This window comes from Sulfitobacter sp. OXR-159 (assembly GCF_034377145.1).
In the GTDB taxonomy this organism is placed as follows: domain Bacteria; phylum Pseudomonadota; class Alphaproteobacteria; order Rhodobacterales; family Rhodobacteraceae; genus Sulfitobacter.
Genome location: NZ_CP139710.1, coordinates 1 through 175244, shown reverse-complemented (window position 1 = coordinate 175244; position 175244 = coordinate 1). Strand labels below are relative to the sequence as shown.

Here is a 175244-nt window from a genome sequence, read left to right as displayed (position 1 = left end):
TCTGCGCCTGCTGCCGTCTGGTGTAGCGCAGGACCGAGCTGAACAACCCGGCATCAAGCCCCCTCACGTGGTTCATGCGCGCGACCGGTTTTGCCGGGCGGCTCCAGAGCCGCAGGATACCGCGCAGGACGAGATAGAGGGCGACGCCGATCAGCAATCCCGGCGCCAGGACCAGAATGAGGTGAATGAACGGATGAACCCAGTCCGGCGTCGTATCATTGTAATCGTATCCGAAGAGGGCGGAGACGTCATGTACGAGGACGTGATACCTGTCCATCAGCGACATTGGAGCGCGCTCAATATCCGGCGGGTGAGGCGAGGTGATCATGCACGATGATGACCCCCCACATCCCGGCATCTCTGTGGCCGGGGACCAGACAGGCAAATTCCAGATTGGTCACGTCTGAAAACTTCCAGATCAGTTCCCCGGTTTCACCGCTGGGTATCGATATGAAGTTGGCGGCGTCATGGGTCATGTCCGGATGCTCCTGCATCCATTGCCGGTTTTCGGTGACTTCATCGAAGGAGCCGAGAAAGAAAGTGTGATCGAGTTTGCCGGAGTTCGTGACCCGAAAGCGGACAACCGCTCCGTTCTCGATGTGAAGCGCATCCGGATCAAAGAGCATGTAACCGCTTCCGGTCTCCCTGACCGTGATGTCGACCGTCCTGTCGGGCGTGGCATCGCCGGGGGGTTCTCCGATCGGGTCATGGTCCGGAAGGTCGTAGGCCCTCAGATGGGGTTGCTGGCTTTTGCCATCGGACGCATGCGCGGAGAGGGCGGACAAGATGAGCGCTGCCGCGAGGGTGCAAGTTTTGAACGATGTCTTCATGTGCTCAACGCCTCCGCAGTAGGGGAAATTCTAGAACCGGGTTTATTCGATCGATTGAAGCCGTGAGCCCAAGGGTTCAGCAAACGTCGGATCTGGGTACTACCGCCGCTGGCGCGGTACACCATCGTCGCAGACGGGCGCCCAACGGGGGAAAGAACGGGCGCGGTGTACGCCCGTTCTGGTATTAACGTTATCGCAAGGCGGTGCTCGCGATCCGCACTGACCGTTTAGTGAGTAACGGAGACTTCGCGGAACATGCCGGATTCGTAATGACCGGGGATCAGGCAAGCAGCTTCGAACGTGCCGTTATTTGCAAATGTCCAGATGATTTCGGCATCTTCGCCGGGCGCGAGCCGGATGCGGTTGGGCTCATTATGACCCATATTCATACCGCTCATATCCGCCATTTCGTTCTTGTGCGCGGCGTTCTTCTTTTGCGAGTCGAGAATGAACTCATGGTCCAACTCGCCCTCGTTGCGGACGACGAAACGGACGGTCTCGCCTTCTTTGAAATCCAGATCGCCGCCCTTGAACAGCATTTCGCCGTCGTCTGTTTCGACCATGTCGATCTCGACCGTGCGGTCCACCGCAGCGGCATCGCCGGGCATGCCGATCTTCATTTCTCCATGGGTGTCGCCGGACTTGTTTCCGTGAGCCGCTTCGCCGGCAAACCCCGGTGCCGCAAAGGAGGAAGCCAGTGCGATTGTCAGCAGTAGATGTTTCATCTGTTTAGTCCTTGGTTGCTTTTGGGTTCAGGTATTGGCCGGAGGACTCATCAGCCCTCCGGATTGCTCCCGCAGGAACAAATCTCAGAATTGAAGGCGTGTACCCATCACGACCGAGAACTCATCTGTATCCCCACCGGCCGCGCGGGTGATGTCCCGCGTGTCGCCGAACGAGGTCTCGTAGTTGACGCCGATATAGGGTGAGACCGCACGGTCGATGAGGTCGTAACTCAGCCGCGCACCGATCTCCATGACTGCGCCACCCGCACCCCGCCCCCGGGCGATGTCATCCTTCAGCGGCATATCGATCTCGATGTTCGGGGTCAGGATCAGACGGTTGGTAAGGAGCAGTTCGTATTCCGCCTCGAAACTGAAGAACGAATAGTCGGAGAGGTAGAGATCGGCGTCGATCTCGAACCACTGCGGCGCGAGCCCTTTTACCCCCACGACAGCCGCGTAGCGTTCCGGAACGCCCTCGGGTGTGCTGGCATAGGCTCCGACCACGCCGCTAAAGAAGGTCGAGATTGGAAACCGGAGACGTAGCTGGTTTTCGAGGCTTTCGAACTCATCGGACGAAAGACCGTATTCAGCTTCGCTGCGCCACACCAGCTTGAGCTCATCCGTGCCGATGAGGGCGTCGAAATCCCAGACAAGGACCTCTTCGTCATCCAGTGCGCGAATTTCCAACTGTTCCGCCTGCACGCCCCAGATCAGCTGTTCGGTCTGTTTGACGGGCTGAGCCTGCACGAGCGAGGCCCAAGGAAGGATGAGGCCGGCCAGTCCGGCGAGTTGACTGTATTTCATTACGTTCGTCCTTTGTATTTCCCGGCTCAAGCCGCGCGTCCCTTGACCACGACCTTGCGGAACATTCCCGCCCGCGCGTGGTAGCTGAGGTGACAGTGGAACGCCCATTGACCGGGGGCGTCGGCCTCGACTTCGATGTCCGTCGTGGCGGCGGGATTGATGTTCACGGTGTGCTTGATGGGATTGCGCGGACCGTGACCGGCATCGATGATCGACCACATCCCGTGCAGGTGCATCGGATGCGACATCATCGTTTCGTTGATGAACCGCATGCGCACCCGCTCGCCGTATCGGAGCGTGATCGGGGCGGCATCGTCGTATTTCACGTCGTTGATCGACCAGATGTAGCGCTCCATGTTACCGGTCAGCCGCAACACGATGGTGCGTGAGGGTGCGCGGTGACGGTAACGAGGGCTGGCGGCGCGCAGGTCTGCGTAGGACAGGAACTTGCCGCCGTTGTACGCGACAGGCGTCAGTCCGCTGCCCGGGACATAGAACGGATCGCCGCCATCAGACATTGCCATTCCGCTCATACTGTCCATGCCGCTCATACCGTCCATTGCGGGCTTCTGCATCTGGGCATGGTTCATGCCTGACATCGGTGCCTTTTTCTTCTGCTGCATCTGCGTGTGGTCCATGCCGTCCATCGCAGGCTTTTGCATCTGCGTATGGTCCATCCCAGCCATCGAAGTCTTTTTCTTCGGCTTTTCCTCTGACGGGGTCATCGCAGGCATCGGGGGCTGCTGGCTGGATTGCATGTTTGAATGGTCCATGCCTGTCATGTCGGTGTGGTTCATTCCGGTCATGTTCTGCATGACGTGGTCGCCCATATCCATACCCATACCGCCCATCATGCCGCTCATGTCGGCCATGGTGAGCAAGGGCTTGGGTCTGAGACGGGGCACGGCACCGGCATAGCCCTCTCTGGGTGACAGGGTGCCCCGAACAAGCCCGTTGCGGCCCATGGATTCCGCAATAATGCTATAGACCTTGTTCTGCGTAGGCTGGACGATGACATCATAGGTCTCGGCAACCGCGACCCGCAGTTCATCCACGGCGACAGGCTCCACATCGTTGCCGTCAGCCTGCACGACGACCATTTTCAGTCCCGGTATCCGCATGTCGAAGTAGGTCATCGCGGAGGAGTTGATGATCCGAAGGCGGACCTTCTCACCGGGCCGGAACAAACCGGTCCAGTTTTGCGACGTGCTGCGACCGTTGATCAGCGAGGTAAATCCCTGCACGTCTTCGACGTCGCTCGGCAGCATGCGCATGCGCCCCCACATGCGGCGCTCTTTCAGCGTCGCCTTGAGACCGTCCATGCGGGCGTCCCGGATCAGGTCCTGAAAAGTGCGCTGCGAACGGTTGTAGTAGTCGGACTGCATCTTGAGGTTCCGCAAGATGCGGTTGCCCGGATGGGGATGTTTGTCGGCCAGCTGAACGACATAGTCGCGGTGCGCTGGTATGCGTTCCCTGCCGCGCGGCTCGATCACGATCGCACCGTAGGCGCCATCCGGCTCCTGAAGGCCTGAATGGCTGTGGAACCAATAGGTCCCGGCCTGCTGGATCGGGAAGCGATAGGTAAAGGTCTGACCGGGGGCGATGCCGTTGAAGCTGATCCCCGGAACGCCGTCCTGACGGAAGGGCACGATAAGTCCATGCCAGTGGATCGAGGTGCTTTCGCTGAGGTTGTTGGTCACGTTTATCGTAACCTCCTCACCTTCCTTGAAGCGCAGGATCGTCGGAATCTGGCTGCGGTTGTAGCCCACGCCCATCTTCTGAAAATCGCCCGTGTTGATGCGCACCGGGTCGACTGTGATATTGTAGGTTCCCTGAGAGGTCACCTGCGTGGAGCCATGCGCGCTCAACGCTTTGGGCATCGCAAAAGCCGCAGCCGCAGCCAAGCCGAACTGACGCCGCGACAACCCCTTCGCCAGCTCTTCAGAGGTACTGAGCGCCGTATCCCAGAGGGCCAGCTGCTTTCTATTGAAGAATTGCATTCGTTTTCCTTGTATTAGTCTGTCTGAAAGGTGCCGCAGCGCGCGTGCTCAAGGGTTCGACGGCGTTTTGGAGGTCAGTCGCACCCGGCTCGGCACAGTTCGCTTCGAACACGGCACGTGCCGGGGGGCGTTTACGCGCGGTTCTGCCTTGCAACTTGCGAGGGTCAGCGCGGGGCCTGTTTCGAGTTCTGAATTTGTCGGATCCATGATTCACGTGCCCTCCGTGGAACTGGAGGTTTTATAGCCGGAACGCCTGCAAAGGATCAAGAATACATATGGTTACATATGGGGTTAGGGTGTGCTGACCGTCGGTAGGGTGGGTGGTTGCTGATGTGATTTGCTTTGGTTCGGGAAGGGCGAAGGGGCGCCTACGCAGTTGCCCGAAGGTTCGCGAACGCGCTTGATGTAGATCATCTTTCGCTTGCTATGCCCGGTTTCCAGAGATGATCGGCGAAAGACAGGCTCATCCAAGAATTGATCAACAACTCATCTGGAGATAGCGATCAGACGTTGATAGAGGCTATCGCGGACCTGGTTCGGAGGACTTTACTCGCTGCAGCAATACATCCCTGAAATAACCTGCGTGCAGCGTCAGAAAGCGAGATCGTGTGCCAATCAGACATGCTTGTGTTTTTCTGAGATTTATTAATGCAGCGGATTGCAAAAACTCTCGCTGTGCGCTCTGAGGCTACAGCCTTTCCAAGCTTCGCCCTTGTAAGCCAGTTCATTCGGAATATCCGCTAAATGCAAGTGTTTGGGACGGAACTCATACCAAGCCGTAGAACTCCACAGCGCTGCGAACGCTGCAACTTTTCCTAGTTTAAAGACAGCAAGGTGCTCAATATGACCCGAATAGTGATAATCAACCATTACGGTTCAACCACAGGCACCGGTATGGGCGGACGGCATCACTATTTCGCCCGGGAGTTAGCGCGCAAGGGCCATACAGTAACATTAGTCGCCGCTCGATCACATCACCGGCATTGCCAAGTTGTTGTGTCGTGGAGCCCCTGCTACAGGATCTCGGATGAAAATGCCGTCATCCATGCCGCGCCTGAAGGGCTTTCGCTTTCCCCGGGAGATCATTGCCTATGCCGTCTGGGCCTGGCACCGTTTTGCTTTGAGCACGGCGGACGTCGAGGACCTTTTGGCCGAGCGCGGCGTGATCGTGAGCCGCGAGAGCATCAGGCTTTGGGTCAACCGCTTTGGCGGGCATTTCTCGACCCGCATCCTACGAGACCGGCCAGCGCCTTCAGACAACTGGCATCTGGACGAGGTGGTTATCCCGATCCGTGGCAAGAAGCACTGGCTGTGGCGGGCCGTGGATGCCAATGGCGACACGCTCGACATCCTCGTGCAAACCCGCAGAAATGCCAGGGCGGCAAAGCGCTTTCTGGCAAGGCTCATCGCGCAGTTCGGCCAGCCCCGTGTGGTGATCACCGACAAACTGCGCAGCTATTTTGCGCCGATCCGGAAGCTCGCTCCCGACGCCGATCATCGGGCACACAAGGGCTTGAACAACCGGATCGAGGGCTCACATAGACCAACGCGACGGCGAGAGAAAATCATGGGGCGCTTCAAGTCCCAACAACAGGTGCAGAGATTCCTCGCGGCCCATGATCAGATAAACACCCTCTTCCGTCCCCGTCGCTATCGTCTCACCGCATCTTCATACCGCCACGCACGGGCTGACGCCTTCAGCCTGTGGAACGACTATGCGCTCCAGATGACCGCATAAGCGCTCACGCCACGCCCCCTTGCGCCCACGATCACCCAACTTGGCAATGCCCTCTGGATGGGCGTCTTCATCAAAGGCGGCGAGGTAGGCCTCGAAGGCCATGTCGGCTTGCATTTCGGCGAGGTCGATGGATTGTTCGAGTGTCATGATATGATCCTTTCCGTTGATCGTCGTTGGACGGATCGTGGAAAAGACCGGGGGCATGAGAGCGGGCTGCACCCGGCACGGGGCGGAATGAAATGGAGCACGACAGGGGCAGGTTTGTTGTGGGCGATGCCCCGCAGCGCTCAAGGCGTCAGCCGCCCAGAAACCTGCCCCCCGGCGTTGCCGACCGCTCGACCCCGGGCTAGCGATCTGAAAGGCCAACAGGTCGACGGAAAGGCGCGCGGCGGTGGCCCTGACGTGATACTTCGTCCCCCGGACACATGACGTTGATCTGCGGCTACACCCACGCGGCACAGGGTGAGTTCGCCGCCCCTGGCAGCTTCGCCAAGACGACCCAGGCGCGGATTGCTCGACCGGCGGAAGGGGAGCGCTTGTCTCGCCCAGCGGGCCGCCAGTTCTTCCTGCGGACATTCGGTTCCGACTCGGGTTCGCGCGATGCACGTTGTCACTGAACAGAAAGATCAAAGCCGCATCTGCGACCTATCCAGCTTCCTACCCGCCACGGCGACGTCGTCCGGAATATGCCGCAACCTTCAGACACGGGTTTCGGACCCGAACCATTGTCGTTTCTTGAAACGAGAAAAAGCCAGACCGCCGGAGCGGTCTGGCTGTTGGCTTAGGCGGCGTCCTTTGGCCCCCAGGGGATGACGGCCTGCAGGGACAGATCGTCCTGGTTCGCGGCCTTGCCGAGGTTGGCGTTGAAGCCGTGGTCGCGAATGGTCAGCGTGTAGTAGTCGGCGCCGGTCTCCTTGTTCTGTTTCTTCCAGATGCCGCCGCACTCGACCAGCTTGCCGCGCGGGGAGCGGCCGAGGACGCGGTGCGTGGGGGCCATCGGGTTCGCGCTTGCGACGGGTTCGACCGTGATGTCGAGGTCGAAGGTCAGGGTCGAGATGGAGCCGACCCCCTTGGCGGTTTCGATGTCGGCGCTGGTGAATTTGATGCAGTTCGTGGTCATTGCTCTTCTCCTTGTTTGCGTTGCAATGATGGTCACCTTGCAGCTGGCCAAGGCCCGGCCACACCGCAGGCGGAGCGCAGCGGAGAGGGGCAGGCGCCGGTCTTTTTGCTCCGCGAGGAATGGCCCGCAGGGGCAAGGGAAAAAGATCGGCGACAACCTTTGTGGACGGGGCGACAGCTGCGACCAGCATGTCATGCAACTCAGACAAAAGGAGAAGAGCGGTGGCGGCGAAGGAAGGTAGGGGAACGGCCGAGGGAGGCGCTGCAGGGCGGGCGATGTCTTCTCTGTCCTCTTGCCCCGATCCGAATCCCGACCAGTCAGAGCTTTGCTGTCCCTGCCTCACGTGCCACGACGGCTGGTTTCCGTGGCAACCCGATGTGTGTTGTCTTGAAGCGCAGCATGGAGAACGTCGAAGCTTCGACAACCTGTTCGGATCACCGGGATTTCGAACTGACCCTCTACGGCAACCCGATAGCTTGGGTTTGCACAGCACGACCATCACCGGCCTTCTGCCAGCTTCGGTCAATGCAATCCGGCGGTCGTCGGACATCGTTTGCGACCCATGATCGCGGCGCGGAGCTGCGTGTCCGGCAAAGCGAGGACCAACAGCGGCCGAGACGCGAGGTACGTGATCACTGATGTCACACGCCCGCCCCAGCGACCGTTACCGAATGGCCGAGATGAAGCGTTACCACGACCGTGCGACGGCTGGTCGGGCTGGCTCCGGAGGAGACGGCGCGGCCAGCGGCACGTCGCAGGGAGAGGCGGCGTTTCAGCTCGGGGAGGGCGGCTGCGCGCAGCCGACCGAGTAGGGCGCGGTCCTGACCAAAGGGCAGGAGGGGCCAATAACACTAAAACCTAAGATTTGCGCATCACAAAACCCTAAAGATCGTTCGACACATACACCTAAATCATGTACGACGCTAAAACCTAAATCTCGAACGGAGCCGAATAATTATGCCGAGTGCCGCAGAGAAGCTTGCAAGCTCCTTGGAAGAGCTCGAGACACTACAGTCTGGTGGTTCGATTGCCATTCGCTCCAAAGACATGTCACGCACTCACCGCGAACGGCTGCTGAAGGCAGGCTTCCTGAAGGAAGTCATGAAGGGCTGGTACATCCCATCACGCCCCGATGAAAACGCCGGTGAGAGCACAGCATGGTACACATCGTTTTGGGGATTCTGCGCACAATACCTGTCAGATCGGTTTGGCACTGACTGGTCTCTGTCTCCTGAACAGTCCCTCATCATACATGCTGGAAACACGACAGTTCCTGCTCAGCTATTGGTAAGAGCGGTCAAGGGCGGAAACTCTAAGACCGATCTGCCCCACAACACGTCGCTTTTTGAGACGCGCGCAACGATCGCGTCAGATGAGGCGCTCGAAATCGTCGACAATTTACGCCTATTCTCCGTCGAGGATGCCCTAATCCTCGTTCCCGAGGTCTTCTTCCAAAACCATCCGACAGAAGCGCGCACTGTGCTTGCTATGATGCCAGATGCCTCACGGCTGCTTGGCAAGCTGTTGGACGGGGGGCACACGCGAGCGGCCGGCAGGCTTGCTGGTGCTTTTAGAAGCATCGGGTCCGAAAAGGTCGCAGACGAAATCCTTGCGGCGATGAAAGCCGCTTCGCATGACGTTCGCGAGATCAACCCCTTTGAGCAGTCGATTCTTGTGCCAAACGCCGGGCGGATCACCTCGCCCCACGTGCATCGCATCCGCTTGAAGTGGGAGAGCATGCGCGACGATGTTATTGATCTCTTTCCAAAGGCCCAACCCATCACCAATGACATCGACGCCTATCTCAAGCAGATCGACGAAATCTATGTCACGGATGCGTATCATTCGCTCTCCATTGAGGGCTATCGTGTCTCGCCGGAACTGATTGACAAAGTGCGTTCGGGGACCTGGAACCCAGAAACAGATGAGCAAGACCGAGCGCTGAAAGACGCCCTTGCAGCGCGTGGATATTGGGAAGCATTTCAGAGAGTGAAGGAAAGCATTCGGGCAGTTCTGGAAGGTGCTGACGCGGGTGAGGTTGTTGAGCGCGATCTGAGTGATTGGTATCGCAACCTATTCGCACCGTCTGTCACAGCGGGCATCCTGAAGGCCTCTCAACTTGCAGGCTACCGATCGTCCCCTGTGTACATTCGGCAATCCCAGCATGTCCCAATGAGTCCTGAGGCAGTTCGAGACTGCATGCCGGTCTTCTTCGACCTACTCAAGGCGGAAGATGACCCGACTGTTCGGATCGTCCTTGGACATTTCATCTTCGTATTTATCCATCCGTTCCTGGACGGGAACGGTCGAATAGCGCGCTTTCTGATGAACGTCATGATGGCCGCTGCCGGGCAACCATGGACAGTCATCAAGCTCGAACAGCGCGCGGCTTACATGGCCGCTTTAGAGACAGCGAGCGTGAGGGAAGATATTCGACCGTTTGCAGCTTTTCTGGCCGAGACAAGGGCAGCGCAATGACAAATAAATATGTTCTGGTCATGGGAAGCGCCAATGACGCCGAACGCCAGCCATTCAAGTTCTACATTTGAGCGAGTCCGACGATGAGAAACACTCATTCTGCAGCTACCGTTAAGACGCCAAGCCTGATCGACATCGCTGAGTTGCGCGTCTAGCTCATGCCAGTAACCCTAACCCCAATACGGCAGAAAGATTGTTGGTCGGGCTCCACTTGGACGATTGAGGACGAGGACCAGCTTGCTGAGCTCCTGGCCCGCGTCGCAATAGGTCAGTCGCGAACAGTGGAGCGCATATTGCGCGCCACAGGCGATTTGCCCGCGCGCTATCCCAAAGGCGGTTTCGAAGGTGCGCGAAAGCTTTTGACCGTCGGCACTGGCGACAAGACCTACCATCGGGATGGTTGGGTTTTTCAGGTCATTGCGTGGATCGCCGCTCACCGTTTCGACGATGAGGCTCTCATACGGGCTCCACAGATGATTAAAGCGGACAAAGGGTTGGATGGCCTCATTATTGAGTTCGACAGCGACGGCATTGCCCATGTTGTCATCTGCGAAGAGAAGGCGACCAAGAACCCTCGGAACCAAGTTAAATCAAAGGTCTGGCCGGAGTTTGAGCAGTTTGAAACAGGCGGACGAGACAACGAACTCATTGCGTCGGTAACTTCGCTACTTGAGGTATCCAGAGACCCAGACCCCGACGGGACTGTTGCCGATATTCTATGGAATGAAAAACGGGCATACCGCGTGGCGGTGACCGTTGGTGGCAAATATGCATCGGCAAAGGGACGCAAGGGCTTGTTCAAAGGGTATGAGAAGTCTGTACTGGGTGACGTAGCACGCCGGCGCGCCGAAACCTTAGTTTTGGAAGACGTTCGCGACTGGATAGATTGTGTAGCGGAGAAAGCGCTCGTCAAGATCGACAGTGCCGAGGCGGCAGCCAATGTATGATCCCGCAACGTCCGAACTCATCAGGTCCACCCCAGACTTGCCCGACCTGGACCGCGAAGGTTTGCCTGACCGACTTGCACGTGCTTTCGCCGAGATCGTATCGGCAAGGGTACTGCTTCGCGAGAGTGAAAATGGGGAAGAGCTTCTCGAGGGCACAATTCGATTTGCACGCCGGTTGGCGCAGACCAATGAAGCATTGGTAGCCATTAATCCCGATAGAGAAAACCGGGCAGCGGCAGGCTTTGTTGCCGCAACGGCTTATCAGTTGGTTCATCAAGCGATCGCTCTACGGGACTCGGACCAGCCAGTTTCATTTGTATCGCCGAATACGATCAGTCCGGATGTTTCGGCAATGCTCCTGTTCTTGGTAGCCGGGGCATCGGCTGATGCTGCTGAGGTGGCAGACTCTATCCGCATCCCGAGCGGCGATTGGCTGCAGTCGGAACTGATTCTTCACTTGATCATGCTCGCAAAAGGACAAGTTGGTCGTATTCGGAATCGAAAGCGACCGCCCCAAGACCGACTCGTCTCGGGTACCGGTGGCGAGCGAGCCAATGCAGCGCTCTACTATCGACTCTTGCGAGGTGTGCGAGCCTTGGCCTTCGTGCTGCAAGGGCGTCGAGTGAGGGGGATGGTCGATCCAATTGCAGTCTTCTCTGAAGTAAAGTCGCTCGCCGCCGGCGCATCAGATCTGGAGGATACATTCCCCGAAGGTGCAATCGCTGTCTTTCCCGGACCGTTCCATTTGGCCAGTCTCTTGATCGCTGCAGGCTCCGCCCTGATGGAAAGCGCCGTCGTTAACCTACCGCCTCCGGATGGCGTACCTGAGGATCGTTGGACCGAGGCCATGAAAACGGTTGCCGAGACGCGCCCGTATCTGTGGCGTAATCACAAGGACGCCGTCGCCCAAGGGTACCTCAAGATTGGCACATCTGCTGCGATAGGGTTCCCCACTGGAGCCGGGAAGTCGACGACCGCACAACTCAAAATTCATGCAACTTTGTTATCCGGGCGCAAGGCGGTATTCCTAGCTCCTACGCACGCTCTCGTTGATCAGACAGCACGGGACCTGCGCGGTGCATTTCCGCGGGCAACCGTTCGCGGTGAACGTATGGACGAATTCGGGTTTTCTGGGGATAGCGACGAGTTGCCGGACGTCATGGTGATGACTCCAGAAGCCTGTCTCCTTACCAGTCATATGGAACCAGAGCGGTTTGATGACGTCGGTCTTTTGATCTTCGATGAATGTCATCTGATGCATCCGAGCACTGACGGAGACCGGAGAGCAATCGACGCGATGCTATGCATCTTGGGGTTTACCCGCGTTGTACCGGACGCCGATATCGTCCTGATGTCGGCTATGATGAAGAACACATATGAACTGAGCGGTTGGCTGGCGGAGCTGACAGGTAGAAACTCTCTTGCTCTCGACAATGCATGGAAACCAACCCGGCAACTAAGGGGATGCGTCGTTTACGATGAAAAGAGACTTGCTGACCTGCGAAAACTCTTGCGGAATGCTCGCGCAAAAAGCTCCACTGCGGGGGTTCCTGCTGCGGTAAAGCGCAAGCTGACGGCAAAACCAAACGCGTTCTTCAGCGTGAAGCAGACATGGGCGTCACAGGTTCGCCGCGACTATGCTCTTGTACCACTCTTGAACGAAACACTTCAGCTTTCGACAAACAAGTTCTGGAAAGTGACGCCCAACTCCGGTGTCGTTGCATCTTCAGTCGCTGCTGCAGCCGCTGGAGCAGGGCTACGAACTCTCGTCTTTTCTCAATCCATACCGAATGCCTTTTCTATATCAGAAAAGGCCGGGGCAGCGCTTGATGAATGTAGTGTCGAACTGACTGAAACTGAGCAGCGTCTGTATGAGATTTCCGTCGATGAAATGGGTGGTGCTGATCAGCTGTACTTGACTCTTGTGGGCGGAAAATTGGCATCCCAGGCTGCGACGCACCATGGACAATTGCTTCCTGAGGAACGCCAGCTAGTGGAGGCGCTGTATAAGCGAAAGGGGGCGTTGGCCGTGCTCGCAGCGACCCCGACGCTCGGTCAAGGTATGAACTTGCCTGCCGATTTGGTCATCATAGCAGAAGACAGCCAATTCGACGCCTCTTCCGGTCGAAAAGACCTCCTGGGCCCAGAGGACCTGCTAAACGCAGCCGGTCGTGCCGGCCGGGCAGGCGAAAGCGCAACCGGTATCGTTCTAGTCATCCCCGGACAGGTCGTCGGCCTGGACGATGCTGAGAACAAGATCGGGTCAAGATGGAGTAGGCTGCGAGACATATTTGGCCAAACCGATCAGTGTTTGGTGCTGGACGATCCATTTACGGCCCTAATGGACCGTATCCACAATAGCGCAACTGAAATCGGTGACTTGGAGCGTTACGTCGTCGCGCGCTTGGCAGAAACTGATCATGGCGACGATGGAAAAGTTGACATACGACTTGGCCTCGCGAGGAGCTTCGCGGCTTATCGTAAACGTCAAGATGCGGACGAAGACTGGGTTGAAAGCAGAACTGCCGCAGCACTTTCACTTCTGAAGAGCGATGATGGAGACCTAGCCGTTGAGCAATTGTCTTTGCGCAACACCGCATCCATGTTGGGGCTGCCGGAGGATATTCTGGACGACATGTCAAAGGCTCTCAGCAAGCACGGTTTTAGAAACTTCAAAACCGTCGAAAGCTTGTGCGATTGGGTGTTCGAGTGGCTGATGGTTAAACCGGAGTACCTGGTTCGCTTGGTCAAGTTGGAGACCCTGGAGTATCTCTTCGGAACGGAAATCAAGAAGCTAAAGGATGATCAATCGCGTGCATCCTACTCACTTCCGAAGCTTCGCGCGGCCTTGAAGGACTGGATGAACGGTGCGCCGCTCAAGAAAATTCAAAAGCGGCTTTCTGACAAAACACGCGACAAGAAGCGCTCTACGAGTGCTCGAAAGTTCGTGATTAGACTTGTTCCTGATCTCGCCCATCTCATGGGGGCGCCGCTTCAAATCCTTCAGGGTCATGTCAACGTGCATTCGGCGGAAAAGACAGAACCGTGTACAGCGATGGTGTTTGCCAATCGTTGCGTAAGGCGGGGATTTTCAAATGCTGAGATGGCCGCGTTTGGGTCACTTATGTGGTCAGCCAAATGGTCGCGGCGTGAAGTCCATCGACATTTCGCAGAAATCGTACCCTATCTCAAACCGGCTGCGGTTAGTGAATCTCAAGAGGCATTGGAAGCACGCGTGGAGTCCGCTTCTGATAGCGAACTAAACAATAGAGATCTGGACGACCTCATCTAATCAGCAAGATTGGACGGCTCGACAATTTCCAATTCCGGCAGATCCCGCAGGCTCTGCAGATCGAACGTCACCAGAAACGTCTCCGTCGTCACGAAGGTATGCGGCGCCCCGGGCCGCGGCGACCGGGGCCCGCTGGCGATCAAGTCCTTGTACCGCAGCCGGGCCAGAAGATCGCGACTGACCTCCTTGCCGAAGATGTCGGCCAGCCCGGCGCGGTCGATCGGCTGGTGATAGGCAATGGCGCAGAGCACCCCCATCTCCATCTCGGTAAAGGCGAGGGACTGGTCACCAAGGTCGGCGGTGGTCTTGATCGCATCGGCAAACTGCGGTCGCGTGCGGAACATCCAACCGCCAGCCACTTGGGCCAGTTCGTAAGGACGACCCGTCAGCTCGGCCTGGATGTCCTCGATCAGCATCTCCACGGAGGCCCCCTGCCCCACCACGCGGGCCAGATCTTCGCGACTTACCGGTGAGGCACTGGCGAAGAGCACCGCTTCGACCCGGCCCATCCATTCGCGCCAGCGCAACTCCTGCGGCAGGTCCTCGAGCTCGCGGTCAAAAACGGCGCCGCTTTCATCCGCCGGTTGCCGTTTCCTCGTTGCCGTCGTCATGGCGCGATCCCATAGAGCCGGAAAGTAGGCCGCCCGGTCAGTTCTCGCGCCACGCCCAGCTCGACCAGCCGGTCGCAGAACCGCCGCGCGGCACGATCTGTCATGGAGATCGACGTGCCGCGAACAAGTGGTGACAACTGTCACTGTACCCTAATTAATCAGAATCTGCGGATTCAGGGTCATTTTGGGCATTTTTGTACCCTTAATTGCAGTATATCCACAGGCCCGGTGCTTCAGGATTTGACCGCATCTGAGCACCTCCAAATTGCATCGGCCCGCGCCAGAAGCGCTTGACGATCTGCCCCAGATCCAAGCTCGGAGATGGCCTGCCGGGCTGCTCGTAGAGCGCTTTCTGACGCTCTCGACTTGCTCGTTCTATGTTCTTCCTGTTCCGGCAGATGTTCTGTTTCCCGCCGTCCCGGAAGCCGCTGGTCGAGGTCATTCGACAGAGCACGCATCCGTTCAATCACCCGACCATGCTGCGGAAAGGCGCGGCGTAACCCCCGAACCGCCCAATAGTTTCCTCTCAGAATGAGGGTAGCGCCCACAATGGGACGGGTCACGCCGACACCAACCGCGGCAAGTGCCATCAACCTTTCGCGCCCGTTCCCAGATGTGAGCGACCCCAGATTCCCGATCTCCAGCGCTGCCAAGAGATGCAAGGTCAAATCCACCCGGCGCAACCGCGCGGGATTGTTCGTGGTGACGGCGGACTTCAGAGCTTTGGCACCGCGATCAGCGCGCGCAAGAAGCCGACCTGATACGGCTACTTTTGGATACTGGCAAGTTCATCCAATCAGGAGCGTCTCTTTGCTTTTTTCACTAATTCTTGCAGTTATCGCCATCGTTTCGAGTAGTTGGATACATCTTGCGGTCATGCGGTGGGTATCGGTTGGCATGGCAAAGATACCTTTGGAGCCGTTCAATCGTGTCATGATGGCCGTACTGATCCTGTTTTTCGCGCATTTCGCCGGAATAGTTGTCTTTGCAGGCATGTTTGGCGTCGGTCACCAGCTTTTGAGCATCGGCGGCTTTTCCGGTGAGAGCGTTGATACCGTTCTGGATTATTTTTATTTTTCCGTCGTCAGCTATACGTCCCTTGGTCTTGGCGATATTTTCCCGACAGATCACCTGCGTCTTCTGACGGGCGTCGAGGCCTTGACCGGACTGTTGCTGATCGCGTGGTCAGGTGCATATCTTTTCGCGATGATGAACGGCTTTGGGATTGGCCCCCCTGCGCCGAGCCTGACAAACCGAAAAAATGAAAAAGGGCATACCCGACACCTGCTAGCCGGACGCGCCTTTTTCAGGAGGGCTATAGCACTTTCGAGAAGTGTTTCAGTGGTCTTCGCTGGGTCGTGGTGCAGTCCAGCGCGACAGATAAATCCGTTGGAACACAAAGACTGATGTGATCGCAATCACAGCGTACACAACAATGAGCGGATCGGATTGCAGCTTCATAGCTGTAAAGGCCACCAGCACCACAGCGTCAAACAACAAGGCCAAGACGATGACAAATGCTTTCGCTTCAACCTCTTTTCGCATGAAGCGCAAGACGCCCCAATGGACGATCATGTCCATGATCAGATAAAAGAAAGCCCCCAATGACGCGATCCGGGTCAGATCAAAAAACACCGCAAGGATAGAGGCGATCACCACCGTATAGACCAGCGTGTGACTGCGGATAGGTCCCGACATCCCGAAATGCCGGTGCGGGATCATGTTCATATCGGTGAGCATGGCCAGCATCCGCGACACCGCAAAGACACTGGCAAGAACACCAGACGCCGTCGCAACAGCCGCCAGCACGACGGTAAAATAGAACCCCGCGTTGCCAAGTGCGGGTGCGGCGGCCTCAGCCAATGAATAGTCTTTGGCCGCGATAATCTGGTCTATCGTCAGGCTTGATCCGACCGCAAAGGCCACAATCAGATAGACAACAACACAGATCGTGATCGAGATAATGATCGTGCGGCCAACATTGCGGTGCGGATTGATGATCTCGCCGCCGCTGTTGGTGATCGTGGTGAACCCCTTGAACGCCAGAATGGCAAGGGCCACGGATGCTATAAAGCCGGTGATATCAAATCCGCCAGACGCCGTGCTCGCCGCGGCGAATTGAAACCCGCTTGCCCAAAGTGCTGCTATGCCGAACAACGCGATACCGCCAATCTTGAGCACCGCCATAATCAGCGAGAGCAGTCCAACCGATCGGCTACCGGCGATATTGACGAGAAAGGCAAAAAGGATCACCCCAACGGCAAGGATCGGCACCAGCGGACCACCAGTTATGTCGAAGGGTCGCAAGACATAAGTCGCAAAGGTTCGCGCAACGAGGCTTTCGGAGATCACCATTGACAGCGCCATCAACAGCGCCGCCGCTGCGGCAATTGCACCCGGTCCGTATGCCTTTTGCAGGATCATCGCGATGCCACCCGAAGACGGAAACGCATTCGACATCTTTACGTAGCTGTATGCACTGAAACTTGTGATGATCCCGCCCACGACAAACGCCAATGGAAAGAGCGGTCCGGCCAGCTGCGCGATCTGACCTGTCAGCGCGAAAATACCGGCTCCGATCATCACGCCGGTGCCCATCGCCACCCCGCCGCTTAGGCTGATGGAGCCTTTATTTTCAGTGTCGCCGCCGTGTTGATGATCCATTTAGAACGCCTTCATTTTCGATTTGTTGCGGGTTTTGCAATGGGCGGACGATCCGGCGGCGCGATCCGGTAATCGCGCTTGTCGCTCAACAAAGGATTGGGCGTCCGCACCAAGCATATCTCGTTGTTTACAGTATAGATAAGTGAGCTGGGAAGTGAAGGTCTGAGCTGGACTGTGTCTCAGGGATTTGGGGCGATCCAGAGCAAGAGCTACCAAAAAAATCATGCCGGTCCGTGCACGACATATGCATCACGATGCACATCTGCCGCGCACGGACCGGCTTTGGTTTTTTCGGACATCGTTACCTGATGCTGGCGCCGAGATGGTCTAGCTACAACAGCAGCCACCGGATTTTGCAGCAGGTGTTTTGACGGATGCCTGTGATGCCGCTGGGGCATCTGCAACCTGGCTGGCCTTGTTTCCACCGCAGCATCCTCCGCCTTTGGCGGTTTCAACTTCAGATGGTTCGGTTTTGGTTGTTGTCTGGTCTATTTGGGCCTCCTGACACTAAGGGTACATATATCAGACGCCATAAGCGCCACTTCGTTACAGTGGAATAATCGTTGCCCGTTTTTTTTCGCGTCAATTTTGGGCAACGACCCGTAACGGTGTTCAAAATTGAATCAGGTGTTACAAAAATGCGGGCGCCCTGCTTCCGGCGGGCGGATTTTCGTCGTTACAGTGCAGCAGGAAAATCTTCCAGTAAGGAAAAATGATGCGATCTATTTTTGCGACTTCCGCCGTCGTCATCGGTCTGGGCTTACCCGGCGTGACAATGGCTCAGGAATTAAGTCTGTCCGCAGGCGCAACCCTCACCAGCCGATATGTTTTCAACGGCATTGAACAGACTACCGGCGCGGCGTTCCAGCCTTGGGCGGAGGCCGAGTACGAAGGTTTTTATGCAGGCGTCTGGGCGTCAAACACTGCCAGATCAATTGTTGGCAGTTCTGTTGAGGTGGACCTCTATCTGGGCTATCGCAATGAAGTCGGCAAGTTCAACTACGATCTGGGATATACCCGATACTATTATCGCAACCCGAGCAATGACTGCTGCGGAGAGGTCATCCTGTCATTGGGGTACTCCGTACTGGATCCGCTGGATGTCGGCCTTCGGTTTGCGCATGACCCCGTTGCGGATTACGTTAATTCAAGCGTCTCGATCGACTACGCATTCGATGACAAATTTGGTGCTTCAGCCAACTACGGCACGATCAGCAATGGGGGACACGACTACTGGAGTGTCGGTGGCAGCTATGCGATCTCCGATAACTTTGGCATTGACGCGTCATGGCATGACACCAGTATCAGTGACGGATTGTTGATTGTATCGCTGACCACCGAATTCAGCCTGCGCTAAGTTTTCCAAGACGGACAAAGCGCCGTATCCGGCTTTTGCTGGACGCGGCGCTTTGCGTTGCGCTGTCAAAATTTGATGATCCATGTCGGTTATGCATGAACCACATTGAAGGTTTGCGATCAACTGGGCAACAGCCCCGCAAATGCCCCCATAGACAGGGTAATCAGGACAGTGACCGTCGCCACGACAACAAGCAGGGCGTGTGGTGACGGGGTGTCCATGCCGGTTTTTGAGCTTGCGGTCTGATACATCGGCACCACGATGCGCAGATAAACACCAAGCGCCAGCACGGAATTCAGGATGCCGATCACCGCAAGCCAAAGGAACCCTGCCTCAACTGCAGAGGTGAACAGATAGACTTTGCCGACAAATCCAAACAGCGGCGGGATGCCGGTGAGCGACAGAAGGAATATCACCATCGACAGCCCCATAATTGGTCGATTGCGGCCAAAACCGCGCATGTCGACAAGGGTGCGTCCAGCTATCATCACAATGGCAAAAGCACCCAGGTTCATTGCGACATATGCGGCACCCATGATGATAATCCCCGGGACCGCAAGTGGGCTGGCGCCGAGTGCCACAATGCCGAGCAAGAAATACCCAGATTGGGCGATCGAAGAATAAGCGATCAGCCGCACCAGATTGGTCTGTACCAACGCTGTCAGATAGCCATAGGTCATTGTGATCGCTGCGATCATTGCGATCACCAGTGGCCAAGCGCTGCCGACGGGCATGTCGCGCAGCACCTGCGCAAAGGCAAAGATTGCCGCGAGCTTGGTGATAACCGACAGGTAGGCGGCAATGGAAACCGGCGCCCCGTCATAGGCGTCAGGTGCCCAGAAGTGAAACGGCACAAGCCCAGCTTTGTAGCCGAGGCCGATGATCACTGCGACCAGGCCCGCAATGGCGATCAGCGGCTTGTCCTCCAGCGCCGCGAGGTCCGAGAACAGCGTCGATCCCACGCCCCCGAACCAAAAGCTCAGCCCGTAGATCATCACGGATCCGGTGACAGCCCCGAAAACAAGATATTTCATCGCGGCCTCTGTCGCCGCATCATCGCGCGGGAAAGCCACCAGCGCAAAAGAGCCTAAGCCCGTCAGTACCACACCCAATACAAGCAGCATTGTGTCGCCGCCACCGGACAGCGTCAGCGCCCCAAGAGTAACAAGGCAGATCAGCGCATAGACGCTGCCCTCGCGCTCCTGTCCGGCGATTTCGGCGCGCGCCATCAACAGCGCCAACGCTGTGCCAGGCAGCAGGATCAGCTTGGCCCAGCCCGAAATCAGGTCGATCCGGTAAGTGCCGCTGAACACGGTTGTGTCGGCGTGCAGGACCGGCAATGTCAGCAGCGTTGCCGCCGTCAGCCCCGCCAGCCCGAGGACCAGAACCAGCCGCGCCGCGCGCGCCATCTCGGCCACGATCATCAACATGGCCACAGATGCCAGCAAAAGCTCAGGGATCAGAAAAGAAAGTTCGCGCCCCATCAGAAGCTCAGGCTTGCCATAGTTGTGTGGATCATATCGATCAACCAGCCGGGGGCCACACCGACCAGCACCGTCAGAATCAAAAGAGGCACAATCACCAGCTTCTCCCTGCGGTCTAGATCGCGCATTTCCAGCCATTTCTCGTTCTCGGAGCCAAGGAACACGGCGGCGATGGCGCGCAGATACAGGCCTGCGGTTACCACGATGGCAAGGATAGCTATGATCGCCCATGGAGCGGTATTCAGGGTCGCCAGAAACACCTGAAACTCTGCAGGGAAATGCGCCAACCCCGGCAAACCAAGTGAAGCGAACGCCATCAGGATGAACGACCAGCCCAACCACGGCACACGGCCCAGCAGACCACCAAATTCACTCATATCGCGGCTGTGGGCGCGGTCCTGCAACATGCCCAGCAAAAAGAACAACGCGCCTGTCACCAGACCGTGGCTGACCATCTGCAAAGTCGCACCGTCCAATGCAATTGTGCGGATACGCAAATCAACGGTAAGCGCGGCCACCGCCACACCCATCACGACATAGCCCATGTGGTTAATCGACGTGTAGGCAATCATTTTTTTCAGATCAGACTGTGCCAGTGCGGCGAAGGCCCCGTACAGCGCGCTGACCACCCCCACCGCTAGGATTACCTGACCGGCTTGCGCAAATGCCTCAGGCGTCATTTGCAAAGCAAAGCGTACCAGTCCGTAAGTGCCGAATTTCAGCATCACACCGGCCAGGATCACGCTGCCCGCCGTGGGTGCCTGAACATGTGCGGCAGGTAGCCAAGTGTGCACCGGAAAGGCCGGTATCTTGACTGCGAAGGTAAACAGCATCGCAATCAGCGCAAGCATCGCCGCAATGCCTGTCAGAGGTGGCATGTCGATCCAGACGCGCATGTCGAAGGTGCCACTGCTCAGATACAACCCGATAATCGCGAGCAACAGCGGCAACGACCCCAGCAACGTATAGATAAAGAACATCAGCGCGGCGCGCTGTCGGTCTTCATATCCCCATCCGGCGATCATGAAATACATTGCCTACCAGCGAGACCTCGAAAAAAACATAAAACAGCAGTCCGTCAAGCGCCATAAACGTGCCAAGTGCGGCCGTTTCGAGCATAAGCATCAACACAACATAGCTTGGCGCACGATCGCTGATCCGCGCCGAGTAGATCGCTGACAAAAAGAACAGCAACGACGTGAGCAACACCAACGGCAGGCTCAACCCGTCCAGTCCCAACCGATAAGCGGCACCAATGGCCGGTATCCACGCGAGTTCCTCAATCTGGGCGAAACCGCCCGCAATAGTGCCGCGCGACCAGATCACAAGCGTGAGCATGAATACGATACCCGTGCAGATGTGACAATGCGGCACCTGACAAAAACGCCACATCTTCAGAGGTTTCACCATGCTTAGAGGTGACCCAGTCGGGAATTCGCATTAGCATGTCGAGGTCTGCGAGAGGTCGGGCATTGGCAAATGTCATGCGTAATTCCTACCGCGTTGCGGCGCTTTTGGCCACAAAATAGCGCCCTAAGCGCCCCATCTTGTCGTTCTCCATTATGTCCAATAAGTTTACATTATCGGACATATGTAGATATGTTGCCAAACAGTTCAATGTCGTTGTCGGATGACCGGAATTGATGAGATTCAAGCACTTCCCTGAAAAACGAGTCGGGGTTCATGAGATTCTGTACCGGTATTTATGAGACTGGATGAGTCGATATTTGCGAGACTGGCGCTGTCTCGCGGCTTTTTCGTCAGACTGGCGTACTCTCTCGTCGCGCTGAGCGCGCCAGAACCGGGCCGAGATGCTTCGCCTCAACGAGAGAGGCCATGGGCTAATCGCCTGCCGGACCCGTCCCTGCCCCTCCGCATCGCTCACGAGCATGACTGAGATCGCCCAATTGACCGGATCCTCAATGATCCGCCCGATGCCGACCGTCAGCGCGAAACACTGCAAGAGCGAGCCCTGCGCCAGGGCGTGGAGACCGGGTCGCACCGGCTTGGCAAGCACTGGCGCCACCTGATCGTATTCGGGAACAACGACCGTCAGCGCCTGTCGGAGGATCGGCGTGGTCAAAAAATCATGATAGTCCCGCCGGTCTTCCAGAGACATTCGTGGCTGCTCGCCGACGTTCGGCGGCGAGGCGCGGCGATGCCGTGCCGTCAGAACCTGGAGCACGTCGGGCGCTTCGAGATCACCCTGCTCCGCGCCGCGCGCCCAGGCATCGAGATGCGCGGCACCGGCCTCGGCATGCCCTTCAAGTTTCTTGAAGCAATCCGTACCGAAGCGGTCGGACAGGGTCTCGCCGGTGGCGTCCCGAAATTCCACGCCATGCACCGGGCAGCGGAATCGCCACGGCAGCGCTGTGGGTTTGCGTTGCGGTTCTTCGGGACAGTGCGGGCAGTAATACCGGTTCTTCCGCGCGATCATCATGCGCGCCGCAGCCCCCAACTCCAGGAAAGTCATGGCCTGCACCGCCTCGAGCGCGAGACCGGTGCGGGCCGCAATCAGGGCCCCCTGCCCTTCCGAAAGACGCCATTCCAGGTCGAACACGTCGTGCCCCTTTAGACCAAGTGCGGCGACAAACTCGGCAACCGTCATGGCGTAGAACGGGGCCATGCGCGCGATCCAGGAGGACAGCCGCTCGTCGGTCTCTGGGGAGTATACGACCGGCAGGCGCCCGCCCCCCGTCACACCGGCTCTCCCAGGACAGCCTGTAACCGGTCGCCGCCCAGGATATCGCGCGAGAGGATACGTTCTTCGCCGCTTTCGATGGCGGCGATCGCCAATTGTGACAAGATCCAAAAGATGCCCGAGGTGATGCCGCCGGTCACCTTGATCATCCGCGTCAGCGCCTTCTCGTCGATCTGGCTTTGGCGCCGAAGCGGCAGCGTGCGCGCGAGCGTGCTCATCAGCCCATTCAGATCCTCGCCCTCCCGCCAGGGCGGCAGGGCAAAGGCCTCGAAGCGACGCACCAGCTGATCATCGGTGCGCAGCGCGTTGCGAGCCTGCGCTGTACCGACACAGACCAGCGGGATGCGCAGCTCGTTGCCCAGAAAGCGCAGCATGTTCAGGAAACGCGCCTGTTCGCGGATCGTCCCCGCCTGCAGACTGTGAATCTCGTCGATCACCAGCATATGAGGGCGCAACTCGGTGAGCAGGCGCAGTGCCAGGCTTTCAAGGACAGCAAGCGTTGCGCGGGGAGGTTCCGGGGCACCAATTGCAGCCAGAATTCGGCGGTAGAAGCGCGATTCATCAGGCCCAGACACCATCTGCACGGCGACGACCGGCATATGCAGCCGTCCGCTGGTCTCGTCGAAGCACGATGCGTGATCGCGGGTGAACTTCTCGATGATCATCGTCTTGCCCATGCCGCTGTCGCCGACAATGAGCAGGTTCGGCATGCGGGCGCGCTCGGGAAAGGACATCAGCGTTTCCAGCTTCTCCAAGGCAGCCTCGGCCCTGGGATAGGAAATCCAGCGGTCGGCGCGAATCCGGTGAATGCGCTCCTCGAAGCTGAGCGCGGCGATCTCGCCAGCCCCCGGATAGAGATGCGGGAACTCAATCATCCTCGTACCACTCCTCGACCTTGAAGCCAGGATGACTGAGGAACGGGCTCCCCTCCCCTTCCGGCGCAGGCAGAGCTTCTGGCGCGGCGATATCCGGTGTCACATCGATCATCGGCAGAGGGGCGAGATGCGACCGTCGAGCCTGATGGCGCCGTATCGCCTTTGTCTGCCGCTCGGCGCTGTCGACGAGGTCGCGCTGCGCCTCGATCGTCCTGAAAATAAGCTCCTCATCTACCGACCGGCGCCCGGCCTCGCGCAAGGCGCGCCGCGCCGCGCAGTGCTCCCAGAGCGTGACCGCAGGCCGTGTCAGATCCGCCGGTCGGGCTTCGATGATCCCGCCCTCTGTCAGCACGAAGATGCGCGAAAGATCACGCGGGTCGTATTTAAGCGTGAACTTGCGGCTTTCCCGGCCCATCAGCCAGCGCAACTCGTCCGCCCAGTAGCGGATGTGGAAGAGATGCAGGCCGTCACGCTGCAGGACACGTTGCTCCGAGGGCAGGAAATCGACGAGGAACTGCCTCAGATCGGCGGGCATGCGGAGTTGGGCCTCTTCCACCCGCGTGGCCCAGACCACTGCAGGTGTGGTTTCCAGCGCGCTATGGACCCGCGCATGGTAGGAGCCGGTAATTTCCAAGGCGAGCCAGGTTTCCAGTTCATCGAGCGTCATCACCGCCTCGGCTTCAGCGTCGAGGTCGCCGCGATCGAAAATGTTCGAAAAATGCGACCCCGGCAGCAGGTGAACCGCGCCCATCACGGTGCCGATCAGCCGCTCGATATGCCCGCCATAGCGCGGCGTACCGGGCGGGCGGTACTGCAGGTCGATCTGGTATTCGGAACAGGCAAGCTGAAAAGCCCGGGCATGGAACTCCGCGCCATTGTCCACGTAAATCGCGTTCGGGATGCCCCGCGTTGGCCAATCCGTGCTGATTCCACGCGCTGTGAGCCAATGCGATTTGTCCATAACCACATGGGTCAAACACAGTGCGACGGCCAGTAGCGATGGCGGCTCCAGCGACAGGTAAAACCCGAGAACCATGCGGGTATTCACGTCGATCGCGACCGTCAGCGTCGGCCGGCCGAGTGGGCGTCGCGTCACCGGATCTACCACTGTCACGTCAGCCTTGGTGTGGTCGATCTGGACGATATCCAGCAGATCGCTGGCGACCAGCATCCCAGGCGTGGCCAGATAGCGGCGCTCAGCCTTGTCCTTCCCCTCCCGCCTGGCCATGAGTTTTGCCTGATCCTTCCGATCCAGCCAGCGGCCAAGGCGTCTGATTGAAGGAGGTGCCAGCCCTTTCGCCTTGCAGTCGGCTGCAACCTCGCGCCAGAATCGGGTCTTGGTCGGTTTGCGGCGGGTGGCATAGAACGCCTTGAAATGATGGGTCACGATCTCTTCCACCGCCGGGTTCAGCGGCCGCATGCCAGGTTTGGGCCCCCGAGTGTCCGGCAGAAGTGCGCTGGTCCGCCCGTCCTCGCGGAACTGCTTCACCAGACGAAAGAGCGTCGATCGGCTCACATTCAACTGGCGCATGGCCCAGTCGACATTGCCTTGAGTGAGCTGGGCCGGCAGCTCAGCGAGCACCCGGGCGCGGTACCCAGCCTCTTCCCAATCCTTGTCAGTCGAAAAATTATCGGACATAAGTTACTCAATGCATGGATGCTGGATAGTCTCACCAATAGTGACTCAAACCGGCGTCCAGTCTCACATACCCTGAATCGGTTTCAGAAATGCGACACAGGCAAGCTATTGAAGACAAATGGAACGCAGTCTCAGAAATTCCGGCAGACCGACAGATTCGGCCAAAATCCTCCCTCTCGTCGAGGAAATTTCCATTTAACCGGTGGACAGGCCTCTTGCTCAATCTGTGGACTCGTTCCGCTCCAGCTTCAACTGCGCGCTTTCCTTTGCCGTTCCGTGGATCTCGCCCATCCGTGAGCCACGGCAATGGGGCGGCACGCCGGAACAGGACGAGGGCGGCCTCCGGCACGACTGCGCCGGGCACCAGATCTGCTCCAAAGAGATCATGCAAGATCACCAGCGTCAGAGCCCGCCAGCGCACTGATAGGTGCTGAAGAGGCGCAAGCCGACCGACGGCCGCGCGGGCTTCGTAAGGGCAGTTCCAGCCCGGTTCATCGTACCAGAGCACAAGGACAGGCCGGGCTGCCCCGTCACGATCAAGCGGTGCCCAGAGGGTGCGAATTGCATGCTCGAGTCGATCAAGGCAGCCGGGGCCACCTATGACGATTCCGCTGATCTGGCGTTGGATCTCGAGAACGTTTGCAGCAAAATCTGCCTTCAAAGGGTCCTCTGTCTCCCCTCCCCCACTGGTCAGAACGGCATCGCACTTATGACAGAAGGGCCGCAGCAGACCATTCAGCATGCGAAAAGAAAGCCTCAGGCCGCTGCGACACGCAGGGCAGCGATCCAGAAGCATGGTCCGGTGTTCCGGGCAAACCACCTGCTCCGCCAATCGCCAATTCACCCGAAGATAGGCATCGCGACCGGCAGCGACATCCGCATCGAAACAGGCAAGGCAGACCGGGACTGTCTCGGTCAGAAGCCAGCCCTGCGGCCGACCAGAATATCGGGAAGCCAGTGACCTGCGACGAAGCCGTTCCGGATCGATCCTGCAGGCCTTCGCCCATAACCTGAGCAGCCCCATGTCCGGCACCACATCGTCAATCTGCCGTGCGCCTGGGTACCTACCCGCCTGCCCCGCCAGGAACACCATCAGCTCAAAGGGCTCCGCCCCGTAGCGCGCGGCAACCCGCGCCGTCCAAGACGTGAGCAATTCGTCACGGAATGGACGCGGTGCGACGGGCAATCTGGCCGGCACCATCATGCCCCGACCCGTTGTTGCACGGGCTTTCCCCGCCGCCGAGCGGTCTGGGTCATCGAGACCAGCGGCAGCACCAGATTGTCGCCAAAACTATCCGCGTCGAGGCGCTCCTTGCCCGACCGGACCGCATCTTCTGCCGCCGTCTCGATCAGGCGGAAGATGCGCGCCGTCACACCGGAGGTCAGCTTGTGAATCCGTTCTCTGGCCTCCCCACTGATCAGAGCGGAGGCCTCGCGCAAAGGCAGGATGCGTTCGAAACTTTTCAAGAGCCCGGCGAAGGCGGTATCGTTCTGCCAGGGCTTGAGATGGAACGCCTCGAAGCGCTCGGCCAGTTGTGCATCGGTCAGCAACGCCTGGCGCGCGAGGTCAGTCCCTGCACAAACCAGCGGGATCCGTAAATCATTGGCCAGAAACCTTATGGCGTTGAGAAATATGCGCTGCTGGCGGAACGTACCAGCGAGCATACCGTTCACCTCGTCGAGGATGATCATCTTCGCCCCCACGGTCCGTAGCAGCGATCGGCAGATATCCTTCTCGCGGGCGAGCGTACCGCCTGCCATCGCCGGTGCCCCCATGGCCGCCAGAAGTTCGCGGTACAGATCGCGCTCAATGGGTTCAGAAGGTACCTGCGCGACGACCACCGGACGCTGGTCAACTCCGGTGATCTGGCTGAACTTCGGCGGGTGGTCGCGTTCAAACTTGCGGACGATCTTGGTCTTGCCCATGCCGGTATCGCCATAGATCAGCAAGCAGGGCATCCGGTCACGCGGCGGATAGGTCAGCAGGTTCTCCAGACGTGCCAGAGCAACCCCGGACTGATCGAAACCGATCCAGCGGTCGGCCCGGATCCAGGCGATGCGCTCATCATCAGGCAGCGCCGCGAACCGGCGGTAGGCCGGATCAAGATGTGCAACTGCGCAGCCTTCGGTCACGACCATTCCTCAACTTCGAACCCCGGGTGGTCCCTGAGCACATTCTCACTTTCCTCTGGTTCCGGGACGGCATCCTCAGCCTCGTAGGCCCCTGCCCCATCAAGCGCTCGGTCTCGTCGCTCGAGAAACCGCCTGGCTTCCCGGGTTCTACTGCTGGCCGCATCAACCAGGGCGCGCTGTTCCTCGATCACTGCGAATATGAGATCTTCGTCCTCGAGCGCGCGCCCGCGCTCGCGCAAAATCGCCTGCGCACGGCGATGCTCCGCAAGGGTGATCGACGGATGGCGCAGATCTGCAAACCGCACGGGATATCGTTGGCCCTCAGGGCTCCGGACAAAGACCGTGGAGAGGTCACGAGGATCGTAGAACACGCGCAATTGCCGGCCCTGCCGACCCGCCCAGAGGCTCAGGACATCGTCCCAATACCGCAGGCCGAAAAGATGGATGCCATCGCGGCGCACCATGCGTTCCGTGCTCGGCAGAAAGTCGATTCGGAACCCCTCCGGGTCATATGGACGACGCACTGGTGCCTCGCGTCGCCCACAGGCCTCGTTCCAGGCCGCAACTGGCGGAATCCCGAGCGCACGGTGCCGTTCAGCATGATAACGGGTGATTTCCAGCGCCAACCAGCGCTCCAGCTCGTCGAGCGTCATCGCCGACTTGCCCACGGAATCGTAGTCACCACGGTCCTTGATGCTGCTGAAGGTCGATCCCGGCAGCAGGTGGACCGCCCCCATCATTGTGCCGATCAGCCGCTCGATGTGACCGCCGTAATGTGGTGCCCCAATCGGACGGTACTGTAGTGAAATCCCGTGCTCTTCCGCACCCCGCTTCATCGCCTTCGAGCGGAATTCCTTGGCATTGTCGACGTGAATGGTCTCCGGCAATCCTTCTGCTGGCCAGTCCGCGTCGATCCCCAAGCTTTCCAGCCAGTTGAATTTGGGCTGCACCAGGTGCTGAATGGCCAGTGCCACCGACAAGGCCGATGGCGGCTCCAGTGTCAGATAGAATCCCGCCACCATGCGGCTTGCGACGTCGATGGCGAGCGTCAGCCAGGGCCGTTGCAAGGGTTTCCGATGAACCCGGTCCACAACGATGACATCCACCAGCGTGTGGTCGATCTGAACCACCTCATAAGCCCGTTCGACCTGATAGCTGCCCGGCACTGGGTGATGGCGCTGGCGAGAAGCCTTAGCGCCCTCACGCACCGCCGTGAGTTCCGCCGGATCGATCGCCGCCACACGGTCCCGGAGCGTGGTCCAGCACGGGGGACGTAGCCCTCTCTTACTGCACCGCCTGCGCACCTCCTTTTGGAGGGCGTTGATGCTTGGCTTCTGGAGAGACTTGTAGAAATCCTCGATCGCGCCCGAAATCACCCTTTCGATCTCGTCATGCAGCCGGCGGCTACCCGTCGGTGTCCCGACCTGAGCTGCCAGCAAGGAACTGGCAACCGGGCGCGTCTTGTACGCTGAGATCAACTCGTACAGGCGGGAGCGCTTTAGACCAAGATCGCGGCAGGCCTTGAGAAACTCGGCACGGTTTGGTGACGCCTTGCTTGCAAGGCGACGGATCACAGCTTCCCGCGCGACCGCCTGTTCCCACGCAGCATCGTCGACGGCGTTGATGTCTGATCGATCCACCATGGCCAAACCCAGAAAATAGGTGTCTTATGTCCGATAATGAAACTATAATCCGGGAATGAAACAGAAACATGAACACAATGATATCAATAAGTTAGTGTCCACCAATGAAACAAGAACGACATCTCAATACTAATGAGTTTTCGGGGGAAACATGGCCAAAAAGGACGAGAAGTTGAGCTCAGCACGTCCTCGTACATCCAAAGATGCTCAGGGTGGCGCACGAGATCAAGAGAACAGTAAAGGCATCACCCTGCCCTCGCATGTGGCTGGCTCAGGCACTCTCGATCAACTGGTAGAAACCGCACGCGGCTATGCAAAGCAAGCGGCCTCTGAGAACACCCTGAAGGCCTACGCGAAAGACTGGGCGAACTTTGCCCGCTGGTGCAGACTGAAGGGAACGGATCCTTTGCCGCCTTCACCCGAGATGATCGGGATCTACTTCGCCAACTTGGCGGCACCCACGGGAAAGGCCCCTGCCCTCTCGGTCTCGACCATCGAGCGCCGTCTTTCTGGCCTTAGTTGGAACTACAAGCAACGCGGCTTCAATCTCGACCGCAAGAACCGGCATATAGCCACAGTGCTGGCCGGCATCAAACGCAAGCATGCACGCCCCCCGGTGCAGAAGGAAGCAATCCTCGCCGAGGATATCCTCGCGATGGTGGACACCCTTCCTTTCGACCTCCGCGGTCTGCGAGACCGGGCCATCCTGCTCCTCGGCTATGCAGGCGGTCTGCGCCGGTCGGAAATTGTCAGCTTGGACGTCCACAAGGACGACACGCCGGACTCGGGCGGTTGGATCGAGATCTTCGACGAGGGTGCCCTACTCACTCTCAATGCCAAGACCGGCTGGCGCGAGGTCGAGATCGGCCGTGGCTCTAAGGATCAATCCTGCCCTGTCCATGCGCTCGAGCAATGGCTGCGCTTCGCCAAGATCGACTTCGGCCCGATCTTTGTAAGCACCTCGCGCGATGGCAAACGCGCATCTGAGACCCGGCTTAACGACAAACATGTCGCACGCCTGATCAAGCGCACAGTCCTGGACGCCGGAATTCGGTCGGACTTGCCTGAGAAGGAACGGCTCGCACTGTTTTCTGGTCATTCGCTGCGTGCCGGCCTCGCCAGTTCGGCAGAAGTTGATGAACGTTATGTCCAGAAGCAGCTCGGGCACGCTTCGGCCGAAATGACCCGCCGTTATCAACGCCGGCGCGACCGGTTCCGAGTGAACCTGACGAAGGCAGCCGGGCTGTGACGAGGATCAGCAGTCTTCGGATTTCAACGCCGAAAGTGAAGCAACAAGGCGAGGGAGATCGCTGCGGGCGGCTGGGTCATCCTGAATGAAAACGGCATGGTTCTGTTCTTGCGCGCCTAGTCCGGCCTGCGCGAGATCAAAACCCTCCCGCGCGCGCTGATCAAAATTGCTCGGTACATGCCGTCGAACGCTAAGTGTACTATGCCAAGATAAACGCAAGTCCGCTGTTCCGCCGCACCATCCGCGACAACAACCGCGTGCTGGATGCGCAACAGTCAGACAAACACGTGGCGCAACTGATCAAACAGACGGTGCTGGCCGCCGGACTGCGCAGCGACCTGCCGAAAAAGCAACGCCTCGCCTTATTCTCGGGCCAGTCCCTGCGCGCCGCACAGGCATAGCCTCCGATGGAAATGATGTGGGCCTAACGGCGCCCCGGCATCGTCACAGAATACGCTGATGTGGGGCATCGCCGTGGATAACATCGGTCAATTGCAGGTGAGAACATGGGTGAAACCGGGCAGGGGCGTCAAATTTGGGTCATTCCTTTCAAATTCTCCCGCCCCTGCGGGATACAAGCGCCCTCGCCGCACCCCACTAAATAATCAACTATTTGATTTTAATAGACAAAAAACGAGGTAACCCATGGGTTACCCCTATCTTTATAGCGGTCTTACACTTGAACCGCTGCGCAGCTCATCCTCAAAGGCTTTGATCGCGCGTTCCAGCAAAGGCTTGGGAATGGCGGCGAAATCATCCTTGCTGACGATTCGGCATTCACCCCGCCGCGCCGTCACCTTGAGGGAGCCGACGTGAAACTCAAACTTCTCACGCGGCTCCAGCTTTTTCTTTTGGGTCTGCGGCGTTCCCTTGGTGGCCTCCACAAATCCGGCCAGCACCTTGTTCTGTTCCTCAGGGGTTTGGCATCCCTGCAGCTTGGCGCGCAGCGCCTCGGCCGCGTCCTGGGTCTTGAACGCCCGCGCCACATCAACACCTAAGTTGCGTGAAATTGCCTTGGGGAAAGGCAGCACATCGCCCAGTTGCAACAGCAGAAAAACAAAGCTGCGGATGTAGGATTTTTTCATCTTGTGCAGCGAACCGTACAGCCGCGCCACCAGAGCATCGGGGTCCGGCTCCCCCACCCCGCCATCTTGCGCGGCGGTGATGACAACCTGTGCCATCTCGGCAAAGGTCAGATCTTCGCGAACGACGTTTTCTTCGACCATGTCAATATAGCGCGCCAACCGCCCATCATCGCCGCGTTCGATCCGCGCGGTGATCGTGCCAAAACGCGCATCGCCGGTTTCCGCCATCAGTTGCGACAGCGCGGTAAAACGACGCCACCCTTTCTTTAGCTGGTAACTCCCGTCCGGCCCCGGATAGACTTCGATGGGTTCCTTCTGGCCCCGCTCGCGGATCGAAGCCTTGAGTTCCTCCATCTCGTCCGAGGATGCCACGGCTTCCAGATCCATCCGGTCACGAGGTAAATCGTCGGCCGAGATCTGCGACAATTCCAGCGCGACCAATACGCGGCCTTCGTCCTGTGCGGCGCGGAACGCTTCGGCGTCTTTGGCATTCTGGCGGCGCTTTTCGATTTTGGCGTCGGTGGCATCTGTCAGGCTTTCCGCGGCTTCGCGCACCGCGGCACCCATCGGCCCGACCGACCGTTCGCGGCGTCTCGGGGCGTCGGGCTCCACCGGGGCAAAGCCGAATTTGTTGCTCTTGGCCATGTCACATCTCTCCTGTTTCTATGGCGCGGTCCCAGGCGTTCAGCATGGTTTCCCTGAATTCCTCATAAGATCGGTCAAAACTTTGCCGCGCGCGCTTCCAGGTTTCGCGGGTCATCTGGCGGTAGTCCTGTTCGTAAACCGACATCTGAAACCGCCCCGATTGTTCGACCGCCCGGGTCATTTCAATCGGGTTCTGGCAAACGTCAGCGCCAAAGACATTGCGAAAAGCATCCATCATCGCGGTATGCAAAGGGTTGTTGGTTTCAAAGCGGGTCATAAGGATACGGATGTCCATAAACCGTTTAGGAAGCGTTATACCTGCGTCCGCTGCCAGCTTACCAAACCCGTCCGAGATATCCTCCATCGCGTCGCCCAACTGGCCCAGATAGCTGGTGGTGGAATCGTATTCCCAGTAACCGGGACCAGAGGGGATATAGAGAATATCAGCTGCAAACGCTGCGTTTAGAGACTGGTAGCCGATGGCGGGCGGGCAGTCGAAAATGATGACGTCATATTGATCGTCGGGCAGTTCATCGAGATACCGCGCCACACATCCAAAGAACGACCATGCCTTGTGCAAGGCCCGGTATTGCGCGCTGGCAAATTCGACAAAGGCCGCGTTAGCGCAGCTGGGGATGATGTCGATGGTGGGCCAGCAGGTGGGCTGGATGAAATCCTGCGTCCGCTGCGCGCCGATGCTTTGCACATCTTCGGGCAGTTCATCGGAGGCGGGGTAAGGGCATTCTTCGGGCAGGTCATAGCTGTTCATGATCCGGTCCGCCTCGTGGCACAGATCGCGGCACATGACGCCCCAGACGGTGTTGCCTTCCTTCACCTCGACCAGGCCCATGGAGTGGGTGAGCGTGGCCTGCGGATCAAAGTCAATGCACAGCACGCGATAGCCATCAAGCGCGGCAGCATTTGCCAGGTGCTGCGCCACGACGGTCTTGCCCACGCCGCCCTTGAAGTTGGACACGGCAACGCGGATGGCGCGGCCATCGGGGCGGCGGGGCAGCAGTGTTTTACCCCGGAACCGCAGGCGGCGGCGCAGTTCGTTGATTTCCTTAAGCGAGAACCAGCGCTGGCGGCCATCATCCTGGGTTTCGCCCTGGGGCAAGGTGGGGTCATCGGCCAGTTTCTTGCGCAGGGTATCGGGGGGGATGTCGAACATGAACTGGCTGATTTCCCAGATCGAGAAGGGGCGCAGTGCCTTGACGACGCCAGGATCGAATGTTGCGCGCCGCACAGATGCCTGTTGTGCGAGACTGCGCGCGTTCATGTCCTGAAGGTCTGAATGGTCTCTCATGATGCTGCTCTTGCTATTTTCGTATTTTTCTTCAATAACGGGATATGACCAAATTGGCAAAAGCAAACTTTGGGCTTTTGAGATCCTGTAAATCGGTCACGCCATCTGGATCGCAGGACAATTCAACTATATTTGGTGACAGATAGAGAAGTTTCCAACCAGTTTTGGTGACACGAAAGCGTCGATAAGGTGACATAGTGGCGTCACCCTATACCTTATATACCTGATTCATATATTATGTTTGAAATTCTTGTATTTCGGGGAACATTGACAGAAATCGGGATTTCATGCAGTTATAAACCTCAATGAGAATCGACCCAATGGTGGTCGGCGTTGTGAGGTGAGACAGTGAGATTATCATGGAACCAAAGCGGCTGACCGGACCCGGTGCAGGGTCTATGAAATATGATGTGCTGACAGCACTAAGCGTTTCGGGGCTGCATGGCGCCCCAGCCCAACAAATTTCGATGACACGACTTTGTACCCTGATCACGGCACGGTACAATTGGAAACTGGACCATTTCTGCGTTGGCCAGCCAGAAATGGCGCGGATGTGGCATGTGACGGAACGTACCGTAAAACGCGAGATCAAACGCTGGGTGGATGACCGGCTGTTGATCTGTGTGCGCAAGGGGGTACGGGGCAGGGTCGGGGCCTATCGGCTGAACATTCTGCGGGTGTTTGAAATATCGCGCGCGACCTGGGCCGCCGTCGGCACGGATTATGCCGAACGGATGGAGAGCATGGACCCGGCCCAAAGTTCTTCGGTGGTGAAGGTCGATTTTGCCAAGACGGTGCAAGATGTCCCGCCCGTGAACGATGGTACGTCGTGGTCGGCGGTGTCAGAGCGGCTGCGCGCGCTTTATCCTGACAAGCATCGCAATTGGTTCGCGCCCCTGCGTTTTGTGTCGGACGAGGGCGGGCGGTACACGCTGGCCGCCCGCAGCGGGTTTGTTGTGCGCTATCTTGAGACCCATTTCAGCACCGTCATCGCAGAGGCGGTTCAGGCCGAAGTCGGGCTTGGCAGGCGCATTGTTCTGATCGCAGATGTCTAGGGCGCGGCGTGATGTGGCGCGGTGGGGACATCTCAAATGCCGGTACGCGTGCGCATGACCAAACCCAAGCAATCTGGTGCCTTTTCAGGCCACCGTTTTCAACCTGAAATTATCGCATACGCCGCCTGGACCTATCATCGATTTCCCATGAGTTTGCGTGATGTTGAGGATCTGTTAGCCGCACGCGGTGTTGTGGTCAGCTACGAGACTTTCCGCACTAGGGTTGCGAAGTGCGGGTTATAATACGCCAACGCTATCCGCGGAGGTCGACCTAAGGTGGCGGACAAATGGCACCTGGCCGAAGTCGTCCTTCCGATAAATGGTAAGAAGTATCGGCTGGGGCTGCGCCGTCGACAGCAAAGGCAATGTGCTGGACATCCTCGTGCAATCCTGGCGCAATAAACGGGCCGTCATTCGGTTCTTCCGTAAATTATTCAAGGCATTTGGTGAGGCGCGGGTGATCGTCACCGATAAACTCAAAAGCTACGGGCCGCCCTGAAGGAGCCTGCCCCGGGAATAGAGCATCGCAGCCATAAGGGCATCAACAACAGATCCGAAGGGTCGCACCGTCCCACCCGACGACGAGAAAAGGTCATGGGTAGGTTCAAATCAACCCGCCAAGCACAACGGTTCTTATCCATCCATAATCAGGATCAAACCATCTTCCGTCCGCGCCGCCATACACATTCAGCCGCTGCCTATCGTCAAACCAGAGCAGAGGCCCACTGAATTTGGGGCGACATCACGCGTGAGTTGATGACGACCTAAGATCTAGCGCCCTCGCTTTCGATGCCAGAAACGCCGATAACTTGACGATGCCCATGAAACTTATCAGAGCGTGCTGAGGTCAATTTATCGCGTTCTACGCCCATGATTTTCCAAAGATCCACTCAATTTAAGATGTCGTTCTTGTTTCATTGGTGGACACTAACTTATTGATATCATTGTGTTCATGTTTCTGTTTCATTCCCGGATTATAGTTTCATTATCGGACATAAGACACCTATTTTCTGGGTTTGGCCATGGTGGATCGATCAGACATCAACGCCGTCGACGATGCTGCGTGGGAACAGGCGGTCGCGCGGGAAGCTGTGATCCGTCGCCTTGCAAGCAAGGCGTCACCAAACCGTGCCGAGTTTCTCAAGGCCTGCCGCGATCTTGGTCTAAAGCGCTCCCGCCTGTACGAGTTGATCTCAGCGTACAAGACGCGCCCGGTTGCCAGTTCCTTGCTGGCAGCTCAGGTCGGGACACCGACGGGTAGCCGCCGGCTGCATGACGAGATCGAAAGGGTGATTTCGGGCGCGATCGAGGATTTCTACAAGTCTCTCCAGAAGCCAAGCATCAACGCCCTCCAAAAGGAGGTGCGCAGGCGGTGCAGTAAGAGAGGGCTACGTCCCCCGTGCTGGACCACGCTCCGGGACCGTGTGGCGGCGATCGATCCGGCGGAACTCACGGCGGTGCGTGAGGGCGCTAAGGCTTCTCGCCAGCGCCATCACCCAGTGCCGGGCAGCTATCAGGTCGAACGGGCTTATGAGGTGGTTCAGATCGACCACACGCTGGTGGATGTCATCGTTGTGGACCGGGTTCATCGGAAACCCTTGCAACGGCCCTGGCTGACGCTCGCCATCGACGTCGCAAGCCGCATGGTGGCGGGATTCTATCTGACACTGGAGCCGCCATCGGCCTTGTCGGTGGCACTGGCCATTCAGCACCTGGTGCAGCCCAAATTCAACTGGCTGGAAAGCTTGGGGATCGACGCGGACTGGCCAGCAGAAGGATTGCCGGAGACCATTCACGTCGACAATGCCAAGGAATTCCGCTCGAAGGCGATGAAGCGGGGTGCGGAAGAGCACGGGATTTCACTACAGTACCGTCCGATTGGGGCACCACATTACGGCGGTCACATCGAGCGGCTGATCGGCACAATGATGGGGGCGGTCCACCTGCTGCCGGGATCGACCTTCAGCAGCATCAAGGACCGTGGTGACTACGATTCCGTGGGCAAGTCGGCGATGACGCTCGACGAGCTGGAGCGCTGGTTGGCGCTGGAAATCACCCGTTATCATGCTGAACGGCACCGTGCGCTCGGGATTCCGCCAGTTGCGGCCTGGAACGAGGCCTGTGGGCGACGCGAGGCACCAGTGCGTCGTCCATATGACCCGGAGGGGTTCCGAATCGACTTTCTGCCGAGCACGGAACGCATGGTGCGCCGCGATGGCATCCATCTTTTCGGCCTGCGGTATTGGGACGATGTCCTGAGCCTCTGGGCGGGTCGGCAGGGCCGGCAATTGCGCGTGTTCTACGATCCTCGTGACCTCTCCACGGTCTTTGTCCGGAGCCCTGAGGGCCAACGATATCCCGTGCGGTTTGCAGATCTGCGCCATCCGTCGATCACCCTTGCGGAGCATCGCCGTGCGCAGGCGATTTTGCGCGAGCGCGGGCGCGCGCTCGAGGACGAAGATCTCATATTCGCAGTGATCGAGGAACAGCGCGCCCTGGTTGATGCGGCCAGCAGTAGAACCCGGGAAGCCAGGCGGTTTCTCGAGCGACGAGACCGAGCGCTTGATGGGGCAGGGGCCTACGAGGCTGAGGATGCCGTCCCGGAACCAGAGGAAAGTGAGAATGTGCTCAGGGACCACCCGGGGTTCGAAGTTGAGGAATGGTCGTGACCGAAGGCTGCGCAGTTGCACATCTTGATCCGGCCTACCGCCGGTTCGCGGCGCTGCCTGATGATGAGCGCATCGCCTGGATCCGGGCCGACCGCTGGATCGGTTTCGATCAGTCCGGGGTTGCTCTGGCACGTCTGGAGAACCTGCTGACCTATCCGCCGCGTGACCGGATGCCCTGCTTGCTGATCTATGGCGATACCGGCATGGGCAAGACCAAGATCGTCCGCAAGTTTGAACGCGACCACCCGCCGAAGTTCAGCCAGATCACCGGAGTTGACCAGCGTCCGGTGGTCGTCGCGCAGGTACCTTCTGAACCCATTGAGCGCGATCTGTACCGCGAACTTCTGGCGGCCATGGGGGCACCGGCGATGGCAGGCGGTACGCTCGCCCGCGAGAAGGATATCTGCCGATCGCTGCTACGGACCGTGGGGGCGAAGATGATCATCCTCGACGAGGTGAACGGTATGCTCGCTGGTACGTTCCGCCAGCAGCGCATATTTCTCAACGCCATAAGGTTTCTGGCCAATGATTTACGGATCCCGCTGGTTTGTGCAGGGACTGACCTCGCGCGCCAGGCGTTGCTGACCGATGCACAACTGGCCGAGCGCTTCGAGGCGTTCCATCTCAAGCCCTGGCAGAACGATACCGCCTTCGCCGGGCTCTTGAAAAGTTTCGAACGCATCCTGCCTTTGCGCGAGGCCTCCGCTCTGATCAGTGGGGAGGCCAGAGAACGGATTCACAAGCTGACCTCCGGTGTGACGGCGCGCATCTTCCGCCTGATCGAGACGGCGGCAGAAGATGCGGTCCGGTCGGGCAAGGAGCGCCTCGACGCGGATAGTTTTGGCGACAATCTGGTGCTGCCGCTGGTCTCGATGACCCAGACCGCTCGGCGGCGGGGAAAGCCCGTGCAACAACGGGTCGGGGCATGATGGTGCCGGCCAGATTGCCCGTCGCACCGCGTCCATTCCGTGACGAATTGCTCACGTCTTGGACGGCGCGGGTTGCCGCGCGCTACGGGGCGGAGCCCTTTGAGCTGATGGTGTTCCTGGCGGGGCAGGCGGGTAGGTACCCAGGCGCACGGCAGATTGACGATGTGGTGCCGGACATGGGGCTGCTCAGGTTATGGGCGAAGGCCTGCAGGATCGATCCGGAACGGCTTCGTCGCAGGTCACTGGCTTCCCGATATTCTGGTCGGCCGCAGGGCTGGCTTCTGACCGAGACAGTCCCGGTCTGCCTTGCCTGTTTCGATGCGGATGTCGCTGCCGGTCGCGATGCCTATCTTCGGGTGAATTGGCGATTGGCGGAGCAGGTGGTTTGCCCGGAACACCGGACCATGCTTCTGGATCGCTGCCCTGCGTGTCGCAGCGGCCTGAGGCTTTCTTTTCGCATGCTGAATGGTCTGCTGCGGCCCTTCTGTCATAAGTGCGATGCCGTTCTGACCAGTGGGGGAGGGGAGACAGAGGACCCTTTGAAGGCAGATTTTGCTGCAAACGTTCTCGAGATCCAACGCCAGATCAGCGGAATCGTCATAGGTGGCCCCGGCTGCCTTGATCGACTCGAGCATGCAATTCGCACCCTCTGGGCACCGCTTGATCGTGACGGGGCAGCCCGGCCTGTCCTTGTGCTCTGGTACGATGAACCGGGCTGGAACTGCCCTTACGAAGCCCGCGCGGCCGTCGGTCGGCTTGCGCCTCTTCAGCACCTATCAGTGCGCTGGCGGGCTCTGACGCTGGTGATCTTGCATGATCTCTTTGGAGCAGATCTGGTGCCCGGCGCAGTCGTGCCGGAGGCCGCCCTCGTCCTGTTCCGGCGTGCCGCCCCATTGCCGTGGCTCACGGATGGGCGAGATCCACGGAACGGCAAAGGAAAGCGCGCAGTTGAAGCTGGAGCGGAACGAGTCCACAGATTGAGCAAGAGGCCTGTCCACCGGTTAAATGGAAATTTCCTCGACGAGAGGGAGGATTTTGGCCGAATCTGTCGGTCTGCCGGAATTTCTGAGACTGCGTTCCATTTGTCTTCAATAGCTTGCCTGTGTCGCATTTCTGAAACCGATTCAGGGTATGTGAGACTGGACGCCGGTTTGAGTCACTATTGGTGAGACTATCCAGCATCCATGCATTGAGTAACTTATGTCCGATAATTTTTCGACTGACAAGGATTGGGAAGAGGCTGGGTACCGCGCCCGGGTGCTCGCTGAGCTGCCGGCCCAGCTCACTCAAGGCAATGTCGACTGGGCCATGCGCCAGTTGAATGTGAGCCGATCGACGCTCTTTCGTCTGGTGAAGCAGTTCCGCGAGGACGGGCGGACCAGCGCACTTCTGCCGGACACTCGGGGGCCCAAACCTGGCATGCGGCCGCTGAACCCGGCGGTGGAAGAGATCGTGACCCATCATTTCAAGGCGTTCTATGCCACCCGCCGCAAACCGACCAAGACCCGATTCTGGCGCGAGGTTGCAGCCGACTGCAAGGCGAAAGGGCTGGCACCTCCTTCAATCAGACGCCTTGGCCGCTGGCTGGATCGGAAGGATCAGGCAAAACTCATGGCCAGGCGGGAGGGGAAGGACAAGGCTGAGCGCCGCTATCTGGCCACGCCTGGGATGCTGGTCGCCAGCGATCTGCTGGATATCGTCCAGATCGACCACACCAAGGCTGACGTGACAGTGGTAGATCCGGTGACGCGACGCCCACTCGGCCGGCCGACGCTGACGGTCGCGATCGACGTGAATACCCGCATGGTTCTCGGGTTTTACCTGTCGCTGGAGCCGCCATCGCTACTGGCCGTCGCACTGTGTTTGACCCATGTGGTTATGGACAAATCGCATTGGCTCACAGCGCGTGGAATCAGCACGGATTGGCCAACGCGGGGCATCCCGAACGCGATTTACGTGGACAATGGCGCGGAGTTCCATGCCCGGGCTTTTCAGCTTGCCTGTTCCGAATACCAGATCGACCTGCAGTACCGCCCGCCCGGTACGCCGCGCTATGGCGGGCATATCGAGCGGCTGATCGGCACCGTGATGGGCGCGGTTCACCTGCTGCCGGGGTCGCATTTTTCGAACATTTTCGATCGCGGCGACCTCGACGCTGAAGCCGAGGCGGTGATGACGCTCGATGAACTGGAAACCTGGCTCGCCTTGGAAATTACCGGCTCCTACCATGCGCGGGTCCATAGCGCGCTGGAAACCACACCTGCAGTGGTCTGGGCCACGCGGGTGGAAGAGGCCCAACTCCGCATGCCCGCCGATCTGAGGCAGTTCCTCGTCGATTTCCTGCCCTCGGAGCAACGTGTCCTGCAGCGTGACGGCCTGCATCTCTTCCACATCCGCTACTGGGCGGACGAGTTGCGCTGGCTGATGGGCCGGGAAAGCCGCAAGTTCACGCTTAAATACGACCCGCGTGATCTTTCGCGCATCTTCGTGCTGACAGAGGGCGGGATCATCGAAGCCCGACCGGCGGATCTGACACGGCCTGCGGTCACGCTCTGGGAGCACTGCGCGGCGCGGCGCGCCTTGCGCGAGGCCGGGCGCCGGTCGGTAGATGAGGAGCTTATTTTCAGGACGATCGAGGCGCAGCGCGACCTCGTCGACAGCGCCGAGCGGCAGACAAAGGCGATACGGCGCCATCAGGCTCGACGGTCGCATCTCGCCCCTCTGCCGATGATCGATGTGACACCGGATATCGCCGCGCCAGAAGCTCTGCCTGCGCCGGAAGGGGAGGGGAGCCCGTTCCTCAGTCATCCTGGCTTCAAGGTCGAGGAGTGGTACGAGGATGATTGAGTTCCCGCATCTCTATCCGGGGGCTGGCGAGATCGCCGCGCTCAGCTTCGAGGAGCGCATTCACCGGATTCGCGCCGACCGCTGGATTTCCTATCCCAGGGCCGAGGCTGCCTTGGAGAAGCTGGAAACGCTGATGTCCTTTCCCGAGCGCGCCCGCATGCCGAACCTGCTCATTGTCGGCGACAGCGGCATGGGCAAGACGATGATCATCGAGAAGTTCACCCGCGATCACGCATCGTGCTTCGACGAGACCAGCGGACGGCTGCATATGCCGGTCGTCGCCGTGCAGATGGTGTCTGGGCCTGATGAATCGCGCTTCTACCGCCGAATTCTGGCTGCAATTGGTGCCCCGGAACCTCCCCGCGCAACGCTTGCTGTCCTTGAAAGCCTGGCACTGCGCCTGCTCACCGAGTTGCGCCCTCATATGCTGGTGATCGACGAGATTCACAGTCTGCAGGCGGGGACGATCCGCGAACAGGCGCGTTTCCTGAACATGCTGCGCTTTCTGGGCAACGAGCTGCGCATCCCGCTGGTCTGTGTCGGTACAGCGCAGGCTCGCAACGCGCTGCGCACCGATGATCAGCTGGTGCGTCGCTTCGAGGCCTTTGCCCTGCCGCCCTGGCGGGAGGGCGAGGATCTGAATGGGCTGATGAGCACGCTCGCGCGCACGCTGCCGCTTCGGCGCCAAAGCCAGATCGACGAGAAGGCGCTGACGCGGATGATCAAGGTGACCGGCGGCATCACCTCGGGCATCTTTTGGATCTTGTCACAATTGGCGATCGCCGCCATCGAAAGCGGCGAAGAACGTATCCTCTCGCGCGATATCCTGGGCGGCGACCGGTTACAGGCTGTCCTGGGAGAGCCGGTGTGACGGGGGGCGGGCGCCTGCCGGTCGTATACTCCCCAGAGACCGACGAGCGGCTGTCCTCCTGGATCGCGCGCATGGCCCCGTTCTACGCCATGACGGTTGCCGAGTTTGTCGCCGCACTTGGTCTAAAGGGGCACGACGTGTTCGACCTGGAATGGCGTCTTTCGGAAGGGCAGGGGGCCCTGATTGCGGCCCGCACCGGTCTCGCGCTCGAGGCGGTGCAGGCCATGACTTTCCTGGAGTTGGGGGCTGCGGCGCGCATGATGATCGCGCGGAAGAACCGGTATTACTGCCCGCACTGTCCCGAAGAACCGCAACGCAAACCCACAGCGCTGCCGTGGCGATTCCGCTGCCCGGTGCATGGCGTGGAATTTCGGGACGCCACCGGCGAGACCCTGTCCGACCGCTTCGGTACGGATTGCTTCAAGAAACTTGAAGGGCATGCCGAGGCCGGTGCCGCGCATCTCGATGCCTGGGCGCGCGGCGCGGAGCAGGGTGATCTCGAAGCGCCCGACGTGCTCCAGGTTCTGACGGCACGGCATCGCCGCGCCTCGCCGCCGAACGTCGGCGAGCAGCCACGAATGTCTCTGGAAGACCGGCGGGACTATCATGATTTTTTGACCACGCCGATCCTCCGACAGGCGCTGACGGTCGTTGTTCCCGAATACGATCAGGTGGCGCCAGTGCTTGCCAAGCCGGTGCGACCCGGTCTCCACGCCCTGGCGCAGGGCTCGCTCTTGCAGTGTTTCGCGCTGACGGTCGGCATCGGGCGGATCATTGAGGATCCGGTCAATTGGGCGATCTCAGTCATGCTCGTGAGCGATGCGGAGGGGCAGGGACGGGTCCGGCAGGCGATTAGCCCATGGCCTCTCTCGTTGAGGCGAAGCATCTCGGCCCGGTTCTGGCGCGCTCAGCGCGACGAGAGAGTACGCCAGTCTGACGAAAAAGCCGCGAGACAGCGCCAGTCTCGCAAATATCGACTCATCCAGTCTCATAAATACCGGTACAGAATCTCATGAACCCCGACTCGTTTTTCAGGGAAGTGCTTGAATCTCATCAATTCCGGTCATCCGACAAACATTGTCGGTCTGCCGGAATTTCTGAGACTGCGTTCCATTTGTTTTCAATAGCTTGCCTGTGTCGCATTTCTGAAACCGATTCAGGGTATGTGAGACTGGACGCCGATTTGAGTCACCATTGGTGGGACTATCCGGCATCCATGCACTGAGTAAGTTATGTCCGATAATTTTCCAGTTGACAAGGATTGGGAAGAGGCCGAGTACCGCGCCCGAGTGATCGGGGAACTGCCGGCCCAGCTCACTCAGGGCAATGTCGACTGGGCCATGCGTCAGTTGAATGTCGGCCGATCCACGCTCTTTCGTATGGTGAAGCAGTTCCGCGAAGACGGGCGGACCAGTGCACTGCTACGGGATACCCGAGGGCCCAAACCGGGCATGCAGCCCCTGGACCCGGCGGTGGAAGCGATCGTGACCCACCATTTCAAAGGCTTCTATGCCACCCGCCGCAAACCGACCAAGACCCGGTTCTGGCGCGAGGTTGCAGCCGACTGCCGAGCGCAGGGGTTGGCCCCTCCTTCGATCCGGCGTTTGGGTCGCTGGCTGGAGGGGCACGATCAGGCAAAGCTGATGGCCCGGCGTGAAGGCAAGGACAAGGCCGAGCGACGCCATCTGGCCACGCCGGGAGGCCTTACTGCAGACAGCCCTCTCGATATCGTCCAGATCGACCACACCAAGGCCGACGTGACAGTGGTCGACCCGGTGACGCGTCGCCCGCTCGGTCGTCCGACGCTGACTGTGGCAATCGATGTGAACACCCGCATGGTTTTGGGGTTTCATCTGTCGCTGGAGCCGCCATCGCTGCTGGCCGCCGCAATGTGTCTGACCCATGCGGTGATGGAGAAATCGCACTGGCTGGCAGCGCGTGGGATCAACACAGACTGGCCAACGCGGGGCATCCCGAACGCGATTTACGTGGACAATGGCGCGGAGTTCCATGCCCGGGCTTTTCAGCTTGCCTGTTCCGAATACCAGATCGACCTGCAGTACCGTCCGCCCGGCACGCCGCGCTATGGCGGCCATATAGAGCGCCTGATCGGCACGATGATGGGCGCGATTCACCTGCTGCCGGGCTCGCATTTCTCGAATATTTTCGAGCGCGGTGATCTCGACGCGGAAGCCGAGGCGGTGATGACGCTCAGAGAGCTGGAAACCTGGCTCGCTCTCGAGATCACTGGCTCCTACCATGCGCGGGTCCACAGCGCGCTGGAAACGACACCTGCAGCGGCTTGGGCGGCGCGGACGAACGAGGTCCGGATCCAAATCCCGGCCGATCTCAGGCAGTTCCTGGTCGATTTCCTGCCCTCCGAGCAGCGAGTTTTGCAGCGCGACGGCCTGCACCTCTTCCACATCCGCTACTGGGCGGACGAGTTGCGCTGGCTGATGGGCCGGGAAAGCCGCAAGTTCACGCTCAAATACGATCCGCGCGATCTTTCGCGCATCTTCGTGCTGACAGAGAACGGGATCATCGAAGCCCGACCGGCGGATCTGACACGGCCTGCGATCACGCTCTGGGAGCACCGCGCGGCGCGACGCGCTTTGCGCGAGGCCGGGCGCCGGTCGGTAGATGAGGAGCTGATTTTCAGGACGATCGAGGTGCAGCGCGACCTCGTCGACAGCGCCGAGCGGCAGACTAAGGCCATACGGCGCCACCAGGCGCGGCGGGCGCATCTGGCCCCTTTGCCGATGATCGATGTGACACCGGATGCCGCCGCGCGAGATGCCCTGCCTGCGCCGGAAGGGAAGGGGAGCCCGTTCCTCAGCCACCCCGGCTTCAAGGTCGAGGAGTGGTACGACGATGACTGAGTTCCCGCATCTCTATCCGGGAGCGTGCAAGATCGCCGCGCTCAGCGCCGAGGAGCGCATTCACCGGATTCGCGCCGACCGCTGGATTTCCTATCCCAGGGCCGAGGCTGCCTTGGAGAAGCTGGAAACGCTGATGTCGTTTCCCGAGCGCGCCCGCATGCCGAACCTGCTCATTGTCGGCGACAGCGGCATGGGCAAGACGATGATCATCGAGAAGTTCACCCGCGATCACGCATCGAGCTTCGACGAGACCAGCGGACGGCTGCATATGCCGGTCGTCGCCGTGCAGATGGTGTCTGGGCCAGATGAATCGCGCTTCTACCGCCGGATCCTGGCGGCGATTGGTGCCCCGGAGCCGCCGCGGGCGACACTGTCTGTACTTGAAAGTCTGGCCTTGCGACTGCTCGCCGAATTGCGCCCAGGAATGCTGGTCATCGACGAGATCCACAGCCTGCAGGCGGGGACGATCCGCGAACAGGCGCGATTCCTGAACATGCTGCGCTTTCTGGGCAACGAGCTGCGCATCCCGCTGGTCTGTGTCGGTACAGCGCAGGCTCGCAACGCGCTGCGCACCGATGATCAGCTGGTGCGTCGCTTCGAGGCCTTTGCCCTGCCGCCCTGGCGGGAGGGCGAGGATCTGAATGGGCTGATGAGCACGCTCGCGCGCACGCTGCCGCTTCGGCGCCAAAGCCAGATCGACGAGAAGGCGCTGACGCGGATGATCAAGGTGACCGGCGGCATCACCTCGGGCATCTTTTCGATCTTGTCGCAGCTGGCGATCGCCGCCATCGAAAGCGGCGAGGAACGCATCCTCTCGCGTGACATTCTGGGCGGCGACCGGTTGCAGGCGGTCCTGGGAGAGCCGGTGTGACGGCGCGCGGGCGCCTGCCGGTTGTCTACCTCCCCGAGGCGGACGAACGGCTGTCTTCCTGGGCCGCGCGCATGGCCCCGTTCTACGCCATGACGGTTTCGGAATTCGTCGCCGCACTTGGTCTAAAGGGGCACGACGTGTTCGACCTGGAATGGCGTCTTTCGGAAGGGCAGGGGGCCCTGATTGCGGCCCGCACCGGTCTCGCGCTCGAGGCGGTGCAGGCCATGACTTTCCTGGAGTTGGGGGCTGCGGCGCGCATGATGATCGCGCGGAAGAACCGGTATTACTGCCCGCACTGTCCCGAAGAACCGCAACGCAAACCCACAGCGCTGCCGTGGCGATTCCGCTGCCCGGTGCATGGCGTGGAATTTCGGGACGCCACCGGCGAGACCCTGTCCGACCGCTTCGGTACGGATTGCTTCAAGAAACTTGAAGGGCATGCCGAGGCCGGGGCCACTTACCTCGATGCCTGGGCGCGCGGTGCGGGGCAGCAAGACCTGGAAGCGCTCGAAGTGCTTCAGATTCTGACGGCGCGGCATCGCCGCGCCTCGCCTCCGAACGTCGACGAGCAGCCACGAATGACTCTGAGAGACCGGCGGGACTATCATGATTTTCTGACCACGCCGATCCTCCGGCAGGCGCTGACGGTCATTGTCCCCGAATACGATCAGGTGGCGCCAGTGCTTGCCAAGGCAGTGCGCCCCGGTTTCCACGCCCTGGCGCAGGGCTCGCTGTTGCAGTGTTTCGCGCTGACGGTCGGCGTCGGGCGGATCATTGAGGATCCGGTCCAATGGGTGATCTCAGTCATGCTTGTGAGCGATGCGGAGGGGCAGGGACGGGTCCGGCAGGCAGTTAGGTCATGGCCTCTCTCGTTAAGACGAAGCATCGCGGCCCGGTTCTGGCGCGCTGAGCGCGAGGAGACCGCACGCCAGTCTGCAGAAAAAGCCGCGAGACAGCGCCAGTCTCACAAATACCGCCCCATCCAGTCTCATAAATACCGGTACAGAATCTCATGAACCCCGACTCAGTTTTCAGGGAAGTGCTTGAATCTCATGAATTCCAGCTATTCGACAAGATCCACTCAATTTAAGACTGTGCTGCAGCATATCTTTATGGGTCCGATAATGTAAACTTATTGGACATATCACAGAACCGCAAGGCGGGGCGCTTGGTTTGCTATTATCTGGAATAAAGCGCCGCGCAAGTGTAGGCTTTGGGCATGACATTTGCCCGACCGGATCACAGCAGCGACCTCGATACACTACCCCGGATGCCCGCCTGGGTCACCTCCGTGCGTTCTGAAACCCTTGAAGATGTTGCGTTTTCGTCAGGCGCGGCGCTAAACCACCTGCATCTTGTGTTGAGCCGAGTTGACCTCCCCCATGCCTTGTTGCGGGACCGGCTCGCGCTGCGTGCGGCAGAGGCTTGTGTCGCGTTTTCTGACAGACCGGAGCGGGCGGCCGAGTTGCGCGACGCGGTACATCTTTTGCGTCCGGGCGACCTGCCCGGGCCGGCGGGTGAGGCTTACCTTGCCTGGCGGCGCGGGGGGGAGCGGCCAATGTCGATCAAGGTTCTGGGTCGAGCCTTGCCGACCTTCGAGCCGGGCCAGATCGCCACGTGGCTCGACGCGGGGCAGGGCGCGCCGGTAGCCCGTGCCGCGATGGTGCTGGAGGCAGTGTTGACGGACGCGACGCGCGCTGACGTGGCGGCGTTGATCCTCGCTGACGCAGCCCTCGCTCATGCGCTTGGCTGGGATCATCTCGTGCCGCTGCTGGCCGCAGGCCTGAAGCGCGCCGACCTGCGGAAGCGGGGAGAGGATCTGTGCCTCGCCTGTCATCGCGCGCTTATCTCATCGGCAGTCGAGGCCGTGCGGCAAGCTTCCGACCTCGCGCGCCGGGCGGCGCATTTGAAGGCGGTCGCACCCAAGCTGCGGGCAAAGGGCGCGGGGAACGCGGTCGAGATGTTCCTGACCCGCGATGCGGTGGCGCCTTCGGCCTTGCCTTTGCCGGACCGCGCCGCGCGGCGGCTTTGCGATCGGCTGGTCGCGCTTGGCGCGGTGCGCGAGCTGACCGGGCGCGATGGTTTTAGGCTTTATGGGGTGTAGGGATGGCGAAGGATCGCCCGGAACCTGACCTGGACCGCGAGTTGTCCGACCTACCGCCTGAGCTGCGTTGGAGGGAATGGATGCGCCGGATCGAGGCGGTACTCTTTGCCTCGGCCGCGCCTGTGCCGCGCGAAGGCCTCGCCCGCGTGGTGGGGCAGGGAGCCTCGGTTGACCTGCTGATCAAGGACCTTGCCGCCGATCTGGAAGGGCGGGCGTTTGAGATCGCCCAAGTCGCCGGCGGCTGGATGTTTCGGACGCGGGCGGCCTATGCGCCCGCGATCCGGTCGGCGGCGGATGTGGGAGATCAGCTGATAGACCTGAGCGAGTTCGACGTCGCGGTCTTGGCCGCCATCGCCTATCACCAGCCGATCACGCGCGACGGACTCAAGGACATCTTCGGCAAGGAGATCAGTCGCGACCTGATCGGTCGGTTGCATGCGCGCAGCCTGATCGGGACGGGGCCACGATCGCCGCGTCGCGGAGCGCCCTACACATTTGTGACGACCGAGCAGTTCCTTGTCGCATTTGATCTGGAGACTCTCGCGGATCTGCCAGAACGGGAGCAGTTGGAGGACGCAGGTCTGGATGGCGGGTCATAGGAATGGTGGCGGGCTGGCGATCCCCGTATTGGCCAAACGATGAGGCATGTCGTGGACATTTTGTGACGCTCTCAGTCGTGACTTGTCGAGAGAACTCAGACTTCGATCCTGAGCCCTCTGAACAGAGCTTCCCAAGGGTCCCCATCCTCGGTCATCGCGCCCGGTTCCAGGTTTGCTATGTTCTCGCCGATGACTGCGTTGTGGTAGTTCTTGAGCCAGCTGTTTTTGCGCCGCACCGTCGCGTTGAGACTGTCGGCGAGACCGCTCTCCACCAACGTTTTGTGCCTACCCAGAAACTCGATCCAGTCGGCGTATTCGCCGCCGCGCAAGAACCTACGCTGACCTACAATATGAGCAATCAAACGCGGTCAGAGCCATAATAAAGAACCAGGGGTTACAGGATAGAACGCATTTATCGATGGGCTGTTTGACGTCATCGTCAGGTAGACCCGCCTAGGAACTGTTACCCATATGGCCAGTATTAATTAGTGTAACAGCCCTCAAGAAAGTTATTTTCGGAGCGCGCGAAGAGTATTTTCCCTGCAGCGCGCTCCTGAGGAAGCCAATGCTCTTCCTATTTCCGGTTCGCCCAAGAGGACAGAAAGTCTGCCGGGTCAGGCATTCGAATGTTCCAATCTGCAAGCTCCCGCACATTTTCGGGTAGCAGCTGCTTGAACAGTTTCAAATAAGTTCTCGTTTTTTCTACGCAGGCGAGGCTTGCAGCGTTGTCTTTGACTTCCTGCATCGCGATCAGAACGGGGTTTACTTGTTCCAGTTCCCCCTCGTCGTAGAAATCGAGGATATCTCCATGCAGCCAAGTCGCTTCAGTCATCAGAATGGCATCGGCAAAATACACCACATAGTATTGGTAGCTTTCTGGGCAGGGGAACATCGACCTCCGATGTGCAGTGTCGTCATGACCCTGCGATAAATAGAAATCAGAAATAATCCGTGCGGCGGAAGGCAATTTTTCTTTGGGTAGGTCTTCGGAGAACACAGCTTTTATCTCGTTGTCGCCCTGCACATAGAAGACTGGGTCGCCATAGTCGTGGCTTGGGAACTGGTCTTCGCTAGCAGTTACAGAGAAATACACTCCAATAATATCGCCTACCTGCGCATTCTCATGAGGAACGATATGAGGCTCAAAGGAGAGCCCGCCGATATAGTTGACGGTCTCTACTTGGAACGGGTTCGCCGAACAATCTACTTGGTCAGGGTTGCAGGTAGAGGTGACCTTTTCAGCGTCGGTTTCGAACGTGAGCGGCTGGGTTGCGTTTTGGGGTGAAGTGGATTTTGAAGAAGTCATGGTCTGCTTTCCTTTATGTTTTTGTTTAACAGCGTTGGTGCTGTATTCATGATGTGAGATCGATTTCAGGGGCGCGGTAACGCCAAGTGAGATTTTTTACGGTTTTTTCGAATGGTGATCGCGAACTCCTTTCATTCGGCGGGGTGTGGGCTTTCGGGCCTCAAAATGGAGATCGGAACGATTTTCGGCGCGCGGTTGCATTACGTGGCGTAAAGGGCGGCTTGATTGTGCGCAGACGGTGAACCGGGCCCGCGCGCCGCCATAACCTCAAATGGATAAAAGGGTGATGCTCAAAGGCCTGTCGTCCTGCGCGTTCTGTTTGGACGCGCAGAACGACAGGCCTCTTTTGCAAAAGAGGGGAGGGTCGGGCTGGGTGCCATTCAATCCTTCAAGAAAGCCCCTCAGATGACATATACGAACAATTTTCCCTTTCAGATTTCCGGCCTGCAGCTGTTTGAAAGCGTGGCCCCAAAAGCTGCGGAACAACTTGCCCGGCAGTTCCACCGTGCGGGTCTCTACAACTCCAACGACTTGCTCGATGCTCTCGCCACGGGGTTGAGCGCATTTGCCCGGGCGCGAGGCATTGCTCTGTCAGCAGAGTTCCAGCGCGCTTGGCCGGGCGCGTTGAATGTGCTTAAGCGGAACCGCTGCGAGGACGATTGGGAGAAGCTGTTGCCGCAGGAAGCGACAGCGCCCAAAGCACCTTCTTGCCAAGTTGTGCGAATGAGCGCTCAGATGCTGCATGTGCTCGAAGCTGCCGAGGCCGCTGGCATGCGGTCACGGACCGCGACCTGGCTGGGCATTTGGATTGTGACGGCCGCCGTGATCGGGCATTCGGGGCCCTTGGATGCCGATCTCAGTCTCGAAGAACTGGCCGAGTGCTTCTGAGCCCCTGGCTTATTGGGGTCTGGCGCCCCGATGAACGGGCTGCAGAATGCTGGTCAGCAGGACTTTGAGCTGCCCCTCGGCGTGCCGTGAGTTCAGGGGCAACCTCTGGGCCCTCTCGAAGGCTTTTACGAGCCGCCGTACGTGCAGAACGGGAACGTCGTAGAGCTGTGCGACATGTGTGAGCGACCGTCCATGATGCATCTCTACGTAGGGACGTTTGGCACTGCTGCGCTGGAGACTGGCGCAGCAGTCACAATGCTCTTCGAGATGAAACGCTCCTGCTGTGTCAAGCCGTCCTGCAGGGTGCGAGAGCCTCTCTCTGCGCCGATACGCTTCAATCGCAGCCTCGAACTCAGCATTGGCGTAGCCGCGCTCCGCAGCGATTGTCGCTATCATATCCTCTGGCATCTGTGCCTCCTGTTCACAGCTCAAGCAGGGCGGGGGCCCTTCTTCCGAAGCTCTTGAGAAGAATTAGGCACCGCTGATGCCGTACCAAAACGCTGAAGAATATCCTGCGCCAAAAGGGCGAAGCCCCCTTAAAAACACCCCAAAACTGCCCGGCACGGGCTCTTTCATATGTTTCCTAATTCTCTTGATTCAAAGCAGCGTCTATTTTTGTTTATAACCAATGTGTTGCGGTGTTTGTGACGCAAAAACCCCGGGTTATGACGCAATTTCCCGGTGGTTTGACGCAAAAACCCCGGGTTTCGACGCAATTTCCCCGGAACATGACGCAATTTCCCGGGCGATCTTTTGGGCGGAAAACAAGATGAGGCAGGGGTCTCCCTCAGCGAGTTTTTCTGACTTCCAGCGTGCAGGTCTATGAAGCCTGCTCAGAACCCCGGGACGATTATGCCAGGATTTTGACCGTGCAATGCCGCGCCTGTTTCAAAACCGCTGCTGATTGTTGCGGGTGGATGCGCATATTCTCAGTGCATGCAGGTCTTTTTGACAAGGCGGGTGTGACAGCCTTCGCTGTCAGACGTGTGTTGGGGCCGGCGGAAAATTTTTGCAGAAATTTCATTTTTCTGTCTCTCCAGATTACCGCCGTCAAAGCTTCAATCCGATGTCCCTGTCATGGGCACTTTCAACCCCGCCCATTTAAGGAGAACAAAATGTCTAAAGAAGTACCTCTCACCCAAGCGCGTGACGTCATCCCCCTCACCCTAAAGCCGTCTTCGTTTCCGCAACATGTCGTGGAAAAGTGGCGCCTGCTTGTAGACGCGTATCTTGGGAGTCCGTTAGAGGCGGACGAAGGTGACCTTTTGGGGCTCGACATCGGGCACGTGCTTGCTGGCGCATCCGGATATCCTGCCTCGGAAGTTCAGGCCTTCTTTTTTCTTGAAGGGGGCGTCTGTGATGCGCGTGTCATGAACTTTCCGACCCGTAGTGCCGGAAACTGCGTTCAGGTCGAACGTGCTGTCGAGCGTAGCGTGGATATCGGTTTTATTTCCATGTTGTTTTGCCACTGGGATTTCTCCAGCAGGCAGCTGAATACTCTTGTCTTCCGCGACTTCACGCTGATTTACGATGGTCTTACGGTACAGGGCGCGCGCGACGTTTCTTCGAAGATGAAGCTGATCCTACATCAGGAAACAAACGGAAGAACTCCTGCGCAACTCAAGCAGGATATCGAACTGGGCCTCAACGGCTTTGCGAGGGCCCGCGACGGACTTAGTGGTGTCAGGTTCGTTGTAGATCTTGAGGCCTGTCCTCTCGGTGCCTAAGCCCCTGCTATGATGCCGAAGTCCCGCCCCTTTTTCCGCAGGTTTTGCCGGGGAAGAAGGGGGAGAGGCGATCTCGAAGGGAGATGGGCGGAGCGATCTAAAGCTTCGGCCGCCCCTCGAGAATGGGAAGCAGCGACACCTGCTGCGCAAAAACAGAAGCAAGGGCAGAGGTCCTTCTTTTGGATTTTTGCAGAGCTGTCGGGCCCAAAAGTTGCCCCCTAGGAGGCGAATGAGATTTTCATCTGGGATACTTCGAGCGGCTCGTAGTACTCCGTTTCGCGCGCTTTCGGGTGTTTCTGATGATCTCGCATAGAGCTTTGAGAATATTCTCGGCCTAAAGGCGGTCTTGTTTTTGGAACGGGTTTGCTGGGGTCTATGTCCTTGGCATGAAGCAAGATAAGCCTCTTTCGAAAGATGACCTGGTCAAGTTTTTTGGCCTGAAGCCAGTGGAGAATGGCGACTACAGGGCGTTATCACGCGTTTTGAAGGCGCTCGGGATCCGTTTGGTTGGCGGCACAACGCGGTGGTCTGTTGTGTGGAAAGCCTTTGGGTTTGCAGAAGTACAAACGCCAGAGCGTGCGGCAGAGCTTCGGAAAGCGTTGCTGGATGCCCGCGCGACAGCTGAACTATTGGGCGTTGATCCTTCGACCCTTTATCGCTGGTCGAAGGGGCAGGTGCCCATCGGTATGCCGCCCTTTCCAAAGGCAATTGATCTATCGAACGGGGGGGCAAACACCCGAAGCCAACGCTGGCGTAGAGCCGAGGTTCTAGCTTGGCACTGCCACCGAGATTTTCCGATCTACGCACGGCAATCGCCGGTCTTTGGCGGGCTTACCCCGGCTGAGTGACGTGTATCGGCTGCTTTGGGGGTATTCGCAGAAGGAAGTTGCGCAGCCCTTCTACACAAGACACCCGGACCGTATGGCCCGGGCGCCTTTTGCAGAGGAGCGATTTAAGGTCTGAGATCTGATCTTGTCGCTGACGTCAGGATTGACGGTGGTCTATGCCAGCACGGCGTTCTCCGGGCCTACCGTTGCAAAGAAGATTATGTTTCCGACGGCGGTGAAGGGTAATTCGCCCGACCCGGTGGCAAGCTCACAGATGACTTGAGCCCCGAGCAGAAAAGCGGTCATTGGGTCATCAAGGCGCAGTTCGGGCGGCAGGGCCATCGTATTTGGCATCAGCGGTTCTGTGGTTTTGAATGTCAGGAAGAATGACCACCCGTTGCCTTCGTTCTCAAGGGTGAACCGTTCGAGCGTATGAATAGACATATGCTCGGGGAATTCGGGGGAGCGGTAGCTTGAGGGCCACATCCCTTTTGCTTGGAGTGCTTCGAGGACAAGATCCTTATAACACTTCCAAGGGGAAGGTGCGGTCTCAATCATAGTCGTGCTGAACTTCAACATTTTAACTCTTTCTTTTTAATCCCAATCTTTGGTGTTGGGAGGTGTGTAAGCAGATGAAGACGCGGTTTTGTCTTGCGCTCCGGTCGTGCTCTTTGGCGATGACCGTGAGGTGATGTCCTGCGCGGCCCGTATAAGTAATTTGGGAACGTCGAATTCGGCGCGGAAACGCGATTAAGACAAATAGGGATCTTTTTTGAGTGACCTTGCGTCAAGGTTCGCAGGGGCCATGCAAATGAACCTGCATTCCCCAGGTGGCGTGTCGTTTGAGGTGAAGATCGCCTGTATCCGATCGCTAGACAAGGATTTTCTGCCGCAAGCGGCACCTGCGGTCGCGCAGACTGCTGGATCTGGACGGATCAGACCGCGAAGCCGCTGTTTCCTTGCCCAGGGGCGGCGTTTTTCAGCGCAGCGGACAGATCTGTCCAGCCGCTTTCGTTCAGTTTGAGCGTGGATCGCGATCATGCGCATAGCGGTGGCGCTCGCAATCGGCGGATAGCGGCGAGGATGGCGCGTACCATCGTGCCGGTGACAGCGACCTCGGCCAGCTGGAAGGTGATGGTGCGGGCGTGACGGACCACACGTGCCCCGATCTTGATCAGCTTCAGTTGCAGGCTGGTCAACGACCAGTCGGCCATGGCTTCGGGCAGCTCGATGCAGCGCAAGAAGGTGGCCAGGTTGTACGCCAGGGCGTGCAGTTGCAGCCGCACCTCATTGTCGCGGAACTTCCGGCACGACAGCCGCGTCCAGCGAAAGGCGTATTTGCCCTCTTTGATGTGCTGCTCGGCGGTGCCGCGCTGGTTGTAGAACCGCACCACCCAGTCCGGCTCCATCGGCAGGTTGGTGACGATGAAGCCGACACGCGGGAACAGTTCGCCCGGATGCCATTCGATCTTGGCGATCACCCGGCGTTCCTTGTCCCAGGACGCCGCCTGATACTCGAATTCCTCGAAGAACCGCTTGACCTTGGTCAGTGACGGCCGCCCGACAGGGCGCGTTAGCCGATGCGCGATCTTGTCCTTGAGGACCGCGTTTGCGGGCAGCCGGATGGCGTAGAAGAACCGCGCTTCTTCCAATCGCTCATAGATCGCCGGGATCGCGTAGGCAGCATCGGCCCGGAAGAACCTGCCACCAAGGTCGCGCTCCGCGTAGCGCGCAATGACGGGGTCGAGAACATCACGCCAGCCATCGGCGCTGTGGACGTTGCCATGGCGCAGGGCGCAGCGTTCCAGCATCCCGAACTGGTTGAACAGAAAGTTGGGGTGATAGCAGCTACAGTCGAAATGGCCATTCCAGGCGGACCCTTCCTGGTCGCCATGGGTCGGGCTGACCGAGCTGTCCATGTCCAGAACGATGTACTTCAGCCCGTTACGGTCATGGAACCGGTCGATCCATTGCCCGTTCAGGTCGGCCAGCGCGGCACGGTTCCCGGCCAGAGCCAGCGTCTCGGTCTCGAACCGTCCCATCTGCGATGCCGAGGCCGCTTGTGCATCGACCGCTCTGCCGCCGACAACTTGGCGCATGACCGGATCGCAGGCGAGACGGTTGGCGTCGTTGACATCCTCGTATCCGGCCAGCCGCCCAAAGACTGATTGCCGGAACAGGCCGTCGAGCCGATGGACCGTGTTCTTGCCAGAGCGAGTATCGCGCAGCGCCGCTGACGCCAAATCGGACAACCCGAGCGCGTCATCAAGCTCGCGCATCACCAGAAGGCCGCCGTCGGAACTGAGCTGCGTGCCGCGAAATTCCAGCCGCACGCGAGGGTCGAAATCCACCCGATCTGCCCGTTGCAAGCCCGCACCCTCTGGGTGATCCATGAAACGCGCCCCTCGCAGCCTTCAACACCATGTTTTATATAGGAAATATAATGGTCAGGACAGCGAAATCAGCGCCTTACTTGGGAAATGTGGGATGAAGTCCTTCGGTGTGCGGGCCCGCTGTCTGCCGTCGCCCCACTGTGGGCGGGGGGCGTTGCCTAACCTCGGAGTTTGGGACCAACCCCTCCGGGGCGTAATTCCCGAAGATGACGCTCAACGCCCTCTTTGCCCGCAAGGTCTTCGCCGCATTTCTTGTCTTGGAAAAGAACAGGATCGGAGAGGGCTGCTCTGCGCGATCCCCGGTAATCTGGGCACCCCGTTGGACGGCCCGCGGAGCGTTTGACCTTGCGCTAAGGCGGTATCGTTACCGTCGCATGTTTTGTGGGTGGCCCTTCTTGGCCCGCAAAATTGAAACCCCGCCCAGTACATGGCCATTTGTCTCGCCTTGCTCAACGGGTGAGGGCGCTTTCAAAAATGGCCTGCTGAGGACGCCGAATGGGTGGGTCGACGGCACCGCCGGTCCCCGTCCCGCGGGGCGCTACGGCTTGCTCGTTGGCCCCCGGGACATCGCAATCTCCATTAAGCGGCAAAGACCTCATGCAAGTGGTGCGGACATAAACACCCCCCCGGTTTCACCGGCGGCAACCGCGAAGGTGTTTATGTCCGCTGCGCATTTAACCGGAAAAACCAGCATCTTAGCGGTTTCCTCATTTTCCATGATCAACCTCTTCCCTGAAAGGATATCTCATGCTTGATCTCTCTCGCAGACCCCCTGCCGTCTTGTCCCCTGTGGCAAGCATTGCGGCCTCCACCATCCCCTCGGAGGTGTCCAGCTTTGCACAGTTTCGCGCTTATACGGCCGCAAGAACCGATCTTACTGCCAGCACCCAAACAAGCTACTTGGGCGCGATTGATAAGGCCGCATCGATACTGAACCGGCCGTTGACTGCGATTGACGCAGACCTTGCTGCTATTGCGCAGAGGTTCCCTTTGAAGGGTTTTGACCTCGATCATTGGCCAACAGAGCGCGCTTACAAGACGTTCCGGGGCCGGCTCTTGGCTGCGCTCAAGTCGTTTTGCGGTGTTCACGCCGAGAAAGCCCGCTTGCGGGCAATGGAGGATGACTGGACAGTATTGCTTGCGGCCATTGAGCCGCGCGTACAGGGGCGGGTAGGTATATCGGATTGGCATCCGATGAAGCTCCAGATGCTGAAAAGCTTTGCGCTCGTTGCGCGGTCTTACGGCTGGCAACCACGGGATATGACTTTAGAGCGGGCCCAGCAGATTGACCGGGATTTCAGCGGCAATGTGAGAGACTCTCATGCTCGGTCTCTCAAGCGCCTTGACGAGCTCCGCGCCTTTTCTGAACTTCTGCCCCTTTTGCCCGCGGGCCCCATCAACTTTCTGCCTGAGCGCCGGGCGCCAGCGCACCAAGAGATCCCGCAAGAATGGGAAGTCCAGTTCATCTCCTGGATCGAGAGTGTCACGAATAATTCCTGGGATCCGGTCGCAAAGGAGTTCACCGATCGGCATGAGCCGCATGCGCATGTGATGAAGTCTGCTCTTCGCACAGCTTTACGGGCGGGATTGGATATCGGCATGATCAGCCGTGAAGAAGGCGATCTCAAAGCCATCCTGGCTTGTGATGAAACGCTCTATGGCATCGCGGGTGAGCTGTTTCGCCGCCAGCATGAACCGAAGTCAAAGGGGCACCTCGAGCCGCGCAGCGCCCGCAAATATCTCAAAGCCCTCAACCAGCTGCGCGCGCATCTCGGGCTAGATTGCAGCGGTATGCGTCAGGTTCTCGCGAACAACAAAACCGCGCGTGCAGGCCGCACGGCCGAAAAATCCATGACCAAGGTCAACCGCAAATTCTGTGAACGGCTTGTGGAAAAGAAGCACCTGCGGCGCCGGTTTCTCACGTCCTTTCTGACGCTGCGCGAGGCGGCTGAAAAGATCTTGGCGCAGGCTAAGGCCGAGGGTCGCAAACTCACAGCGCTTGAGATCTCCCAAGTTCGCATGCTCGGGGTTTGCGCATGTTTTGCAGCTATTGAAATCGGAGGGGCCCCGTTGCGGCGCCGCAATGTCATGGCGCTGACATGCGTCGGTGAAGACGCGCAGTTCCGCATCCCCAAGAAGGGTAAAAAGCCCTTCAAGGTCTTCTTGCCTGCGGCGGTGACGAAGAACAATGCCGTGATCGAGTTCCCGATCGCGCGCAACAAATACGGCGCATATGACACGATTTGCTGGTATCTTGAGGTAATCCGCCCGCTTTTTGCGCATGCAGACACAAGCCCCTTTCTTTTTCCTGCGGTACGCACGCCCGGGCGCTCTCTCAACGCGGACTTCTTTGCCGCGCACTTCTCGCAAGTCATGCGTGCGGTTGTTGGCTTGCCCATGACCCCGCACCAAATGCGCCATGGTCAAACGTCGCTTTTGCTCGATCGCTATCCCAACGAGATCGAAGTGATTGCCAAGCGTATCGACGATACCGCGGCCACTTTGCGCCAGTTCTACGGCTGGCTGAATGCGCTCAAGCTCGTTGAGCGGGGCCAAGACATGATGATCGGATTGATGGATGACTAAGACTTACGATACCCGCAGCCGTGCAGAGATTCTATCTGCGGCACATTTTGGTCCCTACCGCGCAGCCCCCAGGCTTGATGAGATTGGCTTACGTGAGCTGCGCACCTTGGATAAGTTCTTTAGGTTTGCGCAAGCACGCGCGATCGCTGTGCCGACGGTTTCGGATTTCCTTGCGTTTGCAGAAGAAGATGCCTCACCGCGGCAATTGGAGAACCTGCGTACCGCGTTTGATCGTTTGGTCCCGCCAGAGACCCCAGTTCTTTGCACAATACGTGACGCGATCCGTGCAAAGAAAGGCACCGGCCGTAGCTGTGACCGTCGAGACAGGCAGGCGCTTGGGGCGGACCCTTTGATGGCTCCTTACTGCAACCTAAAAGGGTTCAAGGCAGTAGCGCTTGAGGACCTGCGCGTTTTCGCCAGGTTTCTTTCGTTCACAGCCGCGCGTGGGATCACGGCACCCACGGTCGATGACTACCTCGCTTTTGGGGCAGATGTGACATCGAGCCGCCGCTTGCGCTCTCTCAAAGCCGCCATCGATGTTTTGATGCCGGGCAGCCCTGCCGCACATGTAATCCTGCCTGAGGCGATCGTTCGCAAAGAGCCTGCGCAGGTTGCCAAGGCGGGGTCGGTGCCGCGCCCTGCAGCGCAACGGCGCGTCGCTTATGACGCCCTGCCGCCAGCTTGGCGGGCCAAATTGAAGGCGTGGCGCACGGGGTTTGTGGCGCTGCATGAAGCAGTACCGGCCGCATCCGTGATCGACAGCACCGAAGATATCTTGCGTGAATATGCAAAAGTGCAGATCGATGCAGGTGCTACAGTCGCTATTACCATCGAAGGGGTCCGGCGCATGGAGGCAGCGCGCACGGCGCATGCCAAAGCGCGCCAGGCCCCCGCCTATACGTCTCAAGGGGATCGGCCCGCTACACGGCATACCGCTGTCATGCGGCTGCGTCAGTTTGGAGATGCTCTTGGAATTGACAGGCTGACGCTGGAGGCGATCCGTGCGCATGAGAACGCTCTGCGCTCTGACTTACAGTCCGTCGTGCCCCTAAAGTTTGGCCGTTATGAACAACTGCCTGATTTGAAGGAAACCTGGCAGCTGGCCCATGAACTTTTGGAGCAGAGCACTGAGGCCAAGCGGCGTCATACCAAGATACGCCTTCTCAACGAGGCGTTCTGTATTGCCTTTTGGACGCTGATCCCTCTGCGACTGGGAGACGGTCAGCTCATCTGGGGGGAGGATATATGGTATGATGGGGACTGTTACCGCATCGATATCACGACAACGAAAGAAGATGAGCCCCTACGCGGCAGATTACATAAACGGCTGGAGCCCTTTCTGAATGCTATGCTTTTGCGCGGAATGAAGGTGGATCATCTGGCGCATCTCCGCGCGCTTTCGCAGACGGATCAGGTCACGGTGCTGCGTGACGTATCTGGCAAAGGACTTGCAGGCGGTTATCCTTCCAGCGCTTGGCGCAGGCATATGGGGACCGGGGCGCATATTGCGCGTACTCGGATACATACAGAGCTTGGACAATTGGGGCCAGAAGGGGTGGAAATGGCGCTGGCTCTTACGGCTCAGCGCGATGCGCGATCCCAACTCGCCTACCAGGCGGCGCAATTTGAAAAGGCGCAGCGGGCCAAGGGCCAAAGTATGATTGACGGGCTATTGGCGGAGGTGTTCGACGCGTAAAGTCCGGCAACGCTTCGTAGGCGGAGGTCGTCGCCGTTATTCTCCGCGTTTGCTGCGGTGTTTGTGATTGTCCTGCGGAGTTTGCGTCGTATAATCTCCGCAAAGAATGCGTAAAATATGACTTACATCCACGAACTTCATGACTGGCCGCAGTTTATCTGGGATAAGGCCAAGCTGTCGTCACAACTTGTTGCGGTCCGTCACCGCCAAGGTAAGCTTTTGGGGCGCATGGAGGGTCTTGGCTTCGATCTTCGTAACGAGGCGATGCTCAGAACACTGACCAGTGATGTCGTTAAAAGCAGCGAGATCGAGGGGGAAACGCTCGACAAGGATCAGGTCCGCTCGTCCATCGCGAAGCGGCTCGGGCTCGAAATCGGCGGACTGATCCCAACCGATCGCCATCTTGATGGTGTCGTTGAGATGATGCTGGACGCGACCCAAGCGTATGACCAGCCACTGGACGCGGAGCGTCTGTTCGGCTGGCATGCGGCTCTCTTTCCGACCGGGCGAAGCGGAATGACCCGTATCAGGGTGGGAAATTGGCGCAACGGTCCGATGGAGGTTGTGTCAGGACCCTATGGCCGCGAACGCGTGCATTTTGAGGCGCCAGACGCCCAAAGACTAGACCCTGAGATGCAGCGCTTCCTGACTTGGTTCAATCAAACACCCGACACCGACCCAGTCATCCATGCCGCAATTGCCCATCTTTGGTTCGTCACTATCCATCCTTTCGATGATGGCAACGGCCGCATCGCTCGCGCGATCGCGGATATGGCGTTGGCGCGATCCGAAGGCAGTTCACAGCGGTTCTACAGTATGTCGACGCAAATTCGACAAGAGCGCAGCGCCTATTACGATATGCTCGAGACAACACAGAAAGGAGAGCTTGATGTGACGGCGTGGCTCGTTTGGTTCCTGGCTTGCCTCGATCGCGCGTTTGATGGTGCCCAGATCATCCTGGAAACCGTGTTCCGGAAGGCGCGGTTCTGGGAGGAATATGGAGCGTCGAACATGAACGACCGGCAGCGGGACATGGTCAATCGCCTTTTGGATGGGTTCGAAGGAAAACTCACCACGTCGAAATATGCGAAGATCGAAAAGTGCTCACAAGACACAGCCTATCGCGACATTCTTGATCTGATCGACTTGGGAGCCTTGGAGAAAGATGAGGCAGGTGGGCGTAGCACCAGCTATTCACTGGTGGCGACGTAAAGAGGCTTCTCACAGGAGGAGTTCCAGACGGCCACTTCAAGCAAGTATCAGACGAGCACCGCGGGGCTCCAGTTCATCGCCTTGCCGACAGAAGCTGACGCTGGCGGGTGAGAGGCAGGGCGACCCGGGACAATAATTTCTCAAAGACGACGAGATTTCTTCTGTCTCCTTCGGGATCATCCCAATTCCTCATTGGAAAGGCCAAGACCGGCCTTTTTCGAACTTCAAAGAGGTCCAAGAGAAAGGCTACCGAAGTCATGAGGAAAATCGTCATCAAACCCGAAAATGCGCTGCGCATCGAGGAGGCGTTGAAACAGGTCAACGGGCGGGCGAGAGCCCATACGATTACCACGGCACGCGCCGTTGAGGCGCTCGCGCAAGACGTTGAGCAGACCTTCATCGAGCGGGGGGCCACGAAAAAATCCCTGCTGGGGACGCAGGTTCAACATAGGCCGGGCGGGCCAGGAAACTCTTATGGGAAAGTTGGTCTGCAGGTTATCACCACGTCGCTCTTCCTTGAGCGGGGTTTAACACATTGGGCGCTCTTGGGGATCGAGCGGGAGACGATCTGGGCGAGCGACACGAAGCAAAACCATGTCGCACTCTCTGAGGCGGCCATCAGGAAAATTGCAAAGGCCGCGCTTGGGGACCTTAATATTGTGGGCGCCCCCTCCAGCCGTTTCGAGCCTCTTTTTCAACGAGCGTTGACCGTAGCCTGCATGCCTTGCCACAGTTCGCATGAAAAGCTTGCCATTCTTAAAACGTTGGAGACTGAGCTGCAGATCTGACATGAGCCCGAACCGCGTATGCTCAGACGGCCACAGCTCATATTATCCGGGCCTTAACGATCCCCAGCTTGAGGTCGAACAATCATTGTAGGACTTGTGCCCATAGCCAAAGGGGGCTGCGCGCTCCGTGTCTTCTCATGACGAGAATGGGCTTGCGTGATGGCTGGGTGAATGTGGAGTCGATACGCACAGATCCGATTTCACCGCCGAATAGGCGGCGAAGGGTTTGGGGTCTGACCGCGACGGCTATCCTACTGCTTTCTTTGGACGATATGATCAGTATCCACGAGCGGCTGGAGGGGTTTGGACTCACTATGGGCGGCGGCAGCGGTTTTTTGCACTTTGCTTGGGTTATCCCCGGTATGATTGTGGCGGCAGGGCTGCTTGCAATTTTCGCGCTGATAATTCGAAGTGCCTCTGCGCCTGCTCGCCGTAGTTTCGCTTTGGGGATCGCGATGTTTTTTGGCGGCGCATTTGGTCTTGAGATGGTAAGTGGTGCAATCCTGTCGTCGTATGGGCCCTATGGCTTCTATGCGACGTTCTATCACGTCGAGGAGCTGCTGGAAGCCGTCGGAATGGTGTTTGTTCTTTGCGCGGCTTTAAAGGAGCTTAGTCGGCATGGCCGGGGTTCAGGCTTTCATCCTGCAGTAGCGTAATGCTCCGGCTTTAAAGGCGCGGCGCAGTTGTGACTTAACAGCTGCGCCGCGTCATACCCGACGTACGCCCTGCCGATCCAACTCCTTGTGAATGGCAGCCAGATCGACATTCTCTAGTTCCGATCGCGATTTGACTGCTTGAGCTGCGGCAATCCCGGCACCTTGCCCTGCGACAGCGCAGCACGCCATGTTGCGCGTTGCGGCGTGGGCGATACGGTCCCCCCCGGTCGCACGCCCCGCGACCAACAATCCTTTGATTTTTTTGGGCAGCAATGATCGATAGGGAATGTGCATGTAACGCCCTGTCGTCGGCAGGATGAGGACCCCATAGCCGTCGATAAATTCCGGATAAATACCGATGCTGTCCTCAAAGCGTGCTTCGTGGCGCACATCCGTTTCTGTCATGTTATAGATCGCATCGATTTTGCGCGTGTCCCGCACTCCTAGCGTCATACCGAAGTTGCGCAGGCGGACGCCCTCGCATCCAGGCGCAAACCTGCGCAAGGCTTCAATGGCCATCATCGCTTGGCGGCGGCCCTCGATTTCGAAGTGAGTAAGGTCTTTGGGGTCGGTCCCATCGCAATTGTCTAGATGGACCAGGTTCATATAGGTCATCTCACCGCTGTCATGCACCGCGCCCCAAGTGCCTGCGATGGTGGTCAGATCCGCGGGAATGACCCCGGCTTTGCGCGCCGCTTCAAACGGTTTTTTGAGGAAAGGCGAAAACATCTCGTCTTCTTTGCCGTCGGTTTCGACTGTCCATTCGCCAGTGGACCAATCGGAATAGGTCTGCGGGTTGGCATGCACCTCTTCCATGAACTTTTTCTTGTCCACGCCCGCGACGTGGAACATGACGCTTGCAGCCTGCAACTCTTCCCGAGGGGGGTGGGTGACGGGCGCTCCGGCGCGGTGGGCGATGTCGGCATCCCCTGTGGCGTCAATGACCACTTTACCAAGGATAGCTTCCCGACCGGCTTTGGATTCGGTGATAATGCCGATGATACGGTCGCCTTCCATAACGGGCGCGACGAACAGACGATGTAGCATCGGCACGATGCCAGCTTCTTCGACCAATTGATCCGCAACGACTTTGAACCCTTCGCTGTCGAGCTCATAGCTAAGGGACTGGGCTTCGGGGACAGCGGCCCCCATCGCCTTGGCACGTTCTTCAAACTCGCGCCCAATACCGTTTGCTTCAACGGTCTTTTCATGGCGATACCAAGCAAAGCCTTCCACGCCCACGGTCGTGATATTGCCCCCAAAGCAACCGAAACGTTCGACTAGTGTAACATCAACACCTGCACGTGCAGCAGCCAGAGCTGCGGCCAAGCCCCCCGGGCCTGCGCCAACAACGAGCACATCCGTGGTATGTAGGACATCAATTTGGCGGGACGGCTCAGTGATTTGCATTTTTTCTCTCGTAGAAGGTCGTTCAGGCTATGCGCGGTAGTTGCACGGCCTTTACCCGGATCGCAACGGCTCGGGGCAAAGCAGCGCAGGAAAGCAGGCTTATGCGCAGCCCCGCAAAGACACATTATGCCTGCACTTTTTGGCGCGTCGCGGTGCGCCAGCTATAGGCTCATCAAAGTTCTGAAACCGGCCGCTCGATCTTGATGCTGCGCCCCAATTGGGTGGCGTCGAGGGATGGCCTTCTACCGCTATGGCTTTGCGTTGGCCTCACCCTTTTGGGCGCGGTGAAACTTTTTTTGAGAAAATGCACGATTTGATTATCGCCCCCCCAAAATCGTCACCAGCTCATGATTAGGCGCTGCAAGTGCGCTTAACCTGAACCATCAAACTGGAAAGGATACACAGATGGGACTGGATACTGGTTTTTACCGCGATGGGGAGGAGGTGTTTTACCTGCGCAACCACGACGGTCTCTTTGACGCGTTTGCGAAAGGCTCTGGCGGGAATGTCTATGAGGGGTATAGTGACTTCTATGTCACGCTCGGCACGTTGGCAGTGGTTGCGAACATGCTTGAAGAGGAGTTCGCCGCCTCGGGCCTCACTCTGGCCGATGCTTTGTTCGACATCCCCGAGGAATTGCACGAATTGGATGCACGGGCCGCGGAATGGAAGGACCTGCTGCTCTACTACCCTGCGGTTGTCACGTTCCTTGCCAATGACATCATTGAAAACGGCCCTCTCATCTGCAGCTGGTCTGCCTGAAGGCGAGGCGCCGGGTAGAGCACAGAAGAGCTTCCGGCCCTGCAAGACAGAAACCCTACTCCCCCCCTCAAACCTCTGCGCGGCGACGTGGCTCCGCTTTACGTCCCGCAAACTCAAAAATCCAAAAAAGGGTAAACCATGACCAAATCTACTCTGAACCACACCGAAGATCTGATCGAGAAAGCCCAGAAGGGGCACCATTGGATGGGGTATGGTTCTGACCCTATGCCCATGAGGGATACAGAATTGGCACCTGATGAGCATTGGCAAAGCCAGTTGGCTGGTCTTTGTGCCCAATGGGAGGGCTCCCGCGCCGAAGTTCGCGCGCTTTCCTTCGTGTTTACTGATGAGCCCTATCATCTAAGCAGGTTTGTCTTTGACGCCGTTGTTCTATGGGATGGAGACGCGTTTCGACGGATCGAACTTGATGACCTGCCGGAACGTCTCCAAGACGCGCTTTTGAGCTTTCAGAGGTGCCAGGGGCCTGAACTTCTTTGTTCTGTAGGTGATATCCTGATGCAGATGGCCGACGAATATTCCCACACGCTTCTCACCGGGCAGGCTTATCTGACGATGGAGACGCTCAGCGTCTTGAACGTCTGGGGAACAAACGGGTCGGGTATTAAGAAGCTTAAGCCTGCTTTGCCCTATGCTGTTACTGCCTTGGTCTCAGGCAGTATGCACGATGCTGCCGCGCGCATAAACCAGGACACGCGCAAAGGTGGCCTCTTGGACTTCTTGGACTGGACAACTGCGGATCAGAAAAAGTCCCGGGTGTCAAAGTCGCATGTCCGAAAATTTATCCCGCCCCCTCCGCCGCTGACCGTGCCTAAATTGGACGATGACCGCCTGCGGGAGCTTGGAGTAATGTAACGTATCACGGCACGACGTTTGTCGTGCCTTCCAGGCTGCAGTTTACTCAAAACTATCGACAACGGATTGTCGGGGTTATACTACTTAGTAGTATAAGGCTGAGGTGATCCATATGAGCGTGAAAGCATCCGTATCCATTAGCGAGGCCCAAGAGGCTTACGCGCGCGATCTCGTGGCCCAGGGGCGCTATGCTACTCTGAGCGCCGTCGTGCAGCAGGGGCTGGAACTCCTGAGGGAGCAATCACAAGCGACTGATGCACTGCGGGAGCTTCTGGCCAAGCGTCAGGCTGGCACTTTTGTATCACTTGATGAGGGTGAGCGCCGGACTCAAGATATGATTGCGCGGAAGAAAGCCGAACATGGTCTTTGACGTCGTTCGTGGTGACGGTGTCGATCACGATCTTGACCTAATCTTCGAATTTCTCATCAAGTCAGTGCGAGAGTTCGGGGAAGACGGACAACGTGCTTTTATCCTCGCGGAGCAAAGACTGGCCGAGATAGAAAGCGCCATGCGCAGCTTGGGCGAGGCACCCTATCAGGGGACTCTTCGTCCACATCTCGGCAAGCGCATTCGTAACGTCACCAAGGGGCGTGCCGTCCTCTATTTCGATGTAGACGATCACCAACACCGAGTACGCATTCTTGCGATTTTTTTCGGAGGCCAAGACCACGAGGCACGTATATTAGCCCGCCTGTTGATTGTCACTGAGAACTGACGCTTGGGGGGTGCGTGACGGGCGCTCCGGCGCGGTGGGCGATGTCGGCATCCCCTGTGGCGTCAATGGTCACTTTTACCAAGGATAGCTTCCCGACCGGCTTTGGATTCGGTGATAATGCCGATGATACGGTCGCCTTCCAAAACGGGCGCGACGCACGTTCTGCAAACTCGCGCCCGATACCGTTTGCTTCAACGGTCTTTTCATGGCGATACCAAGCAAAGCCTTCCACGCCCACGGTCGTGATATTGCCCCCAAAGCAACCGAAACGTTCGACTAGTGTAACATCAACACCTGCACGTGCAGCAGCCAGAGCTGCGGCCAAGCCCCCCGGGCCTGCGCCAACAACGAGCACATCCGTGGTATGTAGGACATCAATTTGGCGGGACGGCTCAGTGATTTGCATTTTTTGCTCCCGTAGAAGGTCGTTCAGGCTATGCGCGGTAGTTGCACGGCCTCTATCCGGATCGCAACGGCTCGGGACAAAGCAGCGCAGGAAAGCAGGCTTTTGCGCAGCCCCGCGAAGACACATTATGTCTGCACTTTTTGGCGCGTCGCGGTGCACCAGCTATAGGCTCATCAAAGTTCTGAAACCGGCCGCTCGATCTTGATGCTGCGCCCCAATTGGATGGCGTCGAGGGATGGCCCCCTACCGCTGTAGCTTTGCGTTGGCCTCACCCTTTTGGGCACGGTGTAACTTTTTTGGCTAAAGTGCAGGATTTCATTATCGGCCCCCAAAAATCGTTCCCAGTTTATTTTTAGGCGCTGCAAGTGCCGCTCAACCTGAACCATCAAACTGGAAAGGATACACAGATGGGACTGGATATTGGTTTTTACCGCGATGGGGAGGAGGTGTTTTACCTGCGCAACCACGATGATTTTTTCGAGGCACTTGCCAATGGTTCTGGCGGGAATGTCTACGAAGACTACAGCGATTTCTACGTTACCCTTGACACTCTGGCTGTAGTCGAAGGTATGATCGAAGACGGGTTTATCGACTGTGGTCTTTCCCCAGACGAGGCTTTGGCTGACATTCCTGATGCGTTCCACGACCTTGATGCGCGAGGTACGGAATGGAAAGAGCTGCTGCGCTACTACCCTGCAATCGTTGCGTTTCTCGCTGAAGATATCTCTGCGAACGGGCCCCTCATCTGTGGTTGGTCTGCATGAAAAGCATTTTGGCGTGTGTCGCAACAAAGGTGCTTACCCGATGCGATTGGTAAAGGCGCAAATCAGTTAAATAATATTGAAGCACGCTTTAGATGGTCACTGCGGGAACCGATGGATCTCATTGGTCCTACTATTCTCCGCCGCATAGGCGGCTGCAGATGGGGTTGCTACGATCAGATGATCGTGCCCCATCTTTTAGCCAAGGCCCCCCGTCGCGGAGGCCTTGTTTCACCGCCGAATAGGCGGCTGAGGATTTGGGTTTTGTCGGTTCGCCGGCCGGACCCATCTCCTTACTGGGCCCGGTTTTACCGCCGAATAGGCGGCTTAGAAACGACGATGGCAAAGCTTTCTTCTGCTGTCTTTACGCCGGGCCCAGCTTTCTCCGCCGCATAGGCGGCTGTAGATGGGGCTGCTACGATCAGATGATCGTGCCCCATCTTTTTACCAAGGCCCCCCGTCGCGGAGGCCTTGTTTCACCGCCGAATAGGCGGCTGAGGATTTGGGTTTTGTCGGTTCGCCGGCCGGACCCATCTCCTTACTGGGCCCGGTTTTACCGCCGAATAGGCGGCTTAGAAACGACGATGGCAAAGCTTTCTTCTGCTGTCTTTACGCCGGCCCCAGCTTTCTCCGCCGCATAGGCGGCTGTAGATGGGGTTGCTACGATCAGATGATCGTGCCCCATCTTCTTACCAAGGCCCCCGTCGCGGAGGCCTTGTTTCACCGCCGCATAGGCGGCTGAGGATTTGGGTTTTGTCGGTTCGCCGGCCGCACCCATCTCCTTACTGGGCCCGGTTTTACCGCCGAATAGGCGGCTTAGAAACGACGATGGCAAAGCTTTCTTATGCTGTCTTTACGCCGGGCCCAGCTTTCTCCGCCGCATAGGCGGCTGTAGATGGGGTTGCTACGATCAGATGATCGTGCCCCATCTTCTTACCAAGGCCCCCGTCGCGGAGGCCTTGTTTCACCGCCGAATAGGCGGCTTAGAAACGACGATGGCAGAGCTTTCTTATGCTGTCTTTACGCCGGGCCCAGCTTTCTCCGCCGCATAGGCGGCTGTAGATGGGGCTGCTACGATCAGATGATCGTGCCCCATCTTCTTACCAAGGCTCCGCGTCGCGGAGGCCTTGTTTCACCGCCGAATAGGCGGCTGAGGATTTGGGTTTTGTCGGTTCGCCGGCCGCATCCATCCCCTTACTGGGCCCGGTTTTACCGCCGAACAGGCGGCTGAGAAAACACGGATGGCAGAGCGTGCTCATGCTGTCTATGCACTGGTCCCAGCTTTCTCCGCCGAATAGGCGGCTGTAGATGGGGTCGCTACGATCAGATGATCGTGCCCCATCTTCTTACCAAGGCCCCCGTCGCGGAGGCCTTGTCTTACCGCCGAATAGGCGGCTGAAGATTTGGGTCTTGTCGGTTCGCCGGTTGCACCCATCTTCTTACTGGGCCCGGTTTTGCCGCCGAACAGGCGGCTGAGAAAACACGGATGGCAGAGCGTGCTCATGCTGTCTATGCACTGGTCCCAGCTTTCTCCGCCGAATAGGCGGCTGTAGATGGGGTCGCTACGATCAGATGATCGTGCCCCATCTTCTTACCAAGGCCCCCGATTAGATGGGCATTGGCGATGTTTATCGGGACCATGCGATGCTGGTTCGCCGGTAGGCCCATTTATCGGCTGGGGCGAAGTTGTGTTTGCGGCTCTGGGTTTCTGTACACTGCGCGTTTTTTATTCGATGTTTGGATAAGCGGCCCATGTACCGGCTCCAAGGTTAAGCCAGGAAGAGATGACAAATTTCATAATCGACAAGCCGCGTATTGTTTTCATCCACCTGCCCAAAACCGGCGGCACATCGGTGCGCGACGCGCTTGGGAAGCTTGAAGGACGGTACTTTGGTCATGTGCCGGAGCGCTTCCGAGACCGACCCAGCCTGACGGTTGTTCGCGAGCCTAAAGCTCGATTTCTTTCTGCTTTCCGGATGTTCAAGTTCGGCAATCAGTTGGAGGGGGACTATTACGCCGAGCCGCGATGGCCTGATCTGTCCATCTCGCAAGCGCTCGACGTGTTGGAAGACCCGTGGGTTGGCCATGACCGTAGTCATCGGGACATCCCTTGGAACTTCAAACATCATATCATTCCCCAGACCCATCCGTTTAACTGTTTGTTTTATGCAGACACGGTTCTTCGGTTCGAAACCCTCGAAGAGGATTTTGGGGCGTTTTGTGCGAACTTCGGGATCGCAGCAGAACTGCCGCGACTTCGCGCGTCTCGGAGCGGGCAAAAACACGAGGAGCGGTGGCGGCCGGAGGAAGAAGAGCGCTTCATGCGCCTGTTTGCGGATGACTATCGCTTTTTGGGGTATGCGTCCGGTCGCCCTGAAGCCGCAAAAAAAAGATACAACTTCGAACCTTTGAGGCCTAAGGGCAGGACGGTCTACGATCTTTGGCCCGCTTATTTCTCGGACGAAAAGATCTTTCTGAACGATGCCGCGCAAGCGCTGCCTGATGAGAGCTCTGTGCTTGAGCCTTTCGCCGATGAGATTATCCCGGGCTCTCCAACGGGGGCTTGGGCGGGGCGGTCAAAAGATCTGGTAGCTCATTTTCAGAAGCTTCAGCCGGAGTTCTCTGGGGCCTCTCGTCTCGCGCACCTGCTGGCCTGTACGATCGTCGTGCTGCGCAGGGATCCGAGCTGCGAGAGTGCCCTTAGGCTCTTTTGGCGGATCTTGGATGAACAGTTTGAGGTGATCCGGTCAGAGCTTTCCCTACGCTGGTTGGTGTCGATCGCTGATACGGTCGCCGATTTGGGCCGAAGTTCCGGAGAACGTGCTGTTGGAATGAGTGCCAGTATCTACGCAAATACGGCGAAGCTGCATGAGAGCGAGCTTAAACTGTTCTACCCAAAGCGTCCGTGGCCCCCGCGCAGACGCTTTTCATCGGGAGGGGCATTGTTTGATGGCATGCTTACCTACTGGGTGGAGAAGGGGGATATGATCGACAATATGTTTGCGCGTTCGGCGAAGGTGGCAGCATCGGAGCCGACGGCCGGAAAGGTCCTGATGGAGGTGATTGAACGCCTAAAGCTTGGCCCAAGCGTCTATCGGCGGTTCAAGCGTATATCGGGGGCGAAGGCCGCGCCTCTGGTAGACGATAAAATCAAAGAGCGGCTACAGCGGATTATGAAGAATAATGTTTGAGCCGGTGGTGAGCCTGGCAGGCAGGACGTGATATGAACAAAGGTCGCAAACCCGATATCCTGTGTATCGGCGCGCAGAAGGCAGGCACATCTTGGTTACATGTCACTTTGGCAACCCGACGGGACATTTGGGTGCCGCCGTTCAAGGAACTGCATTTTTTTGACCATAAGTTCATTGCTGAATGCCGGCGGTGGGCGCCGTGGCATGTCAAACAGGGACTTCAGGGGGCGCGCGCGCGCCATCTTGCAAGCGCCTCACCCCCAGATGAGGCCTATCTGGCATATCTTGATCGTCTTCAGACCGCGCCCATTTTGAACGGCACGTGGTATAAGTACATTTTTTCCCGAGCGCCGGAGGATCAAAAATGCCTCGATGTCACGCCGGAGTACTCATGTATTCCGGATGAGGGCGTGGACTTTTTCAAGCGCTTTCTGTCGCAGAGTAAACTGATCTACCTCATCCGTAACCCCTTGGACCGGTTGAAGTCTCAACTGCGCATGAATGCGCACCGCGGAAAAAAACTGCCTGCATCGCCAAAAGAGTGGGAGGCGCTCTTAGACATGCCTGCGCTTCGTACGCGCGGAGATTATCTGAACAATGTGCCGCGGTGGAGCGCACGTTTTACAGACGATCAATTGCTGTACTTACCCTACGGACAAATCGGCAAAGAACCGTTGAGCCTTCTGCGCAAGATTGAGCATCATTGTGGCTTGGCTTCCTCTGAGTACCCTCAAGCTGCTGAAAGGGTCCATCAAACGGCACCGCTGCAGTTGCCTGACTATGTCATTGAGCGTTTGGAGGAGCTGGCCGCGCCCCAGGCGGCGTTTCTTCGAAGCCATTTTGGCGAAAGCTTCTATCAAGACACCTAAAAAAGAGCATGGAACGTGGGCTGACGTGGCGCGGGGCGAACTTGGCCTCACCCGTTACGCAAGGTGACCTTCGACATGGCGTCAATCCTGATCAGGTCGAGCTCATATTGGGCATCCATGCGTGTCTGTAGCTCTTCGTCGATTTGAACAATTTTGCTGAGAAGCTTTGCGCTTTTAAGGTGATGACAGGCCTCTTGCGACACGGCTTTGCGAGTTTGAGGATCAATAAGCTCAACATCTATATCAAGCAGGGCTGCTAAAAACGGTAGCCTGACCTGATGGGGCTGCTCAAAATTCCAGACTGTTAGGGTGGCTCTGGGGCAGGCAGTCGTGATGCGAGACACCAAGTCGGCCCAAGAATGAACTGGCACGGCGCGGTCAGAAGGACCGGGGGAGATGTCATCATCCGCCAGCAGATATGTCCAGCATTCTGCTTGAGGGGCGATTGCTAAATGCAGATGCAGCTGGCGGTCGGAAAAAGCATTGTCGAGGTTTTGAGCTCTGCGCTTGGCTTTAGGGAACATTGTCTTTTTGGTTAGCATATCGCTTACCGGGCCGAGAAGGGCGTGTTCGCTGATGACGATATGCTTAAAGGCATCGAGAGCTTTTTTGTTTCTTAGAACAGGCTCAACAGCCCCCTGTAGAAGGCCCAGCTTGTCTGAGGCGGTCATGGTCGCTCTAAAGTGCTCAACGTACTCGTGGCGCGTGATGGCTTTGGTCGACGTACTTAGTAAGACCTTCCCCAAGTGGTTTGATATGCATTCTATAAAGCCAGTCGCGATACGGTTTGCCCCAAAGTGGACAGTCGCCGTTCTTTGCTCAGGCATCATCCAGCTCCGGAAACCCGTGCTGAGAAATTGTCTCATGGCCTTGGGCGATGCCTTTAGCGGCCTGCGCCAGCTCACCAGCCTGGTGCAAAAGAATTTTGTACTTTAGCTCGAGCGCCGCGAGGCTTGGCTCTAACCGCGTGAGCTCTGCATCTGTGAGACGGTTTGCGGCTTCATCAGAAGATAGAATTTCTTCGAGAAGCTCTGCGACTTCTGCCAACCGGGCTTGGATCAGCGCGCGACCTTTTGTGTCAAAGCCGCTGACTTTGAGAGAAAGGGCCTCTTCCTCGGCGTCAATCGTTAGCTTGAAGCTCATGGCCTATTCCCCGTAAATCCACTGTATCATTGAATATTTCTTAGCATGAGTTGGCCGGCCTCTACCATGGAATTTGTTATCTGCCCCGGGATGGTTTGGGCATTCGGTTGAATGGAAGGCCCCGCATGGGTTCAGGATTGCAATATGGCCGGCGATGCTACCAAGCTACCCAGGATCACGGTGAAGGTGGCGGCTTTTGAACTCTGCGAAGTTATGGTCGATCAAACGCCGTTCCATCAGAAAGGACGACACTGTCCATTGGGATATCCCATGGCATTGGAAAAATTGTTGGCATGAGGCAATGGGAAAATCCGACGCCGATAACCTTTGGTAGAGGATTAAGTTGCGCCAGGGTTCGGTCGTAATATCCCCCGCCATTGCCAAGTCGAAAACAGGTTTCGTCCACGCCCAACAGGGGCGAGATCACGAGGTCCGGCACCGCTTCCGCGCCGCTTGCGGGTACCGGAATGTTCCAGACACCGCGGCGCATTGCGCAGCCTGGCTGCCAGATGCGAAAGCTCAAGGGGGCGTGTTGTTCCGTGACGATCGGCAATAGGATAGCGGCACCGGCGGTGTGCGCCTTTGCCATCCAAGCGCGCAGGTCCGGCTCTGCGCGAATGGGCCAGTAGACGGCGATCCGCATGCCTTGCTGCGGAGAGACCCGTGTCTCTAGCATAGCGGTTAACTTTGCGGACGCCGCGGCATGTTCCGCTACGGATAGTTTCTGCCGTGCCTTCATCAAACGGGCGCGTTCTGCTGTCCGAAACCTTGCCACATCCCGCAGTGTTTCAGGGTCGACAGGGTGCCCGTCGACCAAAAGATGAGCCAGGCAGGGCTCGGCGCCGCCGATGTCGTCATCTTCCATTATTCAGCCCTTCTGTAACACAGCCTGCGCCGCGCAAAGACCCCAATCAAGTGGCATTGCGCAGCGCAGACTGTGGAGGGGCATGCGGCCCCGAAGACGAAGGCACCCCGCGAGGTCGTGAGGCTGCCCATGGGTGAATATGCGCTTATGAGGGGCCAATCACTTCGATCACTCTGCATTTTTGACCGTCCATCGCTGAGATCGCGTTCCTGACAGAAATCACGTATCCCCTGAGGTTCCGAGCTTCTGCCTTTTCGCAGTTTCGACGTGCTTTAAGCTTTGCGACATCAGCGGATTTGGCATTGGTGTCGTAGCCTAAGGCGCGGCTGCCGATCGCAAAGGCGGCATATCTGCCTGACCTTTGGCGCTTCACTTCTGGGAGGAACTCGCTTTTGTAGTACTCTTCCTTGTACTTGTTAAACCCAAAGGCATTCCTTGTGCCGGGGGCCACAGTCGCCGGCAAGACGGCAGCTACCAGCGTGCAGGGCCGGCCTCTTGCGTTACCTTCACAGATTTTGACGGCGGCTTGCTCTGCGATATTTTGTGAAAAGAAGCCAGCAGAATACCCCCAGGCTCCATTCTCTGTGTTCACCGCAAACCCGCCGAAATACTCGATGTCTCTGCTGAATTTCTTCAGCTTGCTCTGCTGCGTCTCCGTCAGAGCGAGATCTTGATACCTTACGATTTGCTTGCCGGCCCCTAGGAAATTGATTTGGGGGCTTTGTGCGTGGGAGACTGTAGCCAGCATGGTGGTCCCGCAGAAGGCGAGCGTCAAAAATCTAAACGGCTTCATAAATCTTAATGTCTTTCTTTAGTGGTAAATGACGTCTTGAGTGGCATCTCGTCGATGGGGGTTCAACTATTAAGGGAGGCGCTCAGACGTGACTCTGCGGTGCGCAAAGGGGGTGGTGACGTTTGTCTAAGTCCCTGCCGTTTATCACTACCCGCTGACATTCGTTTAAGGCTGTTTCGCTTAGGGCGACTAAGAAATGCCCTGAGTGGCTTGCAAGATTTGTACGTGGGTAATCTGCAGGTTGGACCGCCTCTTTAGGCGTCTTGTCAAAGGCAAAGCCCATCCTTTGAGCTTCTGGGGTAACAATCGACCCAAAACGGGCAAGGGGGTGGAACTTAGTTTCAAAATTCCATTTTTTTCTCGACATATCGCACCCTTCAAGATAGCAAGTCGACAAAGCGGATACATCCGCATGGCATTCGGGCCTCATGTCGCACTTCTCAGTGCGCGTGGGGCTTTTTTTGTTTTTGGGGTAAAAGTGAAACGAACCGTTGATCTTGGCGTGCTCTATTCAAGTTCGGGCACCTATGCGGCTATATCGCAGGCGGTTCTGCGCGGGACGCTCGCTGGGGTTGAGGAGATCAACGCCGATCCCTCCAATCCCATCCGTTTCCAGCCTATTGTTCGAGACCCCAAGGGGCAGTTGGAGCGCTATGCACCGCTTTGTGCTGAGATTCTGGAAAGTTCGAAAGCGCGTCACGTTTTTGGCTGTGTGACCTCATCTTCGCGCAAAGAGGTAATCCCCACGCTCGACCGGACCAATGCGATGCTTTGGTACAATCTCCCCTTCGAGGGATTCGAAACGTCAAACAGGGTGATCTACAATCATGCCTGCGCGAACCAGCATCTGTTGCCTTTGCTGAGCTGGTGTTTCGGCAACTTCGGCACCATGCCTTATCTGATCGGCTCGAACTATATTTGGGGCTGGGAGACCTGTCGTGTGGCGCGCATGAGGGTTGAAGACGCTGGCGGGAAGGTTCTGGGCGAACGCTATCTGCCCTTGGGCGAGGAAGACATCGCCACGCTGATCGCTGAGATCGAAAGCCTACGGCCCCGGTTCATCCTTAACTCATTGGTTGGCGCCAGCTCCTATGCCTTTTTGCGGGCCTATGCCGACCTAGGTCGGCGGGATCCGCATTTTCGTCCAGAGCAATGCCCGGTGGTGTCGTGCAACCTGACGGAAGCAGAGCTACCACTCTTGGGGGATGCGGCTGAAGGGCTGGTGTCAGTGGGGCCGCACTTTTGTGCCTCTCAAAGCGAGGGCGGGCGGGATTCCTCATTTGAGAATATCTCGCGGCAATCTGTACATACCTTGGCGGCGATGCTCGTGTCTCAAGGCGAACAACCCTTTGAAAGTTTCATCGCCGAACAGGGCGATCTTTTTGGAATAGATCCCGCAACCCATCACAGCACGCTTGAGGTTGATGTGGCACAGGTGCGCGATGGGGTTTTCAAAGTGTTGCACCATTGGTCGGACGTGGCGCCTGATCCCTATCTGACCCGGCCCGCGCGCCACCCGCGTATTGACCGCCCCCGCCTGAGCGTCGTGTCCTGATGGCGGGCCTTCTTGGTATCCCCAATCTCGATCAGGCCTGCGCCTTAGTCGTGCATCCCGTGCCCGATCATGCTGCGGCTCTAATGCGCCAACTCAAGGCGATCGGTCTGAGGGTTATCCATGCCTGGCCAGACCTTCCAGCTTGGGCCATTACGGCGGATTTTGTCTTTTACGATACAGACATGGGCTATGACGCACAGTTCCCTTGGGAACCGGGCAAAGCCCCGATGCCAATGATCGCCCTCGTTGGGTCCGAAGCGCCCGGGCGGATTGAATGGGCCGCGCGCATGGGCGCAGATGCATTGCTGCTCAAACCGGTGGGATCAAGTGGTGCCTTCTCAGCGCTGCTGATGGCGCATCATTCGTTTGAACTGCGCCAAAGCCTGAACGCTCAGATCAAGCAACTGCGCCATCGCGTATCCGCGCGCCAAACCGTGGTGCAGGCGGTGGCATTGCTGTCAGCGCATGGCAAATCCCAAGACGCCGCTTATGACCAGCTGCGACAAATGGCGATGGCTTGGCGCATCAATGTTGAGGATGCTGCGTTGCGCATCGTCGAAAATGCTAAAGACGAAGGAAATTTGCGTGACTGCAATTGAACCTGCCACCCTGCGCAGTGCTGCACCCTCGGTATGGACCCGTCTGCGCCGCCGTAAACTGGCGCTCGTTGGCCTTGCGTTGATTGCGCTGACGTTTTTTGGGGCGATCTTTGCGCCATGGCTCACACCCTATGAGCCCAATGACCAGATGTTCGACGGGCTGACGCTACAGGGTGCACCGATGCCGCCGGGAGCACAGTTTCCACTGGGGACGGACCTGTTGGGACGCGATCTGTTGACCCGCATTCTATACGGGGCGCGCACATCTCTGATTATCGGGCTGGTGGCGAATGGGGTGGCACTGGTGATCGGGACCCTGATCGGCATCACAGCAGGTTATTTCCGCGGCTTCATTGGGAGTGCGCTGATGCGGCTTACGGACCTGATGATGGCCTTTCCGGCGCTGTTGCTGGCGATCTGCCTTGCGGCGATCTTCCAACCATCGTTGTGGATCGTGGCGTTGGTGATTGCCACGGTGAACTGGGTGCAGACCGCACGGGTGATCTATACAGAGACGTCATCCTTGTCGCAGCGTGAGTTCATTGCAGCGGAAAAGACTTTGGGCGCAGGGCATCTGCGCATTTTGTTTCGCCATATTCTGCCGCATCTGGTGCCGATGATCATCGTCTGGGGCACGCTCGGCATCTCCACCACTGTGCTGTTGGAGGCGACGCTTAGCTATCTCGGGGTCGGCGTGCAGCCGCCCACACCGAGCTGGGGCAACATCATTTTTGAGAACCAGACCTATTTCCAGGCCGCGCCTTGGCTCGTGTTCTTTCCAGGTTTGGCAATCGTGATTTTGGCGCTGGCCTTCAACCTTGTGGGTGATGCGCTCCGCGATGTGCTCGACCCGACACAAAGAGGGCAGGACCAATGATTAATTTCCTCGGCCGCCGTTTGCTGCAATCCGCCATGATCCTGCTGGGAGTATCTTTCATCACCTTCGCGTTGCTCTACCTGCTGCCTTCCGACCCGGTGCGCCAGATCGCCGGGCGGTCAGCGACCGCGCAGACTGTCGCGAACATCCGTGAGCAATTAGGCCTCGATCAGCCCTTCATCGTGCAATACTGGCGCTACCTGATGGACCTTCTGCAGTTCGATCTTGGCCGGTCTTACCTGCAGAAAACCGAAGTGAGCGCGCTGATTGCAGCGCGTTTGCCTGCAACGCTTTTGTTGATGGTCGGCGCGATTTCAGCGGAATTGGTGCTGGGCTTAGGCATGGGCATTATCGCGGCTTTGCGCCGCGGTACCACCACCGACAACACGTTGATGATTGCGTCCTTTATTGGCGTGAGCGCGCCGCAGTTCGTCGTAGGGCTTTTGCTGCTTTATGTTTTTGCGGTCCAGCTGGGTTGGTTCCCTATCGGCGGCTACGGCACTTTCGGGCATCTGGTGTTGCCCGCGCTGACCTTGGGTATCCTCGGCTCGGGTTGGTATAGTCGCATGATGCGGTCTTCGATGATCGACGTATTGCGCCAAGACTTCATCCGAACGGCCCATGCAAAAGGTCTGTCGCGGGCGCGGGTGCTGCTGCGCCATGCGCTGCCCAATGCGATCTTGCCCGTCATTGCGATGATCGGCATCGATATCGGCATCTTTATGGGCGGCATCGTGATCGTTGAATCTGTCTTTGGTTGGCCCGGCATCGGTCAGCTTGCATGGCAAGCGATCCAGCGTGTCGACATTCCAATCATCATGGGCGTCACGCTGGTTTCGGCCTGCGCCATCGTGCTTGGCAATCTCGTGGCCGACATTGCCACGCTATTTGCCGACCCGCGGATCAAGGTCCGCTAAATCTCAAATCAAAAAACGATCCAACAAGGAGAGACGAAAATGAAGAAGTTCCTGACCTCTACGGCGCTGGTCGCAGCGCTTGCTTTGCCCGCCATAGCCTTTGCTGACGGCCATTCCGATATGGACCCGAACGCCAAGTCGGGCGGCAATATCACCATTACCTACAAGGATGATGTGGCCACGCTCGACCCGGCCATTGGCTATGACTGGCAGAACTGGTCGATGATCAAATCGCTTTACGACGGGTTGATGGATTATGCCCCCGGCACCACCGACCTGCGCCCCGGTCTGGCGGAAAGCTACGAGATTTCCGAAGACGGTAAGGTTTTTACCTTCAAGCTGCGCGAGGACGTGAAATTCCACAATGGCCGCGAGATGACCGCTGAGGATGTCAAATACTCGCTCGACCGCGTCACCAACCCCAAGACCCAAAGCCCTGGTGCGGGTTTCTTTGCCTCTATCGCAGGCTTTGATGCGATTTCCAACGGTGAGACGGAGACCCTTGAGGGCGTCAAAGTCATCGATCCGCTGACTGTAGAGATTACCCTGTCGCGCCCCGATGCGACCTTCCTGCATGTCATGGGCCTGAACTTTGCCGCGGTGGTGGCGAAAGAAGCGGTCGAAGAAGCGGGCGCTGATTTCGGCAAGACCGCGATGGGCACCGGCGCGTTTAAGCTGGGGGAGTGGACCATTGGCCAACGCCTCGTATTTGAAAAAAACGAAGACTACTGGCGCGAGGGGCTGCCCTATCTCGACAGCGTGACCTTTGAAGTGGGTCAAGAGCCGATCGTGGCGCTTCTGCGTCTTCAGAACGGCGAAGTGGACGTGCCCGGCGATGGCATCCCGCCAGCCAAATTCCAAGAGGTCATGAATGATCCAGAGCAGGCGGCTCGCGTGGTTGAAGGAGGCCAGCTGCATACCGGCTATATTACCCTCAACACAAAAATGCCGCCCTTTGACAACGCGGATGTGCGCCGCGCGGTGAACATGGCGATCAACAAAGAGCGGATCACGCAAGTGATTAACGGTCGCGCCGTGCCGGCGACCCAACCGCTGCCCCCTTCGATGCCCGGCTATACCGAAGGTTATGAAGGCTACGCCTATGACCCGGAAAAAGCCAAAGACATGTTGGCCGAGGCGGGCTTCGCCGATGGGTTCGAGACAGAGCTCTACGTGATGAACACGGACCCCAATCCGCGTATCGCACAGGCGATCCAGCAGGACCTGAGCAAGATCGGCATCGACGCCTCGATCCAATCTCTGGCGCAGGCAAGTGTCATTGCTGCGGGCGGTGAAGAAGACCAAGCGCCAATGATCTGGTCGGGCGGAATGGCATGGATTGCCGACTTCCCCGATGCATCGAACTTCTATGGCCCAATTCTGGGCTGTGCTGGTGCAGTTCAGGGCGGTTGGAACTGGTCGTGGTACTGCAACGAAGAGGTCGATGCGATGGCCACCGAGGCCGATAGCATGACCGACCCCGATGCCGCGGAGGCGCGGCTGCAAAAATGGTCCGACGTCTACATGAAGATCATGGAAGACGCGCCTTGGGTGCCGGTGTTCAACGAACAGCGCTACACCATGAAATCCGAGCGGATGGGCGGCGCTGATGCGCTCTACGTCGATCCCGTCTCGATCCCCGTCAACTATGACTATGTGTATGTAAACGATGTGCAATAAATGTCCTGACTATACGATCCACGGACGCCATCATCATTTTGGCTGGGACAACGCGCTTGTCCTAGCCGAGACGGTGGCCCCTGGGTCCACGCTCGAATTCCACTGCCATGACAGTTCTGCCGGTCAGCTGACCAAAGACAGCACGGTCAAAGACGTTGAGACGTTGGATTTTGGCAAGATCAACCCGGTTTCGGGTCCGATCTATGTCGAAGGCGCGGAGCCGGGCGATGCGCTCAAGATTACCATCGAGGGGTTCACCCCTTCGGGGTTTGGCTGGACCGCCAATATCCCGGGTTTTGGTCTCTTGGCTGATCAATTTACTGACCCCGCGCTGACGATCTGGGACTATGACCCTGACACGTTGGCGCCGGCGCTTTTTGGCAAACATGGCCGCGTACCGCTCAAACCCTTCGCGGGAACCATTGGCTGTGCGCTGGCCGAAGACGGCTTGCACTCCATCGTGCCGCCGCGGCGTGTGGGCGGTAATCTCGACATTCGCGATCTGGCAGCAGGCACTACGCTCTATCTACCGGTCGAGGTGGCGGGCGGATTGTTCTCCATCGGGGATACCCATGCGGCACAGGGCGACGGCGAGGTCTGCGGCACCGCCATCGAGAGCCCAATGAACGCCACGGTGACGCTTGATCTGGTCAAAGATGCGCAGCTGAAGATGCCGCGGTTCACAACACCGGGGCCGGTGACCAACCACCTTGATGCCAAAGGCTATGAAGTCACCACCGGGATCGGGCCGGATCTGATGACGGGCGCACGGGATGCGGTAAGCCAAATGGTCGACCTGCTCTGCGCCACGCAAGGTTTGGCGCCGGAGGATGCCTATATGCTGGTTTCCACCTGTGGCGATCTGCGCATCTCGGAAATCGTGGACATGCCAAACTGGATTGTGTCCTTCTATTTCCCGCGCTGTGTCTTCGAATGATGGTGGCGATGCAAACTCCCCCCGCGGCGGAACCCGCGGGGGCCAAGCCGGTCCTCACGGTGGACGGCCTGTCGATCTCGGTCCGGACCGAGCAGGGCATGCTGCCACTTGTGCAGGATCTGTCATTCACCTTGCATAAGGGCCGGACCTTGGCGATTGCGGGTGAAAGCGGATCGGGTAAATCACTGACCTCCCTTGCGATCATGGGTCTGCTGCCGCCTCCTGCTGTACGGGTCACAGGCGGTGCGATCAATTTCGATGGGCAAGACCTGACCAAGCTCGCTGAAAGCAAGCTGAAACAGCTGCGCGGCAATCGCATAGCGATGATCTTCCAAGAGCCAATGACCGCTCTCAATCCGGTCATGCGTATTGGTGCGCAACTGATTGAGGCAATCCGTGCGCATGAAGACGTATCAAAGGCTGAGGCTCGCAAACGCGCGCTTGAAGCCGTGCGCGCCGTGCGTCTGACCGAGCCAGAGCGCCGTTTGCAGCAATATCCTCATGAGCTTTCGGGCGGTATGCGGCAGCGGGTCGTGATCGCCATGGCCATTGCGCTGCGCCCTGATATTTTGATTGCAGATGAACCGACGACCGCGCTCGATGTGACGGTTCAGCGCGAGGTTCTTGATCTTTTGCGTGATCTGGCGCGAGATATGAACACAGCGCTGATCTTGATTACCCACGACATGGGCGTTGTGGCCGAGATGGCCGATGAGGTGTTGGTGATGCAGCGTGGTCGGATGGTTGAACACGCGTCCGTGCGCAAGCTCTTCTCAAACCCCGATCAGCCCTATACGCGTCAATTGCTGGCAGCCGTTCCGCGTATGGGGCAGGGGCATGGGGCACATCCGGATACGGGTACGGAGCCCTTGGTTAGCTTGCGCGAAGCGCGGGTGGCCTATGATCTGCACGGTGGGCTATTGGGCCGCGTGGTCCAGCGGGTGCATGCGGTTGAAGCTGTGTCCTTTGATATCTATCCGGGCGAAACCTTTGCTCTTGTGGGCGAAAGCGGATGTGGAAAGTCGACCATCGCGCGGGCCTTGGCCGGTCTGGTGCCGCATAGTGGCGAGATCAGGTTTCAAGGTAAGCCACTGGGCAATGATGCCGCAACGCGCAAACAGATCAGCCGTGAGCTGCAAATGGTGTTCCAAGACCCGATGGCCGCTCTGAATGGCCGTATGACCGCGGGTGATTTGGTGCGCGAGCCGCTGGTGATCCATGGCGTGGGCACAGCAGCAAGCCGCCGCGAGAAGGCCGCCGCGCTGTTTGCACGTGTGGGCTTGGGCGAGGATGCGCTTGATCGCTATCCACATGAGTTCTCGGGAGGACAGCGTCAGCGTATCTGTATCGCGCGCGCGCTCGCACTGGATCCGAAACTGATTATCGCAGACGAAAGCGTCTCGGCGCTTGATGTTTCGGTTCAAGCTACAGTGCTGGACCTGCTGGCCGAGTTGAAACGCGAGATGGGCATGTCCTATCTCTTCATCAGCCATGACATGGCCGTGGTCGAGAATATCGCAGATCGAGTGGCGGTGATGTACTTGGGCCAGATCGTAGAGATGGGGACAGGTGCGCAGGTCTTCGGGGATCCGCGCCACTCCTATACGCAGCGTTTGATCGAAGCTGTGCCTCATGCTGATCCTGACCGCGTGCTGCCTGCGCGGGTGCTCGCCGCAAGCGATCCGCCAAGTCCGGTTCGTGCCGTTGGGGATCCGCCTAATATTGTTACGTTGGATGATGTGGGCGGGGGCCACTTGGTGGCGCGTTCGTAGTGGAGGCAGAACTGCGATTTCTTGCTCCACCGATCGCTAATGCCGCTTGGCGCTCGCGCTCCACCATGCGAGACACATCGTGAGGTATTTCCATCCTTGCTCGCATGAGCTCATGGAGCTGCTTATGGGGCTTCTTTCGCCATGAGCTCCAAAATGCTCTCTATTCGTTTGAAGCCGTCACGCTTTAATGCCCGACAATTTGACTGCCTATGAGCTGTTTAACGGTTGTCGAGATAGACCGAGCCAAACGCAGGCCTTTGTTGCCGATGTTGACTTCTAGGCGCTGCCGACAACGGCCTCACCGATTGAGGGGGAGGGTTCTGTAAAGCGTCTTTCACCCTCAAGGTCTGGTACTACCGTGACCCAAGCTGGGGGTAGGCCTTGATCTTTGCGGGTTTGTTCGATGTCCGTGCAGGCTTTAGGTTCGCTGTGGCACAGCACAATCTTATGTCCGGTCAGCTGCTGGATGCGAAAGGTGAGAGCCAAGTCTCTTTGGAGGTGAGCAGCCTTCGCGCTCTCCAGCGTTTCAACGTCACCATAAACGAGGACGGGACGTTCTATCGCGGGGTCTACGTTACGCAGTCTCTCTGCCAAGAGGCGGGTTTCTGCTTGCCAGGGATGGTATGTGGCATACTGGAAAAACGTCTGAAGCAAGTAGGACAGAGCGATCAAAAGGGTGCAGTTGCGCATGAGCCGCCCGGAGAGATTGGTGTGCTGGCTCATCAGGGCCGTGGCGCGCACCACGATTACGGCATAGTAGATCCAAGCGAAGCTAAATGCGCGCGAGGGTATCGCAACGCCGAGCTTAAGTGATTGTAGCACCATCAGTGCTATGCCGGCCCAAAGGCCCGCATGCAGATAAAGAGCTTCTTTAGGAGCGTGCTTGATCAAAACGCCCGTCGCTACGATCAATAAGGCAATGTGGAAGTAGCCGGCGGGCAGGAAGTTATACGAGTTGGTAACAAGCAAGATCCTGAATGTTTCCAGCACGTAAGGCAGGTTTTCAATCATTCCTGTAAGGCCTGAAGCCGGCGTCGCCTCTCGCCAGTCTGCCAGTGGTACGCCGAAGATACCGTGTACGTACCAATTTATCGTATATGTGAGTAAGACGGCTGCTGCAAAGCTGGCTATGAACAGAACCATGAGCCCAGCAAGATCCGCAAAGGAGCGATTTTTTGTACGCATGAGGCAGACGGCAAGCAGGATGAGAGAGTAGGTCGGGTAAGCCCAAAAGCTGACGATAACGAAGAGGGGCAGCAGGATGCGAAGGCTGCGTTGCGACAAGTAGCAGCCCAACACTGCATATAGCGCCACGACGGCGAGGCCGGGGAGTAGGGTGTTAAACCATAGTGAAATAAGGGTGGCGGGAACGGAGCCCAAGATGAACAATGCCAAAGCTGCGATGAACCACGTGTGCCCTTCGCGTCCCATTGCTGCCACCGCGAGTGCGGCGGCCAGTAGCGCTGAGAGAATCTGATAGGCTGCAAAGTTCAGCCAAGCGGGGGTTGCGATGCCCCGCAAATGCCAAAGGTAGTTAAGCCAGCGCCCTTCGGTGAGGGTTTTACCCCAGAACATTTGAGCATCGCCAAATAGTGCAGGGTAGTCATCGTGACGAATAAACGGGTCTATGAGGTTAGGCGCTGAGACGACGAAGATTGCCAGCAAGCTTACCCCGAAGGCTTTAAGCAGTCGCTGTGTTTCATCTGGCTTCGACTGCGCGCTTGAGGTTGCGATATATGCAGCGTCCGGAGAGGCAAATGTCATGTCGCACCTGTTTTTCCATGCGCACGTGCGGCAATGATCTTCGCACGAAGTTGGGCAATCTGTGTCACAGCATTTTGCGGCATCCGCGATACGACAAAGCGGCGGAGCTTCCAGGCGATATTGCCCCCATTTTGAACGGAAGCGCCGTTTGGAATTTGATGCTGGGCAATAGCGGCAGGCAAGCCATGAAGACCTGCATCATTGACATAGAGTATGGTGTTATACCGATACCAAGGCTCAATATTGCGATTGCTTGAGAGGTGCGGTCGGACGCAATCGTAGGCGGTATAGCCGCGCGCCTCGAACAGCTTCTGCCAGTAGGATAGAGGTTGCTCGTTGACGTGGAACTCGCCGCCTTGTCCTGTCACCGCAGCCGAGAACAATATTCGATCAGAACTACGGGTGAGGCTATCTACGAAAGTCTCTGCGGCAGAGGGGGGTAAATGCTCTCCGACCTCAAGGCTCTGTGCGAGGTCAAAACGACGGTCGATGTGAACCGGAGCGGTGAGGTTGGCGGGCATAAAATTTTCTTGCGGTACGGCAAGTTGATGGCGATCCACATAATCCCCGTCCACTGCTAGGATGTCCTGGGCCCCTGCCTTGCGCCATTCGTCGAGCCAAACGCCCCGCCCCGCGCCGAAATCGATCACAGATGTCGGTTGCAGCTGAGGCGCCAAGAGGGCCAAGATCTCGCGTGCAGAGCGGCGCGCGCCCTGGTCGATATAGTTAAAGAATGTGTCAGAATAGATATGGGACATATAGCTACGCTTTAAATGTATTGGGTTTGGCAAACACCCATAGGCTCATGAAAAGAAAGTTCTGAATGGGTAGGATCACTGTTACAATGAGGGCTGCAGCCCAAGAGGGCAGTGCAAAGTAGGCGGCTGCAGGCCCTGTGATGAGGGAAGAGGTGACAGCCCCTCCTATGACCATCAGGCCAAAGCGTATCATTTGACGGGGGTCATTTAACTGCTGATCAAAGGTCAGTCGCGCTTGCCCGACATACTGGAGTATCACAGCGGACCCGAACGCGAGAGCGTTGGCAAACTCTTGGTGCAGTCCGGCATGCAAGAGGATGAGGTAGAGGCTGACGTAAACCCCAGCAGTGGTGCCGCCCACAAGCGCAAATGAACAAAGCTGGTTCAGCCGAGACATGTGTCACACGACTTTGCGCAAAGGGTGCAATGTGGCGCTACGTGTGTCTTCGGAGACAAAGTAGAGGGGCCGGTTTTTGGCTTCTATGTACAGGCGGCCGATATACTCGCCCAAAATGCCCAGTGTCAGCAGTTGCACCCCTGAGAACAAGCTGATGGCCAGTACGACCGAAGCCCAGCCGGGGGCTGTTTGATAGACGATGAGCGAGTAGATGACATAGATCATCATGAGGGCCGAAAAGCCGAGACTGGCGAAGGACATGCGAGTGGCAAACTTCAGCGGTTTGGTCGAAAACGCGGTCATCGCATCGGTGGCAAATCGTATCATCTTGCGCAAAGGGTATTTGGTTTCACCCAACTCTCGAGGCGCGCGGGTATACTCGATGCCGATTTGGCGAAAGCCTGCCCAAGCAAACATGCCCCGCACGAAGCGCGCGCGCTCTGGCATCAACAAAACGGCATCGAGGGTTTTGCGGTTAACCAAACGAAAGTCGCCGGTGTCACGAGGGATGTCGACATCGGACATTGCATTTAGGGTGCGGTAGAATGCCCAGGCGGTTGCGCGTTTGAACAGCGTCTCACCTTGGCGTTCGCGACGTCGCCCGTAGACCACATCATAGCCTTGGTCCATCATGCTCATCATATCGCTCAGCAGCTCTGGCGGGTCTTGTAGATCAGCATCGAGCATAAAAATACGCTCCCCTTGAGCTGCTTCGAGCCCTGCGGTGAGTGCGATCTGGTGGCCACGGTTTGCTGAGAGTTTGAGGCCGCGTAGGCAGGAGCAGGTTGCTTGGGCGCGTTCGATTTCGGCCCAGGTCCCATCTGTAGAGCCATCATCGACCAGTAGGATTTCTGCGCGTGGGCCGTATGGAGCGATCACCTGGGCAAGACGGTCTACCAGAACCGGAATTGACGCTTCTTCGTTCATGCAGGGCACGACAACGGAGATCAGCATAGGGCCACCACCTTAGTTTATCTACTTTCGTTCACCTTTGAGATGGAGCTATCGTTAGAATATGGCCTCATTAAGGTCGGAGTTGGGCTTAAGGCGGTGGCGGGATGCCCGCAATGGCACGCCCAAGCTTGTCTTGCAGCGTGCCTCTATTTTTTTGGGTGGGGGGAGCTAATCGGTCTGTGGTGGAAGCTAGCGCATCAGCAATTTGGCAACGCTGTTAAACGTACCAGATACCATCATCAATTGCCGCTGTGGTCTTGGATATATTCTCGGTGCTCTCAGAGAAGTACTGCATTGTTTCGGCGCGGCTGATCCCTTTTTCCTGTTCCGCGGTCCAAAAATCATACCCTGCTTGGTCTGGGTCGCGGTCCAGCACGTTATTGTAGAGTAGTGTTAAGAATGCCTGATCGGAGAGGGATGCCGGGTCTCCATAGGCACCTGAAAACTCTTCAGATTGCATGAAGTATTCAGCCATTTGAACGAGGTTGACGTTACCTTGGTCGTAGTTGTCGATCCAAAACCCGAGGCCTTCTGGATCGGGTTTTCGATCAAATGCGGCTTGGTACAACCGGTAAGCTTTCCCGGCATTGCCGAACTCGTCGAAAGCAATAAACCCATCATCAAACTGTAGCCGTTCGATGCTCAACAAGCTATCCAGGCTGTCATCTGTGAGGTTGCGAACGGTGAATGTGTTTGCATTGGCGCCATCGGTGGGAGTGTGCGTAATTTTGTGCCCTGGCGCCTTTAGTTACGCCATGGGAAAGCGTTCTTCGAACATAATGGCGAGTTGGCTTTTAACGCGGTGCCATTCACGCACAGATCGCTTCCACTCGACGGAAGTAGCATTGAGGGCCAAGTAGATCAACTTCGCCGCCGCCTCATCGCTCGGGAAGTGGCCGCGGGTTCGCACCGCACGCCGGATTTTCGAATTCAGGGCTTCTATGGCATTCGTCGTGTAAATCAGTCGGCGCACTTCGGGCGGGTAGTCGAGAAACGGGATCACCTCGTTCCAGGCTCGGCGCCAGCTCGGTGCAATGGCCGGATAGCGCTTGGCCAGATCACTCTCTTCGAACTCGGCCAGCGCAGCCTCTGCTGCTTCGACGTCCAAGGCGGTGTAGACCGCCTTCAGGGCTGTCGCCACGGCCTTTCGGTCCTTGTAGCTGGCAAAGCTCATAGAGTGGCGCAGCAAATGAACGATGCACGTTTGAACCTGGGCTTCCGGGAAAGCCGCCTCAATGGCCTGGGGGAAGCCTTTGAGGCCGTCGACGACGGCAATCAGAATGTCCTGAACGCCCCTGTGGCGTAGATCATTCAGAACCTTTGCCCAAAATTTGGCACCCTCGTTGGCCTGGAACCACAGCCCCAGAACGTCCCGGGTGCCGTCCGGACGGATCGCCAAGGCCACGAAGACCGCCTTGTTCGAGACCGCTCCATCACTGCGGATGTTGACGCGGATCGCGTCCATGAACACCACGGGATAGCAGGGTTCCAGTGGCCGGCTCTGCCAGGCGCTGACCTCGTCCATCACGGCCTCAGTGATCGCCGATATCAAGCTGGGTGATGCCTCAAAGCCGTAAATCTCCTCGATGTGCCCTTGGATCTCACGGGTCGTCATACCGCGTGCATACATACTGACGATCTTGCGGTCGAACTCGGGAAAACGGCGCTGATACTTGGCGATCAACAGCGGATCAAAGGTGCCGTTGCGGTCGCGCGGAATGTCCAAGATGACTTTCCCACTGTCGGTGGTCACAGTCTTCTGACTGCTGCCATTACGGCGATTGGGCGGATGGTTCTGACCCTCCGCGACACCTTCGGCGCGTTCTTCCCCAAGATGTTCCTCCATCTCAGCCGTTAAAGCGCGTTCTGCCAATGCTTTGGTCAACTCAGCAAGAATGCCCTCCTTGCCGAATAGGTCGCCAGATGACCGGCCTTCCATCAGTTGGTCTAATAGTTCTTTGTCGATGCTCATACGTGGGTCTCCTTATAGAGCAGTTACCACGCCAGAGCACAAAATTCAGGACAGTCCCCCATCGGTTATCTGAAAGGAGTCCGAGAGCCCTTCAAACCTAACGGTATCGATCCCTTCTAGACCGCTATAAGTGTCGATCTCAGAAGTCGCGATCATCAAATCATCCGCTGGGGTCCCGATTTTGACCGATATGTTGTCTTCTGGTCCTGTGCTCGGCTTTGGGCCATATATTTCCTGAATGCCTGCAATGTCTCCGCTGCTAAGAACAGGTCCAGTATAGCCTCTGGGGAGCATAATCGAATTAGGGGCGTCAGAGTGGTCAAGGCCTATCGCGTGCCCCACCTCATGTATGGCGGTTTCAAAGAACTGTTCTATTGTTTGCCGCCCGATTTCGGCCCTGTCAAAACCGATTTCGGCTTCTATAAAGCTCGTGTTGCTATATCGATAATATGCAAGGCCAAGGGTCCCGCCCGGACCGTCAATGTCTTCATATCCGAGGCGGATATTGACGTCTCGATCGTCAGACACTTCGATAAAATCAATGTCTGCAACGTCTTCCCACATCTGAAATGCTTGGCGTATGACATCTCTTTGCTCTGCACCTGTAATGCTTTCGCTAAAGTTGTATCCGTCCGGTGTCCCTGCTCTGACCGCGCGATAAAGTGTCTGGTAGATGTCCACTATCGATGGTGTACATTTTGAGGTGAGCGATGGCGGGTAAGAAGGGTCAGAAGAAGCGGGTCTGGTCGGATGATGAAAAGCGGTCGATCTGCGCGCAGGCGCGGGTGACCGGGGTTTCTGTTGCGCAGGTTGCGCGTCGCTACGCAATGAACACCAACCTGATCCATACGTGGCTTCGCGATCCACGGTTTACATCGGAAGGTCAAACCGCGGAGTTGCCCGAGCCTGAGGAGGCAGTGTTTCTCCCAATTGAGGTCTCGGGCGTGACGTCAGCGCCAGCGCCACACATTCCGCGCTCTTCCCCAACAGGTCCCGCCACCGCGCAGCGCGTGGATATCACGTTGTCAAATGGTCGGCGCATTCTGGTGGAGGGACCAACCGCGCTGTCGGCGATTGTGGCGATGGTCGAGGGACTGACGCAATGATCCCGGTGCCGAGCAACACGCGGGTATGGCTGGCTGCCGGCGTGACGGACATGCGGCGTGGCTTCAACACGCTGGCGGCACAGGCCGAACAGGTTTTGGCCGCAGATCCGTATTCCGGCCACATGTTCGTCTTCCGGGGTCGCCGGGGTGACCTTTTGAAGATCATCTGGTGGGATAGCCAGGGAGCCTGCCTGTTTACCAAACGCTTGGAACGGGGTCGTTTTGTCTGGCCCGCAGCCAAAGAGGGCAAGGTCAGCCTGAGCTCCTCACAGCTGTCGATGCTGCTCGAAGGGATCGACTGGCGGACGCCGCAGAAGACTTGGCGACCGCTGGTTGCTGGATAGGGTAAAACCCAACAAAACATAGGGTTTGGCGCTGTTTTGCATTCCCTCCCATAGGGCGGTCTGGTATGGATTACACCATGCTGGACGCCTTCAAATCCTTGCCCAAAGATCCTGACGAGCTGCGCTCTGTCAGCGCGCAAATGCTCCAGCATATCCAGTCTCAGGCCTACCAGATCGAGAAGCTGAAGGCTGAGCTTCATGGTCACCGCAAGGCGCGCTTCGGTTCGAAGTCAGAGGGTATGGATCAACTGGCTCTCGATTTGCTGGAAGACGAAGAGATCGCGCAGGCCGCAGAGGATCACCACACCGAGCAGCCGCCCATTGATGAAGAGACCCCAACCAACAAGCGCCAGCACAGCCGCAAGCCACTACCCAACCACCTGGATCGGGAAGATGAGGTTCTGTCGCCGGGCGAGGCATGCCACGACTGCGGCGGTGCCTTGCGCCAAGTGGGCGAGGACGTGACCGAAGAGCTGGATTATATCCCCGGCCGCTTCATGGTGCGCCGATTTATCCGTCCGCGTATGGCCTGCACCTGCTGTGAAGCCTTCGCCCAGGCCCCGTTGCCGTCCCGCCTGATCGAACGTGGGCGACCCGGACCCGGCCTTGTGTCGCACATGCTGGTCGGCAAATTTTGCGATCATCTGCCGCTTGAGCGGCAGTCCAAGATATACGCTCGCGAAGGGGTCGATCTACATCGCTCCACACTAAGCGACTGGGTCGGGCGTACCACAGCTCTGCTGGAACCCTTGGCGGAACACATTGGCAAGTTGGTCCGGGCTGGGCCAGCCCTGTTTGCGGACGATACCCCCGTTAAACTGCAGGTGCGCGCAAACACGACAAAGACCAAAACCGCCCGGCTCTGGAGTTATGTTCGGGATGAACGACCGTGGTGCGGAGTAGCGCCGCCCTGCGCTTGGTATCAGTTCAGCGTCGATCGGAAGGGCGAGCACCCCGTCAATCACCTTACCGGGTATACCGGCACGGTACATGCTGATGGCTTCGCCGGCTTCAATGGTCTGTTTGGCAAGGACAAAGCTGACGAACAGGCTTGCATGGTCCATGTGCGCCGCAAGTTCGTCGACGAGGCCGAGCGCACTGGCTCTCCCATTGCCCAACAGGCAATCAAGCAGATTGCACAGCTTTACGCTGTCGAGAAGGAGGCCCGAAGGAAAACGCCGGAAGAGCGCGTCGCCCTGCGGCAGGCCAAGGCCAAGCCTGTCTTCGACAACCTGGAGCTTTGGCTGCAGGCTCAGCTGCGCAAGATCTCTGGCAAAACCAAGCTGGCCGAAGCCATTCGGTATGCCCTGAACCGCATGCCCAAAGCCCGCAGCTACCTCACCGACGGGCACCTCGAGCTGGACAACAACACTTGCGAGAGGACAATGCGACCCGTTGCATTGGGAAGAAAAAACTATTTGTTCATGGGGTCTATTGGGGGCGGAAGCGCCGCCGCAATCGCCTATACGCTCATGGAAACCTGTAAGCTGAACAGCGTCGATCCCGAGGCATGGCTCACATGGGTCCTCCAACGTTTACCAGATCACAAGATCAACCGCATCGACGAACTCATGCCCTGGAATTGGCAGCCCGAAAAAGCCTGAAACCGCGGCGACACCGGACGCTTACCTAAAGTTGATGATATCACCTTGAGAAGTGGCGAAGCTCCAGTACACCACTCCCCCAGCTTCGCCAAGTTCCGCGGGGCCCCACTTCGGGCCTAGGAGTTTGTATTCCATGGAAAATATCCTCTAAAGCCTATGCGCGCGATGCAGGGGCCTATTTCTATTAGAGCTTCAGTCGATCGGGTGGTCGAGTGCCATTCTGTAGGCGGAGGCGGCTAGAATGGGGAACGAGTGGGGGCGGGTCAACTCTATAGGGTGCTTGGCTTCAAACGCTTCAAAACTTTGCCTCGGTTACAGCAGTTGCGTTAGACTAATCCCTCCACGACTTCAGCCAGTTTAGCGCGCCAATCTGGCGGCTGAATGCCAAAGTCTGCTTCCAAGGAGGTGCAGTCCAGCCGAGAGTTCAAAGGTCTCTGCGCTGTTGTGGGATACGCGGAGGCGGGTATGCCGGAGACAGCCACATTTTGCCCTGAGCAGGCAAATATTTCGCGCGCGAAGCCTGCCCAGCTTACGAAGGGCGCTCCGGCGAAGTGATAGGTGCCGCCGCCTTGGCCCGCGATCATTGCTTCAGCCATTTTGAGTAAGGCCTGTGCAATAGCGCACGCAGGGGTCGGCCCACCGATCTGGTCATCCACCACATTCAACTGGTCGCGCTTTTGTGCAAGCTCAAGCATGGCAGTCACAAAATTCCGGCCCGTGGCGGAGAATACCCAAGAAGTGCGCAAGATTGCATGCGCTCCTCCTGCAGCGCGGACCGCGGCTTCTCCCGCGGCCTTGCTGCGCCCATAGGCGTTTAGAGGGGAAACCGGGTCTTCGGGGCGCCAGGGATGTTGCCCGCTGCCCTCAAACACGTAATCTGTTGAAACATGTAAGAACGGGATAGAGGCGTCAGCGCAGGCACGCGCCATGGCCCCGGGAGCTGTTGCGTTTATGGTAGTGGCCAGCGCTTCTTCTTCCTCAGCGCGATCAACCGCCGTGTAAGCTGCAGCGTTAATCACCGCTGAGGGCTGTGCGGCATGTATTGCTGCTGCACATGTATCGGGTTTTGTCAGATCGGCAGCTTCTCGATTGAGGAATAGTGCATCTGGCGCGCTTGAGCGCAGCGCCGCGGCGAGTTGCCCTGTTGAGCCGAAAACCAGCAGGCTCATGCGCGGCCCAGCCGATTGCCGACCCCGTCACGCTGTTGCAGCGCTTGCCACCATTCGGGATTGTTGAGGTACCACGTCACCGTACGGCGCAAGCCCTCCTCAAGGGTCACGGAGGGTCGCCAGCCGAGTTCTTCTCGGATGCGACTGGCGTCAATCGCATACCGTGCATCGTGACCGGGGCGATCCTCGACGAAGGTGATGAGATCGGCATAGGGGTGGTCCGCTGGATGCAGCTCATCCAACAGCGTACAAATCTGACGCACCAGATCAATGTTGCGGGCTTCGGCATTGCCACCAATATTATAAGTCCGCCCGGGAGCGCCTTTTGTGAGAACTGTCAGCAGAGCGTTGGCGTGATCATCGACGTAGAGCCAATCGCGCACATTCTCGCCCGTACCATACACCGGGATTGGCTTGCCCGCCAAAGCGTTGAGGATCACCACGGGGATTAGTTTTTCGGGGAAGTGATGATGGCCATAATTGTTGGAGCAATTGGTGATCAGAACCGGTAAGCCGTAAGTTTCGCTCCAGGCACGCACGAGATGGTCGGAGGCTGCCTTTGAAGCTGAATAGGGGCTATTGGGGGCATAGGGGGTCTCTTCGGTAAAGTATCCTTCGGTGCCGAGACTTCCGTATACCTCGTCAGTCGAGACGTGGTGAAACCGGAAACTGGTTTGGCGGCCATGCGCCTCCCAGTACGCCCGCGCGGCTTGCAGCAAGGAATATGTGCCAGTTACATTTGTATCGATAAATGCCCCAGGCCCATCAATGGAACGATCGACATGGCTTTCGGCCGCAAGGTGCAGCACCGCATCGGGCTGGTGATTGGTAAAGATCTGCGCCAATGCCTTGCCATCTCGGATGTCAGCATGTTCGAAGGCATATTCAGGCATACCTGCGACATTATTCAGGTTATCGAGGCAGGCGGCATAGGTTAGCGCGTCTACGTTCACCACCGCATGCCCTCTGGTCAACGCAAGCCGCACCACGGCAGACCCGATAAAACCGGCTCCCCCGGTGACCAGCAACTTCATGAGGGGCGCTCCCAGGTAAAATGCGCGGCGTGCTCTGCGAGAAGAGGCGCTGTTGCGTCTTTATCGGACAGGACCGGCGCGCCTCCTTCAAGGCCCCAATCAATGTTGAGCGCAGGATCGTCCCAGCGGACGGCCGCATCGCACTCTGGAGCATAGGTATCGGTGCATTTGTAGATGATTTCAGTCATCGGCGCGCGGGTGATGAACCCATGCATGAAGCCAGCCGGGATCAATAGTTGGCGGCCATTCTCAAAGCTGAGCTCAACGCCAACCCACTTCCCAAAATTTGGTGAGCCATGTCGGATATCTACTGCCACATCGTAAAGCGCTCCTCTCCCACAGCGCACCAGCTTTGTTTGGGCATGGGGAGGGGTTTGGAAATGCAGGCCGCGTAAGGTGTTGGGCGCCATCGATAACGAGTGGTTGTCTTGCACAAAGTGATGATTGATCCCGGCGGCGGCCAATGTTTGAGCATTCCAGCTTTCGCTAAAAAAGCCGCGTGCGTCCCCGTGGCGGGTTGGGGTCAGGATCAATACGCCAGGCAGGGACGTTTCTTCTATCTGCATCATATACCCGTTACTATAATCGACCTTATCTGCGTTTTTACGCGCTCTTTGATAGATGCAACAGCCCTTGGCGTTGAGCTATGCTTGCGGGTTTTTTTAGGCGGCACTCTTTGCGTTTTTAGTACTGGAAGCCGTAAATGCTCTTCAGGGCATTGTCGCACTTAAAGCGCGCTCAAGTTCATTCCGGCGTGTCTTCGGCTGTGCGCCTGCTGCGATATGCGGTTAGCTGTGTTTGGCGTACCTTCTGCAACATGCTTTGCAAAGACGTCCAATCTTCGAGAGACATGTCACCGCGTGTGACAGCGTCTACCTCTTCCCCTACGTCTTTTAGAGCCGTCAGGAGCGGGGCTGCTTTCTGGGTGACCTGAACTATTTTGGCGCGACGGTCATTCGGGTCAGCGCTGCGGGACACCAGGCCTGCGGCCTCAAGATTTTTCAAAACGCGCGCGGCGCTCATTGCCCCAAAGCCCGTTAGATCGCTTAGTTTATTTTGGTTCAAGGGGCCGAAGCGGGCGATATTTGCCAATGTTCGTGCTTCACTTGGGGTGATGCCGAGTGCGGCTTTCTGTATTTTTCGCTCAAACTCCAGTCGCAATATGCGAGTGATATCAAGTAGTAAGAATAGGGTGCTATTGGAGTCTATGGGTTGCATGAAGGGCCTTGGTCGTTTGTCGTCCAGGCAATACTAAGAGAGGCATATGAATTAAAGCTGTTCCTAAGCCTCAGCCAAAGTTGCACCGTCACATTCTGTCACGATCCTACTTTTGGCACCAACCCGTTGTTTGCCGCCGGGGCGCAAAGCGCTTTTGTGATGTGTTGCGCCAACTCTTCGACGTGAGGGGGGTACAGCATCGTAATGTGGCCGCCCTTGACTTGGATTATATCAAAGCCGGCTTTTGCAACGCTTTTCCAGCCAAGTCCATTTGCGAAGACGGCCTTGGCATCAAAAGGGTCGTCGGCTTTGAAGATGGTGAGCTTGCGCGGGTAAGGGGCTGGTACATAATTTGAAATGGCCAGTTCGCTTAATGCGACAAACTGGGCAACAGAGCGCGCTTCATCGTAGGCAGGAGGTCCTTCCGGGCCGGCTTCTTTTAGCCTGGCCATCTCTTCAGCATGAAGCCTTTCGCCGCGCCGTTCTTGCTTAAGCTTGTCGAGATAGGGTTTGCCTTGTTTGAGAAGGTTTTTGAAATGCACCCATCTATGCCCGAGGCGGCCTTTCCGGATGCGCCCATCAGGTCCGCTGGCATCAAGGAATATTAGGGCCTGCACATCGCGGCCTGCGGCGAGGAGTTGCTGAGCCACTTCAAATGTAATGAAGCTGCTGACCGATACCGCCACAAGGGAGACTGGCCCTTTGGGCCGATGCTGGTTGATCTGCTCTACGTAGAATGCGGCTAAGGCTTCAACCGTTGATGGCAGTCCTTCTTTGCGTATCCCGATTGTAATGCCGAACAAGGGTTGGTTGGGGTTCAGTGCGTTCGCCAAAGGTAGGAAAAAGGAATTGTTCTCTCCCAATGCATGTATCGCGTAAAGCGGCGTGCGCCCTCCTTTAGGCTGTAAGGGGATGACGCAGGATCGATCCTCGGCTTTGGTTGTGATCAGCTTTGCGATGCCAGCCGGGCTTGGATCTTGATAGAGCAAGCTTGGGTCAACGGGCGTGTCAAAGGTCTTCTCCAGAAGGGTGTTGAGGCGCAGAATTGAAAGAGAATTGCCACCGAGATCAAAAAATGAGCTGTCTGCGGCAACGGGGCTGGTTTCCAGTACAGCTTCAAAAAGTTCTGCTATCCGGCGGGTATGGGGGCTGTCGGTCTTGAGTTGTGTCTCTGGGCTCTGAACCGCGTCTTGGGGGATCGGGAGGGCTGCCACATCAATCTTGCCCCCTGGGGTGCGCGGCCAAGTTTCTACGTAAGAGAGGTCTGGCAACATGTGGGGAGGAAGTTTTTGAGAGAGATCGGCTTGGATGTCTTGTTCTGAGGGTGGGGCCGTTGCACGGGCCGCAGAGTACCAAGCCACCACTCTTCCAGTCTTGTCATCTGGTACAGCAACATAAGCACGTGCCACGTCGCGCCGCTCTTCTAACAGGCTTTCGATTTGATTGGGATCGATCCGGAAGCCCCGAACTTTGAGCTGACGATCCATCCGCCCAACAAAGTTCAAAAGCCCGTCTTGCCAGTACACCCGATCCCCGGTGCGGTAACTGCGTCCCGCTAAAGTGCCCTTATGGGTTTGGAAACCTGTGCGCTTCGCATCCTCATCAATCACATAGCCTTCGGCGACAGCGGGGCCGGAAATGCAAAGCTCGCCTTGAGCCCCCATTGGAGCGAAAGACCCATCGGCGGCCAGAACCCATGCGCAGGCGTGTGCAAGCGGGCGACCGATCGGAACAGAATGCCGCAAAGGGCGATCATCCGTTACTTCATAAGCCGTGCACGTGATGGTGGTTTCTGTAGGGCCATATCCGTTGATCCATCTGACCTTAGGCGCGATATCGCGCCACCTGCGCAAGATCGATAGGGGGACGCGCTCACCTCCTACGATGACCATGCGCAGATGAGGCGGCACAAGGCTATCATGGGTTTTTAAGAAAAGGGTAAGCTCCACCCAGAAGCCCGTTGGTAGGTTGAGCAAAGTTATGCGATGTGTCTCGCAGGCTTGCAGAAATGCTGAGATAGATTGGGACATTTCAGGGCTGCGGAGCAGCAAAGCGGCCCCAGAAAGAAGCGTCGGAATGATCTCTTCGATCGCGACGTCGAAGCTGAGGCTTGCAAACTGCAAGACCCGATCTTCAGGAGATAGATCGAACAGCTTAGTGACGGCTGCGGCATGAGCGGCGAGAGATGCCTGTGATACCACAACACCTTTAGGGCGCCCTGTGGTGCCGGACGTAAATAGAATGTAGGCGTTCCGGTGCTCGCTCATATGGCCGCGATCTGGGGCGGACGCTTGGCGCTCTTGCATTTGTTCGTAGCTTAATGCCAGCGTCGCCAAATTGAACAGCGGAGCGTCGGGATCTGTTAGAATGATTTTGGCGCCGCTGTCTTTTGCCATGATGTCGAGAGTTGTCTTCGGATAGGTCGGGTCCATCGGCACAAAGGCCGCGCCTGCTTTCCAAATCGCGAGAATGGCCACCACGAAGGCCGGGCTGCGTGTGGCGCAGATGCCAACCACATCGCCGTGCGCGATCCCCCGATCTATAAGACGTTGGGCGAGCGCATTGGCTGCTGCATCAAGCTCGCCGTAGGTTAGTTTGCCGCCCCCAATCCGCTCTAAAGCCGTGCGGTCAGGCCAGTGAGTTGCTTGTCGTTCAAAGGCGGTGATGCAACAGGGCTCAGATACTCTTGTATCTGTTGCGCTGGCGAGGAATTCGAGACGCTGCCTCTCGCCTTCATCGAGCATGGAGAGCTGGGCCAACTGTGTTGTCGGGGGGGCATGCGCCAGCTCGCAGAGCAGGTTCTTTAAGTAGCGGGCCAGGCGAGGGGCTTGGGGCACCTGTTTGCCGTCATACTCCACCTCGAGCCGCAACGCCTCATCTTGATAGGCCGCGACAGTAAGGGGAAGGTCATCCTCTTCATGCAGCTCCACGCGGCGGTGTTGCCATGCGTCGCCATAGTCTTGCATGCGCACATCAAGAGAGGCTGTCTCGAACATTAGCGAAGATTCAAGCAATGGTTTGCCTGGTGGAACATTCGTAAGACGCCGCAAACCTGCGAGCGGTGTATGTTCAAAGGGGCGTATCTCAAGCTGACCTTTGCGGACGCTACGCAAGAGCGTGCCGATGGATAGGTCTTGGTCCAGCTTAACGCGAAAAGGGACCGTAACGATGAAGCACCCAAGGGCAGTTTTGGTGTTCTCAAGCAGGTGTCTTCCGCTGAGAGTCATGCCAAAGACAGCATCCGCGCGGCCTGTAAATCGCGCAAGCACAATGCCCCAAGCTGCGCAAACCACTGTGCTGAGGGTCACACCCGTGGCTTTTGCCAAGGAAACCAGAGCTTTTGTTTCGTGCGTAGTTAACTGCTGGGTCAGTGTCTCTTTACGACCTGGCTTTTGGCGAAAATCAATGAGGCCCGTGTCACCCTCCCAGTCTTCAAGGGTTCGGGCAAAATAAGCTTCTCCCGCGGCATGATCCAAAGCTTCCGATATAGCGCAGTGATGCAAGAAGACGTCGTTTGAAACCTCAGGCGCAATAGGCGAAGGACGCCCGGCCTCTATGGCCTCATAGTTGATAAAGGCCTGAGCCAATAGAGGAGCGAAGCTGCGCCCGTCGAGCAAAGCGTGCGGGAAAGACCAAACTAAGATACTGGAGGCCGGCCCGGTCCGTATTAGGGTGAGCCGAAAGCAGGGGGCTGCGTCGAGCGGGCAGCCTTTGGCGCGGTCAGTTTCCAGAAATGCTTGAAGCTGTTGGCGTATATCATCCGGTGAGACAGGAGCCCAATCGAGCGTTTCGACGGCCACATCTTGAGGCGTCGCTATATGCTGTGCTGGAGGTGCTGCTCCCCGTGAATGTATCGCCAGCCGGAGGACGGAAGACTGTTCAACGAGACTTTGAAAAGCCGCCACAAGGATGTCGGGGTTCAAGCATTCTTGAGCAAGGTGGCAGACAATTTGTTCAAGATATAACCATGGCCGCTTTGAAGATGCGGCCACCATAGCCTCTTGAACAGGCGTCAAGGGCACGGACTGGGTTTGGAAATACACTCGTAAAATCTCAACGTTTAATATTGACCAGCATAAGCGCATTGCGCCTAAAAAAGAACACAATTTCTACGTGATGACCGCGCAGGGGGCATTTTTATATAGCTGTGCGCCGCCGGATGCCTCTTGGCTGAATTAGAGGGTCAGCGCAAAAGCATGGCTCAGCATGGCCGGGAGGGATGGCGAGTATGCATATGTTTAAAAGGGAAAATGCGATCCTGAGCAGCTGAGGCTGGCGAGGCGTACCGGGGTGTGACGGCCGCGGGCATATCCTGGGTGTCAGCTTGCGCCACAGTCACTGGAGCGGCAGTAGTTTGTACAGCATAGGCTTTATCTAATGCTGCCAAGTGGTGCCCTATGGTAAATGTCATCGAGGCCGTAAATGCGCCTGTGATGATCGCGCGGAGGGTCCGCCCACCCGACGCGCGCTTGTTCGAAAAGATGTTCATTCCCTCGCTCCCGGCCGCTCGCTTAATAGGGGAATGTGGGGAAATTAAGGCCTTGAAGCTTATTGATATTTTTTAAAAGCCTCACCTCCAGCAGGGTCGGCAACGAAGTCAAAGAATGCGGCCGCGGGATGTGCGGCGTGTAAGCGTTCAAACAAGTTTCGTGCTTCAGAAAGCTGAGAAAAGATTTGTTCTGCAAGTGCAATATATACGCTTTCTTGAGGTTCCCCTTGTGCAACGCAGACCACGAAGTCGCCTCTTTCTGCCGCAAAGCGGTAGGTTTCATTGTCAGGGCTGAGCTCAGCAAGGAGACTGGCAGGAACCAGATCGATCCTAAGACTTTGAGAGTAGAAATTCGCGATCTTTTTAAACACTGGGCCAGGCACCTTTTTGCATAAGATCACATTATGAAATGGGCGACTTATCCGCAACGTGCGTCAAAGAAACAGCGGACTGCGGACGTTCGCGGCCATACCGCTCGACAGCCGCCTATCCGCTCGATGAAGAGGGCGTGCGGAAGGCTACCTATTAGCAAGCTTGCTCAAATCGCGGTCATTCGGAGGCGGCCTTTGCCCTGCACTTGACACGGACCATCAAACCGAAACGGCGCGCATCTTCGGCGCCGCCTGAATGCGAAGGGGCTATTCATAGCCCCCAAAGAATCGCATAGAGACCATCCATCACCTTGTGTCCCTCTTCCGCAGAAAGCTGATGGACTGGGTCAAGGTGGCGTATTCGATTGGCCTCGACGGTGAGTGGCATGTGGGTTCGAATGCGAAAAGCGCTACTCGCAATTTTTGTATCAACGGTGAGCTTCGACAGTGGCGGAAGCTCGTCGTTTGGCAAGACCGGCAAAAGGACGACTGTGTTTAGATCTAGTAAATGATCGGCTTGAACAACCAGGTAGAGATCACCAGCGATTTCGAAGATGTCAAATTTTTGCATCGGTCCCTGGGTGGTTTAGGGCCAAATGAGCGCCTGGGACGCCGCTGCTTTTGATCTGCTCTGCTTCATCGGCAATCGCAACTTCATTCTCGCGGAACCATGCAGCAGCGCGCTTTTGAGGGCTTCCAGCCGCCATATCCGCGGCAACAAGGGTTTTGATGTAATCGGTCGTGCTTGTGCCTCGGGCAGCTGCCCACGCTTTTAGTTGTGCTTTTTCATCAGGGTGCAGTCTTATTGTCAGATTGCTCATGAGGCCTCCAGCATCATTATGCACTAACGATATACATCTGGTGTCAGTGCGCTTCAAGTTGCGAATATGTTTCGGCTGCCGAATGTAGCTCCCCATCACCCGCGCGCAGAGCGCAGCTTGGTATGTTTCGGTTTAATAAAGCAAAAAGCTCCTTCGGTTCGGTGGATTGGAGAAAGCCAGTCGGTCGGGCAGATATCTTGGCAAGAAGGAGCTCCTCTTTTACGGCGTCTTAATTCCAGGGAAAGTTCTCCGCTAAAACTGCTGATTGGTCGATGCGCGCCCCATAAACCCCTGCCAGAGTGCCAAGCAATAAACCATTGCTACGAGTGTTCAGTACGGGTTGCGGCCACCTAACCGTTTGGGTGTATCGTTCTAAAAGTGTGCCCCCTTGTTGATCGGCTGAGCGAGCAAAGGAAGTTGCTATGGAGAACTATCGTGCGCACCGCGGTGCTGAGACAGCAGATGCGAAAGCAATGCGCGATAGGGCTAATCACACATTGATACATCTGGTCGCTGTGATGGAGGCGGAGTTTTTGGCGCCAAAGCAGTTGCGGCATCTGCCCGAACAAGCGCGTCCTGAGCAGGCTGTGAGGGATATCCCACCAAACTGGTTCTCGAAACCTTTAGCCGGGGTGGACTGGCGCGCTTTGGCTGCAGAAGCGCGCTGCGAGATCGAAAGCTATGATGAGCTGCTCTTTTGCTTGCACGCCGTGCGGGAGTTCAAAGCCCAAGCAGCCGTACTGAACCCATGGTCGAGCGCAGGTAAGGATGGGCTACTCTCACCTGAGAATTTCAAAGAGCAGATGCGAAGCGAGATACAAAGGCTGCAGGCGACTGTTGCCATGATCGCACTGGGGTGTGACGCTTTGCCCGTTGCGGCACCTCTTCCAAGAAGAGAGCAAGATGAGCCTATGCTGTCAGGTCTGCGAAGGCCTTACGTTTATCAGTTTAGGAGCTCTGTAACGGAAGCGTTTATCAAGAGTTGGAGGTGGAAGGAGGCTCTGCTTATGGCCTCTGAAAGCTACGCCTCAGGCTATATCCCGCGGCTGTTGGTTTTTGAGGATGTTGGAGCCTCCGCTTTGCTGCGCTTAAGCATTTCTAATTTAACCTGAGGCATAGCCGGCAGCCTGAAAGTAGTTTGAACACTCCTGCGGGGAGTACATTGCGCAGATATCACCAAGGGCTTCGAACACCGAGGTGAATGATCGCGCACTGATGCGTCTGAGGTGAGACTTCAATTTGGAGAAAGCCAACTCAATTGGGTTCAGGTCTGGCGAATATGGCGGCAGATAGAGGAACCAGCATCCATGGGCCTTGAGCGCCGCCGCGGCTTCTTTGTTGCGATGCGTCGCGAGGTTGTCGAGAACGACTGCCGTGCCTGGCGCGATCTCAGGGATCAGGACCTTTTGGACATAGGCCGCGAAGGCAGGGCCATCCATCGCGCCTTTGATCACCCAAGGTGCGATCAGGGCCTCATGTGTCAGCCCCGCAATCAGGGTTTGGGTTCCCCAACTGCCGAAGGGCGCATCCATCTTCAGGCGCTCGCCACGCGGGGCCCATCCGCGCAGCCGGGTGAGGTTCGTTTTGACCGCTGTTTCGTCAAGAAAGACAACGCGTTCCGGCATCCGCGCAATGGCTGGCAAACGGTGTGTGAACCAGTCCTCACGTCGTCGCCTCACCTTGGCACGGTGACGTTCGGTAGCGACCAGTGACTTTTTTTGTGCGTGAACCCGAGGCGCTTTAGCAGATGCCCGATAGCAGAGTGCTGGACCTGCAGTCCGGTTGCATCAGCAAGCGCATCACGCAACTCAAACAATGTGATATCAGGGTCTTGAGCAATCAACTCTTCGAAAAAACCAACATGGGGTGCCAATTTCCCTGACCCTTTTGGACGACCCTGTACGGCAGGATCAGCCCGGCCCGTCGTTTGGATCTGATGCCGCCACCGTGCGCCCGTTGCCGGCGACAGCTTCAAGCGCGCTGCCGCCGCTCGCCCGCTTAACCCTTCCTCAATATATCTTTGAAACCGTGCCCGTAGCGCTGATGGCAAAGGTGCTGACATAGTTCATCCTCCCAAACAGGATGAATCACAATCAGACCAGTTTGGGAATCCCCAGCGATTCAGGTTTTGTTAGAAACGCTTTTGGAGAGGTCTTACGCCAAGTTTGGCGGTAAGGTCTTCTCTGGCGAGGTGGCGTGGGAGCATGTCGCTGCAGGGGCGGGCGAAGATATACAGCGTTTCATAGCGCGTTATTGTCGTGATCCATTTGCGCTTGTGCCTGCTATGCGTCCAGCCCCGCTCTGGGAAGGAAAGTTGGATTCTGAGCGCCCGTCGTGGACAAAAACAGCCCTCCAAGGCCGCTGTTGAGTGCCGCGGACTGTTTAATCTTTCCTTGAGATTCCCACGATGATTTGGATCGCACTGGAAGTGTTGGGGACCAGATTTATGGTCGGGGGGCGGCTACTCCATCAGTCCTGCGTTGCGCGCTTTGGGCACAGAAAGTACAGTAGGGGTGCTCATCTGCGCGGTCATTGTGTTATGGACGGGGCGAGGGGATTAGAGCCGCGGGGCAGGACAAAGGCCAGTTTATTCGGGCGCTGTGGCCAAACGAATGTGTGTCTGGGTTCATGGGCAGTAGAATGATTGGTGTTCACATTTTTTAGTGAAGTCTTGTCTAAGTGATTGCATCACGCCATATCATAACGACGAGTCAAAGGTAATGTTGGCTCTGGATCAGCCTGCGCAGAAGGCTAAAGCTTATGACGAGGAACTGTAAATGCGCTTTTATGTCAAAGCTTTGTGGGATGAAGACGCGAAGGTGTTCTACTCTGAATCGGACATCGTAGGCCTCCACATTGAGGCAGCTACGATTGCCGAGTTCATTGAACTGATGGAAGATTTAGCGCCGCAGATGGTGTTGGATAACCATGTTACCAAGCAAGACTTAGCCAAGAAGTCGCTGATTGATATGGTATCGTCCATTATCTTCCAGCCGCCAAGTCACGGTTCGTTTGCCGCTGCGTAATGGTCAAGGGCTTTTATAACGACGTTGTTGAGTTGCTTGCATCTGCTGGCTATAAAATGAAAAAAAGGTGGGAAAGGATCCCACGAAAAATGGAAGCATAAGAGCCGGCCTACTTTGACGGTGCCGCGAAATATGCTCAGCAAACACACGGCCAACAGCATTCTCAAAGATGCAGGTCTGCCAAAGCTCCCCTAATTTCTGTGCCGAGCGCGCCATCGGGTTGGCAGAGAAATTTGACGTTTGAGGTCGGCCAGCTTGCACGTGCCTACTGGCGCCTGAAAATTGTCTGTAGCCCTGCCCCGCAAGCTTTCGGCGACCGGAAGCCAGCACCGATGCATCAACGATGAAGTTGGGCGTATCTTCACGCTGCGCCACTGAGGTGGTATTCCCGGTGCCTCTGTCGCGACCCATTAAGATTCCCACGATGATTTGGATCGCACTGGAAGTGTTGGGGTGCCAGATCTATGGTCTGGTAAGAGCACACCAGAATGCCGTCCATTTTTGACCCGCAAGGATATTTTTATGCCTCATGTTGTTCACCCGATCCTTTTGGCTGGCGGCTCGGGGACGCGGCTTTGGCCGCTATCGCGCAAGAGCTATCCAAAGCAGTTCGCAAAGTTGATGGGGGACAGCAGCCTGTTCCAAGCGTCTGCGCAGCGGCTGAGCGGAGAGGGGTTTGCGCCCCCGGTGATCCTGACGGGGGCTGACTTTCGCTTTGTTGTTACCGAACAACTGGCGGCTGTTGAGATTGCGCCTGCAGGCATTCTGATTGAGCCTGAGGGACGCAATACGGCGCCAGCAATCTTGGCGGCGGCTTTAAGTCTGGAGGCCAGGGCTCCCGAGGCGCTGATGTTGGTTGCGCCGTCAGATCATGTGATCCCCGACGCGGCAGCCTTCCGAGCGGCGGTGCAGGCTGCGACTTCTGCCGCGCAGGACGGTCAGCTTGTTACATTCGGTATCCGCCCGGACCGCGCAGAGACGGGCTATGGGTGGCTTGAGATGAGCCAACCAAGCGCAGATTTTGAGGCCGTGCCGCAGCCGCTTAAGGGTTTTGTCGAAAAGCCTGATCTCGCGACGGCGGAAGTCATGTTTAAGGGGGGACAGTATCTGTGGAATGCAGGTATTTTCCTATTCTCGGTCAAAGCGATCATCGCTGCTTTTGAAGCCCATGCCCCTGAAATGCTCGCGCAAGTGCGTCTCTCAGTGGAGCAGTCTGAGCAGGATCTTGGCTTTACGCGACTGGCACCGGAGGCTTGGGCACAAGTTGCCGATGATTCAATTGACTATGCGATCATGGAAAAAGCTGAGAACCTGACCGTGGTTCCCTACAGCGGCGCTTGGTCTGATTTGGGCGGCTGGGACGCTGTTTGGCGTGAGGCTGGACCGAATGAGACGGGTGTGGTGACCACATCGTCGGCGACAGCGATTGATTGTCACGATACCCTGTTGCGCGCGGAGGACCCACAACAACAACTGGTTGGTATTGGCCTGAAGGACATTATTGCGGTGGCGATGCCTGACGCGGTGCTGGTCGCGCATAAAGATCGGGCTCAGGACGTTAAGAAAGCGGTGGCTGCATTGAAGGCCAAAGGGGTGGCGCAGGCGGAAACGCTGCCGCGCGATTATCGGCCCTGGGGCTGGTTCCAGAGCCTTGTTGTGGGTGGCCGCTTCCAAGTTAAAAAGATTTCAGTGCACCCGGGCGCGGCCTTGAGCTTGCAAAGCCATCATCATCGCTCGGAGCACTGGATCGTCGTGGAGGGTACGGCAAGGGTGACCATTGGAGATGAGGTGAAACTCGTAAGCGAAAACGAGTCTGTCTACATTCCGTTGGGCGCAACGCACCGTATGGAGAACCCTGGCAAGGTCCCGATGGTTTTGATCGAAGTACAAACCGGCAGCTATCTGGGGGAGGATGACATCATTCGTTACGAAGATGTTTATGCGCGCGGGCAGGGGGCAAAGGGTTAACTTTGGCTCTAATTGGTTTGCCTAAACGAGATAGAGAGGTGTGCTTGGAGGCTGGTTTAGGCCTCTAAGCGCACGGCTTTGGCAGGCGGAATGGCTTTACTGAAATCAGACCGGGGGCTATAGGTTAAACTCCTTTACCTTGGAGGGGGTTCCCATGGTTCGAACAATTTTAGTTAGCAAGTACATCCAAGTTCAGGGCGCTTTTGTCCGGGCCTTGAAGAATGGCAACATCATTGTGTGCACCGGAAATGGGCAGTTTGAAGGACGGCCCATCTGATCTGGCGCTTTTGGCATCACATGTAGTGTTTGCAGTCACCGAGCATCCCGATGTGGCCGCAAGGCCGCATCTCATCGGTTTCTGGATCATACATCATTGGAAGCTCTCCTTTTTTATAGGGAGTGCAGGCGGAAATTAGGAGTATGGCCGCAAGAGTAATATACTTCATCTGTTCACTTCTTTGACGGGTTGTTCGAGTACTTTTTGTCTGGCTCTAATATACAAGTTTAATTTTTAGCGAGCCAAGGGGGAACCGAAGCCCATCTGGGACTATGCCCGCAGAGGCTTGTGACCTGTGCCTCTTGGGGCCCGCAGTATTGATTCCAAAGCATCTAGGAACGACAGGGTGCCAAAATATAAAGAGATGACCCTTGGGGAAGCCCCATTGGACCCCGAAATGCTATCAGAAGTGCTAGAGTGCCTTGAGCAGATGGGGATAAGGGACATCTCATCCACTCCCCGTCTGGCTGGATGTATTATGTCTGATGCAGCGCTTGTGATCCGAGCGCTTGCAGATCGGGCGAAGGTTGGCGTTGAATGAGGGGGTAAGCCCGTGACGGTTTGGTGCTGCGCTCTCAGTGTGTCGAGGCTGGATTGATTTTGGGAGAAGATTGTGGCCCGGCTAACTTGGAAAGAAGCTGATCGCGCGCGAGGGGCAAAGAGCTGGCTGCTTCGCCCTATTTGTTGGATACTAGGCCATGGTTTTTACCAAGCGGATGGTGAAAGCTGGGTGGATGCCACTTTGGTCTGTCCCAGATGTGGGCAGAAACATTCTCGGTAAGGAGGCCCCTGTGCGAGTATACCTCGCCTCTCTTCAGCAGTGTATAGGTGCCGCAAACTGGCCTGCTGCTCTGTGTCTTGCTCTTACTCTCCCCGAAATGGCCAGCGCGATTGAAACCCCTGAGATCGAGGCGCGGCAAAGGTACGCCAAGTGGTTTGATCGATGGGTGGGTGAGAAGTACCGGACAGGTCTTTTGTCGGGGGCGCGTAGGTTTCTGTCGGGCTCTGATTGCTACGCCCTAAAATGTGCCGTGCTCTATCAGGATGTAGATGCTGGGTCGGCGCATGGCCGCACCTATATTCTGGATCGGTATTGCTTTACATCGAAGTCAGAGGACCATTGCACCCATAAGGGCGGGGTTCTTCAACTGGCGATATGTCACTTCTGCGAGGATGTCGTGGCGGGCTGTGCAGCGTGGTTAAGTGCTGCGGAGAATGACCCGCGTAAAGCGGCGCGGCTAAAAGCAGGGCTTGGACTTACAGGCGTGAGCTGAGGCCCACATAACTTAAAAGCTATGGTGGTAGCGGATCGCTAGGGTTTCTGATCCGGGGTTCGGACTTTTAAGGCGGGCATTGGATTTGTGGTCGAGTGCCAATGATACGCGGCTGGTATCATTGAGCTTATACCCCAATCCGATCAGTGTCCGGAACTGCACTTTCCCATTGAGGGGCGTCCCATCGGTGCCTTTGGTGTAAAAACCTGGCATGAAGCTGCCCTCAATGAACCAGGGACTGTCGCTCAATTGCCATTGGGCAGATAGGCCTGCGCCGATGAAGATGTCCCGATCGTTGTCGATCTGTGCCGCGATTGCATAAGAATAAGCGGCTTGGCGTCCTTCAATGAAGGGGGAGGCATGATACTCTGCGACAATAGCAGGGGCTGAAGTGTTGGTATGCTCCAGTACGTCATCCAGGCCCAAGCCAAGTACCACTTCGCCGCTATATGCAGCAGAGGTCGAAAGCATAAGGAATAGGGCGGTGGTCAAATGCTGCATGAAGGAGGCCTAGGTTCGAAGAGGTGCAAGACCACAGCTACGGGTAAGTCGCTGGACGATATAGATAAACTTATCCGCTTCTTACAAAGGCCTGGCTATAGTTGTTTGTATGCGACACTGTATGTCCCCGCGGCTGTGACAGAGAGCTGACTGTCGTTGCGGCACAGAGGCACTGATCCACGCATCGACGGTGAGCTTCTCGGCTTTAGCGGGCTATGCTTCTCTTCGCTTAACTTCCTCGCAAGCCTTGAGCGCTAAGATCTGAACTTATTTAGTGAGATCGCCTGCAATCTTAAGGCTGCGCCCTGCCGCCTCGGCAAGGTAGGCGTCGTGAATGGTTTGGGCAATCATCGGATCGATGGCCCCGTACTCTGCCATCAGTTCTTGTATGTCGTCATATGATAAATCAGAAAATCGGTGAGCATTCAGTCGATTATAGCCCTCGACAAAATCACTTAAGCAATATTCGGCCATCTTCTCCCTCCCACAGGTTTAAAGCAGCATAGGGGAGTTTGCTGCAAAGCATAAGTCATGCAAACGTGCGAGGTCTTGAGCCCCAGTGGCAGAGCGCGAAGTGTTCAGGTTTGCAACGAGCGCAGAAACTGCCACCGCATAGTCTTGGCTTTTAGGAAAGATGCGGCGAGCCGATCCCTAAGTAATTTTAGCGTGGCTCTAAAAGCGCTTCTTCGGCCGCTGGTGGGGCGTTATCATTGTGGTGTATGGCCATGCCTAGCAAGTGCGCGACCAGCTCCAATACGAGCGGCTCGTTGTTGCTGTTCATTGTTACACCCGGATCGCTACAGACAGCAGATACTTTCATCACAACTCCAAGTTCATCGAAGCTTTACGGTTTGATCTCGTTGTCCTTCAAAATTGGGGTCGCATGGAGGCGGTCTTGTGAATTATTCCTCTATAATCAGGCGTTTTTGCCTCTGTGCCGTCACATTTATATCTTCGAGCTGAAGCTGCTGTGATGTCTCGATGAGGTGGGGGTGTCCCGTCCAGCCCGTCTTGAAGTCACCTCTTTTAGGGCGGTGAAGGTTAAGCTCACTTATCCGCGGATGCGGGAGCAGCTTGCTGTTATGGCTTGGCTTTGCATCGATGGCTGAGCGATCGTCAAACCCTTCTGCTCAAAGCGGCTCATGTCGCCTATGGTCAAACATCAGGCGCAAAATTGAGACACTGCTCCTGCAGATATTGGTATCTCTAAGTAGGCCTTGAAGTAACAGCTTCTTCGCATAAGGTGTTGTTTGTAGAGAGCCTTTTAATGAGGCGCTCCCGGTCAGCCTCGGAGACTTCACTGTATGTCGTTGAATGCCAAGAAAGACGTCACTCCGATTGCTGACGGATTTTCACGGCCCAATCAGACAGCGCCCACCGATTGGAGTGCTTATTCATCGGCTTATGATCTTCTTTCGATGCACAACCCTGCCTATCAAGCGCTTATGCAGGATTTCTCTGCATTTTTTGCAACGATAGAGGTGCCGCAACGGATTTATGATGTCGGCGGGGGGACTGGTAACTACACGGAAATTGCAGCCCGCGCCTATCCTGGCAGTGAAATATACCTCATCGAGCCTGATACATCAATGATCCGGTCCGCGCGGTCTAAGCTGGCTGGGTCGTGTCGCGAAGGTGGTGGAAATTCGAAGGTGGCGTAATCTCCGGGTGACTTGAACCCACCCAACCGGCGGCAGCAACCGCCAGGGAGATCACGCCATGAAGAACGATACCGACACTGCCGCGCTTTCGCTACTGTCCAATGAAGCGGGCCATGATCCGATCGAGGATCGCTTGCGGGAGAATATCCGCGCTACGATCGAGGCGGTTTTCGAAGAGGAGCTGGAGGCGTTTCTGGGGCGCTGCCGTTATGATCGCCGCCCCGGCAAACTCACGGGCTACCGGCACGGCCACCGGGAGCGTCAGCTGATCGGCACATTTGGGACCGAGACGATAAGTGTGCCGCGCGCCCGCGCCGTCGATGAGGCTGGCAAGACCACGGAATGGCGCTCGAAGGCGCTGCCGCGCTACCAGCGGCTGACCAAGAAGGCTGAAGCCCTCATCGCTTCGGTCTATCTGGCCGGCACCAACACACGACGGGTGAAGCGGGCACTGTATGGACTGTTTCAGGGCGCGGTAAGCAAGGACGTGGTCAGCCGGGCCTGGCGCAAGGTGAAGGTCGACTGGGACGCCTGGGTCGCGCGCGATCTGGCCAATGAGGACATCGTCCGGCTGATCCTCGACGGCACGGTGATCAAGACACGCATCGGCAGACGCGCCACGAACATCTCGGTGCTGGCGGCCATTGGCATACGCCGGGACGGGCAGAAGGTGCTGCTTTCGATCATGAATATGGGCGGTGAAAGCAAGGCTGCCTGGGCCGAGTTTCTCGGCGATCTCGATGCGCGTGGCCTGAAGCGACCGGAATTTGTCATTGTCGACGGCGCGCCAGGGCTTGAGGCCGCCCTCGTCGCGCTCTGGGGCGAGGACCTGCCGATCCAGCGCTGCACCGTTCACAAGCACCGCAATCTTCTCGGCCACGCCCCGAAACGCATGCAGGACGAGTTGACCGAGGATTACCGCGACATGATCTATGCTGACGATGCGGGCGAAATCGACAAACGTCGTAAGGCGTTCCTGCGCAAATGGCGGCTGAAGTGCCGCGCGGTGGCGGACAGCCTGGAAGAGGCCGGTGACCGGCTATTCACCTTCACGCGGCTGGACCCATCGCAGTGGAAATCGGCCCGGACGACAAACGCCATTGAGCGCCTGAACGAGGAGTTCCGCCGCCGCATCAAGACCCAGACCGTGCTGCCCTGCGCCGAAACCGTGCCGATGCTCCTTTGGGCGCTGATGGCATCGGGCCAGATCCAGATGCGGAAAGTGGACGGTTGGGAAACCTTGGCTCAGCCCATCGCTCCAATCAGCCTTGACCTCGCGGCTTGATCAGGCCCAAATCCCCATGCTCGGAGAACGCCGCCGGAGAATTTCCACCAGATTCGAGACACCACCGCTGGCTGCATATGACAATATACGCTTTCACAATCTCGCGCTCGAAGACGTCAAAGGAACAGACGCTTGCGACCTCGTCATCTGCGTTCACGCTCTTTATGCGATGCCAGAGCAAATACAGCGGCTTGGCGATCTCCATCGTTTACTAAAGCCGGGCGGTTACCTTTATCTCATCGACCTTGGTCGGCGGATGAACGTGGCAGATTGGCGCAAGTATCTGTTTTCAGAACTTAGGCGAAGGCATGGCTTGATCGGAGCTCTGCGAATTTTCTGGCAAGGGCGTGAGGTGGCCAAACAGAACAAGGCGATCTGCGAAGCACAGGAGAGCGGTGCTTATTGGATGCACAGCGCAGCAGAACTTGTATCGGCAGTCCGCAACGCCGGTTTCGAGGTTATCAGCCAAAAAACCGTATATCGTGGCTACAGCGACCTTCTTGTATGCCGCGCAAAATGATGAGCCATGAGCAGGGGCCCTGAGATGGATGAGCAAATTGTTACTGCGCTAAAACAGGTCCGCTATCGGGTTATGACGGACAGTTCTGATCTCGAAGCAATATACCGTCTGCGCTACACATGCTATCGGGCTCAGGACACGATAGCGCAAAACGAGTTTTGTCGCATGACGGACTCGTTTGATGAGACGGCCAACTGTGTCCATGTCGCCGTTCAAATGGACGGTGAAGTTTTAGCCGCTCTTAGACTTCATCTGGTCTCCAAATTATCTCATGTTTCTCCTACCTTAGAAGTTTTTCCTGAGATTTTGGACCGTGTAGAGGACGGGCAGACGGTGCTTGATCCAACACGTTTCGTGATTTCTCCCGATGTTCGTAAAAGTCGTGTGCCATTGCACTTTCTGGCCTTAAGAATTCCGTTCCTCGCGGCAATATTTTACGATATCGATTGGGCATTGGCGCCTGTGCGCGACGAGCATAGTGCGTTTTATCGGCGCTATCTTGGCTACAAACCAGAGTTGAAGGCGCGTTTTTACCCAGGTTTAAGCAAACCCGTGCAGCTTTTGGTCGCGAACTTTCGTGAGCAGCGCGAGGCGGTTTTGGCGCGCACGCCGATTTTTGGTCCGGTGGGCGAGTTCCCGAACGCCAACATCTCTTTTCCTGATCTTTCAGAAGTCTATGCACCTTCCCCACGGGGGCGTTTTAAGGTGGCTTGATTGCCCGTTTTGGGCGTGCTCTGAGCCTTTCGGGGGAGACCGGCAACATCTGCATCGGGAAGGTTTTGCCGATGTATGCCTATGCGCTTTCTTGTGCTAAACATTTGCTATTAAGTGACAAAATTTAAACATATTAATGGCGTAGCGCTAAGCGTCAGCAATATGGCCCGAGGTTAGCGTGAAGTCCCCGAGTGTGTTCCGCGTGTTCCGTATCGACTGGTTCAAGCCGGATGGACGTGAACAAAACATCAAAGATTACATAGCGCTTGCCAACCAACTTGTCTGGCAACGGCAGGGTAGCTTTTTTGCGGCAGCTGTTTTGGCTGCGATTTATTTTGATGCACTAACAATATTTGCTTTCTACGCGGTTGTCGTTGTCACTGAGGTGCTCGATGTGCTTCTTGGGCGTCAATCTAAGACGTGGGATGGCAAAGACCCGGTGAGGGGCCGGCGGATTTTTATACGCATCGCCATTAATACCGTTCTAAGTGCATTGGCGATCTCTGCGTTCATCATCAGCATCGCACATCAGGAAACCTCAACCGGACACTTTACGTCTCTGTTTTTCCTGTTCTCTGCATCCGTCTTTGCGTCAATGTACAATAGCCAGATGCTGTTCATCTTGGTGTTGCGTCTGTCGATCTATGGCTGCGCCTTTTTGTACATCGCCCTTTTGGATGTGGTGAGATACCTGCCGCCATTGAGTTCTCCCATTTGGCTGCAGTTCTGGACGATTATATTCGTACTCTACTTCATCGCTGATATTTCTTTGAAGTTCTACCTCAGCTACCAAAGACAGCAGAAGCATATGAGCTTGATCGAGGAAGAGAACGAGGACACCAAAGCTGCTTTAGAGGTAAAGTCGAGGTTCTTGGCTATCGTAAGCCATGAACTGCGCACGCCCCTGACTTCGATTGTCGGCTCCCTTGAGATCTTGAGGAGCGAGAAATTCGGCGCTCTCCCTGATAACTTAAAGCCAGTTCTCAACATCGCTGCCAGAAACAGCGCGCGGCTCACATCCTTGGTCGAAGATCTGCTCGACCTACAGAAGCTAGAGGCTGGGGAGATGAAGCTTTACTTCAATACCATAGATGCAAATGATTTAGCTCAAGAGGCGGTCGAAGCCATTTCGGGCTATGCGAGCAAGGTGGGAGTTGAGGTTACATCTTCGTTTTGTGATGAGGGCTGCGATATCTCCGGCGATCGCGGCCGCCTGATACAGGTCCTGAACAACTTACTGTCGAACGCACTTAAGTTCTCTGAAGACGGCGGCGCGGTACATGTGCATGTGGAAAAGCTGGGAGAGAAGATCCGTATTTCGGTTCAAGACGAAGGTATAGGTATACCTCAGGGCTCTGAGGAGGCTGTGTTTGGTAAGTTTAGCCAAGTGGATGCTTCAGACATCCGTAAGGTTGGCGGCACGGGGCTTGGCCTTAATATTAGTAAGCAGATCATTGAGCGGCATGGAGCGCGCATCGATTACGTCAGTAAGCTTGGTGTGGGGTCAGTCTTCTTTGTCGAGTTTGACCGGGTAACGGGCAAGGATGGTTCCGACGCGGCTAGGCAGGCGGCCTGAAATTGTAACTCGCTTGCGTTGGTCTGTAGCTAAGCCATCATACTAAAGCCTACGTGCGGTGGTTTTTGAGGCTGTTGTGGGCCTGCGGTTGCATCGGAGCCGGCGAGCAGTTCAATCGACGTAGAGCTCTGATTTTGCCCCCAATGCTTGCGCATTTTGTGCAAAAGGGTGGCGTGTCTCGCATCCGGCCGAGCGCTTAAGGCTTACGCAGCTTGTTCCAGCCCAAGAACCCTATCGCTGGATGCTTTCCAAATAGACCAGTAACCCCGCGAGTTCACGTGGAGTGGGTGTAAGGATACCATTGATCTCAACCGGTACCGTATCATGTGCCATAGCCCCGCCGAATTGCGGCATATCGCGCGCCAATTCGCGTTGCTCGGGGTGGCCATAGACATAGCTCAGAGCCCGCGCGCGCGGGAAGCTGCCCCCATTCTTGCGGGCAAGAAGTGTCAAATCCGTTGGCGCGGTATCGAGCGTTGATGCCAGGGGACCATCGCCTTTTGCGGACATGCCATGACACGCAACGCAGTTTTCCACATAGAATTTGGCCCCATCTGGCGCTTCGGGCATTGAAGGCGCTGTGCAGGCCGCCACCACAATGCCAAGTGCTGCCACTGAGAATAGGGGAAGTTTAAGGGGTGGCATATCGGTTCCTCTCGGTGTCGGTGCAAGTCAAGCGCTTCAACCGTAACTGCTACGCTGCGCATTGAACATAGCGGCATAGAGACCTTCTTGCTCCATGAGTTGTGCGTGCGTGCCTTCTTCGACCACGGTCCCTTCATCCAGCACATAGATATGATCTGCATGGGTTACGGTAGAAAGGCGGTGCGCGACCATGATCGTGGTTTTGTCTTTTGAAAGCTCTTGGATCGCGCCGCGGACCCTTTCCTCGGTCCGCTGATCAAGCGCGGAGGTGGCTTCATCAAGCAATAGGATAGGTGCGGAGCGCAAAAACGCGCGAGCGATGGCAATGCGTTGTTTCTGGCCACCTGAAAGCTGAGAGCCCTTAGCCCACATTTCCCAAGTAAGGCGCTGATTTCGCTGTCCTGACCATTATATTTCCTATATAAAACATGGTGTTGAAGGCTGCGAGGGGCGCGTTTCATGGATCACCCAGAGGGTGCGGGCTTGCAACGGGCAGATCGGGTGGATTTCGACCCTCGCGTGCGGCTGGAATTTCGCGGCACGCAGCTCAGTTCCGACGGCGGCCTTCTGGTGATGCGCGAGCTTGATGACGCGCTCGGGTTGTCCGATTTGGCGTCAGCGGCGCTGCGCGATACTCGCTCTGGCAAGAACACGGTCCATCGGCTCGACGGCCTGTTCCGGCAATCAGTCTTTGGGCGGCTGGCCGGATACGAGGATGTCAACGACGCCAACCGTCTCGCCTGCGATCCGGTCATGCGCCAAGTTGTCGGCGGCAGAGCGGTCGATGCACAAGCGGCCTCGGCATCGCAGATGGGACGGTTCGAGACCGAGACGCTGGCTCTGGCCGGGAACCGTGCCGCGCTGGCCGACCTGAACGGGCAATGGATCGACCGGTTCCATGACCGTAACGGGCTGAAGTACATCGTTCTGGACATGGACAGCTCGGTCAGCCCGACCCATGGCGACCAGGAAGGGTCCGCCTGGAATGGCCATTTCGACTGTAGCTGCTATCACCCCAACTTTCTGTTCAACCAGTTCGGGATGCTGGAACGCTGCGCCCTGCGCCATGGCAACGTCCACAGCGCCGATGGCTGGCGTGATGTTCTCGACCCCGTCATTGCGCGCTACGCGGAGCGCGACCTTGGTGGCAGGTTCTTCCGGGCCGATGCTGCCTACGCGATCCCGGCGATCTATGAGCGATTGGAAGAAGCGCGGTTCTTCTACGCCATCCGGCTGCCCGCAAACGCGGTCCTCAAGGACAAGATCGCGCATCGGCTAACGCGCCCTGTCGGGCGGCCGTCACTGACCAAGGTCAAGCGGTTCTTCGAGGAATTCGAGTATCAGGCGGCGTCCTGGGACAAGGAACGCCGGGTGATCGCCAAGATCGAATGGCATCCGGGCGAACTGTTCCCGCGTGTCGGCTTCATCGTCACCAACCTGCCGATGGAGCCGGACTGGGTGGTGCGGTTCTACAACCAGCGCGGCACCGCCGAGCAGCACATCAAAGAGGGCAAATACGCCTTTCGCTGGACGCGGCTGTCGTGCCGGAAGTTCCGCGACAATGAGGTGCGGCTGCAACTGCACGCCCTGGCGTACAACCTGGCCACCTTCTTGCGCTGCATCGAGCTGCCCGAAGCCATGGCCGACTGGTCGTTGACCAGCCTGCAACTGAAGCTGATCAAGATCGGGGCACGTGTGGTCCGTCACGCCCGCACCATCACCTTCCAGCTGGCCGAGGTCGCTGTCACCGGCACGATGGTACGCGCCATCCTCGCCGCTATCCGCCGATTGCGAGCGCCACCGCTATGCGCATGATCGCGATCCACGCTCAAACTGAACGAAAGCGGCTGGACAGATCTGTCCGCTGCGCTGAAAAACGCCGCCCCTGGGCAAGGAAACAGCGGCTTCGCGGTCTGATCCGTCCAGATCCAGCAGTCTGCGCGACCGCAGGTGCCGCTTGCGGCAGAAAATCCTTGTCTAGCGATCGGATACAGGCGATCTTCACCTCAAACGACACGCCACCTGGGGAATGCAGGCTTAGGCCCTAAGGGGGCATCACCCCGGTCGCGCATGAGTTGATCGATGCCCACAAGTTCTGCAGCGCGCCAGATCTCATCCTCCGGGGCGTCGGGGCGCACGTACTTAATGTTTTCGTAGATCGAACTGTTAAAGATAACGATGTCTTGGGCGACGACAGAAAACGACTGCCGCAGCTTGTCGATGCGCAAATCTTTGACCGCAGTGCCGCCAATGGTCACCACACCGTCACTTACATCGTATAGACGGGCAATCAGGCTTAGAACCGATGTTTTGCCTGAGCCTGTCGCTCCGACAATAGCTGTCACCTTCCCGCCTTCGAACGTCATGTTCACATTGCGGAACAACGGGTGCTTTTCGGAATACTGGAACGTTACATCGTCAAGGACGATGTCTCCTGTGGGATCAAAGACTTCTTTAGCCTCGGGCGCATTGGTGATTGTCGGCAGCTCGCGGTAGAGCGAGCGCAGGCTGTCTAGAATAATCAAGCTGGCTTGCATGCTAACGAAGAACGCGGTGAGGCGGCGCGCTGGATCAAAGATCAGCGCCATGCCGATCATAAAGCCAATGATGCCGGCGCCATCCATCTCAAAGGAGGGGCTCAAGGCCATGTATCCGCCTACGCCGATGATTAAGACGTAGATGATGGCCGCGAGAATATCGACTGTGGGGCTCATCATCGCCTGTAGCTTCTGAAGGCGGATGGTGAGATCTTTGATCTCACCAGTGGCTTTGTTGAGCCGTGCTTTCTCTACCGGCTCTTGGTTCGATATTTTGACCGTGCGCATGCCATTGGTCATCTCTTCGATGCCCGACATGTAGTTGCCCATGGCATTTTCCGCGGTGGCTTGTGTGCCTTTAATGCCCTGAGAAATGCGCCGAACCACAATTGTGATGGTGGGCATCACAATGATGACCAGTGCAAAAAGAGCCGGGTTCTTCCAGATCAGGTACCCTGAGACGGCAATGATCGTGACCGTATCCCGGACGGCGTTGACTGTGGTCTGGCCGATAAAGCCTGAGAGGTCCTGGGCCTGATTGACGAGTTTCAAAATGATGTCGCCCGACTTCGTCCGCTCAAAAAACGCCAAGTCTAATGTCATCAGGTGATCAATGAGATCTCGGCGCATTTTGAACACCGCATCACTGGCCAACCATGCAGAAAGCCGGGGCACCCAGTATGACATTACGGCGCGTATGGAGAAGATCGCCAGTACCATACCGCACACTTTGATTAGGCCTGAAACACGACCGTCATCGAAGATCACCCGCAGACCACTCTCCGTCAACGAGATGAACTGTTGATAGGCAAACCCTTGAATAAGGATCATCACCATAACGAGCACTAACCAGGGGGCGCGCTGCTTTAGGTACTTCGTCCAGAACCAAGAGATGTTGTCTTTGTCTTGATCATTAAAAAGCGGCACACGCTCTTTGCGTTTACGCAAAGCAGCTTTAGTCGTATCTGCCGGGGCAGAAGCGGTATGATCTTCTTCTGACATGATGGACCTTATGCGCCTGTATTAGGCGGGGATACCGTAGCAATCACATCTGCCGCGACGTCTTTCCAAGTGCGCAAGGAAGCGTGATTTTGCTGTATCTTTGCCTTTAGCGCGGCATGGGCGACGGGATCGCTGTGCATTTTGTCGATCAAAGCAGCCAAAGCGGTGTGGTCTGAAGGGTCAAAATATTCCGCGAGTTCTCCTCCCACTTCTCGCAACGCAGGAACATCTGCGGCAAGCCCCGGTGTTCCCAACCACAGCGCCTCGCCAAGCGGCAAGCCAAAGCCTTCCATATGGCTGGGGATCACCAAGGCAAGCGCTTTGCTGTAAAGCATTCTCAAGCTGGCTTGGTTCGGGTCGAGTATGATCTGAACCTTGTCTTTGATTGGTGCAAGCTCGGGGCTGTCTAGGTATGTGACAGTTCGCTTTCTATGAGCGCCAGCTAAAACGAAGGTGGGGACAGGACGACCAGTGTTATGCAAGTGTAACATGGCCTGTAAAACGCACTCGAGATTCTTGCGGCCGGTCATCACACCAACCCCCAAAATGTAGGGGGTTTGGGGCGGGCTGACTTCCACGTCTTCGTTTGTCTCGCGCAGTTCATGCGGCAAAAGCACAGGCTCTAAGGGCGGTAGGGCAGGTAGGTGCCCTGAGGCGGCAAAGTGCTCAAGCTCGGATTTGGTGAAAACGGAGTTGGTCATCACCTTTTCAGCGTGACGGATGACAATCCCATTGTCGTGAGCGAAGTTGCGCGCAAACATGCTTTGCCGAGGATGTGCGAACTCATGCAAAGGTATCATGTCGTGAACGAGAGGGAAAAACCGTGGACGTATATTCTGCCGATCCATCGCCACCAGATAATCGGCCATCATTTTAGGCCGTCCTAACGAGACCAGGATTTGATCTGACAAATCGACCTCACGCAGGCTTCCAGGGGGAACCGCACGGTTCCATTTCTTAAGGCAAATGCGCTTTACGATGGTGCGAAACAGTGGATAAAGCGCATCTCGTACCGGATGAGGCTGGGGGAAACTATAACGCAAACGTAATGGCTTAGCCTCATGGGAGATGTCAGGGTCACAAGCTCCTGTTGGAGATTGGGCACCGATACGTGGGGTGACCTCAAAGAAGCGATCATGGGCTGGCGAGAATATGACAAAGCGCACATCCGCTGACGAGCAAGCGAGCTCATAGCCCACTTCCATGACCGTGCGCGCGATTCCGTAGTACCGAAATTTTATGCCAGAAGAGAGAAACTGTTCTGAAAGGTCATAGTATATGGGGCTCATACGTCCTCTTAACATCGTGACTGGGGTTGAGGAACATGGAAATGTTCGTCAATGAGCATGGATAACGCGCAGCTTTAGCCTTTTTGGGCTTGCGGGACAGGGCCGAAGAAGAGCTTGAACATGTACTATTTCGACGTGACTGATATTCTTCTCTACATAGAGAAGGAAACCACTGTCTCAGGCATTCAAAGGGTTTCTTTTGAAGTGATACGCCGCATGGTGGCACGTTTGGGTGCGGATAATGTCCGGCTGAGCTACTGGGACCGCCGGCGTCGCGCGTATGTTTCCGTAGAATCCAGCTTTATCAGTGGGATGGAAGAGTTCTCCGCAGATGACTTGGGGGAGGTCTTCTTTGGCAAGAGAGCGCGTCGACAAAGTGATGCTGCTCCGACCTTGGTCCGGTATCGCAACAAACCTGTGAAATACTGGCTGCACTATATGGTGCGCGCCTATCATGCGGCCCGTGGTCATGAGCGATACTTCGCTCGAAAAGGGTCGAGCCTTGAAGCATGGAATGCGTTCAAAGAGCGCTCAATCCCTGTGCAGGCCAAAGCAAATCAGGAAATCGAACCATTCAATCTGAGCCAGACGGTCAAGGCGGGCGATCAACTCGTCATTTTGGGCGCGATTTGGGATATAGATGGGCTAGAGCAGGCTCTTCAAGGTTTGAAAGATGACCACGGTATAGCCATCCACCAACTGGTCCACGACCTGATCCCCCTGATCGCCAAGGAACATATCGCTGCGGATTTTTCAGGCGCATTCTTTCACTGGCTCAAAGCATCTATGGGGTATTGCGACCGGTTTATTGCAAACTCTCAGAACACCGCACAGGATCTTCAGCGCTTTATGGATGAGGTCGGGCGCCAGCGGCCCATTGACGTTGTCCCCTTGGCCCAAAAGTTTAGTGTGGTGCACTCCAACCGGGTAAGCGATCCTGCAAAGCCTATTCAATCTCGGCTGAGCAGCTTGGACGGGGTGCGGCACTCCGTGTTGAACCTAACCAAGATGCCATATGTGCTGGTCGTTGGCACTATGGAATCCCGTAAGAACCTTTGGTCCCTTGCGCAAGCTTGGCAGCGTTTGGCTCAGACCCCTGAACTCAATGTTCCGCGCCTCATCTTTGCGGGCAAGCGAGGATGGTACAACGATGACTTCGAAGCGCTAATGGAGGCAACTGGTAACTTAGGAGGCTGGGTTCAGTTCGCCGAAGGCCCCAGTGATACAGAACTCGGCTTCCTGTATGAAAACTGTCTTTTTACAGCGACTGTGAGCTTCTACGAGGGGTGGGGCTTGCCGATCGGCGAAAGCTTATCATTTGGTAAAACAGCGGTTGTGGCCCAAAATTCGTCGATGCCTGAGGTGGGAGGCGATATGGTCGCCTACTGTGATGCGCATTCCATTAGCAGCATTTATGATGCCTGTTATAAGTTGATCGCAGATCCCAACTATCGTCGTGAGTTGGAGCAAAAGATCAGCGCCACGTCTCTTAGGACATGGGATGATGTCGCTCAGGATGTCGAGGCAGTTCTAAACAAAGGCCCCAGTTGAGATTCCCGCGTGACTGTCACGCTGCGATCTATAGAAGCCTATCGTAGCAGGGTCGCTATACATACTGAAAATCGGGCGCGCCGATCGGCATGCTCACCAACTTCGGTATCGATCGCAGCATTTTTGTTTACTGACGCATGTATCGAAAACCCTGATCGTCCGGCCCTTGGCCTCACCTTCAGGGATGCGTTCGGAGAGCTGTGACGGACTTTAGGCGAGACGCGCATTATGCCTTCTTCTCAAACCCGCGACCCGAAGGCTATCCGCGCAAAAGGAATGATGCCGTGTAATGCCCCTGCTCTGGCGCAGTGCGCACAGAGGTTTCTCGCATGGCAAAAGCACCTCTAATGTGTGAATCGGCATGCGAAATTGACCCACTTGGGTGGGTTATGAGCGTGCAAAATTGACCCACCTGCCACGTTAGCATCCGCGCTGGATAGCGCGGAGGAATGAGCAGGTGATATTGATGGAAAGTGTATCGAAGATCCGTCGTTGGATATTGGTTGAGGGTCGCAGCATCCGATCTGTGGCGCGGGCAACCGGTTTGTCGCGGAACACGGTGAAGAAGTATCTGAAGGACGACAGTCCACCGAGCTATCAGCGGCAAGCGCCACCGACCCGGCATAAGCTGTGCGATGGATTTGATGCGCGGCTCCAAGAGCTTTTCGAGCAGGATCACAAGCGCCCGCGCCGGGAGCGGCGGACGGCCACGAAGCTTTACGAACAGCTCGTCTCGGAAGGGTATACTGGGTCCTATTCTCCGGTTCAGCGATTTATCCGAGACCTCAAACGTGCCGATGCTGGATCGGGAGAGGCGTTTATCCCCCTGCATTTTGCTGCCGGTGATGCGCTCCAGTTTGACTGGAGCGAAGAGCGCGTTGTTCTCGGTGGTGTCGAGCAGAAGGTAAAGGTTGCCCACTTCCGCCTGTGCCATAGTCGCAAACCTTTTGTCGTAGCCTATCCCGGCGAGAGCCAAGAAATGGTGTTGGATGCCTTTGTACGGGCGCTGTCCTTCTACGGCGGGGTTCCGCGACGGGTGATCATCGACAATCCCAAAACGATGGTGACCTATGTCTCCCGCTCGAAGGACCGAGTGTTCCATCCCCGGTTCCTGGCATTGATGAACCACTATGTAATGGAGCCGGTTGCCTGCACCCCCGCGTCGGGTTGGGAGAAAGGTCAGGTGGAGAACCAGGTCCATTTTTTACGAGGCCGATTGTTTGTTCCCATGCCAGCTTTTGATGATCTGGATGGGCTGAACAACTGGTTGCGTCTGCGCTGCGAGGAATTGGCAAGCCGCGCCCACCCTGAACAATCGTCCCGCACGATTGCGGAGGTTTTTGAAGATGAGCGCGCCGAGCTGCGCCCCCTGGGGCGGGCTTTTGATGGCTACGTGGAAAAGACGGTGCGGGTCCGTTCCACCTGCCTGGTTCAATATGCCAGCAATCGCTATAGCGTGCCTTCCCGGTTTGCAGGCCAGCATGTCTCCTTGCGCGCCTATGCGAGCCGGATCGTGCTGGTGTCAGGCCAGGACGTTATTGCCGAGCACAAGCGTCGCTTCACCCGCAACGTCAGCTACTTTGAACCTTGGCATTATGTTCCTCTACTGGATCGCAAGCCCGGCGCTCTGCGCGACGGCGCCCCTTTTGTGGACTGGCAACTGCCTGAGGCCATGCATCGGATCAGGGAGCATTACATGGCTGGCAAAGGCGGGGACCGGGAGTTCGTCGATCTGCTTCTACTGGCCCAGGACCACGGGATCGAGGTGGTGGAGACGGCCTGCGAACTGGCAGTTGAACAAAACACGTTGCGCCTTCCTGCCATCACCAATCTGATCAACCAGTTGGTGGAGCCAATCATCACGCCGTTGAATGAGGGCAATGTCTATCCGCAGCTGACCGTGCGGCCCGAGGCCGACTGCAAGCGCTATGAGGCGCTCTGCTCGGCCGAGGAGGCTGCCGCATGAACGCTCTCATCGACCAACTGACCGCCTTGAGGCTGCATGGAATGGCAGCTTGCGCCCATGATTTGCTGTCCGCGCGCAAGCCACCAAGTCTGACCACAGCGATAAAGCAACTGATCGACGCGGAAACTGTAGAGCGGCGGGTGCGTTCCATCCAGTATCAAATGCGCATCGCGAAGTTCCCCCATCATAAGGACTTCGCCACCTTCGATTACGGCGCGGCCGCGGTGAGTAAGGCCCAGATCGAACCCTTCTGCTCGGGTCAGTTCACCGAAGAGGCGCACAACCTCATCTTGGTCGGCGGAACCGGGACAGGCAAAACGCACATCGCCATCGCGCTTGGAACCACATTGATCAACAACGGCAAGAAGGTCCGCTTCTTCAACGCGGTCGATCTGATCAATGCCCTGATCAAGGAACAGGCCGACGGCAATGCCGGGAAGATCATCCGGCAGCTGTCGGCTCTGAATTGCGTCATCATCGACGAGTTGGGCTACATTCCGTTCCCGAAATCCGGCGGCGCGTTGCTGTTCCACCTGATCAGCAAGCTCTACGAGAAAACCAGCGTCATCATCACCACCAACTTGGAGTTCGGGGAATGGGTCGCTGTCTTCGGTGATGCCAAGATGACAACTGCGCTCTTGGATCGCGTCACGCACCACTGTGCCATCATCGAAACGGGCAACACGTCATATCGCTTCGCTCAGAGCAAAAGTCGCAGAGAAAAATAGCCGCGTCGCAAGCAAAGCCCCCAGACGGACTCGCTATATGAGGGCGGTCCGCCTGGGGGCTTTGGCACCCAATAGGCGGGTCAAAATCAAACGCTGAAACCGGGTCACTTTTAAACGCTCATTGACAGCCCTTCTTCGTAAACCAACACCCTTTGCATCCACCCGAAAACCTTTGGGGAGGTGGGTGAGCCCGTGCTAAGTCCAGAGCGCCATAACATCTTGGCCTTTGCTTCAAGACTGATATGGTGGCGCAAAGGATTTACTTGATGTCTGATGTTATTCGTTTTCCACGGCTTGCTCGGTCGAGCGCTTTAACGGCTTCTGGGCTGACTGAGACAGATGACGCCTGCAGCCGCCTCGACATGGCAGAGCTTTATGGTCCGATGGATGCAGGGGATGGCGTTGATGACGGCCCTCAGACTTTTGAAGCAAACGTCTCCTTCCTTCAGCAATCCCATAGCCTTTGCACGCAACCAGTAGGTTGGACCAATCAAGAACTGGCGGATCTTTACCGGACGCAAAGAATACTCGCCCTCGCAGGCGTCACGACCCAAGTAGATCATGGCGTCACAGATGAAGGAGACCCTTGGTTTGTCTTTATGGACAGCCAAAACGAGGTTCTGGTGCATTTTAGCCGTTTTGACGGATGCTATTTGGTAACCAGCCAAATGCAGGAAACCCCTATTAAGGGAGACAGCCTGCACGATCTGGTGGCAGAGTTCTCGCGACGCGTGCAGCCAGTGGCACAGGCCGGGCAGAATGTTGTGTCGCTCACAAAACGCAACCGGGATGTCGTATTCATACATCCCGCGGCGGCGCTCGCGGCTCTGGTGTGGTCTGTATATCTGATGTCGGATGAACTGATCGCGGCAACTCCCGCCACTACGGCAAACATGCCAAAAGAAATGGGGGGTTCATCTCATGAAGATGCAGCTGGCAAAGAACCAGTAGGACATGATGGCGACCAGGAGGTGTTGTCGAGCGCTGTTCAGAAAGCGTCTGCGCCGCAAGATATCGTGAAGGCTACGTCCAGTTCATCGTCTAGCCGCGAAGGCTTGGCCTTAGGGCTTTCAGGGCATGGTGCGAAAGCCGCTGGGGTAAGCTTAAGCTTGGTGGCCCTGGCCGTTGGCTTGCCTTTACCGGCTGGAAGCATTCTGGATATTACGACCGATGACAGCTTTACTCAAAAGCTAAGCTTAGAAAGCCTTTCCGCCGCACTTGAGCACGTTAAGTCGAAAGAAGCCGCCCTTCTAATGGCATCTGAAACGATAAAGCTCCAGCAGCGTGACCTTGGTTTAGCCGAAGTGGAGAGCGAAGAAACTGCACCGGAAGCGCCAAATATTGATCCCGAAGCCGAAGTCGCGCTCGTAACCAAAGGTCCTTCGAGCACCCGCATAAAAGAGACTGAAGAGCTCTCTTACGCTGAGCCCGCACAGCCGGTGGCCATGATGTCTAAACGACCGCCGAGCGATCAAGATGAAAAAGCTGCGGAAGCTCCCAATGAGCAGCCGGTTCAAACTCCAAGCGCGATATCTTCCGATAGCAACGTGGAAGAGGTTAGCTTTCTACAGAGCTTTGACGCGGCCTTTGAGAGCTTTGAGATCACAAGCCTCGACAAGATTGATCACAGTGAGCTCGTCCAATTGCTGAACACGGAGGAGACAAAGTCGCCGTCTACCCCGGTAGGCTTGGCTGAAAAACTGCCTGGCTATGAAAGCTTCGACCTGGAAGCGCGCGAGTTTTTGGATTTCTTGTTCCATACCTACAGCAACATTAAAGTCGTCAACTTGAACACAGAAATCATCTTCATCCATATGGACGCGTTCGAAGGGGGCAGTAATGCTCCGGAAATCTACGCGAAAAGCTGGTCGTACGATGATGGTGGCGTTGTATCTACTATTGGATTGAAGAGCGACATGGCGCAGTTTGATCTGATCGCTTAAGAGCTTTTCGAGAGCGGGGGCGGCAGGCTGCTTCACCGCTCCAACTGAAGCACGTCATGCGAAGTATAGCGCGATCAAGAAGCCTCCAAAATAAAGCAGACCTTCTGGGTTACAGCGAGCTTAACTAGGCGGGTGGAGAGGTGATATGAATAAGGTACTGGTAACCGGCGGGGCAGGCTATATTGGCTCGCACGCTTGCAAAGCGCTGAAGTCGGCTGGGTTCATCCCAGTGACATTCGATAACCTCATCACCGGATGGCGCGATGCAGTAAAGTTTGGCCCCTTCGAGGAGGGTGATCTGCTAGATCGCACACGGCTAGATGAGGTTTTTGCGGAACATCAACCCGTCGCGGTTATGCATTTTGCGGCTCTCAGCCAAGTGGGTGAGAGCATGACAAAGCCGGGTCTCTACTGGCGCAATAACGTCAACGGATCCCTTACGCTGATTGAGGCAGCGGTTGCGGCCGGCTGCAAACGGTTTGTCTTTTCATCTACCTGTGCGACCTATGGGGATCAGGACAACGTCATTCTGGATGAAAATAGCGCACAGTATCCGATTAACGCTTATGGCGCCTCAAAACGCGCGATTGAGGACATTCTGCGTGATTTTGAAGCCGCCCACGGGCTGCAGCATGTTATCTTCCGCTATTTTAACGTAGCCGGGGCAGATCCCGAAGGCGAAGTGGGCGAGTTTCACCAGCCGGAGACGCATTTGATTCCGCTCATGCTTGATGCGATCTCTGGGAACAGGGCTGCGCTGACGGTCTTCGGAGATGACTATGACACGCCCGATGGCACCTGCATTCGTGACTATGTGCATGTCTGCGATCTAGTTGATGCCCATGTTCTGGGCTTGAAGTGGCTTCAACAGGATAGGGGCAGCCGAGTATTTAACCTCGGCACTGGTAGCGGCTTCTCAGTGCGCGAAGTGCTCGATCATAGCCGTGCCGTAACCAATCAAACGGTGCCTCATAAAATCGGTGCGCGACGCCCAGGAGATTGCACCAAGCTCGTGTCAGGCTCTTCTCGAGCGATCAATGAGCTTGGCTGGACACCTAAGCGTTCCACCTTGAACAACATGATTGCTGATGCTTGGAGATGGCACCAAACTGGCCACTACGAACAATAGCCCCAAAGACACTAAAATTGCATCCTTAAGCCCAGCCTAGGGCAATTTATCGCCGCATTCGTGGTCAACAATGGTGCCTATAGAGCAGCATTGGAGCAAAATATGACACAGCCTGCAAAGTCAGACTTCCTGCACATGATCGGATATAGCCTCATCACTGCAGTCTTCGTTTTCGTGGCGCTACTTTAAGAGGGGTTAAAGAGCGCCGCGCGCCGGCCGGCATGGCCAGCGCATTCAACTCGGGATAAGGTAGAAAGCCACAAATACGCGCCTTCAGCGCCTGTATTAGGTGCCCCACCCGACGTATCTATCATCTCTGTGAGTGGAGCAGTTGCTGTAAGACAGCTGCCCCACCCAGGTCTTTCTAAACAAAGACGCCGTCGGTGTAAGTCGCGCCCACCAGTTGTGCAAACTCTTCAGATTGCATCATGTAAGCAAGAGCTTCGTCGACTGAATCGGAAATACCGTTCGCATCGAGATACTCTTTCCAGAAGTTCAGCCCAGCGTCATCTGCTTCGCGGTCAAACAGATTTTGGTAGATAGACCGCACCAAAGCTTCAGCATCATTTAATGCCTCTGCATACTGCTGAGAAAAAGCTTCAGTTTGCGTAAAGGCGTTTGTCAGGGCAAACGTATCGATGGTTCCCCCTTCGTAGAGATCAAGCCAGAAGTCGAAACCTTCCGCATCCGGCTGAGCATTCCCAAGCAAGGCTTCGTAAGCGGCTTTAACCAACCCAGCACCATCTTGAACATCCAAGAACAGCGTGCCGTCGGTAAACTCTAGCCGATCGAGGCCGACGAGTTTTTGCGGCTCGCCCCCGGGTAGGGTGACCGTGACCCCATCCTCCTCGATAGAGATCGTCGTCCCACTGAACGGCAACTGGAAGGTTTGAATGTCGTTTCCGTTTTGGTCCTGCGTCACGTCAGGGCCGCCAGGAGTTACCGATCCAAACCCTTCGACGTCGCTGAGAAGCATAGAATCTGGCAAGCCTTCAATGGCGCTGCGCAACTCTTCAATCCCTGCGGATACAAGGATGGGATTTGCTTCAATGGCGGACAAGGATGCGTCCAGTTCAGGAGTAATCGGAACGCCCAGGCTGGTTATGATGTCGCGCAACTGTGAGGCGAGCCCCTCAGCATCATTCAAAAGCGGGTTATTAGCGATCATCGCCAAGAAGGGGCGAACATCGCCGACCGTCAGTTCATCCATGCAAATTCTCCTAAAAAAGTAACAGCAAGCGACCGACAGCACAAAATTTGCCCGGAATCGCCGCTTAAAAAGGATAATAAGCTGAATCTTACATGGCTATAAAAATGTTAAAACTATGGCGCGCGGACATCTACCTGAAGTAGAAATCTCACGATAACTATCGGAACATTATAGGAATTTTTGAGCTTTAATTTTCTGCAGTACAATCACTGAAGCGCGCCCTATGCCCCGAAATGGATTAAATACCTTCTGGCGCTTCGGCCCCCGTCGCGGACGAGGGCCTTGTCGTTATATAGGTTCAAATGCGCATGGCGTCAGGCTCAACGCCTGCTGCGATCTGAGCGCGGTACCAGTTTGGTTGGCGCCCTTTACCTGTCCACGTCTGCGTTTTGTCCTCTGGGTTCGCAAAAGCGGGCTTTGAGGGCTTTTTGGGGGCCTTTTTTGCTTTCGTCTTCTTTTGGACTGTGCCGTCGGCTTCGGAGATTTCACCAAGAGAGAAGCCGAATTCCGCAGCGGCTTTGGCAGCGGCCTTCTTTGCCTCTCGTTGATCTCTCGCTTTCGCAGAGGCAAGCGCTTTACTTACACTGTTTAGAAGCTTCTCAAGCTCCTTTCGGGACATCGCTTTCAGTTCATCTTTAGAGATCATAGGGCTTCTTTCACCTGCAAATAGGATTGGCTTTCCTGTTTCATAGGCGCATCAAGCTATCTATTCAAGATAGCCTCGCAATTTTAAGCACTTAACCGCAACGCATCGCAAAATTGTGACTTTCAGGGCGCGCGCTTCACTTACCAAGCTGGAAGGGCAAAAGATCAATTTTTGAGCAAAGGAGCTTGGGATATATATTGACTTGAAAGCACAAAATCCTGACCATCATGCGATGTGATCCTTTATAGAAAGAGCTTCTTAGCATGTTTTTCCTGAAAACTTGGTTGGTTGGACTGCTTATCGCAGCTCTTCCAGTCGGCGCAGCAGCAGACCCTCTTCCCTATGGCGCGAAAACGCCAACCCCTCGCCAAATTATTGCAGCATACGTTGGAAAGACAGAAACTTGGGAAGCAGATTGCCAAGGTGGAATTTACTTTGGCGCAAACAGCCAAGCACGCGCGTGGTGTGCGCAGAGCAGCGATAGCTTAGGCGCAGGCGAGTGGACCGTAGATAGCTATGGGCGTATGTGTCACAATCTTACATGGTATTGGCCCAATAACGGTCGCGCAGGTAGCTCGCCGGGTGAGAAAAGTTGCATATTGCATGTCGTCGATCGTTTTGACCGGGTTTGGCGCAGCTACCCGGGGCAAACGGAATGGTGGCCTATCAAGGGTGATAAAGCCCTTACACGGGGCTATACTTATCAGCGCGAAGTGCTGGCTCTCAAAAAGAAACTCGGCATATAAACGTCGGAATATTTCCGTACATAGCCTTTAAGGAAAAAACGGCTACAGCCGAAACTGTAGCCGCTACTGGGATGACCGTGTGCTGTGGGGGACACGATCATCTTCCATTTTTTCTACGTACGGGAATATGTCAACGATTCGATCCACGCCAAACTTAGACGACATATATTAGGACAGAAGAGAACGAATCATAAGCCTACAGAAAGATTCATTTATTCTTTAGGTTCAACAGTTTGAACTTATTCGCACAAGGCATTCGAAAAGCGAAACAATGGCACACCCTTAAGTTGCAAATTAGGCGGAAAATGGGCAAACGCGTGACACACTCCTGCCGCTATCTATACTCGCTTTCTGTATAGATTTGTAACAATGCGAGCACTGCTTTTCTGCCAGCAACAGATCGCCAACCACATTTGAGCATCCTCACGGTACGTTGAAAGCGGCTACTTCTTTTTAACGCTCCCGGTCTCTTGGCTTTCAAATGGTTGGCGACGTTCGCGTGGGCATAATATTCGGGTGGCCTCACACTGCGCTTCTATACAGCAAGCTATAGATGCGAATACTCGATGTGGAACGCTAAGCGACAAGAGAATAAGGCAAAGGGGCGCATGAATGCGCACCGCGGGTACCATGAACCACGTGCAACTCGTGGTTTGTCTGATCGCGTCTTTTTTGACCCAAGTCGGCGGCGGAAAGCGCGTGTTATTTTTTCAGCTGGCACGCTTATCAGTGGCGTCATCGCTTGGCTTTTATTTTTTGCGATTACAGTAGGATTGGATGGAGGGCTTGAAGCAGCTCTACCAGAACCTATCAGCACCCTGAAAGGGCACACAGCCTCTGTCAGAAACAGCCTCTTGGTAGAAGGAGAGCATGGCTCTGATATGCCAGCGATCGACCTTTACGCTCAACAAGAGCTTCAAAAGTATCAGTGCTTGAACAGAACGGGGCAGGGCGCAGCGCCATCCCAAACATTAAAGGTATATGCGGTTGTATCTGCGGAACTTCCTTGGGCTACGCATTCATTCAGTGAGAGTTGCAATACCATCCATGTGGCTATGCCTACTTGGTTTCACTTCACTGAGTTAGACGGCGATGTCCAAGTCGGGGAAGTGAGCCTTGAGACCCGCCAGCCTTTGTTTAAGCAGCGCACCGAAGTTGGCACCTTTGACATCATGCCGATCCTGCAGTGGGATACGGCTGCGTTGGGGCCATTGCGGACCCCCACCGGCCCCGCGAAGGTATCCGCTGCACTGAGTGACTTTTTGGATCAGCCTTCACAAACGGCTAATGTGAAAGGCTACTGCATAGACGCAAGCTCGCTTGCTCTTATAGAGGGTCAAACCTTCAGTATTCTAAGCCGCCGACTTACAAGTCAGTTTAAAAGCAGGGGATTGGAAACATGCGTTAGGCTCCCAAGCAGTGCTGCCGCTAGCCTTTTAGTCATTGCCAACCGGTTCTTCGATACCGTTGTGATCAAAGGTTACCAAGAGCATTGGATCGGGTCCGCCCCGCAACCGCTTGCAGACAAGCGTTGGTTTAATGAGCGTATTAAAGCCTTTCAGGAGCATGTGGCGCCTAGCAAACTTGTGGTTGAGTTGGGAACCCACTCGTTGGATTGGGTTTCTGGTAGCCCGCGTCCGGAAGTGCTGCCCTTTGCAAAAGCCATGACGGCGCTTGCTCAACACGATGCTTTTGCCACGCTGGCTCCGGGCTCAGGGAACACTCGGGCAAGCTATCTAGATGCAAGAGGCCTACAGCATCAGCTATGGCTCCTTGATGCCATGACAGCTCAAAATCAGATACTTACCCTGAAAAGGTACGGGATACAGGCTCTGAGCTTAAGCGGTTTAGGCTATGAAGACCCCGGGATTTGGGCAGTCTTAGATCAGACCACCCGCGGCATGACCTTGCCTTCCGCAGCCTTAGAAAGCGTTCTTTTGTCAAATTATGTAGCCCTCACGGGCCGCGGGCCCTTTGTTGCACCTCGCTCCATGCCTCAGGTGGGCAAACGCACCATCAAAATTAGTCCAGAAACAGGCGAGGTTACCTCCGCGGTCTATGATGAGATGCCTCAGGCGGCAGCTGGAAAGCTTTACGGGGAAGGCGAGCCGAACAAGGTTGTTCTTACCTTTGACGATGGCCCCCACCCCCAACATACGCCGGCTGCACTAGATATTTTGCGCCAGACCCAGACACCCGCTTCTTTCTTCGTTTTAGGTAGCAACGCATTAGCTTCACCAGACCTGATAAGGCGCATTCTAGCGGAGGGGCACGAGCTGGGCTCTCATACTTACTCGCACCCCAATATGGCTGAGATCTCCGCCTCCCGTGCTAAGGTCGAAGCCAACTCCACACAGCTTTTGATAAACGGCATAACAGGCAAAAACATGCGCCTTTATCGTGAGCCTTACATGCGAAGCGGAGGGCCCATTACCTCCAAGGAGGTTGCCTCCTTGCTCCCTCTCGAGGAGGCTGGATATGTCATTGCAGGCATGAATATTGTCCCACAAGACTGAGTTGAGCAAACGTCCGATGCGCTTGCAGATGAGATCATTAAGCAAGTGGAGCTAAATGGGGGAGGCGTTGTGTTGCTTCATGACGGGGGAGGTGATCAGCACCAAACCGTCGCTGCTTTGCCACGTGTGATCTCTGAGCTGCGAGACAAAGGCTATACCTTCACAACCCTTGCAGACCTATTGGGCGTTTCCCCCGATACTCTTTTGCCAGACGGAGACCCGATGACCGCAACGCTCGGCAATGTCTCATTCTTTGCAATGGGAAGCAGCTGGACTGTTCTTCAAGTGGCGTTCTGGACTGTCTTCGCAGTTGGTGCCCTTCGCTCAGCAAGCTTGCTTCTTCTGGCGGGGCGCCGCCAACGTCATACCCCCACACCCTCAGGTCATGAGCCTTCAGTTACAATCGTGATCCCCGCTTACAACGAAGAGCAGGTCATCGAGCAATGCATCCAAAAAGCTTTGTTATCTGAGTACCCAGATTTTGATATTATCGTCGTCGACGATGGGTCAACAGATGATACCTATTTAAAAGCAGCAAGTTTCTCGTACCACCCCTTGGTGACCGTTCTAAAGCAGCCCAACCGCGGCAAAGCTGCAGCGCTTAACGCAGCCCTTGATGAAGCCCAAAGCGACATTTTGATCTGTATCGATGCAGATTCTCAAATAGCGCCCGATGCAGTCCGCTTGTTAGCCGCGCATTTTGAGAACCCAAACGTCGGGGCTGTGGCGGGCAAAGTTGTTGTTGGCAATCGGCGCAATCTGCTCACCCGGCTACAGGCCCTAGAGTACATTACATCCCAAGCCATAGAACGGCGGGCAAAAGAACACCTTAATGCGATAACCGTTGTTCCGGGCGCGATTGGCGCATGGCGGACGACAGCATTGATGGAAGCCGGTATCTTCTCGACAGAAACCCTTACGGAAGATGCAGATATAACAATGGCCGTCATCCGGTCAAAGTACAAAGTGCTCTATGAGGACCGCGCTATCGCAAAAACAGAAGTTCCCGCTTCGCTCAGAGGGCTTATGACACAGCGACTACGCTGGTCACTGGGCATGATGCAGGCTGGCTGGAAACATTTGGGCGCCACGATAGAAGGGCGGGCACTGGGGTTGGTCGCGCTTCCAGATCTCGCAGTTTTTGGCTACCTTATGCCTCTCCTTGCGCCTTTGGCGGACCTGTTCTTAGTGATCCTTATTGTAGAGTTTGTCGCGGACTTCGGAACGGCAGACGAACATGCGAAGGTCATAGCCAGCCCATTGCTTATTGCTTACCTGATGCTTCCAACACTGGAGGTGCTGAGCGCCATTAGGGCATTCCGCTTAGATCCTCTGGAGGATCGATGGCTCCTACTATTGCTTCCCCTTCAGCGCCTCTTTTATCGTCCGATCTTATATATATCCGTGATCCGGGCGCTATGGCGGGCGGCTACGGGCTCCTTGGCCAACTGGGGGCGCATGACCCGCGTAGGTTTCCAGTTTGACACGGCAAACAGAGCGTCATGAAGCGTCGAACTTTTCTCAAATGGGGGACCGCAGCCCCGTTGCTTCTTTCTGGAGCCACCACTGCAGAGAGCACTACGGTCACACCTCAAAATACCCTTGTGGTCCTTGATGGCTTAGACAGCAGAACATCCCCCCCGCGAACCGCCATCGTGTTAGATACTTTCGCCCGCAATGGCTTACCTATCACCTGCTTGCTTGACCCCAGCCAAAGTCAGTTGGGGCCAAACAGCGCGCTTTCTCGCACCTTGACACAACGCGCGGAAAAAACGCCGGGGCTGGTGCAGGTCGTGCCTTGGGTGAAACAGTTAGGCAGTATGACCCCTTATTTCCAAGCACGGGCCGCCTACGAAGCCCGCCGTGCCTTGGAGGCCATTTTATGGGGAAATGACGCTCCGCAATCCCTGCACATGGCTGTAAGACAAACCATCGCCTGTGACATGCAACCCATAGCAATGGCTCCATCGGGGCTTCGCGCGTCCGGCATCCGGAATGTTTTAATGCGCCCCGACGTCAGCGCTCAAGTGCGCCCAGAAGCTTGGGACAATGGTGTAGTCAGAATAATAGGTGGTCAGAGGGTTCAACTGCAGCCCTGTCAACGGCGGAGTAAAATTCGGCCATTGTGGCGGAGCAAAAGTCGGCCAGTTTGGGGCGAGCGCCTTGGAGCGTGCGGCCCTCATATAGCAAGCCCGGTCCAAGGCGCATTGGCCGTCAGGCCAATTCTGTGAGGTTTATTTGTTAGCGGCGGCGAGGCGGGCGCGGCTTTGATTGAGGCGGTAGCTTTCGCCGTTCATCTCGAGGATGTTGACGTGGTGTGTCAGCCGGTCCAGCAGCGCGCCGGTCAGGCGTTCGGTGCCGAAGGTTTCGGTCCACTCCTCGAAGGGCAGGTTGCTTGTGATCAGGGTCGACCCTCGCTCGTAGCGCTGTGAGATCAGCTCGAACAGAAGCTCGGCGCCGGTTTTGCTCAAGGGGACGAATCCCAGCTCGTCGATGATCAGCAGTTTGACCTTGGCGAGTTTGCGCTGGAGTTGCAGGAGGCGTTTTTCGTCGCGGGCCTCCATCATCTCGTGCACGAGGGCTGCGGCGGTCACGAAGGCGACAGGCAATCCTTTCTGGCAGGCAGCCAGTCCCAGCCCGAGGGCGACATGGGTCTTGCCGGTGCCGGAGGGACCGAGCGCGATCACATTCTCCTTGCGTTCGATCCATTCGCAGCGCGCCAGCTCCAGCACCATCATCTTGTTGAGCGACGGAATCGCCTTGAAGTCGAAGCTGTCCAGGCTTTTGATGGTCGGGAACTTTGCGGCCTTGATCCGGCGTTCCACCATGCGCCGTTCCCGGTCGATCAGTTCCAGCTCGGTCAGCCGGGCCAGGTAACGCACGTGATCTACGCCTTCAGCGGCGCAGATACGGGCCTGCTTGTCATGTTCACGCAGGAACGTGGGCAGCCGAAGCGTTTTGAGATGGTGGGCCAGCAGCAGTTCGGGTGCATCCGTCATGCCCCACCTCCTGCCAGCAGGCTCATGTAGGATGCGGCGGAGGTGGTGGTGATGTTGGTTCTGGGCAGGAAGGGATAGACATCCAGATCCAGCCTCGGAGGCCTTTGCTCGACCCTGCACAAGATCAGGTGCTTGATTGCATCGAAGCTGACCGCTCCCATTCGCAAGGCATCTTTGACGGCAAGATGCAGCACGTCAATCTCGAAGCGCTCCAGAAGGCGCAGGACCTGCACATACTCGCGCTTGCCGGCCTTTCCCTGCCGGGCTTCCAGCAGTCGGCGCAGGGTTTTGAACGCTTCGGGCAACTCCCAGCCCTGCAGAGGCGCGGCCTGATCGAAGGACATGATCTTGCGTTCGATCAGCGCCAGGTAATGCAGTGGATCAAACACCATGTCGCCGGTGTCATAGGAGCGCGAATGCTCAGCGATCACCTCGGCGCCGCAGCCGATGACAACCCGGGTCACGAAGCCCTTGATCCAGACCGCACGGTGGCCGTAGGCAACCGGCACCGAATAATCATTGCCGCGATAACGCACCACCGATGTCGATGTGACCTGGCCACTTTGCAACTCACAGGCCTCAAAGGGAGTGCCGGGCAAATCCCGCATCGCCGCGAGATCGGCCTTCAGCCGTTCCCCGATGCTGACCTTGTGGCCACGCAGAACATCACCCTGGCGCTTGCGGCACTGCTCTTCCAGGTGAGCGTTGAACGCGTGCCAGTCCGGAAAGGACGGGATCGGCACCATGAAGTTGCGACGTCCGTAGCCGACCAGCCCCTCCACGGCCCCTTTGTCATTGCCCTTGCCGGGACGGCCATAGCGGTCCCGGATCACGTAATGCGACAACATCGCGCTGAACCGCTGGGTTCTTTGCCGGGAGCCATCCGGCAGAATCCGGGCTACCAGGCAGCGGTCATTGTCATAAAGAACCGACTGGGGAACCGCGCCGAAGAACGCAAAGGCATGGGCATGGCCGTCAAGCCACGCCTCGGTATTGGCCGCAGGATAGGCCCGGATGTAGCATGCATCGCTGTGCGGCAGATCGAGGGCAAAGAAGTGTGCCTTCTGCTCGACGCCGCCGATCACGACAAGCGCTTCACCAAAATCGGCCTGTGCATGACCGGGCGGATGGCTCAGCGGCACGAACATCTCCTTGCCGGTCCGCTTCCGGTCTCGAACGTAATCCTTGACGATGGTGTAGCTGCCATCAAAACCGCACTCGTCCCGCAACCGCTCGAAAATACGCTTGGCGGTGTGACGCTGCTTGCGAGGGCGGCTCCTGTCTTCAGCAAGCCATTGGTCCATCTGGCTGGTGAACGCATCCAGCTTCGGGCGCCTGATCGGCGCTGTCCGCCGATATCCCGGCGGTTCCGAATAGGCCAACATCTTCGCAACACTGTCCCGGCTGATCCCAAAATCCCGGGCAATCTGACGCCCGCTCAATCCATCCTGGAAATGAGCGTGACGCACCTTCAAATACAAGTCCACGGTGTATATCCCCAAGCCCTCCCGAAATCCGAAAGGGCAAAAGTGGACGACTTTTACGCCGCCCGCGACAACACTATGCCGTCGCTACCGTGGCCGAGTATTGCTCCGCCGTTCACACATCCACATAAATATCTAGCCAATGGTACCCTTCCCAACCGATGTGACATGGCCCACCTTGTGGTTTAGCACCATCCCCACACAGGTCTTCAACAATCGCATATTTTCGCAATCGTGGAATATAAAACCTCGTACCAGGTTGGAAATCTTCTGACACTTTACCTTCATCTATCCGCCAGCCCACCGCTAAGGTTACAGGATCGTCGTAAGTTCCTACCCCCGCAGCAACTTCATGTATGACGGGGCGGCCAATGATGGCTGAGGCCGGGGGCGTGTTGTCCCAATAGCTGTAACCTGTCAAAAAAACGGTCATTCGCCTTTCTTTAGGAAGCCAAATGGCTCCCAAGAGCATCAGAATCAGAAGTGCACGTATGAGGCTTTTGGACTGTTTTATAGCCATTGTTTTCCCTCGCGTGCTTTGTCCTTGTTCTTGCAACATGTTTTAATAATACATGAAGGACCTATAGGCTATTTCTCTTAGGTAGGATGCGCCGGCGAGTAGATAGCGCTGTTGCTTAACGGTACCTGAATCTTTGCTCTTCGACATAAAAGGCAGGCTATACTCAGTTGGCTGTAAACAGCTCCCATACCGATCCCTCCCGTTAGGTAAATACTGCTTTCTCACAATAGGGCACCTCTAAAAATTGCCCCAACCCCGGTGCTGCGTTATCTTTGATGGGACGAACCGGCACAGGGGAGACGGCAATGACGCAGATGGGTTTCTTTGATCTTTCCGACCGCTATGCGAGCCTTGACGCGAAGAAGGACCCATTGGTTGAGATCGATGCGGTCGTGCCGTGGGAGGAGTTTCGTTCTATTTTGGATGAGGTTTGGCGCAAGCCTGATGCGGAGCGCAAGTCGCGCGCAGGCCGCAAGCCGATGGACACTGTGCTGATGTTCAAGACGCTGGTGCTGAGCGCACTCTACAACCTGTCGGACGATCAGATCGAATATCAGGTCCGTGACCGGCTGTCCTTTATGAGGTTTCTGGGACTTAGCCTTGCGGACCGGGTGCCGGATGCAAAGACGGTGTGGCTGTATCGCGATGCGCTGGCGCAGGCGGGCAAGGTGGAAGAGCTGTTTCGTCAATTTGACGGGTATTTGGCGCGGCAGGGGTATATCGCTCGGGGTGGGCAAATTCTTGATGCCTCTATTGTGGCGGTGCCGCGCAATCACAACACGCGCGACGAGAACGCGTCAATCAAGAAGGGCGAGAACCCCGAGCATTGGGAAAACAAGCCCGCCAAGCGCAGCCAGAAGGACGTGGACGCGCGCTGGACGAAAAAGCACGGCAAGAGCCATTACGGCTACAAGAACCATGTGAACGTCGACCGAAAGCACAAGCTGGTCCGGCGCTATCACGTCAGCGATGCCGCGCTGCATGACAGTCAAGCGGTGGATCACCTGCTGATGCGAGGCAATACCGGCTCCGGTGTGTGGGCGGATGCGGCCTATCGGTCCGAGGAGACGGAGGCGAAATTGCGCGCGCGGAAGCTGAAAAGTCACATCCACCGTAAGGGGAAACGCGGCAAACCTCTCACAGATCAGGCCAAGGGCAGCAATCGGACCAAATCCACCGTTCGGGTCCGGGTGGAACATGTATTCGGCGCACAGACCAACGACATGGGTGGCACCCTTGTGCGTAGCATTGGTCTGGTGCGAGCCAAGGCTAGGATCGGGATGAAGAACCTCGCATATAACATGCGACGCCTCGTTCAACTGCGCCGCATCAACCCGTGTCCGGCGTGAATACCGGGCGATCCAAGAACCGATCACGCGTCAAAGCATGACAAACAAGGCTTGAAGGCCGCAATACAGCGGTTGCGAGGCTCTGCCAATTGCCAGACGAAAGCCACGATCCTGCTTCAGGCCGCCCGCGCCGCCAAACTACCAAAAATTGTTCAAAAATCGAGGTGCCCAATAATCACATTTGAGGGTAACGCCGCCAGCTTGTCCCGAATCCCCATAAGCTAACTTATGTTAATTAGAGATTGCAGTATGTTCGGTTATATTCTTTGCCGCAGGCAACAGCGATATTCTCTATGCTGTTGGGATCGCTCCACAAAAGCTGAGGCATTGCCAAGTTGTTGTGTCGTGGAGCCCCTGCTACAGGATCTCGGATGAAACTGCCGTCATCCATGCCGCGCCTGAAGGGCTTTCGCTTTCCCCGGGAGATCATTGCCTATGCCGTCTGGGCCTGGCACCGTTTTGCTTTGAGCACGGCGGACGTCGAGGACCTTTTGGCCGAGCGCGGCGTGATCGTGAGCCGCGAGAGCATCAGGCTTTGGGTCAACCGCTTTGGCGGGCATTTCTCGACCCGCATCCTACGAGACCGGCCAGCGCCTTCAGACAACTGGCATCTGGACGAGGTGGTTATCCCGATCCGTGGCAAGAAGCACTGGCTGTGGCGGGCCGTGGATGCCAATGGCGACACGCTCGACATCCTCGTGCAAACCCGCAGAAATGCCAGGGCGGCAAAGCGCTTTCTGGCAAGGCTCATCGCGCAGTTCGGCCAGCCCCGTGTGGTGATCACCGACAAACTGCGCAGCTATTTTGCGCCGATCCGGAAGCTCGCTCCCGACGCCGATCATCGGGTACACAAGGGCTTGAACAACCGGATCGAGGGCTCACATAGACCAACGCGACGGCGAGAGAAAATCATGGGGCGCTTCAAGTCCCAACGACAGGTGCAGAGATTCCTCGCGGCCCATGATCAGATAAACACCCTCTTCCGTCCCCGTCGCTATCGTCTCACCGCATCTTCATACCGCCACGCACGGGCTGACGCCTTCAGCCTGTGGAACGACTATGCGCTCCAGATGACCGCATAAGCGCTCACGCCACGCCCCCTTGCGCCCACGATCACCCAACTTGGCAATGCCCTTCAAGGAGGTTCGCAACAAGAAGGACATGGAACAGTTCGAGCAGCTCTTGGCTGACGACGCTAAGCGAGCAGACTTCTATTCTCGGCTGAAGGACTATGGCCGCTGCCTGCACATCTCACTTTCCTCAGAGAAGCTTTATGACGTTTTTGACGAGGCGGCGGTTTCCACCTTTACGAAGGATTGGAAAGCCTTCTCCGAGCTGAAGCGCTCAGTCCAGCTGCGCTATCAGGAAACCGTCGATGTGAAAGAGTTCGAGCCCAAGATTCAGAAACTGCTCGACGATCATGTCACGGCGAAGCTTGCGGAGGTGATCATTGACTTAGTGAATATCAACGATCCTGATGCGTTGAATGCTGTGATCGAAGAAGAGGGCAAAACTGCCGCCTCCAAGGCGGATCGCATTGCAAGCGCCACCAAGCGCACGATCACAGAAAAGATGGAGCAAGACCCCTCCTTCTACAGGCAGTTCTCCGAGATGCTCGCTGAGACGATCCGCGACTATCGCGAGAAACGGATTTCGGAGAAGGATTACCTCAAGACAGTCGTGGACTTGGCGGCTCGCGTCGCGCGTCGCGACCATGGCCGTGACATGCCTGAAAGCATCAAGGGAGACACGGACGCTCAGGCTGTCTTCGGCGTCCTTGAACCGATCCTGAAGGAGATCAACGGCGGTGTTGAGGATACTGTGACAGCCGATGTCGCGCAGTCGATCATCGGGATCGTCAAGGATCACCACATTGTCGATGTCTGGTCGAACGAGATGGCGCAGAACAATATGCGCAACGCTATCGATGACTATTTCTTCGATGTCGTGCGCGACGAGAAGGGCATCGACATTCCCCTTGACCTTCTCGACGACATCGAGCTGCGGATCATGGATATCGCGCGGGCTAGGTTCCCCGGATGAGTCCCGAGGTTCTTGAGGCTAGCTTCGGCAGCGAGACGATCCGTTTTTCTGTCGTGAGGCGGGTTCGCAAGACCCTGTCCATAAGCGTCTTGCCCAACCAGCAGGTCGAGGTTGTCGCGCCCGAGGACGCGAGCTCTGAACGTATCATCGAGAAGGTGCGCAAACGCGCGCCGTGGATATGCAAGCAGCTGCGCTACTACGACCAGTTCCAGCCCAAAACGCCAGAACGCCGGTATATCGGCGGCGAGACCCACTTGTACTTGGGGCGGCAGTATAAACTTAAGGTGATCCCCGGCATACAAAGCTCCGTCAAGATGCAGCGCGGTCAGCTGATGGTTTGGAGCACGAAGCCAGGTCGAGCCGCCCACACCCGTGAGCTTGTGCGAGACTGGATGTTGCAGCGTGCCCAGATTAAATTCGTGGAACGCTTGGACATCTGCCGAGGGCGCTTTCCAAACCCTGAGAAGGTCGTTCCGAACAGTCTCATCATTCGAGAGCTGAGCTTTCGGTGGGGGTCAATGACAGGACGGCGGAATCTGGTGCTCAACCGGGCGCTGATCGGTGCCTCCACGGAAGCTATCGACTATGTGATCACGCACGAGCTGTGCCATATCGAGCACCCCCATCATGGACCCGCCTTCTTTGACCTCTTGAGGCGCATCATGCCGGATTGGGAGGCTCGGAAACTCAAGCTCGAACGACAACTCGCGTAGCTGGTCCAGGACTGGCTAAACTCGATCAGTTTACTCTAGCCGCTCCGCGATCCACATCTTGATCAGCGCCTGACGGGTGATGCCAAGCTTCTGGGCTTGCCTGTCCAGACCGGCAACGACCCAGGTCGGGAAATCCACGTTCACCCGCTTGGCCTCGACATTGAGGCGGCGTGCCTTTGTCCAGTCGACATGGGCGGACATGTCTTCGCCCGCGTCGAAGCGTTCGTCGAATTCAGTCGCCTTCATAGTGGTCAATCTCCTGCTTGCGAGCGCGGCGCACGGAGATAATCCGCACCCGGTCGCTCCGGTATGTGTAGACAGCCGTCCAGTGTCTGGCCCCAATCATGCCAACCGCCAGAAAGCGTGGCTCATCCGTGACGTTGGCAGGAGCCTCGATCAGATAAGGATCATCCCAGAGGGCCTGGGCTTCATCAAAGTCGATCCCGTGCTTTTCACGGTTCGCGGCGCTTTTGTCGGGGTCATACTCGAACTTCATGAGAGGCAACATACCATTGAAAATGGTATAATTACTATACTTTTCATCTAATCGAGAAGCTTGTGCGAGTCCGTCACGCTATCACCTGAACATCGCCAGTTGCTGGGGCTCCACCCAGTAGCCTCGCTGACGCTTGGAGGCTTCCAGTGTGACCAGAGCCGCGACGGCCTGGTTCTCGCCCTCGAACCAATCCATCCGAACCTGACCGCCCTGCCCTATGCGGCCCCATTCGCGGTACAGCGTCCATTCGCCGAACAGGTTCGGCATGACCGCCATCCGGTAGAACCGGGCCATTTTTTGCGCAGGCTGGCGTTTCTCAAGATAGGTCTGCATGGCCATCACAGGTGATACTTGCGCGCGATTTCCAAGGCTTCGGCCTGTTCGGTACCGATGTATTCTTTGGTACTTTCGATACTGGCATGGCCGAGCAGCAGCTGGGCTGCGCGCAGGTTGCCGGTCTGCTGGTAGATATGGGTCGGGAAGGTCCGGCGCAGCGAATGCAGGCCGTAGAGGCTGGGATCGAGGCGGGCCTTTACCAGCCAGGAGCGGAACAACCGCCAGAGCTGACTTTCACTGAGATGGGACTGGGACCACCGTGCCCCCTGCCCCGTGAACAGCCAGCCGTGCAACGGCTTTTCTGAAGCTGCGAGATAGGTGCGCAGACTGTCGCGCGTGCCCGAGGACAGCCGCGCCTGGACCGGGCGTGCATTGCGGGCTTCGGTCTTCTTCTGCCGGATTTCCACGATCTCGCGCACCCCGGCAGGCGTGGCCACATCCGCCACCCGCAACCGCACCAGATCCGATCCTCGGAAACTGGTATCGAGGGCGGTGTTGAACAGTGCCAGATCACGCAAGGCTTTTTCTTGGTGCAGGATCATACGGATCAGCGAGACCTGGTCGGGCGTCAGCGGTGGTTTTTTACCCACGACGCGTCCTTTGTTCCAGGTGGTCTGGGCGGCAGCTTTCACAGGCAAATCCTTGCGAGGTTATACGAGGATAATACCTACAAACCTTGCATGACGGAAGTGGCATGTTGCCGGATGCTGCACTTTACCTATGTTTTGTTGGGTTTTTAGCTATGCACCTCATGCAAGCTTTTATCGTAAAGCTCGCATGAAGTTTAAAGCTCCTTTCTCTCTCGTAATTTCTCTATGAGATTGACTGCCGCTTTCGTACCACCCCTTTACTTGTACTTAATATTGTACATATAGAGGGGGGGCAAAGGAGAGTCGACATGGATGTTATGACCTACTCAGACGCACGAGCTCAACTGAAGGGCGTCATGGATCGAGCGATCCACGACAAGCAGGAAGTTGTCGTGACGCGCAAGAAGGGCGAGTCCGTTGTGGTCGTGTCCTTGGACACTTGGAACGCCGTCAATGAGACGTTGCACCTCTTGTCCACACCGAAAAACGCATCCCGCTTGCGCGCGTCGATCGCGCAACTCGATGCTGGGACTGGCGAAGAGCGTGAGCTGACCGAGTGAAGCTGGTTTTTTCCGATCAGGCCTGGGAAGATTATCAGTACTGGGTCAGCACCAACGACAAGGTACGCGACCGGATCAACGAGCTGATCAAGCAGTGCAAGCGGACCCCCTTCAAAGGAACCGGCAAGCCGGAGCCTTTGAAGGGCGATTTGTCCGGCTGGTGGTCACGGCGGATTTCTCAGGAAGATCGAATGGTCTACCGGGTCAGTGGAACTGGCGACGGCCAAAGCCTAGAGATTGCACAGCTGCGGTTTCATTACTGAGTAAAATCGCTATGCAGGCTTCTAAAATACAGCTTGCATCAATGTGTTGAAGTGGACCTTGGAGAGCCGGTCCCAAAAGGTCGACAGTTTCAACCTTCCGCACTTCTGCTTGATCAATCCAATCTGACACGAACATCCTAACCGGTTACCCATGGCCGCCGCCGGTTCCACATCGCAGCTTCACCGAAGCGGCCATTAGTTGGGATGGCCGAAGAGTGGTGCCGCCTGTTCAATGCGATATCGCTTCCTGAATTCGTGGAGTACCATTTCGAGCGTCGCCTCAAAAATGCTCTGGTCAAACATCATCGTCTTCTTTGCTTCGTGAAGATACCGCCAGTCGATAAATGCATCTTTGTGCTGTGTGAGAATGTCACGAATACCGTAGTCGAGGAAAAAGACGCTGAGGTGATGTGGGATCACTGATCGCTTGAACTCCTCATCAAGCCTCTGCTGGCTTTGGGGCAACAAGGCATCAAACAGCTTTGTTAGGTTATGCGACTTGAGTGCATTGTAAGCGGTGGCCCGGGGTCACGTTGTAGGGTGTGATCCGCGCTGCGAGAACGAACGCATCTTATGACGGGGAGTGCGTTTCGCAATGTGCGCTACAAATTCGTTTCTCAGATCGCTTGGCGTTGAGATTTATGCGTCCGGCCACCGCCGCTGGTCGGATAGTGCAAAGGCACAGGCGGTGGCGGAGACGCTTGAGGTCGGTGCAACGGTGAACGCTGTCGCTGAGCGATATGGCATCCTTCCGAACCAGCTATCGGCGTGGCGTCGTCTGGCCAAACAAGGAAAGCTGTTGCTGCCGGCGCCGGAGGCCGCTGAGCCGCTCTTCGCTCCACTGGTGGTTTCTGCTGGGCCGGAAGAGCCCACAGAAGCTCTGACTGTTCCGAATGAGGCGATCAGATTGATCTTTGGAGAGATCGCCATCGAGCTGCCGCTGCAGACATCTGCCTCCCGGATTGCAGAGATCGCCCATGCGCTTGAAGCTTCTTCATGCTGATGCCATCGCAAGGCGTTCGGATATTGGTTGCGACGCGGCCGGTGGACTTCCGTAAAGGACACGATGGATTGGCTTCGATGGTGCAGTCGGCATTGGCCCAAGACCCCTTTACCGGAACAGTCTTTGTATTCCGCGCCAAACGGGCCGACAGGATGAAGATTCTGTTCTGGGACGGCAGCGGGCTCGTGATGACCTACAAGCGACTTGAGGAGAACAACTTCATTTGGCCCGCCATTCGAGATGGCGTGATCACCTTGAACCGCCCCCAATTCGAGGCGCTTTTTGCAGGGCTGGACTGGCGCCGGGTGCGCTCTTTAGAACCCCGCAGACCGGCTGCGGCAGAGTGACTCGGGGGCGCAAAAGGCCTGCCCATTTGGGCGTAAATCAAGCTATACTCCGGGCATGTCCGACCTGCCGCCCATCGATATATCTGCCATCCCCGTGAGCCAGCGTGAAGCTGTCTTGGCGGTGCTGCGCGAGAACAAATCGCTGAAGCAAGAGACGACCGGGCTACAAACCAAAACATCTGAGCTGGAAGTTTTGGTTAAGCGTCTGGAGCACCTCATTGCCGAGCTCAAGAACGCCACACATGGCAAGCGCTCGGAGAAGTTAAGCGAGGATGAACGGCAGCTGGCTTTTGAAGACCTTGAAGTTGCCGTCGCTGAAGTTGAGACTCAGCAAGCTGAGCGGGCGCCCTCAGAGGCAGGGCCTCGCAAAGCTGCCCGGCGCAATCGTGGCAATCTTCCCGCAGGCCTCCCGCGGGTTGAGCGGGTGGTCGAGCCTCAGAGTTTGAACTGCCCCTGCGGGTGTGGCGAGATGCACCGTATAGGCGAAGACCGCACCGAGCGGCTGGATATCATTCCAGCGCAGCTGCGTGTCATCGTCACCGTTCGCCCCAAATATGCTTGCCGTTCCTGCGCTGAAGGTATCACGCAGGCCCCGGCTCCTGCGCATCTGATCGAAGGCGGGTTGCCGACTGAGGGCGCCATCGCACATGTGCTTGTCAGCAAATTCTCAGACCACTTGCCGTTGTATCGTCAAAGCCAAATCCTTGCCCGCTCCGGCATCGATATCCACCGCAGCACTTTGGCCGATTGGGTGGGCACAGCGGCTTTCCATCTGAGCCCTGTCGTGGACCGCTTGGCTGAGCATCTAAAAAGTCCGGCAAGCTATTTATGGATGAGACAACGGTCCCCGTTCTGGACCCGGGTCGAGGCCGCACGAAGACAGGATACCTTTGGGCACTGGCGCGCGATGACCGAGGATGGGGTGGAGATGATCCGCCAGGCGTTGTCTTCACCTATGCCCCGGGTCGTGCAGGGCAGAATGCAGAGCAGATATTGCAGGGCTTTGACGGCACTCTGCAACTGGACGGCTATGCTGGCTACAACCGACTGACGCGCCCGTCGCGCAAAGGCGGCGCGCCGATCAGCATCGCGTATTGTTGGGCACACGCGCGGCGCAAGTTGAAAGAGGTCTTTGATCGAGACGGCTCAGAGATCGCCGCAGAAGGGCTGCGTCGGATCGCAGAGTTCTACCGCATTGAAGGCGAGAACCGTGGGATGGGTCCCGGTCAGCGCCTCTCGGCACGTCAGACCCGCACGGCGCCATTGGTTGCAGAGTTCGGCGAGTGGCTTCAGAGCCAACGGCGCCGGATTTCCTCGAAGTCCCGTCTCGGCGAGAAGTTGACCTATATCCATCGGCAATGGAGCGGGCTGCAGACCTTCCTGCACGACGGCCGGGTCGAGATCGACTCCAATGCAGTCGAGAACCTGATCCGCCCAATTGCATTGACGCGAAAGAATGCGCTTTTTGCCGGTCACGACGAAGGTGGCCACGCCTGGGGCCGCACCGCATCTCTCATTGCCACGGCGAAGGTCAATGATGTCGAACCGTTCGCATATCTCAAAGCGACGCTTGAAGCGATTGCAGCAGGCCATCCGGCCAATCGCATCGACGACCTGCTTCCGTGGAATTTCCAGCCGTCAAGCTGATCTCAAGTGCCGCGTAGCCGCCGCTTACTGAAAGCTCGGATTGTTGCTGAGACATTGATTGAAGGCGAGACGGTCAAGGCGGTGGCGAAGCGATACGAACTGATCCCCAGCACCGTGTCGGATTGGCGGCGGTTGGCGCGCCAGGGCAAGCTGGTTCTGCCAAACCTGGATGGCATGGATTTTGTGCCGGTCGAGATTGAAGCGCCTGCGCCCGAGGCCCAGCCTCTGGCGGCGACATCCTCCGGCACGATTGATGTGATCAAAGGCGATGTCACCGTTCGTCGTGATGCGGCGGCGACTGCGACTGCGACACGGATCGCTGAGATCGCCCGGGCTTTGGTCACGTGATCACGCCGTCCCACAAGGTGCGGATTTTTGTCGCCAGTGATCCGGTGGACTTCCGCAAGGGCCACGATGGGTTGGCTGCTCTGGTTCAGAGCCAACTGCGTCAGAAGCCTTTTGATGGGTCGGTCTATGTGTTTCGGTCTAAGCGGGCGGATCGGCTGAAGTTGCTTTATTGGGACGGCAGCGGGCTTGTGATGGCGTACAAGCGGCTGGAGGATAACAGCTTTACATGGCCTGCGATCAAGAACGGGGTGATGCGGCTGGAACCGGCCCAGTTTGAGGCGCTGTTTGCGGGTTTGGACTGGCGGCGCGTGCGGCCTCTGGAGGTGGCAGCCCCAGCTGCGGCGGAGTGACTCACTGGCACGTTTGCACGGGTCATTCGGCCCTTGTTTTGCTATGGTATCGGTCATGACTGCACCTGACGAATTGCCTGATGACATTGCCGAATTGAAGGCGATCATCCGTGCGCAGCAGGATCAGAATGCGCGGCTGGAAGCCTTGGTCGCTTCCTTCAAAAAGGCGCTCTTCGGGGCCAAGTCCGAGAAGATCGATCCGGCCCAATATGAGCTGGAACTCGAAGATATCGAGACGGCCATCGCGCAGGTGGAAGCCGAGATCGACGCCGACGCGCGCACCGCGCCTGTGCGGCCCCCAAAGCCTCGCCAAACTAATCGCGGATCACTGCCCAAACATCTGGAACGGGTGGAGGTTGTCATTGAGCCAGAGTTGTCATGCGCGTGTGGAACTGAACGTCATGTCATTGGCGAAGATGTCAGCGAACGCTTGGACATCATTCCGGCGCAGTTCCGGGTGATTGTCACCCGGCGGCCCAAATACGCCTGCCGGTCCTGTGAGGGTGGGGTCACCCAAGTGCCCGCACCGGCCCACATTATCGCAGGTGGCATGCCGACCGAGGCCACGCTGGCGCATGTGCTCGTCTCCAAATACGCGGATCACCTGCCTCTTTACCGGCAAGCACAGATTTACAGCCGTCAGGGGATAGATCTGGATCGCTCGACCTTGGCGGCGTGGGTTGGCAAATCGGCGTTCGAATTGACCCCGGTTTATAATGCGCTCATGGACGACCTGAAACGCTCCACCAAGCTCTTTATGGATGAAACGCCCGCGCCGGTTCTGGCACCCGGGCGCAAACGCACAAAAACAGGATACTTTTGGGCGCTTGCCCGCAATGACAAGCCATGGAGTGGTGATGATCCTCCCGGTGTGGCCTTCACATATGCCCCGGGACGATCCGGCCAGCACGCAGATAATATTTTGAACGGCTTTAGCGGCACCCTGCAGGTGGACGGCTACGCAGGCTATAACCGCTTGCTGAAACGTCCGACGCAGGATGTGACGCTGGCCTATTGCTGGGCCCATGCCCGCCGCAAACTGCATGATGTTACCCAATCCGGAGCGGCACCAATCGCGCAGGAAGGTCTGAACCAAATCCAGGCACTCTACCGCATCGAAAAAGACCTGCGCGGCCTGTCTGCCGACCAACGCAGCGCTGCACGACAGAAACGCTCAAGACCCATCATCGATGCCTTCGAGCTTTGGCTCGCACAAAGCCGCGCCCGCGTCTCAAGCAAATCTCCGACTGGAGAAGCCCTGAAATACATCGCCAAATACTGGGACGGGCTGTGCCTGTTCCTCACCGATGGCCGCATCGAACTCGACAACAATCCAGTCGAGCGCACCATCCGTCCCATAGCCCTCAACCGCAAAAATGCGCTCTTCGCCGGACACGATGCCGGGGCGCAAAACTGGGCCGTCATCGCCTCCCTGATCGAGACCTGCAAACTCAATGGGATCGAGCCCCACGGCTATCTGTCAGGTGTCCTGACAGCTATCGCCCAAGGACACAAACAAACCGACATCAACGAACTGCTGCCTTGGAATTACGCCAAACCCGTGTGACCAGCGCACCGCTTACAGTGCATTCGGATCGTCATGATCGAAAACAAACCATGCCTTGAGTGCCAGTTCCATTGAAAGCGCCAGCAGCATTGGCTCCACGCCGACATGTTCGCGGTCGGCCCAGTTTTCAATCTCCTCAAACTGTTGGTCTGGAAAGCTCTTCGTCTTTTGCAAAATCGCCTTTGCGGCATCGCCGATTCGAATTGCGGTCGATAAACGAGCGCTCATATTTACTCCTCTTGCTTGCCTGTACCGAGATTGGAAACCAAGCGGTTCTCATGCAAGGGGGCAATCTGCAAAGTCCAACGAACGGCCCAGAGCTGCAATTTGGGCGAGACGCAGCGGATAACGGGCCGCAGAACAAAGCCGACAGCCGCCCCCCATGAAGAACAAAATCTCATTTCAGTCGTCGACGCCCGTTCAAGCAAACCCATAGTTGGAAGCGAGACAACCATTTGAGTTTCCAACTATTTTCCGCAAACCATAGGATAATCTCTTGAAAAGCCGAGTAAAGGAAAACGCATGTCTGAAGTGATGAAAGCCCTGAGAGGCAGCGCCGATGCGTTGGAAATGCTGCGATCCAGGTTTTTCGCGACACTCTTTATGTAACAGAGATATCGATTGAGACGCAGAACTTGTCGGTCTCCGTTCAATACACTGTTACGCCGATGGCAAGTACCGTCACGCTTGGGCGCTCCGTCAGAGCGGTGATAACGGACCGGACCCTTCCATGCTCCTCTGCCCTGTTTTTCTATTTTATCAACCCTGCCTTTTCTCATGCGGGAACAGCTGTTCGTCGACTGAGAGCCAGAGAAGAAAAACTCCCAACAAGATCATCGGCACGGACAGTGTCTGGCCCATCGTCAACCCCCAATTCCCAAAATGTAGCGCATGTCCGACGGGGTTCCCTACTGTCACGAATTGCATGTCTGGTTGGCGGAAGAATTCGACGAACGCCCTGGCCAGGCCATATCCCATAAGGAAGATGCCCGTGATTGCACCGGGCGATTTCAGCCAACCGCGCCGCCAGGCAAGGACAAGCAATACGGCGCCCAGAAAGAAACCTTCCAGCAGCGCTTCATAGAGTTGGGATGGGTGCCGTGCGCACAGGCCCGCGACGCCCGGGCAAGTTTGCGCGGCCTCTCCTGGAAAAATTACAGCCCAGGGAACGTCAGTCGGGCGGCCCCAGAGTTCGTTGTTTGTGAAGTTGGCCAGCCGCCCGAGCAACAAGCCCGGCGGCGTCGCAAGCGCCAAAAGGTCTGCAGTGCCGAGAAGCGGCGCGCCTTGGCGGATAGAAAACACCAGACCAGCCACCGCGACACCGGTAAAGCCGCCGTGGAATGACATGCCGCCCTGCCAGACCATGAGAATCTCGAGCGGGTTTTGCAGATAATATTGTGGTTGATAAAACAGGACGAAGCCCAGACGACCGCCGATAATCACACCGAGGATGATCCACGTGAGCAGATCCCCGATCTGGTCCGGGGTGAGTGGAGGTTCGTCTTTGGGCCAAAGCGCAGGTTTTTTGACGGCCCTGACGCAAATCTGCCAGCCAATGAGAATACCCGCGATATAGGCGAGGGCATACCAGCGCAGCGCAAAGTGAAAGGTACCGATATCGATCGCGAAGAGTTCGCTGCCGATATCTGGAAAGGGAATGGCGGCGGTTAGCATGGCTTGTCTTCCTACATGTGCAAGTGAGATTGAGAACGGTCTTTGTCTTTCGGGCGATGACGCAGAAACAGCGACTCAAAGGCAAAGACAGCCGCCATCAGACCAAGCGACACAAGCACGATAAGCGGGTCACTTTGCCATTTCAGTGCGCCAAAGACCGATAGCACGACGACATCCAGCGCGATCGCAGTGCGCATCACCCATCCGCTCGCCTTGATGTCCTGTTTCAGGTGGCGGAACACACCCCAGTGGATGATGATGTCCATCACCAGATAGAAGAACGCGCCGAGCGACGCGATCCGGCTGAGATCGAAAAACACGGTCAAAAAGCTGGCGATCACCACGGTATAGATCAGCGTATGATCGCGGATCATCCCCGGCAGGCCGAAATGGCTGTGCGGGATCAGCTTCATGTCGGTCAGCATCGCGAGCATGCGAGAAACCGCAAAGATGCTTGCGATCAGGCCCGAGGAGGTGGCGACGATGGCCAGAAGAACAGTCAGATAGAAACCGGTCTGGCCAAGGGTCGGACCTGCGGCTTCTGCCAGGGCATAATCCTTGGCGGCAATGATCTGCTCCAGTGTCAGACTGGACCCCACGGCAAATGCCACCAGCAGATAGACAATGACGCAGAGACCGATGGATACGATGATCGCCCGTCCGACATTGCGATGCGGGTCGGTGACTTCGGCACCGCTGTTGGTGATCGTGGTAAAGCCCTTGAACGCGAGGATCGACAGCGCCACGGACGCGACAAAGCCGGTTATTTGCGTCGATTGCTGATCCGAAGCGGCCTCGAAAGAAATGCCGCCCGCCCAGAGCGCCGCCGCCCCGAACAGCGCGATGCCGCCCACCTTGATGATGGCCATGACGATCGAGAACAGCCCGACGGATCGGTTGCCCGCAGCATTGACGAGATAGGCAAAGAGGATGAGGCCCACGCCGAGGGCTGGCACCAACCAGCCGGATTGGTCGAGGCCCAGACCGCGTAGGAGATACGTGGCAAAGGTCCGCGCAACGAGGCTTTCGTTGATCACCATCGACAACGCCATAAGCAGCGCGGCCGCAGCCGCGATAGTCGTCGGCCCGTAGGCTTTTTGCAGAATCATCGCGATACCGCCAGCTGACGGATAAGCATTCGACACCTTGATGTAGGTATAGGCGCTGAATGCGGTCACGATAGCCCCGACCACGAATGACAGCGGAAAGAGCGGCCCTGCAAGCTGCGCAATCTGCCCTGTCAGGGCAAAAATCCCGGCACCGATCATCACGCCGGTGCCCATTGCGATCGCTCCGGATAATGAAATGCTGTTCGCCTTGTATTGCGAAGCCATTTAGAGTGTCCTTTCTCTGGATTGCGGCGTGTCGTTCGATTGAACCATTTGTCCTGATCCGCTCGCCTTCCAGCACATGTCGCAAACCGGGTCCCCCGCCGACAGCGTATGAGATCTCTGATAATGTCCTCGCTTACCATCGGCGGCGATAAGGTCTGCGCCGGGCCAGTCGTAGCGGCACCAACTTTGCCGGAATGCCTCCAGCAATTCAGGATCCTCGCGACGTGCGGCGACAACGTGCGCGAAGGTCTGCGGCGGACAATGCGTGAAATGTGTGTGCAGGTCGTCGCCGTCCCGGAAGACACACGTTTCGTAGCCCGGTGCGCCGACCGGGCGGAACGGAAAGATCAACAATCCCCAAATTGTCCAACGAAGTCTGCGTCCCGGATTGCGGCTGACAATCCGTGATGGCAGGGATGACAGACCGAGCATGCGACGATAGAGATCCCATCCTACATCGGCCGTGACCGAATGCGCAGATGCTGTCTCGATTCCGTGCGACCGTAGCGCTGCGTCAGCGGCGACCGTATAGATCGCCAATTCAACCATCAGCCGACTCCCGGCATTCGGAAGATGCGGCAAATCAGCAATCACTCTCATCTCCGCGCTTTCGCGCTCCAGCGAGTCAAGGAAGCAGTCAGTGTCGTCGGGTAAGCAGCGCAGCGCATCGCCGCTGGTCAGCCGTAGTGTCCGGTTGGCCAGATGCCGATGGCACGTCCGTCTGACATCCTTCCAGATAAGCCAGCGGAATATCCTCCAACCAAGGCGCGTGCGTTCATCCGGTACAGATTGTTCAGTCATGAGATACCCGCTTTCTGCGCCGGTCCCTCACCGCAACGATGACAAGAGGTGTTAGCGTCAGCACACCCAGCCCGATGGCAGCCCAAGCGGCGCGCCCCGGCTCTCCGCTGACGGCTTCATTTCCAAAATGGGCGAGAACGAAACTCGCGGGAATGATGCCGGCGAGGGTCGCCACTGCAAAGCGCCAGAAGTGTAGACAGCTGAGGCCTGCGGCGTAGCTGACGATGTCGAAAGAGATAAACGGCATCAATCGGCTGGCGAAAACCGTGAAGGTCAGCGCGTTCTGCGACCCGAGCCAGCCTTTGTCCACCTTGTCGCCCAACCATCGGGTCAGCACGTCGCGACCCAGAAAACGTGCGAGTGCGAAGGCGGCCAAAGCGCCGACTTCAGCGCCGATGACAATGTAGACGGTGCCCAGTGTATGCCCGTATGCGGCACCGGCGGCCAGAGCGATCGGCGCACTTGGAATGGGCGTTGCGACAATCGCGACGGTCATCAAGGCAATGATCAGGATTGGCCCCCACGTACCGGCGGCATCTACCCAGTCGGAAATGCGCTCGCCATCGAGGTTCTCGACAAGATCGGACCGGGAACCGACGAACAGCGCCAGAGCAGCAAGGACCAGGACGGCTGCGAGGGCCGCTTTCGTCATCATGTCGACCGAGATACCGCGCCTCACTGAGCGCACCTCACGAAAGATAGCGAACAAAGCGAAATGCAGCGGCGAGCAGATCGAAAACGACGCAGAACAGGAACTGTCATTTCCGCATTGACGTGCCGAATGCCCTGCTTTGCGCCAGAAAACCCCAGACGGCATGAGCCGCAAACCCCAGTGGTAAGGTAAGCGGTATCCAAAGCGATCCGGCAAGCGCAGGAGCCGATACAGGCACCACCGATCAATGCGAGCGTCAGTGCGGCAATTGCTACTAAGGCTGCTTCAATCGACAACAATTGAACCGGCAAAAAGGTCATGGACAACCCCACACCGATGGCGATGTCACTTCCCATCTGGACAAGCGCGGGGATCAGACCTCCATCAGTTGACATGCTGCGACATCTCCCTCATCCAGCCTATTTGGTGTTCAATTGCCTCAAACCCTGGGGAATTCACTCGCTGGAGGGTCAAGGTGCTGTCGAGAGATACTTCTGTCAGGCGGCGTCGACAGCCACGCGCATCATGTCCCGCACCTCGCCAGCGACCTCGTGCAGCTGGTCGTTGTCGATGGCCTGCATGGACGCCACGGGGTCGATGGCGCTGACCTCGGTGCCGCTATCCACTTCGCGCAGGATGACATTGCAAGGCAGCATCGCACCCACCCGCGGCTCAATCCCGATGGCCTTGTGCGCCATTTCCGGGTTGCAGGCCCCAAGGATGCGGTAGGGCTCCATCTCGACGTCGATCTTCTTTTTCATCGTCGCCTTGACGTCAATCTCGGTCAGAATGCCGAAGCCATTTTCGGCCAACGTATCGCGGATGCGCAGCTCCGCCTCATCGATGCCAACGTCGTCCAGAATGCGGTCATAGGTATAGGACATTTCTTGCGTCTGCAGTTCGACAATTCCGAAGGGCTCCTGCGGCCCAACATGTTCGGCACGGTCAGCCTGATCCCGATCGACACGCGCATGGCGCTGACCGTTCCGACCGAAGCGATCATCCGCACCGGCTCCGCCGAACGCGTCATCCTGAAAACCGGCGACGGTACTTACAAGCCGCGTCTCATCACGACGGGGCTGCACGACGAATTCGGCGAAGGCGGGCGCACCGAAGTGGTTCAGGGCCTCGCTCCGGGCGAAGAGGTCGTCGCGTCGGCGCAATTCCTGCTCGACAGCGAAAGCGCGCTGAGCGCCGGATTGATGCGCATGGCGCCAACGGACGACGCGCCGGCCGACGGGACGGGCGCGTTGATCGCACTGGACCGAGAGGCGCGGATCGCGACGATCCGGCACGGCGCCCTCGACGCGCTGGACTGGCCTGCAATGAGCTCGCGCTTTGCGGTGCGCGCGGATGTCGCGCTGGATGGTTTGAAGATCGGCCAGCAAGTCGTCTTTCGCGTCGCGCGCGGCGCGGACGGGCTGCTGGGGCTCATCTCGCTGGGGAGCGATGACGGTGTTGCGGCAACAGGCAACGGAAGGGTTGTCGCAATCACCGCCGATGGAAAGCTGACGCTTGCCCATGATCCCATTCCAGAACTTGGCTGGCCTGCGATGCAGATGGATATGCCCGTCGCGGGGTTCGACCCCGCTTCGGTTCCGCTGGACGCCCCAGTCGAATTTGATCTGTCCAAGGGCCAGGACGGCGTGTTCACGGTGGTGGCCGTTCGGGGCAAAGGCACGGACAGCGGCGACGACATCGCACAGGACATGACGATGACGGATTCTGTGGCCAAGACCACCCCGGAGGCAGGCAAGACACCGCCCATAACCGTACCCGGCAGCATCGACGCCGTCGATCCAGCCACGCGAACGGCAACCATCACGCATGGCCCGATCACCGAAACCGGGATGCCCGGCATGACGATGGATTTCGCGATTGACTCATCGGTGGACGCTTCAGCCCTGCCCGAGGGCCGTGAGGTCACCCTGAAGTTTCGGCAAAATCCTGACTTCTCAATGACCCTTGTGGGCATCACAGATGGGGCAGGCGAATGATCCGCGCCATCATCCAGGCCTCGATCGCCAACCGCGTTATCATACTCGCACTGGCAATCATGATGGGCGTCGTCGGCGTCTGGGCCATCCGCTCGACCCCAGTGGACGCCATTCCCGATCTGTCGGACGTGCAGGTGATCGTGCGCACCCCCTATGCCGGTCAGGCGCCGCAAGTCGTCGAGGATCAGATCACCTATCCGATTGCGACGGCGATGCTGGCAGTGCCCGGCGCCAGCGCCGTACGCGGCTTTTCGTTTTTCGGCGACAGCTATGTCTACGTGGTTTTCGAGGATGGCACAGATCTGTACTGGGCACGTACACGGGTGCTGGAATATCTGGGGCAGATTACCGCGAACCTGCCCGAAGGCGTATCGCCGCAGCTTGGCCCGGATGCGACTGGCGTAGGCTGGATCTATCAATATGCCCTCATTGATCGCACCGGCGGACACGATCTGTCCGAACTGCGCACATTGCAGGACTGGTTCCTGAAATACGAATTGCAGACCGTCGATGGCGTGTCCGAGGTGGCCACGATCGGCGGTATGGTCAAGCAGTATCAGGTCGTCATCGATCCGAACAAACTGCGCGCCTACGACGTGACGCTCGCCCAGATCCGCAGCGCCATCGAGGACGCAAACCGCGAGACCGGCGGCAGCGTGATCGAGATGGGCGAGGCCGAGTACATGGTCCGCTCTACCGGCTACATCAACGAGTTGCCCGACCTTGCAAAGGCCCCGCTGATGGTGAACGCGCGGGGGGCGGCCGTCACATTGGGGGACGTGGCCGACATCCGACTCGGCCCCGAGATGCGCCGCGGCGTGGGCGAATTCAATGGCGAGGGCGACGCGGTGGGCGGCGTCGTCATCCTGCGCTGGGGCGGCAACGCGCTGGCCACCATCAAAGCCGTCGAGGCGCGCATCGAAGAGCTGCGTACAAACCTGCCCGAGGGGGTCGAGATCGTCACCACCTATAACAGGGCGGGGGTGATCGAACGCGCCATCGACAACCTGCGCAAGAAGCTGACCGAGGAATTCATTGTCGTCATTCTGGTCTGCGCCGCGTTCCTTCTGCACATTCGCTCATCGCTGGTCATTCTGGTGTCGTTGCCACTGGGCATTTCCGCCGCCTTCATCGTCATGAAATTTCAGGGCGTAAACGCCAACATCATGTCTCTGGGCGGGATTGCCATCGCCATCGGCGCGATGGTGGATGCGGCCATCGTGATGATCGAGGCCATGCACCGACGGCTGGAAAAGGAGAAACTGACCAACGAGAACCGCTGGCGAATCGTCAGCGAATGCGCCTCAGAAGTGGGACCGGCACTGTTCTATTCCCTTGCGATCATCACCGTCAGCTTCCTGCCCGTCTTCGTGTTGGAAAGCCAGGAAGGACGGTTGTTCAAACCGCTGGCCTTCACCAAGACCTACGCGATGGCCGCGGCGGCGATTCTATCCATCACGCTTGTGCCGGTACTGATGGGGTATTTCGTGCGTGGGCACATCGTGCCCGAGCGAAAGAACCCGCTGAACCGGATTATCATCTGGATCTACCGCCCGTTTCTGGATGCCGCCGTCGCCTGGCCCTGGGCGACGACACTGCTGGCGGGTCTGGTGGTGGCGTCGATGTGGTGGCCCTTGCAGCGGATCGGAAGCGAGTTCATGCCCGAATTGAACGAGGGCGATTTTCTCTACATGCCGACACTCTATCCGGGCATCTCCATCGGAAAGGCGCGGGAGGTTCTGCAACAGACCGACCGGATGATCGCCACGATCCCCGAGGTTCAGACCGTTCATGGCAAGCTGGGCCGTGCGGACACCGCAACCGACCCCGCGCCCCTGACGATGATCGAAACGACAATCCAGCTGAAGCCCGAGGCGGAGTGGCGCACGGGCATGACCATGGAAGGAATCCGCAATGCTCTGGACAAGGCCGTGCAGATTCCCGGCGTGACCAACGTCTGGATCCAGCCCATCAAGAACCGCATCGACATGCTGGCCACCGGCATCAAGACGCCGGTGGGCGTCAAGATCTCCGGCGCCGATCTGCGCGTGATCGAAGAGATCGGGATCGAGGTGGAACGTGCTGTCGCCAGCGTGGAAGGCACCGCGTCGGCCTATGCCGAACGGCCGATCGGCGGACGTTTCATCGAGATCACGCCCGACCGCGATGCGGCCGGGCGCTATATGATGAGCGTGCGGGACGTTCAGGACGTTGTTCAGACCGCCATCGGCGGGATGCAGGTCTCGGAATCCGTCGAGGGGCTGGAGCGCTATCCGATCAATATGCGCTATCCGCAGGAATGGCGGGACAGTCCCGAAACCTTGCGCGATCTGCCCGTCGTCACACCGTCGGGCGCGCATATCCCGCTGGGGGCGTTGGCCGAGGTAAAGATCGTTGACGGTCCTGCCATGATCCGTTCCGAAAACGCCCGGCGCACCGGGTTCGTCTTTATCGATATCGCCGGGCGCGATCTGGGCGGATATGTGAAGGAGGCCCGCGCACTCGTGGCCGATCAGGTCACGCTGCCGCCGGGCTATTCGATCACCTGGTCAGGCCAGTACGAGTATATCGAACGGATGCAGGAACGGCTGACGCTGGTCGCCCCCGCGACACTTCTGATCATAACCCTGATGCTGTTTCTGGCGTTCAACCGGATAATCGAAGTTGGCATCATCCTTGCGGCCCTGCCTGTGGCCCTGGCCGGGGGCGTGTGGTTCCTTTGGTATCTCAGCTTCGACATTTCCGTAGCCGTGCTGGTGGGCTTCATCGCGCTGGCGGGCGTGGCGGTAGAGACAGCCATCGTGATGCTGCTTTATCTCAATCTCGCCTGGGAAAAGCGTAAGGAACGGGCCATTCTTGAATCGAGGCTGATGACCGCGATCGATGTCGAGGAGGTCGTGTTCGACGGCGCCCTGTTGCGGGTGCGCCCCAAGATCATGACCGTTGCGACGATTTTCGCGGGCCTGATCCCGATCATGTATGGCACGGGGACCGGCTCGGAGATCATGCAGCGGATCGCCGCGCCGATGGTGGGCGGCATGGCAACGGCGACCCTGCTGACCCTGTTTGTGATCCCGTCCATCTTCGTGATCTGGAAACGGCTGGCCTTGAAGCGTGTTAACCGAGAATTGCAGCGCCAGGCCCCGACCGATGCAGTTGCCACCCTCGCCGAATGACACTTAAGGGCACCTCTAAAAATTGCCCCAACCCCGGTGCTGCGTTATCTTTGATGGGACGAACCGGCACAGGGGAGACGGCAATGACGCAGATGGGTTTCTTTGATCTTTCCGACCGCTATGCGAGCCTTGACGCGAAGAAGGACCCATTGGTTGAGATCGATGCGGTCGTGCCGTGGGAGGAGTTTCGTTCTATTTTGGATGAGGTTTGGCGCAAGCCTGATGCGGAGCGCAAGTCGCGCGCAGGCCGCAAGCCGATGGACACTGTGCTGATGTTCAAGACGCTGGTGCTGAGCGCACTCTACAACCTGTCGGACGATCAGATCGAATATCAGGTCCGTGACCGGCTGTCCTTTATGAGGTTTCTGGGACTTAGCCTTGCGGACCGGGTGCCGGATGCAAAGACGGTGTGGCTGTATCGCGATGCGCTGGCGCAGGCGGGCAAGGTGGAAGAGCTGTTTCGTCAATTTGACGGGTATTTGGCGCGGCAGGGGTATATCGCTCGGGGTGGGCAAATTCTTGATGCCTCTATTGTGGCGGTGCCGCGCAATCACAACACGCGCGACGAGAACGCGTCAATCAAGAAGGGCGAGAACCCCGAGCATTGGGAAAACAAGCCCGCCAAGCGCAGCCAGAAGGACGTGGACGCGCGCTGGACGAAAAAGCACGGCAAGAGCCATTACGGCTACAAGAACCATGTGAACGTCGACCGAAAGCACAAGCTGGTCCGGCGCTATCACGTCAGCGATGCCGCGCTGCATGACAGTCAAGCGGTGGATCACCTGCTGATGCGAGGCAATACCGGCTCCGGTGTGTGGGCGGATGCGGCCTATCGGTCCGAGGAGACGGAGGCGAAATTGCGCGCGCGGAAGCTGAAAAGTCACATCCACCGTAAGGGGAAACGCGGCAAACCTCTCACAGATCCCGCCAAGGGCAGCAATCGGACCAAATCCACCGTTCGGGTCCGGGTGGAACATGTATTCGGCGCACAGACCAACGACATGGGTGGCACCCTTGTGCGTAGCATTGGTCTGGTGCGAGCCAAGGCTAGGATCGGGATGAAGAACCTCGCATATAACATGCGACGCCTCGTTCAACTGCGCCGCATCAACCCGTGTCCGGCGTGAATACCGGGCGATCCAAGAACCGATCACGCGTCAAAGCATGACAAACAAGGCTTGAAGGCCGCAATACAGCGGTTGCGAGGCTCTGCCAATTGCAGGGATTAGCGACACGAAACCATGTTCACGCTTTGATCGGTCATCGTGGGGTATGATTGGCGTTGTCCAGTTCAGACCCTCATCGAAGGAGAAAGCGATCTTTACGTCGTATTGATAGCTGCCCGGCCCATTCAATTCCAACCAATGCGCTGCAAGCGTCCCATCGCTAAGCCCAACGACTGACGGAAAGTCGGCCCCAGTTCACAAACAGTGTCTCAGATTGATGAATTGTACGCGCCTCCGTCCAAGAGGTGCCATCGAACAGGGCCATCCGAACGGCGTTGTTACCTTCGGTCCAACTCATCACGATCCGACCATCGGGCAGTGTTGAAAGCGAGGGTTCACGTGCGTGATCCCCAACCGGTGCAATCAGTGGTCTGACTGGAAACAGAGGGGCATCTTCAGCCGCTACAAAGGGCGCACCGAGCATAAAAAGAGCCGTGCAAACGAATAAAAATCTAATCGGCCTCAACCTCCGGTCCAACCGAAACGAGATAAGCCCAGACTGCCTTGGCATCCGTTTCTTTCTTCAATTTGAATGACATGCCAGATTTCGCCTTGCTGTCGTTCAGAAAAGTCGCGAGGAACTTCTTCGGATCTGCAATATAGGCTACGAAATCGCTCTCGTTCCAGACCAAGCCATTCTCGCCCGCTTCACGAATAGAGTCCCGAAATTTATTCCCAAACATTTCTTCGGTCCCTGCTGTTCGGTTGTACACACCATAAAGATTTGGCCCAACCGCGCCACCCTTTCGGATAACGTCACCATCCGTCCTGACGATTGAGTGGCAGGCCTTGCACTTGTTAAATACCTTGTCTCCGGCTGATGCGTCGCCGGTTGCATGTCCATCGGCGAGAACACCTGTTCCGGACTATGCCAGTGCTAGCGTTGCGATAAATTTAGGTTTCATTCGTTTCTCTCCCCGTTGATGACAGTTATTATCTACTGGATGGCTGTTATGCTTTTGCCTCAGGTCGACAGGTCACTCAGTTAATTCCGTTTTCCCTTTGAAGAGCCCGTATATATGCCACGATATTCAATACTTCTGCTCGTGTTACGCCCTCGACAGCTGGCATGTTGCCAAACTTCCAATGGTGCGCCCGAACACCATTCTGTGCTGCGAGGACAAACGCCATGTCACCGTGGTGGCCCGGCTCATAAATCTTGTGCACCAGCGGTGGAGCAACGCCGTCCTGACCCTGCCCATTGACGCCGTGGCAGGTCGCGCAGGCCGCACCATAGGCACGCTTGCCGATTTGCTCTTGCTCGGTGAAACTTGGGGGCAGCCTGACAGTTGCAAGCGCACCTGCGGGAAGTGCCATTCTTTCGTCCGTCTGAGTACTCGTCTGGGAGTGGGTCGGCTGCAGGATGTACCATCCTGCCGCAGCAGGGAGTGGGCAAAACTTGGGGGTTATGCGGCTGCTCTTTGGTAGGCGCCGGTTAGCCGACCGTCGAGAACGGCGGCGCGGACAACCGCCACGCGGTGGGCTCCTTTGGGCGACCATCTCATGCGGCGGCGCTTGCCCATGCGGGTGTTCCCGATGTCGTCCACGCAGCCCTCTGCTCGGGAAGAAAAGACCGGAAGGCCTCTTCGATGTCGCTTGCCGTAGTTCGTCAGGTTGTCCATGTTGTTCGCAAGGTATGAATAGAGGTCTCGGCAGCGAGCTTGCACTCGCCGAGTGGCTTCAGTTGCCACGCGGTCATCTGTAACCAGCCGGGCGCAATCGACGATCAACCATTGCAGACTGGTCGTGGCCGTAAGAACTTTTCCATGCCAAAGGTACCATCGCAGCGTTTCGGCCGGACGTTTGAACAGCACTGGAATGCCGGAGAAACCCCTGCTCAGCAGCAGGCCTTTTACGGCGTTCTCGACGTGCTGAATACGCATCGAGATATGCCACCAGTCGAGGATGTGGCGTACCTTTCCACCGACGGCATTGCGGACGAGGTTTGGCAGGGCTGGTTCCCCGTCCGAAATTACCGTGACGGTTTGTTCGCGATCCCAACCGAGAGACATCAAGTCCCGGCGAAGCTGACTGGCAGGCGACAGGACCGCTTGTTGCACCAAGCCGAAGCGACGGCACCTATCGTGGCTTTCGATCTTGCCAACCACAACATCGAGGTGTCGCTTCTGGTATTCCGGCCTGCATCGGATATGCGCACCGTCTAGGAAAACCGTCAACGCAGGCGCCTCTTTGGCGGCTGAAGGAACCAACGGCTCAGTCTGCTCGCTGTCGCAGATTTCCCTGGCAACTTTGCCCAGTCGATTGCGCACCGATGTATTCACCTGCTTCGCGCAAGGTAGAAAGGTTTCCAGGATACGCGCCGCTTCCCGGAAGGAATGACGCGCCCCAAGTTCGGCCTGAAGGCGTCGCAGTTCCGGGGTCGATCGATCCGGAAAATAGTCAGCGAGAGGCGAAAGCGGTCCGCCCAAGACAACATCGGATTTTGCATTGCAGGCGCACCGGCGAATGCGCGGCGCTTTGACCTCGAACCTGCCGAAAAGCGTGTCGGGCACCCGCGACCGATAATCATGTATAGCCCGGACCCCGTCGCAGTCCGGACAGATCCTGCTGGCTTCGGAAATTTCCTCGATCTGGTCGCGCAGGATCGCATTCTGCAATTGCCCCAGGATCGTCTTCGCATCTTCGAGCAACAACCCGAAACCCTCAGGTTGCGTGCGCCGAAACGGGCGGGATAGGCGGCCGAGACGATGCCTCTTTGTGGTTCCGTTCTCGAAAGTCGTCTCGACAATAATTCGCACGTCCATGGTAGTTCCCCTCTCAATGAACCACTAGCATACACAGACACCCCCAAGTTTTGCCCACTCCCCCCGAACGCGTCGTGTCTCAGATTTAAGGGCAACGCGACAGCTGCCAACATCCACGTAGTCCCGGGTGAAGATATTCGAATGCAGGACGGCGGCAATTTGATTAGCGCCATTGCCCGCGCCGCTCTGCATTCTTCTGTACCGGTCAGGTCAAAATACGATTTGCATTCGTGCCCTGATCTCTTTTCCGTTCTCGCCGCTGGCCTGCTTGCCATCCATGTAGCTCAGACCAAGGCGAACGGCGTTGTTCGGGTAATAGTTGATGCCGACGGTGGTTTGCTTACCCTCTGTCGTACCAAGACCGACATCGCTGAACTTGCCGTATCCGTCCTCGTAGCGAAGCACTGCTTCCCATGCACCTTTCGAACTGCTTGGCTTCACCCGCTTGAACACGCCGTTGCTGTAGGGACGGCTTTCACCGGTCAGAATCCATCCTGCCTGAATGTAGTATCCGTCCACATCAACCCCGCCCGTGTCAGCGTTGAAGTATTCGGCCTGCGTGTGAAAGGGCCCCGATGCGGCCGCCAATTCGATGTTGTACGCATCGGTTTCGTTGGCAGGCAGAGCGGCATCACGGCTGGTAAAGCCGGCGCCAAGATGCAAGACCAGATCATCGGTCTGGATCGGGGCATAGGTAACGCGGCCGGTGATGGCCGTATTGCCGAAATCATCGCTGCCGTTGCCGGCCGCCTCGAAAACGCCCAGGCCGTAGGTCCAGTTGTCACCTGCACCGTGCAGTTGCACACCGGCGTTGCGGCCGGGCGCGTAGAATTCGGTCAGGGCCGAGCGTTCAAGCGATGATATGTCCTTCGAACTGGTAAGTTGCTCAAAGCCAAACGGTTCTTTTTGCTTACCCACTGTGATCCGGGCCATCTTGCCAAAACCGGTGTAGCGCAGATAGAGGTCCTCGGCGCTACCGCCGCCGGTACCGCTTTCGGCGAGATTGAACTGTGCCTTGAAGGCCCAGTCGAGATATTTACCCTGGAAAAAAATCCGTGCGCGACGCACATCGAAATCATCGCTCTTACCGCTGATGTCGGAATCGGTCGAATCGTAATCCCACTGCAGGCGCCCCCCCACCCGGAAAGACGCGGTACCATCAGCACTCTTGAAGGTTATCCCGCTCCCTGCCTTGAGGTTGAAACCAGAGGTTTCGTCGGCCTGCACGACGCCCGCCGCAGCGGCGAGCAATGCCGCCGGTATAAACTTCATTTTCATTTCGTGTTCTCCAATTCTGTCAGGGAAATGCCATCGAGGCATCCGCAAGAGTCTCTTTCAACCGGGTATCCGGCGGGGCTACAGGCTGGCGAATCCCGCCAAAGACCCTTGCCGCTGAATGGCAGGCGATTGTTACAGAATCATGACGGTTTCGGGCATCGCTTGGCTTCGCTTTTGGCCAGCGCGCAGACCGAAGCGGACGGCTTCTGAACGGGAATACACGCGCAGGGCCGACCCCAATTCGGCTCTTTTGTTTGCAGTGTCGTGGTGGCTGGCCGGACTGAGTTGAGCAAAGTGTAACGATCCGGGTCTGGTCGCGTCCTCTTGTTTGCTGTCTGCTGACCACTCGCCCCTACGAATTGACCGCATTGCAGAATCTTCTAGTATGAAACAGACTTGGGAAATCAAATGAGGTGCCACGGATGAGCGAACTTTCCCAATACGCGATCCTTTTCGGGCTGAGCGTCGGTGTATTCGGTTTCGTGCTCAGCCTCTATGGGTTCGCCCGGGCCATCGGGCGGGCGCGCGCGGAACCCGGCAAGGACGTGCCCGCCACCGCCGGCACCCTGTCGCGCGATCCGGTCTGGGTGCGCTACCATGCGCGTTATGCCGGTTATGCGCTGCTGTTTCTGGCCTTCGACATGGAGATGGCGTTCATGTATCCGTGGGCGGTCGTCTACCGCGAAGAAGGGCTGATCGCATTGCTCGACATGGGCGTTTTCCTGGCAATCCTGTTCTTGGGCCTGCTCTATGGCTGGAGCCAGGGCGCGTTGAGGCGGCAATGACCTTGGTCGGGGCGCGAGAGGGCGCGATGTCCGGGATCAGGCGGGCGGTCGCGGCGGCCATGGCGCGCGATCTGCCGGCCTTCGTGCTGCCCGGCCCCTCTGTCGCGCGGGCGATGGGGCTCGATCTGTCCGGGTCGCATCTGCGGCTTGTCGGCACCCCGCGCCATGCGAATCTGTTGATCGTCGTCGGCCCCTTGCCCCCCGGTCTGCGCGATGCCGCCGCCGTCACCTACGCGCAGATCCCGCGCCCCCGCGCGATCCTTGCGCTGGGTGCCGGCGACATCGCCCCGTTGCCCGATGCGGACGTGTCGGCCCCGCTGACCCAGGCCGGGCTGCACTCCGGGCTGGCCGATCTGCGCCGCGTGATCGCCGCGGGCGCGTTTCGCGCTGACAGCGGGGAGTTTAACGCCCCCGCTCTTGAGGTGCGCGTGGAATACACTTGCCCGATGCACCCCGAAATCGTCCGCGACGCCCCCGGAGACTGCCCCAAATGCGGCATGTTTCTGGTGAAGGCGGAAGAGGGGGAAAGCCACGGTCACGGGCACGGGCATGGCGGTCACGGTCACGAGCATGGCAGTGAAGCGCACGGAGCGCATGGTCACGGCGATCACGGCGGTCATGGCAAACAACAGGACCATTCCGGCCACGATGGCCACGATGGGCATGCCGGACATGGCGGCCACTCCGAGGCCGCTATCGACGGGATCGAGCCGCATTTCATGTCGATGGTCGAGATGACCGAGGGCCAGCCGCGCAGCAGCGACGGGTTGCAGATGGACTGGATCGAGGTGCCGTTCGGGCCGTTCTTTCCGGGCCTGCCCGCGGGGCTGCGCCTGACCCTGACGCTGGACGGCGATACCGTGGCGGGCAGCGAGGTCAGGAGCCTTGTGGGCAGGGCGGAACTGGTGGATGGCCCGCAGATGAGGGTGGCCGATTTCGTCGAGCGTCTGGCCGCGATGATGCCGCTCAGCCCGGTGGCCTATCGGACGCTGGCCTGCGCGGCGATCGAGGAGGCCGCGAGCGTCGACCCCGGCCATGACGCGCGCCGTGGCCGCGCCGCCGCGGTGGAACGCGAGCGGATCGCCAGCCACCTGAACTGGCTGGCCGAGTTCGGCCTGCAGTCGGGTTTTTTGTGGCTCGCCGCGCGCGCTGGGGCGTTGCAACTGGCCGTTCAAGGTGCCGACGTCGCCGGGATCGCCGCGCAGGCTGGGGCGATCCGGCGGCTGACGCGCCGGGTGCAGGCGGCCCCGTTGATGCGGATGCGGCTGAGACGCATCGCGCGCATCGGCAAGGACACCCCGGCGAGCGGCCCGGTGGACCGGGCGCGGGGTGGCGGATCGGATGCCCGTACGGGTGATCCAACGCTGAAGGATCTCGGGTTCGAAACGCGCGTCCGCAACGGCGGCGATGCGCTGGCCCGGCTGCGGCTGCGCTGCGACGAGATCGCCCAAAGTCTCGACGTGATCGCGGCCGCCGGGAGGATTGCTGTGCCGCAGGTGCCGGATGTGGACAGGGTGTCGGGCGAGGGCGCGGCCCGCATCGAAACACCGCGCGGAGCGGCGCAGCTGCGCGTGAAGCTGACCGATGGCCGGGTGGTCGAGGCCGATCTCGACACGCCGTCAGACGTGAACATCGCCCTTGTCGAAACGGTGACGGCGCAGCAGGAACTGGGCGATGCCTTGGCCGCTGTCGCCTCGCTCGACCTGTCGCCATGGGAGGTGCGTGGATGAGCATTCTTGTCGTTCTCCTGTCGCTCGCCGCCGGGGCCTACGCGCTGGCCGTCATCGAACGATGGGCCGTGCATGGGCACCTGAGCCTGACCGGTCCGGCCTGGGCCGCCCTGGCGCTTCTGGGGCGGGAATCGCTGCTGGCGCGCAAATCCGACCGGTTGTTCTTTGAGCTTGGGCCGGTGCTGCTATTGGTGGCGGGGCTGATGGCGGTGGCGGTGATCCCGCTGGCGCCGGGGCTTATCATCACCGACCTGGCCACCGGGGCGCTGTTTCTGAACGCCGCGCTGGCCTATGTGCTGGTGGCGCTGATCATGGCGGGCTGGGGTCCGAACGGGGCCTACGCGATGATCGCGGGCTGGCGGTTTCTGGGCCAGTTCATCGCCTATGCGATGCTGATCGTGATGCCGATCACCGCCGTCGCCATGCGGGCGGAGTCGCTCTCGACGGTTGAGATCGTCGCCTCGCAGGAACAACTCTGGAACGTGCTGTACCAGCCGATGGGGTTCATCCTCTTTGTCGTGGCGGCGATGGGGCTCGCGTGGTTGCCGCCGCTGGACCTGCCCGATGCGACCGGCGAATTGGCCGGCGGGGTCGAGGCCGAGTATACCGGCGTGCGGCTGGCGGTGCTGCGGCTGGCGCGGATGGTCATCATCCTGGCGCTGGCGGGGGCGACCGTGACCTTCTACCTGGGCGGCTGGCTGGGCCCGTGGCTGCCGCCCTGGGCCTGGAGCGCGATCAAGATCCTGGTCGTGGCCGCGGCCATGCTGAGCGTCGGGCGCTACATGCCGCGCATCCGCGAGGCGCGCTATCTGGCGCTGAGCTGGAAGCTGGGGATCTCGCTGGCGCTGGCCAATATCTTTGTCGTGGGCGTGATTGCGCTGGTGGTGCCGATATGACGGTTCAGATGATCTTTCTGGCGTTCTTCGGCGGCGCGGCGGTATGGTTCGGCGTCGTGGTCTTCCGCACCCATTCGATGGTGCGTTCGGCGCTGGCGCTGCTGTTTTCGCAAACCGCGATCGGGGCGATGTTCCTGGTCATGCAGGCTGAGTTTCTGGGCGTGTTGCAGATCATGATGATGGCCACGGAAATGAGCGTGATGGCGATCTTCATGGTGATGTTCATGATGGATCCGGGCGGCATGGGCAAAATGGACATGACCCACCAGAAACGCCTGTCGCTCTGGGCCGGGGGCATCGGGCTGCTGGCCGCGCTGTTGCTGGTCTGGCTGCCCGATTGGGGTCCGGTCGCCCTGTCCGTGCCGGGCGCGCATGAACAGGCCGCCGATTTGGGGCGCGAATTACTGGGCCGGTCGATGTTAATCTTCCAGTCGGCGGGTCTGACGATTCTGACCGCCATGGTTGCGGCCACGATGGTGGCCATCGTCCCCAACGCGGAGCAGCGCAAATGATTCTGGAACTCATGATTGCCCTCAGCGTCGGCGCGGGGCTGTTCGGTATCGGACTTTATGGCGCGCTGAGTCAGACCAACCTGGTGATGATCGTCATGGGGGTCGAACTGATTTTGGCCGCGGCCCTGGTCAACCTGGTGGCCTTCTGGCGCTACCTGCATCCCGACGAGCCTGCCGGTCAGATGTTCGTGCTGATCGTCATGGCGGTGATGGCGGTCGAGATGGCGGTGGCCTTCGGTATCGCCATCGCCCGGTTCCGGGTGCGCGGCTCGGTCGAGATGGAAGAAGCGCGGGAGTTGAAGGGATGACGATGCTGGCGCTCACCCTCCTTGCGCCGCTTCTGGCGGGCATCGCGGTGCTGGCCCTGCGGCGCGCACCCGAAGCGATTGCGCTTGCGGGCGTCGGCCTCGGGTTCCTCGCGGCGATGGCGGTTCTAGCGGGTGCGATTGCGGGCAATGCGGTGCAGATGGTCCTGCCGGGCCTGCCGCAAATGCCGCTGCGGCTGGTCGCGACGCCGCTGACGGCGGTCGTTTCGGCCATGGTGGCGACGGTGGCGGCTTTTGTGGTGGTCTATGCCGTGGGTTACATGCGCAGCGACCCCGAAAGGCCGCGCTTTTTCGGCATCCTGCTGCTGTTTGTCGCGGCGATGCAGGCGCTGGTGCTGGCGGGCGACTGGATCACCGTGCTGGCCGCGTGGGAACTGATCGGCTTTTCCAGCTATCTGCTGATCGGCTTCTGGCATGGCCGCGACGGCGTGCCCGGTGCCGCGACGCGGGCGTTTCTGTACACCCGCAGCGCCGATCTGGGGCTTTATCTGGGGATTTTTGTGCTGATCGGCTGGGCCGGCACCTCGGAAATCTCGGCTACATTGTCGATTAGCGGCACGCCCGCACTGGTCGCCGGGTTGCTGTTGCTGGTGGGCGCGATGGGCAAATCGGCGCAGGTACCGTTGCAGGACTGGTTGCAGCGCGCCATGGCCGGGCCGACGCCGGTTTCGGCGCTGCTGCATTCGGCGACTCTGGTGGCGGCGGGGGCGATCCTGCTGATCCGGGTGGCGCCGATGTTGCCCGGCGGGGCCTTGCTGGCAATCGGACTGGTCGGCGGCGTCACCGCCGTCGTTGCCGGTTTGATCGCGCTGGCCGAGCGGGATCTGAAACGGCTGCTGGCGGCCTCGACCTCCAGCCAGTACGGGCTGATGCTGCTGGCCATTGGCGCGGGGGTGCCGGTGGCGGCGCTGCTGCACCTTATCGCCCACGCGGCGATCAAGAGCACGCTTTTTCTGGGGGCGGGTGTGTTCCAGCATGATCGCGACAGCACCGACATGGAAGCGGTCGCGGGCGCGGGCCGGGCACGACCGCTGGTCCTTTCCGCCTTCGCCGTTGCCGCGCTGGCGCTGGCGGGTATTCCACCGCTGGCCGGCTTCTTTTCCAAGGACGCGATCCTTGCCGCCGCGCTGGCGGCCCCCGGTGCTGCGTGGCTGGCACCCCTGGCGCTGGCGGGCACGGTGCTGACCGGGGCTTATATGGCGCGGGCGCTGCGGGTGTTGTGGGGCGGCGAGGCACAGCCGGTTTCCGGCAAGGGCATGGGCTGGATGTCTGCGGGCATGGCGGTGCTGACGGCGCTGGCGGCGGGGCTTGGGTTCGCCTTTGCGCCGCTGGAACATCTGCTGGGCGCCGAACTGCCGCCGGAAGGAACCGCGATGATCCTCGGGCTTTTGGCGGCGCTGAGCGGCCTGGTGCTGGGCTGGTTCATCCAACCTGCCCGCCTGATGGGGCCGGTTCTGCCGATGGCGCAGCGCGGCTTTGCCGTCGCGGGCGGTATGGACGGGCTGGTGCTGCGCCCGTCGCTGGCTTTTGCCGCCGCCTGTGAAGGTTTCGAACGGCGTCTGCTGGCGTCGCAACTTGGCCTTGTGCGCATCCTGAGCCTTGGCACCGCATCCCGCGTCGACGCAGCCGACAATCGCCTATACGCCGCGACCCTCGATCTGGGCCGGTTGAACCTGCGCCTTGGCGACGGCGCCGAAAACACCGACACTCATGGCATCGACGGGCTGATCTTCGGCCTTGTCGCCCGGACAATCGCCGCCGGCCGCCGCCTGCGCCTGCTGCAAAGCGGGCTGATCCACCGCGAACTCGCCCTGACAGTCATGGGCATTGCCGTCATCGCGGCGGTGCTGCTGATCTTACCGATGTCCTCCTGAAGAAAGACGACCCCGCCATGCCCCTTCTCTCGATCTCCGTCTTTCTGCCGCTTCTTGGTGGCGTGCTGCTGATGGCCCTGCCAAACAAGTCGGCGCGCATCGCCCATGGCGTTTCCATCGCCACCACCGGGCTGACCTTCGTTGTGACGCTGGCGATCTGGGCGCGGGGCACGCTGCCGGACGGTTTCGCGCAGGTCGAGGAAATCGCCTGGATCCCGGCCATTGGTGCCGCCTACCGGGTTGGCGTCGACGGGCTGAGCCTGCCGCTGATCCTGCTGACCTCGCTGCTGTTTTTCCTGTCGGCGATCTATGCGGCGCGGATCACCGACCGCCCGGCGGTCTTTGTCGCGCTGATGCTGATGCTGGAAACCGCGTCGATCGGCACCTTCGCGGCGCTGGACGCGCTCTTGTTCTACGTCTTCTTTGAAGTGTCGCTGGTCGGCATGTATTTCATGATCGTCGGCTGGGGCTATGAAGAGCGCCAGCGCGCCGGACTGATGTTCTTCATCTACACGCTGCTTGGCTCGCTGCCGCTTTTGCTGGCAATCATCGGGCTGTATCTGGCCACGGGAAGTTTCGACATGCGTCTGTGGATCGAGACCCCGCCGCTGACCGGGCTGGCGGCGATGCTGGCGCTGATCGCGATGCTGTTCACCTTCGCGGTCAAGATCCCGTCCTTTCCGGTGCATACTTGGCTACCGGCCGCCCACGTGCAGGCCCCGACCGTGGGAAGCGTGATCCTGGCCGGCGTGATGCTGAAATTCGGCACATACGGCCTTGTGCGTTTCGCCTTACAGATGACGCCCGACGCCTTTGCGCAGGCCGGTCAGGTGGTGCTGGCCTTTGGCGTATTCAGCGCCCTTTACGGTGCCTTCGTGGCGCTGGCGCAGTCAGATCTGAAGAAGATGATCGCCTATACGTCGGTGAACCACATGGGCTATGTGGTGATCGGCGTCGCGGTGGCGGCGCTGACGCTGGACCCTGACCTGCGGGCGGTCGCGCTCAATGGTGCGACCTTGCAGATGGTCAGCCACGGCATCGTCACCGGGGCGTTGTTTTTTCTCGTCGGCATGTTGCAGTCGCGCGCCCACGAACGCGAGATGACCGCGTTCGGCGGGCTGCTGAGGCAGGTGCCATGGCTGGGCTGGGCCTTCGTGCTGTCGGCCTTTGCCTCGCTCGGGCTGCCGGGGCTGGCGCATTTCCCGGCTGAATTTCAGATCTTCCTGGCCACGCTGAATGCGCAGCCCTGGGCCATCGTGGTGATTATCGCCATTGTGGTAACGGCGGGGCTTTACCTGCGCGCGATCGCGGCGGTGTTTCTGGGCGAGCCAAACGAGAAATGGGCGGCGATGCCCGATCTGGACCGCGGCGAGATGCTGGCCATCGTGCCGTTGCTCATCCTCATCATCCTTATCGGGGTCGCGCCGTCCTGGTTGCTGGGCATGATTGATGCGACGATGCGGGCACTGCAATTCTAATGGCGCGCGACCTGTCCTTTCTGTTTCCCGAGCTGATGCTGGCCTCCACTGTCGTGCTGATGCTGGTGGCCGAGATGCTGCGCGCGCCCCGTCTGGCGTTGGCGTTCGGGCTGATCGGGCTGGGTCTGTCCACCGCGCTGACCCTTCCGCTGCTGGAGGCCGACACCACCGTCTTTGGCGGCACCTACCGCGTCGATCTGCTGTCCGGCTGGGCCAAGCTGATCCTGCTGCCAGGCACCGCGCTGGCGCTTCTGATGACGTGGGCCGAGATCGCCGGTAAGGACCGCGAGGGAAGTGTCTATACGCTGCTTTGCCTCGTGACGCTGGGGGCGCTGATGCTGGCGGGCGGTGGCGACATGATGCTGCTGGTCCTTGGCGTAGTGCTGACCGGACTGGGATCATTCGCAATGGTGGCCTGGCCGCGCGACGATGCGGCGACCGAGGCGGCGATGAAATATCTGGTGTTCGGCGCCGTCACCGGATCGGTGATGATCTACGGGCTGACCTTCTGGTTCGGTGGTGCCGGATCGACGCTTTTTTCCGAGCTTGGTGCGCTTCAGGACAAGCCGCTGATCGCGCTGGCGGGGCTGGTCGCGGTGCTGATCGGGCTGGGCTACAAGGCGGCGCTGGTGCCGTTCCAGTTCTGGGCACCGGACGCCTATGACGGCGCGCCGGTCTCGGTCGCGGCGTTCCTGTCGGTCATCACCAAGGTTGCCGCGATCTTCGCCTTTGCGCAGGTGCTGCGCGATCTGCCGGTAGCCACCGGCTGGCCGTTCGTCGTCGCGCTGATCGCGGCGGTGACGATGACATTCGGCTATCTGGCGGCGCTGGTGCAGACCAATGTCGTGCGGCTGCTGGCCTATTCCTCGGTGGCGCAGGCGGGCTATTTCATGCTGGGGATCGTGGCGCTTGGCACCAGCCCGCTGGCGCTGCCTTCGGTGATCGTGTTCGGCGCGGCCTATGTGGCGATGAACCTCGGGGCCTTTGCCGTCATCATGATCGCGGGCCGCGATCTGGACGATTTCAAGGGTTTCGGCCGCGCGCGCCCGGTGATCGGCGTGGCGATGGTCGTGTTCCTGCTGTCGCTCACCGGGATTCCACCGCTCTTCGGCTTTGTCGGCAAGGTGCTGCTGTTCGGCGCCGCGATCGAGGCCGGCTATCTGTGGCTGGCAGTGATCGGCATCCTCAACAGCGTGCTGGCGCTGGCGGTCTATCTGCGCATAGTGGTGTCGATGTATCAGGCGCGCGAGGGCGATGCGGGCCGGACTGAGATGGCGCCGCCGCTGTTGGTCGTTCTCTGTGCGACCGCGCTGGTCACGGCGCTGATGGGGCTATTTGCGGGAGTGTTTCCCGGCTGACTTAAGGCGCGGTTTTGTGCCAGTCGGTCAAAGTGGTGATCTTGCTATCTGTCGCGTAGCCCTTAATGGGAGTGGGCAAAACCTGGTGGTCGACGTGGTAGGGTAAGGTTTCGGAACAAGGCGGGACCCACCATGGATGTAAGCATTTTTATCGAGACGACGTTTGACGATGGAGAAACCAAGAGGCGCAATATCGGTCGACTTCGCCGTGCGCCGGATGAGTTTGGTTCCGAAAATTTAGGCCTTCTCCTAGACGACGCAAAGACCTTGTTGAGGCGCTTGCAGGAAGCGATTGTGCAAGATCAGGTCGGTGAAGCATTTGATGCTCGCCGGAAATGCGATGACTGTGGCAAACAACGCGCGATCCATGATGATCGAGGGCGTATTCTCGACACTCTTTTCGGGCGAATTCGGGTGAAGTGGCCAAGGCTTCGACGCTGCTTGTGCCAACCGGCTGAGGTCGCGAAATCTGGGCCACAATCACCACTTGCCGGGTTGTTCTCTGACCGTGCGACTGCCGAACTTCGGCGCCTGCAGGCTGAATTGGGGGCCAGGCACTCGTTTCGGGAAGCCGCTCGATTGATCGAAATGTTCATGCCCTGTTCGGCTCAATTGAACACGACCGTTCGAAATCGTTTGGGTCGCATCGCCGACGAGCTAGGCCACGAAGACGTAAGCCAAGGAGACGCGGATACAATCGCGCCGCCATCACCACTAACCCTTTTCCTAGATGGTGCGCACATACGATGTCGACCTGAATACCAGAAGCGGCACCTCGATGTTGTAGTCGGCAAGGTTGAAAGCCCCAATATGAGCCGGCGGTTTGGTTTCGTGCAGCAAGCCGCCGGTTCTCCTGCAAAGCAACTCCGACATGACCTGATCGCGCAGGGCTGGGACGGTCAGAGCAAAGTGACCGTGATTTCAGACGGCGAACCTGCACTGCCGAATTTGGTGAGGCGTGCCGTTCGAGGTCCCGTCACCCACATACTGGACTGGTGGCATATCTCGATGCGGGTCAAGCACATTGAAAATGCGGTGCGGGGCCTTCTGCAATCGAAGGGCTTTTCAGGGTTGCCGCTACTCTTCGAGCGACCTGCTGATACACTGCGTTGGTACCTTTGGCACGGCAAAGTGATGACCGCCGCGACAATCCTCAAGGTTCTTCAGATCGATTGCGATCGTCTGCACGCCGAAACCCGAGAATTACGAGAAGCGGCCAGGCGCGTCAAAGCCCGGTGCCAGGATCTCTATTCCTACCTTGCGAACAACTTTGACGCGCTCGTGGACTACGGCCATCGACCCCGGAATGGCCTCGCAGTTTCGTCGTCTCGGGCAGAAGGCTGTGTTGATGACATCGGCAACACCCGCATGGGCAAGCGGCGGCGCATGAGATGGTCACCGCGGGGCGCGCATCGGGTTGCCGTCACTCGGGCCGCTGTGCTTGACGGAAGGCTAGGCGTCTCAAAGCGGGCCGCTTAACCACCAAGTTTTGCCCACTCCCGTTGGATTTCCCATCTCACAATTAAGGGCTACGCGACACATGGATTTCGATGCGGATGTCGCGGCTGTAGTCATCGCCCAGAAGAGCCCTCACCCGCGCCTCGACCGCGCCGCCTGCGTCATGATCCGTATGCACAACCTCCGGCTCTTCGGTCAGGTTGAAACGGATCAATGGAGAGGTCGCGGCGCGAATGATCTGGGGGTGCAGCTCCGGAGGCGCGCCTTCGATCAGTTGTGCTACATTGGCGGCCCGTCCGGCGGCTTCCGCGCCGATCGCCGCCTGCACGGCGAGTGTTCTTTCGTCAACGAAGAACCAGAGGCTCACCGCCTGCGCCACGACGATAACACCCAGCACCAAGAGTGAGATCTGCGTGCGCAGTCTCCACGGGCGCGTTTTCACGAACTGACCTCGACATCGCAGGTCAGGCTGTAACCGCCGTTGCGCACGGTGGAGATGACACGGGGGCGCAATACGTCCGGTTCGATCTTGCGGCGCAGGCGGCTGATCTGATTGTCGATCGTCCGGTCAAGCGGTCCGGCCACGCGCCCCGCTGTCATTTCCAGCAGCTCATCGCGGCTCATGACGATACGCGGGCGTTCGAGCAGGATGGACAGGAGTTTCAGCTCACTGGAGGTTACCTGATTGCGGGTGCCGTCCGGGGCGGTCAGGGTCCGTCCGTCATAGTCCAGTTCGAGATGGGCGAACCGGATGCGCTTGCCCGCGAATGGGTCCTGCGGAGGGCTCTTCTCGCTGCGTCGCATGATGGCCCTGATCCGGGCCAACAACTCGCGCGGATTGAAGGGTTTGGAGAGATAATCATCCGCGCCGCCTTCCAGACCCTCGATGCGGTCGTCGTCCTCTCCGAGGGCGGTCAGCATCAGGACCGGTGTGCCGCACTCCTGACGCAATCTTTTGCACGCAGTCAGCCCGTCTTCGCCGGGCATCATCACATCGAGCACGATCAGATCGAAAGAATGTCTTGCGCGCTGAGCGTCCATCTCTGCGGCACTTTCGGCGACCGAGGTTCGCATGCCGTTCCGTTCGAGATAGCTTGAAACGGAATTGCGGATCTCGTCATGGTCGTCGACGACCAGAATGTGGGCAGGTTCGCTCATACCCGGTGTATATCAAACCGCCGGTGTAAATGTCCGCCCCCTCTTTGTAGCCAAATGTAACGGCAGTTTGACGCGTCGCGGGAGCAGGGGGGACAATAGGAGCCCTCAAGTCTGCGACAGCGCATGTTCCGGCGGTCTGCGGATCGCCAGCCGGTGCACCCCGGCGGATTGCTGTTCTTCCATGCGGGGCGGCGTCCCGGCGAAGAAGGTCGTGATTTCCTGATACCTGATCCGCGTATCCTCAAGCGCCTGATAGTATCGGAAAAGCTCCTTCAGTGGGGCCGAAAAGTCTTTGTGCGCGGCGAGGACCGCGACCAGTGCCCCAAGCGTGATCCGGCCTTCGATGACGAAATATCCGCCAAGTGAGTAGAACAGAAACGGTGTCAGCGCCGTCAGAAAGTTGTTGAGCGCCTTGATGAAGAACTTGAGACGAAAGATCCTTCTGCGTACCTGCTCCAGCGCCTTGAAACTAGCGCCCGCCGCCGACAGGCCGGACGAGGCGCCCTGTCGTTCGCGCAACTGCTCGCTCAGTTGCCTGCCAAGATCGCGGACCTCTTTGATCCGGATACGCGACAGGGTGTTCACCCGGCGCTGCAGCTTCGGGAGCAGAATAAGCTGAATGGGCAACACGGTCAGCGCGGCGGCACCCAGGATCGGGTCCTGAATGAACATGAACAGCAGAATGGTGAAAAGCGTGCCACCCTGCAAAACCGGCAGGGTCAGGACTTCGGCCGCGAAGCCGCCGATGGGTTCCACTTCCTGTGCGAGTATTGGGACGATCTCGCTTTGCTCGGACGCCTCCGCATCCGAGCGCCACCGCCGATAGATCAGCAGCCTGAAGCGTCGGAGAAACCGCTCCGCCGTATAGCCCTTGAAGACGTTGAGCGTGTATTTGATGAGTCCGTTCAGGCTGATCGACAGCAAATACAGCCCGCAAAGCAGCAGCAGGAATATGACCTGATCCAAACTCTGGCCCAGAACCTCGACCGGGAAAGTCGCGGATTCCAGCGCATTGTTCACGATCTGCTTGGGCAGTTCCAAGGTCAGATACAGGATCGGAAGCGCGAGAAGGCTCAGCATGATCA

The 175244-nt window shown here is 57.7% G+C and carries 162 protein-coding genes and 8 pseudogenes; 88 read left to right on the top strand and 82 right to left on the bottom strand.

All coding sequences use genetic code 11. From position 1 onward, the window contains the following. Positions 1-296: 296 nt before the first annotated feature. The 4 genes from T8A63_RS20820 to T8A63_RS20805 form a co-directional block, all read right to left on the bottom strand. The gene (locus T8A63_RS20820) at positions 297-830 is read right to left on the bottom strand and encodes a cupredoxin domain-containing protein (protein ID WP_009827248.1); all 534 of its coding nucleotides are present in this window, start codon (positions 828-830) and stop codon (positions 297-299) included. 227 nt (positions 831-1057) lie between these two features. Beyond that, entirely contained in the window at positions 1058-1555 is a 498-nt protein-coding gene (locus T8A63_RS20815) for a cupredoxin domain-containing protein (protein WP_009827247.1), read from the bottom strand. An 84-nt stretch (positions 1556-1639) separates the two neighbouring features. Then, the gene (locus tag T8A63_RS20810; protein ID WP_009827246.1) at positions 1640-2359 is read right to left on the bottom strand and encodes a copper resistance protein B; all 720 of its coding nucleotides are present in this window, start codon (positions 2357-2359) and stop codon (positions 1640-1642) included. Between the two features lie 26 nt (positions 2360-2385). Next, positions 2386-4359, bottom strand: a complete 1974-nt coding sequence (locus T8A63_RS20805; protein WP_322346491.1) for a copper resistance system multicopper oxidase — start codon at positions 4357-4359, stop codon at positions 2386-2388. A gap of 1027 nt (positions 4360-5386) precedes the next feature. Here T8A63_RS20805 and T8A63_RS20800 point away from each other — a divergent pair. Further along, positions 5387-6097 (top strand): IS6 family transposase, encoded by a 711-nt coding sequence (locus tag T8A63_RS20800; RefSeq protein WP_322346489.1) that lies wholly within the window; start codon positions 5387-5389, stop codon positions 6095-6097. Here the strand turns inward: T8A63_RS20800 and T8A63_RS20795 are convergent. Next, a complete protein-coding gene (locus T8A63_RS20795) occupies positions 6029-6244 on the bottom strand; it encodes a hypothetical protein (protein WP_067623429.1) in 216 nt (71 codons plus the stop codon). The genes T8A63_RS20800 and T8A63_RS20795 overlap by 69 nt on opposite strands. A 634-nt stretch (positions 6245-6878) precedes the next feature. Then, complete coding sequence (locus T8A63_RS20790) at positions 6879-7217, bottom strand: DUF736 domain-containing protein (RefSeq protein ID WP_008335621.1); 339 nt, start codon at positions 7215-7217, stop codon at positions 6879-6881. A 957-nt stretch (positions 7218-8174) separates the two neighbouring features. Here T8A63_RS20790 and T8A63_RS20785 point away from each other — a divergent pair. From T8A63_RS20785 to T8A63_RS20775, 3 genes are all read left to right on the top strand, one after another. Further along, positions 8175-9695, top strand: a complete 1521-nt coding sequence (locus tag T8A63_RS20785) for a Fic family protein (RefSeq protein WP_009827239.1) — start codon at positions 8175-8177, stop codon at positions 9693-9695. A gap of 293 nt (positions 9696-9988) precedes the next feature. Beyond that, positions 9989-10642: a hypothetical protein gene (locus T8A63_RS20780; RefSeq protein WP_201721928.1), complete on the top strand. Its 654-nt coding sequence runs from the start codon at positions 9989-9991 to the stop codon at positions 10640-10642. Then, entirely contained in the window at positions 10635-13934 is a 3300-nt protein-coding gene (locus T8A63_RS20775) for a DEAD/DEAH box helicase (RefSeq protein WP_322346485.1), read from the top strand. Before T8A63_RS20780 ends, T8A63_RS20775 begins: the two co-directional genes overlap by 8 nt. Here the strand turns inward: T8A63_RS20775 and scpB (T8A63_RS20770) are convergent. Then, the gene (scpB, locus tag T8A63_RS20770; protein WP_067625356.1) at positions 13931-14545 is read right to left on the bottom strand and encodes an SMC-Scp complex subunit ScpB; all 615 of its coding nucleotides are present in this window, start codon (positions 14543-14545) and stop codon (positions 13931-13933) included. The genes T8A63_RS20775 and scpB (T8A63_RS20770) overlap by 4 nt on opposite strands. Then, positions 14542-14649, bottom strand: a pseudogene (locus T8A63_RS20765) (DUF1403 family protein); the annotation flags it as partial. The gene scpB (T8A63_RS20770) and the pseudogene T8A63_RS20765, both read right to left, overlap by 4 nt. Positions 14650-15094: 445 nt before the next feature. Here T8A63_RS20765 and T8A63_RS20760 point away from each other — a divergent pair. Next, positions 15095-15952 (top strand): ion channel, encoded by an 858-nt coding sequence (locus T8A63_RS20760; RefSeq protein ID WP_322346483.1) that lies wholly within the window; start codon positions 15095-15097, stop codon positions 15950-15952. On the opposite strand, the gene T8A63_RS20755 is transcribed toward T8A63_RS20760, so the two are convergent. Further along, a complete protein-coding gene (locus T8A63_RS20755) occupies positions 15884-17209 on the bottom strand; it encodes an APC family permease (RefSeq protein ID WP_009827230.1) in 1326 nt (441 codons plus the stop codon). The two genes, T8A63_RS20760 and T8A63_RS20755, sit on opposite strands and share 69 nt — an antisense overlap. Before the next feature lie 715 nt (positions 17210-17924). On the opposite strand from T8A63_RS20755, the gene T8A63_RS20750 reads away from it, so the two are divergent. Further along, a complete protein-coding gene (locus T8A63_RS20750; protein ID WP_037954961.1) occupies positions 17925-18566 on the top strand; it encodes a TorF family putative porin in 642 nt (213 codons plus the stop codon). Positions 18567-18685: 119 nt separating this feature from the next. Here T8A63_RS20750 and T8A63_RS20745 read toward each other — a convergent pair whose 3' ends face one another. From T8A63_RS20745 to T8A63_RS20705, 9 genes are all read right to left on the bottom strand, one after another. Beyond that, positions 18686-20050, bottom strand: a complete 1365-nt coding sequence (locus T8A63_RS20745) for an NADH-quinone oxidoreductase subunit N (RefSeq protein WP_009827228.1) — start codon at positions 20048-20050, stop codon at positions 18686-18688. After that, on the bottom strand, positions 20050-21075 hold the full coding sequence (locus tag T8A63_RS20740) for an NADH-quinone oxidoreductase subunit M (RefSeq protein ID WP_322346480.1): 1026 nt from the start codon (positions 21073-21075) through the stop codon (positions 20050-20052). Before T8A63_RS20740 ends, T8A63_RS20745 begins: the two co-directional genes overlap by 1 nt. Further along, positions 21053-21388: a hypothetical protein gene (locus T8A63_RS20735; RefSeq protein WP_322346479.1), complete on the bottom strand. Its 336-nt coding sequence runs from the start codon at positions 21386-21388 to the stop codon at positions 21053-21055. The genes T8A63_RS20740 and T8A63_RS20735 overlap by 23 nt, the downstream gene beginning before the upstream one ends. Positions 21389-21731: 343 nt before the next feature. Further along, complete coding sequence (locus T8A63_RS20730; RefSeq protein WP_322346465.1) at positions 21732-22676, bottom strand: hypothetical protein; 945 nt, start codon at positions 22674-22676, stop codon at positions 21732-21734. 71 nt (positions 22677-22747) lie between these two features. Next, entirely contained in the window at positions 22748-23626 is an 879-nt protein-coding gene (locus T8A63_RS20725; protein ID WP_322346467.1) for a TniB family NTP-binding protein, read from the bottom strand. Further along, on the bottom strand, positions 23619-25265 hold the full coding sequence (locus T8A63_RS20720; protein ID WP_322346470.1) for a Mu transposase C-terminal domain-containing protein: 1647 nt from the start codon (positions 25263-25265) through the stop codon (positions 23619-23621). Before T8A63_RS20720 ends, T8A63_RS20725 begins: the two co-directional genes overlap by 8 nt. 31 nt (positions 25266-25296) lie before the next feature. Continuing rightward, entirely contained in the window at positions 25297-26466 is a 1170-nt protein-coding gene (locus T8A63_RS20715) for a TniQ family protein (protein ID WP_322346608.1), read from the bottom strand. Beyond that, entirely contained in the window at positions 26466-27404 is a 939-nt protein-coding gene (locus tag T8A63_RS20710; protein ID WP_009827224.1) for a TniB family NTP-binding protein, read from the bottom strand. Before T8A63_RS20710 ends, T8A63_RS20715 begins: the two co-directional genes overlap by 1 nt. Further along, positions 27395-29041 carry a Mu transposase C-terminal domain-containing protein gene (locus T8A63_RS20705; RefSeq protein WP_009827223.1) on the bottom strand — a complete coding sequence of 549 codons (1647 nt, stop codon included), beginning with the start codon at positions 29039-29041 and terminating at the stop codon, positions 27395-27397. The genes T8A63_RS20710 and T8A63_RS20705 overlap by 10 nt, the downstream gene beginning before the upstream one ends. A gap of 151 nt (positions 29042-29192) precedes the next feature. Between T8A63_RS20705 and T8A63_RS20700 the strand changes: the two genes are divergently transcribed. Both T8A63_RS20700 and T8A63_RS20695 read left to right on the top strand, forming a co-directional pair. Next, a complete protein-coding gene (locus tag T8A63_RS20700) occupies positions 29193-30290 on the top strand; it encodes a tyrosine-type recombinase/integrase (protein WP_067626725.1) in 1098 nt (365 codons plus the stop codon). A 194-nt stretch (positions 30291-30484) separates the two neighbouring features. Continuing rightward, positions 30485-30691: a hypothetical protein gene (locus tag T8A63_RS20695; RefSeq protein ID WP_067626723.1), complete on the top strand. Its 207-nt coding sequence runs from the start codon at positions 30485-30487 to the stop codon at positions 30689-30691. A gap of 261 nt (positions 30692-30952) precedes the next feature. Here the strand turns inward: T8A63_RS20695 and T8A63_RS20690 are convergent, their stop codons facing one another. Both T8A63_RS20690 and T8A63_RS20685 read right to left on the bottom strand, forming a co-directional pair. Further along, positions 30953-32020, bottom strand: coding sequence for a ParB/RepB/Spo0J family partition protein (locus T8A63_RS20690; protein ID WP_322346477.1), 1068 nt, complete (start codon positions 32018-32020; stop codon positions 30953-30955). A 1-nt stretch (position 32021) separates the two neighbouring features. Then, positions 32022-33326: an AAA family ATPase gene (locus T8A63_RS20685; RefSeq protein ID WP_150120096.1), complete on the bottom strand. Its 1305-nt coding sequence runs from the start codon at positions 33324-33326 to the stop codon at positions 32022-32024. Positions 33327-33685: 359 nt separating this feature from the next. On the opposite strand from T8A63_RS20685, the gene T8A63_RS20680 reads away from it, so the two are divergent. From T8A63_RS20680 to scpB (T8A63_RS20620), 13 genes and pseudogenes are all read left to right on the top strand, one after another. Next, positions 33686-34381, top strand: coding sequence for a DnaA N-terminal domain-containing protein (locus T8A63_RS20680; protein WP_067916287.1), 696 nt, complete (start codon positions 33686-33688; stop codon positions 34379-34381). 54 nt (positions 34382-34435) lie between these two features. After that, positions 34436-35110 (top strand): annotated as a pseudogene (locus T8A63_RS20675) (IS6 family transposase). Between the two features lie 293 nt (positions 35111-35403). Beyond that, positions 35404-37050 (top strand): Mu transposase C-terminal domain-containing protein, encoded by a 1647-nt coding sequence (locus tag T8A63_RS20670; protein ID WP_009827223.1) that lies wholly within the window; start codon positions 35404-35406, stop codon positions 37048-37050. Next, entirely contained in the window at positions 37041-37979 is a 939-nt protein-coding gene (locus tag T8A63_RS20665) for a TniB family NTP-binding protein (RefSeq protein ID WP_009827224.1), read from the top strand. The genes T8A63_RS20670 and T8A63_RS20665 overlap by 10 nt, the downstream gene beginning before the upstream one ends. Further along, complete coding sequence (locus T8A63_RS20660) at positions 37976-39148, top strand: TniQ family protein (protein WP_322346472.1); 1173 nt, start codon at positions 37976-37978, stop codon at positions 39146-39148. Before T8A63_RS20665 ends, T8A63_RS20660 begins: the two co-directional genes overlap by 4 nt. Positions 39149-39179: 31 nt before the next feature. Further along, positions 39180-40826 carry a Mu transposase C-terminal domain-containing protein gene (locus tag T8A63_RS20655; protein ID WP_322346470.1) on the top strand — a complete coding sequence of 549 codons (1647 nt, stop codon included), beginning with the start codon at positions 39180-39182 and terminating at the stop codon, positions 40824-40826. Further along, positions 40819-41697 (top strand): TniB family NTP-binding protein, encoded by an 879-nt coding sequence (locus T8A63_RS20650; RefSeq protein ID WP_322346467.1) that lies wholly within the window; start codon positions 40819-40821, stop codon positions 41695-41697. The genes T8A63_RS20655 and T8A63_RS20650 overlap by 8 nt, the downstream gene beginning before the upstream one ends. 71 nt (positions 41698-41768) lie before the next feature. After that, positions 41769-42713: a hypothetical protein gene (locus T8A63_RS20645; protein WP_322346465.1), complete on the top strand. Its 945-nt coding sequence runs from the start codon at positions 41769-41771 to the stop codon at positions 42711-42713. Between the two features lie 216 nt (positions 42714-42929). Then, positions 42930-44576, top strand: coding sequence for a Mu transposase C-terminal domain-containing protein (locus T8A63_RS20640; RefSeq protein WP_280322986.1), 1647 nt, complete (start codon positions 42930-42932; stop codon positions 44574-44576). Next, positions 44569-45447 (top strand): TniB family NTP-binding protein, encoded by an 879-nt coding sequence (locus T8A63_RS20635; protein ID WP_280322987.1) that lies wholly within the window; start codon positions 44569-44571, stop codon positions 45445-45447. Before T8A63_RS20640 ends, T8A63_RS20635 begins: the two co-directional genes overlap by 8 nt. Then, positions 45444-46463 carry a TniQ family protein gene (locus tag T8A63_RS20630; protein ID WP_322346461.1) on the top strand — a complete coding sequence of 340 codons (1020 nt, stop codon included), beginning with the start codon at positions 45444-45446 and terminating at the stop codon, positions 46461-46463. The genes T8A63_RS20635 and T8A63_RS20630 overlap by 4 nt, the downstream gene beginning before the upstream one ends. Positions 46464-46666: 203 nt before the next feature. Continuing rightward, positions 46667-47551 (top strand): DUF1403 family protein, encoded by an 885-nt coding sequence (locus T8A63_RS20625; protein WP_322346459.1) that lies wholly within the window; start codon positions 46667-46669, stop codon positions 47549-47551. A gap of 2 nt (positions 47552-47553) precedes the next feature. Then, a complete protein-coding gene (gene scpB, locus T8A63_RS20620; protein ID WP_322346457.1) occupies positions 47554-48150 on the top strand; it encodes an SMC-Scp complex subunit ScpB in 597 nt (198 codons plus the stop codon). A gap of 95 nt (positions 48151-48245) precedes the next feature. Here the strand turns inward: scpB (T8A63_RS20620) and T8A63_RS20615 are convergent, their stop codons facing one another. Both T8A63_RS20615 and T8A63_RS20610 read right to left on the bottom strand, forming a co-directional pair. Then, positions 48246-48479: a hypothetical protein gene (locus T8A63_RS20615; protein WP_322346455.1), complete on the bottom strand. Its 234-nt coding sequence runs from the start codon at positions 48477-48479 to the stop codon at positions 48246-48248. Between the two features lie 245 nt (positions 48480-48724). Then, the gene (locus tag T8A63_RS20610; protein WP_322346453.1) at positions 48725-49456 is read right to left on the bottom strand and encodes a hypothetical protein; all 732 of its coding nucleotides are present in this window, start codon (positions 49454-49456) and stop codon (positions 48725-48727) included. A 405-nt stretch (positions 49457-49861) separates the two neighbouring features. On the opposite strand from T8A63_RS20610, the gene T8A63_RS20605 reads away from it, so the two are divergent. Beyond that, positions 49862-50344, top strand: a complete 483-nt coding sequence (locus tag T8A63_RS20605; RefSeq protein ID WP_322346452.1) for a hypothetical protein — start codon at positions 49862-49864, stop codon at positions 50342-50344. Positions 50345-51194: 850 nt separating this feature from the next. Here T8A63_RS20605 and T8A63_RS20600 read toward each other — a convergent pair. Continuing rightward, positions 51195-51368 (bottom strand): hypothetical protein, encoded by a 174-nt coding sequence (locus T8A63_RS20600; RefSeq protein ID WP_322346450.1) that lies wholly within the window; start codon positions 51366-51368, stop codon positions 51195-51197. 91 nt (positions 51369-51459) lie between these two features. Between T8A63_RS20600 and T8A63_RS20595 the strand changes: the two genes are divergently transcribed. Both T8A63_RS20595 and T8A63_RS20590 read left to right on the top strand, forming a co-directional pair. After that, on the top strand, positions 51460-52071 hold the full coding sequence (locus T8A63_RS20595; protein ID WP_322346448.1) for a hypothetical protein: 612 nt from the start codon (positions 51460-51462) through the stop codon (positions 52069-52071). A gap of 386 nt (positions 52072-52457) precedes the next feature. After that, on the top strand, positions 52458-52919 hold the full coding sequence (locus tag T8A63_RS20590; protein ID WP_322346447.1) for a hypothetical protein: 462 nt from the start codon (positions 52458-52460) through the stop codon (positions 52917-52919). A 153-nt stretch (positions 52920-53072) separates the two neighbouring features. Here the strand turns inward: T8A63_RS20590 and T8A63_RS20585 are convergent, their stop codons facing one another. The 3 genes from T8A63_RS20585 to T8A63_RS20575 all read right to left on the bottom strand — a co-directional run bounded on the left by T8A63_RS20585 (position 53073) and on the right by T8A63_RS20575 (position 56009). After that, positions 53073-53477 carry a hypothetical protein gene (locus T8A63_RS20585; RefSeq protein WP_322346445.1) on the bottom strand — a complete coding sequence of 135 codons (405 nt, stop codon included), beginning with the start codon at positions 53475-53477 and terminating at the stop codon, positions 53073-53075. 458 nt (positions 53478-53935) lie between these two features. Continuing rightward, a complete protein-coding gene (locus tag T8A63_RS20580) occupies positions 53936-55291 on the bottom strand; it encodes an IS1380-like element IS1247 family transposase (protein ID WP_006473457.1) in 1356 nt (451 codons plus the stop codon). A 595-nt stretch (positions 55292-55886) separates the two neighbouring features. Beyond that, positions 55887-56009, bottom strand: a complete 123-nt coding sequence (locus T8A63_RS20575; protein ID WP_322346443.1) for a hypothetical protein — start codon at positions 56007-56009, stop codon at positions 55887-55889. A gap of 29 nt (positions 56010-56038) precedes the next feature. Here T8A63_RS20575 and T8A63_RS20570 point away from each other — a divergent pair, with 29 nt between their 5' ends. The 5 genes from T8A63_RS20570 to T8A63_RS20550 all read left to right on the top strand — a co-directional run bounded on the left by T8A63_RS20570 (position 56039) and on the right by T8A63_RS20550 (position 62229). After that, positions 56039-57877 carry a hypothetical protein gene (locus T8A63_RS20570; protein ID WP_322346442.1) on the top strand — a complete coding sequence of 613 codons (1839 nt, stop codon included), beginning with the start codon at positions 56039-56041 and terminating at the stop codon, positions 57875-57877. After that, positions 57870-59573, top strand: a complete 1704-nt coding sequence (locus tag T8A63_RS20565) for a hypothetical protein (RefSeq protein ID WP_322346440.1) — start codon at positions 57870-57872, stop codon at positions 59571-59573. The genes T8A63_RS20570 and T8A63_RS20565 overlap by 8 nt, the downstream gene beginning before the upstream one ends. Positions 59574-59690: 117 nt before the next feature. Then, positions 59691-60785 carry a Fic family protein gene (locus T8A63_RS20560; protein WP_322346439.1) on the top strand — a complete coding sequence of 365 codons (1095 nt, stop codon included), beginning with the start codon at positions 59691-59693 and terminating at the stop codon, positions 60783-60785. 257 nt (positions 60786-61042) lie between these two features. Further along, positions 61043-61573 (top strand): hypothetical protein, encoded by a 531-nt coding sequence (locus T8A63_RS20555; RefSeq protein WP_322346437.1) that lies wholly within the window; start codon positions 61043-61045, stop codon positions 61571-61573. A gap of 146 nt (positions 61574-61719) precedes the next feature. Then, entirely contained in the window at positions 61720-62229 is a 510-nt protein-coding gene (locus T8A63_RS20550) for a hypothetical protein (protein WP_322346435.1), read from the top strand. A gap of 51 nt (positions 62230-62280) precedes the next feature. On the opposite strand, the gene T8A63_RS20545 is transcribed toward T8A63_RS20550, so the two are convergent. Then, positions 62281-63639: an FAD-dependent oxidoreductase gene (locus tag T8A63_RS20545; RefSeq protein WP_322346434.1), complete on the bottom strand. Its 1359-nt coding sequence runs from the start codon at positions 63637-63639 to the stop codon at positions 62281-62283. Between the two features lie 405 nt (positions 63640-64044). Here T8A63_RS20545 and T8A63_RS20540 point away from each other — a divergent pair, with 405 nt between their 5' ends. The 4 genes from T8A63_RS20540 (at position 64045) to T8A63_RS20525 (ending at position 65990) form a co-directional block, all read left to right on the top strand. Beyond that, positions 64045-64401, top strand: a complete 357-nt coding sequence (locus T8A63_RS20540; protein ID WP_322346433.1) for a hypothetical protein — start codon at positions 64045-64047, stop codon at positions 64399-64401. Between the two features lie 138 nt (positions 64402-64539). Beyond that, positions 64540-65274 (top strand): hypothetical protein, encoded by a 735-nt coding sequence (locus tag T8A63_RS20535; protein WP_322346431.1) that lies wholly within the window; start codon positions 64540-64542, stop codon positions 65272-65274. A gap of 112 nt (positions 65275-65386) precedes the next feature. Further along, entirely contained in the window at positions 65387-65644 is a 258-nt protein-coding gene (locus tag T8A63_RS20530) for a ribbon-helix-helix domain-containing protein (protein ID WP_317388904.1), read from the top strand. Then, positions 65634-65990, top strand: a complete 357-nt coding sequence (locus T8A63_RS20525) for a type II toxin-antitoxin system RelE/ParE family toxin (protein WP_322346429.1) — start codon at positions 65634-65636, stop codon at positions 65988-65990. The genes T8A63_RS20530 and T8A63_RS20525 overlap by 11 nt, the downstream gene beginning before the upstream one ends. Positions 65991-65994: 4 nt before the next feature. Here the strand turns inward: T8A63_RS20525 and T8A63_RS20520 are convergent. After that, positions 65995-66396, bottom strand: a pseudogene (locus tag T8A63_RS20520) (FAD-dependent oxidoreductase); the annotation flags it as partial. A gap of 407 nt (positions 66397-66803) precedes the next feature. On the opposite strand from T8A63_RS20520, the gene T8A63_RS20515 reads away from it, so the two are divergent. From T8A63_RS20515 to T8A63_RS20505, 3 genes are all read left to right on the top strand, one after another. Continuing rightward, positions 66804-67160 carry a hypothetical protein gene (locus T8A63_RS20515; protein WP_322346428.1) on the top strand — a complete coding sequence of 119 codons (357 nt, stop codon included), beginning with the start codon at positions 66804-66806 and terminating at the stop codon, positions 67158-67160. Between the two features lie 1781 nt (positions 67161-68941). Continuing rightward, a complete protein-coding gene (locus T8A63_RS20510; RefSeq protein WP_322346426.1) occupies positions 68942-70348 on the top strand; it encodes a sulfotransferase family 2 domain-containing protein in 1407 nt (468 codons plus the stop codon). A gap of 32 nt (positions 70349-70380) precedes the next feature. After that, positions 70381-71217, top strand: a complete 837-nt coding sequence (locus T8A63_RS20505; protein WP_322346424.1) for a sulfotransferase — start codon at positions 70381-70383, stop codon at positions 71215-71217. A gap of 47 nt (positions 71218-71264) precedes the next feature. Here the strand turns inward: T8A63_RS20505 and T8A63_RS20500 are convergent, their stop codons facing one another. The 4 genes from T8A63_RS20500 to T8A63_RS20485 form a co-directional block, all read right to left on the bottom strand. After that, positions 71265-71888: a hypothetical protein gene (locus T8A63_RS20500; protein ID WP_322346422.1), complete on the bottom strand. Its 624-nt coding sequence runs from the start codon at positions 71886-71888 to the stop codon at positions 71265-71267. A gap of 148 nt (positions 71889-72036) precedes the next feature. Further along, complete coding sequence (locus T8A63_RS20495) at positions 72037-72360, bottom strand: hypothetical protein (protein WP_322346420.1); 324 nt, start codon at positions 72358-72360, stop codon at positions 72037-72039. 211 nt (positions 72361-72571) lie between these two features. Beyond that, on the bottom strand, positions 72572-73225 hold the full coding sequence (locus T8A63_RS20490; protein WP_322346418.1) for a 5-formyltetrahydrofolate cyclo-ligase: 654 nt from the start codon (positions 73223-73225) through the stop codon (positions 72572-72574). A gap of 145 nt (positions 73226-73370) precedes the next feature. Next, positions 73371-73973 carry a hypothetical protein gene (locus T8A63_RS20485; protein ID WP_322346417.1) on the bottom strand — a complete coding sequence of 201 codons (603 nt, stop codon included), beginning with the start codon at positions 73971-73973 and terminating at the stop codon, positions 73371-73373. A 523-nt stretch (positions 73974-74496) separates the two neighbouring features. On the opposite strand from T8A63_RS20485, the gene T8A63_RS20480 reads away from it, so the two are divergent. Genes T8A63_RS20480 through T8A63_RS20450 form a run of 7 tightly spaced genes read left to right on the top strand, consistent with a single transcriptional unit; the run spans position 74497 to position 82355 of the window. Next, positions 74497-75573 (top strand): transporter substrate-binding protein, encoded by a 1077-nt coding sequence (locus T8A63_RS20480; RefSeq protein ID WP_322346416.1) that lies wholly within the window; start codon positions 74497-74499, stop codon positions 75571-75573. Then, a complete protein-coding gene (locus tag T8A63_RS20475; protein ID WP_322346413.1) occupies positions 75573-76172 on the top strand; it encodes an ANTAR domain-containing response regulator in 600 nt (199 codons plus the stop codon). The genes T8A63_RS20480 and T8A63_RS20475 overlap by 1 nt, the downstream gene beginning before the upstream one ends. Next, positions 76168-77049, top strand: coding sequence for an ABC transporter permease (locus tag T8A63_RS20470; RefSeq protein ID WP_411976638.1), 882 nt, complete (start codon positions 76168-76170; stop codon positions 77047-77049). The genes T8A63_RS20475 and T8A63_RS20470 overlap by 5 nt, the downstream gene beginning before the upstream one ends. Continuing rightward, positions 77046-77966: an ABC transporter permease gene (locus T8A63_RS20465; RefSeq protein WP_276154618.1), complete on the top strand. Its 921-nt coding sequence runs from the start codon at positions 77046-77048 to the stop codon at positions 77964-77966. Before T8A63_RS20470 ends, T8A63_RS20465 begins: the two co-directional genes overlap by 4 nt. A gap of 39 nt (positions 77967-78005) precedes the next feature. Further along, on the top strand, positions 78006-79646 hold the full coding sequence (locus T8A63_RS20460; protein WP_322346410.1) for an ABC transporter substrate-binding protein: 1641 nt from the start codon (positions 78006-78008) through the stop codon (positions 79644-79646). After that, complete coding sequence (locus T8A63_RS20455) at positions 79636-80583, top strand: acetamidase/formamidase family protein (RefSeq protein ID WP_322346408.1); 948 nt, start codon at positions 79636-79638, stop codon at positions 80581-80583. The genes T8A63_RS20460 and T8A63_RS20455 overlap by 11 nt, the downstream gene beginning before the upstream one ends. Further along, positions 80583-82355: an ABC transporter ATP-binding protein gene (locus T8A63_RS20450; protein ID WP_416153265.1), complete on the top strand. Its 1773-nt coding sequence runs from the start codon at positions 80583-80585 to the stop codon at positions 82353-82355. Before T8A63_RS20455 ends, T8A63_RS20450 begins: the two co-directional genes overlap by 1 nt. Positions 82356-82631: 276 nt before the next feature. On the opposite strand, the gene T8A63_RS20445 is transcribed toward T8A63_RS20450, so the two are convergent. The 7 genes from T8A63_RS20445 to T8A63_RS20415 form a co-directional block, all read right to left on the bottom strand. Beyond that, positions 82632-84119 (bottom strand): hypothetical protein, encoded by a 1488-nt coding sequence (locus tag T8A63_RS20445; protein WP_322346404.1) that lies wholly within the window; start codon positions 84117-84119, stop codon positions 82632-82634. Next, the gene (locus tag T8A63_RS20440; RefSeq protein ID WP_322346403.1) at positions 84116-84877 is read right to left on the bottom strand and encodes a methyltransferase domain-containing protein; all 762 of its coding nucleotides are present in this window, start codon (positions 84875-84877) and stop codon (positions 84116-84118) included. The genes T8A63_RS20445 and T8A63_RS20440 overlap by 4 nt, the downstream gene beginning before the upstream one ends. A gap of 4 nt (positions 84878-84881) precedes the next feature. Further along, positions 84882-85274, bottom strand: coding sequence for a GtrA family protein (locus tag T8A63_RS20435; RefSeq protein ID WP_322346401.1), 393 nt, complete (start codon positions 85272-85274; stop codon positions 84882-84884). Between the two features lie 3 nt (positions 85275-85277). Further along, entirely contained in the window at positions 85278-86228 is a 951-nt protein-coding gene (locus T8A63_RS20430) for a glycosyltransferase family 2 protein (RefSeq protein ID WP_322346399.1), read from the bottom strand. 217 nt (positions 86229-86445) lie between these two features. After that, the gene (locus T8A63_RS20425; RefSeq protein WP_322346397.1) at positions 86446-86874 is read right to left on the bottom strand and encodes a DUF4214 domain-containing protein; all 429 of its coding nucleotides are present in this window, start codon (positions 86872-86874) and stop codon (positions 86446-86448) included. A gap of 102 nt (positions 86875-86976) precedes the next feature. Then, complete coding sequence (locus T8A63_RS20420) at positions 86977-88200, bottom strand: IS256 family transposase (RefSeq protein ID WP_297759412.1); 1224 nt, start codon at positions 88198-88200, stop codon at positions 86977-86979. A gap of 45 nt (positions 88201-88245) precedes the next feature. Next, on the bottom strand, positions 88246-88764 hold the full coding sequence (locus tag T8A63_RS20415; protein ID WP_322346603.1) for a matrixin family metalloprotease: 519 nt from the start codon (positions 88762-88764) through the stop codon (positions 88246-88248). 146 nt (positions 88765-88910) lie between these two features. Here T8A63_RS20415 and tnpA point away from each other — a divergent pair, with 146 nt between their 5' ends. The 3 genes from tnpA to tnpC (T8A63_RS20400) all read left to right on the top strand — a co-directional run bounded on the left by tnpA (position 88911) and on the right by tnpC (T8A63_RS20400) (position 91254). Beyond that, the gene (tnpA, locus tag T8A63_RS20410) at positions 88911-89306 is read left to right on the top strand and encodes an IS66-like element accessory protein TnpA (RefSeq protein WP_243262504.1); all 396 of its coding nucleotides are present in this window, start codon (positions 88911-88913) and stop codon (positions 89304-89306) included. Beyond that, positions 89303-89650 carry an IS66 family insertion sequence element accessory protein TnpB gene (tnpB, locus tag T8A63_RS20405; RefSeq protein WP_243262505.1) on the top strand — a complete coding sequence of 116 codons (348 nt, stop codon included), beginning with the start codon at positions 89303-89305 and terminating at the stop codon, positions 89648-89650. Before tnpA ends, tnpB (T8A63_RS20405) begins: the two co-directional genes overlap by 4 nt. 77 nt (positions 89651-89727) lie before the next feature. Further along, positions 89728-91254: an IS66 family transposase gene (gene tnpC, locus T8A63_RS20400; RefSeq protein WP_243263134.1), complete on the top strand. Its 1527-nt coding sequence runs from the start codon at positions 89728-89730 to the stop codon at positions 91252-91254. Between the two features lie 326 nt (positions 91255-91580). Here tnpC (T8A63_RS20400) and rfbD read toward each other — a convergent pair whose 3' ends face one another. The 8 genes from rfbD to T8A63_RS20360 all read right to left on the bottom strand — a co-directional run bounded on the left by rfbD (position 91581) and on the right by T8A63_RS20360 (position 100356). Beyond that, the gene (gene rfbD, locus T8A63_RS20395; RefSeq protein ID WP_322346600.1) at positions 91581-92423 is read right to left on the bottom strand and encodes a dTDP-4-dehydrorhamnose reductase; all 843 of its coding nucleotides are present in this window, start codon (positions 92421-92423) and stop codon (positions 91581-91583) included. Continuing rightward, a complete protein-coding gene (gene rfbB / locus T8A63_RS20390; protein ID WP_322346599.1) occupies positions 92420-93457 on the bottom strand; it encodes a dTDP-glucose 4,6-dehydratase in 1038 nt (345 codons plus the stop codon). The genes rfbD and rfbB overlap by 4 nt, the downstream gene beginning before the upstream one ends. Continuing rightward, entirely contained in the window at positions 93454-94023 is a 570-nt protein-coding gene (gene rfbC / locus T8A63_RS20385; protein WP_322346596.1) for a dTDP-4-dehydrorhamnose 3,5-epimerase, read from the bottom strand. Before rfbC ends, rfbB begins: the two co-directional genes overlap by 4 nt. A 178-nt stretch (positions 94024-94201) precedes the next feature. After that, entirely contained in the window at positions 94202-94675 is a 474-nt protein-coding gene (locus T8A63_RS20380) for a MarR family winged helix-turn-helix transcriptional regulator (RefSeq protein WP_322346594.1), read from the bottom strand. A 98-nt stretch (positions 94676-94773) separates the two neighbouring features. After that, positions 94774-98667 carry an amino acid adenylation domain-containing protein gene (locus T8A63_RS20375; protein WP_322346592.1) on the bottom strand — a complete coding sequence of 1298 codons (3894 nt, stop codon included), beginning with the start codon at positions 98665-98667 and terminating at the stop codon, positions 94774-94776. A 556-nt stretch (positions 98668-99223) separates the two neighbouring features. Beyond that, entirely contained in the window at positions 99224-99535 is a 312-nt protein-coding gene (locus tag T8A63_RS20370) for a hypothetical protein (protein ID WP_322346590.1), read from the bottom strand. A gap of 271 nt (positions 99536-99806) precedes the next feature. Continuing rightward, positions 99807-100106 (bottom strand): CcdB family protein, encoded by a 300-nt coding sequence (locus tag T8A63_RS20365; protein WP_322346589.1) that lies wholly within the window; start codon positions 100104-100106, stop codon positions 99807-99809. Beyond that, entirely contained in the window at positions 100093-100356 is a 264-nt protein-coding gene (locus T8A63_RS20360; protein WP_322346587.1) for a hypothetical protein, read from the bottom strand. Before T8A63_RS20360 ends, T8A63_RS20365 begins: the two co-directional genes overlap by 14 nt. Positions 100357-100778: 422 nt before the next feature. On the opposite strand from T8A63_RS20360, the gene T8A63_RS20355 reads away from it, so the two are divergent. After that, positions 100779-101468, top strand: coding sequence for a hypothetical protein (locus T8A63_RS20355; RefSeq protein WP_322346585.1), 690 nt, complete (start codon positions 100779-100781; stop codon positions 101466-101468). On the opposite strand, the gene T8A63_RS20350 is transcribed toward T8A63_RS20355, so the two are convergent. The 3 genes and pseudogenes from T8A63_RS20350 to T8A63_RS22465 form a co-directional block, all read right to left on the bottom strand. Next, entirely contained in the window at positions 101460-102035 is a 576-nt protein-coding gene (locus T8A63_RS20350; RefSeq protein ID WP_322346217.1) for an IS630 family transposase, read from the bottom strand. The genes T8A63_RS20355 and T8A63_RS20350 overlap by 9 nt on opposite strands. Then, positions 102032-102229 (bottom strand): hypothetical protein, encoded by a 198-nt coding sequence (locus T8A63_RS20345; protein ID WP_114294110.1) that lies wholly within the window; start codon positions 102227-102229, stop codon positions 102032-102034. The genes T8A63_RS20350 and T8A63_RS20345 overlap by 4 nt, the downstream gene beginning before the upstream one ends. A 99-nt stretch (positions 102230-102328) precedes the next feature. Further along, a pseudogene (locus tag T8A63_RS22465) lies at positions 102329-102418 on the bottom strand (transposase); the annotation flags it as partial. 715 nt (positions 102419-103133) lie between these two features. Here T8A63_RS22465 and T8A63_RS20340 point away from each other — a divergent pair. The 3 genes from T8A63_RS20340 (at position 103134) to T8A63_RS20330 (ending at position 105350) form a co-directional block, all read left to right on the top strand. Then, positions 103134-103382, top strand: coding sequence for a DUF1902 domain-containing protein (locus T8A63_RS20340; protein WP_322346583.1), 249 nt, complete (start codon positions 103134-103136; stop codon positions 103380-103382). A gap of 114 nt (positions 103383-103496) precedes the next feature. Further along, complete coding sequence (locus T8A63_RS22460; RefSeq protein WP_416153264.1) at positions 103497-103577, top strand: hypothetical protein; 81 nt, start codon at positions 103497-103499, stop codon at positions 103575-103577. Between the two features lie 327 nt (positions 103578-103904). After that, positions 103905-105350 carry a mannose-1-phosphate guanylyltransferase/mannose-6-phosphate isomerase gene (locus T8A63_RS20330; protein ID WP_322346580.1) on the top strand — a complete coding sequence of 482 codons (1446 nt, stop codon included), beginning with the start codon at positions 103905-103907 and terminating at the stop codon, positions 105348-105350. A gap of 293 nt (positions 105351-105643) precedes the next feature. On the opposite strand, the gene T8A63_RS20325 is transcribed toward T8A63_RS20330, so the two are convergent. From T8A63_RS20325 to T8A63_RS20315, 3 genes are all read right to left on the bottom strand, one after another. After that, positions 105644-105796, bottom strand: coding sequence for a hypothetical protein (locus T8A63_RS20325; protein WP_322346579.1), 153 nt, complete (start codon positions 105794-105796; stop codon positions 105644-105646). A 1117-nt stretch (positions 105797-106913) separates the two neighbouring features. Then, positions 106914-107402: an acyloxyacyl hydrolase gene (locus T8A63_RS20320; protein WP_322346578.1), complete on the bottom strand. Its 489-nt coding sequence runs from the start codon at positions 107400-107402 to the stop codon at positions 106914-106916. Positions 107403-107669: 267 nt separating this feature from the next. Continuing rightward, positions 107670-107876: a hypothetical protein gene (locus T8A63_RS20315; RefSeq protein WP_322346577.1), complete on the bottom strand. Its 207-nt coding sequence runs from the start codon at positions 107874-107876 to the stop codon at positions 107670-107672. Positions 107877-108706: 830 nt separating this feature from the next. Here T8A63_RS20315 and T8A63_RS20310 point away from each other — a divergent pair. From T8A63_RS20310 to T8A63_RS20290, 5 genes are all read left to right on the top strand, one after another. Continuing rightward, positions 108707-109063, top strand: coding sequence for a hypothetical protein (locus tag T8A63_RS20310; protein ID WP_322346575.1), 357 nt, complete (start codon positions 108707-108709; stop codon positions 109061-109063). 58 nt (positions 109064-109121) lie between these two features. Beyond that, the gene (locus tag T8A63_RS20305; RefSeq protein WP_322345894.1) at positions 109122-110348 is read left to right on the top strand and encodes an IS256 family transposase; all 1227 of its coding nucleotides are present in this window, start codon (positions 109122-109124) and stop codon (positions 110346-110348) included. 16 nt (positions 110349-110364) lie between these two features. Then, positions 110365-110868, top strand: a complete 504-nt coding sequence (locus tag T8A63_RS20300) for a class I SAM-dependent methyltransferase (RefSeq protein ID WP_322346574.1) — start codon at positions 110365-110367, stop codon at positions 110866-110868. A gap of 24 nt (positions 110869-110892) precedes the next feature. After that, entirely contained in the window at positions 110893-111582 is a 690-nt protein-coding gene (locus T8A63_RS20295) for an N-acyl amino acid synthase FeeM domain-containing protein (protein ID WP_322346572.1), read from the top strand. Between the two features lie 202 nt (positions 111583-111784). Beyond that, positions 111785-113158 carry a HAMP domain-containing sensor histidine kinase gene (locus T8A63_RS20290; protein WP_322346570.1) on the top strand — a complete coding sequence of 458 codons (1374 nt, stop codon included), beginning with the start codon at positions 111785-111787 and terminating at the stop codon, positions 113156-113158. A 231-nt stretch (positions 113159-113389) separates the two neighbouring features. Here T8A63_RS20290 and T8A63_RS20285 read toward each other — a convergent pair whose 3' ends face one another. The 3 genes and pseudogenes from T8A63_RS20285 to T8A63_RS20275 all read right to left on the bottom strand — a co-directional run. Then, positions 113390-113803, bottom strand: a complete 414-nt coding sequence (locus T8A63_RS20285) for a cytochrome c (protein ID WP_322346568.1) — start codon at positions 113801-113803, stop codon at positions 113390-113392. A gap of 36 nt (positions 113804-113839) precedes the next feature. After that, positions 113840-114088, bottom strand: coding sequence for a hypothetical protein (locus T8A63_RS20280; protein WP_322346610.1), 249 nt, complete (start codon positions 114086-114088; stop codon positions 113840-113842). A gap of 27 nt (positions 114089-114115) precedes the next feature. Continuing rightward, positions 114116-114175, bottom strand: a pseudogene (locus T8A63_RS20275) (hypothetical protein); the annotation flags it as partial. Between the two features lie 87 nt (positions 114176-114262). Here T8A63_RS20275 and T8A63_RS20270 point away from each other — a divergent pair. Next, complete coding sequence (locus T8A63_RS20270; RefSeq protein ID WP_006473457.1) at positions 114263-115618, top strand: IS1380-like element IS1247 family transposase; 1356 nt, start codon at positions 114263-114265, stop codon at positions 115616-115618. Between the two features lie 191 nt (positions 115619-115809). On the opposite strand, the gene T8A63_RS20265 is transcribed toward T8A63_RS20270, so the two are convergent. Together T8A63_RS20265 and T8A63_RS20260 are read right to left on the bottom strand one after the other, a co-directional pair. Continuing rightward, a complete protein-coding gene (locus tag T8A63_RS20265) occupies positions 115810-117342 on the bottom strand; it encodes an ABC transporter ATP-binding protein (protein ID WP_322346567.1) in 1533 nt (510 codons plus the stop codon). Positions 117343-117350: 8 nt separating this feature from the next. Continuing rightward, positions 117351-118631 (bottom strand): glycosyltransferase, encoded by a 1281-nt coding sequence (locus T8A63_RS20260; protein WP_322346565.1) that lies wholly within the window; start codon positions 118629-118631, stop codon positions 117351-117353. A gap of 120 nt (positions 118632-118751) precedes the next feature. On the opposite strand from T8A63_RS20260, the gene T8A63_RS20255 reads away from it, so the two are divergent. The 5 genes from T8A63_RS20255 to galE all read left to right on the top strand — a co-directional run bounded on the left by T8A63_RS20255 (position 118752) and on the right by galE (position 125948). Next, on the top strand, positions 118752-120182 hold the full coding sequence (locus T8A63_RS20255; RefSeq protein WP_322346563.1) for a glycosyltransferase family 4 protein: 1431 nt from the start codon (positions 118752-118754) through the stop codon (positions 120180-120182). Positions 120183-120648: 466 nt separating this feature from the next. After that, positions 120649-122148: an IS21 family transposase gene (gene istA, locus T8A63_RS20250; RefSeq protein ID WP_306043556.1), complete on the top strand. Its 1500-nt coding sequence runs from the start codon at positions 120649-120651 to the stop codon at positions 122146-122148. After that, positions 122145-122876: an IS21-like element helper ATPase IstB gene (istB, locus tag T8A63_RS20245; RefSeq protein WP_306043557.1), complete on the top strand. Its 732-nt coding sequence runs from the start codon at positions 122145-122147 to the stop codon at positions 122874-122876. The genes istA (T8A63_RS20250) and istB (T8A63_RS20245) overlap by 4 nt, the downstream gene beginning before the upstream one ends. 266 nt (positions 122877-123142) lie before the next feature. Continuing rightward, positions 123143-124819 carry a hypothetical protein gene (locus T8A63_RS20240; RefSeq protein WP_322346559.1) on the top strand — a complete coding sequence of 559 codons (1677 nt, stop codon included), beginning with the start codon at positions 123143-123145 and terminating at the stop codon, positions 124817-124819. Positions 124820-124964: 145 nt separating this feature from the next. After that, on the top strand, positions 124965-125948 hold the full coding sequence (gene galE / locus T8A63_RS20235) for a UDP-glucose 4-epimerase GalE (protein ID WP_322346557.1): 984 nt from the start codon (positions 124965-124967) through the stop codon (positions 125946-125948). A gap of 364 nt (positions 125949-126312) precedes the next feature. Here the strand turns inward: galE and T8A63_RS20230 are convergent, their stop codons facing one another. Together T8A63_RS20230 and T8A63_RS20225 are read right to left on the bottom strand one after the other, a co-directional pair. Further along, positions 126313-127158, bottom strand: coding sequence for a DUF4214 domain-containing protein (locus T8A63_RS20230; RefSeq protein WP_322346555.1), 846 nt, complete (start codon positions 127156-127158; stop codon positions 126313-126315). Between the two features lie 298 nt (positions 127159-127456). After that, on the bottom strand, positions 127457-127804 hold the full coding sequence (locus tag T8A63_RS20225) for an H-NS family nucleoid-associated regulatory protein (protein ID WP_322346553.1): 348 nt from the start codon (positions 127802-127804) through the stop codon (positions 127457-127459). A 263-nt stretch (positions 127805-128067) separates the two neighbouring features. On the opposite strand from T8A63_RS20225, the gene T8A63_RS20220 reads away from it, so the two are divergent. The 3 genes from T8A63_RS20220 (at position 128068) to T8A63_RS20210 (ending at position 132572) form a co-directional block, all read left to right on the top strand. After that, positions 128068-128550 (top strand): DUF995 domain-containing protein, encoded by a 483-nt coding sequence (locus tag T8A63_RS20220; protein WP_322346551.1) that lies wholly within the window; start codon positions 128068-128070, stop codon positions 128548-128550. A 608-nt stretch (positions 128551-129158) separates the two neighbouring features. Continuing rightward, complete coding sequence (locus tag T8A63_RS20215; protein ID WP_322346550.1) at positions 129159-131066, top strand: polysaccharide deacetylase family protein; 1908 nt, start codon at positions 129159-129161, stop codon at positions 131064-131066. 222 nt (positions 131067-131288) lie between these two features. Beyond that, entirely contained in the window at positions 131289-132572 is a 1284-nt protein-coding gene (locus T8A63_RS20210) for a glycosyltransferase (protein ID WP_322346548.1), read from the top strand. A gap of 728 nt (positions 132573-133300) precedes the next feature. Here T8A63_RS20210 and istB (T8A63_RS20205) read toward each other — a convergent pair. The 3 genes from istB (T8A63_RS20205) to T8A63_RS20195 all read right to left on the bottom strand — a co-directional run bounded on the left by istB (T8A63_RS20205) (position 133301) and on the right by T8A63_RS20195 (position 135982). Continuing rightward, positions 133301-134065 (bottom strand): IS21-like element helper ATPase IstB, encoded by a 765-nt coding sequence (gene istB, locus T8A63_RS20205; protein ID WP_058317429.1) that lies wholly within the window; start codon positions 134063-134065, stop codon positions 133301-133303. Continuing rightward, on the bottom strand, positions 134062-135561 hold the full coding sequence (gene istA / locus T8A63_RS20200) for an IS21 family transposase (RefSeq protein WP_416153249.1): 1500 nt from the start codon (positions 135559-135561) through the stop codon (positions 134062-134064). The genes istB (T8A63_RS20205) and istA (T8A63_RS20200) overlap by 4 nt, the downstream gene beginning before the upstream one ends. Positions 135562-135664: 103 nt before the next feature. Then, a complete protein-coding gene (locus tag T8A63_RS20195; RefSeq protein WP_322346547.1) occupies positions 135665-135982 on the bottom strand; it encodes a hypothetical protein in 318 nt (105 codons plus the stop codon). A 392-nt stretch (positions 135983-136374) separates the two neighbouring features. Here T8A63_RS20195 and T8A63_RS20190 point away from each other — a divergent pair, with 392 nt between their 5' ends. The 4 genes from T8A63_RS20190 to T8A63_RS20175 all read left to right on the top strand — a co-directional run bounded on the left by T8A63_RS20190 (position 136375) and on the right by T8A63_RS20175 (position 140174). Next, positions 136375-137418: an IS5 family transposase gene (locus T8A63_RS20190; protein WP_174857890.1), complete on the top strand. Its 1044-nt coding sequence runs from the start codon at positions 136375-136377 to the stop codon at positions 137416-137418. Positions 137419-137789: 371 nt separating this feature from the next. Further along, a complete protein-coding gene (locus tag T8A63_RS20185) occupies positions 137790-138500 on the top strand; it encodes an IS6 family transposase (RefSeq protein ID WP_322346545.1) in 711 nt (236 codons plus the stop codon). 79 nt (positions 138501-138579) lie between these two features. Beyond that, complete coding sequence (locus T8A63_RS20180; RefSeq protein WP_322346543.1) at positions 138580-139461, top strand: type I restriction enzyme endonuclease domain-containing protein; 882 nt, start codon at positions 138580-138582, stop codon at positions 139459-139461. Further along, a complete protein-coding gene (locus T8A63_RS20175; RefSeq protein WP_322346541.1) occupies positions 139458-140174 on the top strand; it encodes a SprT family zinc-dependent metalloprotease in 717 nt (238 codons plus the stop codon). The genes T8A63_RS20180 and T8A63_RS20175 overlap by 4 nt, the downstream gene beginning before the upstream one ends. A 30-nt stretch (positions 140175-140204) precedes the next feature. Here T8A63_RS20175 and brnA read toward each other — a convergent pair whose 3' ends face one another. The 4 genes from brnA to T8A63_RS20155 all read right to left on the bottom strand — a co-directional run bounded on the left by brnA (position 140205) and on the right by T8A63_RS20155 (position 141638). Beyond that, positions 140205-140420: a type II toxin-antitoxin system BrnA family antitoxin gene (brnA, locus tag T8A63_RS20170; RefSeq protein ID WP_066009074.1), complete on the bottom strand. Its 216-nt coding sequence runs from the start codon at positions 140418-140420 to the stop codon at positions 140205-140207. Next, a complete protein-coding gene (locus T8A63_RS20165) occupies positions 140407-140670 on the bottom strand; it encodes a BrnT family toxin (RefSeq protein ID WP_037931641.1) in 264 nt (87 codons plus the stop codon). The genes brnA and T8A63_RS20165 overlap by 14 nt, the downstream gene beginning before the upstream one ends. Positions 140671-140751: 81 nt before the next feature. After that, on the bottom strand, positions 140752-141009 hold the full coding sequence (locus T8A63_RS20160; protein ID WP_322346535.1) for a WGR domain-containing protein: 258 nt from the start codon (positions 141007-141009) through the stop codon (positions 140752-140754). Next, a complete protein-coding gene (locus T8A63_RS20155) occupies positions 141009-141638 on the bottom strand; it encodes a tyrosine-type recombinase/integrase (RefSeq protein WP_082849331.1) in 630 nt (209 codons plus the stop codon). The genes T8A63_RS20160 and T8A63_RS20155 overlap by 1 nt, the downstream gene beginning before the upstream one ends. A gap of 266 nt (positions 141639-141904) precedes the next feature. Here T8A63_RS20155 and T8A63_RS20150 point away from each other — a divergent pair, with 266 nt between their 5' ends. Both T8A63_RS20150 and T8A63_RS20145 read left to right on the top strand, forming a co-directional pair. Next, the gene (locus tag T8A63_RS20150) at positions 141905-142156 is read left to right on the top strand and encodes a type II toxin-antitoxin system Phd/YefM family antitoxin (RefSeq protein WP_036743750.1); all 252 of its coding nucleotides are present in this window, start codon (positions 141905-141907) and stop codon (positions 142154-142156) included. Next, positions 142153-142419 carry a Txe/YoeB family addiction module toxin gene (locus T8A63_RS20145; RefSeq protein ID WP_067626705.1) on the top strand — a complete coding sequence of 89 codons (267 nt, stop codon included), beginning with the start codon at positions 142153-142155 and terminating at the stop codon, positions 142417-142419. Before T8A63_RS20150 ends, T8A63_RS20145 begins: the two co-directional genes overlap by 4 nt. 195 nt (positions 142420-142614) lie before the next feature. On the opposite strand, the gene T8A63_RS20140 is transcribed toward T8A63_RS20145, so the two are convergent. Beyond that, positions 142615-142839, bottom strand: coding sequence for a hypothetical protein (locus T8A63_RS20140; RefSeq protein WP_322346525.1), 225 nt, complete (start codon positions 142837-142839; stop codon positions 142615-142617). Between the two features lie 175 nt (positions 142840-143014). On the opposite strand from T8A63_RS20140, the gene T8A63_RS20135 reads away from it, so the two are divergent. From T8A63_RS20135 to tnpC (T8A63_RS20110), 6 genes and pseudogenes are all read left to right on the top strand, one after another. Further along, entirely contained in the window at positions 143015-143422 is a 408-nt protein-coding gene (locus tag T8A63_RS20135; RefSeq protein ID WP_322345086.1) for a transposase, read from the top strand. Further along, positions 143416-143769 carry an IS66 family insertion sequence element accessory protein TnpB gene (gene tnpB / locus T8A63_RS20130; RefSeq protein WP_322345085.1) on the top strand — a complete coding sequence of 118 codons (354 nt, stop codon included), beginning with the start codon at positions 143416-143418 and terminating at the stop codon, positions 143767-143769. Before T8A63_RS20135 ends, tnpB (T8A63_RS20130) begins: the two co-directional genes overlap by 7 nt. Before the next feature lie 55 nt (positions 143770-143824). Continuing rightward, positions 143825-145416: pseudogene (gene tnpC / locus T8A63_RS20125) on the top strand (IS66 family transposase). 81 nt (positions 145417-145497) lie between these two features. Next, the gene (locus T8A63_RS20120; protein WP_322346523.1) at positions 145498-145764 is read left to right on the top strand and encodes an IS66 family insertion sequence element accessory protein TnpB; all 267 of its coding nucleotides are present in this window, start codon (positions 145498-145500) and stop codon (positions 145762-145764) included. Beyond that, complete coding sequence (tnpB, locus tag T8A63_RS20115) at positions 145761-146114, top strand: IS66 family insertion sequence element accessory protein TnpB (protein ID WP_067625283.1); 354 nt, start codon at positions 145761-145763, stop codon at positions 146112-146114. Before T8A63_RS20120 ends, tnpB (T8A63_RS20115) begins: the two co-directional genes overlap by 4 nt. A 55-nt stretch (positions 146115-146169) precedes the next feature. Then, the gene (gene tnpC / locus T8A63_RS20110; RefSeq protein ID WP_069301426.1) at positions 146170-147681 is read left to right on the top strand and encodes an IS66 family transposase; all 1512 of its coding nucleotides are present in this window, start codon (positions 146170-146172) and stop codon (positions 147679-147681) included. 12 nt (positions 147682-147693) lie between these two features. Here the strand turns inward: tnpC (T8A63_RS20110) and T8A63_RS20105 are convergent, their stop codons facing one another. The 7 genes from T8A63_RS20105 to T8A63_RS20075 form a co-directional block, all read right to left on the bottom strand. Continuing rightward, entirely contained in the window at positions 147694-147909 is a 216-nt protein-coding gene (locus T8A63_RS20105; protein ID WP_322346521.1) for a hypothetical protein, read from the bottom strand. Between the two features lie 531 nt (positions 147910-148440). Next, positions 148441-149355: a prolipoprotein diacylglyceryl transferase gene (gene lgt / locus T8A63_RS20100; protein WP_322346520.1), complete on the bottom strand. Its 915-nt coding sequence runs from the start codon at positions 149353-149355 to the stop codon at positions 148441-148443. A gap of 11 nt (positions 149356-149366) precedes the next feature. After that, positions 149367-150689, bottom strand: coding sequence for an APC family permease (locus tag T8A63_RS20095; RefSeq protein WP_322346518.1), 1323 nt, complete (start codon positions 150687-150689; stop codon positions 149367-149369). Beyond that, entirely contained in the window at positions 150690-151490 is an 801-nt protein-coding gene (locus T8A63_RS20090; protein WP_322346517.1) for a hypothetical protein, read from the bottom strand. Continuing rightward, entirely contained in the window at positions 151483-152145 is a 663-nt protein-coding gene (locus tag T8A63_RS20085) for a TVP38/TMEM64 family protein (protein ID WP_322346606.1), read from the bottom strand. The genes T8A63_RS20090 and T8A63_RS20085 overlap by 8 nt, the downstream gene beginning before the upstream one ends. 20 nt (positions 152146-152165) lie before the next feature. Next, positions 152166-152537, bottom strand: a complete 372-nt coding sequence (locus T8A63_RS20080; protein WP_322346515.1) for a hypothetical protein — start codon at positions 152535-152537, stop codon at positions 152166-152168. A gap of 102 nt (positions 152538-152639) precedes the next feature. Further along, positions 152640-153026 (bottom strand): DUF302 domain-containing protein, encoded by a 387-nt coding sequence (locus tag T8A63_RS20075; protein ID WP_322346513.1) that lies wholly within the window; start codon positions 153024-153026, stop codon positions 152640-152642. 3 nt (positions 153027-153029) lie between these two features. Here T8A63_RS20075 and T8A63_RS20070 point away from each other — a divergent pair. From T8A63_RS20070 to T8A63_RS20060, 3 genes and pseudogenes are all read left to right on the top strand, one after another. Next, a pseudogene (locus tag T8A63_RS20070) lies at positions 153030-154109 on the top strand (copper-binding protein); the annotation flags it as partial. 26 nt (positions 154110-154135) lie between these two features. Next, positions 154136-157315, top strand: coding sequence for a CusA/CzcA family heavy metal efflux RND transporter (locus T8A63_RS20065; RefSeq protein WP_322346510.1), 3180 nt, complete (start codon positions 154136-154138; stop codon positions 157313-157315). 83 nt (positions 157316-157398) lie between these two features. Continuing rightward, positions 157399-158442 carry an IS5 family transposase gene (locus T8A63_RS20060; protein ID WP_322346509.1) on the top strand — a complete coding sequence of 348 codons (1044 nt, stop codon included), beginning with the start codon at positions 157399-157401 and terminating at the stop codon, positions 158440-158442. 551 nt (positions 158443-158993) lie between these two features. On the opposite strand, the gene T8A63_RS20055 is transcribed toward T8A63_RS20060, so the two are convergent. From T8A63_RS20055 to T8A63_RS20040, 4 genes are all read right to left on the bottom strand, one after another. Then, entirely contained in the window at positions 158994-159224 is a 231-nt protein-coding gene (locus T8A63_RS20055) for a c-type cytochrome (RefSeq protein WP_009827263.1), read from the bottom strand. 298 nt (positions 159225-159522) lie between these two features. Beyond that, positions 159523-159951, bottom strand: a complete 429-nt coding sequence (locus T8A63_RS20050) for a c-type cytochrome (RefSeq protein ID WP_037954993.1) — start codon at positions 159949-159951, stop codon at positions 159523-159525. Beyond that, entirely contained in the window at positions 159948-161306 is a 1359-nt protein-coding gene (locus tag T8A63_RS20045; protein WP_322346505.1) for an ISKra4-like element ISSusp4 family transposase, read from the bottom strand. The genes T8A63_RS20050 and T8A63_RS20045 overlap by 4 nt, the downstream gene beginning before the upstream one ends. 210 nt (positions 161307-161516) lie before the next feature. Further along, positions 161517-162584: an OprO/OprP family phosphate-selective porin gene (locus T8A63_RS20040; protein WP_009827261.1), complete on the bottom strand. Its 1068-nt coding sequence runs from the start codon at positions 162582-162584 to the stop codon at positions 161517-161519. 422 nt (positions 162585-163006) lie between these two features. Between T8A63_RS20040 and T8A63_RS20035 the strand changes: the two genes are divergently transcribed. From T8A63_RS20035 to T8A63_RS19995, 9 genes are all read left to right on the top strand, one after another. Beyond that, positions 163007-163369: an NADH-quinone oxidoreductase subunit A gene (locus T8A63_RS20035; RefSeq protein WP_009827260.1), complete on the top strand. Its 363-nt coding sequence runs from the start codon at positions 163007-163009 to the stop codon at positions 163367-163369. 26 nt (positions 163370-163395) lie between these two features. Next, positions 163396-165099, top strand: a complete 1704-nt coding sequence (locus T8A63_RS20030) for a heavy metal-binding domain-containing protein (protein ID WP_322346504.1) — start codon at positions 163396-163398, stop codon at positions 165097-165099. Beyond that, positions 165096-165995: a complex I subunit 1/NuoH family protein gene (locus T8A63_RS20025; protein ID WP_067939422.1), complete on the top strand. Its 900-nt coding sequence runs from the start codon at positions 165096-165098 to the stop codon at positions 165993-165995. Before T8A63_RS20030 ends, T8A63_RS20025 begins: the two co-directional genes overlap by 4 nt. Beyond that, positions 165992-166507 carry an NADH-quinone oxidoreductase subunit J gene (locus T8A63_RS20020; protein WP_067939419.1) on the top strand — a complete coding sequence of 172 codons (516 nt, stop codon included), beginning with the start codon at positions 165992-165994 and terminating at the stop codon, positions 166505-166507. Before T8A63_RS20025 ends, T8A63_RS20020 begins: the two co-directional genes overlap by 4 nt. Beyond that, positions 166504-166815 (top strand): NADH-quinone oxidoreductase subunit NuoK, encoded by a 312-nt coding sequence (gene nuoK, locus T8A63_RS20015; protein ID WP_237273860.1) that lies wholly within the window; start codon positions 166504-166506, stop codon positions 166813-166815. Before T8A63_RS20020 ends, nuoK begins: the two co-directional genes overlap by 4 nt. A gap of 2 nt (positions 166816-166817) precedes the next feature. Further along, a complete protein-coding gene (locus T8A63_RS20010) occupies positions 166818-168707 on the top strand; it encodes an NADH-quinone oxidoreductase subunit L (RefSeq protein ID WP_322346500.1) in 1890 nt (629 codons plus the stop codon). A gap of 17 nt (positions 168708-168724) precedes the next feature. Next, complete coding sequence (locus T8A63_RS20005; protein WP_322346499.1) at positions 168725-170185, top strand: NADH-quinone oxidoreductase subunit M; 1461 nt, start codon at positions 168725-168727, stop codon at positions 170183-170185. Then, positions 170185-171543, top strand: a complete 1359-nt coding sequence (locus T8A63_RS20000; protein WP_322346497.1) for an NADH-quinone oxidoreductase subunit N — start codon at positions 170185-170187, stop codon at positions 171541-171543. The genes T8A63_RS20005 and T8A63_RS20000 overlap by 1 nt, the downstream gene beginning before the upstream one ends. A 132-nt stretch (positions 171544-171675) precedes the next feature. Beyond that, the gene (locus T8A63_RS19995) at positions 171676-173022 is read left to right on the top strand and encodes an ISKra4-like element ISSusp3 family transposase (protein WP_009827252.1); all 1347 of its coding nucleotides are present in this window, start codon (positions 171676-171678) and stop codon (positions 173020-173022) included. A gap of 61 nt (positions 173023-173083) precedes the next feature. On the opposite strand, the pseudogene T8A63_RS19990 reads toward T8A63_RS19995, so the two are convergent. The 3 genes and pseudogenes from T8A63_RS19990 to T8A63_RS19980 form a co-directional block, all read right to left on the bottom strand. Further along, a pseudogene (locus T8A63_RS19990) lies at positions 173084-173443 on the bottom strand (two-component sensor histidine kinase); the annotation flags it as partial. Then, positions 173440-174159, bottom strand: a complete 720-nt coding sequence (locus T8A63_RS19985) for a response regulator (protein ID WP_067264430.1) — start codon at positions 174157-174159, stop codon at positions 173440-173442. The pseudogene T8A63_RS19990 and the gene T8A63_RS19985, both read right to left, overlap by 4 nt. A gap of 105 nt (positions 174160-174264) precedes the next feature. Then, positions 174265-175239 carry an ABC transporter transmembrane domain-containing protein gene (locus T8A63_RS19980; protein ID WP_416153266.1) on the bottom strand — a complete coding sequence of 325 codons (975 nt, stop codon included), beginning with the start codon at positions 175237-175239 and terminating at the stop codon, positions 174265-174267. Between the last annotated feature and the right edge of the window lie 5 nt (positions 175240-175244).

Coding starts and splice junctions, on each gene's coding strand:
- T8A63_RS20820 (WP_009827248.1), bottom strand. CDS start 830: ATGAAGACATCGTTCAAAACTTGCACCCTCGCGGCAGCGCTCATCTTG.
- T8A63_RS20815 (WP_009827247.1), bottom strand. CDS start 1,555: ATGAAACATCTACTGCTGACAATCGCACTGGCTTCCTCCTTTGCGGCA.
- T8A63_RS20810 (WP_009827246.1), bottom strand. CDS start 2,359: ATGAAATACAGTCAACTCGCCGGACTGGCCGGCCTCATCCTTCCTTGG.
- T8A63_RS20805 (WP_322346491.1), bottom strand. CDS start 4,359: ATGCAATTCTTCAATAGAAAGCAGCTGGCCCTCTGGGATACGGCGCTC.
- T8A63_RS20800 (WP_322346489.1), top strand. CDS start 5,387: ATGAAAATGCCGTCATCCATGCCGCGCCTGAAGGGCTTTCGCTTTCCC.
- T8A63_RS20795 (WP_067623429.1), bottom strand. CDS start 6,244: ATGACACTCGAACAATCCATCGACCTCGCCGAAATGCAAGCCGACATG.
- T8A63_RS20790 (WP_008335621.1), bottom strand. CDS start 7,217: ATGACCACGAACTGCATCAAATTCACCAGCGCCGACATCGAAACCGCC.
- T8A63_RS20785 (WP_009827239.1), top strand. CDS start 8,175: ATGCCGAGTGCCGCAGAGAAGCTTGCAAGCTCCTTGGAAGAGCTCGAG.
- T8A63_RS20775 (WP_322346485.1), top strand. CDS start 10,635: ATGTATGATCCCGCAACGTCCGAACTCATCAGGTCCACCCCAGACTTG.
- scpB (WP_067625356.1), bottom strand. CDS start 14,545: ATGACGACGGCAACGAGGAAACGGCAACCGGCGGATGAAAGCGGCGCC.
- T8A63_RS20760 (WP_322346483.1), top strand. CDS start 15,095: ATGGGACGGGTCACGCCGACACCAACCGCGGCAAGTGCCATCAACCTT.
- T8A63_RS20755 (WP_009827230.1), bottom strand. CDS start 17,209: ATGGATCATCAACACGGCGGCGACACTGAAAATAAAGGCTCCATCAGC.
- T8A63_RS20750 (WP_037954961.1), top strand. CDS start 17,925: ATGCGATCTATTTTTGCGACTTCCGCCGTCGTCATCGGTCTGGGCTTA.
- T8A63_RS20745 (WP_009827228.1), bottom strand. CDS start 20,050: ATGGGGCGCGAACTTTCTTTTCTGATCCCTGAGCTTTTGCTGGCATCT.
- T8A63_RS20740 (WP_322346480.1), bottom strand. CDS start 21,075: ATGATCGCCGGATGGGGATATGAAGACCGACAGCGCGCCGCGCTGATG.
- T8A63_RS20735 (WP_322346479.1), bottom strand. CDS start 21,388: ATGCTCACGCTTGTGATCTGGTCGCGCGGCACTATTGCGGGCGGTTTC.
- T8A63_RS20730 (WP_322346465.1), bottom strand. CDS start 22,676: ATGGCCCCGTTCTACGCCATGACGGTTGCCGAGTTTGTCGCCGCACTT.
- T8A63_RS20725 (WP_322346467.1), bottom strand. CDS start 23,626: ATGATTGAGTTCCCGCATCTCTATCCGGGGGCTGGCGAGATCGCCGCG.
- T8A63_RS20720 (WP_322346470.1), bottom strand. CDS start 25,265: ATGTCCGATAATTTTTCGACTGACAAGGATTGGGAAGAGGCTGGGTAC.
- T8A63_RS20715 (WP_322346608.1), bottom strand. CDS start 26,466: ATGGTGCCGGCCAGATTGCCCGTCGCACCGCGTCCATTCCGTGACGAA.
- T8A63_RS20710 (WP_009827224.1), bottom strand. CDS start 27,404: ATGGTCGTGACCGAAGGCTGCGCAGTTGCACATCTTGATCCGGCCTAC.
- T8A63_RS20705 (WP_009827223.1), bottom strand. CDS start 29,041: ATGGTGGATCGATCAGACATCAACGCCGTCGACGATGCTGCGTGGGAA.
- T8A63_RS20700 (WP_067626725.1), top strand. CDS start 29,193: ATGGCCAAAAAGGACGAGAAGTTGAGCTCAGCACGTCCTCGTACATCC.
- T8A63_RS20690 (WP_322346477.1), bottom strand. CDS start 32,020: ATGGCCAAGAGCAACAAATTCGGCTTTGCCCCGGTGGAGCCCGACGCC.
- T8A63_RS20685 (WP_150120096.1), bottom strand. CDS start 33,326: ATGAGAGACCATTCAGACCTTCAGGACATGAACGCGCGCAGTCTCGCA.
- T8A63_RS20680 (WP_067916287.1), top strand. CDS start 33,686: ATGGAACCAAAGCGGCTGACCGGACCCGGTGCAGGGTCTATGAAATAT.
- T8A63_RS20670 (WP_009827223.1), top strand. CDS start 35,404: ATGGTGGATCGATCAGACATCAACGCCGTCGACGATGCTGCGTGGGAA.
- T8A63_RS20665 (WP_009827224.1), top strand. CDS start 37,041: ATGGTCGTGACCGAAGGCTGCGCAGTTGCACATCTTGATCCGGCCTAC.
- T8A63_RS20660 (WP_322346472.1), top strand. CDS start 37,976: ATGATGGTGCCGGCCAGATTGCCCGTCGCACCGCGTCCATTCCGTGAC.
- T8A63_RS20655 (WP_322346470.1), top strand. CDS start 39,180: ATGTCCGATAATTTTTCGACTGACAAGGATTGGGAAGAGGCTGGGTAC.
- T8A63_RS20650 (WP_322346467.1), top strand. CDS start 40,819: ATGATTGAGTTCCCGCATCTCTATCCGGGGGCTGGCGAGATCGCCGCG.
- T8A63_RS20645 (WP_322346465.1), top strand. CDS start 41,769: ATGGCCCCGTTCTACGCCATGACGGTTGCCGAGTTTGTCGCCGCACTT.
- T8A63_RS20640 (WP_280322986.1), top strand. CDS start 42,930: ATGTCCGATAATTTTCCAGTTGACAAGGATTGGGAAGAGGCCGAGTAC.
- T8A63_RS20635 (WP_280322987.1), top strand. CDS start 44,569: ATGACTGAGTTCCCGCATCTCTATCCGGGAGCGTGCAAGATCGCCGCG.
- T8A63_RS20625 (WP_322346459.1), top strand. CDS start 46,667: ATGACATTTGCCCGACCGGATCACAGCAGCGACCTCGATACACTACCC.
- scpB (WP_322346457.1), top strand. CDS start 47,554: ATGGCGAAGGATCGCCCGGAACCTGACCTGGACCGCGAGTTGTCCGAC.
- T8A63_RS20610 (WP_322346453.1), bottom strand. CDS start 49,456: ATGACTTCTTCAAAATCCACTTCACCCCAAAACGCAACCCAGCCGCTC.
- T8A63_RS20605 (WP_322346452.1), top strand. CDS start 49,862: ATGACATATACGAACAATTTTCCCTTTCAGATTTCCGGCCTGCAGCTG.
- T8A63_RS20600 (WP_322346450.1), bottom strand. CDS start 51,368: ATGAAATTTCTGCAAAAATTTTCCGCCGGCCCCAACACACGTCTGACA.
- T8A63_RS20595 (WP_322346448.1), top strand. CDS start 51,460: ATGTCTAAAGAAGTACCTCTCACCCAAGCGCGTGACGTCATCCCCCTC.
- T8A63_RS20590 (WP_322346447.1), top strand. CDS start 52,458: ATGAAGCAAGATAAGCCTCTTTCGAAAGATGACCTGGTCAAGTTTTTT.
- T8A63_RS20585 (WP_322346445.1), bottom strand. CDS start 53,477: ATGTTGAAGTTCAGCACGACTATGATTGAGACCGCACCTTCCCCTTGG.
- T8A63_RS20580 (WP_006473457.1), bottom strand. CDS start 55,291: ATGGATCACCCAGAGGGTGCGGGCTTGCAACGGGCAGATCGGGTGGAT.
- T8A63_RS20575 (WP_322346443.1), bottom strand. CDS start 56,009: ATGGAAAATGAGGAAACCGCTAAGATGCTGGTTTTTCCGGTTAAATGC.
- T8A63_RS20570 (WP_322346442.1), top strand. CDS start 56,039: ATGCTTGATCTCTCTCGCAGACCCCCTGCCGTCTTGTCCCCTGTGGCA.
- T8A63_RS20565 (WP_322346440.1), top strand. CDS start 57,870: ATGACTAAGACTTACGATACCCGCAGCCGTGCAGAGATTCTATCTGCG.
- T8A63_RS20560 (WP_322346439.1), top strand. CDS start 59,691: ATGACTTACATCCACGAACTTCATGACTGGCCGCAGTTTATCTGGGAT.
- T8A63_RS20555 (WP_322346437.1), top strand. CDS start 61,043: ATGAGGAAAATCGTCATCAAACCCGAAAATGCGCTGCGCATCGAGGAG.
- T8A63_RS20550 (WP_322346435.1), top strand. CDS start 61,720: ATGGGCTTGCGTGATGGCTGGGTGAATGTGGAGTCGATACGCACAGAT.
- T8A63_RS20545 (WP_322346434.1), bottom strand. CDS start 63,639: ATGCAAATCACTGAGCCGTCCCGCCAAATTGATGTCCTACATACCACG.
- T8A63_RS20540 (WP_322346433.1), top strand. CDS start 64,045: ATGGGACTGGATACTGGTTTTTACCGCGATGGGGAGGAGGTGTTTTAC.
- T8A63_RS20535 (WP_322346431.1), top strand. CDS start 64,540: ATGACCAAATCTACTCTGAACCACACCGAAGATCTGATCGAGAAAGCC.
- T8A63_RS20530 (WP_317388904.1), top strand. CDS start 65,387: ATGAGCGTGAAAGCATCCGTATCCATTAGCGAGGCCCAAGAGGCTTAC.
- T8A63_RS20525 (WP_322346429.1), top strand. CDS start 65,634: ATGGTCTTTGACGTCGTTCGTGGTGACGGTGTCGATCACGATCTTGAC.
- T8A63_RS20515 (WP_322346428.1), top strand. CDS start 66,804: ATGGGACTGGATATTGGTTTTTACCGCGATGGGGAGGAGGTGTTTTAC.
- T8A63_RS20510 (WP_322346426.1), top strand. CDS start 68,942: ATGACAAATTTCATAATCGACAAGCCGCGTATTGTTTTCATCCACCTG.
- T8A63_RS20505 (WP_322346424.1), top strand. CDS start 70,381: ATGAACAAAGGTCGCAAACCCGATATCCTGTGTATCGGCGCGCAGAAG.
- T8A63_RS20500 (WP_322346422.1), bottom strand. CDS start 71,888: ATGACCGCCTCAGACAAGCTGGGCCTTCTACAGGGGGCTGTTGAGCCT.
- T8A63_RS20495 (WP_322346420.1), bottom strand. CDS start 72,360: ATGAGCTTCAAGCTAACGATTGACGCCGAGGAAGAGGCCCTTTCTCTC.
- T8A63_RS20490 (WP_322346418.1), bottom strand. CDS start 73,225: ATGGAAGATGACGACATCGGCGGCGCCGAGCCCTGCCTGGCTCATCTT.
- T8A63_RS20485 (WP_322346417.1), bottom strand. CDS start 73,973: ATGCTGGCTACAGTCTCCCACGCACAAAGCCCCCAAATCAATTTCCTA.
- T8A63_RS20475 (WP_322346413.1), top strand. CDS start 75,573: ATGGCGGGCCTTCTTGGTATCCCCAATCTCGATCAGGCCTGCGCCTTA.
- T8A63_RS20465 (WP_276154618.1), top strand. CDS start 77,046: ATGATTAATTTCCTCGGCCGCCGTTTGCTGCAATCCGCCATGATCCTG.
- T8A63_RS20460 (WP_322346410.1), top strand. CDS start 78,006: ATGAAGAAGTTCCTGACCTCTACGGCGCTGGTCGCAGCGCTTGCTTTG.
- T8A63_RS20455 (WP_322346408.1), top strand. CDS start 79,636: ATGTGCAATAAATGTCCTGACTATACGATCCACGGACGCCATCATCAT.
- T8A63_RS20450 (WP_416153265.1), top strand. CDS start 80,583: ATGGTGGCGATGCAAACTCCCCCCGCGGCGGAACCCGCGGGGGCCAAG.
- T8A63_RS20445 (WP_322346404.1), bottom strand. CDS start 84,119: ATGACATTTGCCTCTCCGGACGCTGCATATATCGCAACCTCAAGCGCG.
- T8A63_RS20440 (WP_322346403.1), bottom strand. CDS start 84,877: ATGTCCCATATCTATTCTGACACATTCTTTAACTATATCGACCAGGGC.
- T8A63_RS20435 (WP_322346401.1), bottom strand. CDS start 85,274: ATGTCTCGGCTGAACCAGCTTTGTTCATTTGCGCTTGTGGGCGGCACC.
- T8A63_RS20430 (WP_322346399.1), bottom strand. CDS start 86,228: ATGCTGATCTCCGTTGTCGTGCCCTGCATGAACGAAGAAGCGTCAATT.
- T8A63_RS20420 (WP_297759412.1), bottom strand. CDS start 88,200: ATGAGCATCGACAAAGAACTATTAGACCAACTGATGGAAGGCCGGTCA.
- T8A63_RS20415 (WP_322346603.1), bottom strand. CDS start 88,764: ATGTGGGAAGACGTTGCAGACATTGATTTTATCGAAGTGTCTGACGAT.
- tnpA (WP_243262504.1), top strand. CDS start 88,911: ATGGCGGGTAAGAAGGGTCAGAAGAAGCGGGTCTGGTCGGATGATGAA.
- tnpB (WP_243262505.1), top strand. CDS start 89,303: ATGATCCCGGTGCCGAGCAACACGCGGGTATGGCTGGCTGCCGGCGTG.
- tnpC (WP_243263134.1), top strand. CDS start 89,728: ATGCTGGACGCCTTCAAATCCTTGCCCAAAGATCCTGACGAGCTGCGC.
- rfbD (WP_322346600.1), bottom strand. CDS start 92,423: ATGAGCCTGCTGGTTTTCGGCTCAACAGGGCAACTCGCCGCGGCGCTG.
- rfbB (WP_322346599.1), bottom strand. CDS start 93,457: ATGAAGTTGCTGGTCACCGGGGGAGCCGGTTTTATCGGGTCTGCCGTG.
- rfbC (WP_322346596.1), bottom strand. CDS start 94,023: ATGCAGATAGAAGAAACGTCCCTGCCTGGCGTATTGATCCTGACCCCA.
- T8A63_RS20380 (WP_322346594.1), bottom strand. CDS start 94,675: ATGCAACCCATAGACTCCAATAGCACCCTATTCTTACTACTTGATATC.
- T8A63_RS20365 (WP_322346589.1), bottom strand. CDS start 100,106: ATGCAAAAATTTGACATCTTCGAAATCGCTGGTGATCTCTACCTGGTT.
- T8A63_RS20360 (WP_322346587.1), bottom strand. CDS start 100,356: ATGAGCAATCTGACAATAAGACTGCACCCTGATGAAAAAGCACAACTA.
- T8A63_RS20355 (WP_322346585.1), top strand. CDS start 100,779: ATGGAGAACTATCGTGCGCACCGCGGTGCTGAGACAGCAGATGCGAAA.
- T8A63_RS20340 (WP_322346583.1), top strand. CDS start 103,134: ATGCGCTTTTATGTCAAAGCTTTGTGGGATGAAGACGCGAAGGTGTTC.
- T8A63_RS20330 (WP_322346580.1), top strand. CDS start 103,905: ATGCCTCATGTTGTTCACCCGATCCTTTTGGCTGGCGGCTCGGGGACG.
- T8A63_RS20325 (WP_322346579.1), bottom strand. CDS start 105,796: ATGAAGTATATTACTCTTGCGGCCATACTCCTAATTTCCGCCTGCACT.
- T8A63_RS20320 (WP_322346578.1), bottom strand. CDS start 107,402: ATGCAGCATTTGACCACCGCCCTATTCCTTATGCTTTCGACCTCTGCT.
- T8A63_RS20315 (WP_322346577.1), bottom strand. CDS start 107,876: ATGGCCGAATATTGCTTAAGTGATTTTGTCGAGGGCTATAATCGACTG.
- T8A63_RS20310 (WP_322346575.1), top strand. CDS start 108,707: ATGTCGTTGAATGCCAAGAAAGACGTCACTCCGATTGCTGACGGATTT.
- T8A63_RS20305 (WP_322345894.1), top strand. CDS start 109,122: ATGAAGAACGATACCGACACTGCCGCGCTTTCGCTACTGTCCAATGAA.
- T8A63_RS20300 (WP_322346574.1), top strand. CDS start 110,365: ATGCTCGGAGAACGCCGCCGGAGAATTTCCACCAGATTCGAGACACCA.
- T8A63_RS20295 (WP_322346572.1), top strand. CDS start 110,893: ATGGATGAGCAAATTGTTACTGCGCTAAAACAGGTCCGCTATCGGGTT.
- T8A63_RS20285 (WP_322346568.1), bottom strand. CDS start 113,803: ATGCCACCCCTTAAACTTCCCCTATTCTCAGTGGCAGCACTTGGCATT.
- T8A63_RS20270 (WP_006473457.1), top strand. CDS start 114,263: ATGGATCACCCAGAGGGTGCGGGCTTGCAACGGGCAGATCGGGTGGAT.
- T8A63_RS20265 (WP_322346567.1), bottom strand. CDS start 117,342: ATGTCAGAAGAAGATCATACCGCTTCTGCCCCGGCAGATACGACTAAA.
- T8A63_RS20260 (WP_322346565.1), bottom strand. CDS start 118,631: ATGAGCCCCATATACTATGACCTTTCAGAACAGTTTCTCTCTTCTGGC.
- T8A63_RS20255 (WP_322346563.1), top strand. CDS start 118,752: ATGTACTATTTCGACGTGACTGATATTCTTCTCTACATAGAGAAGGAA.
- istA (WP_306043556.1), top strand. CDS start 120,649: ATGGAAAGTGTATCGAAGATCCGTCGTTGGATATTGGTTGAGGGTCGC.
- istB (WP_306043557.1), top strand. CDS start 122,145: ATGAACGCTCTCATCGACCAACTGACCGCCTTGAGGCTGCATGGAATG.
- T8A63_RS20240 (WP_322346559.1), top strand. CDS start 123,143: ATGTCTGATGTTATTCGTTTTCCACGGCTTGCTCGGTCGAGCGCTTTA.
- galE (WP_322346557.1), top strand. CDS start 124,965: ATGAATAAGGTACTGGTAACCGGCGGGGCAGGCTATATTGGCTCGCAC.
- T8A63_RS20230 (WP_322346555.1), bottom strand. CDS start 127,158: ATGGATGAACTGACGGTCGGCGATGTTCGCCCCTTCTTGGCGATGATC.
- T8A63_RS20225 (WP_322346553.1), bottom strand. CDS start 127,804: ATGATCTCTAAAGATGAACTGAAAGCGATGTCCCGAAAGGAGCTTGAG.
- T8A63_RS20220 (WP_322346551.1), top strand. CDS start 128,068: ATGTTTTTCCTGAAAACTTGGTTGGTTGGACTGCTTATCGCAGCTCTT.
- T8A63_RS20215 (WP_322346550.1), top strand. CDS start 129,159: ATGAATGCGCACCGCGGGTACCATGAACCACGTGCAACTCGTGGTTTG.
- T8A63_RS20210 (WP_322346548.1), top strand. CDS start 131,289: ATGACCGCAACGCTCGGCAATGTCTCATTCTTTGCAATGGGAAGCAGC.
- istB (WP_058317429.1), bottom strand. CDS start 134,065: ATGACGGATGCACCCGAACTGCTGCTGGCCCACCATCTCAAAACGCTT.
- T8A63_RS20195 (WP_322346547.1), bottom strand. CDS start 135,982: ATGACCGTTTTTTTGACAGGTTACAGCTATTGGGACAACACGCCCCCG.
- T8A63_RS20190 (WP_174857890.1), top strand. CDS start 136,375: ATGACGCAGATGGGTTTCTTTGATCTTTCCGACCGCTATGCGAGCCTT.
- T8A63_RS20185 (WP_322346545.1), top strand. CDS start 137,790: ATGAAACTGCCGTCATCCATGCCGCGCCTGAAGGGCTTTCGCTTTCCC.
- T8A63_RS20180 (WP_322346543.1), top strand. CDS start 138,580: ATGGAACAGTTCGAGCAGCTCTTGGCTGACGACGCTAAGCGAGCAGAC.
- T8A63_RS20175 (WP_322346541.1), top strand. CDS start 139,458: ATGAGTCCCGAGGTTCTTGAGGCTAGCTTCGGCAGCGAGACGATCCGT.
- brnA (WP_066009074.1), bottom strand. CDS start 140,420: ATGAAGGCGACTGAATTCGACGAACGCTTCGACGCGGGCGAAGACATG.
- T8A63_RS20165 (WP_037931641.1), bottom strand. CDS start 140,670: ATGAAGTTCGAGTATGACCCCGACAAAAGCGCCGCGAACCGTGAAAAG.
- T8A63_RS20160 (WP_322346535.1), bottom strand. CDS start 141,009: ATGGCCATGCAGACCTATCTTGAGAAACGCCAGCCTGCGCAAAAAATG.
- T8A63_RS20150 (WP_036743750.1), top strand. CDS start 141,905: ATGGATGTTATGACCTACTCAGACGCACGAGCTCAACTGAAGGGCGTC.
- T8A63_RS20135 (WP_322345086.1), top strand. CDS start 143,015: ATGTGCGCTACAAATTCGTTTCTCAGATCGCTTGGCGTTGAGATTTAT.
- tnpB (WP_322345085.1), top strand. CDS start 143,416: ATGCTGATGCCATCGCAAGGCGTTCGGATATTGGTTGCGACGCGGCCG.
- tnpC (WP_069301426.1), top strand. CDS start 146,170: ATGACTGCACCTGACGAATTGCCTGATGACATTGCCGAATTGAAGGCG.
- T8A63_RS20105 (WP_322346521.1), bottom strand. CDS start 147,909: ATGAGCGCTCGTTTATCGACCGCAATTCGAATCGGCGATGCCGCAAAG.
- lgt (WP_322346520.1), bottom strand. CDS start 149,355: ATGCTAACCGCCGCCATTCCCTTTCCAGATATCGGCAGCGAACTCTTC.
- T8A63_RS20095 (WP_322346518.1), bottom strand. CDS start 150,689: ATGGCTTCGCAATACAAGGCGAACAGCATTTCATTATCCGGAGCGATC.
- T8A63_RS20090 (WP_322346517.1), bottom strand. CDS start 151,490: ATGACTGAACAATCTGTACCGGATGAACGCACGCGCCTTGGTTGGAGG.
- T8A63_RS20085 (WP_322346606.1), bottom strand. CDS start 152,145: ATGATGACGAAAGCGGCCCTCGCAGCCGTCCTGGTCCTTGCTGCTCTG.
- T8A63_RS20080 (WP_322346515.1), bottom strand. CDS start 152,537: ATGTCAACTGATGGAGGTCTGATCCCCGCGCTTGTCCAGATGGGAAGT.
- T8A63_RS20075 (WP_322346513.1), bottom strand. CDS start 153,026: ATGTCCTATACCTATGACCGCATTCTGGACGACGTTGGCATCGATGAG.
- T8A63_RS20065 (WP_322346510.1), top strand. CDS start 154,136: ATGATCCGCGCCATCATCCAGGCCTCGATCGCCAACCGCGTTATCATA.
- T8A63_RS20060 (WP_322346509.1), top strand. CDS start 157,399: ATGACGCAGATGGGTTTCTTTGATCTTTCCGACCGCTATGCGAGCCTT.
- T8A63_RS20055 (WP_009827263.1), bottom strand. CDS start 159,224: ATGTTTGGGAATAAATTTCGGGACTCTATTCGTGAAGCGGGCGAGAAT.
- T8A63_RS20045 (WP_322346505.1), bottom strand. CDS start 161,306: ATGGACGTGCGAATTATTGTCGAGACGACTTTCGAGAACGGAACCACA.
- T8A63_RS20040 (WP_009827261.1), bottom strand. CDS start 162,584: ATGAAAATGAAGTTTATACCGGCGGCATTGCTCGCCGCTGCGGCGGGC.
- T8A63_RS20035 (WP_009827260.1), top strand. CDS start 163,007: ATGAGCGAACTTTCCCAATACGCGATCCTTTTCGGGCTGAGCGTCGGT.
- T8A63_RS20030 (WP_322346504.1), top strand. CDS start 163,396: ATGTCCGGGATCAGGCGGGCGGTCGCGGCGGCCATGGCGCGCGATCTG.
- T8A63_RS20025 (WP_067939422.1), top strand. CDS start 165,096: ATGAGCATTCTTGTCGTTCTCCTGTCGCTCGCCGCCGGGGCCTACGCG.
- T8A63_RS20020 (WP_067939419.1), top strand. CDS start 165,992: ATGACGGTTCAGATGATCTTTCTGGCGTTCTTCGGCGGCGCGGCGGTA.
- nuoK (WP_237273860.1), top strand. CDS start 166,504: ATGATTCTGGAACTCATGATTGCCCTCAGCGTCGGCGCGGGGCTGTTC.
- T8A63_RS20010 (WP_322346500.1), top strand. CDS start 166,818: ATGCTGGCGCTCACCCTCCTTGCGCCGCTTCTGGCGGGCATCGCGGTG.
- T8A63_RS20005 (WP_322346499.1), top strand. CDS start 168,725: ATGCCCCTTCTCTCGATCTCCGTCTTTCTGCCGCTTCTTGGTGGCGTG.
- T8A63_RS20000 (WP_322346497.1), top strand. CDS start 170,185: ATGGCGCGCGACCTGTCCTTTCTGTTTCCCGAGCTGATGCTGGCCTCC.
- T8A63_RS19995 (WP_009827252.1), top strand. CDS start 171,676: ATGGATGTAAGCATTTTTATCGAGACGACGTTTGACGATGGAGAAACC.
- T8A63_RS19985 (WP_067264430.1), bottom strand. CDS start 174,159: ATGAGCGAACCTGCCCACATTCTGGTCGTCGACGACCATGACGAGATC.
- T8A63_RS19980 (WP_416153266.1), bottom strand. CDS start 175,239: ATGCTGAGCCTTCTCGCGCTTCCGATCCTGTATCTGACCTTGGAACTG.